The 228,652-nt window shown below is 71.4% G+C and carries 191 protein-coding genes and 8 pseudogenes; 104 read left to right on the top strand and 95 right to left on the bottom strand.

What is annotated here, in order from left to right; all coding sequences use genetic code 11:
- Positions 1–155 precede the first annotated feature (155 nt).
- From ACIGXP_RS01295 to ACIGXP_RS01310, 4 genes are read right to left on the bottom strand one after another with little or no spacing between them, the layout of a single operon-like run.
- The gene (locus ACIGXP_RS01295) at positions 156–2,204 is read right to left on the bottom strand and encodes a trypsin-like serine peptidase (protein ID WP_399762808.1); all 2,049 of its coding nucleotides are present in this window, start codon (positions 2,202–2,204) and stop codon (positions 156–158) included.
- A 1-nt stretch (position 2,205) separates the two neighbouring features.
- Positions 2,206–4,056, bottom strand: a complete 1,851-nt coding sequence (locus ACIGXP_RS01300; protein WP_399762810.1) for a peroxidase family protein — start codon at positions 4,054–4,056, stop codon at positions 2,206–2,208.
- Positions 4,057–4,116: 60 nt separating this feature from the next.
- Positions 4,117–6,027, bottom strand: a complete 1,911-nt coding sequence (locus ACIGXP_RS01305; protein ID WP_399762811.1) for a GMC family oxidoreductase — start codon at positions 6,025–6,027, stop codon at positions 4,117–4,119.
- Positions 6,024–6,431, bottom strand: a complete 408-nt coding sequence (locus tag ACIGXP_RS01310) for a hypothetical protein (protein WP_399762813.1) — start codon at positions 6,429–6,431, stop codon at positions 6,024–6,026. Before ACIGXP_RS01310 ends, ACIGXP_RS01305 begins: the two co-directional genes overlap by 4 nt.
- A 223-nt stretch (positions 6,432–6,654) precedes the next feature.
- Between ACIGXP_RS01310 and ACIGXP_RS01315 the strand changes: the two genes are divergently transcribed.
- The gene (locus ACIGXP_RS01315) at positions 6,655–6,903 is read left to right on the top strand and encodes a hypothetical protein (RefSeq protein WP_399762815.1); all 249 of its coding nucleotides are present in this window, start codon (positions 6,655–6,657) and stop codon (positions 6,901–6,903) included.
- A 97-nt stretch (positions 6,904–7,000) separates the two neighbouring features.
- Here ACIGXP_RS01315 and ACIGXP_RS01320 read toward each other — a convergent pair whose 3' ends face one another.
- Positions 7,001–7,378: a hypothetical protein gene (locus ACIGXP_RS01320; protein WP_399762817.1), complete on the bottom strand. Its 378-nt coding sequence runs from the start codon at positions 7,376–7,378 to the stop codon at positions 7,001–7,003.
- An 83-nt stretch (positions 7,379–7,461) separates the two neighbouring features.
- Here ACIGXP_RS01320 and ACIGXP_RS01325 point away from each other — a divergent pair, with 83 nt between their 5' ends.
- Positions 7,462–7,758, top strand: coding sequence for an ArsR/SmtB family transcription factor (locus tag ACIGXP_RS01325; RefSeq protein ID WP_399762818.1), 297 nt, complete (start codon positions 7,462–7,464; stop codon positions 7,756–7,758).
- A 105-nt stretch (positions 7,759–7,863) separates the two neighbouring features.
- Here the strand turns inward: ACIGXP_RS01325 and ACIGXP_RS01330 are convergent, their stop codons facing one another.
- From ACIGXP_RS01330 to ACIGXP_RS01340, 3 genes are all read right to left on the bottom strand, one after another.
- Positions 7,864–10,374 carry an ATP-binding protein gene (locus ACIGXP_RS01330; RefSeq protein ID WP_399762820.1) on the bottom strand — a complete coding sequence of 837 codons (2,511 nt, stop codon included), beginning with the start codon at positions 10,372–10,374 and terminating at the stop codon, positions 7,864–7,866.
- A 67-nt stretch (positions 10,375–10,441) separates the two neighbouring features.
- Positions 10,442–11,263: an intradiol ring-cleavage dioxygenase gene (locus ACIGXP_RS01335; RefSeq protein WP_399762821.1), complete on the bottom strand. Its 822-nt coding sequence runs from the start codon at positions 11,261–11,263 to the stop codon at positions 10,442–10,444.
- Between the two features lie 255 nt (positions 11,264–11,518).
- The gene (locus ACIGXP_RS01340) at positions 11,519–11,878 is read right to left on the bottom strand and encodes a transposase (protein ID WP_363219111.1); all 360 of its coding nucleotides are present in this window, start codon (positions 11,876–11,878) and stop codon (positions 11,519–11,521) included.
- Positions 11,879–12,575: 697 nt separating this feature from the next.
- Between ACIGXP_RS01340 and ACIGXP_RS01345 the strand changes: the two genes are divergently transcribed.
- Genes ACIGXP_RS01345 through ACIGXP_RS01355 form a run of 3 tightly spaced genes read left to right on the top strand, consistent with a single transcriptional unit; the run spans position 12,576 to position 16,484 of the window.
- Complete coding sequence (locus ACIGXP_RS01345) at positions 12,576–13,814, top strand: hypothetical protein (RefSeq protein WP_399762823.1); 1,239 nt, start codon at positions 12,576–12,578, stop codon at positions 13,812–13,814.
- The gene (locus ACIGXP_RS01350) at positions 13,801–15,918 is read left to right on the top strand and encodes a tetratricopeptide repeat protein (protein WP_399762824.1); all 2,118 of its coding nucleotides are present in this window, start codon (positions 13,801–13,803) and stop codon (positions 15,916–15,918) included. The genes ACIGXP_RS01345 and ACIGXP_RS01350 overlap by 14 nt, the downstream gene beginning before the upstream one ends.
- Entirely contained in the window at positions 15,915–16,484 is a 570-nt protein-coding gene (locus ACIGXP_RS01355; protein ID WP_399762826.1) for a flavin reductase family protein, read from the top strand. The genes ACIGXP_RS01350 and ACIGXP_RS01355 overlap by 4 nt, the downstream gene beginning before the upstream one ends.
- Here the strand turns inward: ACIGXP_RS01355 and ACIGXP_RS01360 are convergent.
- Positions 16,476–18,398, bottom strand: a complete 1,923-nt coding sequence (locus tag ACIGXP_RS01360; protein WP_399762827.1) for an NAD-binding lipoprotein — start codon at positions 18,396–18,398, stop codon at positions 16,476–16,478. The two genes, ACIGXP_RS01355 and ACIGXP_RS01360, sit on opposite strands and share 9 nt — an antisense overlap.
- A 217-nt stretch (positions 18,399–18,615) precedes the next feature.
- Here ACIGXP_RS01360 and ACIGXP_RS01365 point away from each other — a divergent pair, with 217 nt between their 5' ends.
- Positions 18,616–20,610, top strand: coding sequence for a flavin monoamine oxidase family protein (locus ACIGXP_RS01365; RefSeq protein WP_399762828.1), 1,995 nt, complete (start codon positions 18,616–18,618; stop codon positions 20,608–20,610).
- Positions 20,611–20,712: 102 nt separating this feature from the next.
- Here ACIGXP_RS01365 and ACIGXP_RS01370 read toward each other — a convergent pair whose 3' ends face one another.
- The 3 genes from ACIGXP_RS01370 to ACIGXP_RS01380 all read right to left on the bottom strand — a co-directional run bounded on the left by ACIGXP_RS01370 (position 20,713) and on the right by ACIGXP_RS01380 (position 24,358).
- Entirely contained in the window at positions 20,713–22,314 is a 1,602-nt protein-coding gene (locus ACIGXP_RS01370) for a M4 family metallopeptidase (RefSeq protein WP_399762829.1), read from the bottom strand.
- Between the two features lie 147 nt (positions 22,315–22,461).
- Positions 22,462–23,442: a LysR family transcriptional regulator gene (locus ACIGXP_RS01375; protein ID WP_399762831.1), complete on the bottom strand. Its 981-nt coding sequence runs from the start codon at positions 23,440–23,442 to the stop codon at positions 22,462–22,464.
- Positions 23,443–23,623: 181 nt separating this feature from the next.
- Positions 23,624–24,358 (bottom strand): flavodoxin family protein, encoded by a 735-nt coding sequence (locus ACIGXP_RS01380; protein WP_363219158.1) that lies wholly within the window; start codon positions 24,356–24,358, stop codon positions 23,624–23,626.
- 144 nt (positions 24,359–24,502) lie between these two features.
- On the opposite strand from ACIGXP_RS01380, the gene ACIGXP_RS01385 reads away from it, so the two are divergent.
- The 13 genes from ACIGXP_RS01385 to ACIGXP_RS01445 all read left to right on the top strand — a co-directional run bounded on the left by ACIGXP_RS01385 (position 24,503) and on the right by ACIGXP_RS01445 (position 38,113).
- Positions 24,503–25,399, top strand: a complete 897-nt coding sequence (locus ACIGXP_RS01385; RefSeq protein WP_363219161.1) for a LysR family transcriptional regulator — start codon at positions 24,503–24,505, stop codon at positions 25,397–25,399.
- A gap of 213 nt (positions 25,400–25,612) precedes the next feature.
- The gene (locus ACIGXP_RS01390; protein ID WP_399762832.1) at positions 25,613–26,332 is read left to right on the top strand and encodes a YqjF family protein; all 720 of its coding nucleotides are present in this window, start codon (positions 25,613–25,615) and stop codon (positions 26,330–26,332) included.
- Between the two features lie 225 nt (positions 26,333–26,557).
- Positions 26,558–26,698 carry a hypothetical protein gene (locus ACIGXP_RS01395; RefSeq protein ID WP_399762833.1) on the top strand — a complete coding sequence of 47 codons (141 nt, stop codon included), beginning with the start codon at positions 26,558–26,560 and terminating at the stop codon, positions 26,696–26,698.
- Between the two features lie 25 nt (positions 26,699–26,723).
- Positions 26,724–27,410 carry a hypothetical protein gene (locus tag ACIGXP_RS01400; protein WP_399762834.1) on the top strand — a complete coding sequence of 229 codons (687 nt, stop codon included), beginning with the start codon at positions 26,724–26,726 and terminating at the stop codon, positions 27,408–27,410.
- Complete coding sequence (locus ACIGXP_RS01405) at positions 27,407–27,952, top strand: hypothetical protein (RefSeq protein ID WP_399762835.1); 546 nt, start codon at positions 27,407–27,409, stop codon at positions 27,950–27,952. Before ACIGXP_RS01400 ends, ACIGXP_RS01405 begins: the two co-directional genes overlap by 4 nt.
- A 377-nt stretch (positions 27,953–28,329) precedes the next feature.
- On the top strand, positions 28,330–31,113 hold the full coding sequence (locus tag ACIGXP_RS01410) for an AAA family ATPase (protein ID WP_399762836.1): 2,784 nt from the start codon (positions 28,330–28,332) through the stop codon (positions 31,111–31,113).
- Positions 31,114–31,412: 299 nt separating this feature from the next.
- The gene (locus tag ACIGXP_RS01415; RefSeq protein ID WP_399762837.1) at positions 31,413–31,853 is read left to right on the top strand and encodes a hypothetical protein; all 441 of its coding nucleotides are present in this window, start codon (positions 31,413–31,415) and stop codon (positions 31,851–31,853) included.
- Positions 31,854–31,935: 82 nt separating this feature from the next.
- Positions 31,936–32,544, top strand: a complete 609-nt coding sequence (locus ACIGXP_RS01420) for a MarR family winged helix-turn-helix transcriptional regulator (protein ID WP_399762839.1) — start codon at positions 31,936–31,938, stop codon at positions 32,542–32,544.
- Between the two features lie 639 nt (positions 32,545–33,183).
- A complete protein-coding gene (locus tag ACIGXP_RS01425) occupies positions 33,184–33,291 on the top strand; it encodes a keywimysin-related RiPP (protein ID WP_116152784.1) in 108 nt (35 codons plus the stop codon).
- Positions 33,292–33,449: 158 nt separating this feature from the next.
- The gene (locus ACIGXP_RS01430) at positions 33,450–35,291 is read left to right on the top strand and encodes an asparagine synthase-related protein (protein WP_399762841.1); all 1,842 of its coding nucleotides are present in this window, start codon (positions 33,450–33,452) and stop codon (positions 35,289–35,291) included.
- Positions 35,292–35,420: 129 nt separating this feature from the next.
- Entirely contained in the window at positions 35,421–35,681 is a 261-nt protein-coding gene (locus ACIGXP_RS01435; RefSeq protein WP_399762843.1) for a lasso peptide biosynthesis PqqD family chaperone, read from the top strand.
- 74 nt (positions 35,682–35,755) lie between these two features.
- Positions 35,756–36,172: a lasso peptide biosynthesis B2 protein gene (locus ACIGXP_RS01440; protein WP_363219148.1), complete on the top strand. Its 417-nt coding sequence runs from the start codon at positions 35,756–35,758 to the stop codon at positions 36,170–36,172.
- A 3-nt stretch (positions 36,173–36,175) separates the two neighbouring features.
- Entirely contained in the window at positions 36,176–38,113 is a 1,938-nt protein-coding gene (locus tag ACIGXP_RS01445) for an ABC transporter ATP-binding protein (RefSeq protein WP_399762845.1), read from the top strand.
- Between the two features lie 102 nt (positions 38,114–38,215).
- Here ACIGXP_RS01445 and ACIGXP_RS01450 read toward each other — a convergent pair whose 3' ends face one another.
- Together ACIGXP_RS01450 and ACIGXP_RS01455 are read right to left on the bottom strand one after the other, a co-directional pair.
- A complete protein-coding gene (locus ACIGXP_RS01450; RefSeq protein ID WP_399762847.1) occupies positions 38,216–39,658 on the bottom strand; it encodes an alpha/beta hydrolase in 1,443 nt (480 codons plus the stop codon).
- A 275-nt stretch (positions 39,659–39,933) separates the two neighbouring features.
- Positions 39,934–40,800 (bottom strand): class I SAM-dependent methyltransferase, encoded by an 867-nt coding sequence (locus tag ACIGXP_RS01455; RefSeq protein WP_399762849.1) that lies wholly within the window; start codon positions 40,798–40,800, stop codon positions 39,934–39,936.
- Between the two features lie 128 nt (positions 40,801–40,928).
- Here ACIGXP_RS01455 and ACIGXP_RS01460 point away from each other — a divergent pair, with 128 nt between their 5' ends.
- Complete coding sequence (locus tag ACIGXP_RS01460; protein ID WP_399762851.1) at positions 40,929–41,513, top strand: TetR/AcrR family transcriptional regulator; 585 nt, start codon at positions 40,929–40,931, stop codon at positions 41,511–41,513.
- A gap of 101 nt (positions 41,514–41,614) precedes the next feature.
- On the opposite strand, the gene ACIGXP_RS01465 is transcribed toward ACIGXP_RS01460, so the two are convergent.
- The 5 genes from ACIGXP_RS01465 to ACIGXP_RS01485 all read right to left on the bottom strand — a co-directional run bounded on the left by ACIGXP_RS01465 (position 41,615) and on the right by ACIGXP_RS01485 (position 47,490).
- Positions 41,615–42,805 carry a permease gene (locus tag ACIGXP_RS01465; protein WP_399762852.1) on the bottom strand — a complete coding sequence of 397 codons (1,191 nt, stop codon included), beginning with the start codon at positions 42,803–42,805 and terminating at the stop codon, positions 41,615–41,617.
- Between the two features lie 62 nt (positions 42,806–42,867).
- A complete protein-coding gene (locus tag ACIGXP_RS01470; protein WP_399762854.1) occupies positions 42,868–43,794 on the bottom strand; it encodes a hypothetical protein in 927 nt (308 codons plus the stop codon).
- Positions 43,795–43,895: 101 nt separating this feature from the next.
- Complete coding sequence (locus ACIGXP_RS01475) at positions 43,896–44,342, bottom strand: hypothetical protein (RefSeq protein ID WP_399762856.1); 447 nt, start codon at positions 44,340–44,342, stop codon at positions 43,896–43,898.
- 172 nt (positions 44,343–44,514) lie between these two features.
- Positions 44,515–45,237: an LmeA family phospholipid-binding protein gene (locus tag ACIGXP_RS01480; protein WP_399762857.1), complete on the bottom strand. Its 723-nt coding sequence runs from the start codon at positions 45,235–45,237 to the stop codon at positions 44,515–44,517.
- A 48-nt stretch (positions 45,238–45,285) separates the two neighbouring features.
- Positions 45,286–47,490, bottom strand: coding sequence for an MMPL family transporter (locus tag ACIGXP_RS01485; RefSeq protein WP_399762858.1), 2,205 nt, complete (start codon positions 47,488–47,490; stop codon positions 45,286–45,288).
- A gap of 159 nt (positions 47,491–47,649) precedes the next feature.
- On the opposite strand from ACIGXP_RS01485, the gene ACIGXP_RS01490 reads away from it, so the two are divergent.
- Entirely contained in the window at positions 47,650–48,273 is a 624-nt protein-coding gene (locus ACIGXP_RS01490; RefSeq protein ID WP_399762859.1) for a TetR/AcrR family transcriptional regulator, read from the top strand.
- A 299-nt stretch (positions 48,274–48,572) separates the two neighbouring features.
- Here ACIGXP_RS01490 and ACIGXP_RS01495 read toward each other — a convergent pair whose 3' ends face one another.
- The 3 genes from ACIGXP_RS01495 to ACIGXP_RS01505 are packed head-to-tail and all read right to left on the bottom strand — an operon-like array spanning position 48,573 to position 53,615.
- Positions 48,573–50,222, bottom strand: coding sequence for a hypothetical protein (locus ACIGXP_RS01495; protein ID WP_399762861.1), 1,650 nt, complete (start codon positions 50,220–50,222; stop codon positions 48,573–48,575).
- Between the two features lie 55 nt (positions 50,223–50,277).
- Entirely contained in the window at positions 50,278–51,861 is a 1,584-nt protein-coding gene (locus ACIGXP_RS01500; protein ID WP_399762863.1) for a protein kinase, read from the bottom strand.
- On the bottom strand, positions 51,858–53,615 hold the full coding sequence (locus tag ACIGXP_RS01505) for an FHA domain-containing protein (RefSeq protein WP_399762865.1): 1,758 nt from the start codon (positions 53,613–53,615) through the stop codon (positions 51,858–51,860). Before ACIGXP_RS01505 ends, ACIGXP_RS01500 begins: the two co-directional genes overlap by 4 nt.
- Positions 53,616–53,704: 89 nt before the next feature.
- On the opposite strand from ACIGXP_RS01505, the gene ACIGXP_RS01510 reads away from it, so the two are divergent.
- Positions 53,705–54,700, top strand: a complete 996-nt coding sequence (locus ACIGXP_RS01510) for a hypothetical protein (RefSeq protein WP_399762866.1) — start codon at positions 53,705–53,707, stop codon at positions 54,698–54,700.
- A gap of 807 nt (positions 54,701–55,507) precedes the next feature.
- Positions 55,508–57,142: a serine hydrolase gene (locus tag ACIGXP_RS01515; protein ID WP_399762867.1), complete on the top strand. Its 1,635-nt coding sequence runs from the start codon at positions 55,508–55,510 to the stop codon at positions 57,140–57,142.
- A gap of 205 nt (positions 57,143–57,347) precedes the next feature.
- Here the strand turns inward: ACIGXP_RS01515 and ACIGXP_RS01520 are convergent, their stop codons facing one another.
- The 3 genes from ACIGXP_RS01520 to ACIGXP_RS01530 are packed head-to-tail and all read right to left on the bottom strand — an operon-like array spanning position 57,348 to position 62,100.
- Entirely contained in the window at positions 57,348–58,709 is a 1,362-nt protein-coding gene (locus ACIGXP_RS01520; protein ID WP_399762868.1) for an MFS transporter, read from the bottom strand.
- 8 nt (positions 58,710–58,717) lie between these two features.
- On the bottom strand, positions 58,718–60,730 hold the full coding sequence (locus ACIGXP_RS01525; RefSeq protein WP_399762870.1) for a PEP/pyruvate-binding domain-containing protein: 2,013 nt from the start codon (positions 60,728–60,730) through the stop codon (positions 58,718–58,720).
- A complete protein-coding gene (locus tag ACIGXP_RS01530) occupies positions 60,727–62,100 on the bottom strand; it encodes an acetyl-CoA carboxylase biotin carboxylase subunit family protein (protein ID WP_399762871.1) in 1,374 nt (457 codons plus the stop codon). Before ACIGXP_RS01530 ends, ACIGXP_RS01525 begins: the two co-directional genes overlap by 4 nt.
- A 326-nt stretch (positions 62,101–62,426) precedes the next feature.
- On the opposite strand from ACIGXP_RS01530, the gene ACIGXP_RS01535 reads away from it, so the two are divergent.
- From ACIGXP_RS01535 to ACIGXP_RS01550, 4 genes are all read left to right on the top strand, one after another.
- Complete coding sequence (locus ACIGXP_RS01535; protein WP_399762873.1) at positions 62,427–63,713, top strand: PAS domain-containing protein; 1,287 nt, start codon at positions 62,427–62,429, stop codon at positions 63,711–63,713.
- A gap of 237 nt (positions 63,714–63,950) precedes the next feature.
- Positions 63,951–64,370 carry a hypothetical protein gene (locus tag ACIGXP_RS01540; protein ID WP_399762874.1) on the top strand — a complete coding sequence of 140 codons (420 nt, stop codon included), beginning with the start codon at positions 63,951–63,953 and terminating at the stop codon, positions 64,368–64,370.
- A gap of 13 nt (positions 64,371–64,383) precedes the next feature.
- Positions 64,384–65,325, top strand: a complete 942-nt coding sequence (locus ACIGXP_RS01545) for a hypothetical protein (protein ID WP_399762875.1) — start codon at positions 64,384–64,386, stop codon at positions 65,323–65,325.
- Positions 65,326–65,346: 21 nt separating this feature from the next.
- Positions 65,347–68,763, top strand: a complete 3,417-nt coding sequence (locus ACIGXP_RS01550) for a CHAT domain-containing protein (RefSeq protein WP_399762878.1) — start codon at positions 65,347–65,349, stop codon at positions 68,761–68,763.
- Between the two features lie 24 nt (positions 68,764–68,787).
- Here the strand turns inward: ACIGXP_RS01550 and ACIGXP_RS01555 are convergent, their stop codons facing one another.
- Complete coding sequence (locus ACIGXP_RS01555) at positions 68,788–73,050, bottom strand: CHAT domain-containing protein (protein WP_399762879.1); 4,263 nt, start codon at positions 73,048–73,050, stop codon at positions 68,788–68,790.
- A gap of 100 nt (positions 73,051–73,150) precedes the next feature.
- Here ACIGXP_RS01555 and ACIGXP_RS01560 point away from each other — a divergent pair, with 100 nt between their 5' ends.
- From ACIGXP_RS01560 to ACIGXP_RS01590, 7 genes are all read left to right on the top strand, one after another.
- On the top strand, positions 73,151–73,645 hold the full coding sequence (locus tag ACIGXP_RS01560; RefSeq protein WP_399762881.1) for a cytochrome P450: 495 nt from the start codon (positions 73,151–73,153) through the stop codon (positions 73,643–73,645).
- Between the two features lie 115 nt (positions 73,646–73,760).
- The gene (locus tag ACIGXP_RS01565; protein ID WP_399762883.1) at positions 73,761–74,153 is read left to right on the top strand and encodes a nuclear transport factor 2 family protein; all 393 of its coding nucleotides are present in this window, start codon (positions 73,761–73,763) and stop codon (positions 74,151–74,153) included.
- 227 nt (positions 74,154–74,380) lie between these two features.
- On the top strand, positions 74,381–76,294 hold the full coding sequence (locus tag ACIGXP_RS01570; protein ID WP_399762885.1) for an ATP-binding protein: 1,914 nt from the start codon (positions 74,381–74,383) through the stop codon (positions 76,292–76,294).
- Positions 76,295–76,410: 116 nt separating this feature from the next.
- The gene (locus ACIGXP_RS01575; protein ID WP_399762887.1) at positions 76,411–77,898 is read left to right on the top strand and encodes an MFS transporter; all 1,488 of its coding nucleotides are present in this window, start codon (positions 76,411–76,413) and stop codon (positions 77,896–77,898) included.
- An 85-nt stretch (positions 77,899–77,983) separates the two neighbouring features.
- Positions 77,984–79,348, top strand: coding sequence for a carotenoid oxygenase family protein (locus tag ACIGXP_RS01580; protein ID WP_399762889.1), 1,365 nt, complete (start codon positions 77,984–77,986; stop codon positions 79,346–79,348).
- Positions 79,349–79,431: 83 nt separating this feature from the next.
- Positions 79,432–80,652, top strand: a complete 1,221-nt coding sequence (locus ACIGXP_RS01585; protein WP_399762890.1) for an alpha/beta hydrolase family protein — start codon at positions 79,432–79,434, stop codon at positions 80,650–80,652.
- A gap of 81 nt (positions 80,653–80,733) precedes the next feature.
- On the top strand, positions 80,734–81,072 hold the full coding sequence (locus ACIGXP_RS01590; RefSeq protein WP_399762892.1) for a hypothetical protein: 339 nt from the start codon (positions 80,734–80,736) through the stop codon (positions 81,070–81,072).
- Here the strand turns inward: ACIGXP_RS01590 and ACIGXP_RS01595 are convergent.
- Positions 81,048–81,590 (bottom strand): DUF4232 domain-containing protein, encoded by a 543-nt coding sequence (locus tag ACIGXP_RS01595; RefSeq protein WP_399762894.1) that lies wholly within the window; start codon positions 81,588–81,590, stop codon positions 81,048–81,050. The genes ACIGXP_RS01590 and ACIGXP_RS01595 overlap by 25 nt on opposite strands.
- A 319-nt stretch (positions 81,591–81,909) precedes the next feature.
- Positions 81,910–83,208, bottom strand: coding sequence for a phosphatidylserine/phosphatidylglycerophosphate/cardiolipin synthase family protein (locus tag ACIGXP_RS01600; protein WP_399762895.1), 1,299 nt, complete (start codon positions 83,206–83,208; stop codon positions 81,910–81,912).
- 293 nt (positions 83,209–83,501) lie between these two features.
- On the opposite strand from ACIGXP_RS01600, the pseudogene ACIGXP_RS01605 reads away from it, so the two are divergent.
- Together ACIGXP_RS01605 and ACIGXP_RS01610 are read left to right on the top strand one after the other, a co-directional pair.
- A pseudogene (locus ACIGXP_RS01605) lies at positions 83,502–83,794 on the top strand (SDR family oxidoreductase); the annotation flags it as partial.
- A gap of 21 nt (positions 83,795–83,815) precedes the next feature.
- Entirely contained in the window at positions 83,816–84,754 is a 939-nt protein-coding gene (locus ACIGXP_RS01610; protein WP_399762896.1) for a DUF2510 domain-containing protein, read from the top strand.
- 207 nt (positions 84,755–84,961) lie between these two features.
- On the opposite strand, the gene ACIGXP_RS01615 is transcribed toward ACIGXP_RS01610, so the two are convergent.
- The 3 genes from ACIGXP_RS01615 to ACIGXP_RS01625 all read right to left on the bottom strand — a co-directional run bounded on the left by ACIGXP_RS01615 (position 84,962) and on the right by ACIGXP_RS01625 (position 86,815).
- Positions 84,962–85,612 (bottom strand): peptidylprolyl isomerase, encoded by a 651-nt coding sequence (locus ACIGXP_RS01615; RefSeq protein WP_363220180.1) that lies wholly within the window; start codon positions 85,610–85,612, stop codon positions 84,962–84,964.
- 490 nt (positions 85,613–86,102) lie between these two features.
- Positions 86,103–86,324 (bottom strand): helix-turn-helix transcriptional regulator, encoded by a 222-nt coding sequence (locus tag ACIGXP_RS01620; RefSeq protein ID WP_133024831.1) that lies wholly within the window; start codon positions 86,322–86,324, stop codon positions 86,103–86,105.
- Entirely contained in the window at positions 86,324–86,815 is a 492-nt protein-coding gene (locus ACIGXP_RS01625; RefSeq protein WP_399762899.1) for a DUF2975 domain-containing protein, read from the bottom strand. Before ACIGXP_RS01625 ends, ACIGXP_RS01620 begins: the two co-directional genes overlap by 1 nt.
- Positions 86,816–87,270: 455 nt before the next feature.
- Between ACIGXP_RS01625 and ACIGXP_RS01630 the strand changes: the two genes are divergently transcribed.
- Positions 87,271–87,828: a DUF4253 domain-containing protein gene (locus tag ACIGXP_RS01630; protein WP_399762901.1), complete on the top strand. Its 558-nt coding sequence runs from the start codon at positions 87,271–87,273 to the stop codon at positions 87,826–87,828.
- On the opposite strand, the pseudogene ACIGXP_RS01635 reads toward ACIGXP_RS01630, so the two are convergent.
- From ACIGXP_RS01635 to ACIGXP_RS01660, 6 genes and pseudogenes are all read right to left on the bottom strand, one after another.
- A pseudogene (locus ACIGXP_RS01635) lies at positions 87,787–88,191 on the bottom strand (transposase); the annotation flags it as partial. The gene ACIGXP_RS01630 and the pseudogene ACIGXP_RS01635 overlap by 42 nt on opposite strands.
- A 113-nt stretch (positions 88,192–88,304) precedes the next feature.
- Complete coding sequence (locus ACIGXP_RS01640; protein WP_399762902.1) at positions 88,305–89,276, bottom strand: antibiotic biosynthesis monooxygenase; 972 nt, start codon at positions 89,274–89,276, stop codon at positions 88,305–88,307.
- Positions 89,277–89,282: 6 nt separating this feature from the next.
- Complete coding sequence (locus ACIGXP_RS01645) at positions 89,283–91,985, bottom strand: molybdopterin-dependent oxidoreductase (protein WP_399762903.1); 2,703 nt, start codon at positions 91,983–91,985, stop codon at positions 89,283–89,285.
- Positions 91,982–92,809 (bottom strand): FAD binding domain-containing protein, encoded by an 828-nt coding sequence (locus ACIGXP_RS01650; protein ID WP_399762905.1) that lies wholly within the window; start codon positions 92,807–92,809, stop codon positions 91,982–91,984. Before ACIGXP_RS01650 ends, ACIGXP_RS01645 begins: the two co-directional genes overlap by 4 nt.
- A gap of 1,006 nt (positions 92,810–93,815) precedes the next feature.
- Positions 93,816–93,941: pseudogene (locus tag ACIGXP_RS01655) on the bottom strand (transposase); the annotation flags it as partial.
- An 84-nt stretch (positions 93,942–94,025) separates the two neighbouring features.
- On the bottom strand, positions 94,026–95,810 hold the full coding sequence (locus ACIGXP_RS01660) for a sigma-54-dependent Fis family transcriptional regulator (protein ID WP_399762907.1): 1,785 nt from the start codon (positions 95,808–95,810) through the stop codon (positions 94,026–94,028).
- A 183-nt stretch (positions 95,811–95,993) separates the two neighbouring features.
- Here ACIGXP_RS01660 and ACIGXP_RS01665 point away from each other — a divergent pair, with 183 nt between their 5' ends.
- The 7 genes from ACIGXP_RS01665 to ACIGXP_RS01695 all read left to right on the top strand — a co-directional run bounded on the left by ACIGXP_RS01665 (position 95,994) and on the right by ACIGXP_RS01695 (position 103,173).
- On the top strand, positions 95,994–97,019 hold the full coding sequence (locus tag ACIGXP_RS01665) for an NAD(P)-dependent alcohol dehydrogenase (RefSeq protein ID WP_399762909.1): 1,026 nt from the start codon (positions 95,994–95,996) through the stop codon (positions 97,017–97,019).
- A 356-nt stretch (positions 97,020–97,375) separates the two neighbouring features.
- A complete protein-coding gene (locus ACIGXP_RS01670; RefSeq protein WP_399762911.1) occupies positions 97,376–98,641 on the top strand; it encodes an ABC transporter substrate-binding protein in 1,266 nt (421 codons plus the stop codon).
- A gap of 81 nt (positions 98,642–98,722) precedes the next feature.
- Positions 98,723–99,601 (top strand): carbohydrate ABC transporter permease, encoded by an 879-nt coding sequence (locus tag ACIGXP_RS01675; RefSeq protein ID WP_399762913.1) that lies wholly within the window; start codon positions 98,723–98,725, stop codon positions 99,599–99,601.
- Between the two features lie 32 nt (positions 99,602–99,633).
- Complete coding sequence (locus ACIGXP_RS01680) at positions 99,634–100,443, top strand: carbohydrate ABC transporter permease (protein ID WP_399762915.1); 810 nt, start codon at positions 99,634–99,636, stop codon at positions 100,441–100,443.
- Entirely contained in the window at positions 100,440–101,537 is a 1,098-nt protein-coding gene (locus ACIGXP_RS01685; protein WP_399762916.1) for an ABC transporter ATP-binding protein, read from the top strand. The genes ACIGXP_RS01680 and ACIGXP_RS01685 overlap by 4 nt, the downstream gene beginning before the upstream one ends.
- A gap of 1 nt (position 101,538) precedes the next feature.
- Positions 101,539–102,618, top strand: a complete 1,080-nt coding sequence (locus tag ACIGXP_RS01690) for an ABC transporter ATP-binding protein (protein ID WP_399762918.1) — start codon at positions 101,539–101,541, stop codon at positions 102,616–102,618.
- 222 nt (positions 102,619–102,840) lie between these two features.
- Positions 102,841–103,173 carry a putative quinol monooxygenase gene (locus ACIGXP_RS01695; protein ID WP_399762919.1) on the top strand — a complete coding sequence of 111 codons (333 nt, stop codon included), beginning with the start codon at positions 102,841–102,843 and terminating at the stop codon, positions 103,171–103,173.
- Between the two features lie 35 nt (positions 103,174–103,208).
- On the opposite strand, the gene ACIGXP_RS01700 is transcribed toward ACIGXP_RS01695, so the two are convergent.
- The 4 genes from ACIGXP_RS01700 to ACIGXP_RS01715 all read right to left on the bottom strand — a co-directional run bounded on the left by ACIGXP_RS01700 (position 103,209) and on the right by ACIGXP_RS01715 (position 106,442).
- The gene (locus tag ACIGXP_RS01700; RefSeq protein WP_399762921.1) at positions 103,209–103,595 is read right to left on the bottom strand and encodes a VanZ family protein; all 387 of its coding nucleotides are present in this window, start codon (positions 103,593–103,595) and stop codon (positions 103,209–103,211) included.
- A 244-nt stretch (positions 103,596–103,839) separates the two neighbouring features.
- Positions 103,840–104,568: a DUF3152 domain-containing protein gene (locus tag ACIGXP_RS01705; protein ID WP_399762923.1), complete on the bottom strand. Its 729-nt coding sequence runs from the start codon at positions 104,566–104,568 to the stop codon at positions 103,840–103,842.
- A 48-nt stretch (positions 104,569–104,616) separates the two neighbouring features.
- The gene (locus ACIGXP_RS01710) at positions 104,617–105,789 is read right to left on the bottom strand and encodes a sensor histidine kinase (RefSeq protein ID WP_399762925.1); all 1,173 of its coding nucleotides are present in this window, start codon (positions 105,787–105,789) and stop codon (positions 104,617–104,619) included.
- The gene (locus tag ACIGXP_RS01715) at positions 105,786–106,442 is read right to left on the bottom strand and encodes a response regulator transcription factor (RefSeq protein ID WP_399762927.1); all 657 of its coding nucleotides are present in this window, start codon (positions 106,440–106,442) and stop codon (positions 105,786–105,788) included. Before ACIGXP_RS01715 ends, ACIGXP_RS01710 begins: the two co-directional genes overlap by 4 nt.
- 83 nt (positions 106,443–106,525) lie before the next feature.
- Here ACIGXP_RS01715 and ACIGXP_RS01720 point away from each other — a divergent pair, with 83 nt between their 5' ends.
- Positions 106,526–107,125: an aldehyde dehydrogenase family protein gene (locus tag ACIGXP_RS01720; RefSeq protein ID WP_399762928.1), complete on the top strand. Its 600-nt coding sequence runs from the start codon at positions 106,526–106,528 to the stop codon at positions 107,123–107,125.
- 181 nt (positions 107,126–107,306) lie between these two features.
- On the opposite strand, the gene ACIGXP_RS01725 is transcribed toward ACIGXP_RS01720, so the two are convergent.
- Complete coding sequence (locus tag ACIGXP_RS01725; protein WP_399762930.1) at positions 107,307–108,419, bottom strand: catalase family protein; 1,113 nt, start codon at positions 108,417–108,419, stop codon at positions 107,307–107,309.
- Positions 108,420–109,221: 802 nt separating this feature from the next.
- Here ACIGXP_RS01725 and ACIGXP_RS01730 point away from each other — a divergent pair.
- Both ACIGXP_RS01730 and ACIGXP_RS01735 read left to right on the top strand, forming a co-directional pair.
- Positions 109,222–109,776: a peptidoglycan-binding protein gene (locus tag ACIGXP_RS01730; RefSeq protein WP_399763520.1), complete on the top strand. Its 555-nt coding sequence runs from the start codon at positions 109,222–109,224 to the stop codon at positions 109,774–109,776.
- Between the two features lie 201 nt (positions 109,777–109,977).
- Positions 109,978–111,486 carry a DUF4246 domain-containing protein gene (locus ACIGXP_RS01735; RefSeq protein ID WP_399762931.1) on the top strand — a complete coding sequence of 503 codons (1,509 nt, stop codon included), beginning with the start codon at positions 109,978–109,980 and terminating at the stop codon, positions 111,484–111,486.
- Between the two features lie 363 nt (positions 111,487–111,849).
- Here ACIGXP_RS01735 and ACIGXP_RS01740 read toward each other — a convergent pair whose 3' ends face one another.
- Positions 111,850–112,356 (bottom strand): hypothetical protein, encoded by a 507-nt coding sequence (locus ACIGXP_RS01740; protein ID WP_399762933.1) that lies wholly within the window; start codon positions 112,354–112,356, stop codon positions 111,850–111,852.
- A gap of 1,119 nt (positions 112,357–113,475) precedes the next feature.
- Here ACIGXP_RS01740 and ACIGXP_RS01745 point away from each other — a divergent pair.
- The 3 genes from ACIGXP_RS01745 to ACIGXP_RS01755 all read left to right on the top strand — a co-directional run bounded on the left by ACIGXP_RS01745 (position 113,476) and on the right by ACIGXP_RS01755 (position 117,712).
- Positions 113,476–114,777 (top strand): MFS transporter, encoded by a 1,302-nt coding sequence (locus ACIGXP_RS01745; protein WP_399762935.1) that lies wholly within the window; start codon positions 113,476–113,478, stop codon positions 114,775–114,777.
- Positions 114,774–117,173 carry a phosphotransferase gene (locus ACIGXP_RS01750; protein WP_399762937.1) on the top strand — a complete coding sequence of 800 codons (2,400 nt, stop codon included), beginning with the start codon at positions 114,774–114,776 and terminating at the stop codon, positions 117,171–117,173. Before ACIGXP_RS01745 ends, ACIGXP_RS01750 begins: the two co-directional genes overlap by 4 nt.
- Positions 117,174–117,370: 197 nt before the next feature.
- Entirely contained in the window at positions 117,371–117,712 is a 342-nt protein-coding gene (locus ACIGXP_RS01755; RefSeq protein WP_399762938.1) for a hypothetical protein, read from the top strand.
- Positions 117,713–118,128: 416 nt separating this feature from the next.
- On the opposite strand, the gene ACIGXP_RS01760 is transcribed toward ACIGXP_RS01755, so the two are convergent.
- Entirely contained in the window at positions 118,129–118,968 is an 840-nt protein-coding gene (locus tag ACIGXP_RS01760) for an SDR family oxidoreductase (RefSeq protein ID WP_399762939.1), read from the bottom strand.
- A 92-nt stretch (positions 118,969–119,060) separates the two neighbouring features.
- On the opposite strand from ACIGXP_RS01760, the gene ACIGXP_RS01765 reads away from it, so the two are divergent.
- Complete coding sequence (locus tag ACIGXP_RS01765) at positions 119,061–119,432, top strand: winged helix-turn-helix transcriptional regulator (protein ID WP_399762941.1); 372 nt, start codon at positions 119,061–119,063, stop codon at positions 119,430–119,432.
- A gap of 53 nt (positions 119,433–119,485) precedes the next feature.
- On the opposite strand, the pseudogene ACIGXP_RS01770 reads toward ACIGXP_RS01765, so the two are convergent.
- Both ACIGXP_RS01770 and ACIGXP_RS01775 read right to left on the bottom strand, forming a co-directional pair.
- Positions 119,486–119,706 (bottom strand): annotated as a pseudogene (locus ACIGXP_RS01770) (pyridoxamine 5'-phosphate oxidase); the annotation flags it as partial.
- Between the two features lie 54 nt (positions 119,707–119,760).
- Positions 119,761–120,357: a TetR/AcrR family transcriptional regulator gene (locus tag ACIGXP_RS01775; RefSeq protein ID WP_399762943.1), complete on the bottom strand. Its 597-nt coding sequence runs from the start codon at positions 120,355–120,357 to the stop codon at positions 119,761–119,763.
- A 326-nt stretch (positions 120,358–120,683) separates the two neighbouring features.
- On the opposite strand from ACIGXP_RS01775, the gene ACIGXP_RS01780 reads away from it, so the two are divergent.
- The 7 genes from ACIGXP_RS01780 (at position 120,684) to ACIGXP_RS01810 (ending at position 127,769) form a co-directional block, all read left to right on the top strand.
- Positions 120,684–123,203: an ATP-binding protein gene (locus tag ACIGXP_RS01780; RefSeq protein WP_399762945.1), complete on the top strand. Its 2,520-nt coding sequence runs from the start codon at positions 120,684–120,686 to the stop codon at positions 123,201–123,203.
- Between the two features lie 550 nt (positions 123,204–123,753).
- Positions 123,754–124,488, top strand: a complete 735-nt coding sequence (locus ACIGXP_RS01785; RefSeq protein ID WP_399762947.1) for a chitinase — start codon at positions 123,754–123,756, stop codon at positions 124,486–124,488.
- A gap of 191 nt (positions 124,489–124,679) precedes the next feature.
- The gene (locus ACIGXP_RS01790) at positions 124,680–125,504 is read left to right on the top strand and encodes a thaumatin family protein (RefSeq protein WP_399762949.1); all 825 of its coding nucleotides are present in this window, start codon (positions 124,680–124,682) and stop codon (positions 125,502–125,504) included.
- A 72-nt stretch (positions 125,505–125,576) separates the two neighbouring features.
- Entirely contained in the window at positions 125,577–126,425 is an 849-nt protein-coding gene (locus tag ACIGXP_RS01795) for a glycoside hydrolase family protein (protein WP_399762951.1), read from the top strand.
- A 129-nt stretch (positions 126,426–126,554) separates the two neighbouring features.
- Positions 126,555–126,983: a septal ring lytic transglycosylase RlpA family protein gene (locus tag ACIGXP_RS01800; protein WP_399762952.1), complete on the top strand. Its 429-nt coding sequence runs from the start codon at positions 126,555–126,557 to the stop codon at positions 126,981–126,983.
- 41 nt (positions 126,984–127,024) lie between these two features.
- The gene (locus ACIGXP_RS01805) at positions 127,025–127,429 is read left to right on the top strand and encodes a hypothetical protein (RefSeq protein WP_399762954.1); all 405 of its coding nucleotides are present in this window, start codon (positions 127,025–127,027) and stop codon (positions 127,427–127,429) included.
- Positions 127,430–127,553: 124 nt separating this feature from the next.
- Positions 127,554–127,769: a hypothetical protein gene (locus ACIGXP_RS01810; protein ID WP_399763584.1), complete on the top strand. Its 216-nt coding sequence runs from the start codon at positions 127,554–127,556 to the stop codon at positions 127,767–127,769.
- A 281-nt stretch (positions 127,770–128,050) separates the two neighbouring features.
- Here the strand turns inward: ACIGXP_RS01810 and ACIGXP_RS01815 are convergent, their stop codons facing one another.
- Positions 128,051–129,637, bottom strand: a complete 1,587-nt coding sequence (locus ACIGXP_RS01815; protein WP_399763522.1) for a protein kinase — start codon at positions 129,635–129,637, stop codon at positions 128,051–128,053.
- Positions 129,638–130,026: 389 nt separating this feature from the next.
- Here ACIGXP_RS01815 and ACIGXP_RS01820 point away from each other — a divergent pair, with 389 nt between their 5' ends.
- Complete coding sequence (locus ACIGXP_RS01820; protein ID WP_399762956.1) at positions 130,027–131,403, top strand: MFS transporter; 1,377 nt, start codon at positions 130,027–130,029, stop codon at positions 131,401–131,403.
- A 48-nt stretch (positions 131,404–131,451) separates the two neighbouring features.
- Here the strand turns inward: ACIGXP_RS01820 and ACIGXP_RS01825 are convergent, their stop codons facing one another.
- The 4 genes from ACIGXP_RS01825 to lnt all read right to left on the bottom strand — a co-directional run bounded on the left by ACIGXP_RS01825 (position 131,452) and on the right by lnt (position 136,496).
- Positions 131,452–133,371, bottom strand: a complete 1,920-nt coding sequence (locus tag ACIGXP_RS01825) for a helix-turn-helix domain-containing protein (RefSeq protein ID WP_399762958.1) — start codon at positions 133,369–133,371, stop codon at positions 131,452–131,454.
- Positions 133,372–133,447: 76 nt separating this feature from the next.
- Complete coding sequence (locus ACIGXP_RS01830; protein WP_399762959.1) at positions 133,448–134,263, bottom strand: 3-hydroxybutyrate dehydrogenase; 816 nt, start codon at positions 134,261–134,263, stop codon at positions 133,448–133,450.
- A 54-nt stretch (positions 134,264–134,317) separates the two neighbouring features.
- Positions 134,318–134,797 (bottom strand): NUDIX domain-containing protein, encoded by a 480-nt coding sequence (locus ACIGXP_RS01835; protein WP_363217808.1) that lies wholly within the window; start codon positions 134,795–134,797, stop codon positions 134,318–134,320.
- 88 nt (positions 134,798–134,885) lie between these two features.
- Positions 134,886–136,496: an apolipoprotein N-acyltransferase gene (gene lnt / locus ACIGXP_RS01840; RefSeq protein ID WP_399762962.1), complete on the bottom strand. Its 1,611-nt coding sequence runs from the start codon at positions 136,494–136,496 to the stop codon at positions 134,886–134,888.
- Between the two features lie 391 nt (positions 136,497–136,887).
- On the opposite strand from lnt, the gene ACIGXP_RS01845 reads away from it, so the two are divergent.
- Positions 136,888–137,862, top strand: a complete 975-nt coding sequence (locus ACIGXP_RS01845; RefSeq protein ID WP_399763525.1) for an O-antigen ligase family protein — start codon at positions 136,888–136,890, stop codon at positions 137,860–137,862.
- A gap of 38 nt (positions 137,863–137,900) precedes the next feature.
- On the opposite strand, the gene ACIGXP_RS01850 is transcribed toward ACIGXP_RS01845, so the two are convergent.
- Together ACIGXP_RS01850 and ACIGXP_RS01855 are read right to left on the bottom strand one after the other, a co-directional pair.
- On the bottom strand, positions 137,901–138,446 hold the full coding sequence (locus tag ACIGXP_RS01850; protein WP_363217806.1) for a hypothetical protein: 546 nt from the start codon (positions 138,444–138,446) through the stop codon (positions 137,901–137,903).
- Positions 138,447–138,553: 107 nt separating this feature from the next.
- Positions 138,554–139,339, bottom strand: a complete 786-nt coding sequence (locus tag ACIGXP_RS01855; protein ID WP_363217805.1) for an aspartate/glutamate racemase family protein — start codon at positions 139,337–139,339, stop codon at positions 138,554–138,556.
- Positions 139,340–139,378: 39 nt separating this feature from the next.
- Here ACIGXP_RS01855 and ACIGXP_RS01860 point away from each other — a divergent pair, with 39 nt between their 5' ends.
- Positions 139,379–140,572, top strand: a complete 1,194-nt coding sequence (locus ACIGXP_RS01860) for a glycosyltransferase (protein ID WP_399762965.1) — start codon at positions 139,379–139,381, stop codon at positions 140,570–140,572.
- Positions 140,573–140,578: 6 nt separating this feature from the next.
- Here the strand turns inward: ACIGXP_RS01860 and ACIGXP_RS01865 are convergent, their stop codons facing one another.
- The gene (locus ACIGXP_RS01865; protein WP_399763528.1) at positions 140,579–141,874 is read right to left on the bottom strand and encodes a TerD family protein; all 1,296 of its coding nucleotides are present in this window, start codon (positions 141,872–141,874) and stop codon (positions 140,579–140,581) included.
- Between the two features lie 294 nt (positions 141,875–142,168).
- On the opposite strand from ACIGXP_RS01865, the gene ACIGXP_RS01870 reads away from it, so the two are divergent.
- The 4 genes from ACIGXP_RS01870 to ACIGXP_RS01885 all read left to right on the top strand — a co-directional run bounded on the left by ACIGXP_RS01870 (position 142,169) and on the right by ACIGXP_RS01885 (position 146,932).
- Positions 142,169–142,609: a DUF6643 family protein gene (locus ACIGXP_RS01870; protein WP_363217803.1), complete on the top strand. Its 441-nt coding sequence runs from the start codon at positions 142,169–142,171 to the stop codon at positions 142,607–142,609.
- A gap of 42 nt (positions 142,610–142,651) precedes the next feature.
- Positions 142,652–143,476 (top strand): MOSC domain-containing protein, encoded by an 825-nt coding sequence (locus ACIGXP_RS01875; protein ID WP_399762967.1) that lies wholly within the window; start codon positions 142,652–142,654, stop codon positions 143,474–143,476.
- Positions 143,477–143,660: 184 nt separating this feature from the next.
- Positions 143,661–144,266 carry a hypothetical protein gene (locus tag ACIGXP_RS01880; RefSeq protein ID WP_399762968.1) on the top strand — a complete coding sequence of 202 codons (606 nt, stop codon included), beginning with the start codon at positions 143,661–143,663 and terminating at the stop codon, positions 144,264–144,266.
- A 227-nt stretch (positions 144,267–144,493) separates the two neighbouring features.
- Positions 144,494–146,932 carry a right-handed parallel beta-helix repeat-containing protein gene (locus tag ACIGXP_RS01885; protein WP_399762970.1) on the top strand — a complete coding sequence of 813 codons (2,439 nt, stop codon included), beginning with the start codon at positions 144,494–144,496 and terminating at the stop codon, positions 146,930–146,932.
- Positions 146,933–146,984: 52 nt separating this feature from the next.
- Here the strand turns inward: ACIGXP_RS01885 and ACIGXP_RS01890 are convergent, their stop codons facing one another.
- Positions 146,985–149,345, bottom strand: a complete 2,361-nt coding sequence (locus tag ACIGXP_RS01890; protein WP_399762971.1) for a hypothetical protein — start codon at positions 149,343–149,345, stop codon at positions 146,985–146,987.
- A gap of 301 nt (positions 149,346–149,646) precedes the next feature.
- Here ACIGXP_RS01890 and ACIGXP_RS01895 point away from each other — a divergent pair, with 301 nt between their 5' ends.
- On the top strand, positions 149,647–150,489 hold the full coding sequence (locus tag ACIGXP_RS01895) for a DeoR/GlpR family DNA-binding transcription regulator (protein ID WP_363217799.1): 843 nt from the start codon (positions 149,647–149,649) through the stop codon (positions 150,487–150,489).
- A gap of 69 nt (positions 150,490–150,558) precedes the next feature.
- Positions 150,559–151,020, top strand: coding sequence for an SRPBCC family protein (locus ACIGXP_RS01900; RefSeq protein WP_399762972.1), 462 nt, complete (start codon positions 150,559–150,561; stop codon positions 151,018–151,020).
- 13 nt (positions 151,021–151,033) lie between these two features.
- On the opposite strand, the gene ACIGXP_RS01905 is transcribed toward ACIGXP_RS01900, so the two are convergent.
- Complete coding sequence (locus ACIGXP_RS01905; RefSeq protein WP_399762974.1) at positions 151,034–152,158, bottom strand: PLP-dependent cysteine synthase family protein; 1,125 nt, start codon at positions 152,156–152,158, stop codon at positions 151,034–151,036.
- 318 nt (positions 152,159–152,476) lie between these two features.
- Between ACIGXP_RS01905 and ACIGXP_RS01910 the strand changes: the two genes are divergently transcribed.
- Together ACIGXP_RS01910 and ACIGXP_RS01915 are read left to right on the top strand one after the other, a co-directional pair.
- Positions 152,477–152,800 carry a hypothetical protein gene (locus ACIGXP_RS01910; RefSeq protein ID WP_360094762.1) on the top strand — a complete coding sequence of 108 codons (324 nt, stop codon included), beginning with the start codon at positions 152,477–152,479 and terminating at the stop codon, positions 152,798–152,800.
- Between the two features lie 229 nt (positions 152,801–153,029).
- A pseudogene (locus ACIGXP_RS01915) lies at positions 153,030–153,581 on the top strand (ATP-binding protein); the annotation flags it as partial.
- A gap of 666 nt (positions 153,582–154,247) precedes the next feature.
- Here the strand turns inward: ACIGXP_RS01915 and ACIGXP_RS01920 are convergent.
- Genes ACIGXP_RS01920 through ACIGXP_RS01930 form a run of 3 tightly spaced genes read right to left on the bottom strand, consistent with a single transcriptional unit; the run spans position 154,248 to position 157,845 of the window.
- Entirely contained in the window at positions 154,248–156,809 is a 2,562-nt protein-coding gene (locus ACIGXP_RS01920; protein ID WP_399762976.1) for an ABC transporter permease, read from the bottom strand.
- Positions 156,806–157,555, bottom strand: coding sequence for an ABC transporter ATP-binding protein (locus ACIGXP_RS01925; protein WP_363217795.1), 750 nt, complete (start codon positions 157,553–157,555; stop codon positions 156,806–156,808). Before ACIGXP_RS01925 ends, ACIGXP_RS01920 begins: the two co-directional genes overlap by 4 nt.
- Positions 157,552–157,845, bottom strand: a complete 294-nt coding sequence (locus tag ACIGXP_RS01930; protein ID WP_399762979.1) for an SHOCT domain-containing protein — start codon at positions 157,843–157,845, stop codon at positions 157,552–157,554. The genes ACIGXP_RS01925 and ACIGXP_RS01930 overlap by 4 nt, the downstream gene beginning before the upstream one ends.
- Before the next feature lie 177 nt (positions 157,846–158,022).
- On the opposite strand from ACIGXP_RS01930, the gene ACIGXP_RS01935 reads away from it, so the two are divergent.
- From ACIGXP_RS01935 to ACIGXP_RS01950, 4 genes are read left to right on the top strand one after another with little or no spacing between them, the layout of a single operon-like run.
- The gene (locus ACIGXP_RS01935) at positions 158,023–158,613 is read left to right on the top strand and encodes a TetR/AcrR family transcriptional regulator (RefSeq protein WP_399762980.1); all 591 of its coding nucleotides are present in this window, start codon (positions 158,023–158,025) and stop codon (positions 158,611–158,613) included.
- Positions 158,614–158,618: 5 nt separating this feature from the next.
- Entirely contained in the window at positions 158,619–159,008 is a 390-nt protein-coding gene (locus tag ACIGXP_RS01940; protein WP_363219901.1) for a cupin domain-containing protein, read from the top strand.
- 22 nt (positions 159,009–159,030) lie between these two features.
- Complete coding sequence (locus ACIGXP_RS01945; protein ID WP_399762982.1) at positions 159,031–159,615, top strand: DUF4865 family protein; 585 nt, start codon at positions 159,031–159,033, stop codon at positions 159,613–159,615.
- A complete protein-coding gene (locus ACIGXP_RS01950) occupies positions 159,612–160,523 on the top strand; it encodes a phosphotriesterase (RefSeq protein WP_399762984.1) in 912 nt (303 codons plus the stop codon). Before ACIGXP_RS01945 ends, ACIGXP_RS01950 begins: the two co-directional genes overlap by 4 nt.
- A 98-nt stretch (positions 160,524–160,621) precedes the next feature.
- Here the strand turns inward: ACIGXP_RS01950 and ACIGXP_RS01955 are convergent, their stop codons facing one another.
- From ACIGXP_RS01955 to ACIGXP_RS01965, 3 genes are all read right to left on the bottom strand, one after another.
- Positions 160,622–161,347: an NUDIX hydrolase gene (locus ACIGXP_RS01955; RefSeq protein WP_399762986.1), complete on the bottom strand. Its 726-nt coding sequence runs from the start codon at positions 161,345–161,347 to the stop codon at positions 160,622–160,624.
- Positions 161,344–162,582 (bottom strand): ROK family protein, encoded by a 1,239-nt coding sequence (locus tag ACIGXP_RS01960; protein ID WP_363219905.1) that lies wholly within the window; start codon positions 162,580–162,582, stop codon positions 161,344–161,346. Before ACIGXP_RS01960 ends, ACIGXP_RS01955 begins: the two co-directional genes overlap by 4 nt.
- A 156-nt stretch (positions 162,583–162,738) precedes the next feature.
- Positions 162,739–163,455 (bottom strand): alpha-ketoglutarate-dependent dioxygenase AlkB, encoded by a 717-nt coding sequence (locus tag ACIGXP_RS01965; RefSeq protein ID WP_363219906.1) that lies wholly within the window; start codon positions 163,453–163,455, stop codon positions 162,739–162,741.
- Between the two features lie 68 nt (positions 163,456–163,523).
- On the opposite strand from ACIGXP_RS01965, the gene ACIGXP_RS01970 reads away from it, so the two are divergent.
- On the top strand, positions 163,524–164,657 hold the full coding sequence (locus tag ACIGXP_RS01970; protein WP_399763532.1) for a methyltransferase: 1,134 nt from the start codon (positions 163,524–163,526) through the stop codon (positions 164,655–164,657).
- 82 nt (positions 164,658–164,739) lie between these two features.
- Here ACIGXP_RS01970 and ACIGXP_RS01975 read toward each other — a convergent pair whose 3' ends face one another.
- The gene (locus tag ACIGXP_RS01975; RefSeq protein WP_399762989.1) at positions 164,740–165,591 is read right to left on the bottom strand and encodes a ketose-bisphosphate aldolase; all 852 of its coding nucleotides are present in this window, start codon (positions 165,589–165,591) and stop codon (positions 164,740–164,742) included.
- 32 nt (positions 165,592–165,623) lie between these two features.
- On the bottom strand, positions 165,624–166,505 hold the full coding sequence (locus ACIGXP_RS01980) for an SIS domain-containing protein (RefSeq protein WP_399762991.1): 882 nt from the start codon (positions 166,503–166,505) through the stop codon (positions 165,624–165,626).
- A gap of 126 nt (positions 166,506–166,631) precedes the next feature.
- Here ACIGXP_RS01980 and ACIGXP_RS01985 point away from each other — a divergent pair, with 126 nt between their 5' ends.
- On the top strand, positions 166,632–167,411 hold the full coding sequence (locus ACIGXP_RS01985; protein WP_399762993.1) for a DeoR/GlpR family DNA-binding transcription regulator: 780 nt from the start codon (positions 166,632–166,634) through the stop codon (positions 167,409–167,411).
- Between the two features lie 12 nt (positions 167,412–167,423).
- Here ACIGXP_RS01985 and ACIGXP_RS01990 read toward each other — a convergent pair whose 3' ends face one another.
- Positions 167,424–167,819 carry a luciferase family protein gene (locus tag ACIGXP_RS01990; RefSeq protein ID WP_363219318.1) on the bottom strand — a complete coding sequence of 132 codons (396 nt, stop codon included), beginning with the start codon at positions 167,817–167,819 and terminating at the stop codon, positions 167,424–167,426.
- Between the two features lie 331 nt (positions 167,820–168,150).
- Here ACIGXP_RS01990 and ACIGXP_RS01995 point away from each other — a divergent pair, with 331 nt between their 5' ends.
- Both ACIGXP_RS01995 and ACIGXP_RS02000 read left to right on the top strand, forming a co-directional pair.
- Positions 168,151–169,329: an MFS transporter gene (locus ACIGXP_RS01995; RefSeq protein WP_363219332.1), complete on the top strand. Its 1,179-nt coding sequence runs from the start codon at positions 168,151–168,153 to the stop codon at positions 169,327–169,329.
- 544 nt (positions 169,330–169,873) lie between these two features.
- Positions 169,874–170,614, top strand: coding sequence for a maleylpyruvate isomerase family mycothiol-dependent enzyme (locus ACIGXP_RS02000; RefSeq protein ID WP_399762995.1), 741 nt, complete (start codon positions 169,874–169,876; stop codon positions 170,612–170,614).
- Positions 170,615–170,634: 20 nt separating this feature from the next.
- Here the strand turns inward: ACIGXP_RS02000 and ACIGXP_RS02005 are convergent, their stop codons facing one another.
- A complete protein-coding gene (locus ACIGXP_RS02005) occupies positions 170,635–171,030 on the bottom strand; it encodes a MarR family transcriptional regulator (protein WP_363219320.1) in 396 nt (131 codons plus the stop codon).
- 85 nt (positions 171,031–171,115) lie between these two features.
- Here ACIGXP_RS02005 and ACIGXP_RS02010 point away from each other — a divergent pair, with 85 nt between their 5' ends.
- Both ACIGXP_RS02010 and ACIGXP_RS02015 read left to right on the top strand, forming a co-directional pair.
- Positions 171,116–172,606 carry an MFS transporter gene (locus tag ACIGXP_RS02010; protein WP_363219321.1) on the top strand — a complete coding sequence of 497 codons (1,491 nt, stop codon included), beginning with the start codon at positions 171,116–171,118 and terminating at the stop codon, positions 172,604–172,606.
- A 161-nt stretch (positions 172,607–172,767) separates the two neighbouring features.
- A complete protein-coding gene (locus tag ACIGXP_RS02015; RefSeq protein ID WP_399762998.1) occupies positions 172,768–173,052 on the top strand; it encodes a DUF6332 family protein in 285 nt (94 codons plus the stop codon).
- Here the strand turns inward: ACIGXP_RS02015 and ACIGXP_RS02020 are convergent.
- From ACIGXP_RS02020 to ACIGXP_RS02030, 3 genes are all read right to left on the bottom strand, one after another.
- Positions 173,013–173,678 carry a response regulator transcription factor gene (locus ACIGXP_RS02020; RefSeq protein WP_363219323.1) on the bottom strand — a complete coding sequence of 222 codons (666 nt, stop codon included), beginning with the start codon at positions 173,676–173,678 and terminating at the stop codon, positions 173,013–173,015. The genes ACIGXP_RS02015 and ACIGXP_RS02020 overlap by 40 nt on opposite strands.
- Positions 173,675–174,889 carry a sensor histidine kinase gene (locus ACIGXP_RS02025; RefSeq protein ID WP_399763000.1) on the bottom strand — a complete coding sequence of 405 codons (1,215 nt, stop codon included), beginning with the start codon at positions 174,887–174,889 and terminating at the stop codon, positions 173,675–173,677. Before ACIGXP_RS02025 ends, ACIGXP_RS02020 begins: the two co-directional genes overlap by 4 nt.
- A 91-nt stretch (positions 174,890–174,980) precedes the next feature.
- Positions 174,981–175,631, bottom strand: coding sequence for a TetR/AcrR family transcriptional regulator (locus tag ACIGXP_RS02030; protein ID WP_399763536.1), 651 nt, complete (start codon positions 175,629–175,631; stop codon positions 174,981–174,983).
- A gap of 184 nt (positions 175,632–175,815) precedes the next feature.
- Here ACIGXP_RS02030 and ACIGXP_RS02035 point away from each other — a divergent pair, with 184 nt between their 5' ends.
- Positions 175,816–176,853, top strand: coding sequence for a medium chain dehydrogenase/reductase family protein (locus tag ACIGXP_RS02035; RefSeq protein ID WP_399763002.1), 1,038 nt, complete (start codon positions 175,816–175,818; stop codon positions 176,851–176,853).
- A gap of 33 nt (positions 176,854–176,886) precedes the next feature.
- Here the strand turns inward: ACIGXP_RS02035 and ACIGXP_RS02040 are convergent, their stop codons facing one another.
- Entirely contained in the window at positions 176,887–177,579 is a 693-nt protein-coding gene (locus tag ACIGXP_RS02040; protein WP_399763003.1) for a TetR/AcrR family transcriptional regulator, read from the bottom strand.
- 127 nt (positions 177,580–177,706) lie between these two features.
- Here ACIGXP_RS02040 and ACIGXP_RS02045 point away from each other — a divergent pair, with 127 nt between their 5' ends.
- A complete protein-coding gene (locus ACIGXP_RS02045) occupies positions 177,707–178,156 on the top strand; it encodes a nitroreductase family deazaflavin-dependent oxidoreductase (protein ID WP_363219328.1) in 450 nt (149 codons plus the stop codon).
- Between the two features lie 259 nt (positions 178,157–178,415).
- Here the strand turns inward: ACIGXP_RS02045 and ACIGXP_RS02050 are convergent, their stop codons facing one another.
- Positions 178,416–179,657, bottom strand: coding sequence for a geranylgeranyl reductase family protein (locus ACIGXP_RS02050; protein ID WP_399763006.1), 1,242 nt, complete (start codon positions 179,655–179,657; stop codon positions 178,416–178,418).
- A 129-nt stretch (positions 179,658–179,786) separates the two neighbouring features.
- On the opposite strand from ACIGXP_RS02050, the gene ACIGXP_RS02055 reads away from it, so the two are divergent.
- Both ACIGXP_RS02055 and ACIGXP_RS02060 read left to right on the top strand, forming a co-directional pair.
- Positions 179,787–181,142, top strand: coding sequence for a dipeptidase (locus tag ACIGXP_RS02055; RefSeq protein WP_363219330.1), 1,356 nt, complete (start codon positions 179,787–179,789; stop codon positions 181,140–181,142).
- Positions 181,143–181,204: 62 nt separating this feature from the next.
- Positions 181,205–181,909 (top strand): MBL fold metallo-hydrolase, encoded by a 705-nt coding sequence (locus ACIGXP_RS02060; protein ID WP_399763008.1) that lies wholly within the window; start codon positions 181,205–181,207, stop codon positions 181,907–181,909.
- 150 nt (positions 181,910–182,059) lie between these two features.
- Here ACIGXP_RS02060 and ACIGXP_RS02065 read toward each other — a convergent pair whose 3' ends face one another.
- Entirely contained in the window at positions 182,060–183,103 is a 1,044-nt protein-coding gene (locus tag ACIGXP_RS02065; RefSeq protein WP_399763010.1) for an NUDIX domain-containing protein, read from the bottom strand.
- A 141-nt stretch (positions 183,104–183,244) separates the two neighbouring features.
- Positions 183,245–183,430 carry a hypothetical protein gene (locus tag ACIGXP_RS02070; RefSeq protein WP_363219761.1) on the bottom strand — a complete coding sequence of 62 codons (186 nt, stop codon included), beginning with the start codon at positions 183,428–183,430 and terminating at the stop codon, positions 183,245–183,247.
- A 203-nt stretch (positions 183,431–183,633) separates the two neighbouring features.
- On the opposite strand from ACIGXP_RS02070, the gene ACIGXP_RS02075 reads away from it, so the two are divergent.
- From ACIGXP_RS02075 to ACIGXP_RS02085, 3 genes are all read left to right on the top strand, one after another.
- Positions 183,634–183,987: a hypothetical protein gene (locus tag ACIGXP_RS02075; protein WP_363219760.1), complete on the top strand. Its 354-nt coding sequence runs from the start codon at positions 183,634–183,636 to the stop codon at positions 183,985–183,987.
- The gene (locus ACIGXP_RS02080) at positions 183,984–184,754 is read left to right on the top strand and encodes a maleylpyruvate isomerase family mycothiol-dependent enzyme (RefSeq protein WP_399763012.1); all 771 of its coding nucleotides are present in this window, start codon (positions 183,984–183,986) and stop codon (positions 184,752–184,754) included. Before ACIGXP_RS02075 ends, ACIGXP_RS02080 begins: the two co-directional genes overlap by 4 nt.
- A 215-nt stretch (positions 184,755–184,969) precedes the next feature.
- Positions 184,970–187,036: an NPCBM/NEW2 domain-containing protein gene (locus ACIGXP_RS02085; RefSeq protein WP_399763014.1), complete on the top strand. Its 2,067-nt coding sequence runs from the start codon at positions 184,970–184,972 to the stop codon at positions 187,034–187,036.
- A gap of 149 nt (positions 187,037–187,185) precedes the next feature.
- On the opposite strand, the gene ACIGXP_RS02090 is transcribed toward ACIGXP_RS02085, so the two are convergent.
- Positions 187,186–188,133, bottom strand: a complete 948-nt coding sequence (locus ACIGXP_RS02090) for an ROK family protein (protein ID WP_399763016.1) — start codon at positions 188,131–188,133, stop codon at positions 187,186–187,188.
- A gap of 218 nt (positions 188,134–188,351) precedes the next feature.
- Between ACIGXP_RS02090 and ACIGXP_RS02095 the strand changes: the two genes are divergently transcribed.
- Both ACIGXP_RS02095 and ACIGXP_RS02100 read left to right on the top strand, forming a co-directional pair.
- Entirely contained in the window at positions 188,352–189,401 is a 1,050-nt protein-coding gene (locus ACIGXP_RS02095; protein WP_399763018.1) for a LacI family DNA-binding transcriptional regulator, read from the top strand.
- Between the two features lie 7 nt (positions 189,402–189,408).
- On the top strand, positions 189,409–190,197 hold the full coding sequence (locus tag ACIGXP_RS02100) for a hypothetical protein (RefSeq protein WP_399763020.1): 789 nt from the start codon (positions 189,409–189,411) through the stop codon (positions 190,195–190,197).
- A gap of 43 nt (positions 190,198–190,240) precedes the next feature.
- Here ACIGXP_RS02100 and ACIGXP_RS02105 read toward each other — a convergent pair whose 3' ends face one another.
- The 6 genes from ACIGXP_RS02105 to ACIGXP_RS02130 all read right to left on the bottom strand — a co-directional run bounded on the left by ACIGXP_RS02105 (position 190,241) and on the right by ACIGXP_RS02130 (position 194,873).
- Positions 190,241–191,539 carry a DUF6986 family protein gene (locus ACIGXP_RS02105; RefSeq protein ID WP_399763022.1) on the bottom strand — a complete coding sequence of 433 codons (1,299 nt, stop codon included), beginning with the start codon at positions 191,537–191,539 and terminating at the stop codon, positions 190,241–190,243.
- 183 nt (positions 191,540–191,722) lie between these two features.
- Positions 191,723–192,685, bottom strand: a complete 963-nt coding sequence (locus tag ACIGXP_RS02110; protein WP_363219752.1) for an electron transfer flavoprotein subunit alpha/FixB family protein — start codon at positions 192,683–192,685, stop codon at positions 191,723–191,725.
- 53 nt (positions 192,686–192,738) lie between these two features.
- Entirely contained in the window at positions 192,739–193,524 is a 786-nt protein-coding gene (locus ACIGXP_RS02115) for an electron transfer flavoprotein subunit beta/FixA family protein (RefSeq protein WP_363219751.1), read from the bottom strand.
- Between the two features lie 217 nt (positions 193,525–193,741).
- Positions 193,742–194,251, bottom strand: coding sequence for a flavin reductase family protein (locus tag ACIGXP_RS02120; RefSeq protein WP_399763025.1), 510 nt, complete (start codon positions 194,249–194,251; stop codon positions 193,742–193,744).
- 44 nt (positions 194,252–194,295) lie between these two features.
- Positions 194,296–194,376, bottom strand: coding sequence for a putative leader peptide (locus tag ACIGXP_RS02125; protein WP_363219762.1), 81 nt, complete (start codon positions 194,374–194,376; stop codon positions 194,296–194,298).
- An 83-nt stretch (positions 194,377–194,459) separates the two neighbouring features.
- On the bottom strand, positions 194,460–194,873 hold the full coding sequence (locus tag ACIGXP_RS02130) for a TlpA family protein disulfide reductase (protein ID WP_399763540.1): 414 nt from the start codon (positions 194,871–194,873) through the stop codon (positions 194,460–194,462).
- Positions 194,874–194,948: 75 nt separating this feature from the next.
- Between ACIGXP_RS02130 and ACIGXP_RS02135 the strand changes: the two genes are divergently transcribed.
- Both ACIGXP_RS02135 and ACIGXP_RS02140 read left to right on the top strand, forming a co-directional pair.
- A complete protein-coding gene (locus ACIGXP_RS02135; RefSeq protein ID WP_363218515.1) occupies positions 194,949–195,374 on the top strand; it encodes a DUF4395 domain-containing protein in 426 nt (141 codons plus the stop codon).
- 187 nt (positions 195,375–195,561) lie between these two features.
- On the top strand, positions 195,562–196,290 hold the full coding sequence (locus ACIGXP_RS02140; RefSeq protein ID WP_399763027.1) for a lysophospholipid acyltransferase family protein: 729 nt from the start codon (positions 195,562–195,564) through the stop codon (positions 196,288–196,290).
- A 111-nt stretch (positions 196,291–196,401) separates the two neighbouring features.
- Here the strand turns inward: ACIGXP_RS02140 and ACIGXP_RS02145 are convergent, their stop codons facing one another.
- The 4 genes from ACIGXP_RS02145 to ACIGXP_RS02160 all read right to left on the bottom strand — a co-directional run bounded on the left by ACIGXP_RS02145 (position 196,402) and on the right by ACIGXP_RS02160 (position 200,344).
- Positions 196,402–196,995: a transglutaminase domain-containing protein gene (locus ACIGXP_RS02145; RefSeq protein WP_399763029.1), complete on the bottom strand. Its 594-nt coding sequence runs from the start codon at positions 196,993–196,995 to the stop codon at positions 196,402–196,404.
- Positions 196,996–197,070: 75 nt separating this feature from the next.
- The gene (locus ACIGXP_RS02150; protein WP_363218512.1) at positions 197,071–198,141 is read right to left on the bottom strand and encodes a low specificity L-threonine aldolase; all 1,071 of its coding nucleotides are present in this window, start codon (positions 198,139–198,141) and stop codon (positions 197,071–197,073) included.
- The gene (locus ACIGXP_RS02155; RefSeq protein ID WP_363218511.1) at positions 198,138–198,893 is read right to left on the bottom strand and encodes an SDR family NAD(P)-dependent oxidoreductase; all 756 of its coding nucleotides are present in this window, start codon (positions 198,891–198,893) and stop codon (positions 198,138–198,140) included. The genes ACIGXP_RS02150 and ACIGXP_RS02155 overlap by 4 nt, the downstream gene beginning before the upstream one ends.
- 53 nt (positions 198,894–198,946) lie before the next feature.
- The gene (locus ACIGXP_RS02160; RefSeq protein ID WP_363218510.1) at positions 198,947–200,344 is read right to left on the bottom strand and encodes a DUF6421 family protein; all 1,398 of its coding nucleotides are present in this window, start codon (positions 200,342–200,344) and stop codon (positions 198,947–198,949) included.
- 392 nt (positions 200,345–200,736) lie between these two features.
- Between ACIGXP_RS02160 and ACIGXP_RS02165 the strand changes: the two genes are divergently transcribed.
- Positions 200,737–201,420: a glycerophosphodiester phosphodiesterase family protein gene (locus ACIGXP_RS02165; protein WP_363218509.1), complete on the top strand. Its 684-nt coding sequence runs from the start codon at positions 200,737–200,739 to the stop codon at positions 201,418–201,420.
- Positions 201,421–201,503: 83 nt separating this feature from the next.
- Here the strand turns inward: ACIGXP_RS02165 and ACIGXP_RS02170 are convergent, their stop codons facing one another.
- Complete coding sequence (locus tag ACIGXP_RS02170; protein ID WP_399763031.1) at positions 201,504–202,043, bottom strand: GNAT family N-acetyltransferase; 540 nt, start codon at positions 202,041–202,043, stop codon at positions 201,504–201,506.
- Positions 202,044–202,113: 70 nt separating this feature from the next.
- On the opposite strand from ACIGXP_RS02170, the gene ACIGXP_RS02175 reads away from it, so the two are divergent.
- The 3 genes and pseudogenes from ACIGXP_RS02175 (at position 202,114) to ACIGXP_RS02185 (ending at position 204,178) form a co-directional block, all read left to right on the top strand.
- A complete protein-coding gene (locus ACIGXP_RS02175) occupies positions 202,114–202,506 on the top strand; it encodes a VOC family protein (protein ID WP_399763033.1) in 393 nt (130 codons plus the stop codon).
- A 43-nt stretch (positions 202,507–202,549) separates the two neighbouring features.
- Positions 202,550–203,052, top strand: a pseudogene (locus ACIGXP_RS02180) (VOC family protein); the annotation flags it as partial.
- 73 nt (positions 203,053–203,125) lie between these two features.
- Positions 203,126–204,178: an aldo/keto reductase gene (locus ACIGXP_RS02185; RefSeq protein WP_399763035.1), complete on the top strand. Its 1,053-nt coding sequence runs from the start codon at positions 203,126–203,128 to the stop codon at positions 204,176–204,178.
- 72 nt (positions 204,179–204,250) lie between these two features.
- Here ACIGXP_RS02185 and ACIGXP_RS02190 read toward each other — a convergent pair whose 3' ends face one another.
- Entirely contained in the window at positions 204,251–204,898 is a 648-nt protein-coding gene (locus tag ACIGXP_RS02190; RefSeq protein ID WP_399763037.1) for a MarR family winged helix-turn-helix transcriptional regulator, read from the bottom strand.
- Entirely contained in the window at positions 204,895–206,631 is a 1,737-nt protein-coding gene (locus ACIGXP_RS02195; RefSeq protein WP_399763039.1) for an FUSC family protein, read from the bottom strand. Before ACIGXP_RS02195 ends, ACIGXP_RS02190 begins: the two co-directional genes overlap by 4 nt.
- A gap of 174 nt (positions 206,632–206,805) precedes the next feature.
- On the opposite strand from ACIGXP_RS02195, the gene ACIGXP_RS02200 reads away from it, so the two are divergent.
- From ACIGXP_RS02200 to ACIGXP_RS02220, 5 genes are all read left to right on the top strand, one after another.
- Entirely contained in the window at positions 206,806–207,363 is a 558-nt protein-coding gene (locus ACIGXP_RS02200; RefSeq protein WP_399763041.1) for a DUF5134 domain-containing protein, read from the top strand.
- 163 nt (positions 207,364–207,526) lie between these two features.
- Complete coding sequence (locus ACIGXP_RS02205; RefSeq protein ID WP_399763043.1) at positions 207,527–208,462, top strand: M56 family metallopeptidase; 936 nt, start codon at positions 207,527–207,529, stop codon at positions 208,460–208,462.
- 77 nt (positions 208,463–208,539) lie between these two features.
- Complete coding sequence (locus tag ACIGXP_RS02210) at positions 208,540–209,241, top strand: phosphatase PAP2 family protein (protein WP_399763045.1); 702 nt, start codon at positions 208,540–208,542, stop codon at positions 209,239–209,241.
- A gap of 10 nt (positions 209,242–209,251) precedes the next feature.
- Positions 209,252–209,941: an HAD family hydrolase gene (locus ACIGXP_RS02215; RefSeq protein ID WP_399763046.1), complete on the top strand. Its 690-nt coding sequence runs from the start codon at positions 209,252–209,254 to the stop codon at positions 209,939–209,941.
- 263 nt (positions 209,942–210,204) lie between these two features.
- Positions 210,205–210,882, top strand: coding sequence for a helix-turn-helix domain-containing protein (locus ACIGXP_RS02220; protein WP_363218500.1), 678 nt, complete (start codon positions 210,205–210,207; stop codon positions 210,880–210,882).
- Between the two features lie 31 nt (positions 210,883–210,913).
- On the opposite strand, the pseudogene ACIGXP_RS02225 reads toward ACIGXP_RS02220, so the two are convergent.
- Positions 210,914–211,219 (bottom strand): annotated as a pseudogene (locus ACIGXP_RS02225) (DUF6214 family protein); the annotation flags it as partial.
- A gap of 345 nt (positions 211,220–211,564) precedes the next feature.
- Positions 211,565–211,948 (bottom strand): annotated as a pseudogene (locus tag ACIGXP_RS02230) (DUF6214 family protein); the annotation flags it as partial.
- Positions 211,949–212,060: 112 nt separating this feature from the next.
- On the opposite strand from ACIGXP_RS02230, the gene ACIGXP_RS02235 reads away from it, so the two are divergent.
- Complete coding sequence (locus ACIGXP_RS02235; RefSeq protein WP_399763048.1) at positions 212,061–213,395, top strand: FAD-dependent oxidoreductase; 1,335 nt, start codon at positions 212,061–212,063, stop codon at positions 213,393–213,395.
- Between the two features lie 204 nt (positions 213,396–213,599).
- A complete protein-coding gene (locus tag ACIGXP_RS02240; protein ID WP_399763050.1) occupies positions 213,600–215,009 on the top strand; it encodes a nucleobase:cation symporter-2 family protein in 1,410 nt (469 codons plus the stop codon).
- On the opposite strand, the gene ACIGXP_RS02245 is transcribed toward ACIGXP_RS02240, so the two are convergent.
- Positions 214,926–215,282, bottom strand: coding sequence for a helix-turn-helix domain-containing protein (locus tag ACIGXP_RS02245; RefSeq protein WP_363218497.1), 357 nt, complete (start codon positions 215,280–215,282; stop codon positions 214,926–214,928). The two genes, ACIGXP_RS02240 and ACIGXP_RS02245, sit on opposite strands and share 84 nt — an antisense overlap.
- 130 nt (positions 215,283–215,412) lie before the next feature.
- On the opposite strand from ACIGXP_RS02245, the gene ACIGXP_RS02250 reads away from it, so the two are divergent.
- Complete coding sequence (locus ACIGXP_RS02250; protein WP_399763052.1) at positions 215,413–216,492, top strand: NADH:flavin oxidoreductase/NADH oxidase; 1,080 nt, start codon at positions 215,413–215,415, stop codon at positions 216,490–216,492.
- 411 nt (positions 216,493–216,903) lie between these two features.
- Here ACIGXP_RS02250 and ACIGXP_RS02255 read toward each other — a convergent pair whose 3' ends face one another.
- From ACIGXP_RS02255 to ACIGXP_RS02270, 4 genes are all read right to left on the bottom strand, one after another.
- Positions 216,904–221,214 (bottom strand): HAD-IC family P-type ATPase, encoded by a 4,311-nt coding sequence (locus ACIGXP_RS02255; protein WP_399763054.1) that lies wholly within the window; start codon positions 221,212–221,214, stop codon positions 216,904–216,906.
- An 8-nt stretch (positions 221,215–221,222) separates the two neighbouring features.
- Positions 221,223–221,993, bottom strand: a complete 771-nt coding sequence (locus ACIGXP_RS02260) for a hypothetical protein (RefSeq protein WP_399763055.1) — start codon at positions 221,991–221,993, stop codon at positions 221,223–221,225.
- A 295-nt stretch (positions 221,994–222,288) separates the two neighbouring features.
- Entirely contained in the window at positions 222,289–222,729 is a 441-nt protein-coding gene (locus ACIGXP_RS02265) for a DUF6221 family protein (RefSeq protein WP_399763057.1), read from the bottom strand.
- Positions 222,726–223,484 (bottom strand): PaaX family transcriptional regulator C-terminal domain-containing protein, encoded by a 759-nt coding sequence (locus ACIGXP_RS02270; RefSeq protein ID WP_399763059.1) that lies wholly within the window; start codon positions 223,482–223,484, stop codon positions 222,726–222,728. The genes ACIGXP_RS02265 and ACIGXP_RS02270 overlap by 4 nt, the downstream gene beginning before the upstream one ends.
- A 71-nt stretch (positions 223,485–223,555) precedes the next feature.
- Between ACIGXP_RS02270 and ACIGXP_RS02275 the strand changes: the two genes are divergently transcribed.
- Positions 223,556–225,235 (top strand): DNA alkylation response protein, encoded by a 1,680-nt coding sequence (locus ACIGXP_RS02275; RefSeq protein ID WP_399763060.1) that lies wholly within the window; start codon positions 223,556–223,558, stop codon positions 225,233–225,235.
- Between the two features lie 166 nt (positions 225,236–225,401).
- Complete coding sequence (locus ACIGXP_RS02280; RefSeq protein ID WP_399763062.1) at positions 225,402–227,381, top strand: HEAT repeat domain-containing protein; 1,980 nt, start codon at positions 225,402–225,404, stop codon at positions 227,379–227,381.
- 650 nt (positions 227,382–228,031) lie between these two features.
- Here ACIGXP_RS02280 and ACIGXP_RS02285 read toward each other — a convergent pair.
- Positions 228,032–228,622 (bottom strand): hypothetical protein, encoded by a 591-nt coding sequence (locus ACIGXP_RS02285; protein ID WP_399763064.1) that lies wholly within the window; start codon positions 228,620–228,622, stop codon positions 228,032–228,034.
- Positions 228,623–228,652: the final 30 nt, after the last annotated feature.

Genomic DNA, 228,652 nt, shown 5'->3' on the forward strand with positions numbered 1-228,652 from the left:
AAATTTTGTTTACTCACCCGTCTTTTTTGCACATGGGGGGGGGGGGGGGGGGGGGGCCCCCGCGGGGCCCCCCCCCCCCCCCCCCCCCCCCCCCCCCCCCCCGCGGGGGCCCGCCCCCCCCCCCCCCCCCCCGGGCTGGTCGGCAGGGAACGCGATCAGCGGAGCTTGAGGTGGGCGCCGATCTCCCCGGCGACCTCGGGGTGGGAGAGATACTCCACGATGCTGTGGGCCCTGTCGCGGGCGTTGATGACGGCGTCGTCGGTCACCGAGCCCGCCCAGGCGTCGGCCAGCGGGCACCCGATGGTCACCGCATCGGACGGATACCACGCGTTCAGCCAGTCCGTCACCGCGTCGGGGCGCTTCGGCCCACCGATCAGCAGCCTCTTGTACACGCTGTCCAGCCCCAGCGGGCTGCCCACCGTGGTGAGGTGGACCGTACGCGGCGCGGGCGAGAGCCGTGTGGTGAGGTCCATGCCGACCACCGTGCCGAGGCTGTGGCTGACGAGTACGACCTCCCCGTCCTCCGGGAAAGTGTCCAGGACACAGTCCAGGACCGCGTTCCTGACGCGCTCGTCGTCGAGATACGCGGCCACGTCATGGAGGACGAGGGCGATGGTCCACGCGTCGAGGTCGCTCCTCGCGGCCAGCCAGCTCAGCTGCCGATGAAGGTCCCCCACGATGCCGCCCAGGGGAATCCGTTCGACGTCCGGCTGCCTCTCCGGCGGGATGTTCCATCTGACGGCGGCCTCACCGATCATCTCCTCGTACACCGCTCGGGCCGTGGGCGATGCGGGAACCACCGCCTCCGCCGGGGAGAGACTGGTGGTCTCGGTCGCACGTGGCAGAGCCTCCCGCGCCGGGAGCGCCTGCACCAGTCGATCGCCGTAGTAGGGGAACCAGGCGTCGGCGGGGTCGACCGGCGGGAGTCCGGCGCGGACGAGCCCCTGGTTGAGGCCGGTCGTCCACTCGCGGCGCAGGCCTTCCGGGTCCTTTCCCTGCTGAGAGCGCCCGTGCAGGAAGACCAGATGGCGCTCGCCGCCGAACGCGCCCTCGCGGGCCCGCAGGCCCGTGTGCGTGCCCGCCGTCGCGGCGGCCGGTGACGGTACGACGGCCGGTGACGGTACGGCGCCCGCGGGCGTCCGAACCGGCGCGGCGGACTCCGTCGGCCCCGGACTCAGACCCGACTCGACGCCCATGTCCGCCAGCGGGCCGGACCGGGCGTCGGGCGGCAGCTGTGCGAGGTGGCGCAGGATGGAGCTGACACGCACACCCTCGTTGGCGACCCAGTCGACTGCGTCGTCGCCGTCACCTGGCCGCCATACCTGCCCGTCCTTGCGCAGGACGCGTCCCTGGTCGTCCGTCTTCGGCACCCCGCTGTGGTGGAGGGCGACGACCTCCCACTGATCGTTGAAGACCGGGGAGCCGGAATTGCCGGGCTCGGTGTCCGTCTTGTAGTGGAGGAAGTCGTCGAGCCGCACCTGGAGCATGTTGTCGCGGACGGCGATCTCCTTCAGGCGCCCCATCGGGTGGCCGATCACGTTCACCGGTTCGCCGACGACCAGCTTGCCCGGTTGGGCGCTGAGTCGGTTCCAGCCGAACGTCTCGCCCGGCGGCCGCCCGTCCGGGGCCGGGGCGACCTGCACCAGGGTGAAGTCCAGGCGCTCGTCGGTCACGAAAAACGCGTCCGGGTCCAGTTCCAGCCGCGTCGACGGCTGCGGGGTGTTGTCGACGGTGACCTGGGCGTCGAACTCGACGAGGCACTGCCGGGCCATCTCGGCATCGGTGAGCACATGATGATTGGTCATCAGCAGGCTCGGTGACACCAGGAAGCCGGTGCCCAGCGGGAGTTCCCGGCCGCTTTCCCGCACCGATATCCGGGCGACGGTCCGCGCCGCCCGGGCACCACGCGGCAGGAAGCTCCACGCCTGCAGTTCCGTGGACACCCCGAGGATGCGCTCGTAGGTTTCGGGCGTGGTCAGCGGTTCCTTGCGTACGGCCTCCACGGCCATGGCGGCGGGCACCGCGTGCCGGTCCAGCAGACGCGTGGCGCGCGCGGCGAGCGCCTGCTGCGAGTCGGGGAACGGTACACCGGCATCCATCTGCCGCTCCACGGCACTGCGCTCGTCGCTGGTCGCGCGGTACCGGTCGGCGGCCGCGGCGACTTGGCGTGCGCGCTCCTGATCCGTCCGCTCCGTCGCACGCATCTCAGCTGTCCTTCGGCGCGCTGCTGTGCCACGGCACGAAGGCGTTGGTCAGCCCGGACAGGGCCGTACGCAGCTCGGGGTGGTGGCGCAGCAGGACGGTGACCATGCTGTTGTCCTCGATCCAGGCCAGGCCGGCCTTGGAGTAGACCTCCGGGGTGTAGTGGGTGGTGAAGAACCGGTCGCTGTTGAGCCGGCGCGAGGCCATGAGGATGAAGATGCGGAACGCCGTGTCGCTGAAGGCGAACCCGGCCGGCAGCTTCTCCGCGTACAGGCCGACGGTCAGGTCGACCTTCTCGACGTCGCCGTAGAGCCGCTCGATCTGCTCGGCCCATGCCGGATCGTGCGCCAGCTCGGTGAAGCTCTCCGCGGGCTTGAGCCGCAGCAGCCGCCGGAACTCGTTGTAGCGGGGAACCCCCAGTTCTCGGGAGCGCAGGATGTCGGTGGCGGCGAGGTCCTGCAGAAGCCCGTCCGGCCGCTCGAACTCCTGGAGGAACTTGGGGAAGTTGTGCAGGGTGACCAGTCCGGGATGCAGCGTGCCGAAGCTGTAGAGCAGGTCGGCCATCTCCGTGGTCTCCAGGAACTTCAGCGCTCCCGGGCCGGAGATGTCGCGCAGGGTGCAGTGGCGCAGGGTCGTGTCGTCGGCAACGGCACGCAGATGCCATTCGTCGCGGATCAGAGGGTGCATGCGGTACACCGCCACGAATTCCTCGGTGAGCGCGTACGGGACGCCGTAGTGGTCCGTCTCGCCGCCGGGGATGCCGCTGATGACCTCGCTGCCGCTGATGCGCCCGAACAGATTGTGGACACGCTCGCCCGCGATGCCCCACCAGTTGGCGCGCAGCGCCTTGACGGTCGTGGGATGGCTGATCACGGCCGGTGTCCACTCCACGGTGTGGATCTTCGCGAGGAGCGCGGAGGTGATGAGCCGGCCACGCTGGAACAGTTCCTCGTCGCTCCAGGACGGGTAGGCGCCGTGCAGGTGGTCGCAGATCGCGTTGTGCTCCCGGGTGAACAGGTCCTGCATCATGGCGAGGCCCAGCCAGAAGCCGGGAACGCGGGTGGGATCCTGCGAGGGATCGGCCGGGACGGGGACCTGTTCGTCGTCCCACAGATGCAGCTTGCCCAGCTCTCCGGTGCGCAACCGCTGCTGTTCGGCCTCGTTCTTTCCGTAGATCTGGGACGCGTCCCACCAGTGGGAGGACACATTGACGCGGGTGTCGGGGGTGCCCCGCGGTGCCTGAGGGTCGCGGGTGGGGTCGTCCGGGGTCCGCATGATCTTCATGGGGTGTTCCGGCCAGGGGTCGTCGTCCACCAGAGGAACCTCCCAGGGCCGGTCGGTGGGGCTCGTGCCGTGGCTGAACCAGTCGCGGATCATGAACTGGAGCCAGGCGGCGACCAGGGAGTTGACCGTTTCGGCCGGGATGAGTGCGTCGCGAGTGAGCAGGGCGCGGCTGACCTCGCGCGGGCTGGGCGCGGACAGTACGTTCTCGGGCGCGGTCGGGGCAATGGCCTCCAGCGGAATGTTGCGGCCGAAGCGGGTGCCGGCCATGCCCATGCGTGGCTCGCCGAGGTCGTTGTGGCTGCCGTCGGCGGTCCGGTTGACCAGGTGGCTCGCGGACGGCGGCGCGGGCTCGGGCTGGTTGATCGAGGGCAGCCCGTTGGTGTCGTACAAGTTCTTCTGCCGGAGCCTGACACGCAGTCCGAAAAGCGTCAGCAGGCCTGCCGGCACGGGCAGTTTGTCCCAGCCGATGCGGTGATCGATGTACTGAGCGGCACTGGTGATGATCCGCCAGGGAAGTGAGCTGCGGTATCCGGCCGGGAAGCGCCCTGGGGCGCGTCGGTGCGTGCTCATCGCGGTACTCCTTGGGTGGCTCCTGGTCGATTTCGTTCGGGGACGGCGGGGTCGTGCGGGTCAGGCGCGGGCGGCATCCGCGAGGATCACGTCGCTCGCCTTCTCGCTGATCATGTAGATGGGGGCGGCGACGAAGAAGCCGGGGATGCGGGGGAAGACCGAGGCGTCGACGATCCGCAGACGGTCCACCCCAAGGACGCGGAACGCGCTGTCGACCACCGCCGAGGGATCGTCGGCGCGGCCCATCCGGCAGGTGCACGACGCATGGTGGCCCCAGGCCTCGTCCTGGACGAAACGGCGGAGGGCGTCACGGTCGTCGGCCTCCTCGCCCGGCCACAGCTCCCGGAGGACGACGGCGTCGGCCTTGCGGTTCATCCCGCGTACGAACTCCACGGCGTCGACCATCGCTTCGAGGTCCAGGCCCTCTTTGTCCGTGCCCTCGGTGAAGTAGTGGAAGTCGACCAGTGGGGTGTCACGCGGGTCCGCCGAGCGCAGCCGCACCCGGCCCCCCGTGTTGTGTGTGCGGCTCTTGAGGATGGCCCAGGTGAAGCGGTCCTTGTGGTGTGTCAGGTCGAGGGAGTAGCCGGGGCGGTATCCGCGGAAGTCGAAGGGGCCGCCGAAGATGAACAGGTCGGGGGCGTCCAGGTCCGGGCGGGACTTGCGGGTGATGCCGAGGACGGCGCCGTTCGTGGTGTAGAGGCCCTTGCCCTCCTGCCACGCCCGGTAGCAGCGGTCCGGTTCGGTCCCCGGCTTCGGAGCGTGGAAGTCGCACTCCTTGACGACCGGGAACTCGCGGTGCATCTGGCTGACCACGCCGACTTCGTACCGGTCCTGGAGATGTGCGCCCACCCCGTGCAGTCCGACGCGCACGGAGATGCCGTGGCGCCCCAGCTCCTCAGGTGGTCCGATTCCCGAAAGCATCAGCAGCTGGGGCGTGTTGAAGGCGCCGGCGGCCAGGATCACCTCGCGGGAGGCGAGGACCCGGCGCAGCACCGCCGGCCCGGAGTCCGGCCGAGAGCCGGGATCGGCCCGGTAGGCGTGCGCCTCGTCCAGGTAGTCGACGCCGGTCGCCGCATGTGCCTCGTCCAGTACGATCCGGGTGGCCAGCGCGTGGGTACGGACCACGAGATGGTCCGGATGACCGCGCTGTACGGCCCGGACGCGTTCGCGTACGGCGCTGCGCCGGCCGCCGGCTGTGGAGATGGGGATCTGCCACAGTCCTTGCAGCGCCTCGGTCTGCACCCGCCAGTCGTTGGGGTCGACGAAGGAGCCGAACCCCTCCAGAGGAGACAGCGGCCGGTCCAGGAAGCCGGCGAGCGTGTCCTCTGCGGCGGAAAGGATGACCTTCAGCAACTGCGGGTCCTGTACGGCGAGTCGGGGATCGGCCAGCGCGGTGGGCAGCCAGCCGTCGAACCCGTGACGGGCGTCGTTGCGGTACCGGGCGGCCACGACGGGCAGGTTCCGGAGCACAGCCGCCAGGAGGGGGTTGCCGGGCGGACTCTTGGGTCTCGGCAGGTAGGTGCAGCGCTCCAGCCGCTCGAAGTACCGGCGCATGGCCGTGCTGTGCCAGGTGGCGTCACCGGTCTCCACCGCGATGGCGTCCCAGTCGCGGTTGTACGGATAGACCGTGATCAGAGCATGGTGTGCGGTGCACCCGCCGATCGTCCCGGCGCGCGGGTACAGGACGCCCTTGCCCGGTACGAACTTGCCGTCGCGCCGTTGCTGCTGCTCGTCGGCGTAGTGCCGTACGAAGTAGTTCCAGCACTGCACGGGGTCCTCGGAGGCGTCGGCGTGGAAGGCGGGCACCAGGTAGCTGTCGTTGTCCTCGGCACCGCCCGCGTCCAGCAGCAGGGTGCGCATGCCCGCGGCGGCGAGATTGGCCGCCAGCGGGCCACCGCCCGCGCCTGCGCCGACGACGACGTAGTCGAAGCCCGTCTCGGTGGGGGGAGCGGCCCCGGATGCGGCCGTCACGTCGGTTTGTCCTTCACGGAGTTGGCGAGCGAGCATGCGGCGCTGATGGACAGGGCGGTGTTCACGGCCGAGATGAGGGTGGTCAGTACCGCGGTGCGCGGTGGGGCATGTCCGTGCAGGCCGACCGTGGCCGCCGTCGCGGTGTCACTGCCGTGGATCAGAATGGCCTCGCGCAGATCGTCCCGCAGCCGTTCGCCGCTGTGGGTGAGCAGATCGAGGCCCAGCAGGACCGTGCGGATGCCGAAGAGGCGAAAGGCGTAGACGGCTGCCGGGCTCGGCGGATCGCGGTCGGGATCGAACCGCCGGATGAGCAACTCCGGTGCCAGCAGACCGGCGGCTCCGTTGAGAAGTCTGATTCCGGCGAGGAGGTATACCGAGACAGGGCGGCTGGAGGCCGTGGCCATGATGCCTCCTGGGAGTGTGGTGATTCTCGCGAGGACGGGACGGTCCGCCGAACCCCGGGAAAGGGAGAGGAACACCCTGGACGCACTGTTGTTCACCACGCTAGGGGACCGACTGCTCCACGGCATCTTGAGGAGACGGGTCCGAGGCGGGGTGTTGTCCTCACTGGAATTCTCAGGGTCGCTCACCCCACATCTCCAGGCGCGATGAAGGGTTGAATTCGCAATGGTCGAACGGGCAAATAACCGGGGCCGGCCTGGTGAGTCCCGGAAGCAGGCCCTGGAACTCCGCGCGGTTAACGGCGAGTTGGCCGACGCCGAGGAGGTGGTGGGCGGCCCTGGTGGGCGCACCGCCGAGGAGGACCGGCAGCCGGTGCACGCCGCGGAGGCGGACGGCGACCGGCTGTTCCCGCTGAGCCGCGCCGGCCGTGCGCGGGCAGGCCGGACCGCTCAGCGGCGCCCCCGCGGGCGGTGACGCCCACGGGCGAGGCTGCAGCGGCGCAAGCGCGGCATACGGATGGTGACCCGTCCGCCGGACCGGCGAGGCCCCCGGCTGCGGCGACCGGGCCGGCTCATGCGAAGGCCGATCGTGCGGCTGCGTGGAATTGCACGTACTCGATGGTCGCGCCTCCGGGGTGCTGCACGGTCAGGTTTCGGCCGGTGGGTACCTCGTTGGGACCGTCGAGGACCTTTCCGCCGTGTTGCTCGGTGATGTGCAGGATCCGGTCGACGGACTCGACGATCGTGGTGGCGTGCGTGCCCCGGTAGGGAGCGAGGGCTTCCTGTGAACCGGCGAGGAGCAGATAGCCGCCGATGCTCGCGAGCTCCAGCTCGCGGTAGGCGAACCGCAGGCGTGGCTGCTCTCCGGTGAGCTCTACGAAGGTCGGCAGGGACACGTCCAGGTCGTCGACGTAGACGCGGGCAAGGGTGGCGAGCACCGTCACGGTCATCTCCTAGATCATTTCGACTTTCCCGAAACGAGGAAGTGATCTGCATACTACGGGTGTCACGCGGACGAAGACGAGGAGGGCCGGTGGGACAGCCCGACGACGCCGATGCCGAGCTGGCTGTGGTGCTGCATGCGCTGGGCGATCCGGTTCGGCTGGCACTGGTCCGCCGGATGGCCGATGAGGGCGAGAGTGCGTGCAGCCCGGCCGGCGTGGACGTGCCGAGGTCGACGCTGTCCAATCACTGGCGGATCCTGCGCGAAGCCGGCATCACCGAGACCCGGCGGGTCGGAAAGGCCCGTCTGATGACTCTGCGCCGCGCCGATCTCGATGCCCGCTTCCCGGGACTCCTCGCCGCCGTGTTGGCCCAAGGCAGGAAGTGAGCACCACCGCGGCGGGCTCGGTCAGGAGGGTGGGCCGGCATGCGCCGTTCGGGTCGTCGCTCGCGATGCGGTGCCGCTCGCGCCCGGGGAGGCCGGCCCAGGCGCTCACCGCCGGGCTGGGTGTCCGTCCGAGGTCCGTGCGGCTGCCCACAGGGCGATCTGTGTGCGGGAGCGCAGGCCCAGCTTGTCGCGGATCCTGTCCAGGTGCGTGGCGACCGTATGGATCGAAAGGCTGAGCCGCTCCGCGATCTGCCGGTTGGTCAGCCCTTCGGCGACGAGTCCGGCCACCGCGAACTCCCTTGCGGTGAGCCGGAACAGTCCGTCGTCGGCCCGGACATCACACCCCGTTCGGTGGTCGCCGCTCCCTGCCCCGAGGGCGTACGCGACCAGCCGCTCGCCGCGCAGCCCCCGGGCACCTGTGACGGCAGCCTCCCGCGCCGCTGCCGACAGCCGTTTCCGGGCACGCGCCGCCGCTTGTTCCATCCGGTGCCGCCAGGGGGCCTCGGGCTCGGTGTCCAGGCGGCGCCGCGCCTGCACGCTCGCCTCGTACAGCCGCAGCGCACGCTGCATGTCGCCGTTCTCCGCGGCCACCAGGGCCAGGCCCTCCACGGGGTAGAGGGCGTGGAAACTGGCCCCCGGAACGATCCGCAGCACCTCGGTGAACAAGGCCTCGGCGCTGCGCAGTTGCCCCAGGGCCAGCCGTACGGCCCCCGCGGTGTGCAGCGCGGCCGCGGTCCGGGGCCACGGCGCCTGCTCCCGCAGAACGGGCAGACACCGTGACATCAGCTCGTCGGCCTCCAGCTCCCCGCCGGCCTGGAGCAACGCCCAGGCCAGGTGATGGGTGCACCAGGCGGTGTCCTGCGGCGTGCCAGGGGAAGCGACGACCTCCAGGCACTCCCGTAGATCTGCGACGGCCTCGGTGAACTCACCACGGCACAGCCGTGCCGCCGCCCGGGCGTCCAGGGCGTTGGCCAGTCCGGCGGCGTCACGGCGCAGCCGTTCGCTCTGCACCGCCTGCTCACCCAGGCGCAGTGCCTCGTCCGGATCGGCCTGCTGGCAGGCCACGCGTGCGGCGAGCGCCGCCACCTGCCCGCTCAGCGCCAGGTCGCCGGGGTCCCGCAGCAGTCCGGTGAGCAACGCACGGGCGGCCGACGGCTGCTCCTGCTGATAGTGCACCCGCGCCAATTCCAGTGTCAGCCGCGCCCGTACGGCATCGCCGTGGCCGGTGCTGCGGGCCAATACCGAGGCGAGATTGTCCCGTTCCGCCGCCAGCGGGCTGCCGGCCTGGTCGGCGAACACGTCCCCGCCACCCCGGTCGGCCAGCTCGGTCAGCCATGCGAGCGCCCGGCGCCGGGTGGCGTGCAGCTCGCCGGATGCGCGCAGACGGTCCAGGGCGCACACCCGGATCACACTCAACTGCCTGAAGCGTGTGGGCGCGGTCTCTCCCGGCAGACGTACGACGAGTGACTTCGCCTGCAGGGCGCACAGGATGCGGAAGACCTGCCGCCGGCCTATGCCGTCACCGGCGCAGACCGATTGCGCGGCGGCCACGTCGAACCCGCCGACGAGGACCGAAAGACGCCGGAAGACCGCCTGCTCGGCCGGATCCAGCAGCCTGTGACTCCAGTCGACCGCTGCGGCGAGCCCGCTGTGGCGTGGAGGTCCGGTTCTGCTTCCCCCGGACAGCAGGTCCAGCTGGGAGAACTGGTCGTCCAGCCCTGCCAGGATGTCGCTCGGCGAGAACGCACCGACGTGGCGGGCCGCCAGTTCGACGGCGAGCGTCAGGCCGTCCAGGCGCCGGCAGATCTCGGCCACCAGGTGGCCGTTGCCTCGATGGAGTGTGAACCCGGGTGAGTTGCTCGCGGCGCGGTCGACGAAGAGGCGTACGGCGTCGGACTGCAGGAGGGCCGTCACATCGTCTCCGGCGTCGGCGGGCGGCAGGGACAGCTCACCGACCCGGAACACCGTCTCTCCGGGCACCCTCAGGGCCTCCCGGCTGGTGGCCAGGATCCGCAGACCGGGGCAGCGGCCCAGCAGGGCCGCCGCCAGTCGGGCGCACGGCTCGGCCAGATGCTCGCAGTTGTCCAGAATCAGCACCCGGGAGGCGCCGCCGATCGCCCGGACCAGAACGTCGGTACCGGTCCGGCCCGCCCGTTCACCCACTCCCAGTGCGGCGGCCAGGGTCTGCGTCAGCAGCGCGCTGTCCTGGAGGGGGGCGAGTTCCACCAGGTCGACTCGCGTGAAGCGCTTCGGTAGCCCCTTGGCGAACTCCAGCACCAGCCGGGTCTTGCCCACCCCGCCCGCACCGGTCAGCGTGAGGAGGCGCGAGCTCCGCAGAAGTGTGCGCAGGCAGGAGAGCTCATGCTGCCGGCCGACGAAGGAGTCGAGCGCCGACGGCAGGACGCTCGCAGCGGCCGTCGGGACCGCGGCCGTGACATTCGAAGCCGCCCTTCGCCGCAGCGCCCGCTGCCGGCAGGCGTTGGAACAGTACCGAGCCGGCCGGCCCCCGTGCCGCCTCACGACCAGCGCTGTGCCGCAGACATCGCATGTTCGACTCCGGCTCATCCCCGATTCCTGGCCGCACCGCCCCGGGACGAAACCATCGCCTTCAGCCATGTGTGCCCGCGGAGGAATGCGGTGGCCGACACCGGGGCAGGGCCGGCCACCGCAGGGTCCGGGTGCGTCAGGGGGTGGCGGCGGGGTCGATGCCGAGTACGACGGTTCCGGTCACGCCCTTGCCGAGGTCGCTGCCTGCCTGGGTGAGGGTCAGCAGGGTCGAGGAGCCGCCGTTGCGGTAGATGCCGTCACGCGCGTTGAGGGTGCGGGTGGCCGTGTTGTTCCGGTACGGGGACAGGGCGGCGACCTTGGTGTTGTACGCCTCCGGGAAGTAGAGCTGGCCCGTGTGGGACACGTGACCGCCGTGATAGGTCCCGCCGGAGACGGTGCCTCCGCCATGCGTCTTGACGTGGATGTGCAGGGCCCGGCCGACGTACCACCCGGGGTAGATGGTGGTGAACTCCGCGACACCGGCGGAGTCGGTCAGCTGCACGCCGCGCAGGAAGGTGGTGTCCGGGGTGGAACCTCCGGCGACGTAACCGGAGTAGACCCCGAGCGCGTCGCAGTGCCAGATGTCGACCGCCGTCTGGGGCAGCGGGGCGCAGGTCGCTGCGTCGACCACCGTCACGCGCAGGGTCAGCGGAACGCCGGCCTTGCCCTCGGTGATGTTCTTGCGGACCGTCTCCAGGTCCAGGTAGTACGGCCCCTCGGTCTGCTCGGGGGTGAGGACGCAGGCGGCGGCCGGGCGGGCGGCGGACCGGGGTGCGGTGGCGGGCCGGGGTTCGGTGGCGGCGGTCGCCTGTGTGGCGGCGAGACCCAGTGCGGCGACGCCGAGGGTGGCGCCGCCCAGGGTGGCTATGACGGACCTGCGGGTGGCACCTGAGGGACCGTCGGACGGCCCGGAGCCATGCTGTGGCTGCGCGGTGTTGTGGTGGGGGATGTCAGTCATGGTGTGAGCATGACGCCCGCGACGGCCCAGGGGATCGCTCGGACGACCCACGAAGCGACCGCGTTACGAAACAAGTGATCGGCGTGCACGAAATCACCGACAGAGCCTCACTGCCCGCTCCGTCACCACGTTCGGTGACGGAGCGGGCGTTGTCCTGCCGTCCGGGAGGAGCGGATGTGCGCCGAGGTGAGCGCTCGGGCACAACACTCCGGATAACGGCATAACCGACATAACGGGCATCTCACGTGGTGGACATCAGCAGGGGCCCGAAGAGGTGCGCGCTGCCGCTCTCCTGCCGGCCGCGGCGACGACGTCGTTGATCCACAGCTCGTCGGCGTGTCCGGCGGCGGCTTCTTCCAGACGCCCCCAGAGGGACGCGCGAGTCCAGGTGATGAAGCGGCGGTGCGCAGTGGCGGGTGAGACCCCTAACCACGGCGGTAACTGCCGCCATGTACAACCCGAGGTGAGGACGTAGACCACAGCGGTGAAGGTCTGCCTCTCGTTCAGCGGCGCGGTACCGCCGCCCTGCCTGCGCCCCGTGAAGCTCGGCAGCATCGGTTCGACCAGGTTCCACATCCCGTCCGGCACCAGCCGTCGGGCCAGCTCGTATTTCATGTGACCCCCCATTCCGCGCCCGGCTTTCCCCATTCCGCGCGCCCTGCCTAAAGCAATATCGCCGGGGCCACGTGAGACAAGGATTCGCGTGGCCCGTGACCGCAACTGCGTTCGACGCGCCGACTATGGCCTTCCCGCGGGCACTTGTCCACCGCCGCCGACATTCATAACTGAACGTTTGATTCCCCTTGATGAGCGAGGAGGAGACCTCTTCGATGACGGTCACAGCGCCCCGTCCAAGCCGTTGACATGCCTGTCCCGCAGGATGTAAATCTGTCGAGCGTCGGACGGAGATGCGAATCCCGATGTGGTGAACAAGGTCGTTCGGCGAAGCATTACAAGGAAAACGCAGGCGTCTTTCCGGTTCATCGTCCAGGCTATTCTTCCATTGCGCGAGCGAATTACTGCGCGGAACTCACGCGTTATTCATGGTCGTGGTGTTCCTTCTCGGCCCACTCCCAAGAGCGCCCGAGACATCGGGTACGCCGTCCGGATCCCCGGCGGCGCTGTGCACCACTTCGCAGAGAAGGAGATCCCCATGAAGAAGATCGCCGTGCGCAAGGCCGGGACCGTCCGCCTGACGTCCGCCGCCGCGTCCGCGTACTGCTGCGGCACCGCCTGATCCCAGGCAGGTGCGCGCCGGGCCATGTCGCCCGGCGCGCACCGCACACCGGTCGCCAGACAGTGAGGTGAGGCAGTGACGACACCGCCGTCCAGGAATCTCGACGAACCCGTACGGCTGCATCCGCTCACCTATCTCGAGGAGGGCGACGAAGTCACCGTCGGCCGCGCCGACATCGAGTCCTACGGCCTCTTTCCACCCGACGGTGCCGCGCTGCTGCGCCGTCTGGAGGCCGGTACACCGCCGAACGCCGCGGCACGGTGGTACACGGAGCAATACGGCGAACAGGTGGACATGGCGGAGTTCCTCGACGTCCTCGAAGAGCTCGAACTCGTCGTCAAGGCCGGAGAGAAAGTGGCCGCGCCCACGGGCCCGGTGCGCTGGCAACGGCTGGGCCGCGCCGTCTTCTCCCCCATCGCCTGGGGGATTTACGGCCTGATCGTGCTCGCCGCACTCGTGGCCATGATCAGACAGCCCCACTTGGCACCGCACTACCAGAACTTGTTCTTCACCCGACGGTCTCTGGTGCTGCTCACCCTCGGCATCGTCCTCGGCCAGGTGCCGTGGATTCTGCTGCACGAGGCCGCCCACGCTCTCGCGGGGCGGCGCCTGGGCCTGAACTCCACGCTGTCGATCAGCCGGCGGTTCTACTACGTGGTCTTCGTGACCGCCCTGGACGGCCTGGTCGCCGTACCCCGTCGCAAGCGGTACCTGCCGATGCTCGCCGGCATGATCACCGATGTCCTGGTCGTCAGCGGCCTGACCCTGGTGGCCGCGGCCCTGCAGGGCGCCGACGGCGTCACGGCCGATGTCCGGCGGCTGCTGCTGTCGATGGCCTTCGCGGTCGTACTCCGGCTGGTGTGGCAGTTCTACTTCTTCCTGCGCACCGACCTGTACTACCTGGCCATCACCGTGCTCGGCTGCAACGACCTGCAGACCACCGCCCGCCAGATGCTGCGCAACCGCCTCATGCGGCTGCTGAACAAACCCGGGCGCATGGCCGACGAGAGCAGGTGGGGCGAACGCGACCGGCAGATCGCCCGCTGGTACGCGTGGCTGATGGTGGCCGGGTACGTCTTCCTCACCGTCACACTGCTCACCGCCGCGATCCCCACCGGAATCCGCCTCACCGAGGTCGCCGTGCACAAGCTCGGCAGCGATCTCTCGCCGGCCAACGCGGCTGACGTGCTGACGTTCCTCGTCATCAACTTCTGGGAGCCGGTCTTCGCCGCCTACCTGGCGCTGCGCGCATGGCGGCGCGGCACCCGCACCTCCGCCACCCCCGCAAAGGAGACCGCACATGCAGCAGGCTGACTCCGCGCCACCCGCCCATCTGAGGGTTCAGGGCGGAACACGGCAGGACCGGGCCACAGCCCTCGACGGACTCCCGCTGCCGCCCCTGCTCCTGCCCCCGGTCGACGCCCACCGCCGGCTGCGCGGCCCCTACACAGCGGCCGGCACCATCGCCCGGGCCCTGGTCCCCGGCGTGCTCGCCGCCGATCCCGAACTCGTGCGCCGGCATGACATCGAACTGCTGTCGGCGGCACCCGAGTTGGCGGCCATCGTGCCCAACTCGCGGGAGACGCTGACCTCCATGGCGCTGCCCGCCGAACGTACCCGCTTCTACGCCAGGCTGCGCACCCGGCGGATCGCCAACGGGCTGGTGGAATTCGTCCGCGACGCACTGCCCGTGCTCGGCCACGACGGACCACGGCGCCTGGTGGTGGAGAACGCCGAGCACGCCGAGACCACGGACGAGGAGTTCCTCGCCGCGTTGCTGCGCCGCGTCGGTCCCGGCACCCTGACCGTCGTCCTGTGCGGCGCGCACTCCCCGGACCCCGACGGCGTCCTGGCCCCCGCGCTGAACCGGCACACCACTGCCGTGCCCGTGACCCCGACCGTAGCCGCCCCGGCCAGCAGCACGGACGAACCCGCATGGCGCTGGGTCGCCTCCGACGGGCTGCTCGACGGCCCCGACGGCACGGCCGCCCGCACCGCCTACGAGGCACTGCCCGCCGCCGAGCGCGCCGCCCTCCACGACCGCCGGGCCGCGCACCTGCGCCGGACCGAGGAGCTCTCGCTCACCCTCGGCGCACTGCCGTACCACCTCGAACGCGGCAGCGACCCGGTGCGCGAGGCCGTGCCCGTCCTGTGGGCGGCGTCGGACCACTGCCTCGTCAACGGCTTCTACACCGCCGTCGTCGACTACGGCCGGCGCGGCCAGCACCTCGTCGACGGACGGGAGAACACCGCGCAGTGGTGGAAGTTCGGCGTACAGCTCGGGCTCGCCCTGTCCATGCTCGGCCGGACGAAAGAGGCCGAGGCCGTCTACGACGAGGCGCGTCTGCTGTCGACCGACCCGGCGGTGCACATGGCGTGCGCCTACTCCACCGCCATGCTGTACACACGGCACAACGACCCCGCCGACCGGGACGAGAAGAAGGCCAAGTCGCTCCTCAACGGCGCGATCGCCACGGCCTCGTTGCTGCACGACAGAGTGGAGCAGGCCTTCCAGAGCGCCTTCTACAAGAACGGGCGTGCCCTGGTGGAGGTCAACCTCGGCGACCCCGAGGAGGCGCTGCGCCTGGTCACCGAGTGCATCGACGACCTGGACCGGCAGCTGACCCCGGACGAACACCGTCTGCACCGCTCGGTGCTCAAGAACAACCGAGCCCGGGTGTACGCGGGCCTGGGGCGGCTGGACGAGGCACTCGCCGACTACGCCGTCGTCATCGACCAGGACCCCAACCACGCCGAGCACTATCTCGAACGCGGCAACCTGCTGCGCAGGCTCGGCCGCGGTGACGAGGCCCTCGCCGACTACTCGCGCGCACTGAGCCTGTCGCCGCCCTTCCCGGAGATCTACTACAACCGCGGCGACCTGCGGTTGAGCAGGGGCGATGTGGCCGGCGCGCTCGCCGACTTCAGCTATGTGATCGAGCAGGATCCCGAGTTCGTGGACGCGTACGTCAACCGCGCGGGTATCCACCTCGGAGCCGGTGACCTGGCCGCCGCGCTGGAGGACGCCCGGGCCGGGCTGCGGCTCGATCCCGCCAACGCCCATCTGCACACGGCAGTCGGACAGGCGCTTGCGGAGGGTGGTGAACTCGCCGAGGCGGAAGCCGCCTACGACCGCGCGGTGGATGCCGATGCGACCCTGGTGAGCGCTCTGTCCGGACGCGCGGGGGTGCGCTACGAGGCCGGGCGCCTGCAGGACGCCCTGGACGACCTGTGCCGGGCGGTGGAACTCGATCCCAAGGACGCCGCGTTGCGCTACAACCGCGCCTTCCTCTACCAGGAGAGCGGCCGGCGGCAGGAGGCTCTGGAGGACTTGGAGCTGGCCGCCGTGCTCGACCCGGAGGACGCGGAGACCGCCGAGGCGCTGTCCGCGTTGCGTGGACGGCCGGACGCCGCGTGAAGGTGTCTCCCGACGCCGCGGTGACCGCCGAGGACACGGCAGGGCCGGCTGAGCTGCGGAGTGCCGCGCCGGCCGGCCCGGGCTCGCGTGCGCTGCGCGATGTCCTCGGCCGCTATGCGACCGGAGTCACCGTGATCACCTGCGTGGGCCCGCGGCGTGCCCCGGTCGGTGTGACGGTCAACTCCTTCACCTCCGTGTCGCTCGATCCGCCCCTGGTCCTGTGGTGTCTCGCGCTGTCCTCCCGCAGCCGGCCCGCGTTCACGGATGCCGAGTTCTTCGCCGTCCATGTGCTCGCGGCCGACCAGCGGGAACTGGCATCCCGTTTCGCCGGTCCGGGCCGGCGGTTCCAGGGACTCGCCACGGAGCCCGGACCGCACGGCGAGCCACTGATACCGGGGGCGGCGGCGACGCTGTGCTGCCGCCGCGTCCGTCTGCTTCCGGCCGGTGACCACATGGTCGTCCTGGGCGCCGTGCAGCACCACACACATGCGGCGCACCGCGTCCTCCTCTTCGCGGACGGCGCCTATCACGAGGGCCCGCCGGGGAAGCTCGCACGGTCATGCTGAACAGTCTTGGCCTGAACAGTCATGGCCGACGACGACCACCTCGTCCTCGACCGTCCAGTGGCGTCGCTCGGCTTTGGGCGGGTTGATCCGCACGCCGTAGCCCGGACTCGTCGACGTGTCGTCGTGGCTTCGGTAACCGATGGCACATTCGCCGCGGTGACGTGCCGCGGCCACGACTGTGGCGAACGAGGTCTCACGCCCCGGCAGCACGTAGTCGGTGGCAGGCCGCAGGTGAACAGCGGCGCCGTCGGCGGAGAACAGTTCCTCGAACACCGCCGCCAGGTGCCGGTTCTGCGAGATCTGCGCCATGAGCAGGCCGATGAGCTTGCCGCTGATGATCACGTCGGCTCCGGGGCCGATGGGGGCCAGTGCCCGGTTGCGGTCGTCGATCAGTTCGGTGACGACCGGCAGCTCGCGTCCGGTGGCTTCCTCCAGTTGACGCAGCAGCAGGAGGGTGACGAGCGTACGGTTGTCGGGGTCGCCCGGCGGTTGTCCGGGAGCGGGGTCCTGACCGAGCACGATGACGCTGTCATAGGAGTGAACGTCCAGCCGTCGCAGGGTCTCGGGCCGGGCGATGTCCCCATGGTGCAAGGTCAACGTCAGGTCGCTGCCACCGTGCGCGTCCGCCTCGCTGACCTGACGCTTTGTCGCTTCACCAGCGTTCGCCACCACGTCGACGGCCGATCCGGGCCGGGCGCGGCGGCGCAGCTGCTCCACGACGAGCGGCGCTCGGCGGTTCCAGCCCAGCAGGAGCACCCGCTCCGGTCGCGCGGGTGTGGAAGGGCCGGTCGCCATCGCCGCCGTCTCGACCAACTCCGCGCAGTCGTGCAGGCAGGCCGTGTCGTCGTCACGGGAGACGACGATGAGCAGGTCGTCCGGAGCCATGGCCGTCTGCGGTGGCGGGTTGAGCAGGGGGGTGTCTCCTCGCACGATGCCGACGACACTGGACGTCGGGCAGCACAGCAGAGCATCGCCGAACGGGCGGCCGGCCAGGGCCGACGCGTTGACCAGGTAGAACTCGTCGCCGGCGAAGTCGAGCAGCTCCCGGTGGACGAGCGAGAGCCCGGGGCGGCGGGCGGCCTGGACGATCAGCCGGGCGGTGACGGTGTCGCTCTCCAGGACGACGCCGTCCGGTCCCGCGGCGAGACGGGCGGCCAGGCGGTAGCGGTCGTCCCGGACGGCGGCGACGACGGGCGGGCCGGCTCCCTCCGTGGCCAGGGCTGCCCTCAGCGCCAGCAGCGTCTTGACCACCTCGGCGTCGGCGTCGGGCTCGTCGTGGGGCAGGACCAGCACGACACCGGCCGTGGCGGGACCGGCCAGGGTGAGCACGGCGGGGTCGGTCGTGGGACCGCTGCGGCAGATCAGCCGCGTACGGCCGACGGGACCCACCTTCGTGCTCAGGGCCTCCTCCATGGCGGTCTTGTCCCGGTCGGCCAGCACGACCACCGCACCGCGCCGCTGGTTGGCGTTGGCGGCCACCAGCTCGCTCACCACCGTGAAGACCTGCTCCGACCACCCGAGGACCACGGCGTGCCCCTTCTCCAGCACGGTGGAACGGCCCCGTCGCAACGCGGTGAGCCGCTCCGTGAGCGCTGTCGTGATCAGGCCGACGACCGTCGAGACATACAGCAGAGCGACCAGTGCGAGCAGCACCGACATCGTCACGCGCAGCGGCGTACCCGTCGCACCGCCCAGCCGCAGTGTCTCCCCGGTGAGGTGCCACACCTGCGCCAGCCGGCCCGTCGGGGAGGTTGGCGCGCCGGGGTCGGTCCAGACCAGTACCGCACTGGCCGGGACGACGATGGCCAGACACACCAGCGCCATCCAGCCGACGAGAGCGTAGGCACCGCGGGCCAGCGTGCTGTCGAACCAGTAACGGGCTCTGTCACCGAACGAAGTGCGCCACTGCGCCACCCTTCCCCCTCCGTCGCCGGATGCGCCTGTGGCAGTGTGGGGGATGCGCCGCGGCGGCAAAGGGAGTCGGCTCGGCATTCATCCCTTCGGGTTTCCGAAGCCGTCCCCGGCGGCGGACCTGCTGTGACGTCAGTGTTTGTCGCCGTCTTCGCCCCTTCGGGTCAACGCCGGAGCGAAGGGCGGACGCCTGGTCACGGTCGCCAGTACAAAGGCCGCCATGACTGAAGATCACGCGGTGGTGCGCGCGGACGGCGGCCTCTCCCGAAGGAGCTTCGCGACGGTGGCCGGCACGGCCACCGTCGCGACGGCCCTGAACGGCGGTGTCGCCGCGGCTCTGCCCGCACCGGCCGCCCCGGGGGACAGCCGTGGCACCGACTTCGACCGGTGCCTTGCCGTCGCTCGTGCGCTCCTCGTACTGGACTCCGACGACCGCCCCCTCGTCCCCCGTTACCAGCGTGTCCTCCAAGAGGGGCTGCCGGCTCAGCGACGGACACGTCCCAAGAACGTCCTGGTCATCGGCGCCGGTCCGGCCGGGCTGGTGGCCGCGTGGCTGCTGAAGAGGGCAGGCCACCGGGTGACGGTGCTAGAGGCGAACGGCAACCGCGCAGGCGGACGCATCAAGACCTTCCGCAAGGGCGGCCATGAACACGCCGAACAGCCCTTCGCCGATCCCCGTCAGTACGCCGAAGCGGGCGCGATGCGCATCCCTGGCAGCCATCCGCTGGTGATGGAGCTGATCGACCGGTTCGACCTGAAGAAGCGGCCTTTCCACTACGTCGACGTCGACCACGCGGGACGTCCCGCGGGCCGCACCTGGATCCACGTCAACGGCATCCGCATGCGGCGCGCCGACTACGCCCGCGCGCCCCGCCGCGTAAACCGGTCCTTCGGCGTCCCCCGGGCCCACTGGGACACTCCGGCCGCAGCCGTCCTGCGCTCCGCGCTGGACCCGGTGCGCGACGAGTTCAGTTACGTCGACCACGGCGGCAAGCGGGTCGACAAGCCTCTTCAGGAGCGGCTGCAGGGCTGGGCCCGCGTGGTGCAGCGGTTCGGTGACTGGTCGATGTTCCGCTTCCTCACCGAGCACGCCCGCCTCGACGAGCGGACCATCGACCTGGTCGGCACCCTGGAGAACCTCACCTCACGCCTCCCGCTGTCCTTCATCCACAGCTTCATCGGCTCCTCCCTCATCAGTCCCGACACACCTTTCTACGAGTTGGCGGGCGGCACGGCCGTACTGCCGGACGCCCTCCTGGAACGCGTGCGCAAGGACGTGCGGTTCGACCGCCGCGTCACGCGCATCGAGTACCACCACCCCGACCGCCCGTCGCCGGACACCGAGCACGTCCGGAGCAAGGGCCCGCTCGTGTGGGTGGACACCGTGTCGGAGGGCCGCGACGGTCCCGTCGTACGCGAGCAGTTCACCGCGGACGCCGCCGTGGTCACGGTGCCGTTCTCCGGACTGCGCCACGTACAGATCGACCCGCCCATGTCGTACGGCAAGCGCCGCGCGGTGTGCGAACTGCACTACGACAGCGCGACCAAGGTGCTGCTGGAGTTCAGCCGCCGCTGGTGGGAGTTCGACGAGGCCGACTGGAAGCGCGAGCTGGACGCCGTCGACCCCGGCCTGTACGACGCCTACCGCACCGGCCGCACCGCCGCGGACGGCAGCCTGCTCGGCGCCCATCCCTCGGTGCCCGCGGGACACATCACGGCGGGTCAGCGCACCCACTACGCCGCGAACCGCGCCGTCGCGCGCGACCAGCCGGAGGCGGTCGACGTCGTGGGCGGCGGCTCGGTGTCGGACAACGCCAACCGATTCATGTTCCACCCCTCCCATCCGGTCCCGGGCAGCGCAGGGGGTGTGGTCCTGGCCTCCTACAGCTGGGCCGACGACGCGCTGCGCTGGGACTGCCTGGACGACGAGGCACGGTACCCACACGCCCTGTGCGGCCTGCAGCAGGTCTACGGCCGGCGCATCGAGGTCTTCTACACCGGCGCGGGCCGCACGCAGAGCTGGCTGCGCGACCCCTACGCCTACGGGGAGGCGTCCGTGTTCCTGCCCGGGCAGCACACGGAGTTGCTGCCACACATCCCCGTGCACGAAGGGCCGTTGCACTTCGCCGGGGACCACACGTCCGTCAAGCCGGCGTGGATCGAGGGGGCCGTGGAGTCCGCCGTGCGTGCCGCCCTGGAGATCCACACCGGATGAGTCACGCGGCCCGCTGAGCCACGACGCAGGAGCAGGCCCCGGCGCACCCGGCGCCGGGGCCATCCGCTCTCGCCCCGTGACCTCAGGCGGTGCGCCGGTGCGTCACAGCACGTTGACCGCGCTCCAGGCCGCGGCCACGGTGGCGTACTCGGGGCTGGTGGCGCCGTAGAGGTCCTTCGCCGCGTTCAGAGTCGCGGTGCGGGCGCCCTTGTAGTCCGTGGTGGAGGTCATGTAGACGGTCAGCGCCCGGTACCAGATGGCGGAGGCCTTCTTGTTGCCGATGCCGGTGACGGTGGAGCCGTTGCAGGTGGGGCTGTTGTAGGAGACACCGTTGATGGTCTTGGCGCCGCTGCCCTCGCTCGCGAGGTAGAACCAGTGGTTGCCGACGCCCGAGGAGTAGTGCACGTCGAGCCGGCCGACCGACTTCGACCAGCAGTCGGCGGAGCGGCCGTCCAGGGACGGCTTGTCGAAGCGGCGCAGCCAGGGCGGGGTGGACTGGTCGCTGAAGAGGTAGTCGGGGGTGTCGACCGGGTTGTTGGCGTACCACTCGACCATGGTGCCGAGGATGTCGCTGGTGGCCTCGTTCAGGCCGCCGGACTCACCGCTGTAGCGCAGGTTGGCGGTGGCCGAGGTGACGCCGTGGGTCATCTCGTGGCCCATGGTGTCGAGGTCGACCTGCTCGGGGTCGGTGGTGCCGTTGCCGTCGCCGGTCATCATGCAGAAGCAGGAGTCCGACCACTGGGCGTTGTCCCAGTCGGTGCCGACGTGGACGAAGACGGTGGCGCCGCGGCCGTCGTTCTTGATGCCGTTGCGGCCGAAGGTCGTCTTGTAGTAGTCGAACGTCTCCGCGGTGTTGGCGTGCGCGTCGACGGCGGCGGTGGCCCGGTCGGCGGAGAACTTCTCGCCGTCGCCCCAGATGTTGTCGGCGTCGGTGAACAGGGTGCCGGAGGAGCTTTTCAGGGACGAGGACGAGACGTTGTGGGCGTCCTTGGTGATGTGGCCGCGCACCGGGTCGATCAGGGCGAAGGTGCCGTCGGCCTGCTGGGTGGTGTCGATGCCGACGTCGCCGGTGTACTCGGAGTGGCCGGTGCCGGTCGCCTCGCGCTCGGCGTCGTAGTTCTCGATCGCCTTGCCGGTGGTGGCGTCGGTGACGAAGACCTCGCCGTGCGGCTGGCCCTTGTCGCCCAGGCCCTGCACGGTGGTGCGCCAGGCCAGGCGGGGTGTGCCGTCGGCGGCCCACACGATGAGCTCGGGGGTGGACTTGGCCTTGCGCACCAGCCCGTGCGCGCGCTTCAGGGCGCCGGCCGCGGTGCCCTTGGCGTCGATGGCGGGAGTGACGGACTTGAGCGCCACCTTGTGGGCCTTTGCGCGGGTGGAGCCCTGCAACGAGCCGTCGGCCTTCTGGTGGACGACGAAGTCGCCGCCGACGACGGGGAGACCGCGGTAGGTTCTCTCGAAGCGGACGTGCTGGGTCCCGTCGGCGTCGATCACGACGTCCTTGACGTGGAGTCTTTGGTCCGGGCCGAACCCGAAGGTGTCGGCGTGCCGGGTCACGTTCGCCTTGGCCTGGGCTATGGCCGTGTCGCGGACGGAGGTTCCGTGCTGCACTGCACGGGGCTGCGAGTGCGCGGGTATGACCATCGCGCCCGTGGTGAGGGTGCCGGCGGCGGCCATCACACACAGGGCGAGGAGGGGACGGGTCATGGTGGGGTGATTCCTTCGCTCGTCGTGGGGTGACGACGTCCTTGGGACGTTGACGCGAAGTGTTCAACAAGTGACATGTTCCTGACGTGACTTCATTTGGGATATAACGGCGGAGCTATAGGGCAGGAGAAGCCGTGGCCCGGCCCGTCATGTGCCGTCGCCGAGGGCGAACTCCGCTCCCCCGTCCTCCCACCAGGCCAGATACTGCGGCCGCTGCCGCACCAGCGACAGATAGGCGGCCAGCAGACGCTCGCACGCCGCGTCGGCGAGCTCGGGCGGAACCGATTCCGTGTTCCAGGCCAGCAGCAGCCGCCGGTGAAACGGGACGTTCACCAGCGGCCGCTGCACCGTGCCACGGGCGGAGACATCGGCGGTCGGCCATACGCCGCAGACGGCACGCCGGCCGGCGACCAGGAGCTGCGCCACGGACAGGTCCGGGGTCACATGGGCGATGCGGGGAGTGAACCCCGCCGACCGGCAGGTGAGACGGAGGTACGCGTGCACACCGCTCTCGTCGGCCTCCGGCATGACCCAGTCCTCGTCCGCCAGCTCATGGAGGCCGACCCTCTCCTGACGCGCCAGCGGGTGGTCTTCGGCGAGCAGGACGAAGACCGGCTCGCGGAGCAGTGTGCGGGTCTCCACCGACTCGCCGACCGGAAGGGGAAAGCCGGGGAATTCACCGAACGCCGCGATGTCGCATTTCGACAGGCTCAGCAATTTCACCAGGGTGTGCACGGAACGGCGGGCATCTATGGTGAGCCGGCGTTCCGGGACGAGTTCGAAGAGGGCGGAGACCAGCAGGGACACCAGAGGGCCGGCGGTTCCGCCCGCCCTCAGCGGCGCGGCGGCCTGTCTGTCCGCCTCGGCCGCCGACCGCGCGTACTCGCGCAGCCGGTCGAAGCCGACGACGAGGTCACGGGCGCAGCGCAGGACGTACTGTCCGTTCTCGTTCGGTTTCACCCCGTCGGCGCCGCGGATGAAGAGCGGGCCGCCCAGCTCGTGTTCGATCCGCTTCAGCTGGGCGCTCGTGGCCGGCTGAGAGAGCTGCAGTCGTGCGGCGGCCTTGCGGATGCTGCCGGCCTCGGCGACGGTGAGCAGGATACGGAGGTGCCGGAACTCAAGGTGCATGACCATTCCCCGCTCAGCGCCGGGAGACCGCTGCACCCCCCGTGACCAGCAAAACCAGTTGCCCGACGGCATGGTGCCCCAGAGTCTGACGCTCCCGTGGGGGCGGCAAGCACGGGACGGTAAAGCTTTTCAGTCGTCTTGGCGGAGAGTCGAGGGCCGCACCATGCGACGCGAGTGACGGTCAGGCGCCGGTCAGCGCTGCCGGTGCGTCGTCCGTCTCCCTGAGGGAGGCCGACAGGGCGCGGGCCTCGTGTTCGGTCATCCGGGAGGTGTCGTACGGCACGGCGTTGACCCAGCGCTGAGTCAGCCGGGCGATCCGCTCGCCGTACCGCTGCGCGGTGATCCGGTCGCCGCGTGATCCGGCGTGCTCCGGCCCCTGGTCGGCGTGGCTCTGGCTCATCAGACCCAGCCACGAGCCCAGCCGGTTGACATCGTCGCGGGCGCCACCGCTCCAGTTGTTGCCCGGCATGTCGCCCACGCCGATCCACTGCATGCCCATCTGCGCGGCGAAGACCGCCAGTTGCTCCAGGACGGCCAGCTTGTCGCCGCTCTGCGAGGCGGACATGGTGAACCCACCGGCCAGCTTGTCCTTCCACGCCTGCGTCGTGAACGGCGTGAACGCCGCCTCCATGAACGCCTTGAACACCGCCGACACACTGCCCATCAGAGTGGGGCAGCCGAGGACGATCGCATCCGAGCGCTCCAGCAGCGCCAGCACCTCCGCATCGTGCCAACGGCCCGCGGTGACGTGCTCGGCCCGGATCTCGACGAGATGCACCCGGGCACCCGGCACCAGCCGCGCCCCGTCGGCGAGATGCTCGGCCAGGACCCGGGTGTGTCCGTGCACCGAGTGGTAGACCACCGTCACCGTGACCGTCGGCGCATCCTGCTCACGGTCAACAACCTTGACTGCCATGTCGCTTCACTGCTTCCAGTCCGTGGGGGAATCCCTGCTTGCCCAGCCATCACACCCCGCGTGCGACACGGCATCAACGCCGAACTCCGGCATGCAGCGATCGGTCGCACCGATCGATCGCGTTAGCCTGGTCCCGTGGACAGGATGGAACTCGAAGCATTCGTCGCGGTCGCGGAAGAGCTCCACTTCGGCCGCGCCGCCGCGCGCCTGCACCGGGGGCAGCCCACCGTCAGCGACGCCGTCAGGCGGCTGGAGAACACCCTGGGCGGACGGCTGTTCCACCGCACCAGCCGCCGGGTGTCACTGACCGATCTCGGCGAAGCGCTGCTGCCCGACGCCCACGCCGCCCTGGCCCAGCTGCGCCGCTTCCAGCAGCGCGGACGCTCCCTGGCCGCCGGCGACCGGACCCGGACCACCCTCGTCGTCGCCCACGCCGAATACACCGACCACCAGGTGCTGTTGCGCTGCCTGCCGCAACTGCGCGACCGTTTCCCCGATGTCGCGATCGTGCCGGAGGCCATGCCGACCACGGCCCAGCTGACCGCCCTGCGGGCGGGGACGATCGGGCTGGGCATCGGCTGGGCGACCGGCGACGTCACCGGCGTACGCGCGAGGGTGCTGTCCACGGAGAGGTTCATGGCGCTCGTACCCGCGGCCCACCCCCTCGCCGGACACGCCGAGCTGAGCGCGGCCGAACTGTCCACCACCGGCCTGCTCACCTGGCCCCACCAGATCAACAGCGGTCTGTGCGACCGCCTCCTGTCCGCCTTCCACATCGGCGGAGCGGACCTGCGCATCATCAGAACCGCCGACAGCGTGCACGCCATCGCCGCTCATGTCGCCGCGGGAACGGGCATCGGCATCACCGTCGAATCCGCACTCGACCACCAGCCACCCGGCCTGCGCATCATCCCCCTCGCCGGCCCCTCGACCACCGCCGACCAGGTCGTCCTCACCCCCGCCGAGCCGTCGGACACCGCCATCGCATTGCGCGACCTGCTCCTGCACGCCTCGGCAGAGTCGCATTCCACGGATCACTGAGCGGTGTCCGGACGCGCCGACCGACGGGGTGGAGAGCGCACGCCGGGCAGCAACCGCTCGAACTGCGCCGGGTGTGGCCGCCCGGGGTCCCGCGCCGCTCGCCGCCGACGCCGGAACGTCGCCCTGGTCCGTCCGGGGCGGACCGTCCCCGTTCGGCCGTGCTGCATCGCCCGCGCCGGGTTTCGACGCGGACCTCCTGGGGAGTCGGTGCGCGTGGTCTCGTATGAGCCGGAGCAGCGCGTGTACCTCCCGGCACTACGTGCCGGCTGGCTCACCCAGACGTTCGTGCACTGGGCCTACTCCCCCGACCAGGTACAGCGCCTGCTGCCGGAGGGGCTGACGGTGGACACCTGCGACCAGTGGGCGTGGGTGAGCCTGACGCCGTTCGTGATGACCGGCGTACGCCCGCCCGGGATCCCGGCCGCCCTGCCCTCCTTCCCCGAGACCAATCTGCGCACCTATGTGCGCGGACGGGACGGCAGGGACGGGCTGTGGTTCCTGTCCATCGAGGTGAGCTGCCGGATCATGCTGGCCGCCCGTGCGGTCGGTGCGCCGTACCACCTCGGACACCTGACGCTGCCGCGCGGCGGTGATGTGCTGACCTACACCGGGGCGCGGGGGCGTGGCGGGCCGTCGTACCGCGTGGTCGTCCGTCCGGGTGAGCCGGTCCGGCCGACCCGGCGGGACGTGTGGCTGACGTCGCGGTGGCGGGCCTTCACCCGGGGCTGCGGTCTGCTCCTGCAGACGCCCGTCGAGCACGAGCCGTGGCCGCTGCGCGCGGCGCGCCTGGAAGACCTGGAGGAGACCCTCACCCGTGCCGCAGGGCTGCCGCCGCCCGCGCAGGAGCCGCTCGTGCACTTCTCCGACGGTGTCACCGAGGTCCGGTTCGGCGTCTCGCGCCCGGTGCGGCCGGCAGTGAGGAGACAGGGATGAACCCGGTGCTCGTAGCGCGGGGCCAGGGTCTGTTCAACCTGGTCGGCGGCGGCCGGCCGCTGCTGCGCCTGCGCAGCTTCGAGGGGGTCTTCGGACCGAAGTCCGAGGAATGGCTGCGACGCACGACGGCCGGGCTGCCGGCCACGGCGGGCTGGAGCATGCTGCTCACTCCGGCCACACCCGCAGGAGCGCGCCAGGCCCGGGCGCACGGGCCTCGGGACGGCCGTGACCCTGCTGGCCGTCGACCTGGTGCACGTGCCGATCGGCCGCATCCGTCCGACCTGTGTGCTGGACGCGGCGATGCAGACCGGATGGCTGCCGGCACGGCGGCGGTGCGGCCGACTCGGCCCGGCCGCGGGCGGATGAACCGGACCGCCGGCGAGGCACCCTGATGCGCCGATCCGAGTCGACTGGCCGGCTGCTCTTCGACGGGTGGATCGCCGGTATGGGCACCACGTCCGGCGCCCGCCTGGTCCTCGGCCACTGGCTCCGCTCCCCCTTCGGGCCGTTCAGCGACGTGATGCTTGAGCGGGCCGACGGCCACCGCCTGTTGCTGGCCCCCACCAGGCGGATGGGGGACTTCATCGCCGGCACCTACGCCTTCGACGAGGTCCGGGTCGCACCCGTACGAGTCCGCGTCACCGGCGACGACTGGACGGTCACCGCAGGTCCGCTGCTCGACGTCCGGTTCATCGCCGGCCGGCGCGGCCCCGTGGGGCTGCTGCTGCGGGCGGTCCCCGGTGTACTGGCCGCGCGGCCCTTCTGGACCGTGGTGACGAACCCGCTCGCCCGCCTCCTCCTGGGCGTGCGCACCCGTGGGACGGCGGGCGGCGGCCGACACGAGTGGTACGGCGCCCGCGATCTGCATCTGATCACCGCGGCGACCGCGAACCTCCAGGGGCGGGACCTCGGCTCCCTCACCGCGGTGGCACCGCCCGTACGGTTCGGCTTCGGCTCCACGCCACGCATGCCCTGCCTCGTACGCGTCATGACGACGGTGGGTACACGGCGCAGCCCTGCACCCTCCGCGTGCACGCCGCCACGGGAATCACGCACACATGAAGGAGGCTTCCGATGAATGCCCCACCACGCTCGGGCGCACTTCGGCGGCACCCGTCCGCACACGGCGCCGACATGAAGTTGCTCGGCATCTATCTGAACGACCACCTCGCGGGCGCCACCGCGGGCACTCAGCGGGTCGGCCACCTGGCACGGGTGACCCGTGGTTCCGCGCTCGGCCGGGCGCTCGGGCCTGTCGCCACCGAAATCGCCGAGGACCGGACGGCGCTTGTCGGCATCATGCGGGACCTGGGCGTCCCCGTCCGTCGCTACAAGGTATGCGCGGGCTGGGTGGCAGAGAAGCTGGCGCGGCTGAAGGGCAACGGCCGGCTGGTACGACGCTCTGCGCTGAGCACCGTGCTGGAGCTGGAGGCGCTGCGGCTGGCGGTGGAGGGCAAGGCAGCCGGATGGCAGACCCTGCGCCGGCTCACCGGGACGGACGAGCGTCTGGACCCGGCCCTGCTCGACAGGCTGCTGGAGCGAGCCCGACGACAGCAGGACACCGTGGAGGAATGGCGCATCCACCAGGCCGAGGCGGCGCTGCGCACCACGGCCGGCTGAGCGAGGGCTCCGCGGGCCGTGGCCCACGCCACCCGACCGCGTGGGGGCGATCGCTGCCGAGGCGGAGAGACCCCCGAGGGTCTGCGGCCGATGAGCGGCGTCGGCGCGGCGGTGGTCCTCGCGGTCACCCTGCTCAGCCTGCCCGCCCTGCTGCGGCTGATGCGCCCGGAGGGCCTGCGCACCGAGTAGCCGGCCCTGTTCTTTCCGCGGAACGGTATGCAGGTCTCCCTGGTCGGGGCGTCCTGTGACTTGAGCGGGTCACTCGGTCGGGTGAACGCGCCCCGCCGTGAAGAACCTCCAGCCGGAGGCGGTGCGTGATGGCGTAAGGGTGACCGACCCCGCGATTCACGAGCACGCTGAACCAGCGAGGAGCCGATTTGTCGCCGCAGACGCCCGAGCAGGTCCCCGAGTCCCTGTTCCTGGGCAGGGAGAGGGAACTGAGCAGTCTGAAGGACCGGCTGGACGCGGCGGCGCATGGCGCGCCCCAAGTCGTCCTGGTCGAAGGGCCTGCGGGGATCGGCAAGACCTCACTTGCCCGGTCCTTCCTGTCCGGCGTCGCCTCGGACTGCTGCGTGGTGAAGGCCAGCGGCGAGGAACTCGAAATGGAGCTGAGCTACGGACTCATCGCGCAACTGGTACCCCAACTGCCCGACGCACCGGCAGCGCTGCGGGAGCCGGCCCTCAGCATGCCGGGCAGCGCCGCCCCTCAGGACCCGATCGCGGTCGGCGCCCTGTTCCTCGACGCCCTGGGGCAGCTTCAGAACCAGGCCTCGGTGGTGCTGCTGATCGATGACGTCCACTGGGCGGACACGCCCTCACTGCACGCACTCACTTTCGTGCTGCGGCGGCTGCGCAGGGACCGGGTTCTGGCCGTGCTGATGACCCGGGACGCCAATGATCCCCGGCTGCCACAAGGGCTGCACCGCATCCTCCACGACGACACCACGCTCGCGCTGACACTGGAGGGCCTCAGCGTCGCGGACGTCGTCGCGCTCAACAACGCTCTGGGACCATCGGTCCTGCCCCGCTGGGCCATTGCCCGGCTGCGGGAACACACACGCGGAAACCCGCTGCACACCAAGGCGCTTCTGCGGCAGCATCCCGCAGACGTCCTCGGTGGCAACGCCCTCCTGCCGGCTCCCCGCCGATACGAACAGCTTGTCACCGCGCGGCTCGCCCGGTGCAGCGACGCCGCACGCCACCTGGTCGAGGCCGCCAGCGTCCTCGGCATGTCCAGCCCCCTTCACCAGGCGGTACAGGTAGGTGCCGTGGCGGACCCGCTGGGCGCGCTGGCGGAGGCGATGGCTCACGAACTCCTGGAGGAGGATTCCGCCGGTGCCGTGCCCGGCGTCGCCTTTCCGCATCCGTTGCTGCGGGCGGCTGTCTATCGCGGGCTGGACCCGGCCGAACGCTCCCGCCTGCACCACCTGGCGGCCGCCCGCTCCGACGACCAGCATGTCGCGCTTCAGCATCGAGTACATGCTGCCGTCGCACCGGACGGGGATCTCGCGGACGCACTCATCGGCTTCGCGGCACAGCAGGCGGAGAAAGGCGCCTGGGCGGCAGCCGCATCCGCTTCCGCGGCCGCCGCGCGGCTGTCCACGCAAGGAAAGGTGCGCGAGCGGTCGTTGATGCGTACCGCCGAGTACCGGCTGCTCGCCGGCGATGTCAGCCAAGCGGCCGAACTGGAGCCGACGATACGTGAGATGGCGCAGGACCCCGAACAACACTACGTACTCGGTCATCTCGCCCTCACCACAGGCCGTCTGGACGAAGCGCGCTTCCGGCTCGCCGCCTGCTGGGAGAGCTGCGACGCGGCCACGGGAGCGGAAACCCTGAGGAATGCCGCCGAGCAGATGGCCTGGCTGTGCCTCATCCAGGGCGATGCGCCGGGCATCGTGGCATGGGCGCGTCGCGGGCTCGACCTGCCGCCGGGAAAGCGGTCGTCCTTCTTGCGCGACTCCCTCGCCATCGGCCTGGCGATCTCCGGCGACTACGACGCGGGCATCCGATCCCTCGACCACCTCCGGCCCAGCGGCCTTCGCGACACCCCAGAGCAACTGGACGGTCTGCTGGCACGGGGCATGCTGCGACTGTGGAACGGCCAACTGGGCGAAGCCCGCCAGGATCTGAAGGACGCCTTTGCCTCGCATCGGCGCGGCGGACTGCCGTACGCGGCTCTCGTGGCGCTGGGTTTCCTCACCGACGCCGAATTCCGCGCGGGGCTGTGGGACGAGGCCATCGCCCACGGCTCTCAGGCTGTGTCCCTGGCCGAGGACACCGACCAGATCTCCATCCTGGCGGTCGTGCACTCCGTCACCGCGTTCCCCCTCGCCGGCCGGGGCGACTTCGAGGCCGCCGAAGAACACGCCAGGACAGCCGCGCGCCACGCCCGGGTACTCGGCGACGTCAACGACGGTGCCTTCGCCGCGACGGCGCTCGCACTCGTCCACACTGCCCGCGGTGACGACGAGCGCGCGGTGGCCGAGCTGATGCCGTTTCTGAGCGAGGAGATCGTCCACCGAAACGGTCTCGAAGAGGCCGGGATCGTCGCCTGGCGCCCCCTGCTCTGCGAGGCCCTGACCCGCCTGGGCCGCAAGGACGAGGCCCTGGACGTGCTGCTGCCGTACGAGAGCCGTGCGGCCGAGCGACAACGATGGCTCGAACAGGCGTCGGCGGCGCGTTGCCGGGGCCTGGTGGAGGAGGCCCACGGCAACCGGGAAGCGGCAGACCAGGCGTTCCGGAAGGGGTTGCAGCACTGCGAGCGGGGAGAGCCCTGCTGGGAAGAAGCGCTGCTCCACCTCTCCTACGGCACCTTTCTGCGCCGTGCCCGCCAACACCCGAAAGCGGTGGCCGAACTTCAAGCCGCCCACAAGACATTCCTCCGATTGCAGGCCACGCCGTACCTCGAACGGTGCACAGCCGAGCTGGCGGCCTGTGGCGGCACGGCGGCAGCCCGGGGCGGTGTCCGTCCTGCCGGTCTCACCCCCCAGGAGCTGACCGTGGCCCGACGCGCCATGCAGGGCATGTCGAACCGTGAGATCGCGCAGGAGCTGGTCCTCAGTGTCAAAACGATCGAGTACCACCTGGCCAACGCCTACATGAAACTCGGCATCACGTCCCGCATGGGACTGATCGGCAAGCTCGGCAGGGACACCTGACACCCGGCCCGTCGGCAGCCGATACCCGGTTCACGGGGCCGGGCGATCCGCAAAACCCGGGGTCGGACCCAGGGGAATTCCCCGGGGTGCGTGCGGCCGTTCCTTCGTAGCGTACAGAACGGACGGGAGCCCGCTGCGGAACAACCGTCCAGCAGCGGAGCCGCATCCACGTGCGGCACAGAGCCTCGTCACCGAGCGTTTCCGATTCCGATCTGTATGGGGGGACCATGCGGTCTTGCGCGTTGGCCCCGGCCTCTCGGTTCTTCTGCGCCTTGATGCTGGGCTTGATCCTTGTGACGATGAGTGGCTGCTCATCGCACGACGTGGATTCCTCGGGCCGGGATCCCGACCCGGTGTTCTCCACTCCGGACCCGGAGACCTCCACTCCGGACCCGGAGACCTCCACTCCGGACCTCGACACCACGCCACCTGAGACCGAGGAGACCGAGCCCCAATGGTCCGTCCCTGAGAAGGTGGTGGGCGTCTGGTGCGGTGGCGCGAACGACCAACCGGACGGTCACTGGACGTATGCCTTCACCGACGAGGGTGAGGTCGTGGCAGCGAACGAAAGGATCGGCTTCCGCGGCCACGTCGTCACCGAAGGGAACATCATGACCTTCTACGTGAAGGGGAGCCGTCCCGTCCAATCGACATGGTCAGTGGGTTACGAGGAAGCTCTCGGCATGAACCTCCTCTACCTCGACGGCTACAGCTACGTCCCGGGAAGGTGCGACTCCTAGGACCGCTCCGCGCCAAGGAGTGCCCGCGGCCAAGTGGCCGCGGGCGGCCCCTTGTTGGGCGCTGCTTGCTGCCTCACTTTCCTTGACCGAGCATGACAAGGTCATGTATTACTTCATTATGAAGCACGTAACTAATACAGACGGACTCGCCCGCGATGCGGACGGGCTGTTCTACGACCCTCAAGTGCGAGCCGCCATGGGCGAGTTCACGGGAGGAGGCGACACACTGCACCTGGAGGCGGCGGCCGCCGCACGCGCGGCTCACAGGTCCGTCGAGCGGCTTCGCGCCCACGGCTCGGAAGGCCGCGGCCTCAGCGCCGGAGCCGTCGACGTGCTGATCCGCCTGCGCACCCTCGGCGAGGCCGGGGCGAATCTCGGCGACCTCGCCCGCTCCGCAGGGATGACCCCCCGCAACGCCACCGGCCTCGTCGACACGCTCGAACGCGAAGGACTCGTGCGGCGCGACCCCGCCCCAGCCGATCGCCGATCCGTCCTCGCCCGCATCACCCCCGCCGGCCTGGCGTGGCTGGACGGGTACCGGGCACCGACGCAGCGGGCGCTGGCAGCGCTGTTCCGCGGATTCACCGACACCGAACTCCACCAGCTCCGCCACCTGTGCCTGCGGCTCGTCCAGAATCAGCAGCTCATCGCCGCCCACCTCGCTGCCGCCGAAGGAGGCACCCCTGCATGACCACGGCTGCGACACGCGCCACCGTCGGCTCCACTTCCAGAGCCCCCTGGCACGCCGTGGCATAAACCTGCCCACCGGGCCACGGTTGCGCGAACTCGGACGCCGTCCAACGGTCTGGATATGAAATTTCTGTGACAGTTCCCGTCGGTTCTCGTCGGGGACTTACAGGTTTCTTGCTTGGAGAACTGGTCGAAACGTAGGCCGGTAATTGCAAATTCTACAGTTGAAGCCGCGGTAATTCCGGCTTTCCATACGACGGTTGGAGGGTACCTGACCTGCGCAAACCGGTCGCGGTGAGTTGGTTCTGTGCGCCTCGGACGCAGCTGATTTCACTCGGGGACAGGGCGAAAACCTTTTCCTGTACCCCCAAACCCCTTCTTCATGGCCGGCGTTCCGGCACTTTCGGTGGCAACCGCCGCCCAAGGGATGCACAGTTCACTTCTCGTCTGGTGTGGCGCCCCCACCACGCACTGTTGTGATGATCTGATTGCTGCCCCTAGGGTGACTTACCGAATTGGCCGTCCGCGGGTCCGGAACCGCGCTGAACTGCTGATTCGAGCAGGCGCCTGTGCCAACGTTCCCTTCAGCCGACGGAAACGGCGACAGCTGATGTCGTCGTGAACGAAAGGATGTGTGGCCATGACGTACGAGCGTCCGACCCTCACCAAGGCCGGCGGATTCCGCAAGACGACGGGCCTGGCCGGCGGCACTGCCAAGGACCTCACCGGCGGTCACCAGCTCATCTGACCACGAGGTGACCGGGCCCTTCTCTCGCCCCTTCGGCGCGAGGTGACCGGGGCCCGTCCAAGGCGGCGGAGGGCGGTCACCCACTGTCCTCCGCCGCTCCACCCGGCCTGCCCTCCCCGCACCCGCGGACGCGCCATCGACCGGAGGTACGTGAGTCCATGAACAGCCCCGCGTTGCTCGCCGTGGTGCCCGCTTGGTTCGTGGTGCTGCCCGATACCGACGAAGCGGCAGCCGTGGCGGCCAGGGCTCTTCCGCACGCCACCGAAAGCCACCCGCACGCGTCCGGCCGGCCGTGGCTGATGGGGCGCTGGAATCCAAGGGAGCTGACGGTCGGCGAGTGCGGCGGAGTGCGTCTCGCGGTGTTGGGTGAGCACGCCGTCACCTCCGAGGAAGCATCCGACGCGGCGGCCGCGGCCACCGACCTGGCCTGCCTCGACCGCTTCGCCCGTTCCTGGCACGGCAGTTACCACCTACTGCTCAGCCTGCACGGCCGGATACGTGCTCAGGGCACCGTGACCGGTGTCCGGTCTCTGTTCCATGGCGGGGCGCACCCGGCTCACCTGGCGGCCGATCGGGCCGATGTCCTGGCCGAACTGATCGGAGCACCCCTCGACGAGGGCCGACTTGCCGTCCAGATGCTCAGTCTGGGCGTGCTCCACCCGCTGGCCGCGCGACCTGTGTGGCGCGGAGTGGAAGCCCTGCCCGGCCACGACTACCTGGTTCTGGAACGCGACGGCCGGGCACACCGGAAGCGTTGGTGGTGGTTGCCGCGTCGCGACGTGCCCTTGGCCGAGGGCGCGGCGATGCTGCGCAATGAGCTGCGCCGAGCCGTAGAGATCCGGGTCCGGGACCGGGACCTGGTCACAGCCGATCTGGGCGGTCTGGACTCGACCGCCGTGGTGTGCACCGCCGTAGGCGCCGGCGCCAAGGTCGTCGCCTACACCGCGGCGACTCACGACCCTCGCGGCGATGATGTGCACTGGGCCCGTCGCACGGTCGAGGAGCTGTCATCGGCCGGCGGTGCCGAGGGGCGCATCGAGCACCACGTCGTTCCGGCCAACGACTTTCCGCTCACCTTCGACGGCGTGAACGCGCTGACCGACGTACTGGACGCTCCGTCGCTGTATGCCGTGGACCGCAACCGACGGATGAGTCTTCTTCACCTTGCCGCAGAGCGGGGATCCACCGTCCACCTGAGCGGATTCGGTGGTGACGAGCTGCTTGCGGGCGCCTCCGCCCGCGTTCACGACCTGCTGCTGCGCCACCCGCGCACCGCTGTCCGCCACGCCCGCGGATACCTGGCCAAGTACCGCTGGTCGCGGCGGCAAGCCGCACGACAGCTGCTGGACCGGCGTCCGTACGGGGCGTGGCTGGAGCAGACGGCGACCGACCTGACCGGCCCGTTGCCCTCGCTGGAGGAGCCGTTGTTCCAGTGGTGCTCGCCCGCTCGGATGCCGCCGTGGGCCACCGCGGACGCCGTCGACGCGGTGCGCGCACTCATCCGGCAGGAGGCTGAGGTGGCGCGGCCCTTGGGTCCCGGGCACGGAGAGCACCGCGAACTGGTCACCATGCAAGCGGTGTCCCGGTTCGCCAGGCACCTCAACCAGATGACACGTCGGCGCGGCCTTCTCTTCGCCTCCCCCTTCTACGACGACCGTGTGGTGGAAACCGGCCTGGCGGTGCGCCCGGAGGAACGAGTGACTCCCTGGCGGTACAAACCACTCATTGTGGAGGCCATGCGCGGCGTCGTCCCCGAGGCCAGCCGCACCCGCGCCACCAAGGCCAACGCCACATTGGAGGAGGAGGTCGGGCTGCGGCGGCACCGTAAGGCGCTGCTGGCGCTGTGCGAGGACTCGCGGCTGGCCAGGATGGGCCTGATCGACGCGGACGCGTGGCGCGCCTGGTGCTCCGGTCCGGTGTCGGCGGAGCTGGAGAACGTACTCCTTCACCCGACCGTCGGCTGTGAGGTGTGGCTGCGTACGTGGGAGACGTTGGGCTGATGCGCCCGCTGCCACATGCCACCGGTCATGTGCCCTTCGACGCCCCGGCCGCCACCGACTGATCCTCCTGTGACACGCCGACGCCCCCTGCCACCACCGACACACATCCCTCGTTACGGAGGTCTTCCGATGAAGCTGGAGTTGCGCGGCGGCATCCTGATGGCCGAGACCGAGTACGGCCTTGCCCTGCTCGACGAGAACAGTGGCGAGTACTGGACCCTCAATCCCACCGCCGCCGTGGTCCTGGAAACGATGCTGGCGGGCCGGGGCACGGACGAGGCGGTGCATGCCCTGACCGAGCGGTACGACGTCAGCGACAGCTTCGCCCAGCAGGACGTCGACCGCATCCTCACGGAACTGCGATCGGCTGGGCTCATCGGCGAGAACTGACAGGCAGAGCGGCCGGCGGCCCAAGAAGCCGGAGCACTCCCCTCACGACGTCCGAACGTGCAGAGAGGAAAGCCATGTCGACGCCCGAAGCGGTTCCTTACCGGCCTCGTGCCGTACCGCTGCCCACCCGGTTGGCGGCCCGTCTCGCCGTGGGGTGCGCCCACCTGCTGGCGACTCAACCACCCGCCCGGATACGCACCCTGCTGCGCCAGGTGCGCCGTGGCGCACGCCCGGCCTCGGTGGCGCAGACCGCGGCCGCTTTGGACACCGTCCTGGCCGTGAGCCTGACCGCCGGCGGCCGCAAGGGGTGTCTGCCCAGGTCGCTGGCGACGGTCCTGCTGTGCCGGATGCGCGGCCAGTGGCCCACCTGGTGCGTGGGGGTGCGCAAGCAGCCGCCGTTCGCCGCGCACGCCTGGGTGGAGGCGGATGCACAACCGGTCGGCGAGGACTGCCCTGCCGATTATTTCCAGCGCTTCTTCACGGTCGACTGAGCCATGGCCGGATCGCCGCCCGCCCCCACGCGCCCCGGCACCGGGACAACGGCCCAGGCCGCGTCGGCCGTCTCCGGAGGCGGGGCTCGGTCCGGCGCGCCGGCCACGGGCGCCGGGGCCGAACGCGCTGCTTCCCCCACGGGTGCCCTCAGGGCCCGCTCCGGCTACCGGGCCCTGGCGGCTTCTCTACGGCCGCACCGTCGCGCCGGACTCGCCGGGGCGCTGCTCGGGCTGATCGGCAGCGCCCTCGGCCTGGCCCAGCCCCTGGCGGCCAAGACGTTGATCGACGACCTGGGCACGGGGCGCACGGCCATCGGTCCCGTACTGGTCCTGGCCGCGCTGCTGCTCGGTGCTGCCGGGTTCTCCGCCCTTGGCCAGTACGTCCTGCATCGCACCGCGGAGTTCGTCGTGTGTTCCGCCCGGCAGCGGATCACCGGGCGCCTGCTCCGGTTGACCGTGCCCGAGCTGGACAGGCACGAACCGGGTGATCTGATCACCCGTGCCACCTCCGACACCATGCTGCTGCGTCAAGCCGCCACCCAGTCCGCGGCGCCCGCCCTCACAGGCGTTGTCGTACTGGTCATGACGCTGGTGCTGATGGCCCTCCTGGACCTGGTCCTGCTCTCCGTCACGCTCACCGTCATGGCGTTGCTGGGGGCGGTCGTAGGGGCTGCGACGCCCGCCATCGGCCGTGCCACCCGGCAGGCGCAGGAGTCGGTCGGCGAGATCGGCGCGGCCCTGGAGCGGACTCTCGGGGCGGTGCGCGCGGTCAAGGCTGCCGGGGCTGAGCAGCGGGAGACAGTCGTTCTGGACCGGATGGCGGAGGACGCCCGTCGCACCGGGGTACGCGCCGCCGGCTGGCAGGCCCTGTCGGCGGCCGCGTCTGCCGTGGCCGGGCAGGCGTCCTTCCTGGCGGTGCTCGGCGTGGGCGGTGCCCGGGTCGCCTCGGGGACGATCAGCGTGTCCACCCTGGTCGCCTTCCTGCTGTATCTGTTCGCGCTGGCCCCGAGGATCAACCAACTCGTCGAGGCCGTGGGGCAGCTCCAGGTCGGTGCGGCCGCCGCCCTGCGTATCGAGGCGGTTCAGCACATGGACGTGGAGACCGCCGAACCGTCTGTCCCCGGCACGTGGTCCACCAGCGCCGCAAAGGCCGGGAGGCGGCCTCAGCCGTCGGCGGCCACGCTTCGCTTCGAGCAGGTGGGCTTCCGCTATCAGCCCGGGCTGCCCGCCGTCCATCACGGCATCTCCTTCACCGTGCCCGCCCGAGGGGTGACGGCGCTCGTGGGCCCCTCCGGCGCGGGCAAGACCACCACCTTTTCCCTGCTCGAACGTTTCTACGACCCGGACACCGGCCGCATCCTCCTCGACGAACGCGACGTGGAAGAGTGGCCCTTGGCCGATCTGCGCGCAGCGATCGGTTACGTCGAGCAGGATGCGCCCGTGCTGTCCGGCACACTGCGCGAGAATCTCACCCTGGGCGCACCGCACACGCCGGACGACGACCTGCACGAGACATTGCGCCGCACCCGGCTGGAACCTGTCGTCGCCCGTCTTCCGCAGGGGCTGGACACCTTGGTCGGCCACCGGGGCAGTCGGCTCTCCGGAGGTGAACGCCAGCGCGTGGCCATCGCCCGGGCCCTCCTGCGCCGCCCTCGGCTACTCCTCCTGGACGAGGCCACCTCGCAGCTGGACGCCGACAACGAAGCAGCGCTGCGGGAGACCGTGGCGGAGGCGGCGCGGAACATCACCGTGCTCGTGGTGGCGCACCGGCTGTCCACCGTCACCACCGCTGATCGCATCATCGTCATGGAGGCGGGCCGGGTCCGGGCCGTGGGCACCCACGCGGAACTGCTCGGGTCCGATTCCCTCTATCGCGACCTGGCCATGACTCAGATGCTCACCGCCAGGCCGACGGCCGCCGGTGGGGGCGTCCATGAGTAGCTGTTGCCTCTCCGGACCTGAGGGCAGCGTGGTCGGGTGGGCCGGGGGTGCGATTGCCCCGGCCCACCCGGCCCACCTGGCCGGCGGGAGGGTTGCGTCGCGTTACCTGGCGCCGTGGATGGCCTGGGGGTCTGTGACCGGCAGGGCGGGCTCGGCATGCGCGGTGGCGGGCGGCGTCACATAGACCGGGGTGGGGTCGGGTTCGGGTGCGCACGTCTTCGCGGCGACACCTTTGCCTGCGGGGAGGCGGCCGTCTCGCAGATAGTCGGTGAAGGTGTCGTCCAGGCAGGCGTTGCCGTGGAAGAGGATCTCGTGGAAGCTGCCTCCGTTCTGGACGACGAGTCTGGATCCGGGCAGTGCCTTGTGCATGGCGAGGGCACCCGGGTAGGGGGTGGCGGCGTCCTCGGTTGCCTGGAAGAGCAGGACGGGCGGCAGGCCCTTGCCGGTGATCTTCAGTCGGCCGGCCGGGTTGCCCTGGTAGGGCCAGAACACGCAGGCCGCGTTGTACCACATGTTGTTGTAGGTATAGAAGGGCGCGACGGCGTTGACCTTGACCTGGTCCCTCTTCCAGAACTCCCAGTCACGCGGCCAGTTGTTCTCGGTGCACTGGACCGCGTTGTACGCGGGGAAGGTGCCGTCGTCGGCACCCGGGGCGGCATAGCGGTTATAGGCGCTCTGCAGCGGGCGGGTGTCGTTCTTGGTGAGGTAGGCCGACAGTACGGTTGCCATCTGCGGCCAGCGCAGGAAGTTGTAGCCGCCACCGTAGAAGGTGTCCTCGAACTCTGCGGGGCCGATCTTGCCGGGGGCCGGGGCGGCGGCTACCGGGCTGGTCCGCAACGCGGCTTCGACCTGGTAGTACTTCTGCTCCACGGTGGCGGCGTCCGTGCCCAGGTGGTAGACCGAGTCGGCCTTGGCGGTCCATGCCGCGAAGGCGTCGAACCGGCGCTGGTGTTCCCTGTCCTGCAGGACGTTGTGGTCGTACCAGCTGATGGTGGGGCCGACGATGCTGTCGAGCACCATCCGGCGCACGTGCGAAGGGAAGAGCTGGCCGTACGTCGAGCCCAGCGAGGTGCCCCACGAGCCCCCGTAGAAGTTGATCTTCTGGACGCCGAGCGCCCGCCGGATGCTGTCCATGTCGCGCGCGTTGTCGACGGTGGTCATGTGCGGCAGGAACCAGCTCCAGTTCGCGGCGCAGTCGGCGGCGTAGCCGGCCGACTTCTCCAGCCATGCCTGTGAGGTGCCCTGGCTGACCTGGTAGTCCGGCCGCTCGGCGTCGAAGTAGTGCGCGTCGCAGGTGACGTGGGGTTCGCTGCCGTTGGTGCCGCGGGGGTCGAAGCCGATCCAGTCGTAGGTCGAGGCGACGTCCTGAGGAATCCTGCCGGAGATGTAGGCGGGCATCCACAGACCGGAGTCGCCGGGGCCGCCGGGATTCAGCAGGATGGGCCCCTGCCGTTTGCTCTTGGGCGCGGTGGCCGGGAGCCGGTTCACCTTGATCTTGATCTTGGCGCCGTTCGGCTGTGTGTAGTCCAGCGGCACTTCGAGCATGGCGCACTGCAGCGCAGGAGTTGTCGCGTCGTTACAGGAGCTCCAGATGAGTTTCCCCTGATCCGCGCCTCCTGGCGTGGTTGAGGAAGCCGAAGCAGGGGCGATACCCGCGCAGACTCCGCCGATGACGGCGACGACCGATAACAGGGCTCTGACTTTTGTCATGGAAGCATCATGTGGCATGTGCAATATCACATAGCATCTACGGAATAGGCGTTACCCAACCGTGACGCGCCAGGGTGGTCCAGGCCGGGGGATCGGGCTCGGGCAGGGCTCTACGGCCTGCCCGAAGGCTCAGTCGGACGGTCCGCTGTGACCAGCCACGACGTGCTGCGCAGCCGCACCGTGCCGTCCGCTGCCAGGTGGTTGCGCAGATGGTCCGTCAGGGTGAGGCGGGCGCGTGCCTGCGCAGTCGCGTCGGTCTGCTCCAGCAGGTGGCGACCGGGGCCCGTTCCCAGCAGGAACTCCGCCGCGTCCTCGGCTCCGTGTCCCCATGTCCCGCATGCTTGCGCCTGGTCGATGGCGATGTCGGTGAATCCGGCCGCGGTGAGGACGTCGCGGATGCGATCCGGACTGGCCAGGGAAAACATACCGGGCACCCCCGGCCTCCCGAAGTCGCCGGCCGGCAGGAAGTCGCGCATCGACTCCACCGCCGCCACCCAGCCGTTGAGCCCGGCATCGGCCGGGCAGACGAACGCGAGGCGCCCGCCGGGCCGCAGCGCTCGCCCGACGTTGCCGAAGGCCGCCACGGGGTCGGCGAAGAACATCACCCCGTAGCGGCTGATCGCCGTGTCGAACGCGCCCGACTCGAAGGGGTGCACCTGCGCGTCGCCTTGGGCGAAGGAGACGTTGGTGATGCCCTCCCGCTCCGCGCGGGACCGCGCCTCGGCCAGCATGGGAGCGGAGAGGTCGAGGCCCAGCGCGTGCCCTCGGGGTGCGCGGAGGGCGGCGAGCCGCGTGGTCTGCCCGGAGCCGCAGCCCAGGTCGAGAACCCGGTGGTCCGGCGCGATGCCGGCGGCGTCGAGCAGCGGCTCGTTGAAGCCCTCGTTCACGGCGTTCCAGCGGTCCTGATTGCGGGCCCAGTGGGCACCTTCGGGGCCGTTCCACGCCTTTTCCTGGTCGGTGTTGACGACGTCCGGCACGGGGGTCCTCCTGTGGTGGATGACGGAGAATGGGCGTGCGCCCAAACAGTATGGGCATGTGCCCGGACTGGCAATCCCAGCTACCATCCGAGGAGTTGCGGCCTTGAGGCAGAACGGGAGAGCGACCCATGTCACCGCGCGGAGTGGCCACGCCGGACGTACGCGAGCGGCTGTTCGCGGCCGCCGAGCGCGTCGTGGGCAGGGACGGGCCCGGCGCACTCACCAGCCGGTCGGTCACCGCCGAAGCGGGCTGCGCCAAGGGGCTGTTGCACGCGCACTTCGCCGGGTTCGACGAGTTCGTGGCCGAGCTCTGCCTCGACCGGTTCGCGCGGACGGCGGCAAAGGCGCAGGCCCTGTCCGACCTCGCCGGGCAGGGCTCGGTGGCGCGGAATCTCGACGCCGTCGTCCTCGCGCTGTTCGACTCCGGCGGCCCTGCCTTGTCGGGCCTCGCCCTGAGCCGCCCCGCGGCCGCGCAGCGCATCCGCACGGCCCTGGAAGGCGGGGCGCCCGGCTTCACCGCGATCCAGGAGGCCATCACCGGCTATCTGGAGGAGGAACAGAAGCTCGGCCGGGTGGCGGAGACCATCGCTCCGGACACCGTGGCCCTCGCCATCGTCGGCACCGCCCACCATCTCCTGATGACCAGTTGGCCGGGCACACCTGATCCACGGCTCGCTATGAAGCGCCTGGTGGCCGCGTTGGTGGAGGGCTAGGGACGCTCGGCGAAAGGACCGGAGTCACAGAGTGGCACCTCCCAGGACGCACGTAGCCCGTGGGCAGAATTGGCCCTCCGCCCACGGGTGGGGGCCACGCTTCAGTGGTGGTGCCTGCCGTGTGTGTCCCCTGCTGGGTGCCCGTGCTGCAGGTGACCGGTGTCGGGTGAGCCGCCCATCATGCGGAGCATGGACAGGCCGCCGGTGCGCAAGAAGCGCATCAGGAGCACCGCGGCCAGGAGGAGGAAGGCGATGTTGAGCCAGGTGGTGTAGTTCCAGCTCACGCCCTCCATGGGGATCTGCGCGTCGGCCTGGTCGGGGATCAGTCCAAGCCCGCCGAAGGAGAACTCGACGATGTATCCGGCACCGACCATCGCTAGATAGAAGGTGCCGAGCAGGAAGGCGGCTGTCTTGGCGCCGTAGTACTTCCGGTAGATGTTGAGGATCGGCAGGATCAGCAGGTCGGCGAAGATGAAGGCCACCACGCCGCCGAAACTGATGCCGCCCTTCCACAGCACCACCGCCAGCGGCACATTGCCGATGGAGCACACGAACGAGGCGATCGCCACCAGCGGGCCGACGATCGGGCCCCACAGTTTGGAGGCGAGGGGGTGGCCGTCGAAGAAGAAGGTGCGCCAGAAGGAATCGGGCACCCAGGCGGCGATGGCGCCGGCGATGAGCAGGCCGACGACGAGGTCGCGCAGGATCGCCGCCCACTCCATGACGAAGACGTGTGAGGTCGAGGTGAAAGCCTCGCGGGAGAGCAGGCGCCGGGCGAAGGTGCGCTCGCTGTGAACGGACATGTCCATCGCGGCGTGGCCCTCCATCGAGCCGGCCAGTCCGCGTTCAGCCTGCTCGCGGGCGGTGCGCAGGAGTTTGTCACGCAGGAAGATGCGGAACAGGACCGCGAGCAGGGTGATCATGATCGGACCGCCGACGAATTCGGCGGCGGTGAACTGCCAGCCCATCAGCAGGGCCAGGATCACGCCGAGCTCGACGACCAGGTTGGTGGAGGCGATTTCGAAGGCCATCGCGGCGGTGAAGTTCGCTCCCTTGCGGAACAGTGCGCGGGCCAGCGCGACCGCCGCGTACGAGCAGGATGACGACGCGGCGCCCAGGCCGGCGGCGATGGCGAGGGTGCGGGGTCGGCCATCGCCCAGGAGCGAGACCACGGTGGACTTGCGGACCACGGCCTGGACGACGGCGGACAGGGCGAAGCCGAGAATCAGGGCCCAGGTGATCTCCCAGGTCATCGACCCGGCAATCGACAGTGCGTGCAGTACGGCGTGCATCTGTGAAGCCTTCCTCCGTCAGGGTGCGGGACGCCGCCGTATGGGCGGCGCCCCGCCGGGGTTCAGCCGACGCGCAGGGTCAGGGCGGCAGTGTGGAGCTTGCCGCCGATCTGGAACTGCAGGAACAGCCGCCAGTTGCCGGAGACGGGCAGCTCGGCGTGGAAGGTCAGGTCCGGGCCGCCGTGGTCGCCGGTCACCTTGGTGGTCGGGTGGAGGTGGGCGAACGCGGCGTCACCTTCGTGGAATGCGGTCAGGTGGGCGTAGGTGTCCAGGTAGGGCTCAAGGCCGGTGACCGGCTTGCCGTCCTTGGTGATCGAGACGGTCAGCGGGTGTGCCATGCCGGCCATGGGCTCGCCCTTGACGGTGACGGTGTACCCGTCGGCCTGCGTGCTGGTGGCGGGTGCGGGCAGCGGGGTCCTGGCGGCGTTCCCGGGCACGGTGACGGTGCGCGAGAGCACGAAGTCCTTGCCCCTGCCCGCACCGGTGTTCGGGGTGAAGGAGGCGAACAGGCGCCAGGAACCCGGTGGGAGGGAGGACACACCAGCGGTCCAGGTGCCGTCGGCGGCCATGGTCGGGTGGATGTGCTGGAAGCCGGTCAGGTCGGAGCGGATCGCGTAGAAGTGCATCCGCTTGGTCTGGTCGAGGGCGAAGCCGGTGACCGGCCGGCCGTCCGGGCCCGTGACCGTGAACCGGTAGGCGGTCTGCTTGCCCGACGGCAGCGTCGCTTCCTTGGAGGTGAGGCGGTAGCCGTCCTGGGTGTCGGACAGGCCGTTGCCGGAGGCCATGTGATCCATGCCGGGCATGCCCCCCATCGACGGCGACGCGCCGGGCGAGGAGGACGCGGAGGACTTGCTGCCGTGGCCCATGCCGGGCATGGAAGAGGAGTCGCTGGAGGAGCCGCAGGCAGCCGACGTCAGCGCGAGAACGGCTGCGGCGCCGGCCGCTGCGAGGCCGCGGCGGCGCGCGGTGAAACGGTACGAGGTGACCATCGAAGTGGAATCTCTCCGGGTGGGCGCACCACACCGGTGGTGCGCGGAACGAGCAGGAACGGTGCCGGTTTCCGGCTTGGCCGGGGTCCGGCGCGCACCTGTCACGTCCGCGCGATACACACCTGAAGCAGGAGCTCTCGTCCGCCGTCCGGGGGTCCGCGCCGCCCCCTCCCGTCGGCCGTTGCCCGCAGTCGGGTCAGCGTCCACAGGGCGGGCACGGCTGCACCTGCCACGGTGAGCAGGCCGGGCGCAGGCAGCGGGGTCCGCTCGTGAGCGGGGGTCGACACGCACAGCACTCCAGGCATCCGGGAGACGTCGACGGCCCGGACGGCGGGTCCTGGACCGTGCCCGGTCGGCGCGTGGGCCGTGAGCAGGGCAGCGGTGTCGTGGCCACTGGGCATCGGCGAGGCCGCGGTCATGACGCCATGGCAACCCTCCGCGGCCGTGGCCGGGGCTCCGTGCATGAGGAAAAGCCCGAACAGCACCGCGCACACGGCCAGCAGCCGGGCTGCGCCCCGCCTGCCTGCCTGTGCGCTGTCCACGGCCATGCCCTCCTTTTCGTACAGTCTCGCTGCAGGATACCCCGGCAGGGTATCGAGTGGTTGGAGTAGTGTTCGTCAGACTTGACCGTTGTCCGTCAGCCTCCCAAGGCCCGCTCGACGACGCCGCGGCGGCCGCGGTCGAGGAGGCCGGCTACGTGGTGACGCGCGGACCGGACCGTCAAGCGGCTCCCCCCGCCACGGTCGCTGTCGGGCCGGCCGCGATCGAGAACGCGAGGACGAGGCCGTGGTCGGTTGCGTGTGCCGAGGTCAGCGCGACGCCGCGGGGCAGGCCGGTGACGGCCAGGGTCCGGGGCGCGAGCTCGTCCCGCAGCCCGGAGGCCCCGGAGCGGGCCGCGAGGTCGTCGACCGCCACACTGCGGCCGAGAACGCTGACGGTCGTGGGCGTGACGGTGAGCGCGTCCGCGGTCGTGGACACCTCGGCCCGCACGGCGACCGGCAGTCCGAGGCGAGCGATGTTCCCGCTCAGGAGCAGGGCGCCGTCCTGACCGCCGGCTGTCACGCCGTCCGCGCCGAGCGCGCCCAGGTGCCGGGTCACCTGGTCGTATCCGACGGTGGCGGTCCCGCTGCCGCCGGCACTGTCGCCGCCCGTGGTGACGTCCTTCAGCCGGACGGACACGTCCATGACGGTGTGCTGACGGCGCACGCCCTTGGCGCTGACCTCGATGTCGCCGACGTCCCCGGCGAGGGTCCGAAGTCCCGAGAGCGGCGTGGTGAGATCGGCGTGCACCGGTCCGTCCGGCTTCAGCCAGGTCGCCGCACGGGCGGCGATGCGCTCCTCGGTCCTGTGCTCGATGAGAAGATCGGTCGCGCACACGAGGGCGGCCAGTATCGCGATGATCGCGCCAAGGACACGGGTCTTGCTCCGACGGTTACCGGTCACGTGGTCACTCACTCCGGAAACGATGGGCTGGGCGGGCGGGTGAGGCGGTCAGGCGGACAACTTCGGGAGAAACCGGTCGAGTCGGCGGGGGATCCACCAGTTCGCCTTGCCCATGAGGAACATGGCGGACGGCACCAGGACGAGGCGGACCACGGTGGCGTCGACGATCACGCTGATCGCCAGTCCCAGGGCGAGCATCTTCACGACCACGGTCGGCGAGGCGGTGAAGGAGAGGAACACCGCGGTCATGATGAACGCCGCCGCGGAGATGACGCGCGCCGTCGCGGACAGCCCCTCGCCCACGGCAAGCCGGTTGTCACCGGTGCGCTGCCAGGCTTCGGCGATGCGGGACAGCAGGAAGATCTCGTAGTCCATGGACAGGCCGAAGACGATCGCGAACATCATCATCGGGACGTACGACTCGATCGGGACGGGCTCGGACAGCCCCAGCAGCGAGTCGCCCCAGCCCCACTGGAAGACCGCGACGAGCACGCCGTAGGACGCGGCAGTGGTGAACAGATTGAGGACGACGGCCTTCAGGGGGATCACCACACTGCGGAAGACCGTCATGAGCAGCAGGAAGGCGAGAACCAGGACGATGCCGATGACGATCGGCAGTCGCTCGCCGACGGTGTCGCGGAAGTCGGCATGACCGGCCACGCTGCCGGTGAGATAGGCCCGGGCGCCGGTGCCGTCGAGGGCCTTCGGCAGTGTCTGCCCGGAGAGGGTGTCCAGGAGAGCGTCGGTCGCGGCGTCCTGCGGACCCGTGGTCGGGGTGACCGTGGTGACGAGGACCTTCCCGTCGGCGCTCGGCTCGACAGGGGTGAAGGAAGCCACGCCATGGGTGTCCCGGAGAGCGTCGGTCACGTCGTCGGAGATCCGGGTGACCGGGGTCTTCGACCTGCTCACGTCGACGACGGTGAGGATCGGGCCGTTCGCCCCGGTTCCGAAGCCCTGCCCGTCGGCGTTCGCGATCCAGTCGTAGGCGGTACGGGTACTGCTGCCGGGCCGGTCGGCGCCGGCGTCCACGTGGCCGAGGCGCATCGACAGCAGCGGGACGGAGCACATGCCGAGGACGGCTAGGCCGATGGCCAGGAAGGTCCAGGGGCGCCGCGAGACGAGTCCGGCATAGCGGTGCCAGCCGTCGTGCGCCCCTGTGCTCTCGGCGACGGGGCGGCGCAGCCGGAGCCGGTCGATGCGCCTGCCGACCAGGCCCAGGGCTGCCGGAACCAGGGTGAGGGCGGCACCGGCGGTGACGACGACGGCCAGGGTGGCCGCCAGGCCGATCTTGCCGATGAAGCTCAGCCCGCACGCATACAGGCTGAGCATGGCGACGGCGACCGTCACGGCGGCGATGAGGACGGCGCGTCCACTGGTGTGCGCCGTGCGGGCCGCGGCGTCGACCGGATCGCGACCGTCGATGAGGTCCTGGCGGAAGCGCGTGGTCAGGAACAGGGCGTAGTCGATGCCCACGCCCAGGCCGATCATGCCGGCGAGGGTCGTGGAGGACGTCGCGAAGGACACGGTGGCGGCGACGATGCCCACGATGCCCAGGCCGATTCCGACGCTGATCAGCGCGGTGACCAGGGGCAGCAGCGCGGCGAGGACGCTGCCGAAGGCCAGCAGCAGGATGACGAGGGCGACGGCGACGCCCACGCCTTCGCTCAGCTTGTCGTCGGCGGGTTCCCTGACCACCTGTTCGAGGTCGCCGCCGTAGGCCACCCCGAGTCCGGCCGCCCTGGCGGGCTGCGTCGCCCTGTCGAGTCGCGCGGTGTAGTCGTGGCCGAGATTCTTCAGCTGCTCGTCGAAGGAGACGGCGGTGTACGCGGTGCGCCCGTCGTCGCTGGTCACGAGCGTGGAGGTGGCGGTGACGTGCGGGAGGTCACGCAGGTCGGCCAGCGTTCGGTCGAGTGCGGACTGCCGCTGGGCCACGGTGCCGGAGTCGATGTGGAAGACCACCTTGCCGCTGGGCCGGCCCGCTTGGGGCATGAAGGTGGCGAGGAGGTCGGCGCCGGTGCGGGAGGCGGCGCCGGGCAGGCTGACCTCGTCGCTGAAGGTGGGTGCGGCGATCTGCCGCCCGGCCAGGGCCGCCACGAGGACGAGCAGCCAGGCGGCGATGACCGCCGCCGGATGCCGGGCGCAGAAGCCGCCGAGGCGGCCGAGTACGCCGCGCGTCGGGTCAGGGTCCGCCGAAGGTTGCGCGTCGGCGTGCGCGTCGGCCTGCTCCAAGAGGTGCTGCGAGGGTCGGGGCACCGGGGCCTCCCAAGAAAAGTGTCACGAGTGACACGTACTCTAGAGAAGAAGTGGCATGAATGACAATTGGCATCCGTGCCAGTTTCGGCTCACGGTACTCAGATCGCGTGACATGGGTGTCAATTGACAGTCGCGACACCATGGCAGAGGCTTCGACACATGCAGAGTGAGATCGCCCCCGCCGGACTGCGCGAACGCAAAAAGGAGGAGACGCGGCGCCTGCTGTTGGAAGGGGCCGCGCGCCTGTTCAAAGAGCGCGGCTTCGAGGCCACCACCGTTGCGGACATCGCCGCATACGCGAACGTCTCCGTGCGTACCTTCTTCCGCTACTTCGACAGCAAGGAAGCCCTGCTGCTGCCCGACGGCGTCGAAATCTTCGCGTACGTCGAGAACGCGCTGTCGCGGCGTCCGGCCGACGAGGAGCCCCTGGACGCGGTGTGCAACGCCCTGCTGGCGGCGGCCCAACCGTTCTCGGCCTCCACCCTGACCGCCCTCGGCCATCCGCTGGAGGACATCGAGAACGTCGTCACGGCCCGCCTCGTCCAGGCGTTCTCCGACTTCGAGGAGCGGCTGACCGCGCTGGTGCACCGCAGGCTGCCCCCGGACACGCCCGACGCCGACCTCAAAGCGGCCGTGATCGCCTGCGCGGCTCTTTCCGCAGTGCGTGCCGTGCTGAGGACACGCCGGGCGCGCCGGGCATCCGGCATCACGGACACGGGCCCGGCGCCCCTGCTGCGGGCCTTCGGGATCCTGCGCGAGATCGGCTCCCCCCAACGTCCATGACGGCGGCGGGAGGAGAGGAACCCTGGCCTGGGCCCGGCCGCATGGCCGGCCCTCGTCGCAGCCGGGCCACGACCTCGCGGCTCTCTCAGGATGAGCGCCAGGTTGACGTGGACCGTACCCCCAGGGGGAGAGTCCCCGCCCGGTGACAGCTGGTCTGTGCTTCAGCGGTGCGTGGTGGCTTGAGGTTGCCCGTGATGACGGGGGAGGAAGCAGCGTCCGGCCATGGGCGCGGCCGAGCTGGGCAAGTCGGCGATCCGTTGCTGGGGGTGGCGGGGCCGCACGTCGCCGCGGTGTGGCTCTCATGGACAGACGTAGGTGAAACTCGCCCTCGCCTCCATCGGGGCCGCCTGGTGCGAGATCCTCAGGCGGGCGGTCCCCCGGAAGCGGCCCGAACCGCGGACCGTCCAGCGCAGGTGCACCCTGAGCCGGCGCTCGCCGCGGTGGGCGGTGCGGACCAGCTCGCCCGAGTCCTGGCCGTCCGCGCGCAGCCACCGGTATGTGACAGGACCGCCGTGCCCGTCGGTGGTGACGACACCGATCAGGTCGGCGGTCTGATCGCAGTGCAACGGCCCGGCGGGGGCCTGGACACGCACGGCGACGACCGCGGGAGCGGGGCCCGGGCGCAGCAGCAGCCAGAGCAGGACGGCGGCGATCGCGACGACGGCGGTGGTGAGGATCCAGCCCCGGCGTCTGCGGCGCGAGCGTGGGGAGGTGGCCGGCGCCGCCTCGGTCCGCCATCGTGCACGCAGGGCGTCCTGGTCCTCCGAGGGAACCCCGGGCCCGAACCGGAGCAGTATCTCGCCGCAGTCCTCCCCTGTCGCCACCGGAGGCGAGGCGGCACGGTTGCGCTTGCCGAGTACGGTCGCCCGGGTGTCCGGAGCGGTGGGGCGCCGAGCGCGGCCGGCCGTGGTGAGCCGGTCGGCGACGGCTGGTGGGTGAGATGCGGGGGCGGCCAGGGGAACTCGCGGGTCCGGGCCCGTGACACTGTGGGCGCCGGCGGCCGTGGCGAGTTGGTCGGCGGTGGCTGAAGGGTGGGACGCGCGGTCGGGCGCGGGTGCAGGGGGTCCGGGGGCGGTGGGGCGGGGAGCGGGGGCCTCTGTAGTGGGCGCGGGGTGACGGTCCGTCGGTGGAGTCGGGCGGTCGGGGGCCGCTGCAACGGACGGTACCGGTCCCTTCGGCGGCACGAACTCGGGGGCCGACGCGGCAGTCGCCGCGCGGAGCGCCGTACGGCGCAGGAAGTCCGCCGGGAGTGCCGCGCGCCCGCCCACCAGGGCGGCCCGGGCCGCCGCCAGCCCCTCCGACTCGGCGGTGGCAGCGCAGCGGGCCACCAGGTCCGCCGCGGGGGTTCCGGGCTGCGTCCAGGCGGCGCCGAGCGTGCGGGCCAGGGCGGCCCAGGCAGCGGTGTCCACTGCCGGGCGGCCGGCGTGCGGCGTGTCGCCCGGCACCCGTCCTGCGGGCACGTCGCCCAGCACCGTGCCCAGCTCCGCCTCGGCCAGCAGGGCGACCCCGTCCGGGGCCGGCACGACGGTGTCGGGGCCGAGTGAACCGTGGGTCAGGCCTGCTGTGTGCAGGGCGAGGAGGGTCTGCGCGGTCTCGTTGAGGATGCTGGCCACGCTGCCCGCGTCCGGGCGAGGGTCGTTGGCCGACGACAGGACGTCGGCCAGCGTGGGGGCCGGTGGCCGGGCCGTCAGCAGCCACACCTCACCGGCCTCCGCCACGAGGTCGACCGTAGCGAGCAGGCCGGGCAGCCTGAGCTTCGCGGTGGTGAGCACCGCCGCCGCCAGGCGCTCGCGCGTGCCTTCGGGTGCCAGCAGGGCGCGGTCGATGCGCAGCGCGCCGAGGGTGGGCTCGCCGGACCGGGCGGGGAGAAGGGCATGCCAGGTGCCGTGGCGCGTGTGCCGTGACCAGCCGGACAGGGGGCGGCCGGCCACTGTGGTGGCTGTCGTCATGTCGATCCGTTCTCGTCGCGGCAGGTGGTGGCTCCCGGGTCCGTCGGGAGCATGGTCAGCACGGCGGTGCGTCCAGGGAGGCTGTCTGGGGACCGTTCGCTGCCGCCGGGTCGCTGCTGAGCGTGACGTCCCAGGTGCCCCGGCACGGGTGGTTGGAGAAATCGGCCTCGAAGGTCAGGTCGTACCGCGTGCTCCCGGACAGGGGCCGGGATTGGGAGCCGTACGGGTCGGCGGGTGTGTCGACGTAGTAGTTCGCGGTGACGGTCAGCGGACCGGTGCCCGTCGTCTCGACCGACACCGCCGCGATGAGCGTGCCCGGTTTCTGTCCGCGCTGCCAGGAGCCGATCGTGAGGGTGACCGTGCCGGGGGTGGCCACGCTCGGGGACGCGGTGGCCGGCGGCTCGGCCGGTGCGGTCGTCTCCGTGGACGGGGTCGGCGAGGGCGACGGGTTGTCCGCGGGCGTGACGGAGGGCGGTGCGTCGGCCGTGGGCGGGGCTGCGGTCGGCGAGGCGGATGTGGAAGGTGAAGCGCCCGGCTCGGTGGGCGAGTCGACCGGTGACGGGGATGACGGGGATGACGGGGTCGAACTCGCCACCGTCGTCGACGTGTCGTGCGGGCGGCCCGTCGCGTACGTCGCTCCGCCCGTGACGACCACCAGCGCGGCCACCCCGCCGGTCGCCACCTTCCATCCCCCTCGCTTCAGTCGGCCCAACAGGGTCAGCGCACTGGCCGAGCCGTCGAGCGCGGCGGTCGTGGTGAACGGGAACAACAGGGCGAGCAGCGCCGCGAGTTCGGCCAGCCTGCGACGGCCGCGCTGCTCCCAGCCGGCGCCATAGCCTTCGGTGGCGGACCGCTCAAGGTCGGCGAGGAACGTCCCGACGTCGGGCCGGTCCGCCGGGTCCTTCGCCAGACCCGCGCGCAGCAGCACACGCACCGGCGGGGGTACGTCCTCCAGCGGGGCCGGTGCGCGCAGGTGCTGCAGCCGCAGCGCGGTCACGTCGTCACCGGGGAACGGCCGCCGGCCGGTCAGGCACTCGAAGAACACCACGGACGCCGCGTAGACGTCGGCCGCCGGGCCGGCGGGCTCGCCGTTCCACTGCTCCGGCGCCATGTAAGCGGGCGTGCCCGCGGCCTCGGTCTCCCGGCCGCTGCGCACCGCGATGCCGAAGTCGGCGAGCGCGCTGGTGCCGTCGGCGCGGACCAGGACGTTCTCCGGCTTGTAGTCGCGGTGCACCACCCCGGCCGTGTGGGCCGCGCCCAGCCCGAGCAGGGAGCCCTTGAGCAGGACGAGCGCGGCCTCGGGGCCGGTCGCCCCGTGCCGGCGCAGCAGGTGGCGCAGGCTGACGCCGTCCACCGCCTCCATCACGATCGCGGCACCGGCGCGTGCCTCGACGTACTCGTACAGCCGCACCACGCACGGGTGCCGCAGCTCGCCGAGCAGCCGGGCCTCGGCCCGGAAACGGGCCAGGAACTCATGGTCCGCGCGCAGGCGCTCGCTCAGGTACTTGATGGCGACGGGCACACCGGTCGTGGTGTGCCGGGCGAGGACGACCCGGCCGCCCGCTCCCTCGCCGAGCGCGCGGACGGCCTCGTAGCCGGGTACGGTCCAGCCGCCGTCGGCGTGCGTGTCCTGGGTCATGCCGTCCCCTCCACCGGCGCGGGGAGCCCGGTGCCCTGCGGTACGTCCTTCGCGTCCCGTCGGCGCCGTACCCGGCGCAGCAGCCAGCGCACGGGCGCGGACCACACCGGGAAGGCGACCAGGGCGACGACGGCCGCCTCGATCACCGTGGTCCACGGCTCGGCCAGCCGGCCATCGAGCAGGTCGCCGATCCGGGAGCGCCAGGCCAGCAGGGCGAGGGCGAGGAAGCCGTAGGTGCCCACGACGACCGCGAGGCCGTAGGCGGCCATGCCCGCCTGGCGCGGGCCGGGCCGGTTGCCCGCGCGCAGGTCTCGCCACAGTCCCGTGCGGAAGTAGGCGCTCGCCTCCTCGCGCAGCCGGGGCACCCGCAGGGCGTCGGTCAGCGCCTGGTAACCGTCCAGCGGCATCAGCGGGTTGAAGTTGTAGAGGGTGTTCAGGTAGAGGCCGAAGGCCAGGTGGTAGAGGATGGCCGAGACGGGTCCCGCGGGCAGCAGGGCCGCGCCCGTGGCGCACCAGCCGGCCAGCGCCGCCGTGGACAGCGGCCCGGACAGGGCCACCACGACCCGTGACCAGCGGGAGCCGAACCACATGTCGCTGGTGTCCACGAACGCGAACGGCATGCCCATCATCAGCAGGAACCCGCCGCGCCGGACCTTGCGGCCGTACGACTTCACGGCCAGCGCGTGCGTCAGCTCGTGGACGAGCAGCGCGGTCACGTATCCGGCGGCCAGCAGGACCGGGCCCCACACGCCCGCTCCGCCGAAGTCCAGCAGGTGGTGCCGGCCCTGGGCGGCGAAGAACGCGACGAGGCCGCCGGCGACCGACAGCCAGGCGAGCAGCACCCCGGTCCGGGTGAACAGCCGCCAGCCGAAGGCACGGTAGAGCCGGGTCACCAGTCGGTCGAGGCCCGGGACCGAGACCTCCAGCTTCAGCAGCGCCCGGTACACGGCACTCGCCGCGCGCCGCCAGCCCTTCGGCCGCTCCTCCTCCGGCCGGCCGGGCAGGCCGCGCAGCAACCCGGCTTCCGCGAACGCGGTCAGCGCGGACTCGATGCGGGGCAGGGCGAGTTCGCCGTAGCGGTCGGCGTAGGCGAACAGCAGGTCCCGTACGGTGTTGTCACCGTCGACGGCGTGCCAGAGGAAGACCTGGCGCTCGTCCAGTTCCAGATAACGGCCGGTGCGGGTGCTGCTGAGCACCCAGCGGGGAGCCCCGCGTTCGGTGGGGACCTGCTTGAGGGCCCAGCCGGAACGCCGTCGGGGACGCGCGGTGAGCGGGCCGTTCGCCTCCGGGGCCTCCTCCTGTCCGGCGGTGGGCAGATGGGTCAGCTGGGTACCGACGACCATCGTGCGGGAGCCGATCCGGGCGTCGCGGGGCTGCTCGAACACCAGGCGTACGTCACCGACGGACAGCTCGGTGCCGTCGGCGAGGCCGGCTGCGCCGCCGTGCAGCTCGACACCGCCGACCGCGATGCCGTTGAAGGAGTCCAGGTCCTCGATCCGGAAGCCCTCGGCGGTGCGGAGGATACGGGCGTGGCGGCGCGAGACGCTGCCGTCGGACAGGACGACGTCGTTGTCCTCACCCCGGCCCAGTGTGGTGACAGGTCGGGTCAGCGCGACGAGCAGCGTGGGGTCGTCGAGGCCGCGCAGCTGGGGCGCGGCGTACGACGTCGGGGCGGCACCCCGGCGAGGGGTGCCGCAGTGCAGGCAGTACGGGAAGTCGCGCCGCACGTGGACGCGGCAGAGGTGGCAGAGCATGCGGTGGCTCAGCCCGCGCCGGAACCGCTGGCGAACGTTCCTCCGTCGAAGCCTGCGTCGGCATCCGTGGCGGGGCCGGAGTCCGGCAGGTGCGTGGCGGCGTTTCCGAGGCCGGAGGCGGGCAGGCCGCCCTGGACGATGATGTGATCACCGCTGCCATCCTCGCCCGAGGCGGGCAGGCCACCCTGGACGATGATGCGGTTGCCACCGCCGGGCTCACCGAAACCGCCGGGACGCCGACCGACGTTCTCCTGGCTGCCTCCGCCGTTTCCGTCGCCACCACCGTCACCGCCGCCATGACCACCGCCACCGCTGGGACGGTTGGTGTTCTCCGGGTCACCACCACCCTCACCACCACCGCCGCCACCCTCACCACCACCATGACCACCGCCACCACTGGGACGGTTGGTGTTCTCCGGGTCACCACCACCCTCACCACCACCGCTGTCACCGCCACCATCGCCGCCGTCGCGGTCGTAGATGCCCCCGTGACCGAAGTGGCCGGCGTCGCTGCCGCCTTCACCGCCTACACCGCCGAAGCCGCCGTCCCCACCGGCACCGCCGAAGCCGCCATGGCCACCGAGATCACCGAACCCACCGTCACCGAGACCGCCGCCACCGAGGCCGCCCTCGCCGAATCCACCATCACCGAACCCGCCGGCGCCCAGTCCCCCATCACCGAAGCCGCCGAAGCCGCCCTCGGCTCCGCCGAACCCGCCGTCGCCCCCGGCGACGAAGTCACCGAAGCCCCCTTCGGCACCCCCGCCGACCTGCCCACCGAGCCCGCCGAGGTCCGCGTCCGTACCCGCGTTCCCGTGCTCGTCGAAACCGCCGAAGCCGCCGAAGTCGCCGAAGTCGCCGAAATCTCCGAACTGTCCCTGACCACCGGCCGATTCGACGGGCGACCGGTCCAGCAGCGGGCCGCCGAGCAGGCTGTGGGAACCGGTCGACGCCACGTCGACACCGCCGACGCCCCCCTGACCGGCGGCGGGATCCGGCAGCTCCGACGAGTGGCCGGCGGAGGCCGGGCCCCCGGCGTCGTGGTCGCCGGAGACCTGGTCCGCCGGAACGGCGTGATCGGTTGATACGGCGTGGTCGGCCGGGACGTCGTGGTGCGCCAGCGCATGCGCCGCGCTTCCGAAGAACAGGGACGATTTGGACAGCCGTGGGTCGAGAGCGGCCGGTCCCCCGTCGGTGCCGGACTCGACGCGGACGGAGCGGAGTTCGGCGACCTGCGCGGACGACAGGCCGAGTCTTCGCGCCACCTCGTCGGTGTCGCCGTCGAGCTCGGCGCGGAAGGCCGGGTCGACGGCCAGGCGGGTCAGGGCAGCACGGTATGCGTCGTCGGTCATGGTTCGGTCTCCGTCGGTCTGCGGGCACTGATGCCGATCGCGGCGGAGCCGAGGATCCCCCTGGTCGGCGGCAACTGCCATTTCCGGCCATCCCCGCCGATACCTGCAGGAGACGTTATAGAGCCTTGGCATGGGCGGCGCAAGAGCAGCGAGCAGGGCAGTTTCCGGGTGCCGGGCACCCCGGAGGCGCCGAGCACCCACCGATCAGAAATGGCCACCGACCCAGCGACCCGCCGCCGAGATGGCGAACAGCCGGAGCGGGCCCCTGTCGGCCCACGCTGCCCCGGAGCGTCGCCCGGTTTCTCCAGACCGTCGGGGTCGATGAGCGGCAGCATCCGCTCAGGTTCTGTTCATCGAAGGTCGCCACGCACTCCAGGTGATGCCTCATGGCGCTCGCTTCTCACCCGTTCGGCGATGCCCGAGTGCCGCGGTCCACCGCTGTGGTGAGTATGGAACGGGCGCCAGGCGTGTTCGTTTCGCGGACGACCGCGAGATCGCCATGCAGGCCCCTGGGAGCCCTGAGCGCGAGGAAAGCGGATCATGGCGAATCGGAGTCGCAGGAGCAGGCTGCGCCGGCAAGCCCGGCTGGGCGCGGCGGTGCTGTGTCCGGTCGTGCTCGGGGCCGTCCTGTCAGGGTGTGCCGGCAGGACGGACGCCATCACCAGCAGTCCGTCCGCCGCTGCGTCGCTCGCCCCCACGCCACCGAAGCAGCCACCACCTCGATTGACGCGGACGCAGGTGATGACCGCCGTCGGCCGGCTCGACGGCTTGGTGGGGAACGCCATGCGGCAGACCGGAGTGCCGGGGGTCGCCGTGGGCGTCGTCTACCGGGACAAGGTCGTGTACGAGAGGGGCTTCGGCGTCCGCGAACTGGGCAAGAGCGACAAGGTCGACCCCGAAACGGTCTTCCAGCTGGCGTCGTTGTCCAAGCCGCTGTCGTCCACCGTCGTCGCCGGGACCGTGGGGCGCAAGGTCGTCGGCTGGGACGATCCGGTGGTTGGCCATGATCCCGGCTTCGCGCTCAAAACCCCGTACGTGACCGAGAACGTGACGGTCGCGGACCTGTTCTCGCACCGCAGCGGACTCCCTGACCACGCTGGTGACCTGCTGGAGGACCTGGGTTACCAGCGCGACTACATTCTGCAGCGCCTGCGGCTGGAGCCACTGGCTGCCTTCCGCGCGAGCTACGCCTACACGAACTACGGCTTCACCGCGGCGGGTGTGGCGGTGGCCGACGCGGCGAAGAGCAACTGGCCGCAACTGGCGGCGAACACGCTGTTCAGACCTCTGGGGATGGATCACTCCAGCTACCGGCGCGTCGACTACGACAAGGCCGCCGACAAGGCGTCGGCGCACGTCGAGGTCGACGGCCGCTGGAAGCCCTCCAGCACGGAGAACGCCGACAGCCAGGCGCCTGCCGGCGGTGCGAGTTCCACGGTCGACGACCTCACCAAGTGGATGCGCCTGCAACTGGACAACGGCGCTTTCGGCGGGAAGCAGCTGGTCGATCCGGCAGCCCTGGACCAGACCCGCATCCCCCACATCGTCGCCATGGCCCCACTCGCCCCGGCGGGTACGCCCGGCTTCTACGGGCTGGGCTGGGATGTCGGCTACGACCAGGACGGGGAGCTGCGTCTGAGTCACTCCGGCGGCTTCGAGCTGGGCGCCGCGACCGAGGTCACCCTGCTGCCCGGCGAGCGGCTCGGCATCGTCGTACTGACGAACGGACAGCCCGTCGGCGTGCCCGAGGCGGTGGCCGCCGCGTTCTTCGACATCGCCCGGAACGGCAGGCAGACCGTCGACTGGCTGCCCTTCTACGCGAAGGTGGTGAAGGCCGCTGTGTACACGGGCATCTCCCCCACGAACTACGCCAAGCCGCCTGCCCACGCCACACCGGCCAAGGCGGACGACGTCTATACGGGCACCTATGCGAACGCGTACTACGGGCCGGTCACCGTCACCAGTGACAAGAGGGGCAACCTCAGCATGACACTGGGCCCACGCAAGATGTCGTTCCCCCTGAGGCACTACACGGGCGACACGTTCAGCTACCAGACACAGGGCGAGAACGCCGTCGGCCTGTCCGGCGTCACGTTCCACCCTCGTTCCGGCAACGCCATGAGCGTCACCATCGAGCACCTCGACGCCAACGGACTGGGCACCTTCACCCGCTGAGCCCCCTCGTCATCAGAGCGAATTCTCGCCGAGTGTGACCGGTGCCGTGTGGAAGCGGGCGTACAAGGCCTACGGCCTCAACCACGCGACCTCCGGCACCGGCACGCTGTTCTCCCGGTCCAGCGAGCTACGACTCGCCCACACAGAACGGCTCCACGGTCACCGGCATCGGCCGGTGGGTACCGCCCCTGGCCCTCGACGTCACTCAGGGATGCGGGGCCAGACCCTCGTCGACGGGCAGCGCGACGGGCTCCTCCACCGGCTGTGCGACTGCCTTGGCGGAGACCGCCTCGGCGCCATGTGTTCCAGGGGTCGCACGCGCGGCCGTCGCCGGAGTCACGCGGCGCAGGGCCAGATGAAGCGCCGGCATCAGCACACAGGTGACCGCGGCGGACTGCCACAGCAGCGCGTCGAGCCGGCCTGCCGCCAGATACGCGCCCGCGGCCACCGCGGCCACCGCACACACCCCGCGGTCCACGATGCTCTCCACCGAGAGCAGCGTGGCACGCGGGGCCCCCTTCGGTATGGCGTCGTTGATGAGCTTGCGCTGCACCGGATAGCCGAAGCCGGTGATCGCGGCGAACGCGCACAGCAGCCCGACCACGGCCCAGGGGCCACCGACAGTGGTGCCGGCGAGTGCGGCGGCGAGTGCGACGCTCAGCAGGGACACCCAGGCCGCGGGCGACAGCCGCGCGCTCAGCCACTGGGGCCGGGCGGAGGCCACTGCCTCGGCGACCGTCATCGCCGCGAGGACACTGCCGTGGCTGCTCTCCGCGATGCCGTGTTCGAGCAGCACCGGCTGGAACAGATTGACCTGGCAGATCCGCGACAGCGTGAAGACCGCCACGCCCTGCACCATGAGCAGGGCCAGCCACGGTGACGACCGGAGGGCGCGCAGGGCAGCGCCCGTGTCCCGCAGCAGGGTTCCGCTCCGCGGCCCAGCAGTGCCCGCCCCCGCGCCCGGGTCACCGGCGGCGATCCGGGGCAGGGCGAGGGCGCAGCCGAGAGAGCCCGCAGCGCTCGCCGCGCTGAGCACGTACGGCGACTGGTGGGCCACTGACATCAGCGGTCCGACGAGCGGCCAGCAGACGACCTTGGCGGCGAGCCCGAGGGCACGCGCGGTGCCCTCCGCCCTGAGGTAGTGGGCGTCCGCTCCCTCGGCACGCAGGCCGTCGTACAGGCAGGCGCTCGCCGCGCCCGAGGTCAGGGAGCGTCCGGCGGCGATCGCGAGGAAGTGCACGAGGAAGCCCGTGTACGAGGGCGCCAGCACCGGCACCATGTTCGCCGCCGTCATGACCACCGCGCCCGCGCGCAGGCAGTTGCGGGCACCGACGCGGTCGGCGACGACTCCCGTGGGTATCTCGAACAAGCAGAAGGCGATGTAGTAGATGCTCTGGATGCCGAAGATCTGGCCGTCCGACAGGCCCGCGGCACGCTGGTAGGCGTAGAACACGGGCATCCACCACAACAGGTTGAACAGCAGCTGGAACCCGTTGTTGAGGCGGATGATCCGGCGGGCGGCCGGGGTCATGGCCGGATCCGCGCAGCGGCGCCACACACAGGTCATGGAGCGCCTCACCGGGCGTACGGGCGGACCTGGACCAGATGGAACGCCCCCTCGGCGGTCATGAGCCACTCGATGTCCAGGGCGTCGTCGGGGTCGCCCTCACTGAAGTGGGACTGCAGCAGGCGCCCCACCAGGGCCAGTTCGCCCAGTGCCGTGCGCGTGTCCGCCGGGAGGTCCTCACCCGACGAGCCGACGTCCACGGTGCGCCCGCCGCCCTCGACCGTGTTGTACAAGTACTGGTGGGGCAGGACCTTGCCGTCGACCACCCGCTCCGGCGAACCGGCGGTGCAGTTGACGTACACGTTGCGGAAGTCCTCACGCCGGGTCGGGTTGCAGGTCACCAGCACACCCCCGAGGTCGGCGGGCACATACTCCTGGATGATCACTCCCATGTAGGTGTCGTCCAGGACGATGCCGGCCTCGTGCCGCAGGCGTACGCTCCGCGGCGACAGCAACGACGTCCACACCTGCCGCACCGCGTCCAGCAACTGCTCCGCTCCGCGCACGGTGGTCACCGAGTCGTAGATCCCGGCCGCAGAGAATCCCGGCAGGTCCTCGGCGTTGGAGGACGAGCGCACCACCAGACGACATCCGTCGGCCAGCAGAGCCGGCACCGCGCCAGTGACGGCGCGTGCCACCTCGTCGGGGATCGGCGTGCTGTGCATCAGGCGCTGCAGGTCCAGACAGAGGGAGTCGATCACGTCGAGCGCTTCGAGTTCGAGCGCCATCTTCAGCTTGCCGATGCCCTGTTGCAGAGCGGGCGACGAGGTCAGGAAGAGATGGTGCAGGCGGAACGGGAGCGCCACCCCCTCGGGTGCCCGGACGGTGGCCGCCACGCGTTCGGCCGCCGCGGCCTGCAGCCGTTCCACGGGCGCTTCCGGCTCACCGAGCCGTAGGGCCAGGTGGCTGAGCAGATCGGGCCGCGGCGGGCGCGGGCGTGCGTAGAACGCGGTCAGGTCCGCCGTGCGGCTGTCCAGGACATGGTGCAGTTCACCGAGGTGGGCGGCCTTGGTGCCGTAGCTGTCGCGGTCGTCGCGCCGCAGCCGGTGCAGAGCCATGACCGGCGCCTCGTCCAGCAGGGGTGCCTCAATGCGGATGCGCTGCTGGTGCCAGACCGGCCGCTCGAGGACCGGGGCGGCGGACAGCCGCTCCAGGGTGACGGCGTCCTCGGACACCCGGTAGCGGACCCATGCGCCATCGAGTCCTTCCTGCTGCACCAGCGCGTCCAGGTCGCGGACGATGGCGTTCGGGATGCCCCAGCCCGACGCCAGGACGTTGGTGTGCGAAAGCGGCGTCGTGGGCTCCGTGTTGACGAATCCCGCCACCCGGGGCACGTCGTCGGGCAGGCCGGCCATCGCGACGATGTCCGCCCAGCCGAGCTGTGGGGCGGCGCTGCGGTACTCCGCCGGATGACGGAAGTAGCGCAGCCGGCCTTCGGCCACGCCCGGGTTGAGGCAGGTCCGGGTCCGGTTGCCGAACAGCTCCTGGCTGAGGATGCGCGGTACGCGTGCCTCACCGACCGAGGCGAGTTCGTGCTCCTGCCCGTGGTTCGCCGGTTTCAGCAGCAGGGGGAGGCGTCCGTCCACCCTCGCGCGCACGTAGTGGTAGAACTCCTCCAGCAGCGCGGCGTTCATGGTGTCCGCCTCGGTCGTCTCCAGGACCAGGAAGGGCCGCTCGGAGCCCTCGGCGTCCTCGTCGCTGTGCAGGGACAACACACCGAGCAGGAAGCGGCGGTCAGGCGCCATGTACACGGAGGCGTTGAACGCGTCCAGGTCCGTGTCCAGTTCGTCCATCCTCATGCCGAGGATGCGCGTGGCGATGTAGTCGACGTGGAAGGGGTGCACCCGGGTGTCGAGCAGGTGCCAGGTGTCCTCGGACCGGTCCACCACGACCTTCAGGTACGGGTGTCCGGCGAGCACGCCGGACAGCGCGCGGAACAACGGCAGCGAGAGGTTTGCGCCGACGACGGTACGGTCGCCCGCCGTGTCGGGGATGTCGGCCCTGTGCGGTGCGTGGGTCATGGCCGTGCCCCCTCGGTGGCGTCCGTGGGCAGGATGCCCGGCAGCGCGTCGACCAGTGCGGTGAAGTCACGGACGACGGACTGCGGCCGGTCCGCCGACAACAGGCACAGGCCCGCCATGGTGTTGGCCCCGGCGGCAGGCTCGTAGACCGGTACGAGGGCCCCGTCCGGCAGCGAGCTCTCGCGGACGACGGACAGCGTGCTGCCGGCGCCGACCGGCGCCGAACGGACGACCGCCGAGGAGTCCCACCGATGGCGGCGGGGCCACGGGGTGCCGTCGCCCTGCACGGCGAGGACCACCAGCGATCCGGCCGCGCCGGTGGCATCGTCGGGCGTCAACGCCCGTGCGGGCCAGGCGGGTGAGCCGCCGAGCAGGTGGTCGGTGAACATACCGACCAGGTCCAGGCCGAAGACCTCCTCGATCTGCGGCACCGTCATCGCACCGCCGAACCGCGCGGCCGTCTCGATGACCCACATACGGCCTTCCCTGCCCAGCTTGATCTCCGTGTGGGTGCCGCAGTTCTCCAGTCCCAGGGCATCCACGGCGCGCCGGGTGAGGGCCACGATGGTGTGCTGGGCGTCGCTTCCCACGGCGGCCGGGGTGATACCGGCGCGCTCGGTGAAGGGCGCCACCGTCGGCATCCGCCCGCTCAGGCAGACGGGACGGAATTCTCCGTCGACGACCACGCCCTCGACGCTGACGTAGTCACCCCAGCCGGGGCCGTCGAACCACTCCTCGGCGCATCCGCTGACGATCTCCTCGACGATGAAGTCCTCGGAGGCGCCGGGAACGTGCAGCTCCGCGAATCCGAGCAGCGCGGACTCGGCCATCACCGCGCGCGACCGCCGCCAGGCGTCCAGCGCGTCCCCGGGCCGCTCGATGATCTGGTGTGCGGTGGAACCGGCGCTCCATGCCGCCTTTAATAACAGTGGACATGACAATTCCATGGTTGCGCGCTGCAGCTCGGCCGCGTCGGTGACGGCGCGGAACCTCGGCTGCGGTATGCCCCTGCGCTCCCACGCGGCACGCATCAGGCGTTTGTCGCGGGCGAGGGCGGCGGCGGGCCCGGCCCCCCTCAGCCCGAGCCGCCGGGACGCCTCGGCGACCGCGACCACCGCGTACTCCGAGAAGGTGAGGACGGCGTCCGCCCCCACCTCGCGGGCACGGGCGGTGATGAGCTCGACCAGGTCGCCACCGCGGGCGTCGCGGGGTGTGACCACCGACGCGCACAGCCCTACCGCGTCATGGGCCACGGGGGCGGGCAGTTCGCTGAGGGCCAGCAGGTGCACCGCGGACCTCGCGGCCACCCGCCTCAGGGCATGGCCCACCGGAGGGCCGCCCTTGGCATGCACGTACAGCACCTTGCTCACGGAACTCCAACTCCTTCGATGTCGTCGGGCGGGCAGATGGCCGCGCGGCGTGTGGTCCGCGGCTGCGTCGGTACACCGACCACCATCACGCCCTCTCCTTCAAGCGAACCAGCACCCGCCCGCGTCCGAGACACCGAGAATCCCGAAGCACTCAGGCAAATGCCTTACTGCTGCCGTCGATTCGCGTGAGGTGAAGGTACGGTCATGCGCTAGCGCCGCCGACGCCACGGCGCGGAGCGTCCGCCCCGCTCGCATGCCCCATCTCCCAGGGGATACGCATGAGGTATCACCCAAGGTGATGTGGTGCAGGGTTGAAGGAGTGGAACGTGGACGAGGCTGATTTCAAAGCGTTGCTCGAGCCCCTCGCGGTGTCCTGGTGGGAAGCCGACAGCGGTCTGAGCGTGGTCGACAGCGGGGGCGCCGCGTTCGACGACCGGCGCACCACCCGGCGCTTCCTCGAGGCCCTCCACGCGGACGGCGGCGGCCCGTCCAGCGCGTCCGGCTGCGGCCCGTACCACGCGTGTTTCGAGGGCAGAACCTTCCACGTCCACTGGCCGGAACTCAGCGGCGGGCCGGGACGGCACGGCAGCAGGGGGATGGCGATCGAGGTGGTGGACCGGCCGGACGACGACCCGTACGCCGCCTTCGCCGACCTCGCCCCCGCCGCGGCCTTCGTACGCGACGCCACAGGCCGTTACCTGTGGGCCAACCACGCCTACGCCCAGCTGTACGGCACCACGCGCGACGCCGTGATCGGCCGTCACCTCGCCGACGTCGACGAAGCCGGTGACATCACCCGGTTCCTCGCACTCGACCAGGAGGTCCTGACCCGCGGCCGACCGGTGCGTCACACCCTCACCTACCGGCGCGTCGACGGCTGCTCCGGCCGGGCGGCGGGCTACCGCTTCCCCGTCCGCTGGGGCGCGGCCCGCTGTGTCGCGGGCATCTACGTCGACGTCACCGACTACGCCCGGGTGCTGGACCAACGACACCAGGCCGAGGCCGACTTACAGGCCCTGCGCGACCGCAGCGGACTGCTCTGCGTCCGCCTGACCCCGGACGGCCGGATCAGCGAGGCCGGCACGGCGGTCGCCGACGTCCTGCGCATCCGGCTCTCCGACCTGATAGGCCTGCCGGCCGACACCCTGCTCGCCAGGACACCTGAACGGAGCGCCCTGCACCGGATCTGGGACGACCTGATCAGCGGCCGGCGCCGAAGCGCCCGCACCTGTGCCGTACTCGTCGACCGGGACGGCTGGCGGCGCCGGACCCGGATCCATCTGAGCACCGTGTGCGGTACGACACCCGGTGTGTCCGGCGTGTGGGCCGTCGGCACTCACCTCGGCCTGCGCCATCAGGCCCGACCGGACCTGACGGCCGCACAGGTCCGCATACTCGCCCTGCTGGCGGCCGGGCACAGCAACGCCGACATCGCGGGGACGCTTCACCTGTCCCGGCAGACGCTGGACTACCACCTGAGCCGCCTGCGCGCCCTGCTCGACGCCGCCACCCGCCCGGCGCTGGTCGCCCGAGCCTACGTGCTCGGCATCCTCTCATCACAGACCTGGCCGCCCCGGTCCGCGACGGCGTCGAACCCCGCAAGCCCGGTCTGAACGCTCCGCTCCCGTCCGGTCCCCGCCCGAAGAAGGCGCTCGCACCGCTGGCATGGCAGCCGATCCGCACACCCAACGCCGTGGCGAGAGCCGCCCGCCCCGGGCTCGTCGCCGCCCGCCTCGCCGCGAGCGGTGGCTCGTCCCACCCGATCCGGTGGATTGTCCTGATCGGTACGACATGCCGGGCCGCCTCTGGCAGCCTGTCGAGGAAGGCATGACGAGGAGAGCGGGGCAGGGATGGATGAGGTGGTCCTCGACGTGGCCCGGACCATTCGGCCGTATCTTCCGGGCCTGGTCGGCGAGGACGCGTCGCGGTTCGACCGGCGGATCGTCACGCTGCTCGGCCGGGCGCGGGACGGCGTGGACGTCTGCGAAGCCGTTCTGGAACTGCTCGGTGAATCGCCGGCGACGCTCGCGTGGGCTGCGTCCGTGCTGGAGGACGAGCGGCATCTGCCTCCCGACCTTCAGCACAGAGCCGTGCGCTCGGGGGACAAGGGGGGATACTCCCCGCTGGCCAATCCGCACGGCGGCGATCCCGTGGACGCTCAGCGATACCTCTGCCCTGAGGACGGCGCCTATGCATGGTGGCGCACGTCGGTGGGACAGGAGATCCCCGAGTGTCCCGATCATCCGGGAGTCAAGCTGGTGGCGAGTTGAAGGCGCGCTGACCATGGGGACGTTCTGGTCGGGGGTGGGCGGCAAGCTCGCCGAGCGATGGGCCGCGGTCGCGTTGCCCGCCCTGCTGTTCTGGCTGGGCGGGCTGCTCGCCTGGACACTCGCCCGAGGCGGGGCCCACGCGTGGGAGGCACCCGCACGCTGGCTCGGACGGCAACCCGCCGGTGCCCAGGCGGTGATGGTACTCGCCCTGCTCTGCGCCGTCGGCGCTTCCGGAGTCGTCGTCGACCGGCTGACCGGTCCCGTGCTCACCCTGCTGGAAGGCTACTGGCCCGCCCCTCTGCGGCCCGTGTGCCGGCGGCTGGTCCAGCGGGCGTCGCGCAGGGCGGGCGCTTGGGGGGACGAGTTCCAGGCCCTCGCCGGGGCGATCCACGACGGCAGCGCGACACCCGAACAGCGGGAACGCTACGCGTCCGTCGACAAACTCCTGCGGCGTGTCCCCTCCGGTCCGCGCATGCTGCCCACGCGGGTCGGCAACGCCCTGCGGGCTGCCGAGACCCGCCCCATCGACAAGTACGGGCTGGACGCCGTGGTGGTCTGGCCCTGTCTGTGGCTGCTGCTGCCGGACGTCACACGGACAGAACTGACCGCCGCCCGGCGGTCCTTGGACACCTCGGTCGGCACCTGTGTGTGGGGGCTGCTCTTCATCGCCTTCACCCCGTGGACTCCGTGGGCCCTGCCCGCAGGACTCGCCGTCGCCCTCGCCGCGGCGTTCCTATGGGTTCCCGTCAGGGCCGAGGTCTTCGCCGACCTGCTGGAAGCCTCATTCGACCTGCACCGGGGCGCGCTGTACGCCCAGTTGCGCTGGCCGCTGCCGGCCAACCCCGCCGAGGAGCGCGTCACGGGACGCACGGTCACGAGCTACCTTCTGCGCGGACTGGACGGGACGAGCCCGACGTTCACCAGTACGGAGCCTCCGAACCCGCCGACGTCATAGAGGCCAGGAGGACGCAGCAGGATGACGGAGAACGGCCCGGCCGACCGCCTCGCCGCCCTGATCGGCGCCGAAACCCTCGACGCGGCGGAGCAACTGGTCCGACAAAACGGCGAGTTGACCAGCAGCACGAGCATGGAGCTGCTGCGGGAGTGGGAGCAGCGGGCGGCGGGCGCCCAGGACCGGCAGGCCGCCGACGTCTTCTCCTTCCACCGGCGGCTGCTGTACCGGTGCCGAGTCGTCGGCGTGGCCGAGACCTTCGGGGAGCTCCGGGGGCGCCCCGTCGGAGTCACCGACACCTGGGAGACCGCCCTCGCCGCCACCGCCGCTTACGAGGACAGCGGTAGCGGGACCGAACGAGCGCGCGCCGAGGAGGCATGGCGGCGGGTCCTGGAGCTGGTGCCGTACGAGGCCGACCGTCTCTCCCCGCAGGCGCGCACGGCTGCCCTGGACGGACTGGCCCGCCTCCTGTTCTCCAGTCCGGTGACGGACACCGGCCCGGACGCGGCCGGGCCCACCCTCGACGAGGTCGTCGCGCTGTGGCGGCAGGCGGTGGGCGAGGCCGCCGACCCGGCGGAGGCCGCCGGCTACCGCACCAACCTGGGGGCGGCCCTGGCGCGGCGCTACGAGCGGAACGGCGACCTCCAGGATGTGGCGGAGGCGGTCGACGCTTTCACCGCCGCTTCGCGGACCGCATCGGCCGAGGCCCTCACCCGGGCCGGCGCGTTCACCGGGCTGGGAAACGTGCTGATCGCCCGGTTCGAGGCCAAGCGGGCCTCCGCCGACGCGGACGCCGCGGTGTACGCCCTGCAACAGGCCGTGGACCTCGTGCCCGAGGGCGACCCGGCGCGGGCCGAGTTCGTCAACAACCTGGGCCTCGGCCTGCTCAACCGCTACGAGGCAGCCGGCGCGTTCGAGGACCTCGACCACGCGGTGGCGGCCCTGGAGAGCGCGCTAGACGCCCTCGACGAGGCTGCCCCGCAACGACCCCGCGCACTTGCCAACCTCGCCAACGCCCGCCTCCAGACGTACGAGAGCGGTGCCGACCCGGCCGACCTGGAGCGCGCCGTCGTTGCCGTGGAGCAGGCGCTGGCCCTCCGGGAACTCACCCCCGACGAGCGGCCTGGGTGCCTCAACACCTACGCGGGCTGCCTGCTCGCCCGGCACACCCGCAGCGGCGACCTCGATGACCTCGACCTCGCGATCGACGCCGGCGAACAGGCCGTCGAGAACACCCCGGCCACCGCACCGGAGCGGGCCATGTACCTGGACACGCTCGCATCGGCGCGAAGGCAACGCTTTCTGCGCACCGGTGACCGCACGGAGCTGCGTCGTGCCGTCAGGTACGCCGAGCAGGCGGTGGACATGACCGGCGCCGACGCCACCGAACGGGCCCGCCGCCTCGCCACGCTCGCCGACTGCCTGGCGACCACACGCGACGGGGAACGCGTCCGGTCGGACCTGCTGGACACCATCGTGGCCCGCTCCCAGGAGGCGTTCGACCTCACCCCGGGCCATTCCCCGCAGTGGTGGCTCCATGCGAGCAACCTGGCCGCGGGCCTGCTCGACCGCTACGAGACACGCCGGGACCCGGCCGACCTCGACCGCGCCTGTCACTACTACGAACAGGCGATCGCCGCGGTCCGGCCGCGCAGCGCCGAGCTGGCCGCCCTCTCGTACAACCTGGCGGTCGGCCTCCGGCTGCGCCACGACCAGGGCGCCCACGCCCGGGACGGTCGCCGGGCCGCGGAGGCGCTGCGCCGCGCCGCCCGGATCGGACTCGTGCACAACCCCCAGGTCGCGCTGCTCGCCGCCCGTACCCTGGGTGACTGGACGGCCGAACGCGAGGCGTGGGACGAGTCCGCGTGCGCGTACGCCATCGGGCTGAAGGCCATGCACCGACTGGTGCGCGCGCAAACCACCCGGGTGCAGCGCGAGACCTGGCTGCGCATGGCCCAGCGGCTTCCAGCCCGAGCGGCCTTCGCCATGGTCATGGCCGGACGGCCCCCGCAGGCCGCCACCGGCTTCGAACACGGCCGGGCCCTGGTCCTGTCCGAGGTCCTGGAACGCGAACGCGTGGACCTGTCCCGCCTGCGCGCCCACGGACACGGCGCCCTCGCCGACTGCTACCAGCGGGCCGCGCAGCGCGTCACCGCCCTCGAACGAGCCGATCCCGGCGACGCACAGCACCCGTTCACCGGGCCGGGAGCGCCTCGCAGACGCGACGCCCACGACGCCGCGCGCACGGAACTGAACCAGGCGATCACCGCGATCCGTGCCACCAGCGGCTTCTCCGGCTTTCTGCGGAGTACGGACGCCCACCGTCCGGCCCGGCCCCCCGACGGCCCGCCCGTGGTCTACCTGATCCCGGCACCGGCCGGCGGGCAGGCCCTCGTCGTCGACGGCGATGTCCGCACAGTCGCCCTGCCCGCGCTCACCGAGGGCGCCGTCGCGTCCCGGGCCACCGACTTCCTGGGCGCCCAAGCCACCCGCTCGGTGTCGGCCACCGTATGGGAGACCTGCCTGGACGACGTCACGCGATGGCTCTGGGACGCGGTCATGGCACCCGTGCTGACGGCACTCCACGGGCATGGACACGCCGTTCTCGTGGCCGCCGGCGAGCTGAACCTGCTGCCGCTGCACGCCGCCTGGCGGCCCGCGTCCACGGCGAGCGGCCGCTGGTACGCCCTGGACCAGATGCTCCTCACCTACGCGCCCAACGCCCGGGCCCTCGACGTGGCCCGCCGACTCGCGGCCGAGGCCGATCCGACGAGCTTGCTGATGGTCGACGCCGTCGGGTCCGGGCGGGCCGTGGACCTCCCCACGATCGGCCACGAGGTGAACGCGGCCCTCGGCTGCTTCCGCCACCACCGGCGACTGACCGGCCCCGATTGCTCCGTACCCGACGTCCTGGCCGCGATGACGGAGCACCCCGTCCTGCACTTCGCCTGCCACGGCATCGCGGACCTTGACCATCCGCTGGACAGTGCACTGCTACTGGCCCAGGGCGAACTGACGCTGCGTGACGTGCTTGAACAGCGCCTCACGTCGGCTCGGGTCGCCGTGCTGTCCGCCTGCGAGAGCGCGCTGTCGGGCACCGTCCTGCCCGACGAGGCCGTCGGACTGCCGACCGGTCTGAGCGAGGCCGGCGCGGCCGGGGTGGTCGGCAGCCTGTGGCGCGTACCGGACATCACCACCACCCTCCTCGTCTCCCGCTTCTACGAGAACTGGCGCCAAAAGGGACTGGAGCCTGCGCAGGCCCTGCGCCGGGCCCAGATCTGGGTGCGCGACAGCACGAACGGCGACAAGGCGCGACGTTTCCCGGACATCCCCGAGGTGACCAGGCCGGGGATGCCCGCACTGCACCGCCGCTTCTGGCAGAACGCCCGGCCCCACACCGGCCCCACCCACTGGGCAGCCTTCACCTACACCGGCATGTGAACAGGGTGCGCGCCGCGAGCCGGCTCACTCGCCCACATACACGAACGCGGCCCAGGAGGACGGGGAACGATGCGCCCTCGCCCGCTCCCACAGGGACTCGGCCCCGGCCGGCACATGGCCGCCGCTCAGTTCCTCGATGCCGGGATACATGTCACGCTTCGCGCCGTTCGGCGTGTCGCGGACCCACTGCTGCGCCCGCCGCAGCGCTTCCGGCGGGTCCAGCCCGTCCGAGCGCCACAACGCGTAGAAACGGGCCATCAGCGCCATCGTGCTCGCGTCGGAGACCGCCCACAGCGATCCCACGACGCCCGCCACACCGGCCTGAAGCAGCCCGGTGGGCAAGCTCACGACCTCGTCGGGCAGATCGGTGCCGGGCACGGCCGTCTCACAGGCCGACAGGACGGCCAGCCGGGCGTCGAGCGGGCTGCCCCTCAGCAGGTCGCGCAGGGTCAGCGACTCGTCGCCGGCGAGCAGGAGCCCACTCTCGAGGGGCCGGCCGACCTCGGCGAAACCATGGCAGGCGAAGTGGATTACCGGGTAGCCGCCGAGCGCGTCCCGGACGGCCGCCGGGGTGGCCCGGTCGCCGCCGAGGCGGCAGGTCCGCGCGAAGTGGCCGAGGGCCTCCCGCACCTCACGGCCGGCGGCCGGCAGCGGCCCCGCGGACACCGGGTGGGGGTCGTCCACCGCCAGCAGTCCCTCCTGACCGGAGGCGGTGGCCCGCTCCGCCGCGGCGATGCGGGCGCGTGCGTTGGGGACGCAGGTCAGCAGCAGATCGTCGAGTGCGTACCGGCGCCCGGTCGGCGCCGAGGCATCCTCGCGCCAGGCGGCGTGCAGCGGAAGCAGCCCGAGCAGGCCCGCGGGCACCAGCGCCGCCCGGACGGCGGGGGCCAGGGCCGCGACGACGGGCTCCATGACCGCGTCCCAGAGCCATCGCGTGACCTCGTCCAGACAGGTCTCCCATCCGGTGGGCTCGCTCGATCGCGCACGGTACGCCCGCAGATACGTCTCCACCCGCGCGCGCAGCGACTCCTCGGTCAGCGACGGCAACCAGCACACCTCGACGTGGTCACCGGTGACGAGCAGGGCCAGTCCGCTCCGCTCCGCCGCAGCCAAGTAGACGAGCGGGGTCGTCGCGGCCGCCCGGATGTCGTCGAACCGCGGCGGGTCGAGGAACCGTTCGTAGCCGTCGACGCGCCGGATCGCGGTGATGACGGCCTCCAGCTCGGCCCGGGCGGCCCGCAGTGCGTCGGTGAGATCAGGGTCGTGAGCCGACACCGGGTGCCCCGGCGCCGGGCCGGACCCGTCCGCCGAAGCGAGCGCCTGGTGTTCGAGTGCTGTCAGGGCCGCGCTGCCACGTCGGTAGCGCTCGACCAGGTCCGCCCGACCGGCGGCGGTGAGCTGTTCCAGCCTGGCCCGGCCGCGTTCGAGTGCCTCGGAGAGAATCAGGGCCCGGCCGCGTTCGAGGGCCACCGCCGCCCCGGTCGCGTCGCCGGACCTGGCCAGCGCGTGCGCGGCGGCCACCGCCAGTCCTTGCGCGTCACGCAGCCGTGACTCCTTCGTCGTGCGCGTGAGCTGCGCCCGGAACAACTGCTCCATCGCCAGCAAGCCGTAGCCGTACGCCTCCGCCGCCTCGCTCCAGGACTCCCGCCGGACGGCCCACCTGCCCCACGACACACTGTCGGCGCCGGCGTTGTCCGGGCAGATGACCAACCCCGCGGTCACAGCCTGGCGGAACAGCGCTCGCGCCTCGTCCAGGTCGGCCGCGTGGCCCACCGCGTCGATCTCGTAACGGCAGGTCAGCACACCCGCCAGGCAGCTGGGCAGGAACACCCGGCTGTGCACGCTGCCCTGGTCCGCCTCGATGCCCCCGCGCAACAGTGTCTCGGCCTCGTCGAGATCCGCAGGGTCGCCCTCGCTCAGGAAGCTGTCGAGCAGTACGTGGGCCAGGAGGTTGGCGGCGTTGGGGTACAACGGCGACGACGGTGGGACGGGGGCCAGTGCCTTGCGTGCCATCCGGATCGCATCCTGGAGGTGTGCGCCGTCACCGGTGTGCCGGTGCCTGACGGAAAGCGCGACGGCGAGGCCGCCAAGGGCCATTGCCCGGTCGGACTCGGTGAGGGAGTCGTCCTCGAGCGCCTCAAGCCAGTGCGCGATCGCCTCGTCCAGGTCGGACAGTGCGCCGCTACGTGTGTGCAGCTGGCGCAGCGCCACACCGAGACCCGTCAAGTGTATCCAGCGGCCGGGAGCGCCGGGTGGTGAGAGTGCGAGTGCGGCGCGGGCCAGTTCGACGGACCGGACGAGGTCGGCGAGGTCGCCGTCGCGGAAGTAGCGGTCGCGCAGGACCATGCTGTGCGCGCTCAAAGCGGCCTCCCGAAAGACCGTCCCGGGCGGGCAGAGCGCCACGGCCTGCTCGATGAGCGTGACGCTTTCGGTGAGGTCGTCAAGCCGTTGTGCCAGGTCGTAGCGGGCGTTCAGCGCGTGCCCCAGCCGCGACAGGCTCTCCGCGCGGTCCGCCGCCGTGGCCGGGGTGAGGGCCAGGGCCTGCCGGGCGGCCTCGATGGCGTGGTCGAGATCAGCCGGCCGACTCGTGTGCTCGTAACGGTCCTGCATCATGGAAGCCAGTTCGTCGAACACCGCGGCACGGGCCGTGGACGGGTCCGGCGTGTGGTCGAGCGCCTCGCGGGCCCGGGTGATGGCCCCGTCCAGGTCGGCGAGTTCATCCAGCCGTTTGAACCGTGCGTGCAGCGCCGCGGACAGTTTGACGAGCACCGTGAGCCGGCCGGCGGCGTCCGGCGGGATCAGCTCCTCGGCCGACCGCAGGGCCTCCAGGCGGGCCTCAAGATCGTGGAGATCGCCGCCTGAGAAGTACCGAGCCCGCCGGTAGTCGCTCAGCCGCACGAGGAAGGCGGGGCGTCGCGGCGAGTCGCGCGGGAACAGAGCGGTGGCCTGGTCGGCCAGTCCGATCGCCTCGTCCAGGTCCCCTTGGTCACCGCTTTCTTCGTGCTGCTGGTACAGGCCCTCGGCGAGCACGGCCAGACAGTCGGCGCGGACGGGCGAGTCGGGCGGCAGCAGAGCGGTGGCCTGCCGGTGCGCGTCCAGGGCCCGGGCCCGAGCCGACGGATCCTGGACGCGCTCGTGGTAGCTCCACAAGGCGCTGCCGAGCAGCGCGAGGACCCCTCCCCGCTGAGGCGAGGACGCGTCGGTGGACCGCGCCATGTCCTCAGCATGGCGCAGCGCGAGCCGGAGCATGTCCCCCTCGCCGGTCCGCCAGTACTGGGCCAGCAGCATCGCACCGACGACCATCCGCTCCGCCCTCGCATCGAGGGGCATCGCACCGGGCACGTCCGCCACGACGTCCTCGTGGTCCTCGTCGTCCTCGTCGTCCTCGTCCTGCGAGAGACGCACCTCGACGACGCACCGCGCCAGCCGGGGGACGTCGACCACGCTGTCGACCGGGAAGACGCCGTGCAGATGGTTGAGCGTGCTGCGGAGGATGTCGATCGCGCGCCGTAGCTCGGCGTCGGTGCCGGTCGCCAGCAGCAGGAGGGTCCGTTCCGTCTCCACCGCGATGATTCGCGGCCCCGCGTCGTCGGTGAAGATCTCCAGGGCCTGCCGGAAGGCGGCACGCGCGTGCGCGGCGTTCTCCTCTGTGTCGCCTCGTACCCGCTCCAGGTGCGCCCTCGCCACGTCGTTCATCGTGATGGCCCACAGGATCGGCCGGGCGGTCCTCGACTGCCGGGAGAGGGACGCCTGGAGCGCATCGAGCGCGTCCTCGACGTTCTGGGCGCGATCGCCCGTCCGGTCGCCGAGCAGGGCGTCGCCGAGCATCCCCTGCAGCGAGCGCCACACCTTCGGCGCCTCGTCCGGGGAGACCGACGCCAGGGCACGCCGGATACGCCCGATGCGCCCCGGCGGGTCGTCACCGGCCGTCGGCGACCCGCCCAAGGAGGACAGGACGGCCCGCAGTTCGGGCGGAAGGTCGTCGCCGATCCCCTCGGCGATCGCGGCCTCGACGCCGATGTGACGGGCCAGCACCAGAAGGTCGACGTACTGCCCGTAGAAGCGGGCCCGGGCGGGTTCTCCACCCTTGCGCAGCTGTTCGGCCAGACACTCGAAGAGCTCCACACCGGTGTCGCTCAGCAGCTCGGGGTGCTCGTCGAGCGCGCGCCGGACGTCGTCCCAGCCTCGGGCGAACGTCAGCTTCCGCACCGCGTCGCCCAGCTCGTCCCAGGCTGCCTCAACCGGGTTCCCGCTGCGTTCGGCCTCGGGACGGGGGTGAAGGGGCATCCACTCAGCGTACGGGTGCTGTCGCCCGGCGTTGAGGGATTTCGTGTTGTCCAGCGCCGGGGGTGAAGGCCGACGCGATGGCCTGCTGAACCACCCTTCCGTGAGCCGGCACCCCGAGCAGATGGCGCAGGTCCGCCAGGACCCGCCCCTGCTGCCCGCCACGAATCGCCGAGACACTGCGCTGCACCCGCCTGTCCAGCTCGTCCCTCGCCAGGCGGAACGGGACGCCGTGTTCGCCGGCAGCACCGTGCCGGCAGGAGCCACCGTCTTCTGCCTCATCGGCGCGGCCGACCGCGACCCCGACGCCTTCGCCGCCCCGGACACCTTCGACATCCCTCGCCCGGACCCGGCCACCGCGCGCTCCTTCACCGCCGCCGCCCAACACCTGGCTTTCGGCTCCGGACTGCACCAGTGCGTCGGCGCAGCCTTCGCACGCGCCGAGTCCGAGACGGTCGCCGCGATGCTCCTCTCCCTGCTCGACCAGCTCCGCTACACTCCCGGGGTCCCCTACCGGGAGACCGGCCTGTACACCCGCGGCCGCGCCTCCCTCAACGTGGACTTCTCCCCTGCCCGGAGCAGTCCCGGGCCTCACTGACATCCGCAGATCCCTCCGTGCCCTTGCCACCGACCGTGCGGGGCGGGCATCACCTTCCCTCGGCCGCAGCAGCCGGTCCCGCCCTTACGGCCATCCCCTTCAGGAGAAGACAGCGATGACACCGACCGACATCACCCGCGCCATCAACGACCTGCTCTTCAACCCCGGCCTCGACCTCGCCACAGCCCTCGATCGACACTTCACCCCCGACTACCGCCAGCGCACCGACGGCGTGTGGAGCGACCGGACCTCCTTCACCCAGCACATGACACGCCTGCGCTCCCTGGTCCGCAGCGGACACATAGAGGTCCACGACGAACTCCGCGACGGGCTGCGCTACGCAGACCGTCACACCGTCACCGTCACCCAGCACAACGGCCGCACCTCCAGCACCGAGGTCTACCTCTTCGCCGAGTTCGCCCCCGACGGTCGCTTCCGACGCGTCGAAGAGACCACCCTCCTGGTCACCGGCCACCCCGACGACGGAAACCTGGGGCTCATCAAATGACGGGGACGGCACCTTCGGAGCACGCTGCCTTCCGAAGGCCCCCGTGAGGCCCGCGCGAACCTCAAGGGTCTGGAAACCCTCTAGGGGAACGAGTGCGTGGCGCGGTCCCGTTCCGTCGGAGCGCGCGGATGGGAGCAGCCTTGGTATCCGTAGGAGAGAGACTCAGCAGTGCGCGCATACGGGCCTTCGTCGGTCGGGACGAGGAGCTCGGGCGCTTTGCGCGGGCATTGACCGGCGACGCACAGGCGCCGTTCGCGTTCTACGTGTTCGGGCCGGGCGGCATCGGGAAATCGACGCTTCTGCGGTGCCTGGTGGACCGAGCCCGTGCGGCAGGCCGGCCGCTCGTCGAACTCGACGGGCGTTTCGTCAGCCGGGACCCGGCCGATTTCGAGCGCGCGGCCCGTTCTCTCCTGGACGTTCCCGGCACGGTGCTGTTCGTGGACTCCTTCGAGCACTGTCAGTGGCTGGAGAGCTGGCTGTGGCAGCACTTCCTGCCTCGCGCCGCTGACGGCACCCTGGTCGTCCTGGCCGGTCGGCTCACTCCGCAGCCGCAGTGGACCGCCGACCCGGCCTGGGCCGGGCTCCTGGACGTCACCGAGTTGAAGCCGTTCTCCGAGGAACAGGCCCGGAGCCTGCTGGCCACAGCGCAGATCCGGCCCGAACTGCGGGACCGGGTGCTCCGCTTCGCCGGAGGCAATCCGCTTGCTCTGTCCCTCGCCGCGGCCGCGGGATCGACGGGCTGCAGCCGGGAGGAGCTCTGGGCCCCTTCGGCGGATGTCCTGCGGACCCTGTTGACCGGGCTGATCGGTGAGGTGCCCACGGCGGCCCATCGCCGCGCCCTGGAGGTGGCGGCACAGGCTCACTCGACGTCCGAGGAACTGCTCACCGCGGTGCTGCCCGACGAGGACGCCCATCTGCTCTTCTCCTGGCTGCGGGACCTGCCCTTCATGGAGTCCTCGCACCGGGGCCTCCACCCGCACGACGCGGCACGCGAGACGCTGGCCGCCGACCTGCGCTGGCGGGCTCCCCACGCTTTCGTGACGATGCGCCAGCGATTGGCCGAGGAGTACCTGCGCCTCCTGCGCGAGGCACCCGAGGACCGGGTCTGGACCGTCACCGACGAGCTCTTCTACCTCTTCCGAGAGGGGAAGATCCTGGCCCGTCTCCGCACCTGGTCCCGCGAGGACGAGGTGCACGACCGCCCTCTGTGCCCGGACGACATGGACGTGGTACTCCGGATGACGGAGGAGACCGAGGGACCCGCCTCGGCGGACCTGGTCCGCTACTGGGCGCAGCGCCAGCCGCAGGCCTTCAGCGTCTACCGTCTCGTGAGCACGGGCCGGACCGTGGCGTTCACGGCCCGACTCGCCCTGCCGGCCCCTCCCGACCCCCAGGACCTGGCCACCGATCCCGTCGTCGCCGCAGCGTGGGCGTACACCGACGCCACCGCGCCGGTGAGCCCCGGCGAGCACATCGGAATCAGCCGCTTCTCGGTCTACCCGGAGCGGTACCAGGTCCCGTCCCGTGTCATCGACTTGAGCAGTTCCCGCGCTCAGGCGGAGGCCGCCCGCGCGCGGGGCCGCGCCTACGGCTTCGCCGTCTGGCGGGACGCCGAGAGCTGGGCCGAGCGCGTCGAGGGCACCCTCAGCGACACCGGTGCGCGACCGAGAGTCGGTGGGCACACCTACGGCCTGTTCGTCGTCGACTGGCGCCAAGTGCCCGTCGAGGCCTGGCTCGACCGTTTCATATCGGCGCCTGACGTCCCTGCCCCGTCCGGGGTGTCGGGCTTCTCGCGCACCGCGTTCGACCAGGCCGTACGCGAAGCCCTGACGCACTGGCGCGACCCGGCCGCCTTCGCCGCCTGCGCCCTGACGCGCACCCGCCTGGCGGCCGACCTCGCCGACCCCGTCCAAGAGCTGCGCGCCCTGCTGCGCCAAGCCGTCGACGACCTCGCCGGTGACCCGCGCGGCGTGCGCGCCCGCGAGGCCCTGACGGCTGGCTACTTCTCCGGCGCGCCCACCCAGGAGGCCGCCGCCCGCCGCCTCGGCCTTCCGTACGGCACCTATCGGCGTCACGTGCGCCAGGGCATGGATCTGCTCTGCGAGGCCCTGTGGCAGCGGGAGCTGCACGGTCCCCGATAACAACGGCACCCGCCCGCCGTCGGCAGAACCGGGTGGACAGGTGCGGACAGGAGTGGACAGTCATCGCCCCTGAGGGGCCTGGATAGTGGACACCGCCCCGCACGAGGGTGTGCGCCATGGACCTCCCACGCACACAGCCGGGGCGCACGCCGCCCGCCGCTCGGCGGTCAGCCGTGCTCGCGGTGCTCGCCGCAGCCCAGTTCACCGTCATGCTGGCGACTTCGATCGTGAACGTCGCGCTGCCGCAGATCCGCGCCGGGGCCGGCCTGTCGGACAGTGGCACCACCTGGGTGGTCAACGCCTACAGCCTGGCGTTCGGGGCGCTGCTGCTGGCCGGCGGGCGGGCGGCCGACCTGCTCGGTCGCCGCCGGGTACTGGCCATCGGCCTCGCTCTGTTCGCGGCTGCCTCGTTGGCAGCGGGAGCGGCTGCCTCCCCAGGCGTTCTCATCGCGGCCCGCGCCGTTCAGGGCCTCGGAGCCGCCGCCATCGCCCCGGCCGCGCTGGCCCTGGCCATGGACCTGTTTCCGCCCGGCCCCGGGCGCGGCAAAGCACTGGGGGTGTGGGGCGCGGTCTCCGGCGCGGGAGGTGCGGTCGGGGTCCTGCTGGGCGGTGTCCTCACGCAGGCGTGGGGCTGGGCATGGATCTTCCACTCCGTCGCGCTCGGGGCGGCGCTGGTCCTGACCGCCGTGGCGGCCCTGGTCCCACGAACGGCGGGCCGCACGGCCGGGCGGTTCGATCTACTGGGCACCGCGACCGTCACCCTTGCCCTGACCTGCCTGGTCTGGGGGCTGACCACCGCACGCGGCGCCGGCTGGACGGACGGCCGGGTGCTGGGCGCCCTCGTCGCCGCCGCCGCACTGCTCGCGGCTTTCGCCGTGATCGAACTCCGCCGGCCGAACGCACTGATCCCGCCCCGGCTGTTCGCCACGGGCCGGGTGGCCGCGGGCAACCTGCTGATGGCCCTGCTCGGGTCCGTGTGGATCGCCCTGTTCTTCTTCCTTCCGCTCTACCAGCAACAGGTCCTCGGATACGACGCCTTGGCCGCCGGGGCGGGCCAACTCCCGCTCGCCGCCGCCAACATGCTCGGGTCCGCCCTGGCCCCGCGCCTTTCCCGGCGCATCGGCGCCACCGCGACCGTGACCGCGGCCCTGCTCACCGAGGCCGCAGGCCTGCTGTGGCTGTCACGGCTCAGCGCCGACGGGACCTACCTCGCCGACGTCCTCGGTCCGAGCATCCTCGTCGGCCTCGGTCTGAGCGTCGCCTTCGTCCAACTGACCGCGCTCGCCGTGGACGGCGTACCGCCGCAGGACGCGGGCCTGGCCGGAGGACTGGTGAACACCACCCGCCAGGTGGGCGGCGCGATCGGCCTCGCCGCCCTGGCGACTCTTGCCGGCTCGGTCACCACGCACGCCGCGGTCCACCAGTCGTACGAGGAAGCGCTCACCGCCGGCTACCGGACCGCGTTCGCCGTCTCGTCCGCCATTCTGACCGCCACAGCCCTCCTCGCGCCGCTCCTCAGCCGCCGTACCGATGCACGTACCGCAACCGCGCGGACGAGGCCGGCTTCCCACCCGCGAATCCCCCGCACCACCCGCATCGGCTGAACCTGGAGAACCGGCTTCCAACCTCAAGGACCGTGTCGGCCGTATGCCTGACCAACTGTCACATCCATCGAAAGAGGTTCCTGCCATGAGTACTGCCAAGCCCTACCTGACCGGCCACTACACCCCCGTCGCCGACGAGATCACCGCCACCGAACTGACCGTGGAGGGCACCCTGCCCCCCGAGCTGACCGGCCGGCTGCTCCGCAACGGCCACAACCCCAAGCCCGGCGTGACCCCCACCCACTGGTTCAAGGGCAGCGGCATGGTGCACGGCATCCGGCTGCGCGAGGGACGGGCCGAGTGGTACCGCAACCGCTGGGTGCGCACCCCCGCCCTGGACGGCGCCCCCTACCTGACCGAGCATGGACCGGACCTGAGCGCCAGCACCGCCGGCACCCATGTCATCGAGCACGCCGGACGGCTGCTCGCGCTGTGCGAGGCGAACCACCCCTTCGAGCTCACCCAGGACCTGGAAACGGTGGGCGCCTACGACTTCGACGGCAAGCTGCGCACCGCGATGACCGCGCACCCCAAGGAGGACCCTGTGACGGGGGAACTCCACTTCTTCGGATCCTCGCCGTTCCCGCCGTACCTGATGTACTACGTCGCCGACGCCAAGGGCGAGATCGTCCACAGTGCCGAGATCCCGCAAGCGACCGCCTCGCTCAAGCACGACTTCGCCATCACCCGCCGCCACGTGGTCTTCGTCGAGGGCAACGTCACCTTCGACCCGTCCGAGCACTCCGGCATCCCGTACGGCTGGAGCGATCAGCACCCCTCCCGTATCGGAGTCATGCCCCGCGGGGCCGACGGAGCCCGGCACATCCGCTGGTTCTCCATCGAGCCGGGCAACATGCTGCATGTCTGCAACGCCTACGAGGACGGCCAGGGCCGCATCGTCCTGGAGGGCCCGACCGTGGACCGCGAGGGTTTCCGCCTCTCCTGGAACTGGTGGGTCGGCGCCCCCGGGCGCAGCACCGAGCCCAACGCCCGTTCGTACATCCGCCGCTGGGTCATCGACACGGCCGCCGGAACCGTCGACGAGCAGATCATCGACGACCTGCCGGTGGAGTTCCCGACCCTCAACGAGGACTACCTCGGCGCCGAGAACCGCTACCACTACGCCGTCTCCTTCCCCGACGAGAAGGGCTTCGGCGGCTACGGCCTCGTCAAGTACGACCGCACCACCGGCGCCCGCCGCATCCACCAGGTCGGCGACGCTCGGCTGCCCAGCGAGGCCGTCTTCGTCCCCGCCGCCGGCGCCACCCACGAGGACGACGGCTACCTGCTCACCGTCGTCTCCGACCTCAAGCAGGACGCCTCACAGCTGCTGGTCCTCGACGCCTCCGGCCTGGACCGGATCGCCACCGTCCACCTGCCCCGCCGGGTTACCGCCGGAATCCACGGCTCCTGGATCCCCGACAGCGCCCTGACCGGCACCGAGGGCTGACCACCACCCGTCCTGGGGGACGGGCACGGCTCGTCCCCCAGGGCGCCGGAGCCCCCACCGACCCCTCACTCCGAGGAGCGAACATGAAACCCCTGTTGTTTCCGAAGGACGCCCAGTTCTGGTACGAAACCCTGCGGTCGTTCGGCCACATCGCCTACGGCGGCGCCGACTTCGGCGAGGTCGTCTCGACGAGCGTGCGCATCGCGGAGGGCGACTACGACAGCTGGCACGACGAGTGGCTGGCCACCGCCGACCGGGTGTCCGCCGAGGCCCGGCGGGCCCTGGCGCAGGGCCACCCGGTCAGCGCCCGTGACGGATTCCTCCGGGCGTCGAACTACTACCGGTCGGCGGAGTTCTTCCTGCACGGCAACCCGTGCGACCCGCGCCACCACCACGCCTACGACCGCAGCGTGGAGTGCTTCCGCGCCGCCGCGGAACTGTTCACCGGCCCACGGATCGAGCCGGTCCGCATCCCGTATGAGGGCGGCACCCTGCCCGGCTACCTCTACCGGACCGACGCCTCCACCACCGCCCGGCCGACCGTGGTCATGCACAACGGCTTCGACGGCACGGCGGAGGAGATGCACTTCTTCGGAGCGATGGCGGGTGTGGAGCGCGGCTACACCGTCCTCGTCTTCGAAGGCCCGGGGCAGCCGGGGCCGTTGCACCGCGACGGACTGGTCTTCCGTCCGGACTGGGAGAACGTCGTGGGCCCCGTCCTCGACTTCACGCAGACGCTGCCGGAGGTCGACGGGGACCGGATCGCCCTGCTCGGCAACAGCATGGGCGGTCTGCTCGCCCCGAGAGCGGCGGCCTTCGAACGCCGGCTGTCCGCGGTGATCGCCCTCGACGGCGTCTACGACCTCGGCCAGGCGATCACCAACATCGTGCCCGGCGACCGGGACGAGACCGAACGGCGGCTCCGCGCGGCCTCGGACCCCGAACTCGACGCGTGGTTGGACCACTTGATCGCCACCGACCCGGTCATGCGATGGGCGTTGAACCACGGCATGTACGTGATGGGAGCCGACACCCCCCGGGCCTTCGGCGCCGCCTATCTCGACTACCACCTTCGCGACGGCCTCGCCGAACAGATCGAATGCCCCACGCTGGTCTGCGAGGCCGTGGAGGACCTCTTCTTCGCCGACCAGGCCCGCCGGCTCTACGACCACCTCACCTGCCCCCGGACGCTGCTCGAGTTCACCACGGAAGAGGGCGCCGACGCGCACTGCCAGGCGGGCGCTCAGCGACTGGCCCTCGCCCGTATCTACGACTGGCTGGACGACACAGTCTCCCGGCGGTGAGCGCTGGGCTGCTCTGTTGCCGAGGCGCTCGCCTCAAGTGCCGCTCGACCCACCGTCCACTTGCCCACCGACAGTCTTTACGTGTGGATCCGCTCGGGCTTCGCCCTGCCTTACCTGCCGGAAGCTCAGCGCCAGAACGAGGTCGTGCGGAAAGTCATGATCGACGCGGCGTGCGCATACGCGGGCGATGGTTACGACGTTGTTCTGGACGGCATCCTCGGCCCCTGGCTGCTTGACGCCTTCCGTGCCGAATGCCGAAAGCGTGATCTCGGCCTGTCTTACGTTGTCCTGCGCCCCAGCCTGGAGGTGACACTTTCGCGAGCCTCACAGCGCGAATCCGGCGCGGCAGGGCCGGGGCGGCCGGCCCTGCCGGTGCTCAGAGGCCGTCCAGTTGGTTACAGGCCGACCGGGTTGACGTAGGTACCCGGGTGGGTCGCTCCGTCCTGCTTGAGGATCTGGCCGCCGAACGGCCACTTCAGGGTGAAGTGTGTCGTCTCGTTCGGCGGGGTGACCAGGAACTTCTCCGGGACGAACTTCTCCTTCTGCGGCGTGGACTTGGCCACCGGTAGCAGGGTGATGCTGAAGTCCACCGTGTCCCCCTGCCCCAGGGTGATCTTTTCGGGCTTCTCGGAGGAGCGCGCCAGCGACCAGGTGCCGTCGGTCTTCTGAGCGCCGACCATGTCGACACCGGCGAAGCCGGACAGGGTGCAGGTGTGCTTGCTCCGGTTGGTGAACCAGATGTACGCCTGGGTCTGCTTCGCGGTCTGCCCCATCTCCGGCTTCGCGTCATCCCCCGTGGCGAAGCCGGCCTTCAGGTCGGCGGTGTGGCAGCGGATCGGCCCGGCCTTGGCGGGGGCGGCCGAGGCCGGGATGGCGGCAGCGGCAGTACCGGCGACGACAACGGCTGCAAGGGCCACGGCGGTCAGCTTGCTCTTCATGATGTTTCGGATTCCCCTCGATACGAATCGGCACGCGAGGTCAGTGCGTGCCTACGCCACTGAAGACGTGCAATGCCGGGGGGACGTTCGGTGTACCGGGGAACTTTTCCCGCCAATCGGGTTCACCACTGTGGCGCGTACGAGCACTCATGTGTCCTACCTGGCCCGGGATCAGCTCGACCTGCTGGAGGCAGCTGCCGCGTTGCGGCGGGCGCCGGCCTGCCGGCGCGGGAACACCCTGGCCGACATGTGGCCGGCAAAGAGTGTCGGCCGTAGCTGGTGATGACGACGGGTGGTTGTCGTCCAGGCCGAGGTGTCGTCAACCGCCACAGGCGGAGCGGATCTTGTAAAAGGTGCTCAGGTACTTCGAGTGGTAGGACGCGTCGACGATCCGTACGAGCGCCTCGTCTGCGGAGCGCAGGGACGACCCGGTCAGATTGGCACTGCCTGTGTAGACGCGCGGTGTGGTGTCTCCGCTGTAGTACCCGTCGATCAGGATCTGCTTGTTGTGCGGACGGACGTCGATTCCGGGGCCGTTGGGAATACGACACCTGAGGTGCTGGATGCCGGCGGTGTCCAGCTTGGTGGTGATCGTACTGTCGCTCTCGGCATAGATGATGTCGATCCAGCATCCCTTGCCGCGCAGCTCGGCCAGCTTGTCGGCGACCTGGACGCGCGAGCCGTAGAAGCTGTACATCACGATGCGGATGTCGCTTTGGTGCTGCAGCCCGTCCGTGCCGGTGTAGGCGCAGCTGATCTCGTTCAGCGTGTTGACGACGGTGTCGGTGGCCGGGTTGTAGTACGAGGTGTCACCGCGCGGGAAGAAGAAGCCCCGGTAGGTCGAGCCGGTCGGGGTGGAGAAGTACGCATTGTTGTTGCCGCCCGCGAGGGTGCGCCCGTAGCGGAGCATCTCGTGATAAGTGGCGTAGCCGTCGTAGACGGCGGCGTCCGTGAAGGTCACGGCGTCGTTGAAGGACTCGACCTTGTACCAGTCGGAGAGGTTCGAGGACGTCTGGAAGACGACCTTCGGGTAGCTGGTGCCGTCGTCGAAGGGCCCGATCCTCGAGAAGATGAAGAACTTGTTGTGGTTGTAGGCCGGTTCGGGTGGCGCGACGCTCAGGCAGCCGCGCTGGACGTCGTCCACGCCGTCGGCGTCCTCGAACTTGTCGTCGCAGACGACGATCCAGGAGCGGGCGGCGTCATTGTTTCCGAGTCCGGCCCTGAGGGACTCGAAGGCCGGATTGGCGTACTCGGCGCCGTTACCGTCCACGTAGGTCGAGTCATCCACGATGAGCTTGACGTCGACGCCGCGCCGGTGGGCGGTGAGCAGCGCGTCGGCGACCTCCTGGTCCTGGAACTCGTACATCGAGCCGCGGATCTCCGCCCCGGCGGGCGTCGCGTCGATCAACTGCACCAGCTGGGTGAAGATCGCCTTCTGCTGTGCCGGCGTGCCCAGCGGGTCGTTGAACACGGGCCCGTTGACGACCGGCTTCGTCAGAGCGGCGGCGGGTGTCGCGCCACCGAGGAGAAGGGCGGCCACCAGGTGCAGTACTACGGCGATGGGCGGCAGCGTACGTCGGTGGCGGGCCGCACGAGGGCACGCAATCGAACGGGGCATCGTCGCCCTCCTTGAGGTGGGTCCACGGTCGATTCAGGTATGAACAGCGCGGGTGGCATGACAGGGGCGGCCGGTCACGCAAGCAGCAAGATCACTTCGCGTAGGGTCCCAGTAGGCCACTGGAGGCCCGGCAATCACGGCATTCGGTGCGCCGGGCCCTGCCGGCCTACTTCCGATGGCGCAATGCCCACGGCAACCACCGCGCCTGCCGAGACCGATGAACAGGTCCAGGACCTGCCGGCCGGTCGACGGAGACGGGCGTACCGCCCTGCAGGGCGGTGGGACGTCAACCGGTCTGTTTCGCGCGGGAAGGCATCCGGGGCAGCGTCCTGTGCCCCGGCCCGGTCAACACCCCCTCCTGCGGGAGCTGTTCGCCGAGGACGCCGAGCCGGCCGCGCGCCGCCTGGCGCACGTCCCAGTCGTCCGGTTCACGGAGGCCGGGGAAATCGCCGCGGCGGTCGCGGTCCTCGCCGGCGACGACTCCTCCTGGGTGAGCGCCACCGACTTCCTGGTGGACGGCTGGATCACGCGTGTACCGGACCCGGGCCGGCCGGTCAACCTCGGTGGCCGCGCCGTCAGTGCGTGAGGGTAGGGTGTCGCCGTGGACATGTCGACCCCTGGGTGGTATCCGGACCCGTGGCACGAGGGCGGCGGCCCGGCCGGGCATCGGTGGTGGGACGGCGCGACCTGGACCGAGCATGTGCAGGCGCCGCAGCCGCCCGCCGGGGGCAAACAACGCCACGGCCTGGTCGTGGGCCTCATAGCCGGCGCCCTCGTGCTGGTCGCCGGGGGTGTCACGGCGACGGTGGTACTGACTGGCGGCGACGGCGGCCACAAGTCACCGTCGGCCCACGGGCCCGCCTCCCCTGACCCGCACACGCCGAGCCCGTCGGCGTCGCACCGCGCCCAGTCGAGCCCTTCCGGCTCCGCGGGCGAGGGCCGCCTCGGTGGCGTGAGCCGGCCCCCGGGGCAGCGCCCGGCCGTCACCGGACACGTCGACGACACGGTCAACGGCCTTCGCGTTCCCGTGCTGCGCGGCTGGCGGGGCACCTCCACCAAGAACGGCGCGGGCCTCGGGTACGGCACCGTGTACCACTGCCCGGCGGTGCCCGCCGACTACTGCCTGCCCGGCGGGGCGTACACGCGGGTCATCGCCCATCCTGGCGACCTGCCCCTCAAGGAGCTGGCAGAGGCCGAGATCGGCGAGGTCGCGCAGAGCACGTACGGTACCAACAGGAGCGGCCGGAAGGACTACGGCGGTATCACCGGACATCGCCGGACCGCCGCAGGGGCTGTGACGGTCGCGGGCCGGCAGGGGTACTTCATCCGCTGGAAGGTCAGCACGGGCAAGGGGCCCGGCGCCGTCGTGGAAGCGGTGGTGTTCCCCTCGCCGCGGGTCCAGGGCCGCTATCTGCTGCTCGGCTTCGGCTTTGACGACAACAGCGGGGGCCCGTCCGTGACGGACATGCAGTGGATCACTGAGGGCATCGAGCGCCTCGCCGGCAGCGGCAGCGGCAGCAGCAGCGGCAGCGGCACCAGCGTCTGACCGTGGCGCCGCCCGGCCGTCACAGGAACGTCCGGCCCTCGCCGCGGTACGTCGGCGCGGTCGCTGTGGCCTTGAGTTCTCCAGGTCGGTCACGTCCCCCATGGCTTTTCTCCCCGCGGGACGATCTCGTCGGCCAACTCGTACGACACCGACCATGACCGGGACGGACGAAGCTTCCGGCAAGGGCCGGGCCGGCGCAGGACCGTACTACCTGCTCTTGATTTGTACGCGCTTGATGTTCACCGGCAGCGTCGGAAAGCCGTCTCCCGGCCCGTTCTGGTCGTCCTCGCCGCCCCCCGCGATCTTCTGGAGCACGTCGAGGCCCGCGGTGACTTTGCCGAACGGCGTGTAGGCGGGCGAGAGTTTGGTGTCCTTCCAGACGAAGAAGAACTGGCTTCCGTTGGTGTTGGGCCCAGCGTTGGCCATCGCCACCGTCCCCGCAGGATAGGTCGCCCCGGTCAAGTTCTCGTCGGGGAAGGAGTAACCGGGCCCGCCACTCCCGGTGCCGGTCGGGTCGCCGCACTGGAGCACGTAGATGCGCGCGGTGGTGAGCCGGTGGCAGTGCGAGCGGTCGAAGTAGTGGCGCTGGGCGAGGAACTTGAAGGAGTACGTGGTGCAGGGAGCCTTGTCGGTCAGTGCCCGGAAGGTGATCGCGCCCTGGCCGGTGCGCAGCGTCGCGCTGTACGGCTTGGCGGCTTTCACCGGGTCGAAGACCGGTATCCCCTTGAAGTTGTCTGCGGGAACGGCCGGCGTGTAGGTGCAGGCGGCAGGGGGCGGGGTGTCGGCCGCGGCCTGCGTCGCGATGCCGAGCAGGAGCAGGGCGGAGGCGGTGAGCAGGGCGCTTGGCTTACGGAGCACGAGACGGTTCCCTTCGGGTCAGCACCGCATGGGTATGTCATGGCCGCCTCATCCTGCCCGCTCCGTCGTCCGGGTGAAACCCCGCGCCACGACCGTCAAGCTGGGCCGGCGGGCACCACGGCAACCGGGCGGCAGGACACGGACAGCACGACGGGCAGTCCTCTGACCGGCCCGCCGGCTGCGGCCGTGGCGGTGCCCCTGGCACACCCCGGGTGGCCACTTCCAGGACTCCGGGCCTTCCCGGCGGCTGTAGGCACAGGCGTGCCGGGAACCACTCGGCGTCGTCCCGGCCGAGTCTCCAGAGCCGCGTAGGCGATCAGCGCAAGCATGACGACCAGAGAGCGTGCCGTATGCCGCGCGGATCGCGAGGGTCGGGCGCCTCGGCCAGACGCTCCAGCAGGCCCGGGTCCTGCCCGGGTACGGCCCCGGGATGCTCGCGGAGTTGGTCGAAGGCAAGCGGGACCGGCGACGGCGCGTCGGCAGGCACGGTTCATTCGCCCGCGGTGTCCTCGGCCTCCCAGCGAAGCAGGTCGCCTGGCTGGCACTCGAGCACCTCGCAGAGCGCGGCGAGCGTCGCAAAGCGCACCGCCTTGGCGCGGCCGTTCTTGAGTACCGCCAGGTTGGCGGGCGTGATCCCTACGCGGTCCGCAAGTTCGCCCACGGACATCTTCCGCCTGGCCAGCATCACGTCGATGTCGACGGCGATCGGCATCAGATCACCTCGTCCAACTCGGCCTGCATCTGCGCCGCTTCGGCGTCGCGGGCGACGGCCTGGGCGAGCAGCATGCGCAGCACGAGCACGATGAGCGCGACTCCCAGGATCGCCACGCCAATCCCGCCCATGATGAGGGTGACGCCCGGGTCGTCCCGCTGGCCGGGCGCATTCAGGGCCGTGACCGCGAACCACACGAGAGCAGCCGCAACGATCGCTCCGATGATGACGTCCACGTACCGGAAGGCGGCGTGGGAGAACACGGTTCCGCGTCGCACCATCGTTACCAGTCGCCATACACAGACCAGGGCGACCTGGGCCGTCCCGATGCCCAGGATCGTGATCACGCGCAGCGGGGTCAGCGGGAGTGACCCGCCCTCCGGGTCACTCCCGCTGACCAACGCCCACACCATCAATGCCTGGACGAACACGGTGCCGGCGAGCACCACCACGAGCACGGCGCGCAGCGCGTGCACTGTCAGCCTTCCCATTGACCCACCCTTCCATCGAAGCACGATGGAAATCTATCGAATCTCGATAGGTGAAGCAAGGGTCGGGTCGGGGGGCGGGCGCACCTTGGCAGGACGCCGCCCCCCTCCCGCAGCATGGTGCGATGCGAAGGTTTTCGATCTTGCCGAAGTCGACCGCGCGTCTTCCCGGATCAGGGATGGCCGGTGTCAGTGACCGCGGCTAACGTGCGCGCATGTTCTCATCACTGCCCGATGGGCTTCCGCCGGGCCGTTGCCTCCCCGAAGTCGTCCAAGGCGACGCCTCACCACCGCGCATGTGGCTGTCCGAGGAACCAGTTTCGGACCCCGTGGGGTCGTGGACGCACTGCCAGAGTGCACGGCAGGAAACCGGACTGTGGCCACTGCTCGTCTCCACCCCATACGGACCTGGACGACCCACCGCCCTCGCGGCCATCGACGCACTGGACCTTCACGACGTGCTGGAGCGGGACTGGCACTCCTATCGAGCCTTCCAGCTGAGGCAGCTTGCGATGCCGCAAGAACCGCAGGACCTGCCAGAGGGCGTCGAACCCTGGGACGAGGATCCCGGGGCGCCGTTCGACCGGTGGCCCGGCCTGGCGGCCGGCATCCCTTCCCCGGCCGGAGCCGACCCTGATGCCGCCGCCCGCACCGCCATCGCCCGGCTCACGGACGGCCCTTACCCGCTGCCCAAGCCTCATCTGGCCCTGGTTCCGGCCACCCGCTCCGCCGACATTCCCGCGGTCATGGGCTGGCAGGCGGAAGCCCCTTTGCCCCTGCTGTGCGCCCTGCTCCGCAGTTGGGAGGACCGCTTCGGTGCACGGGTCGTCGCCTTTGACGGCGCAATGATTCACGTCTCCGTCGCCCGCCCGCCCCGGGACGCCGATCATGCCACCCATCTCGCTCTCGAACATGTGCTGACGGGCGCCGACAACGTCAACGACGGCACCGTCCCGTATCCCGACTACGCCGCCTCACTCGTCAACTCTCCCGTCTGGTCCTTTTGGTGGGACTGACAACGGCCGACACAACAAGCCGAGCTGCCGGTGTGTGATCAGGCAGCAGGCGAGTTTCAGGAAGGCTTCATGGATGTCGGCTCGGCGTTCCCAACGGACGCGGAGGCGCCGGAAGCCGTGGAGCCAGGCGAAGCTCCGCTCGATCACCCAGCGACAAGTGCCAAGCCCCGTGCCGTGTCGGGTGCCGCGGCGGGCGATGGCCGGCACGATCCCACGGGCCCGGACTTGGTCGCGGTACAGGCCGTGATCGTAGCCACGGTCGGCGAACAGCGAGTCGGCTTGCGCCCGGGGACGGCCCACCCGGCCGCGGATGGGTGGGATCGCGACAAGCAGCGGCAGCAGCTGGGTGACGTCGTTCCTACGGTATGGCGACACGCAAACGTCCCCGGCGAACGCCAGGAAGTGGTGCCGTCTCATTGGCGGGTGCCAGGTCAGCACCGAAGCAGCGCCGGAACTCAACACTTCACGGTCGCCGGTCAGGGCAGCGTCCAGAACCGGACCGTGACGAGGTAGAAGACGACAACCCAGAAGGCCATCGCCACCACGACGACACCGAGGCCACAAAGGTTGGCCCTTGCCGGTTCGTCCGGCGGTGGCCGCAGCCATCGCCCGAGCAGCGGGTTCACGTAGTAGGGCATGGTCAGGAAGCTCATGAGGAAACTCGACAGCAGGTTGCCCACGAGCAGGCCGATCCAGAGCGGCATGTGCAGCGGGGACAGAGCGAGCGTCAGCAGTACGACCGTCGGGTACAGGCCGACCCAGACGGCGAGGGAGGTCCTGGTCTCGGAGGGCGGCGGCGGTGCCTGCTTGCCGTTGCCCTCGAAGGCGAACCAGCTGCCGAACGAGTTGTCGATCATACGCAGTTTGAAGTCGCTGAACTTCTCGCCCTCGGCCAGGATCTCCTGCCGTTGGGGCGACGTCAGCCAGGCGTCGAGGTGCTCGGCGCTGTCGTAGCGGTACAGCGTGGTCCATTCCTCCTGGAGTCCCTCGATGGGGCGGAAGAGCTCGGTCCCGCGAAACCCCTCGAACTTGCTCTCCTCCTGGACCATGCGGTGCTGCCAGGCGAGGAAGTCGTCGACCTGGTTCGGGGAGACGCGATGAGTGACCACCACGGTGACCAGCGGATCCAGTGACTGGGTGCCGCTGCTGACCACCTGCTGGGTCGCCGGGCCGTCGAAGTACTTGGCGCCGACGTCGAGATACGTCTGCCTGGTCGCGCTGTTGATCCACGCCTGCAGATGCGCCACGGAGTCGAACCGGTACACGACGACCCAGTCGGGTTGCAGCGGTGTCGGCGGGGAGATCTCGGCGCCCAGGAATCCGGGGTAGTAGGAGGCCGCGGTGTTGAGGTCCCGCTGCCACGACTCGAATTCCCGTTCCATCCCGGGCAGGACCTTCTGGCCGATGATCGCCGTCGCCGCGGCGGCTACATTCCTTTCGGTGTTCATGGTGGCTCAACCTGTCGACACCGACTGCTGCGCAGGGAGCCGGCTGTAAATGCGTTCCGGGGTCAGCGGCAGCGCACGGTAGCGGACGCCCGTGGCGTCATACACCGCGTTCGCGAGCGCGGGAGCGACCGGGTTGATACAGCACTCCGCCATCCCCTTCGCCCGCATGGGCCCCACCGAATCCGCCGAGTCCACCAGGAGGACTTCGGTACGGGGGATGTCGGCGTAGGTGGGGATGCGGTAGTTCCGGAAGTTCGGGTTGACCATGACGCCGCTCTCGTCGAGGTGATGGTTCTCGGTCAGCGCGAAGCCGATTCCCTGGGCGACACCGCCCTCCACCTGTCCCCGGACCTGCGCCGGGTTGATGATCACCCCGGCGTCCGCCGCCTGCACGCTGTACAGGATCCGTATCTCACCCGTCACGCGGTGCACGGCGACCCTGAACCCCTGCGTGTTGGAGGTGACGCTCCGGGGCGAGCCGTATGCCTTGCGTGCGGCGGTGAAGCGGATTCCCCGGGTCCGGGCCAGCGCGACAAGTTCGGCCAGCGACACCCGCCGGTCCCCGCAGACGACACCGTCGTCGTCCATCGAGCACATCACGACATGGACGCCCGTGTGGGCCGCGGCGAATTCGAGGATGCGGTCGCGCACGGCATTGGCCGCCCGCAGGACCGCGTTGCCCGCCACGAAGAGACCTGCGCTCGCGAAGGCACCGGTGTCGAATCCCGTGCGGTCGGTGTCGGACTGCACCAGACGGATCCGCGAGGGTGTCGTGCCCAGCTGGTTGGCTGCGATCTGGACATGGGCCGTGGAGGTTCCCTCCCCGAACTCCGGTGTCCCGACGGCCAGTTCGTAGATGATGTCGTCGCCCAGCGTGACCCAGGCCTCGGACAGGTGTTCCGTCGGGGGTGCGGTCTCGTGCAGGGAACTCGCGACGCCGGCTCCGACGAGCCACTCGGGACCCGGGGGCGGCTGGTCGGCGGTACGAGCCAGGGCGTCGCCCACCAGGTCGATGCACTTGGCGAGCCCGTCCTCGGTGAAGATCACGTCGTCGGGGCCTTCGTGCATGGCGAGCAGGGGCTCACCCGGTCGCACGATGTTGCGTCGGCGCAGTTCCAGCGGGTCGATGTGAAGAGCGCGGGCCAGTTCGTCCATCGCCGACTCCACGGCGAACGCCGGCTGCGTCATCCCGTAACCCCGCAGCGCCCCGCTCGGCACGGTGTTCGTGTAGACGGAGTACGCGTCGTACTTCTTGTTGGGGCAGCGGTAGATCATGACGGCGGCTCCGCCCGCGTACACCGTTTCGCCGCCGTGGTTGCCGTAGGCGCCCGTGTTCGACACGTTGCGTACCTGGAAGGCGGTGAGCGTTCCGTCGGCCTTCGCGCCGAGCTTGACCGTCAGGGTCATCGGATGCCGGGGCGAGGCCGTGGTGAACTCCTCCTCACGGGTGTATTCGAGACAGGTGGGCCGGCCGGTGTCCAGGGTGGCGAGGGCAACCAGATCCTCCGCGATCACTTCCTGCTTGCCGCCGAATCCGCCGCCGACGCGCTTGCAGAACACCCTCACCTGGTCCGGGCGCAGCGCGAACAGGTACTCCAGTTTGACCTTCGCGATCGATGGTGACTGCGAACTGGTACGGACGTTCAGCCGGCCGTCCTCCATCCAGGCGATCGAACCGTGAGTCTCCAGATGCGCGTGCTGCACCCGCGGTGAGAAGTACGTGCCTTCGTGGATCACGTCTGCCGCGGCGAATCCCGCGTCGACGTCGCCGATGTGCGAGTGGAGTTCGAGCAGGATGTTGTGGACGGGGTCGCGGGAGCCGTGCAGTTGGGGTGCGCCGTCGGCCATCGCCGCCTCAGGGTCGAATACCGCCGGCAGCACCTCGTACCCGACCGCGAGACGCCGGCAGCCCTCCTCGGCCGCCCCGACCGTGTCGGCCAGGACCGCGGCCACGCGCTGGCCGGCGAAGCGGACCGTGTCGTCGAGGATGTAGGTGTCGTCCGGGTCGACCAGGTGGTCGGTGTGGATCGCCGTGGTGAAGCGTCTGCGGGGTACGTCATCCCAGGTGTAGACCCGGTGCACGCCGGGCACCGCGAGGGCGGCGCTCTTGTCGATCGAGAGGATCCGGGCGTGCGCGTGGGGTGAGTGCAGCACCTTGAGGTGCAGCATGCCGTCGATCTGCGTGTCCATGGTGAACTCGGCGTGCCCCGTCACCACGTCGTGGCCCGCCGGCGCGCCGACGCTCTTCCCGACGGCTTTGCCCGGTGCTGCCGTCTCCACCGCACTGACACCCTTCACGGCGTCCTCGATCGCCCGGTATCCGGTACAGCGGCAGAGGTTGCCCTTCAGCGCCCGTGGCAGATCCGCCTTCTGGTCCTCGGTGAAGGTCGCCGACGTCATGATCATCCCTGCGGTGCAGAAACCGCACTGGAACCCCGGCGCTTCCTCGAACTGCCGCTGCACGGGATGCAGGGCGCCGGGCCGTCCAAGGCCTTCGATCGTGGTCACCTCACGGCCGTCCGCACGGAACGCGGGGGTGATGCAGCTGTGTACCGGTACGCCGTCGAGCCACACCGTGCAGGCGCCGCAGTCGCCCGCGTCGCAGCCTTTCTTGACACCGAAGTGGCCGAGTTCGCGCAGGAAGGTGCGCAGGCACTGGCCGGGGGCCGGCTCCCGGCCGAATTCCTTGCCGTTCACGATGTAGCTCATGCCAAGTCCCCAGCCGTGAGTTCGCGGCGGATCTCTTCGGCGAAGTGCCGTGTGAGATGCCGACGGTGGTCAGGGGTCCCATTGGGATCGGCGAACCAGACGTCGGCAGGCACGGCGTCGATGCTCTGCTGCAGGGTTCGGGCATCGGGCAGGGAGTCGAAGGCGATGCGTACCGGCCGTGTGGTGCCGGCGGTGACGGTGAGCAGCAGGTCATCCGCTCCCAGCCGTTGCGTGCCGACGAGGAACACCGTCGACCGGCCGAGCCGGGTCAGCGTGAAACGACGGTGCGCGGTGCGTTTGCGCAGCGCGTGCGCCGGAATGGTGATGCGCCGAAGGATCTCTCCGGGGGAGAGGACGTTGCGGTGGTCGCCCGTGACGAAATCAAGGGCGTCCACGAAGCGCACGGAGCCATCGGCCGCCCACAGTTCGTACTGCGCCTCCAGCGCGACCGTCAACGTGATCATCGGGCCGGCAGGCAAGGACATGCAGATGTTTCCGCCGACGGTCGCCGCGTTCCAGACCTTGAACGAGGACAGGAACGCCTCACAGCTCTTCTGGAAGAGAATTCCGGCGGTCCAGTCTCCCGGCCAGGGGAAGACGTACAGGTCGCGAATGGTGCATGTGGCGCTGATCTCCAGGCCCTCGTCCGTCGGAACAAGAGGCTCCCAGCCCAACGCCGTCAGGTCGATCAGCCGTCGCAGGTCCGGCTGCTCCGTGGAATAGAGCCATGTTCCGCCTGCGAGCCAGGCATCGCCCTCGTGCCAGTCCATGCCTGGCCGCTCGGACGGTCGCCGGATTACTTCGGTGATGGTGTTGAGGTCCATGAGAACCGACCTACGGGAGAACGGACCTACGAGAAGGCAACCGTCCCTGGCACTGTTGGAGTAGATCTCCCGCTGACCGAGCTGGTGTCGGCCGCCATGCCACACCGTTGGGGGCGGCTGAGCCGCGACGGCCGGCGGGCACTGAAACTCTTGCTACAGCTTATCCCAGCGGATGAGGGCCCGGCCGAGGACAGCTGACAGTAGCCGGTGCGCCCCGGACAGCCACCCCCGCAGTTCATCGGGCGCCCATGCCCCGGGTCGACGCCGGAGGACAGCATCGAGCGCGATCTCCCTTCTCCCCTGTGCCGGCCCCCTCCGATCACATGGGACCATGGCCGGCACCAGTGCGCACACGCGTCACCTGAGTCTGCCCGCGATGGGACCGCGGCCCGGCGGACCGCGGAGAGCACCAGCAGGTCGAGAACCAGATCGACTGCATTCACCTGCGATCGAGCCACGGCCGACTTGGCCGCAGACAGTGCCACTCGTTCCACACGCCGTACGGCTCGGAGTCCCTTCAATGGAGCCTGGGCCGGACAGGCCCCGGACAGACGGTTTACCTCCAGCTCATCGAAGAGTCCCCACGCCTGCGGTGGGGCCGCAACCGCGAAGCGTACGAACAGGGGCTCCACGCCGTCGGTCTCCGACAGTTGGCGATGCGGGCTCCACAGCAGCGACGTCTTCGCGCACCCCGGCTCCCCGGCAACCAGCTGGGCGCTCACTGATGACCAGCCCGGCGAGTTGACCCGGCTGCCGCGCGGCCGGGTGAGCTGCACATGGTCCGGCGTCGTAAGAGCGCGGTTCCAGTCGTCGTGTCCCCCCTGCCGTGATGTAGGGATCAGCCCTCGGTGGTGCCGGGGAGGGCCTCGCCGCCAGCCGGCACCGCACATGACCTTGCGGATGCCCTTGACCAGCTGGATTGGCTGTCGGAGACAACCAACCGCACCCCGCAAAGCCCCGCTGGCGCAAGCTGCGCAAGAACGCGGTCCAGGACGCCCACCCCGGTACAGATCCGCGAGACCTCATTCTTGGAGATGCCGGTGTCCGCACCCAGGGGCACGTATGCCCCCATCACCACCGCATACAAGGCCCGGTCGATCCGGCGGCGGCGCTCCAGCAGCGAGGGGAAGAAGGGCGTCCGCGCGGCATCCACAGAGGCAGCAGATGGTCCCCGGCCGGGCGCAGGGCCAGGGCAGCCGTGCCCGACGGCGGCCCGTCAGGTCAGGCTCGACGGGACGATCCCGTAACGGCGCATCTTGCGGTACATGGTGGCCCGGGAGATCCCGAGGTCCTGCGCGGTGCGCTGGACGTTGGAGTTGCGGTCCATCAATCCACGCAGAATGGCGTCGCGTTCCAGCGCCTCGATGGTGGTCAGGACCTTGTTCGACGACACCCGGCATTCCGGCGGCAGGTGCTCCACCTGGATCACCCGGCCGGAAGGGCGCCGTGCCAGGCCGCGGATCACCGACTCCAGCTGCCGGACGTTCTCCGGCCAGGGGCATCGCTGAAGCAGGGACAGCGCGTCAGGGGAGAAGGTGCTCTCGCCGCTCGGCCGGTACCTGCGCAGGAACAGCCGCGCCAGGTGTTCGATGTCCCTGTAGCGATGACGCAGGGGCGGCACTTCCACCGTGGCACCGCAGAACTGGTCCGGCTGGTCGTCGGTACTGACCATCGAGGGTTGGCTGGTCATCACCAATTGCCCCGCAGTGGAACCGTCCAGGTGCGTCAACAGGCTCCTCAGCCGCTGCCGCAGCTGGTCGCCCAGCGTGTGGACGTCGCGCAGGACGAGCACGTTGGAAGGTACGGCAAGCAGCTCGCCGATGTCGTGCAGCCAGCGCTCGGTGACGGCCGGTGCATCCGACAGCGGCGGCTGAGCCATCTCCAGCCGGCGTCCGGCGCCATGGGCCCGGTGCAGGGCTTCCACCAGCGTTCTCTTGCCGACGCCGGCTTCGCCGAGGAGATGAAGCCATGTTCCGGCGACGAACGCCGCTTCGCTGTCGGCGACCGCGCGCAACCACTGCGGGGAACAGCCCACCAGTCCCAGGACCGGCCGGGCGGGGGTGGCGGAAACCGCGGGGCCGGGCCGGGAGCGCCCGATCAGCCGGACTCGGAGGACGGCGCCCGCGTCGCTGTCCTCGCGCCGACAGCGACTGACCCTGAGTTCGGCGACCCGCCCGGAGGGCAGGGCGATGCTGGGCGTCCCCTCCATCCGGGGGTCGTCGGCGATCTCACGTGCGTGGTCGAGCAGCGCATAGTGGTCAGGCCCGGTCACCGCCGCCCTGAGCTGCTCGTTCATCATGACGACATCGCGGTTGAGGGCCAGCACGGGCCCCGGTCGCACCGAGGAGCACGCCGCCATGTAGTCCTGGAAAAGAGCCCGCTCACGCCGCGAGGTGATCGCCGCGATCTCGGCCTCGATCTGGGCCGCGACCGAGCGGGCGAAGGCCATCAGCATGCCGTCGGAGCCCTGACGGATGGTGGTGAGGTTGAAGGCTCCCAGCAGGGTGCGCCGGGTGGGGTGCAGGATCGGTACGGCCGCGCAGTGGAAGTTCCGCAGCTCTTCGACGTAGTGCTGCCTTCCGGCGATCATGACCGGCCGGCCGCTGGCCAGCGCGGTCCCGATGCCGTTGGTGCCCACGTAGCGCTCGGCGAACACATGGCCCGGGGCCAGACGCACGCGGTTGAGGTGCGTCGTCAGACCCTCGTGGGACACCTTCCGGGACAGCACCACACCGTTCCGGTCCGTGATCATCGTGGACACCGGGTCGTCGGCGAGCTGCTCGTGCAGCCTGTCCAGGATCGGCAGCGCCGCCCTGGCCAGGGGACTGTCCAGATTGGGGTTGTCCAGGTAAGGCGCGTCAAGGCTGCCCGACTTCACGTTGTACTCGAGCGAGCGTTGCCAGGAGGCGACCACGAGCGGCCGGGCGCTCGGGTCCTTGGTGACTTCCAGATAGAGCTCTCTGGCTGCTCTCAGTGAGCTCCCGGGCTGGTGTCGGGGCATTTAACACTCCCGTGCGGCGCGCGTCACATTCCTCGGTGCAGTGATTGGACCAGCCCGGCCGCGCCGGCGCCTACGACGTGTATCACATTGAGACATCCGCGGACGGATTCTGAGACATCCACCTGCGAACGGCGGCCTGTGTAATCGGCGCACCACTCACCCGCCGACTCGCAGGGAGCCGCCATGAAAGCCGTGCAGGTCATCGAGTACGACGAGCCGCCCGTGCTCGTGGACGTGCCGGACCCGCAGATCACCGGTCCGCTGGATGTGATCGTGAAGATCGGGGGCGCCGGGGTCTGCCGGACCGATCTGCACATCCTCGAAGGACAGTGGAAGGAGAAGAGCGGGGTCGCCCTTCCGTACACGATCGGGCACGAGAACGCCGGCTGGGTCGCGGAGGTCGGGCAGGCCGTCACCCACGTCAAGGTCGGTGATCCGGTCATCCTGCACCCGCTGGTGACCTGCGGTCTGTGCCGCGCCTGCCGGGCCGGCGACGACGTGCACTGCATGAACTCGGCCTTCCCCGGGATCGACACCGACGGGGGCTACGCCGAGTACCTGAAGACCACCGCCCGCTCGGTGGTGCCCCTCGCCCCCTCCCTGGAGCCTGCCTCGGTGGCGGCCCTGGCCGACGCCGGGCTCACGGCGTACCACGCAGTCGCCAAGGCGACCCGGGTGCTGCGGCCCGGTGACAGGGCCGTGGTCATCGGCGCCGGCGGACTCGGACACATCGGCATTCAGGTGCTGCGGGCCCTCTCACCGGTCGAGATGATCGTCATCGACCGCAGCCCCGAGGCCCTCGCGCTGGCCAAGGAACTCGGCGCCGACCACACGCTCGTCGCGGACGGCAGCGAGGCCGACCGCGTGCGGGACCTCACCGCGGGGCACGGCGCGGAGGCCGTCCTCGACTTCGTCGGTGAGGGCGGCGCCGTCGAGACGGGCGTGGCCTGCCTGCGCCGCAACGGCAACTACTACGTCATCGGCTACGGCGGCCACCTCCACGTGCCCACGATCGACGTCATCTCCACGGAGATCAACTTCATCGGCAACCTCGTGGGGTCCTACAACGACCTCTCCGAGCTGATGGTCCTGGCGGCACGCGGCAAGGTCACCCTGCACACCCAGCGGTACCCCCTCGCCTGCTTCCAGCAGGCCCTCGACGACCTGGACGCCGGCGCCGTGCGCGGCCGAGCGGTTCTCGTTCCCTGACACCGCAGGAGAAAGCCCCATGCGCAGCAGACCGTTCACGGGCCTGGTCGCCGTCGCGGCCGTCGCGGCCCTGACCGCCACCCGCATGCACCGCCCAGAACCAGGCACAGGAAAAGCCCAAGGAAAAGGCCGCGCTCTTCAAGCCCGGCTCGGAGATCAGCTACCGGAAGTACGGCAAGAACTACCCGGCGACGAAGGTCAAGGACGTCCCCGGACCCTGCAGCTATGAGTCGATCAGCCGCAAGGACTACTCCGGACAGACACTGAAGATCATCAGCCACGCCGTTCCCGTCATCGGCGAGCCGACCCAGCTGCACGCCAAGCAGTTCGAGGACATCACCGGCGGGAAGGTCGAGGTGGTCAACGTCCCCTTCGGCGAACTGCACCAGAAGATCCTCACGCCCCTGCAGGCGGGCCAGCCGGCGTACGACGTCATGTTCTACCCGTCCCTGTGGATCGGCGACATGGCCCCGTACCTGGCCCCGGTGCCGAAGAGGTACCTGGACACCCCCGGCATGAAGGACGTCACCAAGGCCTACATGGACGTGGCGACCTGGAACGGGAAGGTCGTGCAGTACCCGGTGGACGGTGACCGGCACTACCTCAAGGTCCGCACCGATGTGCTGAAGGACCCCAAGTGGCAGGCGGAGTACAGGAAGGCCACGGGCAAGGACCTGGAAATCCCCAGGACGTGGGCCGAATACCAGCAGATGGCCACGTTCTTCAGCGGCAAGGACGTCGACGGTGACGGCAAGCCCAACTACGGCAGTGCCGAGGTGACCAAGCGCGACGACCTGACCTTCTCCGCGTTCATCAGCCGTGCGGCGCCGTACGTGAAGAACCCGGACGTCAAGGGCGGAGTGTTCTTCGACGTCAAGACCATGAAGCCGCTGATCAACACGCCGGGCTTCGTCCGCGCCCTCGACGACATGGTGAAGGCCAAGTCGGCCTGGGCACCCGGCGGTGCCAACTTCGGCCTGGGGGACGAGATCTTCTCCTTCGGAGGCGGCCAGACGCTGATGTCCTACTCGTGGGACGACGCCTTCATCCAGGCCCAGCAGCCGGACAGCAGGATCCGCAACAAGGTTCAGGCCGCACCGCTGCCGGGCTCCACGGAGGTCTACAACCGGAACACGAAGTCGTGGGAGAAGAAGGCGAATCAGGCGCCCTACTTCACGTGGGGATGGACCTCGGCGGTGGCCAAGGCCTCGCGCCACCAGCAGATGGCCTTCGACTACCTGTGCTTCTTCAGCAACGAGGCCAACGCCGCACTCGACCTGACCATCGGCCGATTCGGTGTCAACCCCTACCGCAACGCCCACTTCGACCCGGCGTTCTGGGAGAAGCAGGGTTGGAACAAGGACGTCGCCGAGTCGTACGTGCGCACGCTCTCCGGCATGGAGAAGAGCACCAACCGCGTGTTCGACCTGCGCGTTCCCGGTGTCAACCAGTACATGTCCGCGCTGGCCAACGGTGTCGCCGCGGCTCTGGCGGGACAGAGCTCCCCGCAGCAGGCACTGGACGACGTGGCAAAGGAATGGTCCAAGATCACGGACCAGATCGGCAAGGACAAGGTCCAGAGCGCCTATCGCAACGTGGTCGCGCTTGAGGACAACTCCTGATCCGACGCGAGGACGCCCCGGGTGGCCGGACCGGACCGGCCGGCCACCCAGCGGCGCCCGCCCTCTTCCGCAAGGAGAACCATGGACGGCCTGCGCCGGCACAAGAGCATGTTCCTGCTGCCGGGACTGCTCACGCTCTTTCTGATCATCATCTTCCCGCTTCTGTTCACCATCCGCGTCAGCTTCTCCGGCTGGAACGTCAGCAACCCTCGGATGGACTTCATCGGTGGGGCCAACTACACCGCGATGCTGCACGACAGCCGGTTCTGGGCCTCCATCACCCGGCTGGTCCTGCTGGCGGGCGGCACGGTCCTGATCCAGTACGTCATCGGGTTCGGCATGGCCCTGCTGGTCTGGCGCAACGTGCGCGGCCGCAGATTCTGGCGGGTGCTCTTCCTCGTCCCCATGATGACCACGCCCGTGGTCATGGCCGCCATCTGGCAGACGATCTTCCATGAGTCGCTGGGGCCGCTGAACGATCTGCTGGGGATGCTGGGCCTGACGAAGATTCCCTGGCTCACCGAGTCCGGTCCGGCGCTGGTCGCGCTGATGACCGTCGAGGTCTGGCAGTGGACGCCCTTCATGTTCCTGCTGCTGCTGGCAGGCCTGCTCAGCCTTCCCAAGGAACCGTTCATGGCCGCCGCGATCGACGGCGCCGGCACCTGGCGCACCTTCTGGAAGGTGACCTTCCCGCTGATGGCACCGGTCTCGGTCGCGGCGATCATCATCCGGCTGATCGAGGCGTCGAAGATCTCCGACAGCGTCTACGTACTGACGTCCGGCGGGCCGGGGTCCTCCACGGAGACGCCGGGCTACTACCTGTACATCCAGGGGCTCCGCGATCAGCAGACCGGGTACAGCGGGGCGATGTCCCTGACCTATCTCGTCCTGATGATCGTCAGCCTCACGGTCGTCGCCGCTCTGCTCACCAGGGCCTTCAAGCTGAAGGGGGACTCATGAGGTCGCGCCTTTATCCCGTATTCAAATACACCGTGATCACCCTGTGGGCCTCCTTCGTCGCGGGACCGTTCCTCTGGGCGATGACGACCAGTTTCAAGGACGCCAACGCCGTCCAGGGCGGTCCCACCTACGTCCCCTGGGTGCAGTACAAGCCCACCCTCACCGGCTGGCGCAACATCTTCGGCGGAGCCGGCGGCATCGATGTGATCGATCCCTTCGTCAACAGCGCGATCATCACCATCGCCGCGTCCGCCATCAGCCTGGCCCTGGGGTCCCTGGCCGCCTACGCGCTGTCCCGGTACCGGTTCAGGCTGGGCTTCATCAAGAACAGCGACATCGTCTTCTTCTTCGTCTCCCAACGGATCATGCCGCCCGTCGTCCTGGTGATCCCCTTCTTCTCCCTCCTGCAGTGGGGCGGCCTCCTGGACAGCATCCCGGGCCTGGTCATCGTGACGGTCGCGCTGCTGCTGCCGATCGCGGTCTGGGTGATGGTGGACTTCTTCGACGGCATCCCCCGGGAGATCGACGAGATGGCCATGCTGGACGGCTGCCCCCCGTTCCAGACCTTCGTACGGGCGATCCTGCCGAACTCCCTGCCCGGGCTGACCGTGGCGGCGATGTTCTGCGCCGTGTTCGGCTGGAACGACTTCTTCTTCGCCTTCCGGCTGACCTTCACCGAGGTCCAGACGCTGCCCCAGGCGGTCGTCGCCCTCAACTCCTCCATACCACCGTGGTGGACGCTGTCCGCCGCCGCGCTCTTCGGCGTGGCACCGCTGATCCTGCTCGCCCTCTGGGTGGAGCGCTATCTGTCCAAGGGGAACCTGTCGGGAGCGGTCCGATGAACCTCAGCGCCACTGATCTGTGCCTGACCGTCGACGGCGTCGACCACCTCAGGAACGTGACCGCCACCTTCCAGCCGGGACGGCTCCACACCGTCATCGGCCGGACGATGGCCGGGAAGACGACGCTGCTGCGGGCCCTGGCCGGCCTGCAGAAAGTGGACTCCGGCTCGCTGACCCGGGCGGGAACCGACTTCCTGAAGACGCCGGTGTGGCGGCGCGACACCGCCATGGTCTACCAGCAGTTCATCAACTACCCGCATCTCGACGTGTTCCACAACGTGGCCTTTCCGCTGAAGCGGGCCGGGCTGTCACGGGAGGAGATCCAGCGACGGGTCCGGCAGAGCCTGGCGAGCGTGGGGCTCGCGGACTTCGAGAGGCGCAAGCCCTCCCAGCTCTCCGGCGGCCAGCAGCAGCGCGTCGCGATGGCTCGCGCCCTGGCCCGCGGTACCGGCATCCTCCTGCTCGACGAGCCACTGGCGAACCTGGACTACAAGTTGCGCGAACAACTGCGCGACGAGTTCAAGGCTCTCTTCTCGGACCGGGGCGACACGATCGTCATCTACACGACCACCGAACCCGCCGAGGCGATGATGCTCGGGGACGTGGTCCTGGTCATGCACGAGGGGCGGATCCTGCAGACCGGCACCCCGCAGGAGGTCTTCGATCGCCCGGCGACGACCACGGTGGCGTCCATCATCAACGACCCGCCCATGAACACCTTCCCGGGCCGGCTCGAGGGCGGCCGGGTCACGGTGGCCGGCTTCCAGGCCACGCACGTCTCCGCGCACCTGGCCGACCTGCCCGACGGTGCCTACCAGTTCGGCCTGCGCGCCACCGATGTCAGCCTGGCCTCCAGCGGGGTCGAGGGCCAAGTCACCTTCGTGGAGATCTCCGGCTCCGAGACCTTCGTGCACGTGGTCGTCGGCGAGACGCCCTTCGTCGTACAGATCGAGGGCATCCACGACGTCGCCCTCGGCGACCTGGTCACGCTCCGGCTCCGTCCCGACCGGCTGTTCGCCTTCGACGAGCAGGGGACGCTCGTGCGGACACCTTCGAACGATCTCGCTTCAGTGGCTTCAGTGGAAGGGCGTTGACATGGCGCAGCTGGACATCGTCGACGTCGGACACGCGTACGCGCCGGGCGTCGAGGAGGAGCGGTGGGCTCTCAAACCGCTGAATCTCACCTTCGACTCCGGCAGGACCTATGCGCTGGTCGGCCCTTCGGGCTGCGGCAAGACGACGCTGCTGAACATCCTGTCCGGCCTGATCAGACCCTCGCGGGGACAGGTGCTGTTCGACGGCGTCGACGTCACCGCCCTGCCCGCCAAGGCCCGCAACATCGCCCAGGTCTTCCAGTTCCCCGTCATCTACAAGTCGATGACGGTCTACGACAACCTCGCCTTCCCGCTGCAGTGCCGGCGCTGGGACAAGGCGCGGATCGACGCCAAGGTCCGGCAGGTCGCCGAGGCCCTGGACCTGCACGACCGGCTCAGGCAGCCCGCCCGCGGGCTCACCGCCGACGACAAGCAGCTGATCTCACTCGGCCGCGGCCTGGTCCGGGACGACGTGGCGGCCGTACTGATGGACGAGCCGCTCACTGTCATCGACCCGCAGCTGAAGTTCTCGCTGCGGCGCAGGATCCGTGAGATCACCGAGCAGTTCCGGCCCACGGTGATCTACGTGACGCACGACCAGTACGAGGCGATGAGCTTCGCGCAGGAAGTGCTGGTCATGAAGGACGGCCGCGCCGTACAGCAGGGCACCCCCGAGCAGCTCTTCGAGGCGCCCTCCTCCACCTACGTCGGCTACTTCATCGGCTCACCGCCGATGAACTTCCTGACCGTGGACCGCAGCGACGGGCGCTTCGCGCTGGGCGGCCGCACGCTGTCCGTTGCCTGGGACCTCGCCCGGAGCACGACCGGGATCCAGGTCGGCGTCCGGCCCGAGTACGTCAAGGTCGTCCCGGAGCCCGGCCCCAACACCTTCCCCGGCCGGCTGCGGGGCGTCAGCGACCACGGCGCGCAGCGCGTGCTGGAGGTCGAGGTCGCCGGGCAGCTCGTCAGGACCAAGACGCCACGCGAGGAGGGAGTTCCGGTCGGCGAGGAGGTGCTCGTGCATCTGCCGCGCACCAAGGTCCTTCCGTACGTGGACGGCCAGTTGGTACTCCGTCCGTAACGACCGTCGCATGCCCCCGCCCCCGGCCCGCCCCGCCACGGCGGGCCACCCATCAGACGGCACGCCGCGGCGCTCGGGGGGCGCCGCGGCCGTACGGCGGAATGCCGCGACGCGTCCGCTGTCGTGGGGTCGGCGAGCCGACGACGGCCCATCGAGTCGTACGATCCGCTGTACGCAACGCCTGTTCGATGCAGGACGCACAGACATCAGCGAAGGAATCCCATGATCTTCATCACCGCCAAGTTCCGGGTCCGTCCCGAGCACGCCGACCGCTGGCCCGAGATCGCCGCCGACTTCACCCGGGCCACGCGCGCCGAGCCCGGCTGCCTGTGGTTCGACTGGTCGCGCAGCGTGGACGACCCGACGGAGTACGTCCTGGTCGAGGCCTTCCGTGACGACGAGGCCGGGGTCGCGCATGTGCAGTCCGCGCACTTCAAGTCTGCGCAGCAGACGCTGCCGCCCCATCTGGTCGAGACGCCGCGCATCGTCAACGCGACCGTTCCGCAGGACGACTGGTCCCTCCTCGGGGAGATGGCGGTCCCGGGACAGGACTAGCGCCGCGCCCTGTCCGGACGCGTCCTCACCGGGCGTCAGCGAGCAGTGCGCTCACGGTACGACCGCTGCGGCTCCCCGCTCCGTCGGCTGCGGGTGCGGGTGCGGGTGCGGGGGAACGGCAGGGCGAGTGCGGTCATTCCCAGCGCAAGGCCGAGCAGGTTGCCGGCGATGTCCTGGGCGTCGGCAGCGCGCAGCAGCCACGGCACGGCGTACTGCACGGCCTCGATACCGAACGGCAGCGTGGCGGCGGCCACAGCCGTCAGCACGGCACGTGTCCTCGGCCGGATCTGGGCGATGGCCACCCCCAGTGGGACGAACAGCGCGACATTCAGGCTCTGCTGGTTGACCGTGGCCAGTTCGGCAGGCCGGGGAACGTGCCAGCTCGTCTGCCAGACCGGATCGGCGTAGCGAAGGTTGTCCATGTAGTGGGCGTCGAGGTTCGGAAGCAGGTGAGCGTGACGATGCCGCCGAGTGAGAGCACCAGGAGAAAGGCGGTGAACGGGACAACGCCGAGCCATCGGCCGAGCCGGTGGCGGCACAGCAGTGCGGCCAGGACGGAGAGCAGCGTCCCGGGCCAGAACAGCGGGGTGGCATGCAGAACTGCTTCGATCACGGAGGGTCCTTCAGGTCGGCAGCGGTGGAGCCGGTGCGGGTCGGCGGCACGGCTCAGGGGGCGGCGGGGCCTTCGACGGGACGGCCTGCGCGGTCGAACGGCCAGGCGTTGGGCGTGCAGCCGTGCAGTCCCTTGATCTGCTGCATCATCACGGGAGCCGGGTGCCCCGGGCCGGGACAGCGCTGGTGGCCGCGGCCGAGGCGATGGCCGACTTCGTGGTTGACGATCAGCGCGTGATAGGTGGCGGACCGGCCCCGGTAGAAGGGGCTCAGCAGCAGCCATCGCTTGACGTTGACCACGACATCGGTACCGCCCTGGCAGTTGACCTCGCCGCCGGTGTCCAGGCCGAAGCGGGCGCAGAGCCGGTCCGTCGTGGCGGGAGAGGCCAGGTGCACCGCGAAGTCGTACGGCGGCCGGTCGACGCGTTGGAAGGCGGTGCCGCTCGCGGTCCAGCCACGCGGGTCCGCCAGGACGCGGTCGACCTCCCTGGCGAACGCCTGCGGATCCTGGCCGGTGCCGTCCTCGACGTCCACGGTGTAACGCAGCGGCTTGCCGTCGCCGGACACGGCCGAGCTGCCGGTGGCACGGGTGAACGTCCCCCTGCCGTCTCGCGGGACCTCCCCGGCCGGGGCGACGGTGCTGCCGGGCGACGCGACGGCCTGCCCTCGGCCGTCGTCATTCCCGGCCACGACGTACAGGCAGGCGAGGAGCGCCCCCAGCACGCCGACGGGCAGAACGGCGGTACGCCACGGATGTTCCTTGGTTGAACGGCGGTGCCTCATACGGCCATTGCACCGACCTCGGTGTGAACCGGGCGTGAGCGTCGGCTCTCACGGCCGCCTCGTCCCGGCGCTGCCTTCTCTGGCCGGCAGCGTCACGCACACGGTCAGCCCTCCCCCGGGGCGTGGCACGGCGGCCGCATCGCCGCCATGGGCCTGGGCCACGGCCCGTACGATGGACAGGCCCAGGCCGCTGCCGCGCGCCGATCCGATCCGGTCGGTGAGGCGGCGGAAGGGCTCGAAGAGCACGGGGATCTCATGCGCGGAGATCACCGCCCCGGTATTGGTCACCTCGACCTGCACTCCCCGCGCGCCGTGCCGCGTGGTGACCTCCAGCTGGCCGCCGCGCCGGTTGTGGCGCACCGAGTTCTCCACCAGGTTGCGGATGAGTTGCTCCAGCAGGATCGGGTCGCCGACGGTGGGCGCGGGAGCGAGCCGCTGTGCCATGCGCACCTCCCCCTGTGCCGCCTCCGGTCCGGCCGCCTCGATGACGGCCGCGCAGATGTCCGCCAGGTCCAGCGGAACGCGGTCGGTCAGCGCATCCTCGGCACGGGCGAGAGTGAGCAGAGCATCGATGAGGCGCTCGTGACGGGCGTTGACGGCGAGGAGATGGGCACCCAGCTGCCGGGTTTCGGGCGGCACGTCGCGCTGGTTCATCGCGACCTCGACCAGGGTCCGGTTGATGACCAGCGGAGTCTTCAGCTCGTGAGCCGCGTTGGCGATGAAGCGTTCCTGGCCCGCGAAGGCACTGTCGAGCCGGTCGAGCATCTGGTCGAAGGCGTCGGCCAGCCGCTTCACCTCGCCCGGAGGAAGGTCGAGGGCGATGCGCCGGTGGAGGGTCCGCCCGGCGATGCGCTCGGCGGTGGACGTGATCTGGTGCAGGGGGCGCAGCAACCGTCCGGACACGAGCCAGCCGGCCGTCGTGGCGAGCACACCCACCACCAGGACGGTCAGACCGCCCTTGGTCAGCAGGTTCCTGCGCATCGAATCCATGAGGATGCTCTTGGTGCCTGCGTCACTGTCGGAGGCGTGGTCGGGCGAGAAGACGATGTCCAGGCTGTACTGCATGCTGTTGCGCACCAGAATCACGGCCCCCGCGAGAACGGCCGCTGCGGCGACGAAGAACAGCAGGCCGAACACCGCGGTCAGGCGCAGTCGCAGACTCCCGCGCCAAGGGAGCCCGGGTCGTGCGGCGGGATCCGTCCGCGAACCGTGTGGGCTCATCGGACGCGGTATCCCACACCGGTGACGGTCTCCACGACCTGCGGTTCGCCCAGTTTGCGGCGCAGTCCTCGTACGGTGACTCGGACGATCGTGGTGAACGGGTCGACGTTCTCGTCCCAGACGCGTTCCAGCAGCGTCTCCGCCGAGACCGGAGCGCCGGCCGCGCGAAGCAGCTCCTCCAGTACCGCGAACTCCTTTCGGGACAGGGCGACGTGGCGGCCGTCCCGGTACGTCTCACGCAGATGGGGATCGAGCCGGATGCCGGAGCGCTCCAGTACCGGCGGCTGCGGGGGCCGCGCGCGGCGGCCCAGTGCACGGATGCGAGCGACCAGTTCCGCGAAGGCGAAGGGCTTGGCGAGGTAGTCGTCGGCACCGATGCTGAGCCCGGCGACCTTCTCGGCGACGGTCGTCGACACGGTCAGCATCAGGATCCGCACGTCGCTGCCGGAGTCGGCGGTGCGCCGGCACACCTCGTCGCCGTGCAGCCTGGGCAGGTCACGGTCGAGCACCAGCACGTCGTACGCGTTGACGGCCAGGCGTTCCAGGGCCGCCTCTCCGTCGTGTACGACGTCCACTGCGAACGCCTCCTGCCGCAGTCCCCGGGCAATGGCGTCGGCAAGCATCTCCTCGTCCTCCACGACCAGAACCCGCATGCCGTCCTCACCCCTCGTCCCCCGACGTCGTACTCCGGATGCCCGCGGTGGGCGAGCACCCGTACCCGTACAGAGGAGACGGCATGGAGGGAACGCGCGTTCACTCGCACGCTCGACCCGCGGTGCACACCAGCCAGTACGACGAAGCCGTCGACCTGGCGGCCGGGGCCGCCGACGACTGCGTCGTGGGCGATCCGCTGTCCGAGCAGACCACGATGGGACCGCTGATCTCCCACGAGCAGCGGCAGCGCGTACGAAGCTGCATCGCCGAGGGCATGGCCGACGGAGCCCGCCTGGTGACCGGCGGCCCGGAAGCTCCCACCGGACTCGACACGGGCTACCACGTGCAGCCGACCGTCTTCGCCGACGTCCGGCCGGACATGTCCATCGCCCGCCAGGAGATCTTCGGCCCCGTGCTCTGCATCCTTCCCTACACCGACGAGGAGGACGCCGTACGCATCGCCAACGACTCCATCTACGGGCTCTCCGGAGCCGTCTGGTCCGCCGACCCCGAAAGAGCCGCGGCAATCGCCCGCCGGGTCCACGCCGGCCAGATCCAGATCAACGGCACGCAGATCGACCTGCTCGCTCCGTTCGGCGGCTGCAAGCAGTCCGGCAACGGCCGCGAACTCGGCCGCTACGGACTGGAGGAGTTTCTGCAGACCAAGGCCGTCCACGCCTGAGCGTGGCTCCGACGGCGCATCGGGCACGCAGCTCCGGGGAGTCGCGGAGCTGCGTGCCACGGCCGGGCAGAGCAGCCGGTGAACGCGATCGTCGCGGCGCAGCAGTCGATCGCATGTCGTGGTGGACAGGATGCTCCTGCGGCCCGACGACGGCGGCTGCCCCGGCGTGGCGGCGAAAAGCTCAGCCCAGCAGCTCAGCGCTGCCGCCCGGTTCACGCCGTTCTTGTCCGTTGATGCGGTGCCGTTCGATGGACGAGCGCCGGTACACCTCCTGCCGCACCCGCTGGATCTCGCCGATGGGCCGGTGTTCCTCGCGTGATCGCCACGGCGTGATCGACGTGGCGTCGGCGGCCGCCAGGTTGTCGCGCCCGCCGATGTCCTGGCGCGGGAGATCCACCCGGGCGACCGTCACCCAGGGGGACAGGTCCTCGGGCCACTTGACGGACGTGTTGTCCACCGGCATCCGGGCCAGATCGGTGTTGAGCTGGACCTGGAGCTCGAAGGAGTGGTCTCGCTCCGCGGCCTCGGCCACCAGGGTGCGGCGGAATGCCTCGTTGTCCGCGCGCACATCCACGATCGGGTGCGTGAGGGAGGCCAGGGACGCGGCCGTCGGCACGGTACGGATTTTGGCGATGTGGTCGCCGTACCGGAAGGCGCCCATGCTGTTGTAGGTGTACGACAGCAGGTTCCTGCGCGGAACGGCAGTGAACGACAGCATGGCGAGCAGTTCGTCCCACAGCCAGCTGTCGGGATCGGTGAGCGTCTGTCGGCGGGTCAGGAAATCCGCCATCCAGGTCTTGCGGCGGGCCGGGTCCACCAGGGCCTCGGGCAGTTCGGCGAACAAATCCTCGATCACCATGTAGTCGTAGGCGGTGTTCGCGAAGAAGACCTCGTTGTTGATCAGGTTGAGGTCGAAGGTGCCGCTGTCTCGTTCGTCGTCCAGCAGTGAGGGGCCGGCAACCCCGAACAGCTTGATGCCCATTCCGCACGCCGCGCCCAGCTGGTGGTCGGGGCGGTCGTGGCCCAAGCCGTTCGAGTAGCGGACGACGGCGTCGTACGCGGTCGGCCGGGCGAAGATTCCCTGCCCGTAGAAGCCAGGGTTGTCACCGACCGTGACCGTGGCCTTGAGGAGGCCGTAGGTCTTTGCGTGAGCGGCGCGAACAGCTCGGCCGACGGTTTCGCGCTCGACCGAGGCGCGAGTACGACGTGCCACCTGGGCGACAACTGCCTCCATCTCCTCCTCGTAGGACGGACGTTCGGTGGGACGGTATTCCTCGTAGCGGACGGGCTTCATGATGCCGCCTCCCTGTCGTGGTGCAGTGTCCACAGACGCTAGTACGCAATTTGATTGTGCACAACGTAACTGTGGGCTATCACACGTGCCCGCGGCAGCCCACCCGCTCCGTGAAGGCGACCGGGCCCGGTAGGCCGAGACATGCAACTGGACCACCGGCCGGGCTTTGACTGAGGCGTGGGTTACATACCGGCGCCAGATGAAGACAAGGCCGCGCGGCCTACGTATTGCCCTCCCAGAGAGAAGAAGCAGGGAGACCCGCCACCGGGGCGCCCTTGGCCCGTCAGGAACAAGACAAGCTGAGGAGGACCGGGTGCGCAGCGACGACGCCAACCCTGAGCGGACTCCCGCCTCGGGCCCTGACATCGCGCAGGAGATCAGGGACTCCTTCCAAGCCGTGCTGGAGGCTTTGGATGCCGCACGCGCCGACCTCCTGGGCGACGAGCAGCCGAAACGCGTCGAGAGCCCGCCTCAGCCCGAGAGCCGGCACGGTCACCCGGCCGAGGATGCCCGCTTTCCCCAGCCGACCCCGTCCCCGTCCTCGGCTCCGGCTTCCGCCACATCCGGCCGGGCGCTTCCGGTCAGACGTGTGCCGTCGGTCACGCAACCAGAACGTCCCGAGCCCCACCGGTCAACCGCCGCCGAATCGCTGCGGACTGGCGGGCCGCACCAGGCCGACACCCCGCATGCTGCCGTGCCGGAGCCACCGGCGTTGCCCCGAGGGCTGCAGGCCGTCCCGCCCCCGTCGCTGGAAAAGCCGCAGTCGACGGGCGGACCGGGCCCGGAGGCTGTCTCACCAACCATGGATTTCGCCAGTCCGGCTCCTTGGCCGGAAAGCGGACGGACCGGGAGTCCCCGGCCGGGCAGGACCCATGGCAGACGGCGGCGACTCACGAGCCGCAGGGACCTGCGAGTCTCCGGAGTCCTGGCGCTGGGCGCGGCGAACGGATTGATCCTCGCCGCTTGGCTGCTGACCGACCGCAACGCCGAGCCTGCCACCTCCTCTTCGCTCCCCGGGCACACGCAAGCCCCCCTGAGTCCCGCACCGAAGGGACCCCCTCCCGCGGCTCCAGGGCAGACCGACCGCCCGCAACCCGGCACACCGGACCCGCCGCTCCCCGAAATACCGGGCACGGGCGTCCTGCGCCAAGGCGACAGCGGCCATGGGGTCTACGAGTTGCAGGTACGTCTCCGACAGATACCGGACATCTACGACGGCGGCGCGATCGACGGCCGCTACGACGCGGAGGTCGGAGCGGCCGTGGCTCTCTTTCAGAAGCGGTACGGAGTCCGCGGCGATGAGAGCGGGGTCTACGGCGACAACACACGCTTCGCCCTCATGCTGCGGACCAAATGACCAGGGGCAGAAGGCCAGGAGTCCGCCTGCACCTTTCTACGGTGGCGCACATGGCCTCCGCAGCAGCAACCGCTCCCCCACCCCCGCAAGGCCGACCCCGACTCCGCGACCGCCTTCACCAAGAACTGTTCAGCTGCTGCGCTGTCACTCCGCTGAAGTATCCTTCCCGCCACCGCACACCGCTTGGGAGGACCAAGAGAATTGACTGACCTGTCTGCTTTCCCGCTGCCCTTTCACGCTTCCCGTTCCATATCGTTCGCGACACCCCGAACGCTGCGGGAACTTCAGATGATGCAGTGCAGCTCACACATCCGGGCGAAGCCGGGGTGGTTCGACAAGATGAACGATGCCGACATCGTCGCCAGGTGGACACAAGAAGCGGTCGCTCAGGGTCTCACCGAAGCGCAGGTTCGTTACGTGCTCGCGGAACTCGTGCATTACGCCGCGCTGCGGGACGGACGGACCGGCATCGAGGTGTCCGCTGTCGACGGGGTGTGGCAGTCGGACACGCTGGTCGACGAAAAGCTCAGATCCCGGCTGCGCGAGGCGGTTCGGGTTCTGGAACAGGACCCCGAAGCAGAACAGGACTGGCATCCCGGATCCGACGGCCAGGTACTGGATCTGGTTCATCCCTCACTCTTCTGCCTCGTGAGAGAGGTGAGCGGCGCGCCCGAGCGGGCTTGGCAGAACCCGACGGACCGTTACTCGAAGTACGAATTCTCGGAGAAGTTCCAGTGGCTGCCCACGGACGTCGACGTCAGCGAGGACGGCGATGTCACCTTCCGTTCGTACGTCAACAACGTCCACCCCGAGACGCACCGCGAACTTGCCTCTGTCCTGCCGGACTTGTTCGCACGCTTTCGCCCACTGTTGGAGCACGTGCTCACCGATCTGCGTCATCCGCGGCCCCTTCGGATCGAGGCCGATCCTTACGGGTGGTACGACTCGGAGCCGGAGTACCCGGACAAATCCTCCTACAGTGATGATGAGGCCTACACAGAAGCCCTCCGCGCATGGGAAGAGGCCCAGGACGACTGGTGGGAAAACCGCCGCCCGGTCATCCCGGACGCCCCGGCCTTCACCCCGCCCGAGTTGCCCGATGAATCCGCCCGAGTCGACCTGCGCGGCCGCCGTCTCCAGGTCATCGTCAAACTCGCCACCATTCATCTCACCCCGGACAAGCCCGAGTACCCCGGCGGTTCCTGGCATGTCGAGGGGATGTTGAACGAGCGGATCGTCTCGACCGGCATCTACTACTGGGACAGCGAGAACATCACCGAAAGCCGCCTGTGTTTCCGGGCGGCACTCGACGACCCGCACTACGAGCAGAACGACGACAACGGTGTGCGCGAGGTCTACGGCCTGGAGGACGAAGACGCACTGAACCAGGTACTGGGATCGACGTCGACGCCAGCGGGCCGCTGCCTGGCGTTCCCGAACATCCTGCAACACCGCGTCGGATCATTCCGCCTCATGGACCCCACCCGCCCGGGACATCGCAAAATTCTCGCGTTCTTTCTGGTCGACCCGTCGGAAAGGATCGTCTCGACATCCGACGTGCCGCCGCAACAACCATGGTCCGACACGTCGACCATGACGCTGGAACAGGCCAAGAACTACCGCGAACAACTCATGCAGGAACGCAAGTTCTTCGTCGACGAACACAACGAGCAGCTCTACGAACGAGAATTCTCCCTCTGCGAGCACTGAAACTTCTCCTGTCCTGAGTACGTGCAGGTCAGGAGAGCGGGACAGCCTGGACGAGGGGCCGCTGCGGCGGGTGGAGCATCTGACCCGCCGGAGCACTCCTGGTAATGCTCGGGCTGTACGCGGTGGTGGTGGGAGGTGGGTGCGGACGTTGGCGCCTGTTCCGTCCGGTCAGGGCTTCGCACCGGCCAGTCGTAGAAGCGCACACCTTCGGCGCCGTCGCCGCGGGAGAGCCGCTGCCGGGCGGACGAGCGCGATCACGGAGGGCCAGCGGTCGTAGCTGACCCGCATCGGACCGGACGGGCTGTCGGCCATACGGTGCTGGGAGAGCTTGATGGTAATCACGCACGGCAACGCCCGTCGTCGTCAGCTGCGGGGTGGCCCCGGATGCCAGGCCTGGTATGGCACGGCTCCTGGCGCGGATTGCTGGTGCGGCATCGCCGTGGGGACCGGGCGGTGGGTGCGCAGAAGCGCCTCGAACCCGGCGTGCAACTCGCGGGCCCTGTCGGGCCGGGCGGTGTAGGCGACGACGGATCCGTCGACGCGCTGGATCGTCACCACGGCGCCGCTCCCCGGATTCTCCTGGCCCAGCCACACTCCGCCGAGGGCGGTGGCAGGCACCCACCCCGGCTCGGACTCCGGGCCGCCCGCGCGCCATCGGCGCAGCACCTTCCGCCGATAACCCGGGATCATCAGACCCGGGAGCGTCACCACGACGATGACGAAGGCCACGATGTTCCCCACCACCCCGGCCGCCCACCGCAGCAGCGCCAGGAGCGTCGCGTAGCAGGCCGAGACGATGAACACCCAGAGGCAACCAACGGCGACGACGTGCGGCGCACCAACCTTGTTCAGCAGGCTGTAGAGACCCACTGAAGCGAGCAGCACCAAGACCGTGAGACATCCGGCCGTGTCACCGAGGAGCGCTTCAGCGACACGGCCTGCGAGCCGGTCACGTCTGACGACGAAACCGTGGTCATGGAATTGGACACGTACACGTCCCCCGGGAGCGGCCCTGACGCCGGCAATCTCACGCACGCCGCTCACCCTAGACGAACGTCCGCAGCTCAGACGCCATCCTCCTGGGCATCACACGGCATCCCGGCCGACGAGGCGTTGGGACACACCGGCTGATGCCCGTAGCACGCGGTACGGCTACCCCACGCCGAGCCGGCCGGGCCGTCGGCGACGCCACCGGCCTCACCGAGATCCTCGCCGTATGGTCGTCCACCGGGGCCCGTGGAAGGACAGGGCGCTCGGCCTCGACCAGCCGCTCGGCACCTTCTGGCCCGAGGTCACCGCCCATCCGCTCGGAGCCGTCGCCACCCGGCGCAGGTTTGGCAGGGCGTGTGGGGATCGCTGTGACCGAGCCATTCGGCCATGTCCGCCAGGGGTGCGCCCCTGGCGCGACCGACGGAGGCAAAACGGACGTGTTCGCGGACTTTGCCGCCGTCTTCGCTGCCCGGCCGTCTCAGCCTCGCCGTCCTGTGTGATCTGCTGGTCCCGAACTGCTGAAGGAAGCCCGCGCTCGCCTCACCCAGCAGATCGACGGCCGGACCGTCGGCGGCCTGTTGTACCTGCTGAAGCCGGCCGAGGACGTCAGCTTCCAGCACACCGACGGCCATCGGCTCTGACGCCGATTCCAGGCCTCTGTTCTTCGGTCGCTCGTTGTCGAACTGGCGAGAATCCTCGCCAAGCGCCGGGATCGCCGAGAAGTAGTCCTCAAAGGAAAGCCCTCCGGCGGCGGCCTGTCGAGCCGCTCAGCAAGGCAGCCGCCCACCTCGGCCGCGCATCCCCTTGAAGGGGGCGGGTTGTCGGCCGCGGCCCGTACCGCGGTGCCGAGGAGGGCCGCTTCCCGTCCACCTGCGTCCAACTACCCGACCGGCAGGCCACGATGGCGTGATCTCGCGAACCCTTTGCTGCGCTGATCGTTGTCGTAGGTATGACGGTACGACGGTGGGATGGGCGAGGGGTGGCTGGGAGCGGGGTGTGGTGAGTGACGCCATGGTGGAGGGCAGCCTCTGGCGGCATCGGGGCTTTGTCCAGTACTGGAGTGCGAACGCTGTTGATCTTGTGGGCAGCGGTGTCACGCAGGTCGCGCTTCCGCTGATCGCGGTGGTGGTGCTGCATGCCTCGGTCTGGCAGGTCGCGTTGTTGTCGTTCGCGCAGAAGCTCCCGCCCCTGCTGGTGTCGCTGCCGGCCGGGGCCCTCGCGGACCGGTACCGCAAGCGGCCCGTGATGGTGGGTGCGGCGCTGGCGAGCGGCGCTGCGTTCCTCGTCGTCCCGCTTGCCGACGCCATGGGCCGGCTGTCTCTGGCGCTGCTGTACGGCGTGGCGCTGGTGAGCGCGGTTTCGGAGGTGCTCGGCTCCACCGCTCGTATCAGTTTCCTTCCGTCGCTGTTGCCTCGTCCACGGCTGTTGGAAGCCAACTCGAAGCTCGGTGGCATCAATTCGCTGGCCGACAGCGTAGGCTCCCAGCTCGGCGGCGCCGTGGTGACCGTCCTCGGCGCTGCCCCTGCCATCTATCTGGACGTCGCTTCCTACCTGGCCTGTGCCCTTCTCCTCGCCCGCGTCCACACCCCCGAAGCGGCTGCGGCGCGGCCCTCGACGCATACGACCTTCCGCGCCGAGATCGCCGAGGGAATGCGCTATGTGTGGTCCCATCCGACCATCCGGCCGTTGGTGCTCGCCGCCACCGCGTACGTCTCCGTCATGGCTTTCCTGAGCACGCTGTGGTCCGTCTTCCTTCTGCGTCAGCTGCACTATTCGAGCGCGGTGCTGGGCACGACGCTGAGCGTGGCGGCGCTCGGCGGGTTCTGCGGCGCGCTCGTCGTCCGCCGGGTGGTCGCGCGGTACGGGCCGGTGCGCGTCATGCTCACCTCCCTCGCCCTGGCCCCGTTCACTGAGGTGCCGCTCCTCCTCGCCACGCCCGGTCGCCCTTGGCACATCGCCATCGCTGTCGCCATGTTCGTCCAGTTGGGGTGCGCCGTCGCGCAGGGCTCCACGCAGCGCACCATCCGTCAGGCCGTCTGCGACCCTGCTCTGCAGGGTCGCATGCTCGCCACGAGTCGTTGGGTGGTCTACGGCTCCCAGCCGGTGGCCGCCCTCCTGGCCGGCGCTGTCGGGACCTGGCTGGGGCTGTGGAACGGCCTGGCCGTCGGCACCCTCGCCCTGGCCGTCCCGTTCCTCGTCCTGCGATCTTCCTCGCTTGTCGATGTGCCTCAGAGCACCGCCGTCTCCAAAGAAGCCGATCGGGCAAGCGTATGCCCGCACAATGAAAGTGATGCCGCATGAACTCCGGAGGATTTCCGGGCCAGACCCGTCCATCGCGCCCCGTCGGCCGGTACGTTCCTGCCAGGGGCATCTACACGGAGTCGGCCCGCCTTCAGCGGCTCGGCTGGCTTCGCTCCGTCACCCGGGCGGGGCTGAGCTCCCTGCAGCACACACAGCTTGACGCCGGCAAGCTGACCGGGAACATCGAGGGATTCGTTGGTGCCGTCGAGATCCCAGTCGGCATCGCCGGGCCCCTGCTGTTCTGCGGGGAGAACGTCCAGGGTGAGATCTATGCCCCCATGGCGGCCACCGAAGGCGCCCTTGTCTCGTCGGCCACGCGGGGCGCCCTGGCCGTCACCATGGCAGGGGGGGGCACCACCCGGGCCGTCTCCCAGGCGATGACGCGCGCGCCTGTCTTCGCCTTCTACCGGCTGTCGGCTGCCGGCCGTTTCGCGTCGGCGATCCCCCGGCATCTCGGCGACCTCCGCGCGGCTGTCCGGCAGGTCTCCCACCACGCCGAACTCGTCTCGATCGAACCCGTGGTGCTGGGCAGGACCGTTCATCTGAGGTTCAGGTACACCACCGCGGACGCGGCTGGGCAGAACATGACCACGGCCTGCACCTGGCACGCTTGCCAATGGATCCTGAAGCAGCCTCACCTGACCGGAGACGAGGAGCTCGAATCCTTCATCATCGAGGGCAACACCTCCGGCGACAAGAAAGCGTCGGCCCAGGCGATGGCGGAAGGCCGTGGAACCCGGGTGTCCGCTGACTGTCTCCTGCCAGGAGGCGTTGTCGAGCGGGTGCTGAAGACAACCCCGGACGAGCTGGTCAGGGGCTATCAGCACATCGCAGCGGGAGCTGTTCACAGCGGCGTGCTGGGCTCGAACGCCAACACCGCCAACATGGTGGCGGCGATCTTCACCGCGACGGGACAGGACATCGCCTGCGTGCACGAGTCGAGTGTGGGGCAGTTCATCCTCGAACGCAGGCCGGACGGCGTCTATGCGAGCATGACCCTCCCCAGCCTGGCGATCGGTACGGTCGGGGGTGGCACCCACCTGCCTGCGCAGCACGAGCTGCTGGAAGCGATGGGGTGCACGGGCCGGGGAAGCACGGCTCGACTGGCGGAAATCATCGCGGGCTTCGCACTGGCCCTGGATCTCTCGACGGTCTCGGCTGCCGTTTCCGGGCAGTTCGCCAGCGCCCATGAACGCCTCGGTCGCAACAGGCCAGTCCGCTGGTTCCAGCTCGACGAACTCGACCCCGAATTCTTCGAGTCGGCGCTGGGCACCTCCGAGTCGCCGGGTGCCAAGGTCACCAGCGTCGAAGCCTTGCACCTTCCCATGGGGCCCAGCGTCCTGTCGGAGCTGACGTCGCGCACGGTGAAGAAGGCCGTCGGGCTCTTTCCGATGCAACTGAGGGTCGACCGCGGCGATGTCGAGGAAAAGCTGGACGTCATGGTCAAGATCAAGCCCACCGACCGGGAGGTCATCAAGATGGCCGGACTGGCGGCCGGACTGTGCGGCGGCCCGGTGGCAACCCACTACCGCAGATTCGAGGAACGTCTCGGCTTCGTCGGGTGCGATGTACGGGAATTGGCTCTGTACGAGCAGACCGATCCCCGTTTCACCAGCCTGGTGCCGCGCCCCTACCGGACCTATCGCGATGACCGCAGGGAGGCGTACGTCATCGTGATGGAGTGCCTGAGCGACATGGAACTGATGGACACATCGGAGCATGCCCGCGGATGGTCACGCCGACATATCGGCATCACCCTGCGCGACCTCGGAAAGCTCCACTCCATCTGGTACCGCAAAGAACCGGCGCTCCTCCGGATGCCGTGGATCGGGCACGTCCCCAATGCCGCCGACATGATCGGGATGAGGGACCTGTGGCTGGCCCTGGCCGACCACTCGGTCGAGGAGTTTCCTGAAATCGTCGACGGACGCCACCACGATCGGCTGGTCTCCTACATCGGAACCATCGACCGCTGGTGGCCGCAGATCGAGGCGATGCCCAGAACCCTCGTGCACAACGACTTCAATCCCCGCAACCTCGCCATCCGGGCGGACGGCAGGCTGTGCGCGTACGACTGGGAACTCGCCACCCTGCACATCCCCCAACACGACCTGGCCGAACTGCTGTGCACCGCCCTCGACCCCGCTGACATCAACGCGACGCTCGTCGGAGAACTCTCCGAACTCCATCGCAGGTCACTCGAAATCCACGCCGGAACCGCCGTCGACAGGGCCCAGTGGGAATCCGGGTACCGCCTCGCCCTCAGGGACCTGGCGGTCAACCGCTTCGGGCTCTACTTCGTGGCACACACCGTTCGTCACTACGGCTTCCTCGAACAGTGGTGGCGGAACCTGTGGGCTCTGATCGACCTGGCGGAAGCGGCCGATGAGAGCTGATTCCCGATCAGGGGCAACCATTTGCCGCTTTGCGTTTCTTCGGACCGTAACTCGGATCACTCCATTCCGTTAGTCCAGGTGGGCGAGAGGCGGTAGTACCACATGAAGTGGGCCGCGCTTCCCCCGTCCCTTATCCCATTTCCAAAAGACAAGGCGGACCAATGGGTTCACTCAAGCGATTCGTAGTTCTGTCCGGTATGGCGGTGGCAGTCCTGGCCTCCCCCGCGTCCATCGCGGCAGCGAGCGCCGACACGATCGACCTCGGGGCGGGCGGCCTGCTGTCCAACATCGACGGCCGGAACGCCTCGGCACACTCCAACCTGTGCGGCGCCAGCAGGGTGGGGCTCCTCAGCGACCGGACCTGTGTCACCCGGTACGACTCCCACCACCGCCACGACAACGACCGTCAGGTGACCGGCCCGAGCGGCGGCCTGCTCTCCAACACCGACTCCCGTAACGCCTCCGGATTCAGCAACAACTGCGGGACGGACACCATCGGAGTCCTCAACCACACCACCTGCGTCACCGAAGAAAAGTAGGACACACGGGCAGGCCACAACCGGTACAGCGGCGCGCCCGACACGCCGTAACTTGCGCATCGGCGACACCGACCTCGGGCCTTCCTCCGGCACCCGAAAGATCTGCTCGGCGCCGAACAATGCGATTGGCCACATAGAGGGTGCCATGCTCGCCCTCGTCGTCGTCCAGCCGGATCTCGATGCGTCCGTCGGCGGCGCCAGTCGGGTGCGCGTCGTGCGCGTGCAGGTCCCCCAGCAGGAACGGCTCGTCCGCGAGGACCCTGGCCCTGCGGCGGTCTGTTCTGCAGGGCCTGCCCTGAGGGCCGCCTGCGCGGCCCTGTACCGCGCGCGTCGACGGCGGTGGCACTACGCAGGCGGGCGGCCTCGTGCGGCCGCAGCCGTACGAGGCCGCCCTGGGGCTTCGGTTGGGTTGTGCCTCAGCGGAAAACGGCGATGTTGCGGGCGACCCAGTCGTCGAAGGGGCGCGGGGCGCGGCCGAGGACTCGTTCCACGTCCGGGCTGATCCGCAGTTCGGCGGGGTTCGGGGCGGAGATGATGTCCAGGGTGTCGTCGGCGAGTTCCGCCGGCACGAACCGGGTCATCGTGGCCTTGGCCTCGTCGCGGGTGAGTTCGTGGAAGCGTACAGGCGAGCCGAGCGCGGCGGCGATCGCCTCCGCCTGCTGACGCGGCGTGATGACCTCCGGCCCGGTCAGCTCGTACACCCCGCCGGTGTGCCGGTCGTCCAGCAGGCAGGCCGCCGCGACCTCTGCGATGTCCGCCGGGTCGATGACCGGCACCCCTACGTCGCCGAAGGGCGCGGCGGCCGTCCCTTGCGTGCGGATGGACTCCGCCCAGGCCAAAGCGTTGGAGGCGAAACCGCCCGGTCGCAGGACGGCCCAGTCCAGACCGGACTCCCGCAACGCGTCCTCCACCGCGCGCATCGCGACCCGTGACGCGCCGAGCGGCCTGGTCGCCACACCCTGCGAAGACAGCAGGACGACCCGGCGGACCCCACTGGCCGCGGCCAGGCCGATGATGTCGGCCGGCCTGGCTTCGGGGGCGTGCAGGTCTCCGGACAGCAGGAGGAACAGGGCCTTCGCCCCGTCCAACGCGGGTGTGAGGATTGCCGGCTCGGCCAGGTCGGCCGCCACATGCCGGACTCCGTCCGGCATCGCCACCGCGTGCCGCGACACCGCGGTCACCTGCTCGCCCGCCTTGGCCAGGGCCTGCGTCAAAGGTCGGCCCACATTCCCGGTAGCCCCGGTCACCACGATCACGTTCAGCTCCTAGTCCGTTGTGCGCTGCGGTAATTGACGCTAGGAGGCGGGCTTACTTTTCGTAAGAACATACCCAGAGGTAAGCTCCCGACATGAAGGAAGGTGCGCAGCTGACGCAGGCTGGGACAGGCAATCGGTATGAGGTGTTTCACACCGACTGCCCCGCGCGAAACGTGGTCGACCACGTGACCAGCAGATGGGGTATCTGGGTGCTGATCTCCTTGCGGAGCAACGACCTTCGGTTCCACGAGCTGCGCGACAGCATCCAGGGCATCAGCGAGAAGATGCTCGCTCAGACCCTGCGCGCGCTGGTCCAGGACGGCTTGATCTGGCGGGAGGTAGAGCCGACGACGCCGCCCCAGGTCACCTACGGGCTGTCCGAGTTCGGTCAGGACGTCAGCGAGCCGCTGACGGACTTGTTCAACCGGATCACACAGCGGCTAGCGCCGCGCAGCCCGGGATAGTGCGGTAGTGGTCGGCCTCGAAGGCGAATCCAGCGTGACCTGGTGACCTACAGCCTCCAGGCCGCGCTGCGCAGCAGCGACTTGGGACAGTGCGGGTAGACCTCCTCGATCTCCAGCACCGGCGCACTGGCCGGCGGCTTGCCCACGGCGGTCAGCTGCGACAGCAGCTCGGGCGGGTGGAGACGCAGGCCCGGCCGTTCACCCTGAGCGTCGTAGTACGCCCCGGAATGACGAACAGCAGCCCGGCCCGTCCGCTGGCGACGACGTTCTGCAGGGGTCACTGCAGGCGCTCCAAGGCTCCCCGGGTGACTGGCAGGTCGATGGTCGATCAGGGCAGGCCGGCGGCGTCCAGCCCGGAGCGCAGAAGGGTGAGCAGGTCGGCCAGCGCCGCCGGCGGATCCGGTTCGAGCGTGACGAGCATCACCGCGTCGATGATGAATCGGGCCACTGCGCGGATCCGCAGATCGGGGGTCTCCAGGCCACGGTCGGCCGCGAGAGCGTCGGCCAGGGTGTCCGCGTGCCGTAGCCACATCTGCTGCCAGTGGGCGCGCAGTGCCGGGGTGCCGTGCACGAGCGCGAGGAATGCCTCGAACTGTTCCCGCTCCCGCGGATCCGCTGCAGGCAGTGACATCAGGTACTCCTGCACCGCGTCGAGTACGTCACGGCCAGGAGAGCGCTGACCGACCGCGGCGACGAGGCCGGCATCGATCTCCGGCTCCAGGTCGAAGAGCAGCGCTTCCTTGCTGCGGAAGTAGGAGAACAGGGTCGGCACCGAGACATCGGCGGCATCGGCGATCTCCGCCACGGTGACCGCGTCGTAGCCGCGTTCGAGGAACAGCCGCAAGGCCGCGTCGGCCAGTGCCCGGCGGCTGCGGGCCTTCTTGCGCTGCCGCAGGCCGGGCACTGAACGGTTCGGTTCAGTCACACGTCGAACCTAACAGGTTCCACAGCGATGCAAATTCTTAAGTGGCTTAAAAACTTCAGTGGTTGAAGAACCGTCAGCTGCTGTGCTTCACTCGTGCCGCCGGCCGCCGAGTCGGCACGCGGCAGTGGAGAGGCCCCCGAAAGTCCCGTCGGCGATGCCGCCCTCCATCCATTGCCCCGCCCGAGATCCAACAGCGTTCAGCGCCGGTGAGTCCGAGTGACAATCGACCGCTGCAGGTGAACGCCGCCTGGACACACCACCGCCCACTGCTGAGACGCCGCCACGGAGAAGCAGGAACTCCCGCCGTAATTCGAAAGGAGTATCAGGTGCAGCGCGACGTAGATCCTCATGGGATTCGACTTGAATCACCCACGTTCTCTTGCGGTATGTGCGGCAGACCGATTCGCCGAGGCTCCGCAGATGACATCGGGACCGGCAAGAAGCGTTCGCGATACTGCTCGAACGCCTGCCGTCAGCGCGCCTACCGTCAGCGGCTCAAGAACGACGGCATCAGTGCGTCGACCACGACCGGGATATCCCGTTTGAGCAGTTTCATCGGCCGCATCGATGAGCTGGTCGAGCTGAAGCGGCTGGTGCGCACCACACGACTGCTGACCCTGACAGGGCCCGGGGGTGTGGGCAAGACGCGCCTGGCGGTGGAGTTGACGGCCCTTGAACAGCGCGGCGGACGCTGTGAAGTCAGCCTTGTCGAACTGGCGTCGGCGACCACGGGGGAGCAAGCGCGGCAGCGGATCACCGAAGCGCTCATGGGAACCAGGGAAGGGCGTGCCCCCATGGTGGGGGCACGGAGCGGGACGGGCTACGACCGCGATCGGCTTCTGGTGCTCGACAACTGTGAGCATGTGCTCGACGACTGCGGGCTGGCCCTCAGCGCGTTACTCCCTCGCTGTCCGGGCCTGCGCGTCGTGGCCACCAGTCGCGAACCCTTACGGTTACCGGGCGAGACGGTGTACTCGGTGGGCGGTCTCTCCCTGCCGGATCCCTGTGGCGGCGGATCGCTCGACGGCTTGCTGCGCTCGGACGCCGTCCGGCTCTTCGTCCACCGGGCTCAGGCCGTCTCCTGCGGATTCCAGCTCACCGAGGACAACGCCGTACACGTCGTCGCGTTATGCGCCAGGCTGGACGGGCTGCCGCTGGCGCTGGAGCTGGCGGCCGGTCTCGTTCGGGCTTTTCCGCCGGGCGAGATCCACCATCGGCTGGACGACCGCCTTTCCCTCCTGACCTGCGGATGGCGTACGGCGGATCGACGTCATCAGAGTCTTCGCTCGGCCATCGAATGGAGCTATGACCTGCTGACGCCTCAGGAGCGGTCGCTGTTCCGGTCACTGTCGCTGTTGCCGGGCGGATTCGGGACGGATGCCGCCGCGGCCGTCGCCGCGGACCATGGCATACCCCCGTCGGCCGTGCCGCAGCTGCTGGCCGGCCTTGAAGCCAAGTCCCTCATCGTCCCCGGTGCCGACCGGGCGGGTTCCGCCCGGTTCCAGATGTTGGAGTCGATCCGGTGTTACGGGCACGAACGGCTCCGTGCCGAAGGTGAGGAGATACGGGCCTACGACCGTCTCGTGGACTGGCTTGCGGAACTCGCGCGCCCGTTCCGGGACGCAGCACTCACCCCTGCCAGGACCTGCCGACGGCTGGAGGAGGAACGCGACAATCTCACGTCTCTGCTGCAGTGGTTGAGCGTGGGAAGCGACCCACGCCAGCTCCTCCTCGCCGGGGCGCTGGCCCTCGTGGACATCAACCGGGGGTACGCGGCGGAGTCCAGGACGATGCTGGCCGGGGCGTTGGACCGAACGGATCCGGGGGCGGGCGACCGCAGCATCGCTCTGTGCATGCAGGCGCTGCTCATCGCGTGGGAGGGGAACACCGGCGAAGCGGTACAGCTTGCGCTGCGGGCAGTGACGCTCGAACGCCGGCGCCCGCAGCGCCGCGATCATCTGATCTGTCGCATGCTGCTGGTGCTGAGCCTGGCCCGGACGCAACACGGCGACCAGAGCTCGGGGACCGATCTCGAGGAGTGTTTGGAGATCAGCCACCGGGTCGGCGATCGCGTCATGACCGCGTTCTGCCTGATCCTCCTCGCCTGGCAGTTGCTCGGCGCCGGCGATACGGTCCAGGCGGTTCGGCTGGTCGACCAAGCCCTCCCGATCCTGCGGGGCGAGGCCAATCCGGTCCTGCTCCGGGTGATGCTGCACACGGCCGGCGTCCTCGCCCTGGAACGGGACGACTGCGCTGCGGCGGAGGCGTACTTCGCCGAGGCGCTGGGAGACACGAACCACGTGAGCGACGCGGCTCACCTGGGCGCAGCCGGTCCCGCGCTCTGGGGCCTGGCTGTCAGCGCGGCGCGGGGCGGTCGGTTCGAGCGGGCGCTGCGGCTGTTCGCGGCCGTCGAAAGGTACGACGTGTCCGCGGCCCTCGTACTGCCTCCCTGGTTCCGGGCGCGGGTGGAGGAGGCAGCAGCCACAGCACTGAGGGCGCTGCCCAAGGAACGGGCCGAGGGTGCGCTTGCGGCAGGGCGCCGGCTGGGTCCACGGCAGATCATGCACTATGCACGGGACGAACAGCCGGCAACCGCACCCGATGGGGACGACCCGCTCAGCCCGCGCGAACGGGAAGTGATCGACCTGGTGGCCGCCGGACTCACCAATCGACAGATAGCGGCCCGGTTGTATCTGTCGGTTCGCACCGTCGAGACCCACGTCCGCAACGTCCGCACCACGCTCGGGCTGCGTTCCCGTACCCATGTCGCCGCATGGTCCGCACGGCGGGCGCAGGCCGTGCCCACACGCACCGAAGGAGGGGCCGGGGCAGGGTCCGTGGTGTAACGGTGTTCGTCACCGCAAACCACGTCCGCTGATGCGCCGTTGACGAGCCGGAGCGGCATCCGCGCCGCCGGGGTGAGGAAGGCACGGCGGCCGGCGCCGCCAGGAGAGATGAGTGACCCCTGGCGGCGCCTTTTGTGCGCTCGCACGTCGTGCCGTTGTCGCCGTAGCCGACGCCAAGGCTGCGAGGCCGCCCGATCCGCCGACCCGTCATGTCTTCCTCCACGGCCCCGAGCCGCCGTCCTGTGCCACCGGCGGCGGGGCCCGCTCGGAGGCCGCATTTCCCATGTCCAGCGCGACGGGGCGGAGGAGACGAGACCGGTGTCCGCGTCACGTCGGCGTAACGGTGGGCATTGCCGATGCGGCGGCTCTCCGGGCTGAGGATTCTTGTATGCGCAGTTCGATCCCGTGGCGGTGACCGAAAGGAAGAGGCCCGCCTGCTGATGCGACGCCGCCCTTGTCCGTGCCCATGCGGGCGTGCAGCGGCGGTCGCGCCGGAAGCGGATCGCCCCCCATCCAGGCACTCTTCGAGGAGTTCTCCGTGCGCATTGCCATGTCCACTACACATATGGCCGTGGCCGCCGCAGCCGTGGTGGCCGCCGCATCGACGGTTGTCCTTCCCGCCACTTCTGCCACAGCCGTGACCGCAAAGCCCGCGGCGGCCTCGGCCGACTTCGTCGTAAGCCAAGCCCAGTTCCAGCACATGTTCCCGAACAAGAACCCGTTCTACACCTATGCCGGGCTGCGGAACGCGATGAACTCCTTCCCGGCCTTCGCCCACACGGGCAGCGACACGGTCAAGAAGCAGGAGGCGGCAGCCTTCCTGGCCAACGTCAGCCACGAGACCGGCGGCCTGCGATACACAAAGGAGCAGAACCCCGCCAACTACCCGCACTACTGCGACGCGAGCCAGCCGTACGGCTGCCCGGCCGGCCAGGCGGCCTACTACGGCCGCGGACCGATGCAGCTGAGCTGGAACTTCAACTACAAGGCAGCGGGTGACGCGTTGGGCATCGATCTGCTGCACAACCCGAACCTCGTGGAGACCGACGCCACGATCTCGTGGAAGACCGCGCTGTGGTACTGGACCACTCAGTCGGGTCCCGGCTCCATGACGCCGCACAAGGCGATGGTCAGCGGTGCCGGATTCGGTGAGACGATCCGCAGCATCAACGGCGCGCTGGAGTGCAACGGCCAGAACCCCGCCGAGATGCAGGACCGTGTCAACCTCTACCGGCAGTTCACGCAGACCCTGAATGTCGCCCCCGGAGACAAGCTGACCTGCTGATCGCGCCGGTGGCGGCGGTCCGCCACCACCACGCCGCATCGCACGCTGTCGCACCCACCGTGGCGCCTGGCCGGCAGGCGACGCCCTTGGCCCCAGGAAGCCGGCACACAACCGGCCTCCCCTCCGCCTTGCCGCGGTCGCCTTCTCGCGCCCTCCAGAACCCGATCGTTGACGTCATCCGGCGAGGAATCATGCGCAGAGCACCTCTGAAAATCCCCCTGCGACTTTCCCTGACAACCCTACTGACCGGCCTGGTCGCCGCGATCGCAGCAGCGCTGTTGGCGGCCACACCGAGTACGGGCGCGGGTGCGGTTGCTCCACGCTCCGTCGCACCGGCTGCCGCGGCGGCGGTCGACCACACGGTCACGTTCGTCAACAGCAGCGGCAGGAAGATCTGGATCGGTAGCGCTGTCAACGCCGACGAGTCGAAGAACTTCGACAAGCTGCCGATCCTGGAGCCCGGCCAGTCGGCGACGGTGACCATTCCCGAGACGACGGCGCCCGGCCACTGGCGCGGAAAGTTCTTCGCGCGCATGGGATGTACCGGGACACCAGGCAGCACCTTCCACTGTGCGGTCGGGGACTGCGGCAAGTTCGCCGACCATTGCGCCAAGGGCACCGGAGAACAGCCCGTCAGCCTCGCCGAGTTCAACTTCGACTCCAAGGACGCTGTCGCTCCCTGGTACGACGTGAGCTACGTGAACGCGTTCTCGGTGCCGATCACGATCGCCCCCCGGAACGTGAGCCCCGGCGGTGGCGGATGCGACACGGTGGGCTGCGCAACCAACCTGCTGCCGAACTGTCCCGCGGACAATCTGACGCGCTGGGCGGACGGCAAGCCGATGCTGTGCACCAACCCCAACCGGGACGCCAGGACGGCCTACAGCGACATGATCGCCTCCCATTGCCCGAAAGCCTATGGGTGGTCCCGGCAGGACCAGGAGCCGGGCAACAAGGTGATGCAGCAGTGCAGCAAGTGCAGCGGCTTCCTCGTGACCTTCCACCGCGCCTCGTGACCGCAGACCACGCGGCCCCCTGGCCGTGAATGCGGCTCGACGAGCGGCCGGATGAAAAGGAAGGAAGAAGCCATGCGAAAAACACCCGACTTACGTGGTCTCGCCGTGATTCTGGCGGCTCTGACCCTGCTCGCGTTCGGCAATCATGCGGGCACCCCCACCGGTGCGGTGAACGCGTCCTCCGCCACGGTGAAGAAGAAGGGTGTCAGCGCCTGGAACTTCACCGGCGTCACCAACGCGCTGGCCGACTCGAAAGCCGGTTGGTTCTACACCTGGTCCTCGGGCAAGCAGCAGATCACACCGCCGTCCGGGGTCGAATTCGTGCCCATGATCTGGGGCAAAGGCTCGGTGACCGATACGGAACTCGGTCAGGCCGAACAGCAGGGCAAAACCCTGCTCGGGTTCAACGAACCCGATATGCCGGGGCAGGCCGACATGACCGTGCCGCAGGCGCTCGATCTGTGGCCCCGGCTGCAGTCGACCGGCATGCGGCTCGGAGCGCCCGCCGTCGCCACCGGCGCCGATGTCGCGGACGGCTGGCTCGACCGCTTCATGAAGGGCGCCGCCGGCCGTCACTACAAGGTCGACTTCATTCCCCTGCACTGGTACGGCGGGGACTTCGACGCCACGCATGCGACAGCCCAGCTGCGGAACTACCTCCAGGCCACCTACAACCGCTACAAGAAGCCGATCTGGCTCACCGAGTACGCACTGATCGACTTCTCCACCGGCGCCCCGAGGTATCCGACACAGGCACAGCAGGCCGCGTTCGTGAAGCAGTCGACCGCCATGCTGCAGGGGCTGCCGTTCGTCGAACGGTATGCATGGTTCACCCTCTCCACCAGCCGCGGTGACGGCACCGGACTCTACAACGGTGCGACGGCCAACGAGGTGGGCGCCGCCTATCGCGCGGCCGGTTGAGAAACAGCCCCCCTTCATCCGGCAACAGCCGGGCCGGGCGCACGCATGCCGCCACGGACAAGGAACACAACGCTCCCTTCACCGGTCCACCACGCCGTGAAACGAAGCCACATGAAACGAGGAACGAGCATGAGCAAGCGAAAGCTCTACGTCCCACTGGCCGCAGGGGCCGTCGCGCTGGCCGCCGTACTGGCGCTCTCCCCGGCGAGTTCGGCCGCGCCCAGGGCCCCGCAGGCCGGGACCTGCTGGGCGACGCACTACGGTCCCATACCCCCCGGGGCCCTCACGGCCAGCGGCGAGGTCTTCGACAACAACAAGAACACCGCGGCGACCTCACTGACACGCAATCCGCAACTGCCGTTCGGGACCCGTGTGAAGGTGACCAACGTCGCGAACGGCAAGTCCCTCGTCGTGCGCATCAACGACCGCGGCACCTTCCAGCAGACGCCGCAGGAACCGAAGTGCCTCGACCTGACCGACGGTGCCTTCGGCCGTCTCGGCGGCAGCCTCAACCCCGACGCCGGCCACATCGTGGTCCAGCAGCAGGTCCTGAACTGATCCCGGGCTCTCGACACCACTGTCGCCAGAAGGAGAACTTCGTGATCACCATCAGGCAGAAGACGGTAGTCGGACTGGCCGCACTCGCGGCCGGCTTCGGTCTTGTCTCTCTCGCCGCCCCCGCCGGGGCGGCCGCTCCCGCGGCCCCCGTCATCCACCGCTGCGACGCGCACCACACCACTCCCGGGAGCCACCTCTTCGTCCGGCTCCAGACCGGTGACGAGGGACTCTGCTTCACCGGCCAGGGCACCACGACGGACGTCCAGAACCTGACCCCGTTCGAAGCGATCAACCTCAAGCCCGCCGACGGCAAGCCCATGCAGGTGACCGTCACCTACGTCACCGCGATGGGCGAGCAGAAGGACAAGGACCTCAACCGCGAGGGCCAAGTCTTCAGGTTCCCGGGTTACGCGTTCCTCAAGAAGGTTGTCATCAAGCCCCTCTGACGACCGACGGGTCCCTGGCCGGTGGCCCTCGGTCCCTGGCCGCCCAGTCTGGGACGCGCCACTCGCAACACCCGGCGAACCGCAGGTTTCGTCCGGCTCGCAGGGAAAACCACTCGGCGCGGCCGTGGAAGACGGCGGCCGCGCCGAGTACCGCCCACGCACCGTTCCGCCCGGGGAGTTCGTACCGCCGGAACACCCTGGCCGCCCGGGCAAGACGCCGTCGCTCGCCTCAACCGAGGCCGTGGGCCTGTGGAAGGTGGCCGGCCGCAGCGTGATCGCCCAGCATCGCCTGCTCCCCCACGAACTGGCACTCTTCGACACCAACGCCCGTATGCGCTGAACGCCTGCTGGGCATGACGCAGCGAGCACGAGTGCTGTCCCACCTTCGAAGACCAGTTTCCTCTCGCGGACCAGCTCTGGGACTGCGGCCCGTCTTCCTCGGCGTCGCTGGACTGGGACCTCGAACACACTGCACGACTCCACGGTCCTGGCTCCGGCAGCGATACGTCATGGCCCGGCCCCACTAAGCGCACCAGTTCCTCATGGCTCCGCTCAAGGCCCGCACACCCGCAGACTCGTGCGGGTCCTGTCCGGGGTGCCGTGCGCGTTCGTCCGTCCCTCTCATCGGCGGGCTGCGGTGACCTTCACGCTGCACTGCAGATCAGCGAGGTATACCTGGGTGTGTCCGCTCGGGTCGAGCTTGAGCGGGCCGCCGCCTTTGGAAACTGTTCCCAGGTCGACGGCCTCTCCGTTCGTAGCGTCGCGTAGATCGAGCCTGCAGTCGCCAGCGCCGTTGAAGTCCATCACTCTCACGGATATCGGCCCCCGCGGACTGAAGGCTTCGGTGTCGCCCGTGCCGTACTGGCGGGTGAAGGGCGGCACCGCCGCTCCCGCTCCGGATCGGTGGATCACCTGGCAGCCCGAGTTGTTGGCCGCCCAGCGAAACGGTCCTGAGGTGTGTACCAGGAACGACTTGGTGCCGTAGTTCTCAAATTCCTGCTGCTGACCGGTTTCGGTGTTGGTCAGCGTAACGGTGCAGCCATTGTCCCGGCCCCCGATCTGGTCGCTGACGACGAGCCGCCACGGTGACGCTGCGGTGAAGCCTTCGGATGCGCGGCTGCTTCTCTTCCCGGACGGCTCGCTCTGCGAAACCTTGGCGGGCCCGGTGTGGTCCGGCAAGAGCTGGGCCGCGGCCGTTCCACCGGCCGCGAAGACCACGGCCGCACCGGCGGCACATGCGACACGTCGGCGCCGCGGGTGTTTCGCTGGTGTGACACCCGTGAGGCCCGGCACCGCTCCATGCGGCGACTGCACGCCGCTCTGCAGGCCCGAGAGCACCCTCTCCACCTCATCCCGCATCGCCTCGGCGGTAGGGAAGCGGAGCGCCGGGTCCTTGCTCAGCGCCCGGGCCACCAGCGCGTCCACCGCCGAGCTGATCGCCTGGTTGATGCTGGACGGCGCCGGCGGCTGCTCCTGGATGTGCTGGTAGGCGATGGAGAAGGCGGTGTCCCCGTCGAACGGCGGCCGCCCGGTGAGAAGTTCGAACAGCATGCACCCCACCGAGTACAGGTCGGTTCGGGCGTCGATGCTCCTGCCCAGCGCCTGCTCCGGTGCAAGGTACTGGGGCGTGCCCACCACCGCACCCGTCTGCGTCATGGACGTGACACCGGACTCCAGAGCGCGGGCGATGCCGAAATCCATCACCTTCACCACCCCGCGCGGGGTGACCATCACATTGCCCGGCTTGATGTCCCTGTGAACCAGTCCCTGTTCATGAGAGGCGGCCAGCGCCGCGAGCACATCCGCGGTGATCCTCAGAGCACGGTCGCAGGTCATCGCGTCGTGCTTGTCGATCTCCTCTCGGAGCAGTGCGGACAGCGACGCGCCCTCGACGTACTCCATGACGATGTACGGCACCGGGCCGACGTCCGGAACGACGTCTTCACCGCTGTCGAACACCGCCACGATGTTGGTGTGGCTCAGCCGCGCCACCGCCTGTGCCTCGCGGCGGAACCGTTCGCGGAACGACGGGTCGTGCCCCAGGCCGGTGTGGAGCGTCTTGACCGCCACCAGGCGCCCCAGCACGGAGTCGTGTGCGAGGTGGACGGTCGCCATCCCGCCCTGGCCCAGTAGCCGCTGCAGCATGTACCGGCCGTGGCCCACCGTGCGCGATCCGGCACCCGCCTCACCCGTGGTGTCATCACCCATCGGTCTCAACATCCCCCTCGCCCGCCGGGCCGCGTGCGCTGCGCGCCCGTGGTCCGCAGACCACCGGGGCCCCGCTCGGCCCCCAAACGAGCACAAGATTATCGGCACGGACCACCGCACCACCGGCCGCGGTGACCGACGGGCCGGCGCCGCGGACACCGCCAGGTCTGTGCGTCGCCTCCCAATCATGCCCGAACAGCGCAACTCGGACAGCGCCCGCCTCAGTCCCATTGAGGCCGTCACCGAGGCCCCGGCAGCGCCCCCCATGGGGTGCGCACGCACTCCCAGTCCCAAAACTATGGTGTCCCACCACATACGCCTCTGACCTGCACGTTCCTACGGTGTGGCGACACGCAAACGTCCCCGTCGAACGCCAGGAAGTGGTGCCGATGTCCTCCCCCGCAACCGCTCCGCCAGCCCCGTCCAACCTCCCCCGCATCGTCGCCGCCAGCCTCATCGGCACCACCATCGAGTGGTACGACTTCTTCCTCTACGGCTCGGCCGCCGCGCTGGTGTTCAACAAACTGTTCTTTCCGGGCTCCGACCCGCTCGTCGGGACGTTGCTGTCGTTTCTGACGTATGCCGTCGGGTTCGCGGCCCGTCCGTTGGGAGCGCTCGTGTTCGGGCACTACGGTGACCGGCTGGGGCGCAAGAAGCTGCTGGTGCTGAGCCTGGTGCTGATGGGCGGGGCGACGTTCGCCATCGGGCTGTTGCCCACGCACGCCACCGTCGGGTCCGCCGCGCCCGTACTCCTCACCGTGCTGCGGCTCGTGCAGGGGTTCGCGCTCGGCGGTGAGTGGGGCGGTGCCGTTCTGCTGGTGTCGGAGCATGGGGATGCCCGGCGGCGTGGTTTCTGGGCCTCGTGGCCGCAGACCGGCGCGCCGGCGGGGCAGTTGCTCGCGACCGGTGTGCTCTCGCTGCTGACCGCCGTGCTCTCCGACGACGCCTTCGGGACATGGGGCTGGCGGATCCCGTTCCTGCTCTCCGGCGTGCTCGTGCTCATCGGCCTGTGGATTCGACTGTCCGTCGATGAATCGCCCGTGTTCAAGGAAGCCTTGGCGCGGGTCGAGGCCCGGCGCGCGGACGAGCCGGAGAAGCTGCCGCTCGTCTCCGTACTGCGGCACCACTGGCGGGACATACTGGTGGCGATGGGCGCGCGCATGGCCGAGAACATCAGCTACTACGTCATCACCGCCTTCATCCTGGTCTACGCCACCACCTCGGCCGACGTCTCCAAGCAGACCGCGCTCAACGCCGTGCTCATCGGTTCCGCCGTGCACTTCGCCGTCATCCCGGCCTGGGGCGCGCTGTCCGACCGGGTCGGCCGGCGGCCGGTGTATCTGTTCGGCGCGGCCGGAGTCGGGCTGTGGATGTTCCCGTTCTTCTCTCTCACGGACACCGGTTCGTTCGGGTACCTGGTCATGGCCGTGACCGTCGGGCTCGTACTGCACGGCGCCATGTACGCACCCCAAGCCGCCTTCTTCGCCGAGATGTTCGCCACCCGGATGCGGTACTCGGGCGCGTCCATCGGCGCCCAGTTCGCCTCCGTGGCGGCGGGCGCGCCGGCCCCGCTCATCGCCACCGCACTGCTCGACGACTACGGCAGCTCCACCCCGATCGCGCTGTACGTGATCGCCGCCGCGGTGCTGACCCTGGTTGCCGTGGGAGTGGCCCGGGAGACGCGGCACCGGGATCTCGCCCGCGTCGAGGACGAGAGCGGCGAGTCCGCCGGTGCCAGTCCTGCCGCCGAGGCGCGGACGGTCTGACCGGGGAGTGCTGCACCCGTGATCCCCGTACGGCAGTCCGTACGGGGATCAGTGTCTGTCCGAGGCCGCCAACCGGTGCAGCCTGAGGGCCAGTTGGATCTCCAGGGCGCGGGCCGGGGTCTGCCAGTCCTCCCCCAGCAGCCGGCCCACCCGCTCCAGCCGCTGGGCGACCGTGTTCACATGGACGTGCAAGGCGTCCTTGGTGCGGGCGGGACTCATCCCGCAGGCGAAGTAGGCGTCCAGGGTGTGCAGCAGTTCCGTGCCACGGCGCTCGTCGTAGGACACGACCGGGCCGATGGTGCGGTCGACGAAGCCGGCGACGTCCCGGTCGCCTGCGAGGAGCAGACCGAGGAAGCCGAAGTCCTCGGCCGCCGCGCCGTCCCCGGCCCGGCCCAGCAGGTGCAGCGCCTCCAGACAGCGACGGCCCTCGGCGTAGGCGGCGGCGACGGCCTCGGGGCGCACGGTGAGGTCGGTGACCGGGGCCGAGGCGCCGACTGTGACGGGTTGGTGGACGGCTGTGCCCAGATGGCGGGCCGTGCGGCGGGCCACCTCGGTGGCGGTGTCGCCGGCGGTGAGCGGCAGCAGCAGGACGGTGCCGCCGTCGCGTGCGGCGGCCAGGCCCTGCCGGGTCGCGGCGAGGTGGGAGGCGGCCGACCACAGGCGACGGCGGGCCGCGGCCTCCTCCTCGGCGTCGGCCGCCGGGCCGTCGAGGCGGGCGGCGAGCACGACATGGGTGGCGTCCAGGTCGGCGTCGAGCCGGGCGGCGCGTTCGCGCAGCAGGCGCGGATCCCGGTCGCGCGCGTCCAGCAGGTCGTCCAGCAGCTCGCCGCGCACGCGCTGTTCGGCCTCGGCCGCCGAGCGGCGGGCGAGCTGGAGCAGCGAGGTGACCATCGCCGCGCGTTCAAGGGTGCGCTGGTCGACGGGGTCGAGGCCGGGGTGCCCGCGCAGGACCAGCGCGCCGAGGAGTTCGCCGCCGGCTGCGACGGCGGCGATCCAGTCGCTGCCGAGCCGTACGGCGTGTCCCTCGGCGCGGGACGCCTCCAGTGCCTCTGCCGGTGCTGCCTCCGCCTCGGTGAACTCGACGGTGCCGTCGAGGACTTGGGAGACGGCGGCCGCCACGTCGTGCACCCCGCCGCCGTGCAGGACGAGTTCGGCGAGCCGGTCGTGCACGTCGGAGGCACGCTCGATGACGGCGCTGCGGTCCCGGATGATCTCGTTGGCGCGCTCCAGGCCGGCCAGGGCGGCGCGGGTCTCGGTGAGCAGATGGGCGGTGTCGATCGCGGCTGCGGCGAGCGCGGCGAAGGAGCCGAGCAGGGCGATCTGGGCGCGTTCGAAGACGCGTTCCCGGCGGTCGGCGGCGAACAGGACGCCGATGACGTGCGGGCCGAGCATGAGGGGGACGCCGAGGATGGCGACCAGGCCTTCGTCGCGGACGCCGGCGTCGATGGTGAGGGTGTGCTGGAAGCGGGCGTCCTTGAAGTAGTCGTCCGTGACGTACGGCCGGGTCGTCTGGGCGACCAGGCCGCCGAGCCCTTCGCCCATGCCGAGGCGCAGTTGCTGGAAGCGGGCGGAGACGGAGCCCTCCGTGACCCGCATGTAGGTGTCGCCGCGCGCCGGGTCGTTCAGGGTGAGGTAGGCGACGTCCGTGCCGAGCAGGGAGCGGGCGCGCTGCACGATGGCCTGCAGGACGGCGTCGAGATCGCGCAGGCCCGCGAGGTCGTGGGCCGTTTCGAAGAGCGCGGACAGTTCGGCCTCGCGCCGTCGGCGTCCCTCCAGTTCGGCCCGTACGCGCAGGGCGAGCCGCTTGGCCCGTTCCAGCGCGGCGATGCGGTCGGCCGGTCTGCCCTCGGCACGGGCGAGCAGCACCGGCTGCTCGTACGCCTCCGGGGAGGCGTCGCGGGCCAGCAGTTCGAGGTACGCGGCCTCGGCGCTGCCGCTGGGTGCCGACTGAACGTGATCGCGGGACATGGTCACAGGATTCCGTATCGGCCGCCCGGCCCGTCAGGCCTGTGGAAAACTCTGGGGCCGGGCGCCGCCGGGCCCTTCAGTGGGCCGTCCATCCGCCGTCGAGCACCAGCGAGGTACCGGTGACGAAGGACGCCTGCGGGCTGCACAGGTAGGCCACCGCCTCGGCGACCTCCTCCGGTTCGATGAGCCGCTGCACCGCGCTGTCCTTCAGCAGGACCTCGGACAGCACCCGCTCCTCGGGAATGCCGTGCGCCTGCGCCTGGTCGGCGATCTGCTTCTCGACCAGGGGCGTGCGCACATAGGCCGGGTTCACACAGTTCGAGGTCACCCCATGGGCGGCGCCTTCCAGAGCGGCCGTCTTCGACAGGCCCTCCAGACCGTGTTTGGCGGCCACATAGGCGGACTTGAAAGCGGAGGCGCGCAGCCCATGGACGGAGGACACATTGACGATCCGGCCCCAGCCCTGTGCGTACATGTGCGGCAGGGCACCACGGATGAGGCGGAACGGCGCCTCCAGCATCACCGTCAGCACGGTGTGGAAGACCTCGGGCGGGAACTCGTCGAGCGGGCGGACCAGTTGCAGTCCGGCGTTGTTGACCAGCACGTCGGTGCCGGCGGCGGCGCGTTCGGCGGCGTCCAGGTCGGTGAGGTCCACGACGTGCGGTACGACGGCGCCCACCAGGTCGCCGGTGCGTTCCGCGTGCTGGGCCAGCTCGGCCAGACCGGTCGCGTCCCGGTCGACGGCGCGCACCTGGGCACCGGCGGCGGCGAGCCGCAGGGCGCAGGCGCGGCCGATGCCGCTGGCGGCACCGGTGACGAGGGCGGTGCGGCCGCCGAGGTCGAGAGAGAGGGGCTGCGGGCGCAGGCCGGGCAGCCGGCTGGGCGAGGTCATGTGCCGACCCTAAGCGGAAGCCACCCGTCACCCCATGTGGTGGCAACCCATACTTCAGCCCACAGCCGTAGGGTCAAACCATGTGGGGGCCTCGGACATGGCCTGCTTGATCCGGAAGCGGCCGAACTCCTGGAGATCGGGCAGCGCGTCGACCTCGAACCAGCCCACTTCCAGGGACTCGTCGTCGTTGACCCGGGCCTCGCCGCCCACGGCCCGGCAGCGGATGGTGATGTCCATGAACTGGCAGCAGTCACCGTTGGGGTAGGTGATCGGGTTCAGGGCCTGGACCAGGACGACCCGCTCGGCCACGCAGTGCACCGCCGTCTCCTCGAAGACCTCCCGCACGGCGCAGGCCGCAGGCTGCTCACCCGGCTCCGGGATGCCGGCGATCACCGCCCACTTTCGGGTGTCGGACCGTCGGCCCAGAAGCACCCTGCCCTCGTCGTCGAAAACAATCGCGGTGATCCCGGGAAGCCAGAGCAACTGCGGGCCGGCGGAGGCCCGGAGCGTGCGGATGAAGTCAGGAGTAGCCATGGGCCCGACCCTAACCGGCCGGGCACGCGCTCCCCCGGCCGTTCAGGGAGGATACGCACCGTTTCGGAGGCGGATGCCGGTCGTACGGCTACACGCCACCCGCGCGCCGACGGCGCAGCCCCGACCCGATCGCCCAGCCGAGCCCGCCCGCTGCGACCAGCACCAGGGCGACCTCCGGCAGGATGCCCAGCTCGGTCGCCGGGGTCTTCGACGTGCGCAGCGGCACCTTCTGCACGAGATAGGCGGGCACGAACATGCCGGTCTTCTGGGTGATCCTCCCGTCCGGCATGATGATCGCGCTCACGCCGCTGGTCACCGGCACGGTCACCGTGCGGCTGTGTTCGACGGCGCGGATCCGGGACATGGCGAGCTGCTGGTAGGTCATCTCGCTGCGGTCGAAGGTCGCGTTGTTGCTCGGGACGGAGATCATCTCCGCGCCGTGCGTCACGGTGTCCCGCACGGCCCAGTCGAACGCGGCCTCGTAGCAGGTGGCGAGGCCCACCTTGGCGCCGTCGATGTCGAACACGCCCGGCGTGCCGCCCCGGCTGAAGTCCTGCCGGACCATGCCGGTCCAGTTCTTGTTGACCGCGCCGACGAGCCCGCGCAGCGGGAGGTACTCGCCGAACGGCTGTATCTGCCGCTTGTCGTAGGTCTGCGTCGGCCCCTTGACCGGGTCCCACAGGATCTGCTCGTTGAGCAGTTTGCCGTCCTTCTCGACGACGCCTCCGACCGAGACGGGCACACCGACCGCCTTGGCCGCGCCCTCGATGACGGCGGCCGCGTCAGGATTGGTGTAGGGGTCGATGTCGGAGGAGTTCTCGGGCCACAGCACGTAGTCGGGCTTCGGTGCCTTCCCCGCCTTGATGTCGGCGGCGAGCTTGAGCGTCTCACGTACGTGGTGGTCCAGGACGGCCCGCCGCTGGGCGCTGAACTCCAGTCCCGATCGCGGCACGTTGCCCTGGATGACCGCGACGGTCCTGGTGCCGTCCTCGGCCTTGTCGCTGACCAGGGGCCGGGCGGCGACCGCGCCCGCCACCGGAACGGCCATGCTGAGCAGCGCTGCGGCAGCGGCCCCGCGCCGCAGGGCACGCGTGCGGCGCCGCTCGACGATCAGCCGGCCTGCCTCGTACAGGCCGAATCCGCACAGCACGACGGCGAAGCCGAGCACGGGCGTGCCGCCCACCGCGGCGAGCGGCAGGAAGACGCCGTCCGCCTGCCCGAACGCGATCTTGCCCCAGGGGAAGCCCCGGAAGGGCGCACGCGCACGTACCGCCTCGCCCGCGATCCAGAGGGCGGCCGCCCACACCGGCCAGGCGGGGAGCCGGGAGACGGCGGCGACACCGGCACCGACCAACGCGATGAAGACCGCCTCGATGGCGACGAGTGCCAGCCAGGGACCGGGACCGACCTCCACGCCGGTCCACACCAGCAGCGGCAGCAGGAAGCCCAGCCCGAAGAGGTAGCCGAGGCCGAGGGCCGCCTTCCAGGCGCGGCCGCGCAGCACCCAGCCGAAACCGGCGAAGGCGGGCAGCGCCAGCCACCACAGGGGGCGCGGCGGGAAGCTGAGGTAGAGGAGCACTCCGCAGAGCGCGGAGGCGACGGCCGGGACCAGGCGCAGCAGCCGGCCGCCGTGCACGCCGGAGGCGGAGGGCGACCGGAGCTGGTCCGGCTGGTCCACGGAAGTTGCGGTGACGGTCACCCGGGTGAGTGTACGGCGGGGCCTGTGCCGCCGACAGCGCGGTACGGGGACCGTACCGCTCCGCCGGCCTCGGTCGTTGCTGGTCGCCAGCGCTTGCCCGCCTTGCTGCGCGCTCCTCGGCCCCCTCCGCGCACCAAGGGCCGGCACCGGCAGCGGGCACCTGCACGGAAAGAACCGTTCCGTCGCACCTCGTCCCCAAACCGGTCATCAGCCGCTACGGTGTGCCCAGCCTCGGCGGTGCGGCCGGATCCGGCGCCGTGCCCGGCCGTGGCCGGAGACAGGGCGGGGACGGGGACGAGGGGTGGCAGTGGGGGCGACCGAGACCAGGCCCGCGGCCGGGCTGGACGGAGACGCGGCCAACGCCAGACGAAACGTTTCTGACGGCACGGGCATGATCCTGCTGGGCGCCTGCGCCGCATGGTCGCTGATCACCGCGGCGGCCCACGACGGAAGGCCCGAGGGTGTCCTGCTCGCGGTGCTCGCCGTGGCAGCCGGTCACGCCGCCGGCCGGGTGTCCGGGGCACTGCTGCCGGTGGCCGCGCCCTGCGCCGGTGCGGCGGCCGGGCTTGCGCTGGCCGTGGCGCTGCCGGGACTCTCCGCCGGTCCCCGGTACGCCGCTCCGCTCGGACACGCCGGCGGCACCGCCGCCCTGCTGGCGCTGGCCACCGGAGCCGCGTGCTGTGCCGCCTGGTCGACGTCCGTGCCGGGGCTGCGGCTGGTGCTGCGGGTGCTGGCCGCCGGGATCGTGCCGGCCGGCGCGGTGCTGGGGTCGGCGGCCGGCTGCGTGGCGAGTGCGGCCGTACTGCTGTGTTCGCTCGCCGCGGGCTCGGTGTCCCGCCGTGGCAGGTGCCTGCTGGGTCTGGCGGCCGTGGCGGCGGCCCTGGTGGCCGGGACGGCCTGGGCGCTCGCCTCGGACCTGCTGCCGGACGGCCTCGCCGGGGTGATCGAGGGCCGGCCGGCCGGGCACCGGGCGGCACTCTGGCAGGACACCCTGCGGCTGGCGGGCCGGAATCCGGGGCTCGGGGTCGGTCCGGGACGGCTGGGCGAGCTGGGCGGCACGGCGCCGCAGACGCTGTCCGCCGACGGCAAGCCGCACTCCGCCCTGCTGCAGCTGGCGGCGGAACAGGGCCTCGTCGGGGTCTTCCTGGTCGCCGCCGTGTTCTGCTGGGTGTTGCACGCGCTGTGGCGCTCGCCCCGCTCCACCCCGGTCGCCCTCACCGCCGGCGCCGCACTCACGGCGCTGGCCGCGTGCGCCACGGTGAGCAACGCGCTGAGCTTCACCACGGTGACCGTGGGCGCGGGGCTGCTCGCCGGCTGGGCGACGGCGTGGCCGTGGCCCCGCACCGGCAAAGAGCCCCGGCTCTGAGCGAGGGCATGCCGCGCGCCGGCGCGCGGCGCGCGGACTCAGCGGGCCGAACCCCGGCCGGTGGTGCGCAGCCGGGCCCTGATGACCCGTACCGCCGACTCCGCGTTGTCGACGGTGATCGTGAAGGTGTGGCCGTCCCACAGGCGCAGCACGATGCCCTCGCCCCGGCGTACGACGACGGCGGTGCCCTTCTCGGGGCGCCACCGGTAGCCCCAGCCACCCCAGTGCCTGGGCGTGACGAGGGCGGTGAAGTCGGCACCGGCCACGTGCGAGAGCGGGATGCGGCGGCGCGGCAGCCCCATGTGGCCGCAGCGGACTTCGAGGGACTCCTTGTCGAGCTTGAGGTCGACGTGCACGAAGGCGAGCGTGCCGAAGAGGACCAGCAGGCCGGCGGCGATGCAGCCCACGACGGACATCGCCAGCGGGGCGACGCCGGAGGTCCATGCCGAGTCCACCGCCAGCTCGATACCGAGCGCCATGCAGGCCGCGCCGACCAGCGCCAGCAGCCACTGGACCCGGTTGGTGGCGCGCCCGGTCCAGACATCGGGATTCGGGCTGTCGTCGGCGTGGACGTGGTCCCTCATGTTTATGAGGTTACTCAGGTTTCGCTGCGCGGGTAGGGAGTGGCGGACGGTGACTGACCCGAGTGGGCCAGGGCGGATCCGGGCCTGGTTGCCGGTCGCGCGGCCGGTCAGCGGACGGGGCTGACCGCCTGCAGGAATCGGCCTTCCTCATAGGACAGGGCCGTGTCCGGGAGCGTGGCCTCGCGCCCGCTGAGCAGCACCGTGAGGCTCGTGTCGGCGACGGCGGCCGGATCCGGTTCCGCTCCGATCCGGCGCAGGGCCTGTGCGGCCACCGCCCCGGCGGAGCCGTGGAGTATGAGCGGCGGGCGGCCGGGCCGCTGGACGGCTCGCCGGATGCGCTCGCCGACCAGCTCGTAGTTGGTGCAGCCCAGGACGACGGTGGTCACGTCCTCGGGGGTGCGCGCGGCGGCGGAGGCGATGGCGGCCTCGATCGCGGCCTCGTCCGCGTGGTGCACCGCGTCCGCGAGGCCGGGGCAGGCCACCTCGGTGACCGCCACCCCGGTGGCGAACTGTTCGATCAGGTTCCGCTGATAGGCGCTGCCCGTGGTGGCGGGGGTGGCCCAGATCGCGACATGGCCGCCGCCCGCCGCGGCCGGCTTGATCGCCGGCACGGTGCCGATGATCGGCAGATCCGGTTCGAAACGGGCCCGCATCTGCGGCAGCGAGTGCACGGAGGCGGTGTTGCAGGCGACGATCAGGACATCGGGCCCATGGGCGGCGGCGGCCCCGGCCACGGCCAGGGCCCGCTGCGTAATGTCCTCCGGAGTGCGAGGCCCCCAGGGCATCCCGTCCGGGTCCCAGGAGAGCACGAGATCCGCGTCGGGCCGCAGCCGCCGTACCGCGGCGGCGGCCGGGAGCAGGCCGATTCCGGAGTCCATGAGCGCGATCTTCACCCGGCCACGATAGACGATCGGCCCTCGGGGTCCTCTCCGGTGGGGCAGACTGCGGGGGTGAGCGCCCTGCTGTGGATCACCGTCGTGTCGCTGGCCGCCTGGTGCTGGCTGCTGCTGTGCCGGGGCTTCTTCTGGCGCACGGACGTCCGGCTGCCGCCACGCCGGGATCCGGACGCGTGGCCGTCCGTCTGTGTGGTGGTACCGGCCCGCGACGAGGCCGCCGTACTGCCCGAGAGCCTGCCGTCGCTGCTGACGCAGGACTATCCGGGCCGGGCCGAGGTGGTCCTGGTGGACGACGGGAGCACCGACGGCACCGGGGAGCTGGCGCGCGAGCTGTCCCGGCGGCACGGCGGGCTGCCGCTGACCGTGGGCTCGCCGGGCGAGCCGCCGGCGGGCTGGACGGGCAAGCTGTGGGCGGTGCGGCACGGTATCGGCCTGGCACGCGCGCGTGACCCCGAGTACCTGCTGCTGACGGACGCGGACATCGCTCACGCACCGGACAGCCTGCGCACGCTGGTGGCGGCGGCCCGTGCCGGAGGCTTCGACGTCGTGTCGCAGATGGCGCGGCTGCGGGTGGCGAGCCTGTGGGAGCGGCTGGTGGTGCCGGCGTTCGTGTACTTCTTCGCGCAGCTGTATCCCTTCCGGTGGATCGGTCGCAAGAGCTCGCGTACGGCCGCGGCGGCGGGCGGTTGTGTCCTGCTGCGCACCGGGATGGCGGAGCAGGCGCGCATCCCGGAGGCCATCCGGCACGCCGTCATCGACGACGTGGCGCTCGCGCGTGCGGTGAAGGGCGCCGGAGGGCACGTCTGGCTGGGGCTGGCCGACCGGGTGGACAGCGTGCGGCCGTATCCACGGTTGCACGACCTGTGGCGGATGGTCTCGCGCAGCGCCTATGCCCAGTTGCGCCACAACCCGCTGCTGCTTCTCGGTACGGTCGCCGGACTCGCGCTGGTCTATCTGCTGCCGCCGGCCGCGGTGGCCGTGGGGGCGGCGGGCGGCGGCACGGCGACGGCCGTCACCGGCACCGTGGCGTGGGCGGTGATGGCGGGGACGTACCTGCCGATGCTGCGCTACTACCGGCAGCCGCTGTGGCTGGCGCCGCTGCTGCCGTTCACCGCGCTGCTGTACCTGCTGATGACGGTCGACTCGGCCGTGCAGCACCACCGGGGGCGTGGGGCCGCCTGGAAGGGCCGCACGTACGCGCGTCCCGACGCCGTGCCCGAGGAGGGCTGAACCCGGTCACTTGCGGCCGGGCGTCCAGTTCATGCCCCAGCCGTAGGCGCGGTCCATGGTGCGTTGCGGGCTTACTCCGCGCTCCGGCACCAGGTACCGCGCCTCGCGCTGCACGATGAGGTCGCCGCCCGTGTTGGTGATCCGGGCGAGCGCGCACACGGTGGAGGGGACGGTGCACTCGTCGAGCGAGAAGTCGATCGGGGCGCCGTGCTGCGGCTGGAGGGTGACGGTGGCGTGCAGGCCGGCGAAGGAGGCGGCGCCCTGGTAGATGGTGACGAAGACGAGGATGCGCCGGAACTCCTTGGTGCGGTCGAGGTTGATGGTGAGGTTCTCGCCGCTCGCCGTGGCGCCGGTGCGGTCGTCGCCGTCGAGGTGGATGTACGGCGGCCGGTGCAGCGACCCGAAGGCGTTGCCGAGGGCCTGGACGACGCCTTTGCGGCCGTCGGCCAGTTCGTACAGGGCGCACAGGTCGAGGTCGAGGTCTCCCTGCCCGCCTCCCCACCTGCCCCAGCCGGAAAGCTCTTTGCGTATCTGCCAGTTGAGGTTCACGCGCATGGTTCCGGAGGTGCCGCCCTGCTTGGCGAGCGAGACGGACGGCGCCGTCTTGGTGAGGGTGACCTTGGACAGGCGGACCGGCTGGGGCGCGGGGGCCGGAGCAGCCGTGGGAGGGGCCGAGGGCACGGGCGGCAAGGGCGCGGGTGCCACCGGCGCGGGCGGCGGTGGCGGGGCCGCCACGGGCGGCGGCGTGATCCGGGCCGCCGCGGTGGGCGGTGCGGCGTGCTGGGGTTCGTCCACGGTGATGCCGAAGTCCGTTGCGAGGCCTTCGAGTCCGCTGCTGTAGCCCTGGCCGACGGCGCGGAACTTCCACGCGCCCTGGCGGCGGTAGAACTCACCGAGTACGAAGGCCGTCTCGACGGTCGCGCCCGGGCTGTCGAAGCGGGCGAGCGTCCGCCCGGTCACGGCCTCGGTCACCTCGATGTAGAGGCCGGGGACCTGTCCGAAGGTCCCGCCGTCGGCGGAGGCGGCGAGGACGATCCGCTCGATCACGCCCTCCACGCGCGCGAGGTCGACGGAAAGGGTGTCCGTCACGCCCTCGCCGGTCCCCCTCTTGCCCTCGTGGCGCACCGCGCCCGAGGTGTGGGCGGGCTGGTTGTAGAAGACGAAGTCGGCGTCGGAGCGGACCTTTCCGGTGGCGAGCAGCAGCGCGGAGGCGTCCGCGTCGGGCACCCCGGGTCCCGAGCGCCAGCCCAGTTCGACGCGCAGGGCCGTGGTCGGCACCGGCGTGTTCGACCCCTTCGACATTGACATGTCCGCCCCCATCCGTGTCGGCCTCCGGGCACCCCCGGGTCGTCCGGGTGAGCCCTACCCGCACAACCTAATCCCGGGTACGGCGCACGCCGATGACCGACGCCGGAAGATCGTCGGCCAACTGGCGGTAACCCCGCAGGACCTCGCTCTTTACACGATTGAAGCGTCGCCCGACGTCCATTTTTGCCGAGTTCGCTCGGATTGGGGATCCCCGGTCACTGCAGGCACGGAAAACAACCCTCTTATCGGTCTCCCCAACGAGCACATCGTGGGCTTAACTTATGTGCCATGACCTCCCCCCGCTCCACTTATGGTGGCGGCTACTACTCCGCCTCCTTCCCGGACACCCCGATCTACGACTCGCTCGTGGCCGAGCGGGGCACCCCGCAGATCGCCCCGATCCGGGTCCCCGCCGCCTACGACATGGGCAGCAGCCTGCCCGCTCTGCCGTCGGCACTGCCCGCCCTCCCGGCGGCCCCCTCCCCGCAGGCCCCCGCCTACGGCTATCCGCAGCAGACACCGCAGCCCGCGCCGCTGCAGCAGGCACCCACGGCGTACATCCCGCAGCAGGCGAGCGCGCCTCGGGGTTATCCCGGCCCGCAGGCCCCGCAGCAGCAGCGCCCGATGGGGATGGGCACGGGATACGAGGCGATGCGTCCGGCCGCGCCGCGGCCTGCGCCCGCCCCCTACCAGGACCCCTACAACAACCAGCAGTACCGCGGCTACTGACCGGCGCACCGGCGCTGTCGGTGCCCCTGGCACCATGGCGTCATGGAGAACGCCGAAGTGCAGTCGATTCACGTCCATCCGGTCAAGGCGTTCCGGGGTCAGGCACCCCGGGAGGCTGTGGTGGAGCCCTGGGGCCTGGCCGGAGACCGGCGCTGGACACTGATCGACGACGGGGGAAAGGTCGTCACACAACGCGAACAGCCGCGCCTCGCGCTGGCCGCCGCCGAGCTTCTGCCCGGCGGCGGCGTTCGTCTGTCCGCGCCCGGTCACGCACCGCTGACGGTGCCGGTGCCCGAGCCGGCCGGCACCGTGCCGGTGAGCGTCTTCGGCACCAAGGTCGAGGCGGTCCCGGCGGCTGCGGCCGCACACGCCTGGTGCAGCGCCTATCTGCGGACGGACGTCCGCCTGGTCCACATGGACGATCCGGCCACCCGCCGCCCGGTCGATCCCGAGTACGCCCTGCCCGGCGAGACGGTGAGCTTCGCCGACGGCTACCCCTTGCTGGTCGCCACGACCGCCTCACTCGACGCCCTGAACTCCCTGATGGCCGAGGGCACCCAGGCCCAGGAGGGCCCGCTGCCGATGAACCGCTTCCGGCCCAACGTCGTCGTCGCCGGCACCGAGGCCTGGGCGGAGGACCACTGGTCGCGGATCTCCGTCGGCGACGTGGTCTTCCGCGTCGCGAAGGCGAGCGGACGCTGTGTCGTCACCACCGTCGACCAGGACACCGCCGTGCGGGGCCGGGAGCCCCTGCGCACCCTGGCTCGCCACCGCAAGGTCGGCGCGAGGCTGATCTTCGGCCAGAACCTCGTGCCCCTGTCGACCGGCACGATCAGGGTCGGGGACCCGGTCCGGGTGCTGGAGTAGCAGCGGTCTCGGCCCGACGACGGGGGAACCGGGGGCGGGTCCCGGTCGTTGGGAGGACATGAGAGTTTCCTGAGAAGCCGCGTGCGTGATCGTGCGCGGCTGACGTGATGTCGCTCTCTCTCGCCACGGTCCGCGGATGCGCGCCCGTGCCGGGGGATATGACGGAGCGGAAGGGGGTGGGGACATGCGGGTGATCAGTGGCCTGTGGCGCTGGCGGCGCAATCCGCTGCGCCGCACGACCGATCTGGCCGAGGCATGGGTGGCCCTCGTGGCACTCGTACTCATGGCCGTCACCGCGCCCGTGACCGGATGGCTGGTCGGCGCCGCCGCCCAGCACTCGCTGCAGCGGTCCGTGCGCGAGCAGCAGCGCACGCGCCACCTCGTCACCGCCACGGTCGTGCGTGACCTGGGCAGGGTCCCGGTGGAGACGGAGCCCGACACCTCGACGGCGCGCGACAGCCACCGCCGTGTCCTCGCGGACTGGACCGCACCGGACGGCAGCCATCGGCACGGCCCGACCCTGGCGGCCCTCAAGTCGCCGCACAGGGGAGACCACTTCAGACTCTGGACGGACCCGCAGGGCCGAATAACGACCCGTCCGCTGGACTCCCCCACCGCGACGACACACGCGGTGCTCGCCGGGACCGGCGCGGCCCTGCTGGCCACGGGCCTGGTGGAAGCCGCCCGGCGGCTGACCGTCTGGCGTATGGTCCGCAGGCGGTACGCACGCTGGGACCAGGCCTGGGACCGGGCCGGTCCGGACTGGGGCAAGGCGGGCACCGGCAGCTGACGGCCTTACGGCTCTGGTCAACCCATCCTGCACGCACACGCTACGGTGGACCGGCCGAAGCGCTTTCGGCGACAACCCGCGGACGAGCGAACCGCAGAGGCACGCGGCTTCGGGAGCGCGACGCGCACCAGCCCCAGGGGCTGAGCACGGTCGCGGTCCCGGCACCGGCGACGCGGCCCCTGCGGCAGCGAGCCGTCAGTACGACGAGGTGGGGGCACAGCAACGCCATGGCACAGGGCACGGTCCAGGTGACGCACACCGGTACGTCGCGGTGGCGGCGCCGCACGGGCGAGTACGCTTCGCTCGCCGCCGCCCTGGAGGCCGCCACCGACGGCGACGTCCTCACCATCGCCCCCGGCACCTACCGGGAAAACCTCGTCGTCCGGCGGGCGGTGACGCTCCGTGGCCCCGAGGGGTCCCCCGGCTCGGTGCGGATCGCACCGGTGGACGGCGTGCCGCTCACCGTGTGCGCCTCGGCCGTGGTGCAGGACCTGCACGTGGAGGGACAGGACGCGGCGGCGCCCGCACTGCTGGTCGAGGAGGGCGTGCCCGAGCTGATGGACGTGCGGATCGTCACCCGGTCCGCGGCGGGTATCGAAGTGCGCGGCGGCGCCCGCCCGACCGTGCGGCGGTGCACCGTGGACAACCCGGCCGGCATCGGCATCGCCGTACTCGACGGCGCGAGCGGGGTGTTCGAGGAGTGCGAGGTCGTCGCGGCCGGGCAGGCGGGCGTGGCCGTGCGGGGCGGGGCCCGCCCGCGCCTGGAGCGCTGCCGGGTGCACCATGCCGCCGGGACCGGGCTGACCGCGACGGGCGAGAACTCGTCGCTGGAGGCGGTGGGTTGTGAGATCTACGAGGTCCGGGGCTCCGGCGTCCAGGTCACCCAGCGGGCAACGGCACATCTGACCGACTGCGATGTGCACCGCACCACCACCGACGGTGTCACCCTGGACACGGACGCGGTGCTCACGCTCGCCGACTGCCGCATCCACGACATCCCGGAGAACGCGGTCGATCTGCGCTCGCGTTCGGTGCTCACGCTGACCCGGACGACGGTGCGTCAGTTCGGGCGCAACGGCCTGTCGGTGTGGGACCCGGGGACCCGGGTGGACGCCAACCAGTGCGAGATCTTCGACAGCACCGGGGACTATCCGGCGGTGTGGGTCAGCGACGGCGCCACCGCCGTCCTCGACTCCTGCCGGGTGCACGATGTGCCGGACGCCCTGTTCGTGCTGGACCGCGGTTCGCGCGCGGACGTCGTGGACAGCGACCTGTGGCAGGTGCGCAACACGGCGGTGTCTGTGAGCGACGGGGCCACCGCGCAGCTCGACGACTGCCGGATCCGGGAGGCGGCGACCGGAGCGTGGTTCCGCGACCACGGCAGCGGCGGCACGCTGAACAACTGCACGCTGGACGGCACCCAGACCGGTGTGATCGTCACCAAGGGCGCCGACCCGACCATCGAGCGGTGCACGGTCGACTCCCCCGCCGAGGCGGGCTTCTACGTCTCCGCGGGCGGCCGCGGAAGCTTCCTGAACTGCCGGGTCAGCGGCAGCGGCGGTTACGGCTTCCATGTGATCGACGGCTGCCGTGCGACGTTGCGCAAGTGCCGCACGGAGCGCTGTGCCCGCGGTGGTTACGAGTTCGCCGAGCCGGGCCCGGACGCCGGATCCGGGACGGGCCCGGTGGTGGAGGACTGCACCAGCGACGAGAGCGGCGGTCTGCGTCCGTCCCCGGCCCGCGAGACCGCCGTACAGACGGTGTCGCACTCCCCCGGGCTGCTCGGTTCGATCCCCGGGCAGCGCAGCACGGAGCAGGAGCCGCTGATCGCCGCTGCCGCGCCGGACACGCCGGCGCGGACGTCGAAGGATGTGCTCGGGGAACTCGACGCGTTGGTGGGCCTGGAGAGCGTCAAGCGAGAGGTGCGGGCGCTGACCGACATGATCGAGGTGGGCCGGCGGCGGCAGCAGGCGGGTCTGAAGGCGGCGTCGGTCAAGCGGCATCTGGTCTTCACCGGCTCTCCCGGCACCGGCAAGACGACGGTCGCCCGGCTCTACGGCGAGATCCTCGCCTCGCTCGGTGTGCTGGAGAAGGGGCATCTGGTGGAGGTGTCCCGGGTCGACCTGGTCGGTGAGCACATCGGCTCCACGGCGATCCGCACCCAGGAGGCGTTCGAGAAGGCACGCGGCGGGGTGCTGTTCATCGACGAGGCATACGCGCTGTCCCCGGAGGACGGCGGGCGGGACTTCGGCAAGGAAGCCATCGACACGCTGGTGAAGCTGATGGAGGACCACCGGGACGCGGTGGTGGTGATCGTCGCCGGCTACACGGCTGAGATGGAGCGCTTCCTGTCCGTCAACCCGGGTGTCGCCTCCCGCTTCTCGCGCACCATCACCTTCGGCGACTACGGTCCCGAGGAGCTGCTCAGGATCGTGGAGCAGCAGGCCGACGAGCACGAGTACCGGCTGGCGCCCGGCGCGTCCGAGGCGCTGCTGACGTACTTCACGGCCATCCCGAAGGGCCCGGCGTTCGGCAACGGCCGCACCGCCCGGCAGACCTTCGAGGCGATGGTGGAACGGCACGCGGGCCGTGTCGCCCAGCTGGACGACCCCAGCACCGACGACCTGACCCTGCTGTTCGCCGAGGACCTGCCGGAGCTGCCCTGACCGTCCGGTCGCACACGTGTCGAGTACGGCGAGGGCACGGCCTGGCCGGGCCTCACCCCGGTGCCTGCGGCTCAGGGCGGGGGCCCGGCAGCTCCGGGCGCAGCCGGCTCAGCAGCCGGGTCCGTGCGCGGGCGAAGGCCGGGTCCGCCTGGTAGTCGGAGTGGCCGAGGATGGGCGCCGGGAGCGGATGCTCGGGCGTGCGGCCGTAGACGAGCGGGTCCTGCAACGGGGCGTGGTCGACCTCGGGCGTGGCGTCGTCGGGGACGCGGACGGGGCCGCCGATGGGGTCGGTCGGGCGGTAGAGGTTGGTCCAGCAGGCGACATCGCGGTGCAGGGCGGCGAGCGCGGGCGGTCCGAAGTGGGCCGGGAACCAGCGGCCGTACAGGCGCTCCAGCGGGGAGCCGTAGGTCAGCAGCGCGATCCGGCCGCGCACGGACGGGGGCAGCTGCCAGGCGGCGGCCGCGGCCAGGACGCTGCCCTGGGAGTGACCGGAGAGGACCAGACGGCCTTTGGTGCGGTGCGTCCAGGTCGACATGCGCCAGGTCAGGTCCGGCACCGCGCGCTCGGCGTAGCAGGGCGGTGCGAAGGGATGCGCCGCACGTGGCCAGAAGGTGCCGACGTCCCACAGGATGCCGATGCTGCGCCGTGCCGAGGCGTCCTTGTAGGCGCGCCTGCCCCAGGTCACGAAGAGCACGAAACCGAGTCCGACCAGCCAGGAGCCCAGTGCCTGCGAGATCTCGGCGACGGCCTGGAGGGCGTCGAAGGTGTGGCGGGCCGCTCCGTCGGGCGTCTTCCGTGTGATCAGCGCGCCGGTCAGCGCCACACCGCCGAGCAGCAGGGTGGCGGCGGTGAGCACAGCGACGACGAGGGGTGCCCGGTCGGTGAGGGCGGCCATCGCGCGGACATGGGCGATGGCGCGGGTACGGACCGGGTCCTCGGGTTCGCCGGGGTGCTCGTGGCGGACTCGGGCGCGTTCGGCGCGGGCCAGCCGGGCGGTGTGCGTCCCGAGCCCGGCGGCGAGGAGCAGCAGGACTGCGAGTACCGGCGGGATCGTGGACGCCTGCCAGGTCAGCAGGAGGGGCGGGCCGGGGAGCCGGGCGCAGGTGCCGTCCAGCCAGTCCGCGACGCGCTGCGCGAGCCCGCCGGACATCACACCGCCCAGCGCGCAGGCGAGCAGCGCGACGGCCGGTCCGCCCAGGCCGCGCATCCCTGCGCGCGGATCGGGAGTGCGCCGGTACAGACAACGGGCCACCACGGCGAGCGCGACGATCAGCAGTCCCTGGGCCAGCATCAGGGCGCCGAAGGCCGGGTCGCCCGGCAGCCGTCCGGTGGACCGCCAGCCGGGGCGGGCCCAGCCGGCGTAGACCGCCGTGAGCAGCAGCAGGGCGAGCGCGCCCAGCGGCAGGAGTCGTACAAGGTGCCGGTCGGCCCGCTGGTCGAGGCGGTTCTCGCTGCGGCCCCGGCGGCAGACGACACCCACCACGAGCGCCGCCCAGGCCGGCAGGGCCGCGGTGAGCAGCCGGCTCACGGCCTCCAGGGCGGCGGGGCCGCCTGGCTGGTGGTCGAAGCGGGCCGCCGGGATCGCCAGGGCGGCGGCGACGGTCAGCAGGGCTGCCGCGGTGTGCGCGGCGCGCAGCCGGGCCACGAGGCGGCGCCCGTACCAGAAGCCGGGCATGGCCAGCGCGCTGCGGTCGGTGTCCGGTTCCGGGTCGTGGGACATCGGCTGGTGGGACTCGTACGCGCTCCAGGTGCGGTGCGAGAGATACCAGAGGAGTCCGGTCAGCGCGGCCGGTACCAGCGCGGCGAGCGCGAGCCGGCGGCCGGGCAGGCTCCACCAGCTGCCGTGCCTGCCGAAGGGCGCGGGCGCATCGGGGGCGAGGAAGGCCAGCCAGGAGTGGCGTCGGACGCAGTCATGGACGCCGGCGCACTGCCAGGCCACCAGGTCGAGGGCCACCTCGCAGACGGCGGCCACCAGCAGCACGGTCAGGGTGAGGGCGGCCAGCCGCACCAGGAGGCCGTACAGGCGGACCGTGCGGTGCCGGCCGGCTGCGGCGGGGCGCATCCAGTGGGCGAGGTTGACCACCATGAACGGCAGTAACACCAGCCACAGGGCGCGGCTGCGGTCGCCGGATGTCAGGTTGCACCAGACGTACGCCTCCCGAACGGGCTCGTCCCGGGCCCCCTCCCCTTCCGGCGTGTCCTCTGCGCGCCGGAAGACGGCGGCCGTGTCGTCACCGGTGATCCGGACGGTACGCGGGTCGCCGAGCATCTTCTCGGGGGTGGTCCCGCCCACCCCGTGCACCAGCAGCTCCAGCTCGGCCTCCGGCGCGGTGAGCCGGTCGGGGCGGCCGGCCGGCGGCCTCGCCGCCTTGCCCGTCCGCTGCCCGCTGGGGCGTTCCTGTGCGCGGTCCACTGTTGTCGCACCCCCGTGACGTGCCCGAAGGCCTGTGCCGATGCGGGCTTCAGGATCCCGGGTGCGCCGACCGCGCGCACCACTCGTCACGGAATCTCCCCGATCCGGGTGACGGCGCCGGGACCGCCGGGGTCTCTGTGGCGAATGTGGCATGTACGGGTGGTGACAGGAGGTGGCGCAACCCGTACCCACCCGTGAAAGGATGGGACGCCCGCGCATCGCCGGCCGGATGGAACCTCCTGGTCGGGGGCGGTGCGCCGGGGCGTGTCGGACGGATGGCGGCGAAAGGACCGGAGCGTACGTGAGTGAGAATCAGAACCTCCTCGCGGAGCAGCGCCGCGCCCTGATCCTGGACGAGGTCCGGCGCCGGGGCGGTGTGCGGGTGAACGAACTGACCCGCAAGCTCGGCGTGTCGGACATGACCGTGCGCCGTGACCTGGACGCCCTCGCCCGTCAGGGTGTGCTGGAGAAGGTGCACGGCGGCGCGGTGCCCGTGGTCGAGGCGAGCACCCATGAGCCGGGCTTCGAGGCCAAGTCCGGTCTGGAGCTGACCGCCAAGGAGGACATCGCGCGGGCCGCCGCCAAGCTGGTCAGCCCGGGCACGGCGATCGCCCTGTCCGGTGGTACGACGACGTACGCGCTCGCGCAGCACCTGCTGGAGGTGCCCGACCTGACCGTGGTGACGAACTCGGTGCGGGTCGCGGACGTCTTCCACGCGGCGCAGCGCACCTCGGGCCAGCGGCAGGGCGCGGCCACGGTGGTGCTCACCGGCGGCGTGCGGACCCCGTCGGACTCGCTGGTCGGGCCGGTCGCCGACCAGGCGATCGCGGCCCTTCACTTCGATGTGCTGTTCCTCGGCGTGCACGGCATATCGGTGGAGGCCGGTCTGTCCACGCCGAACCTCGCGGAGGCGGAGACGAACCGGCGGCTGGTGCACTCGGCGCGCCGGGTCGTGGTGGTCGCCGACCACACCAAGTGGGGGACGGTGGGCCTGAGTTCCTTCGCCACGCTGGAGCAGGTGGACACGCTCGTCACCGACGCGGGGCTGCCGGCCGAGGCCCGGACGGAGATCTCCGAGCACCTGCCGCGGCTGCTGGTCGCGGGCGAGTGGGAGCCGGAGGACCGGGACACCGACGACATCTGACGGTGCGTCAGTTAGGCTGACGGTGCACCACCCCGTTCCGCGAAGGGACTCATGAGGGGGTTTCGCACCATGGCTCACCGTCTACGCCCGGTCGGTGTCGACTTCGTCGAGACCGCCCCTGTACGCCTGGTGTTCGCCCGGGAGATCTCCGCAGCCCCTGAGGCGGTCTTCCGGTCGCTCGCCGAGGACCTGGCCGGCTGGTCGGAATGGTTCCCCGGGGTGGCCTCCGTACGGCCGGCCGGCGGTGGTCGCGAGGTGCGGCTGCGCGGCGGCGGCCGCTTCGAGGAGTCGGTGGTCGTGGCCAGGGCACCGGAGCTCTACGCCTATCGCGTCGACGTGACGAACATGCCGGGAGCGCGGGCCTGGGTCGAGGAGTGGCGACTTGCCCCGGCCGGCACCGGGACCCGGGTGCAGATGACCTTCGCGCTCGACGGGACGGCGGCGTTCCGCCTGCTGTGGGCTCTCGTCCGCCCCGGGGTGGGCCGCGCCTTCCGCGATGCGGTCGCGAAGCTGGACCGGCGCCTCGGCTGACCCGTCCGCCGGCTCAGTCCGGCCACACCCCCGTCGTCAGCAGGGTCTCGATCGCCGCCGCGTACGGCGTGATGTCCAGGCCTTGCTCCGCGAGCCAGACGTCGGAGTAGTACTTGTCGAGGTAACGGTCGCCCGGGTCGCACAGCAGGGTGACGACGCTGCCGGTGCGGCCCTCGGTCACCATCTCGGAGACGATCTTCAGCGCGCTCCACAGTCCGGTTCCCGTGGAGCCGCCCGCCTTGCGGCCGATGGCCTGTTCCAGGGCGCGTACGGCGGCGACGCTGGCCGCGTCCGGGACCTTCATCATCCGGTCGATCGCGCCGGGCACGAAGCTCGGCTCCATGCGCGGGCGGCCGATGCCCTCGATCCGGGAGCCGCAGTCGCAGGTGACGTCCGGATCGCCGGTGGTCCAGCCCTCGAAGAAGCAGGAGTTGTCCGGGTCGGCGACGCAGATGCGGGTGTCGTACTGCATGTAGTGGACGTAGCGGGCGAGGGTCGCGGAGGTGCCGCCGGTGCCGGCCGTGGCGACGATCCACGCCGGCTCCGGGAACCGCTCCAACTCCAGCTGGCGGAAGATGGATTCCGCGATGTTGTTGTTCCCGCGCCAGTCGGTGGCCCGCTCGGCGTAGGTGAACTGGTCCATGTAGTGGCCGCCGGTCTCCACCGCGAGGCGTGCGGACTCCTCGTACATCTTGCGGGAGTCGTCCACGAAGTGGCACTGGCCGCCGTGGAACTCGATCAGGCGGATCTTCTCGGCGCTGGTCGTGCGCGGCATGACCGCGATGAAGGGCACGCCGATCAGCTTCGCGAAGTAGGCCTCGGAGACGGCGGTCGAGCCGCTGGAGGCCTCGATGACGGGGCGGCCGGGACGGATCCAGCCATTGCAGAGGCCGTAGAGGAAGAGGGAGCGGGCGAGGCGGTGCTTGAGGCTGCCGGTGGGGTGCGTCGACTCGTCCTTCAGGTAGAGGTCGATGCCCCAGTGCTCGGGGAGCGGGAAGCGCAGCAGGTGGGTGTCCGCCGAGCGGTTGGCGTCGGCCTGGACCTTGCGGACGGCTTCTTTCAGCCAGTCGCGATACGCGGCGTCGCTGCGGTCGACATCGAGGGTCGCGCCGGTCCGGGTCCGGTCGGTGGTGCTCACGGCGGTGCTCCTTACGCTGGGTGCCGACGACGCCTCGCGCGTCGGCACTTTGAGCATAGGCATCTTTTGCACCGCTTCCCACCTGCATAAACGCATCTTTGAGCCATCCAAAGCCGCCCTGGGGCACGAGCGAGCGAGGCGTCCGGGGGCGCATTTGGCGGGAGTGCTCCGGGCGGCTGTCGCAGGCGTCCCGCGTGTACTGGTGCTCCCGGCCGCACGGAGGCAGACTGCACGCGACGGGACGATCGTCCGTCGGACAGGCCCTGACGGGGGCGCACACTGGATCGCGGAAGCACACGGGCAAGGGGGCGGCGAAGGATGGCGGAGCCTGAGTTCACGGCCAAGGGCGTGCGGATCGGCAAACGACTGCGTTCGCTCACCCGGGCCGGGCAGGTCCGGATCAACGACGGCAGGCTGGAGTTGCTCACCAGCTACGGCAGCGAGATCGACAGCGCTCCGGTACAGGCGGTGCGCGCGTCCAAGCCGTGGTTCGGGCCGGACGACAAGGCGTTGGCCGACCTCAACGGCAAGCGGTACCTGCTGACGCTGGGCGAGCACGACCCCGCTCCGGGCGAGCCGGGTCCGCCTGCGGCACGGCGGTTCATCGAGGCGGTGCGCCGCGCCGCCGGACGCGGCGGCTGAGGACGTACGGCGCACACCTGGGAGCAGCGGTCCGTTGCGGCGAGTTGCGGGCGGCCATCCGCTGCGTCACTCTGGTCTCACGTCACTCTGGGTTTACCGGCGATAACGCTGCGAACCAGCCCGCCGGCCATGACAGCAGGCGGACGTTTGGACGCAAGCACCCTGCTGGATCCGTTGTTCTCCGTGTTCTTCCGGTCCGTTCGGACCTCTACATCGGGGAGTCGCAGCCGTGATCAGTCACCCGAGCAGGCACTGCACCGTGGAGCTCCAGGCCCTGCCGTCACGGATCGGCCAGGTCCGCAGAATCGTATCTGCGCAGTTGCGCTACTGGCACATGGACGCGTTGATAGACCGGGCCGCGCTCGGTGTGACGGAGCTGCTGAGCAACGTTCACCGGCACGCAAGGCCCGACAAGTCGTGCACGGTCGAGCTCGAGCTGGCGCCGGACCGGCTCACCGTCTCGGTGCGCGACAACGATCCGCGGCTTCCGGTGCCGGCCGCCGCCGCGGACGCGCCCGACACCGGCCCGCTGGCCACCTGTGGTCGGGGGCTGGCGATGGTGGCGGCGGTCAGCGAGAGCTGGGGGGCTCGGCCGGACGGCGAGAACGGCAAGGTCGTCTGGTTCACGCTGCCCGCCCCGGCGGTGGTGCGGCCGCATCCGGCGAGTGTGCCGCGCCGTACCACGGAGCCGCGGCCGGCGGCCAAGACCGCCCCTGTCCGCTCCGCGGTACCGGTGGCCGCGGCAGCGCCGGTCGGCGCACCAGCGCCCGCGGCTGCCGCAACGCCCGTGGCTGCCGGAACGCCTGTGGTCGCCGTAGCGCCGGGTGCCGCCGGAACTCCGGTCGGCGCCGCGGCTCCCGCTCCGGCGGTGGCGCACGCCTCGGGCGTGCCCGCGACATAGGCGCCGCCCGGCCGGCCGCTTCGGGCTGACCGGGCGGCGCCCCGCCGGTGCGACGGACAGGTCCCGACCGCGCCCGCCGGCGCCCGTCGAACCCCGGTACGACCCTGCCGGCCGGGGGTCGGTCCGCTCACCCGCGCCGACAGGGTGCCGCTGCGCCGACCCGTGCCGCCCCAGCGGTACGACCGCCCGCGGCAACGCGGGTACGAGCGCCGCTGCCGGGCGGGGCGGGCGCAGCCCCGGCGGCACGCCTCGCGCGACCCGACGAGTAGGCGCCACGGCCGACCGACCCGGGCACCTCGGCCACAGCGACCACGCCGGCCCCCAGCTACAGCGCATGGCGGGCGCAGCCGCCTGCAGCTCCCCAGGGGCGCGGGGAACGGCGCGACCAGCCAGGCACACACCCGCACGCTCCCGCACGACCCCACGAGTAGGCGCCACGACCGCGCCGACCCCACCGAGGACGACCAGCAAATGCCGCACCGCCGCGCAGTGCCGGTAGTAGGCGCCACGGCCGACCGGCCCGGGCACTCGGCCACAGCGACGCGGTCACTCCGTCGCGATGGCCCGCAGCACGTCCAGCCGGGCCGCGCGCCGGGCCGGGCGGAGGCCTGCGAGGGCGCCGGCGGCGAGGCCGACGAGGGCCACCACCGCCAGCCGCGCGGGCGGAAGGGCGAACGCGAACGCGGTGTCGCTCGCGCCGTCCGAGGCCCGCACCAGCACCCAGCCCAGAAAGGCGCCGAGGCCGAGCCCGCCGACGGTGCCGAACGCGGCGACCAGGACCGACTCCCAGCGGACCATGGCCCGCAGTTGGGCGCGGGTCTGGCCGACGGCCCGCAACAGACCCAGTTCCCGGGTGCGTTCGTGCAGCGCGAGCGTCAGCGTGTTCGCGATGCCGAGCAGGGCGATGACCACCGCGAGGGCGAGCAGCGCGTAGACGAGGGTGAGCATCATGTCGATGCCACCCGCCGACGACTGCGCGTACTCGTCGCGGGTCTGCACCTCGGGGTTGCCGTACCGGGCGGCGATCCGCCGCACCGCCGCCCTGCCCGCGTCGGCACCGACCCCGGGCTTGAAGGTGACGGCGATCAGGGTGTCCGCGTCCTGGGTGCGGTGCGGAGCCCACGCGGCGCGGGTGATGACGTAGTCGCCGGCGAGTTCCGACCGGCCGTACACCGCCCGGACGGTGAAGGTCTCGCTCCGGCCGTCGGTGAAGGTCAGGCGGGTGGTGTCACCGGTGCGCAGATGCTGCCGGCCGGCCTCCGTCCGGGTGATCGCGATGCCGTCGGCGCCGAGGCCGCGCAGGGAGCCGGTCACCGTGCCGAGGTCGAAGGTACGGGCGAGCGCCGCCGGATCGGTGACGGTCAAGGCCCGTCCCCTTCCGTTCACTTCGGCGACGCCGCGGCCGAGCCCCACGGCCGTGCCGACTTGCGGCAGACGCTGGAGGGCGGGGGCGAGCCGGGGACTGAGGCCGCTGCCGCCCGCGCCGAAGGACGGGCTGCTGACGGCGAGGTCACCGGCGAAGGACCGGGACACTGTCTGGTCCATCGTGGCCTTCAGCGAGGCACCGAAGACGGTGAACAGCGACACGACGGCCACGCCGATCATCAGCGCGCCCGCCGTGGCCGCCGTCCGCTTCGGGCTGCGCAGGGCGTTGCGCCGCGCCAGCGAGCCGGTCACGCCGCGCAGCCGGTCCAGGGGGCCGCCGAGCAGTCGTACGGCGGTGGTGGCGGCGACCGGGCCGAGGACGACGAACGCCGCCAGGGCGAGCAGCGCGCCGACTCCGGCAAGCCACACGGACGGGGAGACGAGGACGCCGGTCAGGGTCGCGGCGAGCGCAGACGCGCCGAGGACACCTCCGGCGATCGCACGGACGCGGGAGGCGCCCGAGGTGTCGACGGCCGTTTCGCGCAGGGCGGCGAGCGGCGCGGTGCGTCCGGCGCGCCGGGCCGGCAGGAGCGCCGAGCCGAGGCAGACGGCGATTCCGACCGCGAGCGGCAGCACCATCGACAGCGTCTTGATCACCAGGTCGCCGTCGGGGAACGGGAATCCGATCGCCGGGAACAGCGCCTGCAGGCCGGCGGCGATGCCGATGCCGCCCGCGAGTCCGGTGACCGACGCGGTGAGCGCGACCAGGCAGGCCTCGGCGAGTGCGGCGGCGGTCACCTGGCGGCGTGCCGCGCCCAGAGCCCGCAACAGGGCGTGCTCGCGGGTGCGCTGGGCGACCACGATCGCGAATGTGTTGTGGATGGAGAAGGTGGCGACGAGCAGCGCGACGCCGGAGAAGACGAGAAGGAAGGTGGTGAAGACGGTCAGGAACTGGCTGGAGATCATGTCGGTGTTCTCCTGCGCCGACTGCTGACCGGTGATGGCCTCAACCCCCTTGGGCAGCACGGGAGTCAGCCTGCGGACCAGTTCCCGCTGGCTCACTCCGGGCCCGGCCCGCACCTCGATCGCGGCGGCCTGGCCGGGGCGCGCGGCGAGGTACTTCTCGGCGTCGGCCCGGGTCATGCCGGTGAACGTCACCTGGGCCATGCCGTCCTGGCCGCCGAAGGTGGCAAGGCCGACGACGGTGACCTGCACCGGGTCCGGGGTGCGCAGGGTGGTGGTGTCGCCGATCTTCAGGCCGCCCTTCTTCGCGGCACCCCGGTTCACCACGACCTCGCCGGGCTTCGCGGGCGCGCGGCCTTCGGCGATCCGGTACGGGTTGAGGCGGGCGTCCGTGATCCAGTTGCCGGCCAGCGTGGGTGGTCCCTGACCTCCGACGGGCTTACCGTCGGAGCCGACCAGCTGGCCCGCGCCCTGGATGTTCGGGGCGGCGGCGGCCACGCCGGGGACCCGCTCGACGGCCCTCACCAGCGAGGTGTCCACGGGGCGCCGTACACCCTGGGCCTCGCCGGGGGTGGTGATGGCGTCGGCGCCGCGCACGACGGCGTCCGTGTCGCTGGTGGCCTCGCCGAACATGCTGCCGAAGCCGGCGCGCAGCGTGTCGCCCATGACGAGGGTGCCGGTCAGGAAGGCGACGCCGAGGAACACGGCGAGGAAGGTGCCGGCGAACCGGCGCCGGTGGGCGCGCAGCGAGGTGAGACCGAGCCGCAGCGACGCGTTCATGTCCGCACCTCGAAGGCCTTCATACGGTCCAGGACCCGGTCCGCGGTGGGCGACTCCATCCGGTCGACCAGGCGGCCGTCGGCGAGGAAGAGCACCTCGTCGGCGTGCGCGGCAGCCACCGGGTCGTGCGTGACCATGACGACCGTCCGGTCCCCGTCGCGCACGGCGGAGCCGAGGAGGCCGAGGACTTCCGCGCCGGAGCGGGAGTCGAGGTTGCCGGTGGGCTCGTCGGCGAAGACCACGTCGGGCCGCCCGGCGAACGCCCGTGCCACGGCCACGCGTTGCTGCTGGCCGCCGGAGAGTTCCGCGGGACGGTGGTGCAGCCGGTCGCGCAGCCCGACGACGTCGACGAGCGCGTCGATCCACTCCCGGTCGCCGCGCCGCCCGGCCAGGTCCAGCGGCAGGGTGATGTTCTCGGCGACGGTCAGCGTCGGCACCAGGTTGAACGCCTGGAAGACGAAGCCGACCCGGTCGCGGCGCAGCAGGGTCAGGCGGCGGTCGTCGAGCGCGCCGAGTTCGGTGTCACCGATCCAGGCGGCGCCGGAGGTGAGCGTGTCGAGGCCGGCCGCGCAGTGCATGAGGGTGGACTTGCCGGAGCCCGAGGGGCCCATGACGGCGGTGAAGCGTCCGGCGGGAAAGGAGACGTCGACGCCGTCCAGGGCGCGTACGGCGGTGTCGCCGCCGCCGTACACCTTGACCGCGTCCACCACGCGGGCCGCGGCCCGCACTGCCGTCGTCGTGGTCATGCCGCGCTTCCCTTGCCCGTGCGGCCGAACTGCTCCTCCAGGACGGACAGGCGGCGCCAGTACTCGTCCTCGTCGATCTCGCCGGAGGCGAAGCGGCGGCCGAGCACCGCGAGGGGCGAGTCGCCCGCGGGCCGTCCGCCGTCCGTCGGACGCCAGGGGCCGCCGCGGCCGCGCAGGCCGGTGCGCCGCAGGACCGTGGCGGCGCCGATCACGACGGCCGCCCAGATCAGCGGGAGGAACAGGATCCACGGGCCGGGTCCGCCGCCGCCCCAGTCGGCCAGGTTCTGCATCTCGGGTCATCTCCGTTGTCGGCTCGGTTCTCCCCGGTCTTCCGGGGATGCCACGAGACTCCCTCCGGCGAGGGGTCCCGGTCGTCGTGCGGCCGGCGGCAGTGCGCGTACCTCCGCGGGAGTACGACGGTGGGGGTGCGCCTGCTCCCTCGGGACTGGCGGACTGTAACTACTAGTATGTACAGTGGATGCATGAGCACCCCGGAACGACTGATCGAGTCCACCCGTGAGCTGCTGTGGGAGCGCGGGTACGTGGGCACGAGCCCCAAGGCGATCCTGGAGCGCGCGGGCGCCGGCCAGGGCAGCATGTACCACCACTTCAAGGGCAAGCCGGACCTCGCCCTGGCGGCGATCCGGCGCACCGCCGGCGAACTGCGCGCCGCGGCGGAACGCGTCCTCGACGGGCCGGGCACGCCGTACGAGCGGATCGAGGCGTATCTGCGGCGCGAGCGCGACGTACTGCGCGGCTGCCCGATCGGCCGGCTGACCATGGATCCGGACGTGATCGCCAGTGACGAACTGCGCGCGCCGGTGGACGAGACGATCGCGTGGATCCGGGAGCGGATCGCCGGAATCGTCGAAGAGGGCAAGCGACAGGGGCAGTTCGCACCCTCGCTGGACGGACAGGAGATCGGCGCGGCCGTCCTCGCGACCGTGCAGGGCGGCTATGTCCTGGCCCGCGCCTCCGGCACGCCCGCCGCCTTCGACGCCGGTGTCCGCGGGCTGCTCTCCCTGCTCGCACCCCGAACTCCCGGACAGGAGACCTGAGTCACGTGCACATCACCGGACGACGCCCCGACACCCGGCAGGGCCCGGCGGAGAACTTCACCGGCACGGTCTGGCTGGACGAGATCGCCGCGCCCGCCGCTCCGTCCCGGCTGCGCATGTTCAACGTCCACTTCGCACCGGGCGCCCACACCGCCTGGCACCGGCACCCGCACGGTCAGGTGCTGCACGTCCTGGAGGGCGAGGGGCTGGTGCAGCGCAGGGGCGGCGAGGTGGAGGCGATCCGCGCGGGCGACACGGTGTGGATCGAGCCGGACGAATGGCACTGGCACGGCGCCGCGCCCCGCGCCTTCATGACCCACCTCGCGGTCGTCGAGGCCGCAGAGGACGGCACGACGACCGAGTGGCACGCGCACGTGGACGACTATCCCGCCTGAGGCCCGAGAAAGGATCCTGTACATGCACGCCATGCAGTACGAGTTCACCCTGCCCGCGGACTTCGACATGGGCGTCATCCGCTCGCGCGTCGCCCGTGTCGCCCCTCTGCTGGACGACTGGGACGGTCTCGGCATCAAGACGTATGTTCTGCGCGAACGCGGGGTGCACGGCTCGCCGGTGAACCAGTACGGGCCGTTCTACCTCTGGAACACGATGGAGGGCATGAACCGCTTCCTGTGGGGAGGGGCCTTCCAGGGGCCCGTCGACGACTTCGGGCGGCCTGCGATACGACAGTGGACCGGCCTGGCGTTCGAGGAGGGATCCGCCACCGGTTCCGCGCCCTCATACGCCGTGCGCCGACGCCAACCGGTGCCGGAGGGCGTGGAGTTGGCGGCCTTCATGGCGGACGCGGCGGCCGAGACCGGGCGGCTGGCGGCGGAGGACGGCGCGGTGCTGGCGGCGGCCGCCGTCGACACCCGGGCCTGGGAGCTGGTGCACTTCTCGCTCTGGGAGCACGACACGCCCAAGGCCGACGGCGACCTCTTCCAGGTGCTGCACCTGTCCGCACCCGGCCGGGACCGGCTCCCGCGCGGTCGGCAGTGGTGAACCGGGTCCGCACGGTCCTCGGCGACATCCCGCCCGGGGAGCTGGGCGTGTGCGACGCGCACGACCATCTCTTCCTGCGCAGCGCCCAGTTGCCCGGGCAGGAGCTGGACGATGTGGCGGCGGCGCGGGCCGAGCTGGCCGCGTTCCGGGCGGCGGGCGGTGCGGCGGTCGTCCAGTGGACGCCGTACGGGATGGGCCGGCGGACGGCGGAGCTCGCCCAGCTGTCCCGGGCCACCGGTGTGCGGCTGGTGTGCGCCACGGGACTGCACCAAGCCGCGCACTACGACGCCGAGTTGCTCGGCGGGCTGCGCGGTACCGGCCTTGCCGAGCTGTTCGTGTCCGAGCTGACCGACGGCATCGGCACGACCGGGGTGCGCGCCGGTCTGATCAAGGTGGCGGGCGGCTTCCACGCCCTCGACGCGCACGCCCGCTGGACCATGACGGCGGCGGCCGAGGCGCACCATGCCACCGGCGCACCGATCGCCGTGCACCTGGAGCTGGGCACCGGTGCACTGGACGTGCTCGACCTGCTGTGCGGCGAGTTGGGCGTGCCCGGCGAGCGGGTGATCCTCGGCCATCTGAACCGCTCCCCCGACCCGGTGGTGCAGCGCCAGGCCGCCGCGTCGGGCTGCTGGCTGGCCTTCGACGGACCTTCCCGCGCCCACCATGCCACCGACTGGCGGATGCCGGAGGCGGTACGGGCCCTGGCGGAGGCCGGCTTCGGCGACCGGCTGCTGCTCGGCGGCGACACCGTGGTCGCCGGCGCCCGCTCGGTCGACGGCGGGCCCGGCATGCCGTATCTGCTGCGCAGGGCTCGGGCGCGACTCCAGGTGGAGTTGGGCGCGGAGCTGGTGGAGCGGATGCTCACCGAGCATCCCGGTCGGGCGTTCGCGGTCGACTGGCCGTGACGGTCCTCGCCTGAGCACCTGCGTGGTTGTGCCGTTCGGCGGCTGCGGGTCGCCGTGGCCTGTCGCGCAGTTCCCCGCGCCCCTGGACGGCGCGTCTCTCAGGCGTGCGTGTAGGCGCCGAGTACCGGTCGCAGATAGTCGACGTGCGGTCCGTCCAGCGACTCCAGGTCGGCGGTCGAACCGAGCAGCTCGATCCGGTCGAACTCGGGGTCGCGGCCCTGGGCGGTCTCCGTCTTCACCAGCTCCGCGTACCGGTCGTACAACTCCTCTGCGGGGCGCGGCGGGGCGGTGAACATGACGCCGACGTTGCCGCGCCCGCCGAGGGTGGTCAGCCATGGCGTCAGGGCGTCGGCGGGGGTGTCGGAGCCGGTCTCCTCGGCCAGTTCGCGGGCCGCGTGCGCCCGTAGCGTCATGAGGTCCAGCTCGGCGCCGTGGTCGGGTGGTTCCATGGTGCCGCCGGGCAGCTGCCAGCGGCCGGGAGCCGCGGTCGAGGGTGCCATCCGGCCCACCGTCAGGCGTCCGTCGTCGGCCGGCTGTGCCACGGACACGAACAGGGACGCGTACGCGGGAGCGTCGGGCACCTGGCGCAGGGCCCGGTACCGGTAGGTGGCCCGTGCCCAGGACAGCACCAGGCCGTCGGCACCGTCACGTTCGAGTCCGGTCAGCGCGGCCACCGGGCCGTCGAACAGGGCCGGGTTGGCTCGTACGGCCTCCTCCCACGCGCGGTCCATCGCCGAGCGGTGGCGCCCCGACAGCTCGGGCAGGGCCGTCTCGACCAGGCGGATGCGCCCGGCGGGCAGGATCTCCACGGGGGAAGCGGTCACCGCAGCGCCCCCAGCGGGTCGTCGAGCACGGGCTGCCAGGCCAGTTCGGCCGCGCCGACGAGGCTGTTGTGGTCGAGCGTGCAGGGCAGGATCGGTACGCCGCCGCTCTGGCCCCACAGGCTGCGGTCGGCGACGACCGCGCGCAGCCGGCCGGGGTCGGCGTCCAGGAGGGTGCGGTGGAGGCCGCCGAGGATGATGCGGTCGGGGTTGAGGATGTTGACCAGGCCGGCCAGGCCCAGGCCCAGCCGGTCGATCAGGGCCTCGGCAGCGGCACGGACGGCCGGGTCGGCGTACTGGGTGCGCAGCAGGTCGTCGGCCTGCTGGAGCAGGGACACCTCGGGGCCCGGCTCGCGGCCGGCCTCGACGAGGAGGGCCAGCGGGTCTGCCTCGACGTCCAGACAGCCGCGGCTGCCGCAGTGGCAGGGCCGGCCCTCGGGGTTGACGGTGAGGTGACCGACCTCCAGGGCCAGACCCGAACTGCCGGTGTGCAGGCGGCCGTCCAGCACCAGCGCACCGCCGACGCCCCGGTGACCGGTGGCCACGCACAGCAGGTCCCTGGCGCCCCGCCCGGCGCCGTGCCGGTGTTCGGCGAGCGCGGCGAGGTTGACGTCGTTGCCCGCGAAGGCCGGGCCGGTGATGCCCGCGGCGCGGACGCACTCCGCGAAGGTCCGGCGGACCGGGGCGCCGACGGGCCAGGCCAGGTGCAGGGGGTTGAGGGCGAGGCCGTCCGGTTCGGCCACGGCGGACGGCACGGCGAGTCCGGCGCCGACGCAGCGGCGGCCCGTCGTGCGCAGCAGTTCCGCGCCCGCTTCGACGACCGAGCCGAGCACCTTCGCCGGGTCGGCGTCGACGGTCTCGCAGCCGGGCGCGGTCGCCACGATCCGCCCGCCGAGTCCGACCAGCGCGGCCCGGAAGCCGTCGGCGTGCACCTGTGCGGCGAGGGCCACCGGGCCGTCCTCGGCGACCTCCAGCCGGTGCGAGGGGCGGCCCTGGGAGCCGGCCGCGGCGCCCGGCCGGGCGTCCACCCGGATCAGCCCGAGCGCCTCCAGCTCGGCGGCCACCGCCCCCGCCGTCGCCCGGGTGACCCCGAGTTCCGCGGTGAGCACGGCCCGGGTCGGTGCCCGTCCGGTGTGCACCAGCTCCAGCGCGGGTCCGAGCGCACCGCGCCCCCGGTCCAACCGCGCTCTCGAGGTGGTCCTCTCCCCCGCTGTCCGGGGATCCGCCTTGCCGCTCATGAGGGCGAGTCTCCCATGATCCGCACCCGGAGTGGCCGGCGCCACCGGCTGGGCCTGTCCCGCTGGTGCGGCCTGATGCAAGACGCAGGAGGGCGTGCAGGTCCCCGCGTCCGGGACACGGTCCGCCGGACCGGCCCTGCATCCGCCGGACAGGTCCTACAGGCCGCTGACCCGCAGGGTGATGTTCAGCCGTCCGGCCAGACCGAGCCCTGGCGGGGCCGTGCCCGGGTGTACGCGCGGTACTCCGTGGTAGGCGAGCCGGGAGGGACCGCCGAAGACGAACAGGTCCCCGCTGCGCAGCTCGACGTCCGTGTAGGGCTTGGTGGGGGTCCCGGTGTTGCCGAAGCGGAAGACGCAGGTGTCGCCGAGGCTGAGGGACACCACCGGCGCGTCCGCCTTCTCGTCGCTGTCGCGGTGCATGCCCATGCGGGCGTCGCCGTCGTAGAAGTTGATCAGTGCGATGTCGTACAGGTACGGCTCCTGCGGGCCGAGGGCGGTGACGGCGGCGCGCCGGCCCAGCTCGCCGAGCCAGGCCGGGAACGGTTTCACGGGGGCGCCGTCGCCGTCGACGACCGTGCGGGCATAGGCGTACGGGTACCAGTGCCGACCGGGGCACTCGGGATTGTGCCGCACCGCCCGACCGCAGTTCGGGCACCGGCGTACGGGACCCCAGTGCCAGCCCAGGCAGACCTGCCGGGCGGTCATCGTGCTGCCGCCCGGGGTGCGGACGGTACGCAGGCCGGCCGGTGGCCGCGCCCATGCGCGGCAGGCGGCGAGCAGCTCGCGCTGCCGGTCGGCGGCCAGCCAGTCCGGGACGTGCACGGCGCCCGGCGCGACCTCCGCGCGCTCCCTGGGAAACAGCTCCACGTCCACACCCCCATCCTGCCCCACCACTCCTGAGCTGCGGCTCGGCTAGCCTGGGAGGCACGATGAGCAACCGTATGACGACACCGTGGGGCGAGATCGAGCTGTCCCGCTTCCCCGAGGATCCCCGCGACCGGCTGCGCGCCTGGGACGCCTCCGACGCGTACCTGCTGCGGCACCTGGCGGAGGAGGGGGTGCCGCTCACGGGCTCGGTCGTGGTGCTCGGGGACCGCTGGGGTGCGCTGGTCACGGCGCTCGCGGAGCACCGGCCGACGCAGATCACCGACTCCTTCCTGAGCCAGGAGGCGACCCGGGCGAACCTGGCGCGGGCCGGTGTCGAGCCCGGTGCCGTACGGCTGCTGACCACCCAGGATCCACCGCCGGAGCGGGTGGACGTGCTGCTGGTGCGGGTGCCGAAGAGCCTGGCGCTGCTGGAGGACCAACTGCTGCGGCTGGCGCCCGCCGTGCACGCGGACACGGTGGTCGTCGGCACCGGCATGGTGAAGGAGATCCACACCTCCACGCTCCAGCTGTTCGAGCGGATCCTCGGGCCGACCCGGACCTCACTGGCCCGGCAGAAGGCCCGGCTGATCTTCTGCACGCCGGACCCGGCGCAGGCCCGGCCCGAGAACCCGTGGCCGTACAGCTACGCGCTCCCGGATGGCATCGGGGCGGTCTCCGGGCGTACGGTCGTCAACCACGCGGGCGTGTTCTGCGCCGACCGGCTCGACATCGGCACCCGGTTCTTCCTGCGGCATCTGCCCGGACCGGGCGCGGGCCGCGTGGTGGACCTCGGCTGCGGCAACGGTGTCGTCGGTACGGCGGTGGCGCTGGCGGACCCGACGGCCGAAGTGCTGTTCGTGGACGAGTCGTTCCAGGCGGTGGCCTCGGCGGAGGCGACGTACAAGGCGAACGGGGTGCCCGGGCATGCGGAGTTCCGGGTCGGGGACGGGCTGGCCGGGGTGGCGCCGGGCAGTGTGGACCTGGTGCTGAACAACCCGCCGTTCCACTCCCACCAGGCGACGAGCGACGCGACGGCGTGGCGCATGTTCACGGGGGCGCTGCGCTCGCTTCGGCCGGGCGGTGAGCTGTGGGTGATCGGGAACCGGCACCTGGGGTACCACGTGAAGCTGAGGCGGTTGTTCGGCACCTGTGAACTGGTCGCCTCCGACCCGAAGTTCGTGGTGCTGAGGGCGGTCAGGAAGGGCTGAGCGCGTCGATCGTCCGCGGCGTCGTCGCGGCTGGTCGCTCCCCCGAGTTCTCGGCTTTGCCGAAGACGCCCTTCGGGGTGCTCTAGCCGGCCAGAACCCCGATGATCCGGCGCACCTCCTGGGCCATCGCCTCCCGCCCCACGCTCAGGTACTTACGGGAGTCGACCGCCTCGGGATTCGCCGCGAGGAAGTCGCGAATCGCGCCGGTCATGGCCATGTTCAGCGCCGTGCCGACGTTGACCTTGGCGATGCCGCCGGCGACCGCCGCGACCAGACCGTCGTCCGGTACGCCCGAGGAACCGTGCAGGACGAGCGGGACGGACAGCGCGGCGGACAGCCGTTTGAGCAGGCCGTTGTCGAGGGCGGCGGTGCGGGTGGTCATCGCGTGCACGCTGCCGATGGCGACGGCGAGCGCGTCGACGCCGGTGCCGGCCACGAAGTCGCACGCCTGGTGAGGATCGGTGCGGGCGCCCGGTGCATGGGCGTCCAGCGGCGGCCTGCCGTCCTTGCCGCCCACCTGACCCAGCTCGGCCTCGATCCACAGCCCTTGGGCATGCGCCCAGTCGGCGGCGGCGCGGGTCGCGGAGAGGTTGTCGGCGTACGGCAGCCGGGCCGCGTCGTACATCACCGAGCTGAACCCGGCATCGGGTGCCTGGCGCAGCAGGTGGTCGCTCTGCACATGGTCCAGGTGCAGAGCGACGGGGACGGCGGCGCGTTCGGCGGCGGCCACGGCAGCCCGGGCCAGCGGCAGCAGCCGCCCGTAGCGGAACTTGACGGCGTTCTCGCTGACCTGGAGGACGACGGGCGCGCCGGCCGACTCGGCGCCGGCGATGACGGCCTCGACGTGCTCCAGGGTGATGATGTTGAACGCGGCGACGGCGGAGCGGGTTTCGGCGGCGGCGGTGACCAGCTCGCCGGTGGACGTGAGGGGCACGTGAGGTGTCCTTCCGGGGCGCGGGTCGGAGCTCAGGGGGCGAGGATCACCGAGCGGGTGAGATGACGCGGCTGGTCGGGGTCGAGGCCGCGGGCGGCGGCGACGGCGACCGCGAGCCGCTGGACGCGGACGAGTTCGGCGAGCGGGTCGAGGCCGCCGTCGATCCACGACCCGCCGGTGGCCCGGACCTGTTCCGCGAGCCCCTCGGGTGCCTCGCCGAGCATCCAGGTGGCCGTGCCCGCGGTGGTGATGCTGATCGGGCCGTGCCGGTACTCCATCGCCGGGTAGGTCTCGGTCCAGGACAGCGAGGCCTCACGCATCTTCAGCCCGGCCTCGTGGGCCAGCCCGACGGTCCAGCCGCGCCCGAGGAAGGTGAACTGGGTGCAGGCGACCAGTCCTTCGGGAAGAGGAGTGGCGAGGGCCGTGCGCGCGTCGGCGACGACGGAGTCGGTGTGCAGGCCGAGATGGGCGCGCAGGAGGGTGAGGGCGGTGGTGGCGAACCGGGTCTGGACGACGGAGCGTTCGTCGGCGAAGTCCAGCACCACGAGGTCGTCGGCGCTGCTCGCGACCGGGGTGTCCGGATCGCCGGTGACGGCCGTGGTGCGTGTCCTGCCGCTCAACTCACCCAGCAGTTCCAGCACTTCGGTGGTGGTGCCGGAGCGGGTGAGGACCACCACCCGGTCGTACGACCGCCCGTGCGGGAACTCGGAGGCCGCGAACGCGTCGGTCTCGCCCTGGCCGGCGCCCTCCCGCAGGCCGGCCACCGCCTGCGCCATGAAGTACGAGGTCCCGCACCCCACGATCGCGATCCGCTCCCCCGGCCCCGGCAGCGCGTCCCGGTACCGCCCTGCCTCCTCGGCCGCCCGCATCCAGCACTCGGGCTGGCTGTTCAGCTCGTTCTCGACATGCGTCATGCTCACACCCTCCCCCTATCTGATTTTTCCTGCAAGATATAGCGAGCTTTCAAGCACAATCAAGCATTCGAGCGGAGAACGAGGTGCGCTAGGGTCACCGGGAACACTTCAGAACGGAGGCTGCCGATGTCCCGGGACGCCCGCTGGAAGGCGCTGCTGGACCTGCTCGTGGAGCGCGGCCGGCTGGAGGTCGAGGAGGCGGCGGCCGAGCTGGAGGTGTCGGCGGCGACGATCCGCCGGGACTTCGACCAGCTCGCCGAGCAGCAGATGCTGGTGCGCACCCGGGGCGGAGCGGTGGTGCACGGGGTGTCGTACGAACTCCCGCTGCGCTACAAGACGGCCCGCCGCGCCTCGGAGAAGCAGCGCATCGCCAAGGCCGTGGCCGATCTGCTGGCACCGGGCGAGGCGGTGGGTCTGACCGGCGGTACGACCACCACGGAGGTGGCCCGCGCCCTGGCCGTACGCGGCGATCTGTCCAGCGCCTCACCCGCGCTGACCATCGTCACCAACGCGCTCAACATCGCCAACGAGCTTGCCGTGCGGCCCCAGTTCAAGATCGTGGTGACGGGCGGGGTGGCACGCCCGCAGTCGTACGAACTCATCGGCCCGCTCGCCGACAGGGTGCTCGGGCAGATCACGCTCGACATGGCGGTGCTGGGTGTCGTCGCCTTCGACGTCACGCACGGCGCGGCGGCCCATGACGAGGCGGAGGCGGCGATCAACCGGCTGATGTGCGAACGCGCCGAGCGGGTGGTGGTCGCCGCGGACTCCAGCAAGCTGGGCCAGCGGGCGTTCGCCCGCATCTGCGGGGCGGAACTGGTGGACACGCTCGTGACGGACACGGCGGTGGAGCAGGACACGGTACGGCGCTTCGAGGAAGCGGGCATCCGGGTCCTGGCGGTGTGACGGCCGGCGACCTCAGAAGGCGCCGAGGTCGGTCTTCACGAATCCCGCGCCCCGCTGGTCGTTGCAGCCGAACAGCGGCCGGTCGGCCGGGTCGGGCCAGGCCTGCTGGGCCTGGAGCGCCACGCTCACCAGGGTCAGCAGCAGGTCGACGTCGCTCGCGGCGTCGAGGCGCAGGGTCACCCACTGCGAGCCGGGCACGATCCTGATCGCCCCCGAGCCCTTGAAGTCCTTGGCGAACCGGCGGACGGCCCGGTCGGTCAGCCGCAGATCGACATCACGGTCCGAGTGGAAGTGGGCGATCTCGCCCTGGGCCGAACTCACCGCCTGTCCCAGGCCACAGCTCGGGACCGCCTGCCTCAGGTCGGGCCAGGTCGCCAGTTGCGCGAGCGCGCGCGAGGCCAACGTCATGGGGCCATCATGGACCGCTCACCCCTCGGCAACCAGCTCGTGCGTAAGCATTAACCGACCTGTATCCGGCGGCGGGACAGGCCCGCAGACCGCGGGAACACCCGCAACGGGGCATGCCGGTGCACCGTGTTGACGCCGCCGTCGCCACGGGAAAGCACAACCAGGTGCACCTCAAGGCCGTATCGGCCCGTCCAGGAGCGCACGAACTCCGGCAGCTCGGCGCGGCATCCGGGGCAGCCCGCCCCCAGCGGCACCCCTCTTGCCTCAACCCCGCGCACCCGCCTAACCTGAGTTTGTGCCGCAACTAAACAAAACCCGTTCGCACATCGTGGTGCCGGGTGACAGCCATGACCTCGTCCGCCTCCGCGTCGCGCTCACCGCGTTCTTCGCCCTCGACGGCTTCGTCTTCGCGGGCTGGGTCGTCCGTATCCCTGCCATCAAGCAGCAGACCGACGCCTCCGCCGGCGACCTGGGGCTCGCCCTGCTCGGTGTCTCCGCCGGTGCCGTCGTCACCATGACGCTCATCGGGCGTCTCTGCCGCCGCTACGGCAGCCATCCGGTCACCGTGGTCTGCGCAGTCCTGCTCTCCGTCAGCGTCAGCCTGCCCCCGCTGACCCACTCGGCACCCGCCCTGGGCGCGGTACTCCTCCTCTTCGGCGCCGCCTACGGCGGCGTCAACGTCGCCTTCAACAGCGCCGCCGTCGACCTGGTGGCCGCATTGCGGCGGCCGATCATGCCCACGTTCCACGCCGCGTTCAGCCTCGGCGGCATGATCGGCGCCGGTCTCGGCGGACTGGTCGCCGGTGCGCTCTCCCCCACCCGGCATCTGCTCGGCCTCACCCTGATCGGGCTGCTCGTCACGGCCGTCGCCGGACGCAGCCTGTTGCGGCAGGAGCCGCCGGCGCCGGCGGACCGGCCTGCCTCACCGGGGGCGGCACCGGACCGCGCCATGCCGCACCGAACCGGTGGCCGGGGGCTGGTCGTCGTCTTCGGACTGGTCGCGCTGTGCACCGCCTACGGCGAGGGCGCCCTGGCGGACTGGGGCGCGCTCCACCTCCAGCAGGACCTCGCGGCGCCGTCCGGCGTGGCGGCGGCCGGGTACGCGTGTTTCGCGCTGGCCATGACCGTGGGCCGGGCGACCGGCACGACCCTGCTGGCGCGACTCGGCCGCGCCCGTACGGTTATCGCCGGCGGCACCGTCGCGGCGGCGGGCATGCTGCTCGGCTCGCTCGCGCCCTCCGTGTGGGCCGCGCTGATCGGTTTCGCCGTCACCGGGCTCGGCCTCGCCAACCTCTTCCCGGTCGCCGTCGAACGGGCCGGCGCGCTGACCGGCCCGTCCGGCGTGGCCGTCGCCTCGACACTGGGCTACGGCGGCATGCTCCTCGGGCCGCCCGCGATCGGGTTCATGGCCGACTGGTTCTCCCTCCCGACCGCCCTCACCAGCGTCGCGGCACTGGCGGCCCTCGCCGCGGTCATCGGCGCGTCCACGCGGCGGGCCATGGGCGGCTGACGCGGAAGCGGAGGGACGGCGGCTGACGCGGAAGCGGAGGGACGGCGGCTGACGCGGAAGCCAAAGGACACACGGCGATGAGGAAGCCGAAGGACGGGGCGGCCAACGCGCAAGCCGGAAGACACACGGCGACGCCGAAGCCGAAAGACAGGCCGCCGACGCCCAAGCCGGAAGACACACGGCGACGCCGAAGCCAAAGGACACGGCGGCTGACGCGCAAGCCGAAAAAGACACGGCTGACGCGAAAGCCGAAGGACAGGCGGCTGACGCGGCAGGGAAAGCACGGGCGGCGACGCGTGAATCGCGGTGGGCGGGTCCTCGGTCACGCCACGGCACCACCGGCGTCCGGACGCCGGCGTCCGCGACCGACCCGCACGCCGCAGTCGGCCGGCCCTCGGCCACGCCACCGCACAGCGCGGCCCCGGATGCCGGCGCGCCTCAGCGCGAGCGCGTCGCGTACGCCTCACCCGGCGCCGTACGACGGGCCGTCGGCCGACTCGAAGGTGCCGGTCATGGAGCGCGCGCCATCCGGCACACTCACCCCATGAACACTGCCGACTTCCTTCAGACCCTCGACCGGGAGGGCCGGCTGCTCGCGGCGGCCGCCGCCGCGGCGGGGACCGATGCCAAGGTGCCGACCTGCCCGGAGTGGCAGGTGCGCGACCTGCTGCGGCACACCGGCGCGGTGCACCGCTGGGCCGCGACCTTCGTCGCCGAGGCGTACCCGGAGCCGCGGCCCTTCGGTGACCCGCCGGACCTCGACGGCGCCGAACTGGTGGACTGGTACCTGGACAGTCACCGTCTGCTGGTCGACACCCTCGCCGCCGCGCCCGCGGACGTGCGGTGCTGGACGTTCCATCCGGCGCCCAACCCCTCACCGCTGGCGTTCTGGACCCGCCGGCAGGCGCACGAGACGACCGTCCACCGCTACGACGCCGAGGCCGCGCGCGGCGGTACGGCGTCGCCGATCGCGCCGGACTTCGCGGTGGACGGCATCGACGAGTTGCTGCGCGGCTTCCACGCCCGGCCCAAGAGCCGCGTGCGCACGCCGGAGCCACGCCTGCTGAGGGTGCGGGCGCTGGGCGCGGGGACGGATGCGGTGTGGACCGTACGGCTCACGGACGAGCCGCCGGTGGCCGTGCGGGAGGAGACCGGGGCCGCCGAGGCCGAACTGTCCGGGCCCGCCGACGAGTTGTACCTGGCCCTGTGGAACCGCAGGCCCGTGCCGGTTGTGTCCGGCGATCAGGCGCTCGCCGCGCTCTGGCGGGAGAAGGGCGGGATCTGACGCCTGATCAGCACGCCTGATCAGCCGGCGTCGCCCAGCATCCGGGCCAGCACCGCGCGCTGCACCGGCCGTACCTCGCCGTGCAGCGCGCGCCCCTTCGCCGTGAGCGCCACGCGCACCCCGCGCCGGTCCTCGGCGCACATGGCGCGCTCGACCAGGCCGTCCTTCTCCAGGCGGCCGATCAGCCGGGACAGCGCGCTCTGACTGAGGTGGACGCGCTCGGAGATCTCCTGCACGCGGTAGGCGCAGCCGCCGTCCGCCGTGCCCTCGGCCAGCAGGTCGAGAACCTCGAAGTCGCTGGCGCACAGGCCGTGTCCGCCGAGCGCCCGGTCCAGCTCGCACTGGGTGTGCGCGTGCAGCGCGAGGATGTCGCGCCACTGTTCCACGAGCGCCTGCTCAGCTCTGTTGGACGCCATGAGCGCACCGTAGCAGAGAAACAAGTTTATTGCGTCGGCATTAAATGCGTTTGCATTCAATGCATGTGCATGCAGTGTCGTCGGCATGACCTCTCCGCTCACCACCCCCGCGCCCCCGTCCTCTGCGGTGCGCTGGACTCCCCGGCTGTGGGGCACCCTGCTGGTGCTCTGCGCGGCGATGTTCCTGGACGCGCTGGACGTGTCGATGGTCGGCGTCGCCCTGCCGTCCATCGGCTCCGACCTGCATCTGTCCACATCGACGCTGCAATGGATCGTCAGTGGCTACATCCTGGGCTACGGCGGCCTGCTCCTCCTCGGCGGCCGGACCGCCGACCTGCTCGGCCGGCGGCAGGTGTTCCTCGTCGCCCTCGGTGTCTTCGCGCTGGCCTCGCTGCTCGGCGGGCTGGTGGACTCCGGTCCGCTGCTGATCGCCAGCCGCTTCATCAAGGGCCTGAGTGCGGCTTTCACTGCACCGGCCGGTCTGTCGATCATCACCACCACGTTCCCGGAGGGCCCGCTGCGCAACCGTGCCCTCTCCATCTACACCACCTGCGCCGCCACCGGCTTCTCGATGGGCCTGGTGCTCTCGGGCCTGCTCACCGAGGCCAGCTGGCGCTTCACCATGCTGCTGCCCGCGCCGATCGCGCTCGTGGCACTCCTCGCCGGCCTGCGCCTGCTGCCGCGCAGCGCCCGCGAGGAGCACCACGACGGTTACGACATACCGGGCGCCGTCCTCGGCACCGCGTCGATGCTGCTGCTGGTCTTCACCGTCGTCCAGGCTCCCGAGGCCGGCTGGGCCTCGGCCCGCACGCTGCTGTCGTTCCTCGCCGTGGCGCTCCTGCTGACCGCCTTCGTGCTGGTCGAGCGGCGTTCACCGAGCCCGCTGATCCGGCTGGGCGTGCTGCGTTCGGGCAGCCAGGTCCGCGCCCAGCTCGGCGCGGTCGCGTTCTTCGGCTCGTATGTGGGCTTCCAGTTCCTGACGACGCTTTACATGCAGTCGCTGCTCGGCTGGTCGGCCCTGCACACCGCGCTCGCCTTCCTGCCGGCGGGCGCGCTGGTGGCGGTGTCCTCCACGAAGGTGGGTGCGATCGTCGACCGGTTCGGTACGCCACGGCTGATCGCGACCGGCTTCGCCTTCATGGTCCTCGGCTACGCGCTGTTCCTGCGCGTCGACCTCGACCCGGTGTACGCGGCCGTGATCCTGCCGTCCATGCTGCTGATCGGCGCGGCCTGCGCACTGGTCTTCCCGTCGCTCAACATCCAGGCCACCAACGGGGTCGAGGACCACGAGCAGGGCATGGTCTCCGGGCTGCTCAACACCTCGGTGCAGGTGGGCGGCGCGATCTTCCTGGCGGTGGTCACGGCCGTGGTGACCGCGGGCGCTCCCGCGCACGCCACCCCGCAGGCCGTCCTCGACAGCTACCGGCCCGGCTTCCTCGTCGTCACGGGCGTCGCGGCGGCCGGCCTGCTGATCACCCTCACCGGTCTGCGCAGCCGCCGTACCGAGCCGTCCCTCGTGGTCGCCAGGTCCACCGTGCAGGAGGCGGAAGCGGAACGCGTGCCGGTCCGCGACTGAGCGCTCCGCGGGGGGGGCGGGCCGTCGGCCGTGCGCGCGTCCGTCGCGACTCGCGCCCACGCGGCGGCAGCCGGATGTCGGCACAGCCCCGCGCCCTCGGGCGCTGTCGAGCCCGGCGGGGCTGGTTGCTCCGCCGGGCTCCCGTCGGTGAAGCTGGAGGGATGCACGCATACGGGGGACGCCGCAGCAGGGCCCAACAGGACGCGGCGACGGTCGAGATCGGCTATGCGCTGGTGAGCGCGGCCTTCGCGGCGGCGGTGCTGTTCGGGGCGGTGGCCGGGCCCGCGCTGCTCTTCGACCTGCCGCGCCTGCTGTCCAAGGCCCTGCTGTGGCTGGGCATGGCGGTCGCACCGGTCGTGTTCGTGGTCCGGGTGGTCAGCGTGCTGGTCCGCTTCCAGCGGGCGGTTCAGCCCAGCCAGCCGGGTCTGACCAACCCCGACTCATAGGCCAGCACGACGAGTTGGGCGCGGTCCCGCGCTCCCAGCTTCACCATCGTGCGGCTGACGTGGGTCTTGGCCGTCAGCGGGCTGACCACCAGGCGGCGGGCGATCTCCTCGTTGGACAGGCCGATGCCGACCAGCGCCATCACCTCCCGCTCCCGTTCGGTGAGCCGGGCCAGGGCGTCCGCCGCCGCGGGCTCCTTGGAGCGGGCCGCGAACTCCGCGATCAGCCGGCGGGTGACACCCGGTGACAGCAACGCGTCGCCCTGGACCACCGCCCGTACCGCCCGCAGGAGTTCGTCCGGTTCGGTGTCCTTCACCAGGAAGCCGGAGGCGCCGGAGCGGATCGCCTCGAAGACGTACTCGTCCAGCTCGAAGGTGGTGAGCATGACCACCCTGACGTCCTGCAGCTCCGCTTCGCCGGTGATGCGCCGGGTCGCGGCGAGACCGTCCAGCTGGGGCATGCGGATGTCCATCAGGACGACGTCCGGGCGCAGTTCACGCACCAGGCGCAGCGCCTGCTCGCCGTCGGCCGCCTCCCCGGCCACCGCGATGTCCGGCTGCGCGTCGAGCAACGCGCGGAAACCGGCCCGCACGAGCGACTGGTCGTCGGCGAGCAGTACCCGGATCACTGGTCCTCCCTGGGCTGCGACGGCAGTACGGCGAGCACCCGGAAGCCGCCGTCGGGGCGCGGGCCCGCCTCGATGGTGCCACCGAGCGCGGCGGCCCGCTCCCGCATGCCGGCCAGGCCGTTGCCGCTGCCCCCGGCGTCGGCGCCGGTGGCCGGACCGTCGTCGTCGATGCACAGCCGCAGTGCGTCGCCGTCGTCGGCGAACCGCACGCGCGCGTGCCGCGATCCGGAGTGCCGTACGACGTTGGTCAGCGCCTCCTGCACGATACGGAAGGCGGCGAGGTCGGCGCCGGGCGGCAGCCGGGGCAGCGGACCCTCGATGTCGACGGCCAGTCCGGCCGCCGCCGCCTGCTCCACCAGCTCGGGCAGCCGGTCGAGGCCGGGAGCGGGGGCACGGGGCGCGTCTCCGGAGGCGCGCAGGGTGTCGAGGACCTGGCGCACTTCGCCGAGCGCCTCCTTGCTGGCGGCCTTGATGGTGGCGAGCGCGGCCCGCGCCTGCTCCGGATCGCTGTCGAGCAGCGCGAGCCCCATGCCGGCCTGGACGTTGATGACGGAGATGCTGTGCGCGAGGACATCATGCAACTCGCGGGCGATCCGCAGCCGTTCCTCGTCCGCTCGGCGCCGCGCCGCCTGCGCCCGGTCGGCGCGCTCCCGGGCCCACTGTTCGCGCCGCACCCGGGCCAGTTCGGACAGGGCGACGACGGCCAGCAGCCAGGTGGCGATGACGATCTCCTGGGTGAGGCCCCCGCTGTTGTCGCCCGAAGGCGGCAGCCAGCGGTAGAGCCAGAGGGCGACCACGGCGTGTCCGGCCCACAACAGGGCCACGGACGCCCGGGCGGCCCGCCGGTGGCCGGCGACGACCGCGCTGTGACAACTGACGGCGACGGTGAGGAAGACCGGGCCGTAGGGGTAGCCCGCGGCCAGGTAGCCGAGGGTCACCGTCGCGGTGCCGAAGGCCACGGCCACCGGGTACCGATTGCGCCAGAGCAGCGTGACGCAGGCGACGACGAGCAGCACACGCGCGTAGCCGTCCAGAGGCACGCGGTGGTGCTCGCCCTGCGCGGCGAAGTGGCTGCCGATCAGCACGAACGCGGTGAACAGCACGGTGGATCGCCAGGGCCACCGGGGCCGGTGCGGCTCCGCCGCGTCCGGCGCGCTCCACCACGGCGGGCCGTGCCGCCACCAGTGCCATGGGGGGCGCTGCTCTTCCATGCAGGCCACGGTAGACGTCGCCCGGCCGCGCGGGCGTCAGCCGGACGAGGTGATCACGGATACTCCCCGCGGAGTACGCCCGCCCATGAGCTCAGTCGGTGTCCGCCAGTGACTGCGCCTCGACGGTGAAGAGCAGCTCCGGGTCGAACCCCATGCCCGTGAAGTGGCCGGCGAGTTCCAGGGAGAGGACCCCGTGCAGGCGGGTCCAGAACGCCAGGGCCCGGCGCAGCACGGGCGGCGGGGCGGGGTGGTCGCCCGCCCAGCCGCGATGGTCCGCGAGGTGGGTCTCGATCGCGTCGAGCGGGACGGCCCGGGGCTCTTCGGCCGCGCAGACGTCCAGCAGGGCGGCCATGATCTCCTGGGCGACAGCGGTGGTGTCCGCCGGGGCGCGGTAGCCGGGGACCGGTGTGCCGTAGACGAGGAAGTAGCGCTGGGGGTCCTCCAGCGCCCAGCGGCGCATCGCCCGCGCCAGGCCGGACAGCCCCGAGCCCGCGTCGGCCGCGGCGCGGAAGGTGTCCGCGAGGCTGCGGTAGGCGTCCCGGACGAGCTCGGTGATCAGGTCGTCCCGGCCGCCGAAGTACCGGTAGAGCGCCGGGCCGCTCATGCCCAGCTCCTTGGCGATGGCGTTGAGGGACAGCCCCGATGCGCCCGAGGTGGCGATCTGCTTCCAGGCCTTCGCCTTGATCTCCGCCCGCACCTGGCTGCGGTACCGCTCGCGGGGACTCGCCGCGCCTGCCGCCATCGCCATCACCCCTCACCGGCTCCTCGGTTTCACCCTATCACTGTCGAGAGAGGGCATAACGGAAAGCGTCGCGAAGCCTTGACACTCAAGCTAGGTGAGGTCATTTTAGTTATAACTTCTAACGCAAGCGAAGCTCTCTAGCCGAGAGTGGCGCACGCCAACCCCCTTTCACCCGGAGGTCGTCATGGAAAGCACGAAACTCGTCGAGGTCGTCCTGCCGGGCACGGTCGAGCCGGAGGAGCTGCAGCTCCGGCACCGGGACGTGCCGCTGCCCGGTGCCGGACAGGTCGTGGTGCGGGTGGAGGCCACCGGGGTGTCCTTCGCCGAGCAGCAGATGCGCCGGGGCCGCTACTACGACCAGCCGCCCTTCCCGTTCGTGCCGGGCTACGACCTGGTCGGCACGGTTCTCACGGCAGGCACCGGCGTTGCGCCGGACCTCGTCGGCAAGCGGGTGGCGGCGCTGGTCAAGGTCGGCGGCTGGGCGAGCCATGTGGTGCTGGACGCGGCCGACGCGATGGAGGTGCCCGTCGGCATCGGCGCGGCGGAGGCCGAGACACTGGTGGTCAACGGGATCACCGCGTGGCAGATGCTGCACCGCAAGGCCCGGGTGCGCAGCGGCGGAACGGTTCTGGTCCACGGCGCCAACGGCGGTGTCGGCACGGTTCTGGTCCAGCTCGCGCGGGCGGCCGGCCTCAAGGTGATCGGTACGGCGTCCGTGCGCCACCACCAGGCCCTGCGGGACCTGGGCGTCACCCCGGTCGACTACCGCACCGAGAACGTCCCGGCCCGGGTCCGGGAACTCGCTCCCGAGGGGGTCGACGCCGTCTTCGACCACCTGGGCGGGCGCAGCGTCACCGACTCCTGGCGGCTGCTCGCCCCCGGCGGAACCCTCGTCGCCTACGGCAGCGCCACGACCCGGGACGACTCGGGCTCCAAGCAGTGGCCCGTTCTGAAGATCCTCGGCCGGGTGTGGTGGTGGAACGCGCTGCCCAACGGCCGCCACGCATACTTCTTCAACGTCTGGGCGGGGCGCGGCCTGAACAAGGACCGCTTCCGAACCCGGCTGCGCGCCGACCTCACCCAGGTGTTCCACGCCCTGCAGCGCGGCGAGGTCACCGCTCGGATCGCCGCCCGGCTGCCGCTCACCGAGGTCGCGGGGGCGATGCGGCTGGCCGAGTCCGGCACGGTGACCGGGAAGGTCGTCCTGATTCCCGGTGCATAGGTGCGGCCGGGAGCCGGGCCCCGCTCGCGCGCGTCAGGCGCCGACCAGCCCCACGCCCTGGGCAAGCCGGGCCGCCGCATGCCGGAAGAAGGCCTCCGGGTCCTCCACCACCCGGTGGAACTGCCCGAACAGCTCGAAACCGACCAGCCCGAACAGCTGGGACCAGGCCGCCACCAGCGCCACGGCCGCCTCGGGAGGCAGGTCGGGTGCGAGGTCCGCCGCCATCCGCTCGGCCTCGGGACGCAACTCGGCGGGCAGGGGCAGAGGCGCGAGGCCGGGCCCCTGGTGGGCGTCGCGGACGATGCCGATGAGAAGCAGGCCGACGCGCGAAGCGGCCGGGACGGTGCTCTCGGGGGCAAAGTAGCCGGGCACCGGAGATCCGTAGATCAGCGCGTACTCGTGCGGATGGGCGAGGGCCCATGCCCGTACCGCCTCGCACACGGCCGTCCAGCGCCGCACGTGGTCCGCGCCCGCGGCCGCCGCGTGGGCCGTCTCCGCGGCCCGGCCCAGGGAGTCGTAGGCGTCGATGATCAGGGCGGTGAGCAGCTCGTCGCGGCTGGGGAAGTAGCGGTAGAGCGCCGAGGAGACCATGCCCAGCTCGCGGGCGACGGCCCGCAGGGAGAGCTTGGCCGCGCCTTCCTTCGCGAGCTGTCTGCGCGCCTCTTCCTTGATGGCTGCCGTGACTTCCGTCCTGGCCCGTGCGCGGGCGCCCTGTGCGGTGCTCATGCCAGCAGTGTGCCACGCACCGAGAGCAGCGCACACAAAAGAGAGCACCGCTCTTGCTCTGGAGCACCTGTCTCCCCCACACTGAAGTCAAGCGAGAGCACCGCTCTCCCAAATCACGGGGGTCACCGTGTCCACACACGTCAAGAAGCCGGGCTGGTTCACCGTCAACGTCTTCAACCGGGCGGTCAGCTGGCTCACCCGGCGCGGCGTCAGCATCTGGGGTTCCCGGGTCCTCGCGGTGCGCGGACGCAAGAGCGGACAGTGGCGGACCACTCCGGTGAACCTGCTGACGGTTGACGGGCAGCAGTACCTGCTCGCCCCGCGAGGGCATGTCCAGTGGACGCGCAACATGCGTGCGGCCGGCGGCGGCGAGCTGCGGCTCGGCAAGGCCGTGGACGTCTTCACCGCCACCGAGGTCGCCGACGACGACAAGGTCCCGCTGCTGCGGGCCTACCTCAAGCGCTGGAAAGCGGAGGTCGGGGTCTTCTTCGACGGCGTCGGGCCGGACTCCGCGGACGAGGACCTGCGCCGCATCGCTCCCGACCACCCGGTCTTCCGCATCACGGTCACGAACTGACCGGAGCCCTGCGCAAGGGGCGGCCCTACCCGGTCCCGCCACGCCAAGGACCGCCGCCCCCCACCGGTCCGGTCCTGGCCGCCTGCGACCGGCCCGGCCCCGCACTGCTCTGTTCCCGCGCGGTCTTCACAGGTGCTGCCGGCCCGGTTTTCGTCGCCCTCGAACGGCCCGGTCCCCGCAGCCACCCTCCTGCGCGGTCCGTGCCGTAGCCACCGGGCCTCCCCCAAGGCCGCGACACCCGGTCCCTCGTCCGGTGCGGTCAGGAACCGGCCGGCTCCTCGGCGGGAACCGCCTGCCCCCGGTCCAGCGCGGTCAGGACGCGCTGGGCGATCGGGCGGGAGCGGACCATCTCGCCCAGCGAGGTCGAGCCCTGGGTGATGTCCCGGAACGCCTTCCAGGCGGGACGGAAGCCGGTGAGGGCCGCGTGGAAGAGGCCCGGACGCTTCTCGAACGCGGTCAGCAGGCGCTTGCCCACGCTCATCTCGACGCCCAGCCCGGCCTTGATCGCGAACGCGTAGTTCAGGGCCTGGCGCCGGGTGTCGACCGCGTCGTGCGCCTCGGCGATGCGCACCGCCCACTCGCCCGCGAGCCGGCCCGAGCGCAGCGCGAAGGAGATGCCCTCTCGGGTCCACGGCTCCAGCAGGCCCGCCGCGTCCCCGCAGACCAGCACCCGGCCGCGCGAGAGCGGCGAGTCGTCGGCGCGGCAGCGGGTCAGATGCCCGGAGGAGATGCTCGGCTCGAAGCCCGCAAGGCCGAGCCGCGCGACGAAGTCCTCCAAGTAGCGCTTCGTGGCGGCGCCTTCACCGCGCGCGGAGATCACGCCGACCGTCAGGGTGTCGCCCTTCGGGAACACCCAGCCGTAACTGCCCGGCATCGGGCCCCAGTCGATGAGGACCCGGCCCTTCCAGTCCTCGGCGACCGGCTCCGGCACCGGGATCTCCGCCTCCAGGCCGAGGTCGACCTGGTCCAGCTTCACTCCGACGTGGGCTCCTATGCGGCTGGCGCTGCCGTCGGCGCCGACGACCGCACGAGCCAGCACCGTCTCGCCGCCCTGCAGGATCACGGCGACCGTGCGCCGGTCGGGGACGGCCGAGCCGTGCTGCTCGACCCGCTGCACCGTGACGCCCGTACGCAGCTCGGCGCCCGCCTTCTGCGCGTGCTCGACCAGCTGCTGGTCGAACTCGGGCCGGTTGATCAGCCCGAACAGCATCTGCTTGGAGCGGCGGGTGCGGGTGAAGCGGCCGTTGTGCGAGAAGGTGACCGCGTGCACCCGGTCGCGCAGGGGCAGCTCGAAGCCGGGCGGCAGCGCGTCGCGCGAGGGTCCGATGATGCCGCCGCCGCAGGTCTTGTACCGGGGCAGCTCGGCCTTCTCCAGCAGCAGCACGCGCCGTCCCGCGACAGCCGCCGCGTAGGCGGCCGAGGCCCCCGCGGGTCCCGCGCCCACCACGACGACGTCCCACACCCGCTGCACGCCGTCCGCCGAAGAGTTCTCGCCGCTCACGATGGTCTACCGCTCCGATCAAGCCGCTGCCGTAGTGTCCCCCGCATCCTACGGCGGCCGTCGTCGCAGGCCACTGTGGGAGTATCGGGGTACACCCCGTACAACGTCGCACCTACGAGGAGCGTGCCCATGTCGTCGAATCCGGTCGCACAGACCGTCGCCTCGCTGCTGCCCAAGGCGCAGGCGGAGCTGGCCGAGCTGGTCGCCTTCAAGTCGGTGGCGGACTTCGACCAGTTCCCGAAGAGCGAGAGCGAGGCCGCCGCGAGCTGGATCGCCGACGCGCTGCGCGCCGAGGGCTTCGTCGACGTGGCACTGCTGGACACCCCGGACGGCACGCAGTCCGTCTACGGCTACCTGCCGGGCCCGGAGGGTGCGAAAACGGTTCTGCTCTATGCGCACTACGACGTCCAGCCGCCGCTCGACGAGGCCGGCTGGACCAGCCCGCCGTTCGAGCTGACCGAGCGCGACGGCCGCTGGTACGGGCGCGGGGCCGCCGACTGCAAGGGCGGCGTGATCATGCACCTGCTCGCGCTGCGCGCCCTGAAGGCGAACGGCGGCGTCCCCGTGAACGTCAAGGTGATCTGCGAGGGCTCGGAGGAACAGGGCACCGGCGGCCTGGAGCGGTACGCCGAGGAGCACCCGGAGCTGCTGGAGGCCGACACCATCGTCATCGGCGACGCGGGCAACTTCCGCGTCGGCCTGCCGACGGTGACCACCACGCTGCGCGGCATGACCCTGGTCCGGGTGCGGATCGACACCCTCGCGGGCAACCTCCACTCCGGCCAGTTCGGCGGTGCCGCCCCGGACGCGCTGGCCGCGCTGATCCGCGTCCTGGACTCGCTGCGCGCCGAGGACGGCTCGACCACCGTCGACGGGCTGGACGCAACGGGTACGTGGAACGGCCTGGAGTACACCGAGGAGCAGTTCCGCGCGGATGCCAAGGTGCTCGACGGGGTCGGTCTGATCGGCGACGGCTCGGTCGCCGACCGTCTCTGGGCCCGTCCGGCCGTCACCGTCCTCGGTATCGACTGCCCGCCTGTCGTCGGCGCCACCCCGTCCGTGCACGCGAGCGCCCGCGCGCTGATCAGTCTGCGGGTGCCGCCGGGCGTGGACGCGGCGGAGGCGACCAAGCTGCTGCAGGCGCACCTGGAGACGCGCACCCCGTGGGGCGCCCGGGTCACCACCGAACAGATCGGCCAGGGCCAGGCGTTCCGCGCCGACGCCTCCAGCCCGGCCTACCAGGCGATGGCCGACGCGATGGCGGTCGCCTACCCGGGCGAGACGATGCAGTACGCCGGCGAGGGCGGCTCCATCCCGCTGTGCAACACCCTCGCCGGGCTCTACCCGCGGGCGGAGATCCTGCTCATCGGGCTCAGCGAGCCGGAGGCGCAGATCCACGCGGTCAACGAGAGCGTGTCCCCCGAGGAGCTGGAGCGGCTGTCGGTCGCCGAGGCGCTGTTCCTGCGCAACTACGCGGCGGGCTGAACCCTTCTGCCCCCGGCAGAGCGCCCTCGCCCGCGGGCGGGGGCGCCGCCTACGGTCGGCGCATGGACGTCATCACGCTGCTCCCCCGGCTCCACCTCCTGCGTTTTCCCGTCGGCCAGGCGTACCTCTGGCGCGACGACGACGCGTTGACACTCGTCGACGCGGGCACGATCGGTGCCGGCCGCGCGATCGCCGACGCGGTCACGGCGCTGGGGCACACGCCCGGGGACGTACGGCGGATCGTGCTGACCCACTTCCACGAGGACCACGCGGGCGGGGCGGGCGAGTTCGCCGCGCTGAGCGGCGCGGAGGTGCTGGCGCACCACCTGGACGCGCCCTTCGTCCGCGGGGAACTCACGGGCCCGCCGCCGCTGTTCGAGGAGTGGGAGTTGCCGATCCACGCGGCCGCGGCCCAGCGCCTTCCGGAGGGCACGCCGGTACCGCCGGCCGCGGTCACCGGCGTGTCGGACGGCGAAGTGCTGGACTTCGGCGGTGGCGCCCGGGTGATCCACGTCCCCGGGCACACCGACGGCAGCATCGCCCTGTTCCTGCCCGAGGAGGGCGTGCTGTTCACCGGCGACACGGTGGCCGCCTCACCGTTCGACGGCACGGTGATCCCGGGCGTGTTCAACCTCGACCGGCCCCGGCTCCTCGCTTCCCTGGGCACGTTGGCGGACCTCGGCGCGGAGGTCGCCTGTTTCGGGCATGGTGACCCGGTGGTGGGAGACGCCGCACCCGCTCTGCGCGGAGCGGCGGCCGTGGGCTGACCGTGGAGAGGTGCCCCTCCCCCGTCGTCCCACCGCGCACACCCGCCTCGCAGACCTCGTGCACCGGCTCAGCGACGAGGAGTCGGCCAAGGCCCTGGCAACCGCCGGACCGTTCGGCCCCGGCATCGGCGGCCGTGCCGTAGCGGCGGCTCAGCCGACCGGTACCCCCGCCTCCAGGTACAGCGCGGTGCCCCGCTCGCGGGCACGCAGGGCCCAGCGCAGCCGCTCGTAGCGGACCGGTGGGAGCATCTCCGCCGCCTCCTGCTCGCTGGCGAAGCGCCAGCCGCGCAACTCCGGGCCGGGCAGCAGGACCCGGGACGCCTCGCCGGACTCCAGCAGGCCGCCGTCGAACAGCAACCGCAGCCCGCCGAAGCCGGGCGGCACCGGCCGTTCCCAGTCCACCACGAGCAGCCGGGGCACCTCCCGCAGCCGTATCCCGGTCTCCTCGGCGACCTCGCGCATCCCGGCGCGGGCCGGTGCCTCGCCCCGCTCGACCACCCCGCCGGGAAACTCCCAGCCGGGCTTGTAGGTGGGATCCACGAGCAGCACCCGGTCCTGCTCGTCGAAGAGCAGCACCCCGGCGGCGAGGGTCTCGGCGGTCGGCTCGGGGGTCTGCACGATGTCGCAGGGCGGTACGGCTCCGCTGCCGACGGCGTCGGCGATGCGGACGGCGGTCTCGTGGGGGGTGAGGGCGCTGGTGTCCACGGGATGGGCGTCAGTGGTGAGCCAGGAGGCGAGGGCGGCGCGGTAGGGCTCGATGTGGTCGTACGACCACTGCCGCACGCGCATCTCGCCGTCGGGCAGGGCGGGCGGGACCTCCCGCCCTGCTATCCGCTCGCGCAGGATCGTTTCAGCCGGGGCGAGCAGCAGATGGTGCACGGCGATTCGGCGGGCGGCGAGGCCGCCGAAGATCTCGTCGCGGTACTCCTGGCGGAGCAGGGTCATCGGCACCACGAGCGTCCCGCCCAGCTCGGCGAGCATCGCGGCCGCCGTGTCGACCACGAGCCGGCGCCAGATCGGCAGGTCCTGGAAGTCGCCGACCTCGGCGAGACGCTTGGCCGGCAGCAGGTGCGTGAGCGCTCCGCCGACGATCTCGGGGTCGAAGAGCGTGCTGTTCGGGATCAGTTCGATCAGTTCCCGTGCGGTGGTGGTCTTTCCCGCACCGAACGCGCCGTTGATCCAGACGACGGTCACGGACTCCCCCTCTTGTGTTGGCCCCCTGAGGCTTGCCCGCTCCACCCTGCCACGGAAACGCCGCCACGGTGAGGGCGCCGGACGGGAGTGCCGGTGCCCCCTCGGCGGGGGCACCGGCACACATGCCGGGGGCCGTTGGACCTACTCCTGTTCGGGGGCGTCGTCGGCGGCGGGACCGTCCCCGACCGGGTGACCGGCCGAGTCGACGGTGTCCGAGACCTTGAGGTCGCCCACGGGGCGGTCGCCCGCCCCGTGGGAGGGGGTGACGGCGGCCACGACGAATCCGGTGGCCAGGCTGGCGATGGCGAGCATGCTGCGCTTCTTCATGCGCTGGTCAACTGCGGGACCCGCCCAGGGGTCACGCGGGCATCCGGGCAGCCGTCCGGCACCGGTCCTGGTGCGGCGCTTCGCGCCCCCGTCAGGGGGACCGCCGTGCCGAAATCCACTGGCCCCCTCTGCGGGGGCGCCGGTATCGTCCGGCATCCCGCCCTGCCGGCTCCAGCGGCAGGCACGACCAGAAATGCGACGTCATGACGAGCCGGACCCTGACGACGACCCTTTGGCGCCCCACCGGGCCCAAGGAGCTGGAGCTGGTCCGCGCACTCGACTGGCGGGCGTGGCCGCCCCGGCTCCCGGAACAGCCGATCTTCTATCCGGTCCTCAACGAGGACTACGCCGTCCGGATCGCCCGGGACTGGAACGTCAAGCACGACGGCGCCGGTTTCGTGACCCGTTTCGAGGTGGACACGGAGTTCGTCGCGAGGTATCCGGTACGGCAGGCAGGCGGCGAGACGATCCTGGAACTGTGGGTGCCCGCCGAGGAGCTGGACGAGTTCAACGACCACATCGTCGGCCGCATCGAGGTCGTGCGGGAGTTCCGGTGAGCGGACGCCCGTCCCTCGGCACACCAGACGATCCCGTCGAGGACGTCGTACGCTCGGGCGCCCTGCTCGTGCGCGCCGCGGCCGGTCTGTCCGACGCCGGGCTGCGCGCCGCGTCGGGGCTGCCCGGATGGACGCGCGGGCATGTGCTCGCCCATGTCGTGCACAGTGTCGACGCCTACGTGTGGCTGTTGCGGCTCGCGCGCACCGGCCGCGCACCGGGCCCGCGCGCGGACGCGACGGCGCTGTCCGCGGCGGCCGAGCGGGACGCGGCGCTGGCCGCCGAGGCGCTCGTGACCCGGCTGCGGGCGAGCCTGGACCGGTTCGCGGCCCAGGCGCGCACGATGCCCGCCCCCGCCTGGGACCGTCTGGTCCCGGCACTGGCCGGCTGGCGGCACCCGGCCTGGTACCTGCTGCTGCGCTGTCTGCGGGAGCTGGAGACACATCACCTCGACCTGGGCGTCGGCCACGGCACCGCGCAGTGGCCGGACCGCTATGTCCGCTGGGCGCTGGACGACACCCTCACCACACTGCGCGCCCAGGGCTTCCCCCTCACCTCGGTGGAGGCCGTCGATCTCGGCCGCTGCTGGCCGGTGTCGGCGGACGGCCCCTCGGTCGCCGGGGCCGGGCACCAGGTGCTCGGCTGGCTCAGCGGACGGATTCCGGCGGACGCGCTGACGGCCGACCGCCCCGCACGGCTGCTGCCCCGCCCGCCCGCCTGGCCCCGGCCGCCGCTGCCCGGCTGGGGTCGCGTCGACGACGGCGCGTGAGCCCCGGAAGCGAACACATCCGAACGCCCTCTCGTCGTCGGGGGGCCACACAGCGCAGCCGTCAAGGGATTTGACGGGATGTCGCACAGTCGGGACACAGCTCTTCCAACATAGTCCGACACGTCCTACCGTAAACGCGCACCAATGACACGTACATGCCGCCCTCGTGGCCGCATGCCGTGATCCACCTTTCGCGAGTCGGAGGAACGTCAACGATGCGTCACCCTCACACCCGCACCACCCGCCGCAGAGTGCTCGGAGCGCTCACCGCGGGACTGCTCTGCGCGGCGGGCCTCGCCACCGCCGCCCCGGCGGCCCCCGCCCAGGCCCGTGCCGGCGTTCCCGGCCTGGCCGACGGTCTCGCCCTCACCCCGCCGATGGGCTTCAACAACTGGAACTCCACGCACTGCCGCGCCGACTTCAACGAGAGCATGGTCAAGGGCATCGCCGACCTGTTCGTGGCCAAGGGCCTCAAGGACGCCGGCTACCAGTACGTCAACCTGGACGACTGCTGGGCGCTGCCGCAACGCGACGCCGACGGCAAGCTGGTGCCCGACCCGGCCCGCTTCCCGCACGGCATCAAGGCCGTCGCCGACTACGTCCACGCCAAGGGGCTGAGGCTCGGCATCTACACCAGCGCCGGCACCAGGACCTGCAACAGCGCGGGCTTTCCGGGCGCGCTCGGACACGAGTACGGCGACGCTCAGCAGTTCGCCGACTGGGGCGTGGACTACCTGAAGTACGACAACTGCAACAACCAGGGCGTCGACGCCAAGCAGCGGTACACGACCATGCGTGACGCGCTGAAGGCCGCCTCTCGGACAACAGGCCGGCCCATCGTCTACAGCATCTGCGAATGGGGCGAGAACAAGCCGTGGGAGTGGGCGTCGGGCGTCGGTCATCTGTGGCGCACCACGGGCGACATCAGTGACAACTGGGGCTCGATGCTCTCCATCCTGAAGCAGAACCTCCCCCTCGCGCCGTACGCCGGTCCCGGTCACTGGAACGACCCCGACATGCTGGAGGTCGGCAACGGCGGCATGACGGACACCGAGTACCGCTCGCATTTCTCCCTCTGGTCGGTCATGGCTGCGCCACTGCTCATCGGCACCGATCTGCGCAAGGCCTCGCCTGCGACCTTCGACATCCTTGACAACAAGGAGGTCATCGCCGTCGACCAGGACCCGCTGGGCAGGCAGGGGACGGTCGTCTCCTCCGCGGGCGGACGCTGGGTCATCGCCAAGGAGATGACGGACGGCAGCCGCGCGGTGGCCCTGTTCAACGAGTCGGGCACCGCCCAGCGGATCGCCACCACCGCGGCCGCCGTCGGCCTGTCCGACGCCCCCGCCTACACCCTGCGGGACCTGTGGCAGCACCGTGGCTACAACACCGCGGGTACCATCGCGGCCACTGTCCCCGCCCACGGCACGGTCCTCCTGCGCGTCTCGGCCGACCCGCACTGGTCCGCCAACCCGCCCGCCGCCGAACTCGGCCTGGACGCGAGCCCGTTGCTGGAGGCCGCCACCCCGGCCACACTGACCAGCACCGTCACCGACCTCGGCCGCACCTCAGCGCGCCGCGTGTCCGTGTCCCTGACCGGCCCCGACGGGTGGACCGTACAGCCGGCCTCGGCGACCACGGCCGCCACCCTCGCCACGGACCGGACCCTGCGCACCGCCTGGAAGGTCACCGCCCCGCCGGGGACACCGACCGGGTCCTACGCCCTCACACTCCGGGCGGACTACCGCTCACCGGCCGGAGAGCGCGTCACCAGTGCCCTCCCGCTGGCGGCGTCCGTCGTGGTACGGCCGCCCGCCGGAACGTCGTACCTGAGCGGCCTGACGTGGCTGTCGGCGACGAGCGGCTGGGGGCCGGTGGAACGCGACACCAGCAACGGGGAGAGCGCCGCGGGCGACGGCCACCCGATCACCATCGGCGGCACGGTGTATGCCAGGGGCCTCGGGGCCCATGCACCGAGCGACGTCTCCTTCTACACAGGCAAGGCCTGCACCAAGGTCACCGCGGACGTCGGCGTCGACGACGAGAAGGGCCCCAAGGGCACCGTGGCCTTCGAGATCCGGGCGGACGGCACGAAGGTCGCCTCGACCGGCGTCCTGACCAACGCGATGCCGGCCCAGCCGCTCACCGCCGACATCACCGGTGCCCAGGTCGTCGACCTGGTCGTCACCGACGCGGGAGACGGCAACGACTCCGACCATGCGGACTGGGCGAACGCGAGCGTCAGCTGCGGAGGGGCTGCGCCTGCCGTTCGGGGTGATTGAGACCGTACGCGACTGCGGGTGCGTGGGGGCTCTGGTCGCGCAGTTCCCCGCGCCCCCCGGGAGCTGCAGTGCCGTCGCCTTGGCAGCGGCACCTCCCGGCGAGCAGCGCCCTGTTCCGCCCCGACCCGGCGCTACGGCGAACCCCCGCCTCACACCCCCGCCGCGTCCGGTCGGCGCGCCAGCGCCGCCGCTGCCGCGCCGACCAGTCCCGCATCCGTGCCCATCTGCGCCGGCACTACCGTCAGCCGCTGCACGAAGGACAGCGTCGCGTAGTCGGTGAGCGCCTTCCGCAGGGGTGTGAGGAGGATGTCGCCCGCCTTGCCCACGCCCCCGCCGATCACCGCGATGTCGATCTCGACCAGGGTCGCGGTGGCCGCGATGCCGGCGGCCAGCGCCCGGGCCGCCCGCTCGAAGGAGGCCACGGCGACCGGATCGCCCTCGCGGGCCGCGGCGGCGACCGCGGCGGCCGAGGCGTCACCGTCGGGGCCGGGGCGCCAGCCCCGCTCCAGAGCGCGGCGGGCGATGTTGGGCCCGCTTGCGATCCGCTCCACACAGCCGCGCGAGCCGCACGGGCACGGGTCGCCGTCGAGGTCGACGCTGATGTGCCCGATGTGCCCGGCGTTCCCCGTGGGCCCGGGGTGCAGCTTGCCGCCCAGCACCAGCCCGCCGCCGACACCGGTCGACACCACCATGCACAGCGCGTTGTCGTGGCCGCGGGCGGCGCCCTGCCAGTGCTCGGCGGCCGTGATCGCGACGCCGTCGCCGATCAGCTCGACCGGGAGACCGCCTACGGCCACGCACACCCGCTCGACCAGCGGGAAGTCGCGCCAGCCCGGCACGTTCACCGGACTGACGGTGCCCGCCGAGGCGTCCACCGGTCCGGCGCTGCCGATGCCGACGGAGTGCGCACGCCCCCACAGCGGCGATCCGGAGAGGTCGGCGAGTACGTCCTGCACCGCCCGCATGACCGTTTCGCCGTCGTGCTGGGCGGGTGTGGGGCGCTGGGCTCGGGCCAGGATCCGTCCGTGGCCGTCCACGAGACCGCCGGCGATCTTGGTACCGCCGATGTCGAGGGCCGCCACGAGGTCGGTGTGCATCAGAGTCAGACTCCCCGTTGAAGCTCGCAAACCAAGGAAAGACAGGCCGGTCAAGCGGTGGGGGCGCAGGCCGGAGACAGCGGTGGACAGTGTCTCTCGCATCTGACAACGTTGTCCAGGCTCTATGCTCGACGCCACATCCTCATACAAACCGAGGATCGACGCATCATCCCGTTGACAAGTCGGACAAGTCGTACGACAGGACAGGACGCCGCATCGTGCCCGAGACCACCCGCCGCGCAGACAGCCTTCCCGGCACCCGTTACGGCAACCGCCCGACGATGAAGGACGTGGCGGCGCGTGCCGGGGTCGGTCTGAAGACGGTCTCCCGGGTGGTCAACGGCGAGCCCGGAGTCACCCCGGACACCGAACGCCGGGTGCAGGAGGCGATCGAGGCACTGGGCTTCCGCCGCAACGACAGCGCCCGGGTGCTGCGCAAGGGCCGTACGGCGAGCATCGGCCTGGTCCTGGAGGACCTCGCCGACCCCTTCTACGGCCCGCTCAGCCGCGCCGTAGAAGAGGTGGCGCGGGCCCATGGCGCCCTGCTGATCAACGGCTCCAGCGCCGAGGACCCGGAACGCGAGCAGGAGCTGGCCCTCGCCCTGTGCGCACGGCGGGTGGACGGCCTGGTGGTGATCCCGGCCGGCGACGACCACCGCTATCTCGAACCGGAGATCAGGGCGGGCGTGGCGACGGTGTTCGTGGACCGTCCGGCCGGGCGCATCGACGCCGACGTGGTCCTCTCGGACAACTACGGCGGTGCCCGGGACGGCGTCGCCCATCTGATCGCGCACGGCCACCGCCGGATCGGGTTCATCGGCGACATGCCGCGCATCCACACCGCCGCCGAACGGCTGCGCGGCTACCGGGCGGCGATGGAGGACGCGGGGATACCGGTCGACGAGGCCTGGATGTCCCTCGGGCAGACGAATCCGGAGCGGGTGCGCCGGGCGGCGGAGGAGATGCTCTCCGGGCCCCACCCCGTCACCGCGATCTTCGCGGGCAACAACCGGGTGACGGTCACCGTGATCCGGGTCCTCGCCGAGCACGCCCGCCAGGTCGCCCTCGTCGGCTTCGACGACATCGAGCTGGCCGATCTGCTCCAGCCGGGCGTCACGGTCGTCGCCCAGGACGCGGCCGCCCTCGGCCATACGGCCGCCGAGCGCCTGTTCCGTCAACTGGACGGCGGGCTCGTCGCACCGGAGCGCATCGAGCTGCCCACCCGGCTGATCACGCGCGGCTCGGGCGAGCTGCCGCCGGCCGACTGAGCCGCCCGTGACCGGCCGCACCCTGGAGGAGCTCGGTCTCGCCGGCGCGCCCCGCGACCATCCGATGACCTGTCCCGGCGCCTGGCCGGCCGACTCCGGACTGCTGCACGGCGACCGGATGCTGCCGCTGGAGCGCCTGGTGTACGACGACCGGGTGCCGGTCCTCGCCGTCGGCTCCAACGCCTGTCCGGGCCAGCTGCGGCACAAGATGGCGGAGTTCGGCATCGGTTCCCCGCTGCCCATGGTGCGGACCCGGGTGACCGGCCTCGATGTGGGCGTGTCCGCGCACGTCAGCCGGCTGGGCTATGTCTCCGCCTCCCCCGTCAAGTCCCCGCGCGCGTTACATGAGCTGTTCGTCATCTGGCTGGACCGGCGCCAGCTGGAGGTGATCGACGCCAGCGAGGGCGTGCCACTGTGCGACGGCAACTTCCGTCGGGCCTGGCTGCCCGCGCCGGACGTGCGGATCGAGCTGCCGGACGGTTCCGTGCTCCCGGGGGCGTACGCCTACGTCAACCGGCACGGGGTGCTGCACAACGGCTCCGACACGCCGCGCCGCCACCCCGGCGACCAGCGCGCCCTGATCACCGAACTCCTTGCGGGATCGGCGCCCTTGCGCGAGCTGTTCGGGGTCACGCCCGAGGAGTTCTGCATGCGGGCCCGCCGCGACGCCGCGCTGTGCGCGCGAGGTACCCGGCTGTTCGCCGAGCAGAAGTGGGTGACGGAGTCGGGTCTGGAGCCGTACGCCGACGGCCGGCAGCCCGGTCCTGACCTGATCTGGGCCGGCTGCCGTCACTGATCTTCCCGGGATCGTTGCCGTCCGAGGCGCTCTCGGCAGTCCCTCACTTCGCGGAGGCGGTGAGATCACCGCGCCGGGGCGACGCGAAGCCCTCCAGGTCGGCGCGGGTCAGGCCGGTGAGGCGGGCGACCTCGGCGATGTCGAGGGCGCCGCAGTCCAGGCCGCGCAGCAGGTAGCCGCTGAGGGCCTTGGCGGTGGCGGGCTCGTCCATCACGTCGCCGCCGGCGTGGTTGGCGTAGCGGGCGAGGCGGCCCGCCGCCTGCTCGAAGCCCTCGCGGTAGAAGGCGAAGACGGCGGCGTAACGGGTGGGGATGTGGCCGGGGTGCATGTCCCAGCCCTGGTAGTAGGCGCGGGCGAGGGCGCGGCGGGTGAGACCGTAGTGGAGGCGCCAGGCGTCGTGGACCTTGGCGGTCGGGCCGACGGGGAGGACGTTCGTCGAGCCGTCGGAGACGCGCACGCCGGTGCCCGCGGCGGCCACCTGCATGATCGCCTTGGCGTGGTCGGCGGCCGGGTGGTCGCTGGCCTGGTAGGCCGCGGAGACACCGAGGCAGGCGCTGTAGTCGAAGGTGCCGTAGTGCAGCCCGGTGGCACGGCCCTCGGCGGCCTGGATCATCCGGGCGACGGTGGCGGTGCCGTCGGTGGCGAGGATGGACTGGCTGGTCTCGATCTGGATCTCGAAACCGAGCCGGCCGGCGTCCAGGCCGTGCACCTTCTCGAAGGCCTCCAGGAGGCGGACGAAGGCGGAGATTTGCTCGGGGTACGTCACCTTCGGCAGGGTGAGGACCAGGCCCTCGGGCAGTCCGCCCGCCTCGATCAGACCGGTGAGGAAGACGTCGAGGGTGCGGATGCCCCGGTCGCGTACCGCGGCCTCCATGCACTTCATGCGGATGCCCATGTAGGGCGCCGCCGTGCCGTTCTCGTACGCCTCCGCGATCAGACGGGCCGCGCGGGCCGCCGCCGCGTCCTCCTCGGCGTCGGGGCGGGGGCCGTAGCCGTCCTCGAAGTCGACGCGCAGGTCTTCGATCGGCTCGTGTTCCAGCTTGGCGCGGACGCGGGAGTAGACCGGCTCGGCCAGCTCGCCGGGCAGGCCGAGCACCGCGGCGAAGGAGGCGGCGTCCGGTGCGTGTGCGTCGAGGGCGGCGAGCGCCTGGTCGCCCCAGGAACGGATGGTGTCGGCGGCGAAGGCGTCACCGGGGACGTAGACGGTGTGTACGGGCTGCCTGGTGCCGGGGTCCCCGGGATAGCGGCGCTCCAGCTCCGCGTCGACCGGTGCGAGGGAGGCGCTGATCTCCTCGCTGACGGCGCCCGCGAGGCTTGTCGCCACCTTCTCCTGCTGACCCATCCCACACCCTCCATTTTTCCGCTGTACGGAATCAACAATCCGTAGAACGAAGTTATCTGTGCGGTTCTCGCTGGTCAACACCCCGTCCGGACGCTGGTCGGCAGCCGGCCGGTCGTCACCAGGATGCACCGAGGCCCCCGTGACCGCGCCGGTCACAGGGGCCTCGTCGAGCCAGGGAGGCGCTCAGCCCTTGCGGGCCTTGATCTCCTCGGTCAGCTGGGGCACGACGTCGAAGAGGTCGCCGACCACACCGAAGTCGACCAGCTCGAAGATCGGGGCCTCGGAGTCCTTGTTGACGGCCACGATGGTCTTCGAGGTCTGCATACCGGCGCGGTGCTGGATGGCGCCGGAGATGCCGTTGGCGATGTACAGCTGCGGGGAGACCGACTTGCCGGTCTGGCCGACCTGGTTGGTGTGCGGGTACCAGCCGGCGTCGACGGCGGCACGCGAGGCACCGACGGCGGCACCGAGGGAGTCGGCGAGCGCCTCGATGATCGAGAAGTTCTCGGCGCCGTTCACACCGCGGCCACCGGAGACCACGATCGCGGCCTCGGTCAGCTCCGGGCGGCCCGTCGACTCACGCGGCGTACGGCCGGTGATCTTGGTGCCGGTGGCCTTGTCCGAGAAGGTCACGGACAGGGCCTCGACGGCGCCGGCGGCAGGGGCGGCCTCGACGGCGGCCGAGTTCGGCTTGACCGTGATGACCGGGGTGCCCTTGATGACCCGCGACTTGGTGGTGAAGGACGCGGCGAACACCGACTGAGTGGCCACCGGGCCCTCGTCGCCGGCCTCCAGGTCGACGGCATCGGTGATGATGCCGGAGCCGATGCGCAGCGCCAGACGGGCGGCGATCTCCTTGCCCTCGGCGGAGGACGGGACCAGCACGGCGGCCGGGGAGACGGCCTCGTGGGCGGCCTGCAGGGCGTCCACCTTCGGCACGACCAGGTACTCGGCGTACTCGGACGCGTCGTGGGTGAGGACCTTCACCGCGCCGTGCTCGGCGAGCGTGGCGGCGGTGTCGGCGGCGCCGTTGCCCAGCGCGACGGCGACGGGCTCGCCGATGCGGCGGGCCAGGGTCAGCAGCTCAAGGGTCGGCTTGCGGACGGCACCGTCCACGTGGTCGACGTAGACGAGGACTTCAGCCATGGGATTGCTCTCCTGCGTAACGAAGTTGAGGGGCGGTCAGCGGGGGCGAGCCCTTAGATGAACTTCTGGCTCGCGAGGAACTCAGCGAGCTGCTTGCCGCCCTCGCCCTCGTCCTTGACGATGGTGCCGGCCGTACGGGCCGGGCGCTCGTTCGCGGCCTCGACCTTGGTGAACGCGCCGTCCAGGCCGACCTCCTCGGCCTCGATGTCCAGGTCGGACAGGTCCCAGGACTCCACCGGCTTCTTCTTGGCCGCCATGATGCCCTTGAAGGACGGGTAACGGGCCTCGCCGGACTGGTCGGTGACCGACACGACCGCCGGGAGGGAGGCCTCCAGCTGCTCGGAGGCGGCGTCGCCGTCGCGGCGGCCCTTCACGACGTCGCCCTCGACGGAGACATCGGACAGCAGGGTGACCTGCGGGACGCCCAGGCGCTCGGCGACCAGGGCGGGAACGACGCCCATGGTGCCGTCGGTGGAGGCCATGCCGGAGATGACCAGGTCGTAACCGGCCTTCTCGATCGCCTTGGCCAGGACCAGGGAGGTGCCGATGGCGTCGGTGCCGTGCAGGTCGTCGTCCTCGACGTGGATGGCCTTGTCGGCACCCATCGAGAGGGCCTTGCGGAGCGCGTCCTTGGCGTCCTCGGGGCCGACCGTCAGAACGGTGACCTCGGCGTCGTCCGCGTCCTCCGCGATCTGCAGCGCCTGCTCGACCGCGTACTCGTCCAGTTCGGAGAGCAGACCGTCCACGTCGTCGCGGTCGACGGTCAGGTCATCGGCGAAGTGCCGGTCGCCAGTGGCGTCGGGCACGTACTTCACAGTGACAACGATCCTCAAGCTCACGCCGGCTCTCCTACTGCATCGTCATTTCCGGGCTGCCTCTTGCAGGCAGCATAGGCGCCTCAAGCGGCCGATCCCGGTCGGGGCGTCCGCGCGCTCCGACCGAAATATTACTCGTCAGTACACCCAGTTCATGCCCGCTAAGCAAGCGCTTTGAACTGTGACCTTCGCAACGCAGCGTAACCGGAACTCGACCGCTTCGCAGGACCGGGGAGCGTGATCAATCCCGCAGGCCGTTGAAGCGGCCCTGGTGGTAGAGGAGGGGACGGCCGGCGCCCGTGGGGTCGCCCAGGACCACCTCGGCCAGCACGATGCGGTGATCACCGGCGGGAACACGCCCGACGATCCGGCAGACCAGCCAGGCCAGCACGTCGTCGAGCACCGGTACGCCTTCCGGGCCCTCGCGCCACACGGTCGGCGCGCCGAAGCGGTCGGCACCGCTGCGGGCGAAGGTGGCTGCCAGCTCGCCCTGGTGCTCGCCGAGTATGTGGACGCCTATGTGCTCCGTCTCGGCGATGGCGGGCCAGCTGGAGGCGCCCGTGCCGATACCGAAGGAGACGAGCGGGGGCTCCGCGGAGACGGAGGTGAGGGAGGTGGCGGTGAAGCCGACCGGGCCGGCGTCACCACGTGCGGTGATCACCGCCACACCGGCGGCATGCCGACGGAAGGTCGAGCGCAACAGGTCGGGAGAAGCGAGCTGAACGGTGCCGAGGTCGGGCGAGGCCGTCATGGAGTTGTCCTTCTGATGGAGGTCACGAGTTGGGCCGTCGGTGCTCAGCAGCCCGGACAGGTGGCGCTCGCGGTGCGGGCCAGGTCGACGTGGACCCGGCCGTGGAGAAGGAGTTCGATCGGCATACGGTCAGGCTGACGATAGGTGGTGCGCCCAGTCAAGCGCGTTCCGGGATACGGAAGTCGCCGCTCCGTCTCCTGAGGCCCCCTCACACGGCCTCCCCCAGGGCCGCGATGACATCGGCCTTGCGGGGCTGTCCGGTGGCGCGCCGCACCACGCGGCCGTCGGCGTCCAGGACCAGGACGGTGGGCGTCTTCAGGATCTCCAGTGCGCGTACGAGGTCCAGACGGGCCTCGGCGTCGATCTCGACGTGAACCACTCCGGGGACCATCCCGGCGACCTCGCCGAGGATGCGCCGGGTGGCCCGGCAGGGCGCGCAGAAGGCGCTGGAGAACTGGACCAGCGTGGCCCGCTCACCGAGGTCGCCGCCCAGCTCGGCCGCGTCCAGCCGCTTGTCCCCGTCCCGCCCGCGCACCCGTACTCTCCCGCTCCGCCGCTTGTGCAGCACTCCGAAGGCGCCCGCCACGACGAGCACCGCCACGCACACCACCAGTCCGGTCATCATCTGCACCAGCATTCATGAGACTGCAAAGATTCCCGCCTCCCGCGGGGGTTCCCGTTGCGGAATGCTTGCTTCATGAACATCGACGTGAGGGGGCCGCGCTTCGGGGCGGCCGTGACGACGGCCGTACTGGCCGTGGCGCTGAGCCTGCAGAACACCTGGGTGCTGGGCTGGCAGACGGTGGCGTTCGCGCTCGGCGCCGCCGCGGGTGTGCAGCACTCGCCGTACGGCTGGGCGTTCCGCACGGCCGTGCGGCCGCGACTCGGACCGCCGAGGGAGTTCGAGGCGCCGGAACCGCCCCGGTTCGCGCAGGCAGTGGGTCTGGTGTTCGCGGGGCTGGGGCTGGTCGGCTTCACGGTGGGACCCCAGTGGCTGGGACTGGCCGCGACCGGGGCGGCGCTCGCCGCAGCCTTCCTGAACGCGGCGTTCGGGTACTGCCTGGGATGCGAGTTCTTCCTGCTCCTGAAGAGGGTCACGGTGCGGACCGAGCAAGCGGAGTAAAGAGGACTTGAATATCGGAGGCGGGATATGGGCCGACGTGACGAGGATCTCGCCGCCGCGGGGCACCAGGACTGGCTACCCGTCCGTTCTTCGGGCACGATCTGCGAGACGCCGTAAACCTACGGCTGCGTAACTTTCCCGCCGGGAGCCCCTTTCCCGAGCAGAGCAGAAAGGGCCCACCCCGCCCATGGCAGAGCTGGTCTACCGTCCCGTCATCGGTCTCGCCAAGACGCTGTTCAAGGCCTGGGATCTGAAGATCGACTGCCAGGGGTCGGAGAACATCCCGCGCTCGGGCGGCGCCGTCCTGGTGAGCAATCACATCAGCTACCTGGACTTCGTCTTCAACGGCCTGGCAGCCCTGCCGCAGAAGCGTCTGGTGCGCTTCATGGCGAAGGAGTCCGTCTTCCGCCACCGGATCTCGGGACCGCTGATGCGCGGGATGAAGCACATCCCGGTGGACCGCAACCAGGGCGAGGCGGCCTACGCGCACGCGCTGGACTCGCTGCGCTCCGGCGAGGTGATCGGGGTCTTCCCGGAGGCCACCATCTCCCAGTCGTTCACGCTGAAGAGCTTCAAGTCCGGTGCGGCCCGCCTCGCACAGGACGCCGGTGTCCCGTTGATCCCGATGGCGGTGTGGGGCACCCAGCGGCTGTGGACGAAGGGCCACGCCCGCAACTTCAAGCGCGACCACCTGCCCGTCACCATCCGCGTCGGCGATGCGGTCGAGGCACCCCGCGACCAGTACGCCGGGGCCATCACCCGCCGGCTGCGCGAGGCCGTCCAGGAGCTGCTGGAGGCCGCACAGCGTGCCTACCCGGGCCGCCCCAAGGGCCCCGAGGACTCCTGGTGGCTGCCCGCCCACCTGGGCGGTACGGCACCGACGGTGGAGCAGCTGCGCACCGCCGAGGCGCGCTGACCTGCGTCGCTTCGGCCAGGTGGGGCTCGGGGCTTGAGCAATGTGTCCACCTGCGGGCCGGTCGCGGCTGATCGCGCAGTTCCCCGCGCCCCTGGGAAGCTGTAGTCGGCCTCATAGCGTGTCGGGGAGCGTCTTCCACAGGTACGGCCGGTCCGGGGCGGCTTTCAGGGCGTCCAGGACGACCGGATGCGGTGCGGCGTACAGCACCGGATGGTCCAGCTCGCCGGCCCCGGGGTCGGGGATCCAGGCCAGCCGCTCCCCGTCCAGGGAGAACTGGGCGTCCACGCCGGGCTTGTTGCCCCGTGGGTCCTGCCGGTGCCAGGCGCCGTGGAAGCGGACGGCGACCAGACCGTGCAGGGCATGACCGCTGCCGTCGTCGTGCGTCAGCCTCTGGTAGCACAGGGCCGTGGGGATGTCCTCGGCCCGCAGCAGGGCGGCCAGGGCGTGGGCCTTGGCGTGGCAGATGCCGGTGCCCAGCCGCAGGACGTCGGAGGCGCGCCAGGTGACGCGCATGTCGCCGGAGTCCTGGGAATGCGGGACGGTGTCCCGTACGAACTCATAGGCGGCTCGCGCATATTCATACGAGTCGGCCGCGCCCTCGGCCAGCCTGGCGGCGGTTTTCCGCACGACGGGATGGCCATGGTCGATGACCTCGTCGGCGGTCAAGTACGCGGACAGATCGGCGGTGTTCTGGATCAGCTCCATGCCCGCAGAGCATAGGAATGCGACCGCTCGACAGTCAATGACTTTTCGAGCGGCCGCATATCTATGCATCGCCGGTCAGCGGGCCATCTCCTCCTTGACCGCGGCCACGAACGTGTCGACGTCCTCCTCGCTGGTGTCGAAGGAGCACATCCAGCGCACGACCCCGGCGGCCTCGTCCCAGAAGTAGAACCGGAAGCGCTTCTGCAGCCGCTCGCTCACGTCGTGCGGGAGCTTCGCGAAGACGCCGTTCGCCTGCACCGGGTAGAGGATCTCCACGCCGTGCACCGCGCGGACACCCTCGGCGAGCCGCTGCGCCATCTCGTTGGCGTGCCGGGCGTTGCGCAGCCACAGATCCTTGGCCAGCAGCGCCTCCAACTGCACCGAGACGAAGCGCATCTTGGAGGCCAGCTGCATCGACATCTTCCGCAGGTGCTTCATCTGCCGCACCGCGTCCTGGTTGATGACCACGACCGCCTCGCCGAAGACGGCGCCGTTCTTGGTCCCGCCCAGCGAGAGGAGGTCGACGCCGACCGCGTTGGTGAACGTCCGCATCGGCACGTCCAGCGAGGCGGCCGCGTTGGCTATCCGGGAGCCGTCCAGGTGCACCTTCATACCGCGGGCGTGGGCGTGCTCGCAGATCGCGCGGATCTCGTCCGGCGTGTAGAGGGTGCCGAGCTCGGTGCTCTGGGTGATCGACACCACCTGGGGCATGGCCCGGTGCTCGTCCTCCCAGCCCCAGGCCTGCCGGTCGATCAGCTCGGGGGTGAGCTTGCCGTCGGGCGTGGGGACGGTGAGCAGCTTCAGGCCGCCCATGCGCTCGGGCGCGCCGCCCTCGTCGACGTTGATGTGCGCGCTCTCGGCGCAGATCACCGCGCCCCAGCGGTCGGTGACCGCCTGGAGCGCGACCACGTTGGCGCCGGTGCCGTTGAAGACCGGGAAGGCCTCGGCGGTGGCCCCGAAGTGGCTGCGGATGATCTGCTGGAGGTTCTCGGTGTACTCGTCCTCGCCGTACGCCACCTGGTGGCCGCCGTTGGCCAGGGCCAGGGCGGCCAGCACCTCCGGGTGGGCTCCGGCGTAGTTGTCACTGGCGAAACCGCGGACCTGCGGGTCGTGGTGGCGACGCGCGTCGGTCTTGGGAGGGTTCACGGCTTCTCGGTCAGCCACAGACGGTTTCCGTTCACTTCGGCGGCGGGCTTGCTCCAGACGCCCTCGATGGCCTCGGCGAGGTCCTTGACGTCCGTGAAACCCGCGAACTTCGCGTTGGGGCGTTCGGCGCGCATCGCGTCGTGCACCAACGCCTTCACCACCAGGATCGTAGCCGCGGACGTGGGACCTTCCTCACCCCCGGCCTTGCGGAAGTAGTCGGCCATGGCCAGCGTCCACGCCTCGGCGGCGGCCTTGGCCGACGCATAGGCGGCGTTGCCGGCGGTGGGCTTCGACGCGCCGGCCGCGCTGATCAGGACGTACCGGCCGCGCTCGCTGCGCTGCAGCGCCTCGTGGAAGGCGAGGGAGGTGTGCTGGACGGTCTTGACGAGCAGCAGCTCCAGGAAGTCCCAGTCGTCGAGGCTGGTCTTGGTGAAGGTCTCGCTGCCGCGCCAGCCGCCGACCAGGTGCACCAGGCCGTCGACGCGCCCGAAGTCCTTCTCGACGTGGGCGGCCCAGTCCCGGGTGGACTGCAGGTCGAGCAGATCCACCGTGTCACCGGTGACGGTGGCGCCACCGGAGGCGTACCGGGCCGCGTCCACGGCCTCGGACAGCCGCTGCGGGTCGTTGTCCGCGCCGACGACGGTCGCTCCGGCCTCGGCCAGACGCAGCAGGGTGGCGCGCCCGGCGGGTCCGCCCGCGCCGGCCACCGCGATCACGGCACCGCTGAGCGGCCCGTTCGCCCCGTTCCCCATGTTCTTCCCCTCTGCAGCAGTGTTCTGGACGCGTGAAGCAGTGTTCGGGTCGCTCACGCGGCGACCGGCTCGGCGCTGTCCGCCGTGATGCCCTTGGTGGAGGCGATCACATTCTTCAGCTTCTTGGACAGGGCCTCATAGAACATGCTCAGCGGAAACTCGTCCGGAAGCACGTCGTCCACCAGCTTGCGCGGCGGCTGGGTCAGGTCCAGGGCCTCCGGGCCCTTGGCCCAGGTGGAGCCGGGGTGCGGAGCGAGGTAGGTGCGGACCAGCTCGTAGCCGGCGAACCAGTGCACCAGCTTCGGGCGGTCGATGCCGTCCTTGTAGAGCTTCTCGATCTCGGCGCACAGCTGGTTGGTGACCTGCGGGGCGCGCTCCCAGTCGATGGAGAGCTTGTTGTCGGTCCAGCGGACGACGTCGTGCTTGTGCAGGTAGGCGAAGAGCAGCTGGCCGCCGAGGCCGTCGTAGTTGCGGTTGCGGTCGCCGGTGACCGGGAAGCGGAACATGCGGTCGAAGAGCACCGCGTACTGCACGTCACGGGCCTGCGGTACGCCGTCCGCCTCCAGCTTCACGGCCTCCTTGAAGGCGGTGAGGTCGCAGCGCAGCTCCTCCAGGCCGTACATCCAGAACGGCTGGCGCTGCTTGATCATGAACGGATCGAAGGGCAGGTCGCCGTGGCTGTGGGTGCGGTCGTGAACCATGTCCCACAGCACGAAGGCCTCTTCGCAGCGCTTCTGGTCGTGGACCATGGCGGCGATGTCCTCGGGCAGCTGAAGGCCCAGGATGCCGACGGCGGCGTCGGTGACCCGGCGGAAACGGGCGGCCTCGCGGTCGCAGAAGATGCCACCCCAGGAGAATCGTTCCGGCGCCTCGCGTACGGCGATGGTCTCCGGGAAGAGGACCGCGGAGTTGGTGTCGTAGCCGGAGGTGAAGTCCTCGAAGGTGATGCCGCAGAACAGCGGGTTGTCGTAGCGCGTGCGCTCCAGCTCGGCCAGCCAGTCCGGCCAGACCATGCGCAGCACGACCGCCTCCAGGTTGCGGTCCGGGTTGCCGTTCTGCGTGTACATCGGGAAGACGACCAGGTGCTGCAGGCCGTCCGCGCGGTTCGCGGCGGGCTGGAAGGCCAGCAGGGAGTCCAGGAAGTCCGGCACCTGGAAGCCGCCCTCGGCCCAGCGGCGCAGGTCCTTCACGAGGGCCTGGTGGTAGGCCGCGTCGTGCGGGAGCAGCGGGGACAGCTCCTCGACGGCGTCGACGACACGCCGTACGGCGGCCTCGGCGTCCGCCGCGGCCGGGGCACCCTCGGCCGCGAAGTCGATCGATCCGTCCTGGGACTGCCATGGCCGGATCTGCTCCACGGCATCCTTGAGCACGGGCCAGGCCGGGTGCTCCACCACCCTGGTCAGCGAAGAAACCTGTCCCTCCGCACCCGCCTGCACAAGAATTTCCGTCATGTCCCATCCTCCACGGGAGAAGCTCGCGTAAGGACACCGTATGCATACCCGGTTTCAGCCAGCAAGAGGCAAGCTCAGGAAATTATTCTGTCGATGCCCTTCGCCACCGACATTTTTCCTGCCGTAAACCGTGACGGCGCTCACTTCCGTCGATGGAGCCCGCTTCTGCCTCGCGGCGCCGCGGGGCAGTCAAGGGTGTGGAGGACTCGCCCACGGCAGGGTGACGCCGGGGGCGGATACCGGCCAGCTGACGGCGGCCACCCACCCGGATGCCTCGTGCACGTGCGGGTTCATCGCGGGGCACGGCCATTAGGCTGCGACTCTGCCCGCGGACGACGGCGTCCGCCCGTCCCGCGCGCGCCGAGCCGCCGTCGACGGAAGCGAGTTGAACCTTGAACTTCCTTACCATCGGTCACCGCGGGGTCATGGGTGTCGAGCCCGAGAACACCCTCCGTTCGTTCGTCGCCGCGCAGGACGCCGGCCTCGACCTGATCGAACTCGATCTGCACCTGAGCAAGGACGGCGCCCTGGTCGTCATGCACGACGCCGAGGTGGACCGTACGACCGACGGCACCGGACCGATCGCCGACAAGACCCTGGCCGAGCTGCGTGCCCTGGACGCGGGCCGGGGCGAGCGGGTGCCGGTGTTCGAGGAGGTGCTGGACGCGGTGCACACTCCGCTGCAGGCCGAGATCAAGGACGTGGCGGCGGCCCGGGCCCTGGCGACGGTGATGCACCAGCGCGATCTGGTCGGGCGTGTGGAGGTGTCGTCCTTCCACGACGACGCGGTCGCCGAGATCGCGCGGCTGGTGCCGGGCGTGCGCACGGCGCTGGTCGCCAGCCGCTACGGCACGGACGTGGTGGAGCGCGCGGTCGCCGTCGGCGCGGCGACCGTCTGCCTCAACATCCGCCGGCTCACCCTGGAGGTCGTCGAGCACGCCCGCGCGTCCGGGCTGCGGATCATCGGCTGGGTCGTCAACACGCAGGAGCATCTGCGCCTGGTACGCGCCCTGGAGCTCGACGGCGCGGCGACCGACTTCCCGCAGATCAAGCGCACCGGGCGCTTCACCGCGTAGGGCGTGCCGGACCCCGCGACGCCGGGATGATCCAAACGACACCCCCTGGGGGCCGCGCCGACGCGCGGGTCACTCGGGAACGCTCACACGAGCTTCTTGACCAGCAGCTCGAACTGCAGGTCCGCGCGCTGCGGGACGCCGAAGCGCTCATCGCCGTACGGGAAGGGAGTCATCCTTCCCGTACGGCGGTAGCCGCGGCGCTCGTACCAGGCGATCAGATCGTCCCGTACGGAGATCACCGTCATGTGCATCTCGGTGACGCCCCAGGTCTCGCGGACCCGGCGCTCGGCCTCCGCCATGACCGTCTTGCCGAGGCCCGCGCCCTGCAGGGTGGGGCTCACCGCGAACATGCCGAAGTAGGCGTGGTCGCCACGGTGTTCGAGCTGGCAGCAGGCGACGATCCGGCCGTCCTGCTCCACGGTCAGCAGCCGGCTGTCGGGCGACTTGATGACCTCCAGCACACCCTCCGGATCCGTGCGCTGCCCCTCCAGGATGTCCGCCTCGGTGGTCCACCCGGCCCGGCTGGCGTCCCCGCGGTAGGCCGACTCGATCAGCGCGACCAGCGCGTCGACGTCGGCGTCGGTGGCATCTCGGAAGGTGGGTCCGGTGGCGGCGGTTTCCATGAGGCGGCCTTTCGGTCTCGGGCGTGGCAGAGCCAGGGTCGAGAGTAACCCTGCTCTAGGCTCCGCCTGCATGGTGCACGTACTCAGCAGCCGGACCCTGCTCACCCCCACCGACCCCGAGCGCTCCCGGGCCTTCTACGGAGAGCAGCTGGGGCTCGCCGTCTACCGCGAGTTCGGTACCGGTCCCGAGCGCGGGACGGTCTACTTCCTCGGCGGCGGCTTCCTGGAGCTCTCGGGGAGGTCCGAGACACCGCCGTCGCCCCCGGTCCGGCTGTGGTTGCAGGTGCCCGATGTGACGGCCGCGCACGAGGAGCTGCGCACCAAGGGCGTCGGCATCGTCCGGCCGCCGGTGCAGGAACCGTGGGGCCTGGTCGAGATGTGGATCGCCGACCCGGACGGCACCCGCATCGCCCTGGTGGAGGTCCCCGCGGACCATCCGCTGCGGTACCGGCCGGGACTCTAGCGTCCGGCGAGAAGGCAGGCCGTGGTGAACAGGGGCTTCGGCCCTGTTCGGCCGGCGGCCGGAGACAGATCCGCGGCAGGAGGCGGGCGGATACACGGTGCGCACCTGGGGGACGCGGCGGTCGCCGCGCTCACCCCGCGGTACCAGGAGTCCCAGCCGGTCGCGTGGCGCGCCGGGCTGTTCAACGCGCCCGGCACGCTGGGCCGGGTGGAGCCGGCGACCCGGGACACCCGGCGGGCCCGGGACTTCTGCACCAGGGTGCTCGGCTGGAGCGTCCGCGCCTCGCAGTGGTACACGCAGTGGGACATCGACGGCGAGGACTTCGGCGGCATGGCGGACATGGGCGACCGGTTCCCGCCCGAGGTCCCCCGCACTGGCTGCCGTACTTCGCGGTGGGCCACGTGCGCGACGGCCGAGGTCGCGGCGCGGGCGGGCGGTGCCGTCGCGCCGGCGTCCGTCTCCGTGCAGGACGGCCCGCGCATCGCGGTGCTGCGCGATCCGCAGGGCGCGGCGTTCCGGGTGCACCGGGCCGGTGCGGAGGGCTGAGCGGCGCTCTTGCCTTCGAGAACACTCCAGCCCCTAGCGTCGCACGCACCACTTGCCGGAAAGGGAAGCACACGTGCGGTACACACTGTTCGGACGGACCGGTCTGCGCGTCAGCGAGCTGGCGCTCGGCACGATGACCTTCGGGGAGGACCTGGGCTGGGGTGCCGACAACGACACCTGCGCCCGGATCCTCGACGCGTACGCCGACGCGGGCGGCAACTTCGTCGACACCGCGAACAACTACGCCTCGGGCAGCTCCGAGCGGATCCTCGGCGAACTGCTGGCCGGGCGCCGCGACCGGTTCGTGCTGGCGAGCAAGTACACCTGCGCCACCCACGACGGCGACCCCAACGCCGGGGGCAACCACCGCAAGAACCTCGTGCAGTCGGTCGAGGAGAGCCTGCGCCGGCTGCGCACCGACCGGCTCGACGTGCTGTGGGTGCACGCCCGGGACAACTTCACCCCGGTGGAGGAGGTGATGCGCGCCCTGGACGACGTCGTACGCGCCGGCAAGGTGCTCTACGTGGGGGTGTCGGACTGGCCGGCCTGGGAGATCGCCCAGGCCAACACCCTGGCGGAACTGAGGGGCTGGACGCCTTTCGCGGGCTCGCAGCTGCGCTACAGCCTGCTGGAGCGCACCCCGGAGCGTGAACTGCTTCCGCAGGCCCGGGCCTTCGACCTCGCCGTGTTCGCCTGGGCGCCGCTGGCGGCGGGCAAGCTCACCGGGAAGTACCGGCGTGGGGAGCGAGGCCGGCTGGACGTGCTGGGAGAACGGCCGAAGACAGGGGAGGAGGACGTGATCAGCGTCGTCCTGGACGTCGCCGAGCAGGGTGGCTGGAGTCCGGCGCAGGTGGCCCTGGCCTGGCTGCTGGCCCGGCCGGGGAACGTCGTCCCCATCATCTCCGCCACGAAGCCGGAGCAGCTGGCCGACAATCTCACGAGCACCGAGGTCCGGCTGGACGCGGACGCGGTGCAGCGGCTGGACGAGGTGAGCGCGGTCCCGCTGGGCTTCCCGCACGACTTCCTGCGCGAGCCGCCCGTCACACGCAACGTCTACGGTGACCGCTGGCCCGGCATCCAGGACCGCCGGTCGACATATCGGCGCACGGCACACGACGTGCTCTAGGTGTATTGGCCTGAAGCGTCGCCTTCCAGCGCTGTGCCGGCTCGGTGCGGCGCATCGGCTTGGCGACACCCCCTAGGCGCGCAGCGCGCCCATGTGGCCCTCCAGACGGCTCAGCAACTCGGCCAGCAGACCGGCGAGTTCGTGCTGCCCCTCGGGGGCCAGCCCGGACAACACCGTGGTTTCGTAGGCGAGTTGCTCCGGGAGGATGCCGTCGACCAGTTCACGGCCGGTGTCGGTGAGGCGGAGGTGGGCGACGCGACGGTCGCGGGTGTCGCCGCGCCGCTCGACCAGACCGCGTTCGGTCAGCTGCTTGAGCCGCTTGGTGACGGCGGCCCCGGAGGAGAAGGTCTCCCGGGCCAGCTCCCCCGGGGTCAGCTCGTGCCCGGTGCGGCGCAGCGCCCCCAGCAGGTCGAACTCGGGACGGCTGAGCCCGGCCCGGCGCAGCGGCGCGTCCTCGGCCTGCTGGAGCAGCGCGGCACAGCGGTTGATCCGGCCGATGACCTCCATGGGCCCGGTGTCCAGCTCGGGGTGGACGGCCTGCCACTGCCGGACCACGGCGGCGACGGTGTCACGGCGGCCGACGGTGTCCGCGCCACTGCCGGTGCCCCCGCCAGGGGCGGTCCCGAGGGCGGGCGCGCCGGGGGCGGGGCCCGTGTCGGACGCGGAGCCCGTGTCGGACGCGTCGTCCGTCGGCGTGTGGTCGCCGTTCCTCGCCGTCATGGCCGTATGCCCTCCGTCGTCCTGCCCGGGGCGCGGCCCTGGTCCTGGGGCCGGCCCGGGGCGCGGCCCTGGTCCTGGGGCCGGCCCGGGTTGTGGCCCTGGTTCTGGATCCGCGGTACGAACCCCTGGCGTCGTACCGTCGCCGCGAGCGTACGGTGTCCGGACTGTTCGGCGAGCACGACCCGCTCCTCGGGCAGGTCGCGCTGCCACCACTCGCCGGATGCGGCGTCGGCCGTGGCGCGCAGGTCGACGAGGGCGGCGGCGAGGGCACGACGCGCGGACTCCAGAGCGCGGGGTGCCGGCTGCGGCTCGGCGAGCAGCCTGGCGGCGTCCTCGCGGGCGCGTTCCGCGGTCGTCAGCGCCTCGTCGAGACGGTCGCCCGCACGCCGGTTGGTGACGGCGACGGCCGCGACGAAGCCGACCAGCGCGCCGACGAGGGTGTCCGCGACCCGCTGGGTGATCAGCTCGGCCGGGTTCTGGGCGCGGGCGAACTCGGTGACGAGCAGGGCCATGGGGGTGACGCAGACGCTGCCCAGCCAGTAGTTGCGGCCGATCAGCGCCTCGGCGCCGAAGTTCAGGGCCAGGGTGCACAGCACCAGGGCGGCCGGGTGCAGATGGGCGAGCGGCGCGAGCGCGGCGAAGAGCAGGACGCCGACGACGTTGCCGACGACACGCTGGACGCCGCGGCTGAAGGTGAGGGTGACGTTGGCCTGGTAGAGCGAGGCCGCGGTGACCAGGGCCCAGTAGGGGCGGCCGACCCCGAGTGCGAGGGAGGCGTAGCCGGCGAGGGCGCAGCCGATCGCGGTCCGTGCGGCGATCGGGACGAGGGGGACCAGGCGGTGCCGCAACGACAGCCTGGGGTGGGCGGGTTCGGTGTCCACGCCGAGGAGTTCGTCGGCGGACTCGCGCGGGGAGTCGGCGCGCGGTATCCGGCCGGTGCCGCGCAGGTCGCGGGCCCAGGCGCGCAGCCGTGCGGAGTCGGTGTCGCCAGGTGCGGCGAGGGCGACCTCGGCACGGACGAGGAGCCGTTCCAGGGCGCGCCGGGTGCGGTCGGGCCGGGCGCCGGCAGCGAGCAGCGACTGCCGGGCGGCGTGGATCGCGGCGGCGGCCGCGGCCCGGGCCCGGGCGTGGCCGTCGGCGGTGCCGCGTGTGTCGGCGTACCCGGCGGCGGCGTTCAGGGCGTGGGCGGTGGCGCGACGCTCGGGACCGTGCGGGCGGAGCAGTCCGGGTGCCATGCCGACCAGCCAGGCCCAGGCGCCGGCCGCCAGGGCCAGACCGACGTGGGCCGGCACCTGGCCGAGGATCTGCGGGGCGAACAGCGAGGCGGAGCTGATGAAGGTCAGCACCACGTTCGCGGGCGGTCCGAGGCGGGTCGCGTCGCACGCCGTTTTCTGGACGGCCGCCATGACGGCGCCGACAGTGACCAGGACGACGGGATCGGAGGTGAGCGACGCGACGAGCAGGGCGACGGCGAGCCCGCCGACCATGCCGAGCACCACCCGGGCGAGGACGCGGGCGCGGGCGGCGTAGGGCCGGTTGTGGCCGTACAGGGCGCACAGTGACCCGGCCATCGTGTACATCGCGAGGTCGAGGCGGCCGAGGGCCAGCAGGGTCAGGTTGGGCGGGGCGACCGCGGCGACCACGCTCAGCGCGGGCTTGAACCAGATGTCGGAGGGCCGACCGAGACGGAGCACTCCGGCGAGGGGGAGTCGGGGACGGGTCGCACTGCTCATACCATTAATTTAGCATGTGTTTTACTCGTAAAATTCTATGGCGGAATCGCTTCCACGGCGCGTTCACCTGTCGTGCTCCGGCGAGTGCTCCCCGTGTACACCCTTGCGCTCGCGTGCGCTCCGCCTGGCGTGGGCATCGCATCCTCGACCCACCGTCGAGCGGGGGAGGTGCGTGTGCACGGACCGGTGCCGGCAGCGTGGCTGCTGGTCGCACTGTGCGCCGCGACCGGCGCCTACTGCCTGATGCGCATGCGCAGCGGCGTGGAGGAGCAGCGCCGGGCCGCGGGCGGCGAGGCGCTCATGGGCTTCGGCATGGCCGTGATGGCCGTGCCGGCGGCGGTGTTCACGCCCCCGAGGTGGGCGTGGCCGGTGTACGCGGTCGTGTTCGCCGCCGCGGCCCTGCGCGCACTGTGGACGGTGCGCGCCGCCCGGCATCATCTGCACCACCTCGTGGGCGCCGCCACGATGGTCTACATGGCGGTGGTGATGGCCGCGGCCCCGCCCGGCGCGCACCACACGCACGGCGGCACCGGGGTGCCCTTGCTGACCGGCGCGCTGCTCGCGTACTTCACGGGGTACGTGCTGCTCGCCGGCGCCCGTCTGGTGCCCGCCGCCGTCGCGGTGGCCGGGGCCGTCGGCGCCCCGGCCGGCTGGGGCGACCGGCCGGAGCTGGCGCGGGCCTGCCGGCTGTCGATGGGGATCGGGATGGTGGCCATGCTGCTCACCATGTGAGCCAGAGAGCCGGCGAGCGAGTGAGCACGTACGCCACGGGAGCCGTGCGCGCTGTCAGGGGAGCCATGGGCGCAAGGTGCGCCCGGCGCGGGTGCGTTGTCTGCGTCACTTCCACGGCGTGGACCGTACCCGTGAGCGGCCTCGCCCTCATAGGGTGCTGACCATGATGGTCCCCGTGACCCTGCTGCTGCTCGGCGCCATGACCGCCGTCGTCGCCCCGCGGCTGCTCGCCCGGGCCGACTGGCCGGACCGTGAACCGGTCGTCGCCCTCTGGGTGTGGCAGTGTGTCGTGGCGGCCGTGCTGCTGTGCTGTCTGCTGTCGATGACGCTCAGCGCGTCGGCGGCCTGGCAGGCGGTACGCGGGCAGGTGTTCGCCCGGGCTCCGCGCGCCGTCGTCGATGCCTACGCCCTGGGCACGGCCGGCCCCTGGGCGGCGCCCACCGCCGTCCTGCTCGCCGTCGGCGGCCTGTGGAGCCTCGCGATGCTGGTGCGCGAGGTGGTACGGGCCCGTGCCCGGTGGCGCGCACGGCGGGCCGAACTCCTCGTGCGGGCCCCGCTGTTGCCGGGTGAGGAGCCGGCGAGCGGCCGGCTGGTGGTGCTGGAGGGCGAACGGCCCGATGCCTGGTGGCTGCCCGGTGCGGCACCCCGGCTGGTCATCACGACGGCCGCACTGCGTCGCCTGAAGGGGCGTCAACTGCACGCACTGCTCGCCCACGAGCAGGGCCACGCCCAGGCCCGGCACGACTGGCTGCTGCACTGCTCGGCGGCGCTGGCGGCAGGGTTCCCGCAGGTGCCGGTGTTCGCCGCGTTCCGCGACGAGATGCACCGGCTGGTCGAGCTCGCCGCCGACGACATGGCCTCCCGGCGCTTCGGCCGGCTGACGACCGCGCTGGCGCTGGTCGAACTCAACGAGGAACGGGGCGTGTTCGGGCCCTGTCCCACGCCGCATGCCCATGTACCGCAGCGTGTGCACCGACTGCTGGCTCCCCCGGACCGGCTCCCCGCACTGCGCCGGCTGCGTTTGACGGCGGTCGCGGCGCTGGTGCCGGTGATCCCCGTGCTGGTGGCCCTGGTTCCCGGCTTGCGGGCGCTCGGCTGAGCCCCCGACCGTACGCCACACCGCACGAGCCGGCCGGTTGGTCGCCACGGGCTGCCCGACCGACAAGGATCGCAGGCATGCACCACAGCACCGCCCCGCCCCGGCCCCGCACCCTGCGCACCGCCGCGTTCGTCGCAGCCGCCCTCGGCATGTGCTGCGGACTGCTGTCGATCCTGGTCGTGATCCACTGGCACCCGCTGCTCGGCATGGACGGCGACATCTCCCGTACGACCCACCGCTGGGCGGTCCGCGACCCCGTTCTCACGCACGTCTTCCGGGTGCTGACGGACTGGGTCTGGGATCCGCTGACCATGCGTCTGGTGGGCGTGGTGGCCGCGGTGTGGCTGGTGTGGCGGTACGCCGCCTGGTGGACGGCGCTGTGGCTGGCGGCCACCGTGGCCCTCGCGGCGATCGTGCAGCAGACGGTCAAGGACGCCGTCGGCCGGCCACGCCCGGTGTGGCCGGACCCCGTCGACTCCGCCCACTACGCGGCCTTTCCCTCCGGTCACGCCATGACGGCCACCGTGGTCTGTGGACTGCTGCTGTGGCTGCTGCACCGCTTCGGCGCGGGCCGGGCCCGGTGGCGTACGGCCGTGGCGGCGGCCGTGGTCTCGGTGGTGGGCGTGGGCGTCACCCGGGTGTGGCTGGGCGTCCACTGGTCCTCGGACGTGCTCGGCGGGTGGCTGTTCGGAGCGTTGCTCGTCACGCTGGCCGTGGTGGTGCACGAGTGGTCACGCCGCCGCCACGCCCCCGGTACGCCACTCGGCGGACCCCGATAGGGTCGGGCGCATGACTGCCGTGTTGTTCGACTTCTCCGGGACGCTGTTCCGCATCGAGTCCACCGAGTCCTGGCTGCGTGCGGTGCTGGCCGAGACGGGGCAGACGCTGCCCGAGCCCGAACTGCTGGCTGCCGCACGGGCCTTGGAGGAGGCCGGTGCGCTCGCGGGCGGCGCGGACCCGGTGGAGCTGCCGGAGGATCTGGCCGAGGTCTGGGCGGTGCGGGACGAGAGCGCGGAGCTGCACCGGGCCGCCTACACGGGTCTGTCCCGGCGGGTGCCGCTGCCCGACCCCGGACTGCACGACGCGCTGTACGAACGGCACATGACCCCGGCCGCCTGGGCTCCGTACCCGGACGCCGCCGAGGTGCTGCGCACGCTGCGCGAGCGCGGTATCGGCGTCGGCGTGGTCAGCAACGTGGGCTGGGACCTGCGGCCGGTCTTCCGCGAGCACGGTCTGGACAAGTATGTGGACGCGTATGTGCTGTCGTACGAGCACGGCGTGCAGAAGCCGGACCCGCGGCTGTTCGCCGTCGCCTGTGCGGCGCTGGGCGCCGATCCGCGGCAGGTGCTGATGGTCGGCGACAGCAAGGAGGCGGACGGCGGCGCGACCGCGCTCGGCTGCCGGGTGCACTTCGTCGACCACCTGCCGGTGACGGACCGGCCCGACGCGCTGCTTCCCGTGCTGGACCTGGTGGGATGACGCCCGGAGGCCGCCGACGGACCGGCCGGCTCTCGCAGCCCTCGGCCCGGTCGTGTTCGCGCTGCAGCTGTCCGGGCGTCCGAGCATCTGGCCGGAAGGCGCTGGGAGTGCGGGAAAAAGACTCGTTTCCGTGCCGTCCGCCTGAGACGATCCCCCGCGTCGCCCCAGACGGACGGCAACCCTGGACAGGGCGGCCCGCGCAGGGCTGCGCCCCCTGCGGTGAGTATAGTTGGCTGGCAGCCAGTCAACGCAGGAGTTACAGGATGTCCCCGCGCAGCGCCTCGGTCAATGAAGAGTTGCGGCGACGTTCCCGGGAGCGGCTGTTGCAGGCCGCCGTGGAACTGGTCGACGAGCGCGGTTACGAGGCCACCACCTTGGGCGACATCGCGGACCGGGCCGGTTCTGCGCGCGGACTGGTGTCGTATTACTTCCCCGGCAAGCGCCAGTTGGTGCAGTCCGCCGTACACCGGCTGATGCACCGCACGCTGGAAGAGGCGCTGGAGCGGGAACCGCACACCGAGGACGGCCGGGAGCGGCTCGCCCGGGCCATCGACGCGATCCTGGGACTGGCCCGCGACCGGCCGGTGCTGATGCGCCAGCACATGGCGGGGCTGCTGCAGGCGGAGGGCTTCGTGCAGTGCCCGGAGCAGCGCCGGCTGTCGGAGCTGCTCAGCGACACCGTCGCCCGGTACGGCTCCGAGGACGTCGTCATCGACTATTCGATGCTGCGGGCCCTGCTGATGGGTGCGGTGTACTCGGCGCTGATACCGGGGGTGCCGATGCCCGTCCCGGCGCTGCGGGCCGAACTGTTCGAGCGGTACGGGCTCGACTGGGAGTCGGGAGTGCCGCCGGAGAGCGTGCCGGGCGGTGAGGCGCGGGAACAGGACCTGTCCCGGTTCTTCGCCACGGAAGAGCGCCCCAGCCACCCCGGTCATCCCTGACGCGGCGGCAACTCGCCTCCGTGAACTCCGGTCAGTCGCGGCGCGCATGACGGGGCGTCAGGTATCCCGCGTCCCGTGCCTGGGCGATCAGCCTGAGGGAGCGGCGACGGCTGTGTCCGGTCGCGCCCATCACGGCGAGCACCGGGTCGAAGCCCTGCTGCTGGGCGGCGCGGTACTCCTGCGCCACGAGCCGCCGGCCCTCGTTGCCCCGCGGCCAGCCCGGCCGGGCGCGGCGCGGCCCCACGTAGTGCAGCACGCCGTCCTGCTTGCCGTCGGCTGCCGGTGCGCGCTCCCCGGCGGCGGGTTGCGGTGCACGCTCCCTGGCGGCGGGTTGCGGTGCGTGCCCGCCGGCGGCGGCATGCGGGGCTTGCTTCGTACCGACAGCTTCCGGTGCGTTCTCCCTGCTGTCGACTTCAGGCGCGCGCTCGCTGACGGCGGCATGCGCGGCGTGTTCCATACGGCCGGCTTCCGGGACGGGCTCCCTGCCGGCGGCTTTCGAGGCGGGCTCCGTGATGGTGTGCTGCATGACGGCGGGTTCCGGGGCGGGCTCCGCGCCGGCGGGTGGAGTGGCGTACGCCGCGCCGGCGGGTGGCGGTGCGCATGCCCCACCGGCGGGTGGCGGTGCGCATTCCCCGCCGACGGGTGGAAGTGGGTATGCCGCGCCGACGGCTTCCCGTTGCTGCCCCCGGTCGGCGGCTCCCCGTTCGCGCCGCTCTGCCGACCGCAGGTCGCCCCCGCCCTCGTACGACCGCTCCGCCGCCACCCCGCACGACTCCAGCAGCGGCGCCTCGATCCAGTTCGCGAGGACCGCCAGGTCGGTGAGGGACAGGGCCGGCTGCGCGCTGACGTCCTCGATGGAGACGCGTCCGTCGCGCAGGACGGCCAGGGCGTCGACGCGGGCGCCGTCGGGGAAGGCCAGCTGGACCTGGTACCAGGACGTCGTGCCGCCGTGCTCCCGCACCTTCCACGCGGGCCACACGGACACGGCGCCGTCCTCCGCGTTCCGATCAGAAAGATCAAGAAAGGATGCTTCTAGCACACACGCAACGTAACCGCATGATCGCATTCCATACGAACGGACACGCGTCGGCGTCACCCCGCCGGCCCCTGCCGCCGCGGGCCCGGGGATGCCATGCTGGAGCCGTCCGCACACCCTCCTTCGGGCAAGGAGTACCGCTGTGCTGCGTGTCGCCGTCGTCGGTTCGGGGCCGAGCGGGTGTTACACCGCCCAGACCCTGGTTCAGCGCGACCCCGAAGTGTGCGTGGACGTCCTGGACCGGCTGCCGTGCCCCTACGGCCTGGTCCGTTACGGCGTCGCTCCGGACCACGAGAAGATCAAGTCGCTGCAGAGCAGCCTGAGGACGGTGCTGGAGCACGAGCGGGTGCGCTTCCTCGGCGGGGTCCGGGTGGGCGGCCCGGGCGGCCTTCCGGTGGAGCGGCTGCGGGAGGCGTATCACGCGGTGGTGTACTGCGTGGGGGCCGCCACCGACCGCCGGCTGGGAATCCCGGGCGAGGAGTTGCCGGGCAGCTGGTCCGCGACCGACTTCGTGGCCTGGTACAGCGCGCATCCGGACGCGGCCGACGCCGGCTTCCTGCGCGGCGTGCGGTCGGCCGTCGTCATCGGCGTGGGCAATGTGGCGGTGGACGTGACCCGGATGCTGGTCCGGGGTGCCACCGAGCTGCGCCCGACGGACATCCCGCAGGCGGCGCTGGACACGCTGGCGGCGAGCGGGATCACCGAGGTGCACATGGTGGGCCGGCGTGGCCCCGCACAGGCCCGCTTCACCACCAAGGAGCTGCGCGAGCTGGGCGCGCTGCCCGGGTCCGAAGTCACCGTCGATCCGGCCGACCTGGCGCTGGATCCCGTCGACCCGACGGCGCTGCCCGCCGTACAGCGCCGCAATCTGGAGGTGCTGCGCGACTGGGCCGCCCGGCCCCCGGCCGGTGCCGGCCGGCACATCGGGCTGCGGTTCTTCCTGCGCCCCGTGGAACTGCTCGCGGACGGGGGCCGGGTGGGCGCCGTGCGCTTCGAGCGGACGGCGCCGGACGGGCACGGCGGGGTGACGGGCACCGGCCGGTTCGAGGACGTACCCGCCCAGTTGGTGCTGCGCTCGGTGGGCTATCGCGGAGTGGCGCTGGACGGGCTGCCGTTCGACCCGGCGAGCGGCACGGTGCCGAACGCGGCCGGCCGCGTCGTACGCGACGGTGTCCCCTCCCCGGGCGAATACGTCGCCGGGTGGATCAAGCGCGGCCCGACGGGAGTCATCGGCACCAACCGGCCCTGCGCCAAGGAGACGGCGACGTCGCTGCTCACGGACGCGCCCGCACTGCTCGGCAAGCAGCTGCCGGAGGATCCGGTGACGGCGCTGCGCGCGGCCGGGATCGAACCCGTGCCCTGGGCGGGGTGGCTGGCGATCGAGCAGGCCGAGGCCGCACTGGGGGCGCGGCTGGGGCGGAGCGTGGTCAAGCTGGCCGACTGGGACGCGCTGCTCACGGCGGCCCGGTCGGCGTAGCGCCGGGGACCGGCCACTCGGTGGCATGACCTGGTGGTACGGCCCGCTGGTTCACCTCAATGGCACGGCCGGGTGGCACGACGTGGTGACACGGCGTGGTGGCATGACACGCGCCGGCAACAGAGCGGAAATCAACAAACTGTTCAAGTCCCTTACGGTCTCGTCCTGTTCGGATGCCACTCCCCCGCCGCTGACGGAGCCCCCATGACCACGACCGCAGACGTCCACCCCGTCGACGAGATCCCACCGGTACGGCAGTTGGCCGCCTTCGGACTGCAGCACGTGCTCGCGATGTACGCCGGTGCCGTCGCCGTGCCGCTGATCGTGGGCGGCGCGATGAAGCTGTCACCCGCGGATCTGGCGTATCTGATCACCGCCGACCTGCTGGTCTGCGGGATCGCCACGCTGATCCAGTGCGTCGGCTTCTGGCGGTTCGGCGTCCGGCTGCCGATCATGCAGGGCTGTACGTTCGCGGCCGTCTCGCCGATGGTGCTCATCGGGACGACGGGCGGCGGACTGCCCGCGATCTACGGCTCGGTGATCGTCGCAGGCCTTGCGATCATGCTGCTCGCGCCGGTCTTCGGCACGCTGTTGCGCTTCTTCCCGCCGCTGGTGACCGGCACGGTGATCCTGATCATCGGGCTCTCCCTGCTGCCGGTCGCGGGCAACTGGACCGCGGGCGGCGTCGGCGCGAAGGACTTCGGCGCGCCGAAGAACCTGGCGCTGGCCGCCTTCGTGCTGGTGGTGGTGCTGGCCGTGCAGCGGTTCGGGCCCGCCTTGCTCGGCCGGATCGCCGTACTGACCGGCATCGCCGTCGGTCTCGCGGTCGCCGTGCCCTTCCACCTCACCGACTTCAGCGGGGTCGGCGACGCCGACTGGGTGGGCATCAGCACGCCGTTCCACTTCGGGGCGCCGCGGTTCAAGGCGTCGGCGATCGTGGCCATGCTGGTGGTGGCGCTGGTGGCGATGACCGAGACGACCGGTGACCTGATCGCGGTCGGCGAGCTGACGGGGCGTACGGTCGAACCGCGTTCCCTGTCCGACGGGCTACGGGCGGACGGGCTGTCGACCGTCCTGGGCGGAGTGTTCAACACCTTCCCGTACACGGCGTACGCACAGAACGTGGGCCTGGTCGGCATGACGCGGATGCGCAGCCGCTGGGTGGTCGCGGCGGCGGGCGGCATGCTGGTGCTGCTCGGCCTGCTGCCCAAGCTGGGCGCGGTGGTCGCAGCGATCCCGGCGCCGGTGCTGGGCGGCGCCGGACTGGTCATGTTCGGGACGGTCGCGGCGAGCGGGCTGCGGACGCTGGCCCGGGTGGACTTCCGCGGCAACAACAATCTGACCGTGGTCGCCGTGTCGGTCGCGATCGGCATGCTGCCGGTGGGAGTGCCTACGGTCTACGAGAAGTTCCCGGACTGGTTCCAGACGGTGATGAACAGCGGGATCAGCGCGGGCTGTGTGTCCGCGATCACGCTGAACCTGCTGTTCAACCATCTTCCGGCGGGCAACCGCCTGTCTACGAAGGCCGGTTCAGACGTTCTCCCCGAGCCGGCCGGCCTGCCGGTCGGCGGCCGCGAGGAGGCTGTCGAGCAACCCCGGGAAGAGTCCCTCTAGCTCGTCCCGGCGCAGGCCGTTCATCTTGGCCGTGCCCCGGTAGACCTGCCGGATGACCCCGCTCTCGCGCAGCACCCGGAAGTGGTGGGTGGTGGTGGACTTGGTCACCGGCAGCTCAAACTGCGAGCAGGTCAACTCGGCTTCGGCGGCTGCGAGTTCGCGCACAATCTGCAGCCGCATCGGGTCGGAGAGGGCGTGCAGCACGGACTCCAGCCGGATTTCGTCGCGCTCCGGGTGCGGCAGTGCGCGGCCGGTGGTGGCGGTTTCGGTCACGGCGGCTGCCCTTCGTCGCGGTACTTCTCGGCTGCCAGCATTGTACGAGAGGCATCGTAGTTTGACACTTCTCGTAGTACGAGGGTTATCGTACGAGCCGACAGCGGTCCCGTGACGAACGGAGTCTGTAGTGAGCACGCTCTTCGAGAGCCTCACCCTGCGTGGAGTGACCATCCCGAACCGGGTGTGGATGCCTCCGATGTGCCAGTACTCGGCCGAGCCCGAGGGTCCGCTCGCGGGTGCCCCGCACGACTGGCACTTCGCGCACTACGCGGCGCGCGCCGCGGGCGGCACCGGCCTGGTGATCATGGAGGCCACGGCGGTCTCGCCGGAGGGCCGGATCTCCCCCTACGACCTCGGCCTCTGGAACGACACACAGGTGGAGGCCTTCCACCGGATCACCCGGTTCCTCGGCGCCCAGGGCACGGTGCCGGCGGTCCAGCTCGCGCACAGCGGCCGCAAGGCATCGACCGACCGGCCCTGGAAGGGCGGTGCGCCGGTCGGACCGGAGGCGCACGGCTGGCAGCCACTCGCTCCGAGCGCGGTGGCCTTCGACGAGCGGCATCCGGTGCCGACCGAGCTGTCTGTGGATCAGATCCAGGAGGTCGTCGGCCAGTTCTCCGCCGCGGCCCGCCGGGCGCTCGCCGCGGGATTCGAGATCGCCGAGATCCATGGCGCCCACGGCTACCTGATCAATGAGTTCCTGTCCCCGCACTCCAACCACCGCACCGACGCCTACGGCGGCTCGTACGAGAACCGCACCCGGTTCGCCCTCGAGGTCGTGGACGCCGTACGCGCGGTGTGGCCGGAGGACAAGCCGGTGTTCTTCCGTATCTCGGCCACCGACTGGCTCCAGGACGGCGGCTGGACCGCGGACGACACGGTCCGGTTCGCCCACGACCTGCACACCCACGGCGTCGATCTGCTCGACGTCTCCACCGGCGGCAATGTCTCCGGGGTGACCGTTCCGACCGGCCCCGGCTACCAGGTGCCGTTCGCCGCCCGGGTGAAGGCCGAGACGCCACTGCGCGTCGCGGCCGTAGGACTGATCACCGAGGCCGGGCAGGCCGAGAAGATCGTGAAGAACGGCGAGGCCGACGCCGTCCTGCTGGGCCGCGAGCTGCTGCGCAACCCGTCCTGGGCCCGGCACGCCGCCCGCGAACTGGGCGGCGAGGTCCGGGTACCGGACCAGTACCACCGGTCGCTCTGACCACACCCGACCCAACTGCGGGACGGCAGCGGGCCGGTCGCCAGCGGGTCAGTCGGCAGTTGCCCGACTCCGACGGCAGCAGGCCGGTCGGCTACTGCCTGGCTGCGGCGCGGAGCGGACGAGTCAGCAACTGCCCGGCTGGGGGCGGCAGCGAGTCAGACGGCAGTTGCCCGACTCCGACGGCAGCGGCCCAGCGGCTACTGCCCACCTGCGGCGTGGAGCGGACCAGTCGGCAGCTGCCCCTCTGCGGCGTGGCGGCGGACCAGTCTCTCCACCGACCGGCACCCGCCCGGCAGCCGGCGGAGCAGCCTCACCACCGGCCCAGTCACTTCCGTCGCCCCGACCGGCACTGGCCGACCGGTCGGCTCCGGTGCGCGGCGCTGTGGCCGGCGGGCCGTCTTCCGCGGTGGGTCAGCCCGGCAGCAGGCGGCCGACCGTCTCCTCCAGGCGGGGCAGCGCCCGCTGGCCGGCCAGGGCCAGGGCGATCGCCGCGAGGACACCGGCCCAGGCGACCGGGCCGAGCGGGGTGCACCCGACCGCGTGGCTGACGCCCGGGGTCTGCACCGCCGCGACCAGCGCCACGGCGGAACCCAGGCAGGTGATCTGCACCAGGCGGCTGTCGCGCCGGTCCAGCCACGTCTGCACGAGCTGGGTGCCGACCACCCCGCACAGCGCCATCGTGCCGGAACGGCGCGCGGTGCCGGGCGTGAAGCGGCCCATCAGCCACGCCGTCACCGCGCCCAGGCAGGTGGTGAGCGCCCGGTGCCGGATCTGCCGCAGCAGCGGCGCGCCGAGCACGGCGGAGGCGTCCTCCGGCGATCCACCGCGGGTGCGTACGGTGCTCGGCTCGTCGTCCTTCTCGGTCACCGCCACCGCCATCGACGGGAACAGGTCGGTGAAGAGGTTCACCATGAGCATCTGCCGCGTGGACAGCGGCGCCCGGCCGGACAGCAGCGTGCCGAGGATGCCGAACCCGACCTCGCCCGCGTTGCCGCCGATCAGGATGGCGATGGCGTCGGCCACGCTGTGCCACAGCGCCCGCCCCTCGCCGACCGCGTCGATCAGGACCGTCAGATCGTCGTCGGTGAGGACGATGTCGGCGGCGTTGCGCGCGGCGGCCGAGCCGCGGGCGTTGATGCCGACGCCGATGTCGGCGGCGCGGATGGCCGCGGCGTCGTTGGCGCCGTCGCCCACCATGCCGACGACCCGGCCCGCGTCCCGCAGCGACTCGACGACCTGGAGCTTCTGCTCGGGCGCCACCCGGGCCACCACGCCCGCGTCCCGCAGCATCCGGGCCCTGGCCGCCCGGTCCGCCGCGGCCAGCTCGTCCCCGGTGACCACGACGGTCTCCTCGGGCCAGCCCAGCTCGGCGGCGATGGCCCGTGCGGTCTGCGGATGGTCGCCGGTGAGCATGACCGGTCGTACGCCCGCCTCGTTGAGCCCCTCCACCAGTGCCGTGGACGTCTCGCGCGGTACGTCGGACAGCGCCAGCAGGCCGGTGAACTCCAGCTCCTGCAGCGGCTGTTCGAGGATGTCGTCGGCATCCTGCCCGGCCGCGTCGAGCCGCCGTTCGGCCACCGCCAGGACCCTGAGGCCGTCCGCCGCCAGCGCGTGGGCCGCCTGCGCCGCGTGCTCCGGTAGACCCGGGCAGGCGGGCAGCACGGTCTCCGGGGCGCCCTTGACCACGAGCACGAGGGGGCCGTCCCCGCTCCGGCCGACGGCGGCGGCGTATCCACGTGCCGCCTCGAACGGAAGGTCCGCGAGCTGGGTCCAGTCCGGGTCGGCGCCGGCCGCGGCCAGCACCGCCTCGTCGGTGGCGTGCACCGGGCGGTCGCTGCCCCCGTTGAGCTGCGGACAGGCACGCGCGGCGGACCGGACGATGCCGGCCGACCCGGGGTCGTCCGCCGCGCGGACCGTGCCGTCGGCGCCCGAGGTACGCACCAGCCGCAGCCGGTTCTCGGTGAGCGTGCCGGTCTTGTCGAAGCAGATGGTGTCCATGCGCCCCAGCGCCTCCAGGGTGCGCGGGGTGCGGACGAGGACGCCGCCGCGGCTGAGGCGCCGGGCCGCGGCCAGCTGCGCGACCGTGGCGACCAGCGGCAGCCCCTCCGGTACGGCCGCCACGGCCACCGCCACACCACCGCTGACCGCCTCCCGGATGGGGGTGCCGCGCACCAGCGCGAGTCCGGTGACCGCGGCGCCGCCCGCCAGCGTCAACGGCAGGGCCTTGCGGGTGAGTTCCTGCAGCCGGGCCTGGACGCCGCCGGCCGGGGGCGTACGGGCGGCCAGGTGGACGGCGCGGGCGGCCTCCGTGCGCTCACCGATGTCGACCACGACGGCCCGGGCCTGCCCCGCCACGACCGTCGTCCCCTCGAAGACCATGCAGCGACGGTCGGCGACCGGGGCGTGCGGGGTCGGGTCCGTCTGCTTCTCCACCGGCAGCGACTCGCCGGTCAGGGCCGACTCGTCGACCTCCAGACCGTCCTGCCACAGCAGCCGGGCATCGGCGGGCACCACGTCGTCCGCCTTCAGCTGGATCACGTCACCCGGATGCAGCTTGCCCGCCTCCACGGTGCGCGTGCCGCCGACCGGTGCCTCCGTCTCCGGCGGCACGAGACGCGCCTTCTGCTGCTGCTCGGCGACCAGTCCGGACAGCGCCCGTTCGGCACGCAGCCGCTGGATGCCGCCGACCAGGGCGTTCAGGTCGAGGGCGCCGACGACGAGCAGGGCGTCCACGACCGAGCCGAGGATCGCGGACGCCGCCGACCCGACGGCGAGCACCGGGGTGAGCGGGTCGTGGAGTTCACCGCGTACGGCCCCGCCCAGCCGGTAGGACCAGCGCGCGGGCGCGGCCAGCGGGTGCCGGGCGACACCGGCGGCGGCCTCGCGCACGCGGGCGGTCAGCCCCTCGAAGGCGGTGCTCTCGGCGGCCGGTTCGTGCTCCAGCCGCTCCCGGGCCTGCTCGGGGTCCAGCTCGTGCCAGTGCACGCGCGGACGGGGGTGCGGGGGCCGGGCTGCCGCCACACCGAGTGCGGCGCGGCCCCCGGAGAGCAGGGCCGACACGGCGGCGACGTCAACGGGGGCGTGTCGCATCCCCGGCAGCGCGGCCAGGCGCCCGTGACCGCCGCCCGACTCGCCGATGGCCACGAGGAGACCGGAGAGCGCGGCGCCGGAGCGGGCGAGGGTCTGGGCGTGCCGGCCGACCGTGCGGGCGGCCGGTATCGCGGTGAGCACCCGCCACACATCCGGCAGCCCGTGCAGGGCCAGCAGGTCCGCGCCCCAGACCACCGCGCCGTCGCGATCGGTGAGGGCGAGGGCGATGTCGGCGGCGCGCAGCCCGGCCAGGACCCCGTGCTCGTCGGCGGAGCCCACCCGGGCGACGGCGAGCACCGCGCCCGCGTCGCCGCGCGCCTCGTACACCACGTCGTCCAGCGGCCGGCGCGCGTCCACGACCTGGTCGGCGAGGCCGGTGAAGTCCTCCAGGGCGGGGTCGTCCACGAGCACCACCCGCAGGCCCGCCCGGCGGGCCGCGTCCAGGACCGGTTCGGCCCACGGGTCGGCCTCGCCGTCGTCGGTGCGCAGCACGCTGGGGTGCAGCACGACCGTGCCGGCCATCTCCAGCTGGCGCAGCCGCTCCGGGGCCCGCACCAGCACGCCGGTCCGGGCGAGCGCCGCGCTCAGGACGGCGTGGAAGGCGGCGGGACCGTAGCGGGCGGCCTTCGGCGAGCCCGCGAGCACCGCCTCCGCCGCCTCGCTGCCGTCGTGCTTGACCAGGAGGGTGACCGCGGCGCCCACCACGCTGCCCGCGGAGGCATGAGCGGCGTACTCCTGCGCCGGGGACTCCCGCAACGGCGGTCGGGCGGCGCCGTCGGCCGGGAGGCTGACGCGATCCGGCCCGCACAGCTTGTCGTGCACCGCGTCGAAGGCGGCGGCGCGGGCCACCGTCTCGGCCACCTGGCAAGTCCGCAGGACGCCGTCGAGTATGAGCGAGGTGGGGGTCTGCCCGGCGCCGTGGGCGGCGGCGTTCGCGCAGGCCAGCACGAGATCCATGCGAGCGTCGCCCAGCCGGGCGCGCAGCCAGGAGCGGAAGCGCGGGTTCTCCCGCAGCAGCGTCACGACCGCCGTGACCAGGCGGGGGGAGGGGGGCAGCCGGAGCGAGTAGGCGGTGAGCGCGGCGGCGATGCCCACCGCGTCGGCGGCGAGCGTGGCCACGGCGGCGCGCACCCCGGCCGGGTCGGCGGGATGCGTGGTCTCCTCCACGTCCTGGGCGGACAGCACCAGTCCGTGCCGCTCGGCCAGTTCGGCGGCGTGTTCCACGACCTGGTCGGCGGCCTCCTCGCCGGTCGCCGTCACCACCAGGCGCGCGAGCCCCTGGTCCCAGTAGGCGACGAGCACGTCGGGCCGCTCGGCCAGCGCTTCGGCCATCCGGCGCGCCAGATGTGCGGTGCCGCCCGCGCGCCGCGCGAGCTCCTGTTCCACGGGCCGCAGGGCCAGGTGGGTGCGGGCGCCGGCCCGCCAGTGGTCACCGGCGCCGGGCAGCGCGTTGCGGGCGACCCGGGCCACCCGTACGGCGGCATCCGCGCCGCGCACTCCCGCGCGCGCCGTGCCCGCGGCGACACCGGCGACCGCTCCGGCCGCCGGCGCGGCCGCCCGCGCCAGCAGCCGCGGTGCGGCGGGCAGTAGCCGTACGGCGGCCGAGGGCACCGCCAGCAGTCCGAGCACCATGGCCCTCCTCAGAGCGTGGTGCGGTCAGGCCGCGCCGTGGGACCGAGCGGACCAGTGGACGGCTTGACTGCCGAACCCTCGGCACCGCGAGAGGTCCGTGCCCGGCCGGACGACCCCCCGCCATCATGGCTCCGGCCGCCACCGGACGCCGCCTCGCCCGCCGAAGCCCCGGCACCGTGAGAGACCCGGGCACTCCCGGGCGACCCACCACCGCCATGACTCCCGCCACCACCCGACGCCGCATCACCCGCGGAAGCCCCGGCACCGCCGGCAGCCGCAGCCCCGGCGCCGGACCGAGCCCCGCTCGTGGCCTCGGTGTCTCCGGCCGCCTCCGTCCCGTCCTCGACGGAGGCCGCCGGGTCCGTGCCGCCGGCCGTGCCCCTCACCCCCGCCGACGCCGCTCCACTCGTGCCGCCGGCGTTGCGGGACCCCGTGCCGTGGCCGGACCTGAGGGCCGCGGTGCCGAGGTCGTGGGCGGGTTCGGGCCCCTGCCAGGCCGCGCTCTCGCGCTCGGCCGGATGCGCGGGCCGCGGTTGGGTGAGCCAGGCCACGGCTGCTCCCGTGAGGGCCACGGGCCACTCCACCACGCCCGCCGCACCGAGCACTCCGGCCCCCGCGTACACGGCGATGCGCCGTCCACGGGGCGACACCGCGCCGACCTTGTCCAGCGTCCCCTCGGCGGCCCTGCTCACCATCCCGGCCCCGGGCACCCTGCGCAGCACCGAGGCCGCGCCGTGCAGGGGCGCCGTGAGGGCCGACGACGACTTCTGCTCAGCCATGACTCTCCTCGGGTGAGTTCGCCTTACGTGCCCCACCGAGTGCCCGCCACTGCGCTGGTCATCCCCCGTTTCCGCTCAGGGGGCGCCACTCTTCCCAGGGAACTCCTCGGACCGCCTCGGCGCCACCCGCACCGCCAGACCCCGCGACGCCGGGATGATCCACACCACAGGGCCCAGCACCGCACGAGCGCCGGCCCGCCCCGGAGACCCGGGCCGTTCCGGCGCCGAGGGATCGCGTACCGCCCGGTCGAAGCCGATCACCGCGTCGACGTGGCCGGGGCGCGGATCCAGGCATTCACCCGTCGCCGGGGGTCTCCCGCTCCCCGGCCGCCTCGGCGTACTCGGGATGCGCGGCGAACGGCAGGGCGAGCAGTCGGAGCGTGGCGCACGGAGCCGGTTGCCGGCTTCCTCCGGTGGCTGCGGCACAGGTGCGGCAGCGGCCGTCCTCGCCCGGCCGGTGCTCGGCGAGCAGTGCCCGGCCCGCCTCGACGTTCCGCAGGATGCGCGCCGGATCATGACGCGCCACATGAGTGAGCAGCCGCACCGGGTCCTCGGCGCCGAACTGCACCAGTGGCGTGTGCGTCGTCCCGCGGTCCCGGGAGGTGAGCACCTGCTCGACGTGGTCCGCCATGACGCCCCGGACCGCGCCGGGCGCCCCCGCGATCGCGTCGCGGGCCACCCGCTCCTCCTCCTGGAACCGGGCCCGCAGGAACCGTGCGAGAGCCACCGCCGTCATGCGGCACGCTCCCCGAGCCCCACCGACGCGGCCAACTCCCGCTGGTAGTGGGCGTAGGCCGTGCGCAGGGCCTCCCCCGGCCAGTCGGCGGGCAGGAGGGCGGGGGGCAGAACGGGATCGGTCAGCAGGTGGCGTACGGCCGCGGCGTGGGCGGTGAGCCGGTCCGCCGGGCTGCGGGCGGCTGCCGTGTGCGCAAGCAGCGTCCGGGCGGTGGCCGCCCACGTGTCCAGCAGCCAGAGCCGGGCGACCAGCTCCTGCCCGGGCTCGTCGGGGCGCGCGGTGTACGTCCGGGCCACGGAGTGCAGCAGGTCCGGCAGGGCGCGGTCGAGGTTGGCCGGACGGAGCCACACGCCCTCGCGGAGTTCGGCCAGGCGCAGGGCGGTCAACCGGGTGCGCAGCTCGGCGCGTTCGGCGGGGCCGCGACCGGTCGCGGTGATCACCACCATCTCCCAGTCGCCGTCCCACGCGCGCGTGCCGGGCCGCAGCGCCTCGTCCTGGCGCTGCTGGCGCGCCAGCAGCCGGTCGCTGAGCCGGTAGACGGCATCGGTACGGCGCAGGTCGCCCGCGGTCACCATCCGGCTCAGCGCGGCCCGCAGCGTGGAGCCACCGACGCCGAACGGCTCCACCAGCCGGACCAGGTCCTTCACCGGCAGTTCCGCCGGGTGCGCGCCGAGGAGCAGGCTCAGCACGACCGACCGCGCCGACAGCGGCCGCAGGCCTGCCTCCTCCGGCTCGGGCGGGACGTTCATGCGCATGAGCACGTACTGTACGCGCGCCCTCGTATTGCATCATTGCTACGACCGCAGAAAGAGTGCAACATGCTGGCATGGTCCCGATTCCCGCGCAGTCGCCCTCGCAGCCGCGGCCCCAGCCGCCGTACGCCACGCACGACGTCACCAACCAGGCCCCGCCCCTGGCTCCCTACGACGCCTCCGACGACCCGGCGCTGCTGGAGGGGCTGCGCCGGGAGGGCGCCGGGTGGGCCGAGGAGGGCATCCGGCGGCTGGGGGCGCGCGCCGGCAGCGCGGAGGCGCAGGAGTGGGGTGAGCTGGCGAACCGGCACGAGCCGGTCCTGCGTACCCACGACCGCTACGGCCACCGCGTCGACGAGGTGGAGTTCCACCCCAGCTGGCACCACCTGATGCGCACGGCGGTCGCCGAGGGCCTGGCCGGGGCCCCCTGGGCGGACGAGCGGCCCGGCGCCCATGTGGCCCGTACGGCGGGCGGCCTGGTGTGGGGGCACACGGAGGCCGGCCACGGCTGCCCGACGTCGATGACGTACGCCGCCGTGCCCGCGCTGCGGGCCCAACCGGATCTGGCCAAGGTCTACGAACCGCTGCTCACCAGCCGGGAGTACGACCCCGAACTGCGCGTGCCGGCCGAGAAGCCGGGGCTGCTCGCGGGGATGGGCATGACCGAGAAGCAGGGCGGGTCGGACGTCCGAACAAACACCACCGTGGCCACGCCCACCGGTGAGCCCGGCGTGTACACGCTGCGCGGGCACAAGTGGTTCACCTCGGCGCCGATGTGCGATGTCTTCCTGGTCCTGGCGCAGGCTCCCGGCGGGCTGTCGTGCTTCCTGGTGCCGCGTGTGCTGCCGGACGGCACCCGCAACACCTTCCGCATCCAGCGCCTGAAGGACAAGCTGGGCAACCGGTCCAACGCGTCCTCGGAGCCGGAGTTCGACCGTACGGTGGCCTGGCTGGTGGGGCCGGAGGGCCGAGGGGTGAAGACCATCATCGAGATGGTCAACTGCACCCGGCTGGACTGTGTGATGTCCTCGGCGACCCTGATGCGCAAGACGCTGGTGGAGGCCGGCCACCACGCCCGGCATCGCAGCGCGTTCGGCGCCCGGCTGATCGACCAGCCGCTGATGCGCAACGTCCTGGCCGACCTCGCGCTGGAGTCGGAGGCGGCGACGACGCTCGCACTGCGGCTGGCCGGAGCGGCCGACCGGGCGGTGCGCGGGGACGCCGGGGAGCGCGCCTTCCGGCGGATCGCGACCGCCGTCGGCAAGTACTGGGTCACCAAGCGGGGCCCCGCGTTCACCGCGGAGGCGCTGGAGTGCCTGGGCGGCAACGGGTACGTCGAGGACTCGGGCATGCCCCGGCACTACCGGGAGGCGCCGCTGCTGTCGATCTGGGAGGGGTCGGGCAACGTCAACGCGCTCGATGTGCTGCGCGCGCTCGGCCGGGAACCGGACACCGCAGATGCCCTGTTCGCCGAACTCGCCCTCGCGCGCGGGGCGGACGCCCGCCTGGACACGGCCGTCGCCGCGCTCAAGGACCAGTTGGCCGAAACGGACCAGGTGGGTGCCCGCCGGCTGGTCGAGCGGATGGCGCTCGCCCTCCAGGCCTCCCTGCTGGTCCGGCACGCCCCCACCCCGGTCGCGGACGCCTTCTGCGCAAGCCGGCTGGGCGGCGACTGGGGACACGCGTTCGGCACCCTGCCCGCCCGGGCGGGCCTCGACGAGATCCTGGCTCGGGCCCTGCCCGGCCTGAACTGACACCTCCGGGCGGGGGCGCGCGGGCCGCTCGCGCGCCCCCGCCGGCCGCTCACTCCCTGGCCGGTGACAGCCGACGGATCGCACACAGTCAGCGCGCGGTTCCCCACCGTTGTCAGTGCCGTGGTGCACACTCGCGATCAGGTGGCACTCGTCTGGGGAGGACAACGTGGTCACGGGGATCGACGAGGTCGACTGGGCCTCGCTGCGGCACGCGTACGGCACGGCGGAGGACGTGCCCGGATGGTTACGGGCCCTGGCGTCCGCCGACACCGCCGAGCGGGCGACCGCGCTCGACGGGATGTACGGCGCGCTGCACCACCAGGGGCGTGTGTACGACTCGACACTGGCCTGCGTCCCCTTCCTGCTCTCGCTCGTGGCCCGTGAGGAGCTGCCGGACCGGTCCGGCGTCATGGAACTGCTGGTCGTCATCGGCGCGGAGAACACGGACGGGGATCCACGCGCACGGGAGGCGGTGTGCGCGGGCGCCGAGGTCTTCGTCCCGCTCGCCGAAGACCCTGACCCGGCGGTGCGCCGGGCCGCCGCCGGGGCCCTCGTGCACTTCCTGACCGCCCCCGCGCGGGTACTGGACCTGTTGCGGCACCGGCTGCGGGCAGAGCGGGACGACCGCGTTCTGCTCGCCCTCACGGAGGCGCTCGGTCTGTTCGTCCGCCGGTACCCCGCGCACGCCGACGCCGCGGTGGACCTCCTGGCCGAGCAGGGTGCGCCGCCGTACTCCCCGGGGCTGCGGCTCGCCGCGCTCGGCCAGCTCGCGCTCGTCGCACCCGACCGGCTGCCCGCCGATGTCGTGCCGACGGCGGTCCGGCTGCTCCGGGAGCGCTCCGCACACCGTGACCGGGTCCACGAGCCCTCCGCCGACACGCTCGTGGGGCGCTTACGGCGGCTGCGCCCGTCCGACGAGGAGGGTTCCCGACTGCTGCGCACCCTGCACACCGGACTCGGCGACCGCGTGGACGACCGGACCGCGCTCCTGCGCGGGCAGTTGACCAGCCCGGATCCGGTGGACCGGTGCAACGCCGTGTGGACGGCGGCGGCACTGCTGCGCGGCTGGCGCGGCGACCACAGCGGCACGGTCCGGCTGCTCGGCGCCCAACTGGCCGCAGAGGAGGACCGGTTACGAGACGCGGCGGTCGCGGTCCTCGCAGAACTGGGACCGCTCACCGCACCCGCCGCGGACGAGCTGCACGCGCTCGTGTGTGCCCGCCCCGACCTGTGGACGCACCGCTTGGAACGCGGCTCCCCCACGTTGGGCGGACCGCTCAGGGCACTGGCCGGGAGCGGCGATCCGCGCGCGCTCCCGGCCCTGGCCCAGCTGCTGGCCGGCCCGGCCGCACCCGTGGACCTGGGGTTCGCACTGGCCCGCCTGGGCGCCGCCGCGGCCCCCCTCGCCCACGCGGTACGGCACCGACTCGGCCGGATCCCGCCGGCCTCGCCCTCCGCCGCCCGGCTCGCCGCCCCGCTGCTGGCGGCGGTCGGCGCGATCGGAGACGAGGACGCGGTTCCCGAGGTGTTGCGGCTGCTGTCGGGAGCTCCCGACGGCCTGGGAGCACGGGAGGCGGTCGCGGGGCACGCCGTCGAGACCCTGGAGGCGCTGAACGCCGCCGCGCAGGCGGTACCCCTCCTGCACGCACTGCTGCGCACCCGGCACGCCGCCGCGGCGGCCGGCGCGCTCTGGTCCGCGCACCAGGACGCCTCCGCCGTACTCCCCGCGCTGCTGCGGGAGTTGGCCCAAGCCGATCCGGAACGCCGGTGCCGGGCCGCCGGGCAGCTCGGCAGACTGGGGCCGGCCGCGCGTTCCGCGCTCCCCGCGCTGCGCCGGATGGCCTCCTCCCGGCCGGCGCAGGAGCGGGTGTCGGCCGCCTGCGCGCTGTGGCGCATCGACGCGGATCCCGAGCCGGTCCTGCCCGTGTTCCGGGCTGCCTGGACGGACACCCCGCACACCCGCGCTCCGATCGCCCGGTGCCTCACCACGATGGGCCCGGCCGCCGCCCCGCTACGGCATCTGGTGGTGGCGGAACTCGCCGCTCCGCGTCGCCTCCCCGCCCACCCGGGAGGTCGCGGCGGCCAGGCCGTATCGCAGGACGAGGCGCTGCTGAGAGCGTGCCGGGAGGCGCTGGCGGCGATGTAGGGGGTCACGGCGGGCACTTGCCCGAGCCGATGAGCTCGGGAACGCGGCTGTGCACCTCCAACACGGGCGACGCTCCAGCGGGTGCGGGTGCGGTCCGACGCCGGGTTGCGCCGGCCCCCTGCCGCCCGCCACTCAGTCGCCGCCTTCGGGCAGACGGTCGACGGTCCTGGACACCTCGGCCTGGACACAGCGCCGCGGACACCCCGGCCTGGAAGCCGGCCCGTTGGCCCGGCCGGCGCCTCCGGGAGCGAGGCGGTCGACCCACCGCGGGAGGCACTGCCGGCTCCCCCTCACCTGAGCCGGGCTGCCCGCCCCGCGCGCACCGGAGGGTCAGCCGATCGCGCACTTGCGCCCCCTGGTGGACGCGCGGGACGCGGCGCGGGGCACCATGCGCTGCTCGGCCTGGTGCGGCATCTGCTGCTCGGCCCGGTACCGCGACGCTGCTCGATCCCGTGCTCCACGCGCTACTCGGCCCGGCGTGACACCGCTGCTCGATCCGGTGCGGCACCGCTGCTCGGTCCCGTGCGCCACGCACTGCTCGGCCCGGTCGGCTCCACGGCGGCAGCGCTGCGGCCCGGATGATCCCCGGCGGCGGTGCCGGGGCGGCCGGGTTCTTCCGGCCGTACAGGCAGCCGGGTCGGCGACCGTGATCAGACCATGCGTCCCCACTGCGGGCCGAGCCGGGCCCATTCCGTGTCCCAGGCGTCCATGCGGCGGCGTTCCAGACGGGCGCGCAGGGCAAGGCCCCCGACAAAGGGGACCACCGCGGTGCTCACGCCCACCAGGCAGCCGATCAGGGTGCCGCGGAAGGCGGCCTCCGCGACGGAGGCGGGGCGGCTGACGAGACGGCCCTGCGGGTCGGTCCAGACGGTGACCGGCGTGCCGGCCTTGCTGCCGGGCTCGACCCGCACCTGACCGGTGCGGGCGGAGCCGTCGGCCGCCGTCCAGCGCACCTTCGCCCAGACCTGATCACCGGAGGAGGTGTGGCCGTGCGCGGGCCGGTTTCCCGGGACGCGTGCCGCGACGTGGGCCACGACGGGGCGCGAGGCCGCCCGCTCCCCGGCAAGTCCGTGCTCCACCGACCGGGCCGCCACGAGTCCGGCCGAAACCCCGGCCAGGACGGTCAGCAGCCAAGCGCCGAGCACCACCCAGGCCTCCACCAAGTCGGCCCGGCGTTTGAGCGGGTTGCGCCGCCAGCGCCACAGCCACACCTTCGGACCACGGAACGCCTTCAAAGGCATCCTCCTCACGAGCGCACCGACCGGCCGGAC

This window comes from Streptomyces sp. NPDC053069, from assembly GCF_044546895.1.
Classification (GTDB): domain Bacteria; phylum Actinomycetota; class Actinomycetes; order Streptomycetales; family Streptomycetaceae; genus Streptomyces.

What these genes read in the sequence shown, in the direction of transcription:
- ACIGXP_RS02170 (WP_399763031.1), bottom strand. Translation starts at nt 202,043, where the DNA reads ATGGAAACCGCCGCCACCGGACCCACCTTCCGAGATGCCACCGACGCC.
- ACIGXP_RS02285 (WP_399763064.1), bottom strand. Translation starts at nt 228,622, where the DNA reads ATGCCTTTGAAGGCGTTCCGTGGTCCGAAGGTGTGGCTGTGGCGCTGG.
- ACIGXP_RS01690 (WP_399762918.1), top strand. Translation starts at nt 101,539, where the DNA reads ATGGCGCAGCTGGACATCGTCGACGTCGGACACGCGTACGCGCCGGGC.
- ACIGXP_RS01515 (WP_399762867.1), top strand. Translation starts at nt 55,508, where the DNA reads ATGGCGAATCGGAGTCGCAGGAGCAGGCTGCGCCGGCAAGCCCGGCTG.
- ACIGXP_RS01800 (WP_399762952.1), top strand. Translation starts at nt 126,555, where the DNA reads ATGAGCAAGCGAAAGCTCTACGTCCCACTGGCCGCAGGGGCCGTCGCG.
- ACIGXP_RS01710 (WP_399762925.1), bottom strand. Translation starts at nt 105,789, where the DNA reads ATGAGCCCACACGGTTCGCGGACGGATCCCGCCGCACGACCCGGGCTC.
- ACIGXP_RS01375 (WP_399762831.1), bottom strand. Translation starts at nt 23,442, where the DNA reads ATGCACCTTGAGTTCCGGCACCTCCGTATCCTGCTCACCGTCGCCGAG.
- ACIGXP_RS01585 (WP_399762890.1), top strand. Translation starts at nt 79,432, where the DNA reads ATGAAACCCCTGTTGTTTCCGAAGGACGCCCAGTTCTGGTACGAAACC.
- ACIGXP_RS01640 (WP_399762902.1), bottom strand. Translation starts at nt 89,276, where the DNA reads ATGAACACCGAAAGGAATGTAGCCGCCGCGGCGACGGCGATCATCGGC.
- ACIGXP_RS01725 (WP_399762930.1), bottom strand. Translation starts at nt 108,419, where the DNA reads ATGAAGCCCGTCCGCTACGAGGAATACCGTCCCACCGAACGTCCGTCC.
- ACIGXP_RS02145 (WP_399763029.1), bottom strand. Translation starts at nt 196,995, where the DNA reads ATGGAGCTGATCCAGAACACCGCCGATCTGTCCGCGTACTTGACCGCC.
- ACIGXP_RS01980 (WP_399762991.1), bottom strand. Translation starts at nt 166,505, where the DNA reads ATGACGCATGTCGAGAACGAGCTGAACAGCCAGCCCGAGTGCTGGATG.
- ACIGXP_RS01960 (WP_363219905.1), bottom strand. Translation starts at nt 162,582, where the DNA reads ATGAGCGGCAAGGCGGATCCCCGGACAGCGGGGGAGAGGACCACCTCG.
- ACIGXP_RS02120 (WP_399763025.1), bottom strand. Translation starts at nt 194,251, where the DNA reads ATGACGGCCTCGCCCGACCTCGGCACCGTTCAGCTCGCTTCTCCCGAC.
- ACIGXP_RS01695 (WP_399762919.1), top strand. Translation starts at nt 102,841, where the DNA reads ATGATCTTCATCACCGCCAAGTTCCGGGTCCGTCCCGAGCACGCCGAC.
- ACIGXP_RS01340 (WP_363219111.1), bottom strand. Translation starts at nt 11,878, where the DNA reads ATGAAATACGAGCTGGCCCGACGGCTGGTGCCGGACGGGATGTGGAAC.
- ACIGXP_RS02160 (WP_363218510.1), bottom strand. Translation starts at nt 200,344, where the DNA reads ATGACGGAAATTCTTGTGCAGGCGGGTGCGGAGGGACAGGTTTCTTCG.
- ACIGXP_RS01435 (WP_399762843.1), top strand. Translation starts at nt 35,421, where the DNA reads ATGAAGCTGGAGTTGCGCGGCGGCATCCTGATGGCCGAGACCGAGTAC.
- ACIGXP_RS01990 (WP_363219318.1), bottom strand. Translation starts at nt 167,819, where the DNA reads ATGACGTTGGCCTCGCGCGCGCTCGCGCAACTGGCGACCTGGCCCGAC.
- ACIGXP_RS01350 (WP_399762824.1), top strand. Translation starts at nt 13,801, where the DNA reads ATGCAGCAGGCTGACTCCGCGCCACCCGCCCATCTGAGGGTTCAGGGC.
- ACIGXP_RS01945 (WP_399762982.1), top strand. Translation starts at nt 159,031, where the DNA reads ATGCACGCCATGCAGTACGAGTTCACCCTGCCCGCGGACTTCGACATG.
- ACIGXP_RS02155 (WP_363218511.1), bottom strand. Translation starts at nt 198,893, where the DNA reads ATGGGGAACGGGGCGAACGGGCCGCTCAGCGGTGCCGTGATCGCGGTG.
- ACIGXP_RS01500 (WP_399762863.1), bottom strand. Translation starts at nt 51,861, where the DNA reads ATGACCCAGGACACGCACGCCGACGGCGGCTGGACCGTACCCGGCTAC.
- ACIGXP_RS01430 (WP_399762841.1), top strand. Translation starts at nt 33,450, where the DNA reads ATGAACAGCCCCGCGTTGCTCGCCGTGGTGCCCGCTTGGTTCGTGGTG.
- ACIGXP_RS02085 (WP_399763014.1), top strand. Translation starts at nt 184,970, where the DNA reads ATGCGTCACCCTCACACCCGCACCACCCGCCGCAGAGTGCTCGGAGCG.
- ACIGXP_RS01335 (WP_399762821.1), bottom strand. Translation starts at nt 11,263, where the DNA reads ATGACTGACATCCCCCACCACAACACCGCGCAGCCACAGCATGGCTCC.
- ACIGXP_RS01755 (WP_399762938.1), top strand. Translation starts at nt 117,371, where the DNA reads ATGGCGGTGGCAGTCCTGGCCTCCCCCGCGTCCATCGCGGCAGCGAGC.
- ACIGXP_RS01610 (WP_399762896.1), top strand. Translation starts at nt 83,816, where the DNA reads ATGTCGACCCCTGGGTGGTATCCGGACCCGTGGCACGAGGGCGGCGGC.
- ACIGXP_RS01870 (WP_363217803.1), top strand. Translation starts at nt 142,169, where the DNA reads ATGACCTCCCCCCGCTCCACTTATGGTGGCGGCTACTACTCCGCCTCC.
- ACIGXP_RS01815 (WP_399763522.1), bottom strand. Translation starts at nt 129,637, where the DNA reads ATGGGTGATGACACCACGGGTGAGGCGGGTGCCGGATCGCGCACGGTG.
- ACIGXP_RS01935 (WP_399762980.1), top strand. Translation starts at nt 158,023, where the DNA reads ATGTACAGTGGATGCATGAGCACCCCGGAACGACTGATCGAGTCCACC.
- ACIGXP_RS02210 (WP_399763045.1), top strand. Translation starts at nt 208,540, where the DNA reads ATGCACCACAGCACCGCCCCGCCCCGGCCCCGCACCCTGCGCACCGCC.
- ACIGXP_RS01370 (WP_399762829.1), bottom strand. Translation starts at nt 22,314, where the DNA reads ATGACCCGTCCCCTCCTCGCCCTGTGTGTGATGGCCGCCGCCGGCACC.
- ACIGXP_RS01365 (WP_399762828.1), top strand. Translation starts at nt 18,616, where the DNA reads ATGACTGAAGATCACGCGGTGGTGCGCGCGGACGGCGGCCTCTCCCGA.
- ACIGXP_RS02175 (WP_399763033.1), top strand. Translation starts at nt 202,114, where the DNA reads ATGGTGCACGTACTCAGCAGCCGGACCCTGCTCACCCCCACCGACCCC.
- ACIGXP_RS02130 (WP_399763540.1), bottom strand. Translation starts at nt 194,873, where the DNA reads ATGACCGGACTGGTGGTGTGCGTGGCGGTGCTCGTCGTGGCGGGCGCC.
- ACIGXP_RS01405 (WP_399762835.1), top strand. Translation starts at nt 27,407, where the DNA reads ATGAATGCCCCACCACGCTCGGGCGCACTTCGGCGGCACCCGTCCGCA.
- ACIGXP_RS01460 (WP_399762851.1), top strand. Translation starts at nt 40,929, where the DNA reads ATGTCACCGCGCGGAGTGGCCACGCCGGACGTACGCGAGCGGCTGTTC.
- ACIGXP_RS01660 (WP_399762907.1), bottom strand. Translation starts at nt 95,810, where the DNA reads ATGCCCCGACACCAGCCCGGGAGCTCACTGAGAGCAGCCAGAGAGCTC.
- ACIGXP_RS01795 (WP_399762951.1), top strand. Translation starts at nt 125,577, where the DNA reads ATGCGAAAAACACCCGACTTACGTGGTCTCGCCGTGATTCTGGCGGCT.
- ACIGXP_RS01685 (WP_399762916.1), top strand. Translation starts at nt 100,440, where the DNA reads ATGAACCTCAGCGCCACTGATCTGTGCCTGACCGTCGACGGCGTCGAC.
- ACIGXP_RS02275 (WP_399763060.1), top strand. Translation starts at nt 223,556, where the DNA reads ATGGTCCCGATTCCCGCGCAGTCGCCCTCGCAGCCGCGGCCCCAGCCG.
- ACIGXP_RS02015 (WP_399762998.1), top strand. Translation starts at nt 172,768, where the DNA reads ATGCACGCATACGGGGGACGCCGCAGCAGGGCCCAACAGGACGCGGCG.
- ACIGXP_RS01300 (WP_399762810.1), bottom strand. Translation starts at nt 4,056, where the DNA reads ATGAGCACGCACCGACGCGCCCCAGGGCGCTTCCCGGCCGGATACCGC.
- ACIGXP_RS01875 (WP_399762967.1), top strand. Translation starts at nt 142,652, where the DNA reads ATGGAGAACGCCGAAGTGCAGTCGATTCACGTCCATCCGGTCAAGGCG.
- ACIGXP_RS01600 (WP_399762895.1), bottom strand. Translation starts at nt 83,208, where the DNA reads ATGCCCCGTTCGATTGCGTGCCCTCGTGCGGCCCGCCACCGACGTACG.
- ACIGXP_RS02215 (WP_399763046.1), top strand. Translation starts at nt 209,252, where the DNA reads ATGACTGCCGTGTTGTTCGACTTCTCCGGGACGCTGTTCCGCATCGAG.
- ACIGXP_RS01700 (WP_399762921.1), bottom strand. Translation starts at nt 103,595, where the DNA reads ATGGACAACCTTCGCTACGCCGATCCGGTCTGGCAGACGAGCTGGCAC.
- ACIGXP_RS02090 (WP_399763016.1), bottom strand. Translation starts at nt 188,133, where the DNA reads ATGCACACCGACCTCGTGGCGGCCCTCGACATCGGCGGTACCAAGATC.
- ACIGXP_RS01820 (WP_399762956.1), top strand. Translation starts at nt 130,027, where the DNA reads ATGTCCTCCCCCGCAACCGCTCCGCCAGCCCCGTCCAACCTCCCCCGC.
- ACIGXP_RS01545 (WP_399762875.1), top strand. Translation starts at nt 64,384, where the DNA reads ATGGGGACGTTCTGGTCGGGGGTGGGCGGCAAGCTCGCCGAGCGATGG.
- ACIGXP_RS02140 (WP_399763027.1), top strand. Translation starts at nt 195,562, where the DNA reads ATGGCAGAGCTGGTCTACCGTCCCGTCATCGGTCTCGCCAAGACGCTG.
- ACIGXP_RS02025 (WP_399763000.1), bottom strand. Translation starts at nt 174,889, where the DNA reads ATGGAAGAGCAGCGCCCCCCATGGCACTGGTGGCGGCACGGCCCGCCG.
- ACIGXP_RS01385 (WP_363219161.1), top strand. Translation starts at nt 24,503, where the DNA reads ATGGAACTCGAAGCATTCGTCGCGGTCGCGGAAGAGCTCCACTTCGGC.
- ACIGXP_RS01865 (WP_399763528.1), bottom strand. Translation starts at nt 141,874, where the DNA reads ATGTCGAAGGGGTCGAACACGCCGGTGCCGACCACGGCCCTGCGCGTC.
- ACIGXP_RS01575 (WP_399762887.1), top strand. Translation starts at nt 76,411, where the DNA reads ATGGACCTCCCACGCACACAGCCGGGGCGCACGCCGCCCGCCGCTCGG.
- ACIGXP_RS01475 (WP_399762856.1), bottom strand. Translation starts at nt 44,342, where the DNA reads ATGGCCGTGGACAGCGCACAGGCAGGCAGGCGGGGCGCAGCCCGGCTG.
- ACIGXP_RS02005 (WP_363219320.1), bottom strand. Translation starts at nt 171,030, where the DNA reads ATGGCGTCCAACAGAGCTGAGCAGGCGCTCGTGGAACAGTGGCGCGAC.
- ACIGXP_RS01825 (WP_399762958.1), bottom strand. Translation starts at nt 133,371, where the DNA reads ATGTCCCGCGATCACGTTCAGTCGGCACCCAGCGGCAGCGCCGAGGCC.
- ACIGXP_RS01525 (WP_399762870.1), bottom strand. Translation starts at nt 60,730, where the DNA reads ATGACCCACGCACCGCACAGGGCCGACATCCCCGACACGGCGGGCGAC.
- ACIGXP_RS02055 (WP_363219330.1), top strand. Translation starts at nt 179,787, where the DNA reads ATGTCGTCGAATCCGGTCGCACAGACCGTCGCCTCGCTGCTGCCCAAG.
- ACIGXP_RS01645 (WP_399762903.1), bottom strand. Translation starts at nt 91,985, where the DNA reads ATGAGCTACATCGTGAACGGCAAGGAATTCGGCCGGGAGCCGGCCCCC.
- ACIGXP_RS02135 (WP_363218515.1), top strand. Translation starts at nt 194,949, where the DNA reads ATGAACATCGACGTGAGGGGGCCGCGCTTCGGGGCGGCCGTGACGACG.
- ACIGXP_RS01675 (WP_399762913.1), top strand. Translation starts at nt 98,723, where the DNA reads ATGGACGGCCTGCGCCGGCACAAGAGCATGTTCCTGCTGCCGGGACTG.
- ACIGXP_RS01565 (WP_399762883.1), top strand. Translation starts at nt 73,761, where the DNA reads ATGACACCGACCGACATCACCCGCGCCATCAACGACCTGCTCTTCAAC.
- ACIGXP_RS01730 (WP_399763520.1), top strand. Translation starts at nt 109,222, where the DNA reads ATGGATTTCGCCAGTCCGGCTCCTTGGCCGGAAAGCGGACGGACCGGG.
- ACIGXP_RS01415 (WP_399762837.1), top strand. Translation starts at nt 31,413, where the DNA reads ATGAGTGGCTGCTCATCGCACGACGTGGATTCCTCGGGCCGGGATCCC.
- ACIGXP_RS01765 (WP_399762941.1), top strand. Translation starts at nt 119,061, where the DNA reads ATGAAGGAAGGTGCGCAGCTGACGCAGGCTGGGACAGGCAATCGGTAT.
- ACIGXP_RS02070 (WP_363219761.1), bottom strand. Translation starts at nt 183,430, where the DNA reads ATGAAGAAGCGCAGCATGCTCGCCATCGCCAGCCTGGCCACCGGATTC.
- ACIGXP_RS01845 (WP_399763525.1), top strand. Translation starts at nt 136,888, where the DNA reads ATGATCCTGCTGGGCGCCTGCGCCGCATGGTCGCTGATCACCGCGGCG.
- ACIGXP_RS01880 (WP_399762968.1), top strand. Translation starts at nt 143,661, where the DNA reads ATGCGGGTGATCAGTGGCCTGTGGCGCTGGCGGCGCAATCCGCTGCGC.
- ACIGXP_RS01295 (WP_399762808.1), bottom strand. Translation starts at nt 2,204, where the DNA reads ATGCGTGCGACGGAGCGGACGGATCAGGAGCGCGCACGCCAAGTCGCC.
- ACIGXP_RS01720 (WP_399762928.1), top strand. Translation starts at nt 106,526, where the DNA reads ATGGAGGGAACGCGCGTTCACTCGCACGCTCGACCCGCGGTGCACACC.
- ACIGXP_RS01330 (WP_399762820.1), bottom strand. Translation starts at nt 10,374, where the DNA reads ATGGCTGAAGGCGATGGTTTCGTCCCGGGGCGGTGCGGCCAGGAATCG.
- ACIGXP_RS01620 (WP_133024831.1), bottom strand. Translation starts at nt 86,324, where the DNA reads ATGCCGATCGCCGTCGACATCGACGTGATGCTGGCCAGGCGGAAGATG.
- ACIGXP_RS01450 (WP_399762847.1), bottom strand. Translation starts at nt 39,658, where the DNA reads ATGCTCGAAGTGCCGCTGGACTACACACAGCCGAACGGCGCCAAGATC.
- ACIGXP_RS02060 (WP_399763008.1), top strand. Translation starts at nt 181,205, where the DNA reads ATGGACGTCATCACGCTGCTCCCCCGGCTCCACCTCCTGCGTTTTCCC.
- ACIGXP_RS02075 (WP_363219760.1), top strand. Translation starts at nt 183,634, where the DNA reads ATGACGAGCCGGACCCTGACGACGACCCTTTGGCGCCCCACCGGGCCC.
- ACIGXP_RS02110 (WP_363219752.1), bottom strand. Translation starts at nt 192,685, where the DNA reads ATGGCTGAAGTCCTCGTCTACGTCGACCACGTGGACGGTGCCGTCCGC.
- ACIGXP_RS02035 (WP_399763002.1), top strand. Translation starts at nt 175,816, where the DNA reads ATGGAAAGCACGAAACTCGTCGAGGTCGTCCTGCCGGGCACGGTCGAG.
- ACIGXP_RS01465 (WP_399762852.1), bottom strand. Translation starts at nt 42,805, where the DNA reads ATGCACGCCGTACTGCACGCACTGTCGATTGCCGGGTCGATGACCTGG.
- ACIGXP_RS01750 (WP_399762937.1), top strand. Translation starts at nt 114,774, where the DNA reads ATGAACTCCGGAGGATTTCCGGGCCAGACCCGTCCATCGCGCCCCGTC.
- ACIGXP_RS02040 (WP_399763003.1), bottom strand. Translation starts at nt 177,579, where the DNA reads ATGAGCACCGCACAGGGCGCCCGCGCACGGGCCAGGACGGAAGTCACG.
- ACIGXP_RS01715 (WP_399762927.1), bottom strand. Translation starts at nt 106,442, where the DNA reads ATGCGGGTTCTGGTCGTGGAGGACGAGGAGATGCTTGCCGACGCCATT.
- ACIGXP_RS01665 (WP_399762909.1), top strand. Translation starts at nt 95,994, where the DNA reads ATGAAAGCCGTGCAGGTCATCGAGTACGACGAGCCGCCCGTGCTCGTG.
- ACIGXP_RS01580 (WP_399762889.1), top strand. Translation starts at nt 77,984, where the DNA reads ATGAGTACTGCCAAGCCCTACCTGACCGGCCACTACACCCCCGTCGCC.
- ACIGXP_RS01380 (WP_363219158.1), bottom strand. Translation starts at nt 24,358, where the DNA reads ATGGCAGTCAAGGTTGTTGACCGTGAGCAGGATGCGCCGACGGTCACG.
- ACIGXP_RS01785 (WP_399762947.1), top strand. Translation starts at nt 123,754, where the DNA reads ATGTCCACTACACATATGGCCGTGGCCGCCGCAGCCGTGGTGGCCGCC.
- ACIGXP_RS02010 (WP_363219321.1), top strand. Translation starts at nt 171,116, where the DNA reads ATGACCTCTCCGCTCACCACCCCCGCGCCCCCGTCCTCTGCGGTGCGC.
- ACIGXP_RS01790 (WP_399762949.1), top strand. Translation starts at nt 124,680, where the DNA reads ATGCGCAGAGCACCTCTGAAAATCCCCCTGCGACTTTCCCTGACAACC.
- ACIGXP_RS01970 (WP_399763532.1), top strand. Translation starts at nt 163,524, where the DNA reads ATGACGACACCGTGGGGCGAGATCGAGCTGTCCCGCTTCCCCGAGGAT.
- ACIGXP_RS01835 (WP_363217808.1), bottom strand. Translation starts at nt 134,797, where the DNA reads ATGGCTACTCCTGACTTCATCCGCACGCTCCGGGCCTCCGCCGGCCCG.
- ACIGXP_RS01495 (WP_399762861.1), bottom strand. Translation starts at nt 50,222, where the DNA reads ATGACGACAGCCACCACAGTGGCCGGCCGCCCCCTGTCCGGCTGGTCA.
- ACIGXP_RS02195 (WP_399763039.1), bottom strand. Translation starts at nt 206,631, where the DNA reads ATGAGCAGTGCGACCCGTCCCCGACTCCCCCTCGCCGGAGTGCTCCGT.
- ACIGXP_RS01595 (WP_399762894.1), bottom strand. Translation starts at nt 81,590, where the DNA reads ATGAAGAGCAAGCTGACCGCCGTGGCCCTTGCAGCCGTTGTCGTCGCC.
- ACIGXP_RS01925 (WP_363217795.1), bottom strand. Translation starts at nt 157,555, where the DNA reads ATGACCACGACGACGGCAGTGCGGGCCGCGGCCCGCGTGGTGGACGCG.
- ACIGXP_RS01490 (WP_399762859.1), top strand. Translation starts at nt 47,650, where the DNA reads ATGCAGAGTGAGATCGCCCCCGCCGGACTGCGCGAACGCAAAAAGGAG.
- ACIGXP_RS02260 (WP_399763055.1), bottom strand. Translation starts at nt 221,993, where the DNA reads ATGGCTGAGCAGAAGTCGTCGTCGGCCCTCACGGCGCCCCTGCACGGC.
- ACIGXP_RS01885 (WP_399762970.1), top strand. Translation starts at nt 144,494, where the DNA reads ATGGCACAGGGCACGGTCCAGGTGACGCACACCGGTACGTCGCGGTGG.
- ACIGXP_RS01985 (WP_399762993.1), top strand. Translation starts at nt 166,632, where the DNA reads ATGTCCCGGGACGCCCGCTGGAAGGCGCTGCTGGACCTGCTCGTGGAG.
- ACIGXP_RS01320 (WP_399762817.1), bottom strand. Translation starts at nt 7,378, where the DNA reads ATGACCGTGACGGTGCTCGCCACCCTTGCCCGCGTCTACGTCGACGAC.
- ACIGXP_RS01440 (WP_363219148.1), top strand. Translation starts at nt 35,756, where the DNA reads ATGTCGACGCCCGAAGCGGTTCCTTACCGGCCTCGTGCCGTACCGCTG.
- ACIGXP_RS01930 (WP_399762979.1), bottom strand. Translation starts at nt 157,845, where the DNA reads ATGCAGAACCTGGCCGACTGGGGCGGCGGCGGACCCGGCCCGTGGATC.
- ACIGXP_RS01555 (WP_399762879.1), bottom strand. Translation starts at nt 73,050, where the DNA reads ATGCCCCTTCACCCCCGTCCCGAGGCCGAACGCAGCGGGAACCCGGTT.
- ACIGXP_RS01900 (WP_399762972.1), top strand. Translation starts at nt 150,559, where the DNA reads ATGGCTCACCGTCTACGCCCGGTCGGTGTCGACTTCGTCGAGACCGCC.
- ACIGXP_RS01550 (WP_399762878.1), top strand. Translation starts at nt 65,347, where the DNA reads ATGACGGAGAACGGCCCGGCCGACCGCCTCGCCGCCCTGATCGGCGCC.
- ACIGXP_RS01830 (WP_399762959.1), bottom strand. Translation starts at nt 134,263, where the DNA reads ATGACCTCGCCCAGCCGGCTGCCCGGCCTGCGCCCGCAGCCCCTCTCT.
- ACIGXP_RS02125 (WP_363219762.1), bottom strand. Translation starts at nt 194,376, where the DNA reads ATGCCGATCGAACTCCTTCTCCACGGCCGGGTCCACGTCGACCTGGCC.
- ACIGXP_RS02205 (WP_399763043.1), top strand. Translation starts at nt 207,527, where the DNA reads ATGATGGTCCCCGTGACCCTGCTGCTGCTCGGCGCCATGACCGCCGTC.
- ACIGXP_RS01425 (WP_116152784.1), top strand. Translation starts at nt 33,184, where the DNA reads ATGACGTACGAGCGTCCGACCCTCACCAAGGCCGGCGGATTCCGCAAG.
- ACIGXP_RS01445 (WP_399762845.1), top strand. Translation starts at nt 36,176, where the DNA reads ATGGCCGGATCGCCGCCCGCCCCCACGCGCCCCGGCACCGGGACAACG.
- ACIGXP_RS01505 (WP_399762865.1), bottom strand. Translation starts at nt 53,615, where the DNA reads ATGCTCTGCCACCTCTGCCGCGTCCACGTGCGGCGCGACTTCCCGTAC.
- ACIGXP_RS01520 (WP_399762868.1), bottom strand. Translation starts at nt 58,709, where the DNA reads ATGACCTGTGTGTGGCGCCGCTGCGCGGATCCGGCCATGACCCCGGCC.
- ACIGXP_RS01400 (WP_399762834.1), top strand. Translation starts at nt 26,724, where the DNA reads ATGCGCCGATCCGAGTCGACTGGCCGGCTGCTCTTCGACGGGTGGATC.
- ACIGXP_RS02105 (WP_399763022.1), bottom strand. Translation starts at nt 191,539, where the DNA reads ATGGGTCAGCAGGAGAAGGTGGCGACAAGCCTCGCGGGCGCCGTCAGC.
- ACIGXP_RS02265 (WP_399763057.1), bottom strand. Translation starts at nt 222,729, where the DNA reads ATGACGGCGGTGGCTCTCGCACGGTTCCTGCGGGCCCGGTTCCAGGAG.
- ACIGXP_RS02240 (WP_399763050.1), top strand. Translation starts at nt 213,600, where the DNA reads ATGACCACGACCGCAGACGTCCACCCCGTCGACGAGATCCCACCGGTA.
- ACIGXP_RS01910 (WP_360094762.1), top strand. Translation starts at nt 152,477, where the DNA reads ATGGCGGAGCCTGAGTTCACGGCCAAGGGCGTGCGGATCGGCAAACGA.
- ACIGXP_RS02030 (WP_399763536.1), bottom strand. Translation starts at nt 175,631, where the DNA reads ATGGCGGCAGGCGCGGCGAGTCCCCGCGAGCGGTACCGCAGCCAGGTG.
- ACIGXP_RS02220 (WP_363218500.1), top strand. Translation starts at nt 210,205, where the DNA reads ATGTCCCCGCGCAGCGCCTCGGTCAATGAAGAGTTGCGGCGACGTTCC.
- ACIGXP_RS02270 (WP_399763059.1), bottom strand. Translation starts at nt 223,484, where the DNA reads ATGCGCATGAACGTCCCGCCCGAGCCGGAGGAGGCAGGCCTGCGGCCG.
- ACIGXP_RS01470 (WP_399762854.1), bottom strand. Translation starts at nt 43,794, where the DNA reads ATGGTCACCTCGTACCGTTTCACCGCGCGCCGCCGCGGCCTCGCAGCG.
- ACIGXP_RS01310 (WP_399762813.1), bottom strand. Translation starts at nt 6,431, where the DNA reads ATGGCCACGGCCTCCAGCCGCCCTGTCTCGGTATACCTCCTCGCCGGA.
- ACIGXP_RS01315 (WP_399762815.1), top strand. Translation starts at nt 6,655, where the DNA reads ATGGTCGAACGGGCAAATAACCGGGGCCGGCCTGGTGAGTCCCGGAAG.
- ACIGXP_RS02000 (WP_399762995.1), top strand. Translation starts at nt 169,874, where the DNA reads ATGAACACTGCCGACTTCCTTCAGACCCTCGACCGGGAGGGCCGGCTG.
- ACIGXP_RS01650 (WP_399762905.1), bottom strand. Translation starts at nt 92,809, where the DNA reads ATGGACCTCAACACCATCACCGAAGTAATCCGGCGACCGTCCGAGCGG.
- ACIGXP_RS01540 (WP_399762874.1), top strand. Translation starts at nt 63,951, where the DNA reads ATGGATGAGGTGGTCCTCGACGTGGCCCGGACCATTCGGCCGTATCTT.
- ACIGXP_RS02255 (WP_399763054.1), bottom strand. Translation starts at nt 221,214, where the DNA reads ATGGTGCTCGGACTGCTGGCGGTGCCCTCGGCCGCCGTACGGCTACTG.
- ACIGXP_RS01920 (WP_399762976.1), bottom strand. Translation starts at nt 156,809, where the DNA reads ATGAACGCGTCGCTGCGGCTCGGTCTCACCTCGCTGCGCGCCCACCGG.
- ACIGXP_RS01850 (WP_363217806.1), bottom strand. Translation starts at nt 138,446, where the DNA reads ATGAGGGACCACGTCCACGCCGACGACAGCCCGAATCCCGATGTCTGG.
- ACIGXP_RS01625 (WP_399762899.1), bottom strand. Translation starts at nt 86,815, where the DNA reads ATGGGAAGGCTGACAGTGCACGCGCTGCGCGCCGTGCTCGTGGTGGTG.
- ACIGXP_RS02190 (WP_399763037.1), bottom strand. Translation starts at nt 204,898, where the DNA reads ATGACGGCGAGGAACGGCGACCACACGCCGACGGACGACGCGTCCGAC.
- ACIGXP_RS01705 (WP_399762923.1), bottom strand. Translation starts at nt 104,568, where the DNA reads ATGAGGCACCGCCGTTCAACCAAGGAACATCCGTGGCGTACCGCCGTT.